Origin of the sequence: Pseudomonas sp. NFACC45 (assembly GCF_900113505.1) — a bacterium.
Taxonomy (GTDB): Bacteria; Pseudomonadota; Gammaproteobacteria; order Pseudomonadales; family Pseudomonadaceae; genus Aquipseudomonas; species Aquipseudomonas tehranensis.
On the sequence record NZ_FOPO01000004.1, the window covers coordinates 241,010 to 471,695 of the forward strand.

The 230,686-nt window shown below is 60.1% G+C and carries 172 protein-coding genes and 12 pseudogenes (1 of these 184 only partly in view); 92 read left to right on the forward strand and 92 right to left on the reverse strand.

What is annotated here, in order from left to right:
* Positions 1-67 precede the first annotated feature (67 nt).
* Positions 68-1,474, reverse strand: a complete 1,407-nt coding sequence (locus BM132_RS09165) for a diaminobutyrate--2-oxoglutarate transaminase (protein ID WP_092454781.1) — start codon at positions 1,472-1,474, stop codon at positions 68-70.
* A gap of 109 nt (positions 1,475-1,583) precedes the next feature.
* On the reverse strand, positions 1,584-3,647 hold the full coding sequence (locus BM132_RS09170; RefSeq protein WP_092454783.1) for a TonB-dependent receptor: 2,064 nt from the start codon (positions 3,645-3,647) through the stop codon (positions 1,584-1,586).
* 248 nt (positions 3,648-3,895) lie between these two features.
* On the opposite strand from BM132_RS09170, the gene BM132_RS09175 reads away from it, so the two are divergent.
* The 8 genes from BM132_RS09175 (at position 3,896) to BM132_RS09210 (ending at position 42,338) form a co-directional block, all read left to right on the forward strand.
* Positions 3,896-4,873, forward strand: a complete 978-nt coding sequence (locus BM132_RS09175; protein ID WP_092396319.1) for a TauD/TfdA family dioxygenase — start codon at positions 3,896-3,898, stop codon at positions 4,871-4,873.
* A 7-nt stretch (positions 4,874-4,880) separates the two neighbouring features.
* On the forward strand, positions 4,881-8,309 hold the full coding sequence (locus BM132_RS09180) for a condensation domain-containing protein (RefSeq protein ID WP_092454785.1): 3,429 nt from the start codon (positions 4,881-4,883) through the stop codon (positions 8,307-8,309).
* Positions 8,310-8,326: 17 nt separating this feature from the next.
* Positions 8,327-9,373, forward strand: coding sequence for a TauD/TfdA family dioxygenase (locus tag BM132_RS09185; protein ID WP_092396315.1), 1,047 nt, complete (start codon positions 8,327-8,329; stop codon positions 9,371-9,373).
* A gap of 111 nt (positions 9,374-9,484) precedes the next feature.
* On the forward strand, positions 9,485-12,547 hold the full coding sequence (locus tag BM132_RS09190; protein WP_092454787.1) for a non-ribosomal peptide synthetase: 3,063 nt from the start codon (positions 9,485-9,487) through the stop codon (positions 12,545-12,547).
* Positions 12,548-12,605: 58 nt separating this feature from the next.
* The gene (locus tag BM132_RS09195; protein ID WP_092454789.1) at positions 12,606-26,552 is read left to right on the forward strand and encodes a non-ribosomal peptide synthetase; all 13,947 of its coding nucleotides are present in this window, start codon (positions 12,606-12,608) and stop codon (positions 26,550-26,552) included.
* Positions 26,553-26,645: 93 nt separating this feature from the next.
* Positions 26,646-36,851, forward strand: coding sequence for a non-ribosomal peptide synthetase (locus tag BM132_RS09200; protein ID WP_092454791.1), 10,206 nt, complete (start codon positions 26,646-26,648; stop codon positions 36,849-36,851).
* Positions 36,848-40,690, forward strand: a complete 3,843-nt coding sequence (locus tag BM132_RS09205; RefSeq protein WP_092454793.1) for a non-ribosomal peptide synthetase — start codon at positions 36,848-36,850, stop codon at positions 40,688-40,690. The genes BM132_RS09200 and BM132_RS09205 overlap by 4 nt, the downstream gene beginning before the upstream one ends.
* A gap of 1 nt (position 40,691) precedes the next feature.
* Complete coding sequence (locus tag BM132_RS09210) at positions 40,692-42,338, forward strand: cyclic peptide export ABC transporter (RefSeq protein ID WP_092454795.1); 1,647 nt, start codon at positions 40,692-40,694, stop codon at positions 42,336-42,338.
* A gap of 1,003 nt (positions 42,339-43,341) precedes the next feature.
* On the opposite strand, the gene fhuF is transcribed toward BM132_RS09210, so the two are convergent.
* On the reverse strand, positions 43,342-44,031 hold the full coding sequence (gene fhuF, locus BM132_RS09225; RefSeq protein ID WP_092454797.1) for a siderophore-iron reductase FhuF: 690 nt from the start codon (positions 44,029-44,031) through the stop codon (positions 43,342-43,344).
* Positions 44,032-44,230: 199 nt separating this feature from the next.
* Here fhuF and BM132_RS09230 point away from each other — a divergent pair, with 199 nt between their 5' ends.
* On the forward strand, positions 44,231-45,934 hold the full coding sequence (locus BM132_RS09230; RefSeq protein WP_092454800.1) for an ABC transporter ATP-binding protein/permease: 1,704 nt from the start codon (positions 44,231-44,233) through the stop codon (positions 45,932-45,934).
* A gap of 103 nt (positions 45,935-46,037) precedes the next feature.
* Here BM132_RS09230 and BM132_RS09235 read toward each other — a convergent pair whose 3' ends face one another.
* Genes BM132_RS09235 through BM132_RS09250 form a run of 4 tightly spaced genes read right to left on the reverse strand, consistent with a single transcriptional unit; the run spans position 46,038 to position 49,542 of the window.
* On the reverse strand, positions 46,038-47,327 hold the full coding sequence (locus tag BM132_RS09235; protein WP_092454802.1) for an NAD(P)/FAD-dependent oxidoreductase: 1,290 nt from the start codon (positions 47,325-47,327) through the stop codon (positions 46,038-46,040).
* Entirely contained in the window at positions 47,324-48,070 is a 747-nt protein-coding gene (locus BM132_RS09240; protein ID WP_092396297.1) for an amino acid ABC transporter ATP-binding protein, read from the reverse strand. Before BM132_RS09240 ends, BM132_RS09235 begins: the two co-directional genes overlap by 4 nt.
* Entirely contained in the window at positions 48,067-48,723 is a 657-nt protein-coding gene (locus tag BM132_RS09245) for an amino acid ABC transporter permease (RefSeq protein WP_092396295.1), read from the reverse strand. Before BM132_RS09245 ends, BM132_RS09240 begins: the two co-directional genes overlap by 4 nt.
* A 60-nt stretch (positions 48,724-48,783) precedes the next feature.
* Entirely contained in the window at positions 48,784-49,542 is a 759-nt protein-coding gene (locus tag BM132_RS09250; RefSeq protein ID WP_092396293.1) for an ABC transporter substrate-binding protein, read from the reverse strand.
* A gap of 164 nt (positions 49,543-49,706) precedes the next feature.
* On the opposite strand from BM132_RS09250, the gene BM132_RS09255 reads away from it, so the two are divergent.
* On the forward strand, positions 49,707-50,483 hold the full coding sequence (locus BM132_RS09255; RefSeq protein WP_092454804.1) for an IclR family transcriptional regulator: 777 nt from the start codon (positions 49,707-49,709) through the stop codon (positions 50,481-50,483).
* A gap of 220 nt (positions 50,484-50,703) precedes the next feature.
* Positions 50,704-51,315, forward strand: coding sequence for a TetR/AcrR family transcriptional regulator (locus BM132_RS09260; RefSeq protein ID WP_092454805.1), 612 nt, complete (start codon positions 50,704-50,706; stop codon positions 51,313-51,315).
* An 85-nt stretch (positions 51,316-51,400) separates the two neighbouring features.
* Here the strand turns inward: BM132_RS09260 and BM132_RS09265 are convergent, their stop codons facing one another.
* The 6 genes from BM132_RS09265 to BM132_RS09290 all read right to left on the reverse strand — a co-directional run bounded on the left by BM132_RS09265 (position 51,401) and on the right by BM132_RS09290 (position 61,005).
* Positions 51,401-52,504 carry a polyamine ABC transporter substrate-binding protein gene (locus BM132_RS09265; protein WP_092454807.1) on the reverse strand — a complete coding sequence of 368 codons (1,104 nt, stop codon included), beginning with the start codon at positions 52,502-52,504 and terminating at the stop codon, positions 51,401-51,403.
* A gap of 39 nt (positions 52,505-52,543) precedes the next feature.
* The gene (locus BM132_RS09270; protein WP_092396285.1) at positions 52,544-53,881 is read right to left on the reverse strand and encodes an alginate export family protein; all 1,338 of its coding nucleotides are present in this window, start codon (positions 53,879-53,881) and stop codon (positions 52,544-52,546) included.
* Between the two features lie 120 nt (positions 53,882-54,001).
* Complete coding sequence (locus tag BM132_RS09275; protein WP_092454809.1) at positions 54,002-55,264, reverse strand: serine hydrolase domain-containing protein; 1,263 nt, start codon at positions 55,262-55,264, stop codon at positions 54,002-54,004.
* Positions 55,265-55,469: 205 nt separating this feature from the next.
* A complete protein-coding gene (fabF, locus tag BM132_RS09280) occupies positions 55,470-56,762 on the reverse strand; it encodes a beta-ketoacyl-ACP synthase II (protein WP_092454811.1) in 1,293 nt (430 codons plus the stop codon).
* A 56-nt stretch (positions 56,763-56,818) separates the two neighbouring features.
* Complete coding sequence (locus BM132_RS09285; RefSeq protein ID WP_092454813.1) at positions 56,819-59,899, reverse strand: efflux RND transporter permease subunit; 3,081 nt, start codon at positions 59,897-59,899, stop codon at positions 56,819-56,821.
* The gene (locus BM132_RS09290) at positions 59,896-61,005 is read right to left on the reverse strand and encodes an efflux RND transporter periplasmic adaptor subunit (RefSeq protein WP_092454814.1); all 1,110 of its coding nucleotides are present in this window, start codon (positions 61,003-61,005) and stop codon (positions 59,896-59,898) included. Before BM132_RS09290 ends, BM132_RS09285 begins: the two co-directional genes overlap by 4 nt.
* Before the next feature lie 222 nt (positions 61,006-61,227).
* Here BM132_RS09290 and BM132_RS09295 point away from each other — a divergent pair, with 222 nt between their 5' ends.
* Both BM132_RS09295 and BM132_RS09300 read left to right on the forward strand, forming a co-directional pair.
* The gene (locus BM132_RS09295; protein ID WP_092454816.1) at positions 61,228-62,688 is read left to right on the forward strand and encodes an efflux transporter outer membrane subunit; all 1,461 of its coding nucleotides are present in this window, start codon (positions 61,228-61,230) and stop codon (positions 62,686-62,688) included.
* A gap of 69 nt (positions 62,689-62,757) precedes the next feature.
* A complete protein-coding gene (locus BM132_RS09300) occupies positions 62,758-63,543 on the forward strand; it encodes an SDR family NAD(P)-dependent oxidoreductase (protein ID WP_092454818.1) in 786 nt (261 codons plus the stop codon).
* Positions 63,544-63,645: 102 nt separating this feature from the next.
* On the opposite strand, the gene BM132_RS09305 is transcribed toward BM132_RS09300, so the two are convergent.
* The 3 genes from BM132_RS09305 to BM132_RS09315 all read right to left on the reverse strand — a co-directional run bounded on the left by BM132_RS09305 (position 63,646) and on the right by BM132_RS09315 (position 66,661).
* Positions 63,646-64,917, reverse strand: coding sequence for an OmpP1/FadL family transporter (locus BM132_RS09305; protein ID WP_092454820.1), 1,272 nt, complete (start codon positions 64,915-64,917; stop codon positions 63,646-63,648).
* Between the two features lie 50 nt (positions 64,918-64,967).
* Positions 64,968-65,747 carry a thioesterase family protein gene (locus BM132_RS09310; protein WP_092454822.1) on the reverse strand — a complete coding sequence of 260 codons (780 nt, stop codon included), beginning with the start codon at positions 65,745-65,747 and terminating at the stop codon, positions 64,968-64,970.
* 299 nt (positions 65,748-66,046) lie between these two features.
* Positions 66,047-66,661 carry a TetR/AcrR family transcriptional regulator gene (locus BM132_RS09315; RefSeq protein WP_092454824.1) on the reverse strand — a complete coding sequence of 205 codons (615 nt, stop codon included), beginning with the start codon at positions 66,659-66,661 and terminating at the stop codon, positions 66,047-66,049.
* A gap of 141 nt (positions 66,662-66,802) precedes the next feature.
* Here BM132_RS09315 and BM132_RS28670 point away from each other — a divergent pair.
* Positions 66,803-66,997 (forward strand): annotated as a pseudogene (locus BM132_RS28670) (MFS transporter); the annotation flags it as partial.
* A gap of 81 nt (positions 66,998-67,078) precedes the next feature.
* Here the strand turns inward: BM132_RS28670 and BM132_RS09325 are convergent.
* The 3 genes from BM132_RS09325 to BM132_RS09335 are packed head-to-tail and all read right to left on the reverse strand — an operon-like array spanning position 67,079 to position 71,309.
* A complete protein-coding gene (locus BM132_RS09325) occupies positions 67,079-68,497 on the reverse strand; it encodes an aldehyde dehydrogenase family protein (protein ID WP_092454826.1) in 1,419 nt (472 codons plus the stop codon).
* Positions 68,494-69,789: an omega-aminotransferase AptA gene (locus BM132_RS09330; RefSeq protein ID WP_092454828.1), complete on the reverse strand. Its 1,296-nt coding sequence runs from the start codon at positions 69,787-69,789 to the stop codon at positions 68,494-68,496. Before BM132_RS09330 ends, BM132_RS09325 begins: the two co-directional genes overlap by 4 nt.
* Positions 69,786-71,309: a serine hydrolase domain-containing protein gene (locus BM132_RS09335; protein WP_092454830.1), complete on the reverse strand. Its 1,524-nt coding sequence runs from the start codon at positions 71,307-71,309 to the stop codon at positions 69,786-69,788. The genes BM132_RS09330 and BM132_RS09335 overlap by 4 nt, the downstream gene beginning before the upstream one ends.
* A 139-nt stretch (positions 71,310-71,448) precedes the next feature.
* Between BM132_RS09335 and BM132_RS09340 the strand changes: the two genes are divergently transcribed.
* Entirely contained in the window at positions 71,449-72,327 is an 879-nt protein-coding gene (locus tag BM132_RS09340) for a GntR family transcriptional regulator (RefSeq protein WP_092454832.1), read from the forward strand.
* Between the two features lie 89 nt (positions 72,328-72,416).
* Here BM132_RS09340 and BM132_RS09345 read toward each other — a convergent pair whose 3' ends face one another.
* The 6 genes and pseudogenes from BM132_RS09345 to BM132_RS09370 all read right to left on the reverse strand — a co-directional run.
* Positions 72,417-73,697 carry an OprD family porin gene (locus BM132_RS09345; protein WP_092454834.1) on the reverse strand — a complete coding sequence of 427 codons (1,281 nt, stop codon included), beginning with the start codon at positions 73,695-73,697 and terminating at the stop codon, positions 72,417-72,419.
* Positions 73,698-73,805: 108 nt separating this feature from the next.
* Complete coding sequence (locus BM132_RS09350) at positions 73,806-75,434, reverse strand: ABC transporter ATP-binding protein (protein ID WP_092454836.1); 1,629 nt, start codon at positions 75,432-75,434, stop codon at positions 73,806-73,808.
* 2 nt (positions 75,435-75,436) lie between these two features.
* The gene (locus tag BM132_RS09355; protein WP_092454838.1) at positions 75,437-76,309 is read right to left on the reverse strand and encodes an ABC transporter permease; all 873 of its coding nucleotides are present in this window, start codon (positions 76,307-76,309) and stop codon (positions 75,437-75,439) included.
* Entirely contained in the window at positions 76,306-77,247 is a 942-nt protein-coding gene (locus BM132_RS09360) for an ABC transporter permease (protein WP_092454840.1), read from the reverse strand. The genes BM132_RS09355 and BM132_RS09360 overlap by 4 nt, the downstream gene beginning before the upstream one ends.
* Positions 77,248-77,261: 14 nt before the next feature.
* Positions 77,262-78,836: an ABC transporter substrate-binding protein gene (locus BM132_RS09365; RefSeq protein WP_092454842.1), complete on the reverse strand. Its 1,575-nt coding sequence runs from the start codon at positions 78,834-78,836 to the stop codon at positions 77,262-77,264.
* Between the two features lie 373 nt (positions 78,837-79,209).
* A pseudogene (locus tag BM132_RS09370) lies at positions 79,210-79,536 on the reverse strand (ABC transporter permease); the annotation flags it as partial.
* Between BM132_RS09370 and BM132_RS28675 the strand changes: the two are divergent.
* A pseudogene (locus BM132_RS28675) lies at positions 79,524-79,766 on the forward strand (winged helix-turn-helix transcriptional regulator); the annotation flags it as partial. The pseudogenes BM132_RS09370 and BM132_RS28675 sit on opposite strands and share 13 nt — an antisense overlap.
* An 80-nt stretch (positions 79,767-79,846) precedes the next feature.
* Here the strand turns inward: BM132_RS28675 and BM132_RS28885 are convergent.
* The 7 genes and pseudogenes from BM132_RS28885 to BM132_RS09400 form a co-directional block, all read right to left on the reverse strand.
* A complete protein-coding gene (locus BM132_RS28885; protein ID WP_371264116.1) occupies positions 79,847-80,731 on the reverse strand; it encodes a sensor histidine kinase in 885 nt (294 codons plus the stop codon).
* Positions 80,705-81,223: pseudogene (locus tag BM132_RS28890) on the reverse strand (response regulator transcription factor); the annotation flags it as partial. The gene BM132_RS28885 and the pseudogene BM132_RS28890, both read right to left, overlap by 27 nt.
* Positions 81,224-81,253: 30 nt before the next feature.
* Positions 81,254-83,482: pseudogene (locus BM132_RS28895) on the reverse strand (ATP-binding protein); the annotation flags it as partial.
* A 109-nt stretch (positions 83,483-83,591) separates the two neighbouring features.
* Entirely contained in the window at positions 83,592-84,692 is a 1,101-nt protein-coding gene (locus BM132_RS09385) for an ABC transporter substrate-binding protein (protein ID WP_092454846.1), read from the reverse strand.
* Positions 84,693-84,910: 218 nt separating this feature from the next.
* Entirely contained in the window at positions 84,911-85,285 is a 375-nt protein-coding gene (locus BM132_RS09390; RefSeq protein ID WP_092454848.1) for a MerR family transcriptional regulator, read from the reverse strand.
* A 46-nt stretch (positions 85,286-85,331) separates the two neighbouring features.
* On the reverse strand, positions 85,332-85,805 hold the full coding sequence (locus BM132_RS09395; RefSeq protein WP_092454850.1) for a carboxymuconolactone decarboxylase family protein: 474 nt from the start codon (positions 85,803-85,805) through the stop codon (positions 85,332-85,334).
* Between the two features lie 270 nt (positions 85,806-86,075).
* Positions 86,076-87,242 (reverse strand): MFS transporter, encoded by a 1,167-nt coding sequence (locus BM132_RS09400; RefSeq protein ID WP_092396257.1) that lies wholly within the window; start codon positions 87,240-87,242, stop codon positions 86,076-86,078.
* A gap of 94 nt (positions 87,243-87,336) precedes the next feature.
* Here BM132_RS09400 and BM132_RS09405 point away from each other — a divergent pair, with 94 nt between their 5' ends.
* The 5 genes from BM132_RS09405 (at position 87,337) to BM132_RS09425 (ending at position 92,678) form a co-directional block, all read left to right on the forward strand.
* Entirely contained in the window at positions 87,337-88,230 is an 894-nt protein-coding gene (locus BM132_RS09405; RefSeq protein ID WP_092454852.1) for a LysR family transcriptional regulator, read from the forward strand.
* 959 nt (positions 88,231-89,189) lie between these two features.
* The gene (locus BM132_RS09410; protein WP_092454854.1) at positions 89,190-89,552 is read left to right on the forward strand and encodes a DUF6124 family protein; all 363 of its coding nucleotides are present in this window, start codon (positions 89,190-89,192) and stop codon (positions 89,550-89,552) included.
* 303 nt (positions 89,553-89,855) lie between these two features.
* Positions 89,856-90,551 carry a DUF1963 domain-containing protein gene (locus BM132_RS09415; protein WP_092454856.1) on the forward strand — a complete coding sequence of 232 codons (696 nt, stop codon included), beginning with the start codon at positions 89,856-89,858 and terminating at the stop codon, positions 90,549-90,551.
* A gap of 712 nt (positions 90,552-91,263) precedes the next feature.
* Entirely contained in the window at positions 91,264-91,836 is a 573-nt protein-coding gene (locus BM132_RS09420; protein WP_092454858.1) for a hypothetical protein, read from the forward strand.
* A gap of 392 nt (positions 91,837-92,228) precedes the next feature.
* Positions 92,229-92,678, forward strand: coding sequence for a GNAT family N-acetyltransferase (locus tag BM132_RS09425; protein WP_092454860.1), 450 nt, complete (start codon positions 92,229-92,231; stop codon positions 92,676-92,678).
* Positions 92,679-92,860: 182 nt separating this feature from the next.
* On the opposite strand, the gene BM132_RS09430 is transcribed toward BM132_RS09425, so the two are convergent.
* The 7 genes from BM132_RS09430 to BM132_RS09460 all read right to left on the reverse strand — a co-directional run bounded on the left by BM132_RS09430 (position 92,861) and on the right by BM132_RS09460 (position 99,645).
* Positions 92,861-93,229, reverse strand: a complete 369-nt coding sequence (locus BM132_RS09430; protein ID WP_092454861.1) for an antibiotic biosynthesis monooxygenase family protein — start codon at positions 93,227-93,229, stop codon at positions 92,861-92,863.
* A gap of 40 nt (positions 93,230-93,269) precedes the next feature.
* The gene (locus BM132_RS09435; RefSeq protein WP_092454864.1) at positions 93,270-94,244 is read right to left on the reverse strand and encodes a zinc-dependent alcohol dehydrogenase family protein; all 975 of its coding nucleotides are present in this window, start codon (positions 94,242-94,244) and stop codon (positions 93,270-93,272) included.
* Between the two features lie 62 nt (positions 94,245-94,306).
* On the reverse strand, positions 94,307-94,609 hold the full coding sequence (locus BM132_RS09440; protein ID WP_092396249.1) for an ArsR/SmtB family transcription factor: 303 nt from the start codon (positions 94,607-94,609) through the stop codon (positions 94,307-94,309).
* A 224-nt stretch (positions 94,610-94,833) separates the two neighbouring features.
* On the reverse strand, positions 94,834-97,233 hold the full coding sequence (locus BM132_RS09445; RefSeq protein ID WP_092454866.1) for a TonB-dependent receptor: 2,400 nt from the start codon (positions 97,231-97,233) through the stop codon (positions 94,834-94,836).
* A 131-nt stretch (positions 97,234-97,364) separates the two neighbouring features.
* Positions 97,365-98,291, reverse strand: a complete 927-nt coding sequence (locus BM132_RS09450) for a FecR family protein (protein ID WP_092454868.1) — start codon at positions 98,289-98,291, stop codon at positions 97,365-97,367.
* On the reverse strand, positions 98,288-98,794 hold the full coding sequence (locus BM132_RS09455) for an RNA polymerase sigma factor (RefSeq protein WP_092396243.1): 507 nt from the start codon (positions 98,792-98,794) through the stop codon (positions 98,288-98,290). Before BM132_RS09455 ends, BM132_RS09450 begins: the two co-directional genes overlap by 4 nt.
* 74 nt (positions 98,795-98,868) lie before the next feature.
* Entirely contained in the window at positions 98,869-99,645 is a 777-nt protein-coding gene (locus tag BM132_RS09460; RefSeq protein ID WP_092454870.1) for an SDR family oxidoreductase, read from the reverse strand.
* A gap of 159 nt (positions 99,646-99,804) precedes the next feature.
* On the opposite strand from BM132_RS09460, the gene BM132_RS09465 reads away from it, so the two are divergent.
* The gene (locus BM132_RS09465) at positions 99,805-100,722 is read left to right on the forward strand and encodes a LysR family transcriptional regulator (protein WP_092454873.1); all 918 of its coding nucleotides are present in this window, start codon (positions 99,805-99,807) and stop codon (positions 100,720-100,722) included.
* A gap of 23 nt (positions 100,723-100,745) precedes the next feature.
* Here the strand turns inward: BM132_RS09465 and BM132_RS09470 are convergent, their stop codons facing one another.
* On the reverse strand, positions 100,746-102,185 hold the full coding sequence (locus BM132_RS09470; protein ID WP_092454875.1) for an HD domain-containing phosphohydrolase: 1,440 nt from the start codon (positions 102,183-102,185) through the stop codon (positions 100,746-100,748).
* An 88-nt stretch (positions 102,186-102,273) separates the two neighbouring features.
* Between BM132_RS09470 and BM132_RS09475 the strand changes: the two genes are divergently transcribed.
* Together BM132_RS09475 and BM132_RS09480 are read left to right on the forward strand one after the other, a co-directional pair.
* Positions 102,274-103,047 carry an alpha/beta fold hydrolase gene (locus BM132_RS09475; RefSeq protein WP_092454877.1) on the forward strand — a complete coding sequence of 258 codons (774 nt, stop codon included), beginning with the start codon at positions 102,274-102,276 and terminating at the stop codon, positions 103,045-103,047.
* Positions 103,048-103,112: 65 nt separating this feature from the next.
* Positions 103,113-104,690 (forward strand): GMC family oxidoreductase, encoded by a 1,578-nt coding sequence (locus tag BM132_RS09480; RefSeq protein ID WP_177218156.1) that lies wholly within the window; start codon positions 103,113-103,115, stop codon positions 104,688-104,690.
* A 30-nt stretch (positions 104,691-104,720) separates the two neighbouring features.
* On the opposite strand, the pseudogene BM132_RS09485 reads toward BM132_RS09480, so the two are convergent.
* The 4 genes and pseudogenes from BM132_RS09485 to BM132_RS09500 form a co-directional block, all read right to left on the reverse strand.
* Positions 104,721-104,831: pseudogene (locus tag BM132_RS09485) on the reverse strand (helix-turn-helix domain-containing protein); the annotation flags it as partial.
* Positions 104,832-105,074: 243 nt separating this feature from the next.
* Positions 105,075-108,272 carry an NHL repeat-containing protein gene (locus BM132_RS09490; RefSeq protein WP_092454879.1) on the reverse strand — a complete coding sequence of 1,066 codons (3,198 nt, stop codon included), beginning with the start codon at positions 108,270-108,272 and terminating at the stop codon, positions 105,075-105,077.
* A gap of 61 nt (positions 108,273-108,333) precedes the next feature.
* Positions 108,334-110,142 (reverse strand): pentapeptide repeat-containing protein, encoded by a 1,809-nt coding sequence (locus BM132_RS09495; RefSeq protein ID WP_092454881.1) that lies wholly within the window; start codon positions 110,140-110,142, stop codon positions 108,334-108,336.
* 203 nt (positions 110,143-110,345) lie between these two features.
* Positions 110,346-111,335: a lipase family protein gene (locus tag BM132_RS09500; RefSeq protein WP_092396222.1), complete on the reverse strand. Its 990-nt coding sequence runs from the start codon at positions 111,333-111,335 to the stop codon at positions 110,346-110,348.
* Between the two features lie 131 nt (positions 111,336-111,466).
* Between BM132_RS09500 and BM132_RS28680 the strand changes: the two are divergent.
* Positions 111,467-111,733: pseudogene (locus BM132_RS28680) on the forward strand (class I SAM-dependent methyltransferase); the annotation flags it as partial.
* On the opposite strand, the gene BM132_RS28900 reads toward BM132_RS28680, so the two are convergent.
* The 9 genes from BM132_RS28900 to BM132_RS09545 form a co-directional block, all read right to left on the reverse strand.
* Positions 111,630-111,875 (reverse strand): hypothetical protein, encoded by a 246-nt coding sequence (locus tag BM132_RS28900; protein WP_177218157.1) that lies wholly within the window; start codon positions 111,873-111,875, stop codon positions 111,630-111,632. The pseudogene BM132_RS28680 and the gene BM132_RS28900 overlap by 104 nt on opposite strands.
* Positions 111,854-112,150 carry a saccharopine dehydrogenase family protein gene (locus BM132_RS09510; protein WP_092454883.1) on the reverse strand — a complete coding sequence of 99 codons (297 nt, stop codon included), beginning with the start codon at positions 112,148-112,150 and terminating at the stop codon, positions 111,854-111,856. Before BM132_RS09510 ends, BM132_RS28900 begins: the two co-directional genes overlap by 22 nt.
* Before the next feature lie 7 nt (positions 112,151-112,157).
* The gene (locus BM132_RS09515; protein WP_092454885.1) at positions 112,158-112,739 is read right to left on the reverse strand and encodes a histidine phosphatase family protein; all 582 of its coding nucleotides are present in this window, start codon (positions 112,737-112,739) and stop codon (positions 112,158-112,160) included.
* On the reverse strand, positions 112,736-112,924 hold the full coding sequence (locus tag BM132_RS09520; protein WP_143092336.1) for a hypothetical protein: 189 nt from the start codon (positions 112,922-112,924) through the stop codon (positions 112,736-112,738). The genes BM132_RS09515 and BM132_RS09520 overlap by 4 nt, the downstream gene beginning before the upstream one ends.
* Positions 112,925-112,946: 22 nt before the next feature.
* Complete coding sequence (locus tag BM132_RS09525) at positions 112,947-113,396, reverse strand: hypothetical protein (RefSeq protein WP_092454889.1); 450 nt, start codon at positions 113,394-113,396, stop codon at positions 112,947-112,949.
* Positions 113,397-113,580: 184 nt separating this feature from the next.
* Complete coding sequence (locus BM132_RS09530; RefSeq protein ID WP_092454892.1) at positions 113,581-114,417, reverse strand: sugar phosphate isomerase/epimerase family protein; 837 nt, start codon at positions 114,415-114,417, stop codon at positions 113,581-113,583.
* A gap of 1 nt (position 114,418) precedes the next feature.
* Positions 114,419-115,660: an NAD(P)/FAD-dependent oxidoreductase gene (locus BM132_RS09535; protein WP_092454894.1), complete on the reverse strand. Its 1,242-nt coding sequence runs from the start codon at positions 115,658-115,660 to the stop codon at positions 114,419-114,421.
* Between the two features lie 9 nt (positions 115,661-115,669).
* Positions 115,670-115,990 (reverse strand): MocE family 2Fe-2S type ferredoxin, encoded by a 321-nt coding sequence (locus BM132_RS09540; RefSeq protein ID WP_018608132.1) that lies wholly within the window; start codon positions 115,988-115,990, stop codon positions 115,670-115,672.
* A gap of 36 nt (positions 115,991-116,026) precedes the next feature.
* The gene (locus BM132_RS09545; protein WP_092454896.1) at positions 116,027-117,115 is read right to left on the reverse strand and encodes a fatty acid desaturase family protein; all 1,089 of its coding nucleotides are present in this window, start codon (positions 117,113-117,115) and stop codon (positions 116,027-116,029) included.
* A 162-nt stretch (positions 117,116-117,277) separates the two neighbouring features.
* Between BM132_RS09545 and BM132_RS09550 the strand changes: the two genes are divergently transcribed.
* The 8 genes from BM132_RS09550 to BM132_RS09585 all read left to right on the forward strand — a co-directional run bounded on the left by BM132_RS09550 (position 117,278) and on the right by BM132_RS09585 (position 126,657).
* Positions 117,278-118,327 carry a LacI family DNA-binding transcriptional regulator gene (locus tag BM132_RS09550; protein WP_092454898.1) on the forward strand — a complete coding sequence of 350 codons (1,050 nt, stop codon included), beginning with the start codon at positions 117,278-117,280 and terminating at the stop codon, positions 118,325-118,327.
* Between the two features lie 505 nt (positions 118,328-118,832).
* On the forward strand, positions 118,833-119,570 hold the full coding sequence (locus BM132_RS09555) for a FadR/GntR family transcriptional regulator (RefSeq protein WP_092396186.1): 738 nt from the start codon (positions 118,833-118,835) through the stop codon (positions 119,568-119,570).
* Complete coding sequence (locus tag BM132_RS09560) at positions 119,567-120,571, forward strand: ABC transporter ATP-binding protein (protein WP_092454900.1); 1,005 nt, start codon at positions 119,567-119,569, stop codon at positions 120,569-120,571. Before BM132_RS09555 ends, BM132_RS09560 begins: the two co-directional genes overlap by 4 nt.
* The gene (locus BM132_RS09565; protein ID WP_092454902.1) at positions 120,568-121,686 is read left to right on the forward strand and encodes an ABC transporter ATP-binding protein; all 1,119 of its coding nucleotides are present in this window, start codon (positions 120,568-120,570) and stop codon (positions 121,684-121,686) included. Before BM132_RS09560 ends, BM132_RS09565 begins: the two co-directional genes overlap by 4 nt.
* On the forward strand, positions 121,683-123,185 hold the full coding sequence (locus BM132_RS09570) for an ABC transporter substrate-binding protein (RefSeq protein ID WP_092454904.1): 1,503 nt from the start codon (positions 121,683-121,685) through the stop codon (positions 123,183-123,185). The genes BM132_RS09565 and BM132_RS09570 overlap by 4 nt, the downstream gene beginning before the upstream one ends.
* Positions 123,186-123,219: 34 nt before the next feature.
* Entirely contained in the window at positions 123,220-124,167 is a 948-nt protein-coding gene (locus tag BM132_RS09575; protein ID WP_092454906.1) for an ABC transporter permease, read from the forward strand.
* Positions 124,164-125,036, forward strand: coding sequence for an ABC transporter permease (locus tag BM132_RS09580; protein ID WP_092454908.1), 873 nt, complete (start codon positions 124,164-124,166; stop codon positions 125,034-125,036). Before BM132_RS09575 ends, BM132_RS09580 begins: the two co-directional genes overlap by 4 nt.
* A 25-nt stretch (positions 125,037-125,061) precedes the next feature.
* Positions 125,062-126,657 (forward strand): gamma-glutamyltransferase family protein, encoded by a 1,596-nt coding sequence (locus tag BM132_RS09585; protein ID WP_177218158.1) that lies wholly within the window; start codon positions 125,062-125,064, stop codon positions 126,655-126,657.
* Positions 126,658-127,696: 1,039 nt separating this feature from the next.
* Here the strand turns inward: BM132_RS09585 and BM132_RS09595 are convergent.
* Positions 127,697-128,677 carry an AraC family transcriptional regulator gene (locus BM132_RS09595; RefSeq protein WP_177218159.1) on the reverse strand — a complete coding sequence of 327 codons (981 nt, stop codon included), beginning with the start codon at positions 128,675-128,677 and terminating at the stop codon, positions 127,697-127,699.
* Positions 128,678-128,865: 188 nt separating this feature from the next.
* Between BM132_RS09595 and BM132_RS09600 the strand changes: the two genes are divergently transcribed.
* From BM132_RS09600 to BM132_RS09630, 7 genes are all read left to right on the forward strand, one after another.
* Positions 128,866-130,050 (forward strand): aldo/keto reductase, encoded by a 1,185-nt coding sequence (locus BM132_RS09600; RefSeq protein WP_092454914.1) that lies wholly within the window; start codon positions 128,866-128,868, stop codon positions 130,048-130,050.
* A gap of 263 nt (positions 130,051-130,313) precedes the next feature.
* Positions 130,314-131,039, forward strand: coding sequence for a hypothetical protein (locus BM132_RS09605; RefSeq protein ID WP_177218160.1), 726 nt, complete (start codon positions 130,314-130,316; stop codon positions 131,037-131,039).
* 35 nt (positions 131,040-131,074) lie between these two features.
* On the forward strand, positions 131,075-131,410 hold the full coding sequence (locus BM132_RS28685) for a hypothetical protein (protein WP_256244241.1): 336 nt from the start codon (positions 131,075-131,077) through the stop codon (positions 131,408-131,410).
* Between the two features lie 667 nt (positions 131,411-132,077).
* A complete protein-coding gene (locus BM132_RS09615; RefSeq protein WP_092454917.1) occupies positions 132,078-132,929 on the forward strand; it encodes a sugar phosphate isomerase/epimerase family protein in 852 nt (283 codons plus the stop codon).
* Between the two features lie 13 nt (positions 132,930-132,942).
* Positions 132,943-133,995: an isopenicillin N synthase family dioxygenase gene (locus BM132_RS09620; protein ID WP_092454919.1), complete on the forward strand. Its 1,053-nt coding sequence runs from the start codon at positions 132,943-132,945 to the stop codon at positions 133,993-133,995.
* A gap of 79 nt (positions 133,996-134,074) precedes the next feature.
* Entirely contained in the window at positions 134,075-134,878 is an 804-nt protein-coding gene (locus tag BM132_RS09625) for an ABC transporter substrate-binding protein (protein ID WP_092455076.1), read from the forward strand.
* 106 nt (positions 134,879-134,984) lie between these two features.
* Positions 134,985-136,493 (forward strand): amino acid ABC transporter permease/ATP-binding protein, encoded by a 1,509-nt coding sequence (locus BM132_RS09630; protein WP_092454920.1) that lies wholly within the window; start codon positions 134,985-134,987, stop codon positions 136,491-136,493.
* 97 nt (positions 136,494-136,590) lie between these two features.
* On the opposite strand, the gene BM132_RS09635 is transcribed toward BM132_RS09630, so the two are convergent.
* Complete coding sequence (locus tag BM132_RS09635; protein ID WP_092454922.1) at positions 136,591-137,046, reverse strand: MarR family winged helix-turn-helix transcriptional regulator; 456 nt, start codon at positions 137,044-137,046, stop codon at positions 136,591-136,593.
* 59 nt (positions 137,047-137,105) lie between these two features.
* Here BM132_RS09635 and BM132_RS09640 point away from each other — a divergent pair, with 59 nt between their 5' ends.
* Positions 137,106-137,666 (forward strand): PaaI family thioesterase, encoded by a 561-nt coding sequence (locus BM132_RS09640; protein WP_092454923.1) that lies wholly within the window; start codon positions 137,106-137,108, stop codon positions 137,664-137,666.
* 101 nt (positions 137,667-137,767) lie between these two features.
* Positions 137,768-138,772: an aldo/keto reductase gene (locus BM132_RS09645; RefSeq protein ID WP_092454925.1), complete on the forward strand. Its 1,005-nt coding sequence runs from the start codon at positions 137,768-137,770 to the stop codon at positions 138,770-138,772.
* A gap of 70 nt (positions 138,773-138,842) precedes the next feature.
* Here BM132_RS09645 and BM132_RS27930 read toward each other — a convergent pair.
* Together BM132_RS27930 and BM132_RS09650 are read right to left on the reverse strand one after the other, a co-directional pair.
* Positions 138,843-138,982: pseudogene (locus BM132_RS27930) on the reverse strand (RtcB family protein); the annotation flags it as partial.
* Positions 138,983-139,034: 52 nt separating this feature from the next.
* Positions 139,035-139,970 (reverse strand): AraC-like ligand-binding domain-containing protein, encoded by a 936-nt coding sequence (locus tag BM132_RS09650; RefSeq protein ID WP_092454927.1) that lies wholly within the window; start codon positions 139,968-139,970, stop codon positions 139,035-139,037.
* A 561-nt stretch (positions 139,971-140,531) separates the two neighbouring features.
* Between BM132_RS09650 and BM132_RS09655 the strand changes: the two genes are divergently transcribed.
* The 8 genes from BM132_RS09655 (at position 140,532) to BM132_RS09690 (ending at position 147,564) form a co-directional block, all read left to right on the forward strand.
* Entirely contained in the window at positions 140,532-141,587 is a 1,056-nt protein-coding gene (locus BM132_RS09655) for an aliphatic aldoxime dehydratase (protein ID WP_092454929.1), read from the forward strand.
* An 87-nt stretch (positions 141,588-141,674) separates the two neighbouring features.
* Positions 141,675-142,541, forward strand: coding sequence for a transporter (locus BM132_RS09660; RefSeq protein WP_092454931.1), 867 nt, complete (start codon positions 141,675-141,677; stop codon positions 142,539-142,541).
* A 160-nt stretch (positions 142,542-142,701) separates the two neighbouring features.
* Entirely contained in the window at positions 142,702-143,226 is a 525-nt protein-coding gene (locus BM132_RS09665) for a group I truncated hemoglobin (RefSeq protein WP_092454933.1), read from the forward strand.
* Positions 143,227-143,493: 267 nt separating this feature from the next.
* On the forward strand, positions 143,494-145,008 hold the full coding sequence (locus BM132_RS09670) for an amidase (RefSeq protein ID WP_092454934.1): 1,515 nt from the start codon (positions 143,494-143,496) through the stop codon (positions 145,006-145,008).
* Positions 145,009-145,084: 76 nt separating this feature from the next.
* Positions 145,085-145,717 carry a nitrile hydratase subunit alpha gene (gene nthA, locus BM132_RS09675; RefSeq protein WP_092454936.1) on the forward strand — a complete coding sequence of 211 codons (633 nt, stop codon included), beginning with the start codon at positions 145,085-145,087 and terminating at the stop codon, positions 145,715-145,717.
* A 19-nt stretch (positions 145,718-145,736) separates the two neighbouring features.
* Positions 145,737-146,390 carry a nitrile hydratase subunit beta gene (gene nthB / locus BM132_RS09680; protein ID WP_092454938.1) on the forward strand — a complete coding sequence of 218 codons (654 nt, stop codon included), beginning with the start codon at positions 145,737-145,739 and terminating at the stop codon, positions 146,388-146,390.
* Complete coding sequence (locus BM132_RS09685) at positions 146,387-146,827, forward strand: nitrile hydratase accessory protein (protein WP_092454940.1); 441 nt, start codon at positions 146,387-146,389, stop codon at positions 146,825-146,827. Before nthB ends, BM132_RS09685 begins: the two co-directional genes overlap by 4 nt.
* Before the next feature lie 59 nt (positions 146,828-146,886).
* Entirely contained in the window at positions 146,887-147,564 is a 678-nt protein-coding gene (locus BM132_RS09690) for an energy-coupling factor ABC transporter permease (protein ID WP_092454942.1), read from the forward strand.
* A 214-nt stretch (positions 147,565-147,778) separates the two neighbouring features.
* Here the strand turns inward: BM132_RS09690 and BM132_RS28905 are convergent, their stop codons facing one another.
* Positions 147,779-147,934 carry a hypothetical protein gene (locus BM132_RS28905; protein WP_256244244.1) on the reverse strand — a complete coding sequence of 52 codons (156 nt, stop codon included), beginning with the start codon at positions 147,932-147,934 and terminating at the stop codon, positions 147,779-147,781.
* A 606-nt stretch (positions 147,935-148,540) separates the two neighbouring features.
* Here BM132_RS28905 and BM132_RS28910 point away from each other — a divergent pair.
* A pseudogene (locus BM132_RS28910) lies at positions 148,541-148,705 on the forward strand (methyl-accepting chemotaxis protein); the annotation flags it as partial.
* A 706-nt stretch (positions 148,706-149,411) separates the two neighbouring features.
* Here the strand turns inward: BM132_RS28910 and hpaR (BM132_RS09700) are convergent.
* Both hpaR (BM132_RS09700) and hpaA read right to left on the reverse strand, forming a co-directional pair.
* The gene (gene hpaR / locus BM132_RS09700; RefSeq protein ID WP_092454943.1) at positions 149,412-149,834 is read right to left on the reverse strand and encodes a homoprotocatechuate degradation operon regulator HpaR; all 423 of its coding nucleotides are present in this window, start codon (positions 149,832-149,834) and stop codon (positions 149,412-149,414) included.
* Between the two features lie 213 nt (positions 149,835-150,047).
* The gene (gene hpaA / locus BM132_RS09705) at positions 150,048-150,950 is read right to left on the reverse strand and encodes a 4-hydroxyphenylacetate catabolism regulatory protein HpaA (RefSeq protein WP_092454945.1); all 903 of its coding nucleotides are present in this window, start codon (positions 150,948-150,950) and stop codon (positions 150,048-150,050) included.
* Positions 150,951-151,138: 188 nt separating this feature from the next.
* Here hpaA and BM132_RS09710 point away from each other — a divergent pair, with 188 nt between their 5' ends.
* The 9 genes from BM132_RS09710 (at position 151,139) to BM132_RS09750 (ending at position 159,909) form a co-directional block, all read left to right on the forward strand.
* Positions 151,139-151,795, forward strand: a complete 657-nt coding sequence (locus BM132_RS09710; protein ID WP_092454946.1) for a fumarylacetoacetate hydrolase family protein — start codon at positions 151,139-151,141, stop codon at positions 151,793-151,795.
* Between the two features lie 11 nt (positions 151,796-151,806).
* Positions 151,807-152,577 carry a fumarylacetoacetate hydrolase family protein gene (locus BM132_RS09715; RefSeq protein ID WP_092454948.1) on the forward strand — a complete coding sequence of 257 codons (771 nt, stop codon included), beginning with the start codon at positions 151,807-151,809 and terminating at the stop codon, positions 152,575-152,577.
* A 5-nt stretch (positions 152,578-152,582) separates the two neighbouring features.
* The gene (gene hpaE / locus BM132_RS09720) at positions 152,583-154,043 is read left to right on the forward strand and encodes a 5-carboxymethyl-2-hydroxymuconate semialdehyde dehydrogenase (protein WP_092454950.1); all 1,461 of its coding nucleotides are present in this window, start codon (positions 152,583-152,585) and stop codon (positions 154,041-154,043) included.
* A gap of 105 nt (positions 154,044-154,148) precedes the next feature.
* Positions 154,149-155,006, forward strand: a complete 858-nt coding sequence (hpaD, locus tag BM132_RS09725) for a 3,4-dihydroxyphenylacetate 2,3-dioxygenase (RefSeq protein ID WP_092454953.1) — start codon at positions 154,149-154,151, stop codon at positions 155,004-155,006.
* A 49-nt stretch (positions 155,007-155,055) separates the two neighbouring features.
* The gene (locus BM132_RS09730) at positions 155,056-155,448 is read left to right on the forward strand and encodes a tautomerase family protein (RefSeq protein ID WP_092454955.1); all 393 of its coding nucleotides are present in this window, start codon (positions 155,056-155,058) and stop codon (positions 155,446-155,448) included.
* 49 nt (positions 155,449-155,497) lie between these two features.
* Complete coding sequence (locus tag BM132_RS09735) at positions 155,498-156,802, forward strand: MFS transporter (protein WP_092454957.1); 1,305 nt, start codon at positions 155,498-155,500, stop codon at positions 156,800-156,802.
* Between the two features lie 12 nt (positions 156,803-156,814).
* Positions 156,815-157,618: a 2-oxo-hept-4-ene-1,7-dioate hydratase gene (gene hpaH, locus BM132_RS09740; protein WP_092454959.1), complete on the forward strand. Its 804-nt coding sequence runs from the start codon at positions 156,815-156,817 to the stop codon at positions 157,616-157,618.
* 18 nt (positions 157,619-157,636) lie between these two features.
* Positions 157,637-158,437 carry a 4-hydroxy-2-oxoheptanedioate aldolase gene (gene hpaI / locus BM132_RS09745; protein ID WP_092454961.1) on the forward strand — a complete coding sequence of 267 codons (801 nt, stop codon included), beginning with the start codon at positions 157,637-157,639 and terminating at the stop codon, positions 158,435-158,437.
* A 17-nt stretch (positions 158,438-158,454) separates the two neighbouring features.
* Positions 158,455-159,909, forward strand: coding sequence for an NAD-dependent succinate-semialdehyde dehydrogenase (locus BM132_RS09750; RefSeq protein ID WP_092454963.1), 1,455 nt, complete (start codon positions 158,455-158,457; stop codon positions 159,907-159,909).
* Between the two features lie 142 nt (positions 159,910-160,051).
* Here BM132_RS09750 and hpaR (BM132_RS09755) read toward each other — a convergent pair whose 3' ends face one another.
* On the reverse strand, positions 160,052-160,477 hold the full coding sequence (hpaR, locus tag BM132_RS09755; protein WP_092454965.1) for a homoprotocatechuate degradation operon regulator HpaR: 426 nt from the start codon (positions 160,475-160,477) through the stop codon (positions 160,052-160,054).
* A 235-nt stretch (positions 160,478-160,712) separates the two neighbouring features.
* On the opposite strand from hpaR (BM132_RS09755), the gene BM132_RS09760 reads away from it, so the two are divergent.
* The 6 genes from BM132_RS09760 to BM132_RS09785 all read left to right on the forward strand — a co-directional run bounded on the left by BM132_RS09760 (position 160,713) and on the right by BM132_RS09785 (position 165,604).
* The gene (locus tag BM132_RS09760; RefSeq protein WP_092454967.1) at positions 160,713-162,011 is read left to right on the forward strand and encodes an NAD(P)/FAD-dependent oxidoreductase; all 1,299 of its coding nucleotides are present in this window, start codon (positions 160,713-160,715) and stop codon (positions 162,009-162,011) included.
* A gap of 52 nt (positions 162,012-162,063) precedes the next feature.
* Positions 162,064-162,429, forward strand: coding sequence for a cupin domain-containing protein (locus BM132_RS09765; RefSeq protein WP_092396146.1), 366 nt, complete (start codon positions 162,064-162,066; stop codon positions 162,427-162,429).
* 55 nt (positions 162,430-162,484) lie between these two features.
* Positions 162,485-163,144: a helix-turn-helix transcriptional regulator gene (locus BM132_RS09770; RefSeq protein WP_092454969.1), complete on the forward strand. Its 660-nt coding sequence runs from the start codon at positions 162,485-162,487 to the stop codon at positions 163,142-163,144.
* An 85-nt stretch (positions 163,145-163,229) separates the two neighbouring features.
* Positions 163,230-164,051 carry a molybdenum cofactor biosynthesis F family protein gene (locus tag BM132_RS09775; RefSeq protein WP_092454971.1) on the forward strand — a complete coding sequence of 274 codons (822 nt, stop codon included), beginning with the start codon at positions 163,230-163,232 and terminating at the stop codon, positions 164,049-164,051.
* Positions 164,044-164,844, forward strand: coding sequence for an SDR family NAD(P)-dependent oxidoreductase (locus BM132_RS09780; RefSeq protein ID WP_092454972.1), 801 nt, complete (start codon positions 164,044-164,046; stop codon positions 164,842-164,844). The genes BM132_RS09775 and BM132_RS09780 overlap by 8 nt, the downstream gene beginning before the upstream one ends.
* On the forward strand, positions 164,837-165,604 hold the full coding sequence (locus BM132_RS09785) for an SDR family oxidoreductase (protein WP_092454974.1): 768 nt from the start codon (positions 164,837-164,839) through the stop codon (positions 165,602-165,604). The genes BM132_RS09780 and BM132_RS09785 overlap by 8 nt, the downstream gene beginning before the upstream one ends.
* A gap of 54 nt (positions 165,605-165,658) precedes the next feature.
* Here BM132_RS09785 and feaR read toward each other — a convergent pair whose 3' ends face one another.
* The 6 genes from feaR to BM132_RS09815 all read right to left on the reverse strand — a co-directional run bounded on the left by feaR (position 165,659) and on the right by BM132_RS09815 (position 172,454).
* Entirely contained in the window at positions 165,659-166,630 is a 972-nt protein-coding gene (feaR, locus tag BM132_RS09790) for a transcriptional regulator FeaR (RefSeq protein WP_092454976.1), read from the reverse strand.
* 110 nt (positions 166,631-166,740) lie between these two features.
* Positions 166,741-167,325 (reverse strand): DUF3156 family protein, encoded by a 585-nt coding sequence (locus BM132_RS09795; RefSeq protein WP_092454978.1) that lies wholly within the window; start codon positions 167,323-167,325, stop codon positions 166,741-166,743.
* Positions 167,306-168,805 (reverse strand): APC family permease, encoded by a 1,500-nt coding sequence (locus tag BM132_RS09800; RefSeq protein WP_092396133.1) that lies wholly within the window; start codon positions 168,803-168,805, stop codon positions 167,306-167,308. Before BM132_RS09800 ends, BM132_RS09795 begins: the two co-directional genes overlap by 20 nt.
* Positions 168,806-169,215: 410 nt before the next feature.
* Positions 169,216-170,121, reverse strand: coding sequence for a methyl-accepting chemotaxis protein (locus BM132_RS28810; protein WP_092454980.1), 906 nt, complete (start codon positions 170,119-170,121; stop codon positions 169,216-169,218).
* Positions 170,122-170,268: 147 nt separating this feature from the next.
* On the reverse strand, positions 170,269-171,225 hold the full coding sequence (locus BM132_RS09810) for a p-hydroxyphenylacetate 3-hydroxylase reductase component (protein ID WP_092454982.1): 957 nt from the start codon (positions 171,223-171,225) through the stop codon (positions 170,269-170,271).
* A gap of 59 nt (positions 171,226-171,284) precedes the next feature.
* A complete protein-coding gene (locus BM132_RS09815; RefSeq protein ID WP_092454984.1) occupies positions 171,285-172,454 on the reverse strand; it encodes a p-hydroxyphenylacetate 3-hydroxylase oxygenase component in 1,170 nt (389 codons plus the stop codon).
* 272 nt (positions 172,455-172,726) lie between these two features.
* On the opposite strand from BM132_RS09815, the gene BM132_RS09820 reads away from it, so the two are divergent.
* Positions 172,727-174,214 carry an aldehyde dehydrogenase family protein gene (locus BM132_RS09820; protein WP_092454986.1) on the forward strand — a complete coding sequence of 496 codons (1,488 nt, stop codon included), beginning with the start codon at positions 172,727-172,729 and terminating at the stop codon, positions 174,212-174,214.
* Positions 174,215-174,438: 224 nt separating this feature from the next.
* Positions 174,439-174,711 (forward strand): annotated as a pseudogene (locus BM132_RS09825) (SDR family NAD(P)-dependent oxidoreductase); the annotation flags it as partial.
* Positions 174,712-174,719: 8 nt separating this feature from the next.
* Here BM132_RS09825 and BM132_RS09830 read toward each other — a convergent pair.
* From BM132_RS09830 to BM132_RS09850, 4 genes and pseudogenes are all read right to left on the reverse strand, one after another.
* Positions 174,720-176,909, reverse strand: a complete 2,190-nt coding sequence (locus BM132_RS09830; RefSeq protein ID WP_177218161.1) for a tetratricopeptide repeat protein — start codon at positions 176,907-176,909, stop codon at positions 174,720-174,722.
* 125 nt (positions 176,910-177,034) lie between these two features.
* Positions 177,035-178,720: an arylsulfatase gene (locus BM132_RS09835; RefSeq protein ID WP_072339361.1), complete on the reverse strand. Its 1,686-nt coding sequence runs from the start codon at positions 178,718-178,720 to the stop codon at positions 177,035-177,037.
* Between the two features lie 60 nt (positions 178,721-178,780).
* Positions 178,781-180,103: an alginate export family protein gene (locus BM132_RS09840; protein ID WP_092454990.1), complete on the reverse strand. Its 1,323-nt coding sequence runs from the start codon at positions 180,101-180,103 to the stop codon at positions 178,781-178,783.
* Between the two features lie 928 nt (positions 180,104-181,031).
* Positions 181,032-181,677 (reverse strand): annotated as a pseudogene (locus BM132_RS09850) (TetR/AcrR family transcriptional regulator).
* Positions 181,678-182,048: 371 nt separating this feature from the next.
* On the opposite strand from BM132_RS09850, the gene BM132_RS09855 reads away from it, so the two are divergent.
* From BM132_RS09855 to BM132_RS09865, 3 genes are all read left to right on the forward strand, one after another.
* Positions 182,049-182,447: an FAD-dependent oxidoreductase gene (locus tag BM132_RS09855; RefSeq protein WP_256244246.1), complete on the forward strand. Its 399-nt coding sequence runs from the start codon at positions 182,049-182,051 to the stop codon at positions 182,445-182,447.
* Between the two features lie 21 nt (positions 182,448-182,468).
* Positions 182,469-182,942, forward strand: coding sequence for a methyltransferase family protein (locus tag BM132_RS09860; RefSeq protein WP_092454994.1), 474 nt, complete (start codon positions 182,469-182,471; stop codon positions 182,940-182,942).
* Between the two features lie 280 nt (positions 182,943-183,222).
* On the forward strand, positions 183,223-184,068 hold the full coding sequence (locus BM132_RS09865; protein WP_092454997.1) for an alpha/beta fold hydrolase: 846 nt from the start codon (positions 183,223-183,225) through the stop codon (positions 184,066-184,068).
* Positions 184,069-184,345: 277 nt separating this feature from the next.
* Here BM132_RS09865 and BM132_RS09870 read toward each other — a convergent pair whose 3' ends face one another.
* The 13 genes and pseudogenes from BM132_RS09870 to BM132_RS09920 all read right to left on the reverse strand — a co-directional run bounded on the left by BM132_RS09870 (position 184,346) and on the right by BM132_RS09920 (position 194,144).
* On the reverse strand, positions 184,346-184,621 hold the full coding sequence (locus tag BM132_RS09870) for a cytochrome C oxidase subunit IV family protein (protein ID WP_092454999.1): 276 nt from the start codon (positions 184,619-184,621) through the stop codon (positions 184,346-184,348).
* A gap of 3 nt (positions 184,622-184,624) precedes the next feature.
* On the reverse strand, positions 184,625-185,191 hold the full coding sequence (locus BM132_RS09875; RefSeq protein ID WP_177218162.1) for a cytochrome c oxidase subunit 3: 567 nt from the start codon (positions 185,189-185,191) through the stop codon (positions 184,625-184,627).
* A 50-nt stretch (positions 185,192-185,241) separates the two neighbouring features.
* Entirely contained in the window at positions 185,242-185,970 is a 729-nt protein-coding gene (locus tag BM132_RS28460; RefSeq protein WP_177218163.1) for a hypothetical protein, read from the reverse strand.
* A 337-nt stretch (positions 185,971-186,307) separates the two neighbouring features.
* Positions 186,308-187,252 (reverse strand): DUF7064 domain-containing protein, encoded by a 945-nt coding sequence (locus BM132_RS09880; RefSeq protein WP_092142549.1) that lies wholly within the window; start codon positions 187,250-187,252, stop codon positions 186,308-186,310.
* Positions 187,253-187,354: 102 nt separating this feature from the next.
* Positions 187,355-188,428, reverse strand: coding sequence for a phosphotransferase (locus BM132_RS09885; RefSeq protein WP_092455003.1), 1,074 nt, complete (start codon positions 188,426-188,428; stop codon positions 187,355-187,357).
* 98 nt (positions 188,429-188,526) lie between these two features.
* Positions 188,527-188,808, reverse strand: a complete 282-nt coding sequence (locus tag BM132_RS09890) for a cytochrome C oxidase subunit IV family protein (protein WP_092225410.1) — start codon at positions 188,806-188,808, stop codon at positions 188,527-188,529.
* A 4-nt stretch (positions 188,809-188,812) separates the two neighbouring features.
* Complete coding sequence (locus BM132_RS09895) at positions 188,813-189,466, reverse strand: cytochrome c oxidase subunit 3 family protein (protein ID WP_092455005.1); 654 nt, start codon at positions 189,464-189,466, stop codon at positions 188,813-188,815.
* A gap of 117 nt (positions 189,467-189,583) precedes the next feature.
* Positions 189,584-190,321 carry a hypothetical protein gene (locus BM132_RS09900; RefSeq protein WP_092455008.1) on the reverse strand — a complete coding sequence of 246 codons (738 nt, stop codon included), beginning with the start codon at positions 190,319-190,321 and terminating at the stop codon, positions 189,584-189,586.
* A gap of 275 nt (positions 190,322-190,596) precedes the next feature.
* On the reverse strand, positions 190,597-191,424 hold the full coding sequence (locus BM132_RS28915) for a methyl-accepting chemotaxis protein (RefSeq protein WP_371264117.1): 828 nt from the start codon (positions 191,422-191,424) through the stop codon (positions 190,597-190,599).
* A 30-nt stretch (positions 191,425-191,454) separates the two neighbouring features.
* Positions 191,455-192,357: pseudogene (locus BM132_RS28920) on the reverse strand (Tar ligand binding domain-containing protein); the annotation flags it as partial.
* 52 nt (positions 192,358-192,409) lie between these two features.
* Positions 192,410-192,571 (reverse strand): rubredoxin, encoded by a 162-nt coding sequence (locus tag BM132_RS09910; protein WP_072339421.1) that lies wholly within the window; start codon positions 192,569-192,571, stop codon positions 192,410-192,412.
* A gap of 14 nt (positions 192,572-192,585) precedes the next feature.
* Positions 192,586-193,476 (reverse strand): fatty acid desaturase, encoded by an 891-nt coding sequence (locus BM132_RS09915; RefSeq protein ID WP_092455012.1) that lies wholly within the window; start codon positions 193,474-193,476, stop codon positions 192,586-192,588.
* A gap of 17 nt (positions 193,477-193,493) precedes the next feature.
* Positions 193,494-194,144: a TetR/AcrR family transcriptional regulator gene (locus BM132_RS09920; protein WP_092455014.1), complete on the reverse strand. Its 651-nt coding sequence runs from the start codon at positions 194,142-194,144 to the stop codon at positions 193,494-193,496.
* A 417-nt stretch (positions 194,145-194,561) separates the two neighbouring features.
* Here BM132_RS09920 and BM132_RS09925 point away from each other — a divergent pair, with 417 nt between their 5' ends.
* The 4 genes from BM132_RS09925 (at position 194,562) to BM132_RS09940 (ending at position 198,239) form a co-directional block, all read left to right on the forward strand.
* Entirely contained in the window at positions 194,562-195,821 is a 1,260-nt protein-coding gene (locus BM132_RS09925; RefSeq protein ID WP_092455016.1) for an aromatic ring-hydroxylating oxygenase subunit alpha, read from the forward strand.
* Entirely contained in the window at positions 195,822-196,316 is a 495-nt protein-coding gene (locus tag BM132_RS09930; protein WP_092225420.1) for an aromatic-ring-hydroxylating dioxygenase subunit beta, read from the forward strand.
* A 335-nt stretch (positions 196,317-196,651) separates the two neighbouring features.
* Positions 196,652-197,887 (forward strand): NAD(P)/FAD-dependent oxidoreductase, encoded by a 1,236-nt coding sequence (locus BM132_RS09935; protein WP_092455018.1) that lies wholly within the window; start codon positions 196,652-196,654, stop codon positions 197,885-197,887.
* A 31-nt stretch (positions 197,888-197,918) separates the two neighbouring features.
* Complete coding sequence (locus tag BM132_RS09940) at positions 197,919-198,239, forward strand: 2Fe-2S iron-sulfur cluster-binding protein (protein ID WP_092455020.1); 321 nt, start codon at positions 197,919-197,921, stop codon at positions 198,237-198,239.
* 115 nt (positions 198,240-198,354) lie between these two features.
* On the opposite strand, the gene BM132_RS09945 is transcribed toward BM132_RS09940, so the two are convergent.
* From BM132_RS09945 to BM132_RS09965, 5 genes are read right to left on the reverse strand one after another with little or no spacing between them, the layout of a single operon-like run.
* Positions 198,355-198,627 (reverse strand): cytochrome C oxidase subunit IV family protein, encoded by a 273-nt coding sequence (locus tag BM132_RS09945; RefSeq protein WP_177218165.1) that lies wholly within the window; start codon positions 198,625-198,627, stop codon positions 198,355-198,357.
* A complete protein-coding gene (locus tag BM132_RS09950; protein WP_092455024.1) occupies positions 198,624-199,259 on the reverse strand; it encodes a cytochrome c oxidase subunit 3 in 636 nt (211 codons plus the stop codon). The genes BM132_RS09945 and BM132_RS09950 overlap by 4 nt, the downstream gene beginning before the upstream one ends.
* Positions 199,256-199,963, reverse strand: coding sequence for a hypothetical protein (locus BM132_RS09955; RefSeq protein ID WP_092455026.1), 708 nt, complete (start codon positions 199,961-199,963; stop codon positions 199,256-199,258). The genes BM132_RS09950 and BM132_RS09955 overlap by 4 nt, the downstream gene beginning before the upstream one ends.
* Positions 199,960-201,366: a phytoene desaturase family protein gene (locus BM132_RS09960; RefSeq protein ID WP_092455028.1), complete on the reverse strand. Its 1,407-nt coding sequence runs from the start codon at positions 201,364-201,366 to the stop codon at positions 199,960-199,962. Before BM132_RS09960 ends, BM132_RS09955 begins: the two co-directional genes overlap by 4 nt.
* 28 nt (positions 201,367-201,394) lie before the next feature.
* Positions 201,395-202,546 (reverse strand): acyl-CoA dehydrogenase family protein, encoded by a 1,152-nt coding sequence (locus BM132_RS09965; RefSeq protein WP_203417420.1) that lies wholly within the window; start codon positions 202,544-202,546, stop codon positions 201,395-201,397.
* Positions 202,547-202,689: 143 nt separating this feature from the next.
* Between BM132_RS09965 and BM132_RS09970 the strand changes: the two genes are divergently transcribed.
* The gene (locus tag BM132_RS09970; protein WP_092455030.1) at positions 202,690-204,138 is read left to right on the forward strand and encodes an aldehyde dehydrogenase family protein; all 1,449 of its coding nucleotides are present in this window, start codon (positions 202,690-202,692) and stop codon (positions 204,136-204,138) included.
* A 74-nt stretch (positions 204,139-204,212) separates the two neighbouring features.
* Positions 204,213-205,760: an acyl-CoA synthetase gene (locus BM132_RS09975; protein WP_092455032.1), complete on the forward strand. Its 1,548-nt coding sequence runs from the start codon at positions 204,213-204,215 to the stop codon at positions 205,758-205,760.
* A gap of 63 nt (positions 205,761-205,823) precedes the next feature.
* Here BM132_RS09975 and BM132_RS09980 read toward each other — a convergent pair whose 3' ends face one another.
* Complete coding sequence (locus BM132_RS09980; RefSeq protein WP_177218166.1) at positions 205,824-208,499, reverse strand: winged helix-turn-helix domain-containing protein; 2,676 nt, start codon at positions 208,497-208,499, stop codon at positions 205,824-205,826.
* Positions 208,500-208,888: 389 nt separating this feature from the next.
* On the opposite strand from BM132_RS09980, the gene BM132_RS09985 reads away from it, so the two are divergent.
* The 6 genes from BM132_RS09985 (at position 208,889) to BM132_RS10010 (ending at position 219,689) form a co-directional block, all read left to right on the forward strand.
* Positions 208,889-210,097, forward strand: coding sequence for an acetyl-CoA C-acetyltransferase (locus tag BM132_RS09985; RefSeq protein ID WP_092455036.1), 1,209 nt, complete (start codon positions 208,889-208,891; stop codon positions 210,095-210,097).
* Between the two features lie 63 nt (positions 210,098-210,160).
* Entirely contained in the window at positions 210,161-212,308 is a 2,148-nt protein-coding gene (locus BM132_RS09990; protein ID WP_092455039.1) for a 3-hydroxyacyl-CoA dehydrogenase NAD-binding domain-containing protein, read from the forward strand.
* A gap of 228 nt (positions 212,309-212,536) precedes the next feature.
* The gene (locus BM132_RS09995; protein ID WP_177218167.1) at positions 212,537-213,895 is read left to right on the forward strand and encodes a DUF1329 domain-containing protein; all 1,359 of its coding nucleotides are present in this window, start codon (positions 212,537-212,539) and stop codon (positions 213,893-213,895) included.
* 374 nt (positions 213,896-214,269) lie between these two features.
* Positions 214,270-215,985: a DUF1302 domain-containing protein gene (locus BM132_RS10000; protein ID WP_092455043.1), complete on the forward strand. Its 1,716-nt coding sequence runs from the start codon at positions 214,270-214,272 to the stop codon at positions 215,983-215,985.
* 187 nt (positions 215,986-216,172) lie between these two features.
* The gene (locus tag BM132_RS10005) at positions 216,173-217,162 is read left to right on the forward strand and encodes a WD40/YVTN/BNR-like repeat-containing protein (RefSeq protein WP_177218168.1); all 990 of its coding nucleotides are present in this window, start codon (positions 216,173-216,175) and stop codon (positions 217,160-217,162) included.
* A gap of 31 nt (positions 217,163-217,193) precedes the next feature.
* Complete coding sequence (locus BM132_RS10010) at positions 217,194-219,689, forward strand: efflux RND transporter permease subunit (protein WP_218157837.1); 2,496 nt, start codon at positions 217,194-217,196, stop codon at positions 219,687-219,689.
* 237 nt (positions 219,690-219,926) lie between these two features.
* On the opposite strand, the gene BM132_RS10015 is transcribed toward BM132_RS10010, so the two are convergent.
* Together BM132_RS10015 and BM132_RS10020 are read right to left on the reverse strand one after the other, a co-directional pair.
* Positions 219,927-220,412 (reverse strand): MaoC family dehydratase, encoded by a 486-nt coding sequence (locus BM132_RS10015; protein ID WP_092455047.1) that lies wholly within the window; start codon positions 220,410-220,412, stop codon positions 219,927-219,929.
* A 201-nt stretch (positions 220,413-220,613) separates the two neighbouring features.
* Positions 220,614-221,375 (reverse strand): SDR family NAD(P)-dependent oxidoreductase, encoded by a 762-nt coding sequence (locus BM132_RS10020; protein WP_177218169.1) that lies wholly within the window; start codon positions 221,373-221,375, stop codon positions 220,614-220,616.
* A gap of 290 nt (positions 221,376-221,665) precedes the next feature.
* Here BM132_RS10020 and BM132_RS10025 point away from each other — a divergent pair, with 290 nt between their 5' ends.
* The 9 genes from BM132_RS10025 to BM132_RS10065 all read left to right on the forward strand — a co-directional run.
* Positions 221,666-222,448 carry a TetR/AcrR family transcriptional regulator gene (locus BM132_RS10025; RefSeq protein ID WP_143092338.1) on the forward strand — a complete coding sequence of 261 codons (783 nt, stop codon included), beginning with the start codon at positions 221,666-221,668 and terminating at the stop codon, positions 222,446-222,448.
* A 362-nt stretch (positions 222,449-222,810) separates the two neighbouring features.
* A complete protein-coding gene (locus BM132_RS10030; protein WP_177218170.1) occupies positions 222,811-223,623 on the forward strand; it encodes an enoyl-CoA hydratase/isomerase family protein in 813 nt (270 codons plus the stop codon).
* A gap of 2 nt (positions 223,624-223,625) precedes the next feature.
* Positions 223,626-224,354: an SDR family NAD(P)-dependent oxidoreductase gene (locus BM132_RS10035; RefSeq protein WP_086936774.1), complete on the forward strand. Its 729-nt coding sequence runs from the start codon at positions 223,626-223,628 to the stop codon at positions 224,352-224,354.
* Positions 224,354-225,259: an alpha/beta hydrolase fold domain-containing protein gene (locus BM132_RS10040; RefSeq protein WP_092412217.1), complete on the forward strand. Its 906-nt coding sequence runs from the start codon at positions 224,354-224,356 to the stop codon at positions 225,257-225,259. Before BM132_RS10035 ends, BM132_RS10040 begins: the two co-directional genes overlap by 1 nt.
* A gap of 10 nt (positions 225,260-225,269) precedes the next feature.
* Complete coding sequence (locus BM132_RS10045) at positions 225,270-226,748, forward strand: hydroxymethylglutaryl-CoA synthase family protein (RefSeq protein WP_218157838.1); 1,479 nt, start codon at positions 225,270-225,272, stop codon at positions 226,746-226,748.
* Positions 226,749-226,754: 6 nt separating this feature from the next.
* Positions 226,755-227,957, forward strand: coding sequence for an acetyl-CoA acetyltransferase (locus BM132_RS10050; protein ID WP_092455053.1), 1,203 nt, complete (start codon positions 226,755-226,757; stop codon positions 227,955-227,957).
* Entirely contained in the window at positions 227,957-228,739 is a 783-nt protein-coding gene (locus BM132_RS10055; protein ID WP_092455055.1) for an enoyl-CoA hydratase/isomerase family protein, read from the forward strand. Before BM132_RS10050 ends, BM132_RS10055 begins: the two co-directional genes overlap by 1 nt.
* Positions 228,736-229,506 (forward strand): enoyl-CoA hydratase-related protein, encoded by a 771-nt coding sequence (locus BM132_RS10060; protein ID WP_092455056.1) that lies wholly within the window; start codon positions 228,736-228,738, stop codon positions 229,504-229,506. Before BM132_RS10055 ends, BM132_RS10060 begins: the two co-directional genes overlap by 4 nt.
* A gap of 2 nt (positions 229,507-229,508) precedes the next feature.
* Positions 229,509-230,686, forward strand: partial view of a 3-hydroxyacyl-CoA dehydrogenase gene (locus tag BM132_RS10065; RefSeq protein WP_092455058.1) — the 5' portion only. 340 nt of this gene lie beyond the right edge of the window; only the first 1,178 of its 1,518 coding nucleotides appear in the window; the start codon lies at positions 229,509-229,511; the stop codon falls past the right edge of the window.

Sequence of the window (230,686 nt, forward strand, 5' to 3'; positions counted from 1 at the left end):
ATGTGCCGGCCTCATCGCGAGCAGGCTCGCTCCCACAGGTTTTGTGTTGAGTTCAGCCTGCGGGGCGCTAGTTGATCGTGCTCGCGGCCTGGAACAGGATTTTCGCGACGAAATCGATCTCCTGCTCAGTGATGATCAGCGGCGGCAAGAAGCGCACCGTCGCCCCATGGCGTCCGCCAAGCTCAACGATCAAGCCGTGCTTCAGGCAAGCCTGCTGGAAGGCCTTGGCCCGGGCCGTGTCCACCGGCGGGTGGCCCTGCACATCAAGGGTGCCCTGCGGGTCGACGATTTCCATCCCGAGCATCAGGCCGCGACCACGCACATCGCCGATCCAGGCGAATTCGTTTTGCAGCGCCTGCAGTTGTTTCTGCAGGTAAGCGCCGACCTTTTCAGCGTGCTGGATCAGGCCTTCATCACGGATGAAACGCAAGGTCGCGGTACCCGCCGCCATCGCCAACTGATTGCCGCGGAATGTGCCGGCGTGGGCGCCCGGCTGCCAGACGTCCAGCGACTCGTGGTAGACCATGACCGACAGCGGCAACCCGCCACCGATGGCTTTGGACAGGGTGATCACATCCGGCGTGATACCCGATTGCTCGAAGCCAAACATCCGGCCACTGCGGGCAATGCCGCACTGGATCTCGTCGACGATCAGCGGGATACCGTGGGCCTGGGTCAATCGGCGCAGTTCCTGCAGCCAGCGGTCCGGCGCGGCAATCACTCCGCCCTCGCCCTGAATCGGCTCCAGGATCAGCGCCGCCGGTGCGGTCACTCCGCTTTCCGGGTCGTTGAGCAAGTGTTCCAGGTAACGCACGTTCAACGTGACCGCCTGATCACCGGCCACCCCGAAAGGGCAACGATAGTCGTGCGGGAACGGCAGGCGCTGCACACCTGGCATCAAGGCGCCGAGAGCATTTTTGGGTGACAGGTTGCCGCTGATGGCCAGCGTACCCAGGGTCATCCCGTGATAGGCCCCTTCAAACGCCAGGACCGAATGCCGCCCCGTGGCGGTGCGGGTGAGCTTGAGCGCGGCCTCGACCGCATCGGCCCCACTCGGGCCGCAGAACTGGATGCGTGCATGGCGAGCGAACTCGCTGGGCAGGCAAGCGAAAATCTCTTGGACGAATGCGTCCTTCACAGGCGTCATGAGGTCCAGGGTGTGCATCGGCACACCGGCCGCCATGACCTGAGTGATGGCTTCAATGATCACCGGGTGGTTGTGGCCCAGCGCCAGGGTGCCGGCACCGGCCAGGCAATCGACAAACACTTGCCCCCGGCTGTCCTGCACATAAATGCCATGGGCCCTTTCAAGCACCAGCGGAATGCGTCGCGGGTAACTGCGGGCGTTGGATTCCTGCTGTTGCTGACGTTCCAGCAGTGGAGTCGGATCGAGGCAGTAAGGACTCGACAGACCGGTGTGCAACAGGCGCAGCTGTTGCGCGCCACCCGCTGTGACATTCGAAAAAGCACTCATGATTTCCTCCATGGAGGCTGGGTTTGGAAGGGAACAAGCAGCCGGGAAACAAACATCCGAAACGTTGCAGGACAGGCGCGAGGAGATTGCCTCCCCGCGCCTTTGGGTTTTACATGTCGTAGCGCAGAATCATCCCCACCGTGCGCGGCGCGCCGACGTCGATGATGTCGTCGTTACGGTTGTTGGTGATGTATTCCTTGTCGAAGGCGTTTTTGACGTAAGCGGACACAGCGACGTTCTTGGTGACTTTGTACTCGGCGTTGAGGTTCACCAGAACATAGGCGTCGCTCTTACGCTCACCCGTGACTTTGCCATTTGAATCGAATTCATACTCCGAAGGCGCGGTGCCCTGATAGACAATATCCGTGCCTAATATCAGACGGTCGTCGAAGCGATAGACACCCCCTACCGAAGCCTTGTACTTAGGCGAATAGAGGAACGACTCACCGCTCCTGTCCTGCCCGCTGCCTGTGACGAAGTCCTTATATTTGCTATCGGTCACGGAGGCGCCGACGTTCAAGGTCAGCTGTTCGGTGATGTCCTTCTCTGCGAAGACTTCCAGCCCCTTGATATCGCTGCGACCGGCGTTGAAGACATCAATGAAGTCGCTGCCGTTGCGCCTAACACTGACCTGCTGGTCTTTCCAATCCGTGTAGTACAGGTTGGCGCGGGTACGCAGGGTCTTGTCGAAGAACGAACCGCGGTAGGACAGCTCGTAGTTGGTGGTGTATTCCGGATCGTAGGCTTGGTGACCGCTACCGGAACGCAGGTTGACGCCACCGCCGCGATAGCCTTTTTGCACCATGAAACCCAGGTATTGGTCTGTGGCCAGCTCATAGTCGATGCCGAGTTTCGGCAGCACGGCGTCAAACGACTTTTTGACTTTGGCGGGTTCGGAGAAATCGTCCTGCTCGACGTCGGTGTCGTTGGTCTCGTGGTCGTAACGCAGGCCGGTGATCAAGGTCCAGCGCGGTGCGAACGTCCAGTTGACTTCACCGAACACTGCCTTGTTCTCGATCGTGGTATCGCCCTTGACCGTGCCGAACAGCACGTCATCGAAAAACAACCGGTCGTGGAAGTCGTTGCTGTTGTGGCCGTAGTACGCACCCACAAAGCTCTTCACCGTGTCCGAGGTGTAGTTCAAACGCAGCTCCTGACTGAACAGGTTACCGTCTTGCTTGCGCAGAACGACCTCGTTGTCCACGGCATTCTGGTCGAAGTCCAGACGGTTGCTGTAGTCGGTACTGGTATTGGCGGTCATGCTCGTCAGCGACCAGGCATCGTTCAGACGATAATCCACCTTGGCGCTGAGGGTGTCCTGCTTGAGGTTGTCGAACGCCTCGGTGTTGGACCCAATGTCGTAATAGCTCGGCTTGCCGTCGGCGCCGCGCATCGTGGAACGATCCCCTTGGCGATGTTCGCTGTGGGCGTAGGTGAGCAACACGTCGGTGTCGTCATTGGGCAGGATCAGCAATTTGCCACGGGCATTGCTGGTGCGATGCGGATTGGCGTCTTTATCGAGCGTGGTGTTGCGGATGTAGCCGTCACCGTCAGAATAATCCACGGCGATACGACCAGCGATCTTGTCATCGACGATGGAGCCACCACCGGCCACGGCTGCTCCGTGCTCACCATAGTTCCCCACATTGGTTTGCGCCGAGAAGGAAGGTTCGAAGGTTGGGTTTTTAGTCTGGATAACCACCGCACCGGCCAGGGAGTTACGGCCCTGGGTGGTGGATTGCGGACCAAGGAATACTTCGACCTGTTCGGCATCCCAGAGCGGGACCGGGCTGAGGGTCAGCGCACGGTTCGGCTGTACGGCACCGTCGACATAAACGGATACGGCACCATTGAGAGTTGCTGGGCCCTGGTCGTCAAAACCGGACACCGGCACACCACGGATACCCCAGTTTTCATTGCCGGCCTGGCTATAGACGCCGGGCGTGCGGGCGAATACATCCACCAGGTCCTTGTCGCCGTGTTCTCGCAGATTCTTGTCGGTGAGGACCACGACGCTGGACTGGGTTTTCTCCAGACTGCGGTCGATCTTTTCACCCGTCACGGTGATTGGAGCAATCTCCATCGTGCCGGCTTCTTCGGCCGCCCATGCAGCGTTGCTCAGGCCTATGGCCGACCCTACAGCCAACGCAATTGTGTTCTTTTTGAAATTCACGCCCCGCTCCCCTGCGACAGATATTTTTAGGTTTTTTGAGCTGGCCGAAGGCTGTGTGGCGCCAGCGGAGCGGAGTCTAATCCAAAAAAAAAATTAAATAAATAGTATTGATAATCTATCTCATTTGTACCTAGTATGACGTCTTGTATTGATCTGAATACATTACAGACGAGTCCTACACAACCGACCGCTGCCCTGCTTTCAAGGTCTTGTGACTGGTCGAAGAAGATATAAGAGGATGCACAAGGATGACCTCAATCGAACACCTCAACGGGCGTTCCGAGCTTTTTTCCATGGCGCCCACGGATGCAGGCGCCCAGTCGCTACCCCTGCTGGTGCAAGGGACATCGGGACAATCGATCCACGATCTGGACGCCTCGATTCGCGACGGCCTGGCTCATGCGCTGACCACGGTTGGCGGCGTGTTGTTTCGCGGTTTCACCGTCGCCACGCCCATCGATTTCAAGCGCTTCGCTGCCAGCTTCGGGGCACCGCTGGCCAGTTACGAATTCGGTTCCACGCCGCGCAGCAAAGTCTTCGCCGGGGTCTATAGCTCCACGGAATACCCGGCCCATCAATTCATACCCTTGCACAACGAGCAGGCCTACACCCGCCCTTGGCCTTCGCGCATCTGGTTTCACTGCATCAAGGCCAGTGAAACCGGCGGCGAGACCCCGATAGCCGACAGCCGCCTGATCTACCAGCGCATGCCCGCCGAGATCCGTGAGCTGTTCGCCAGCCGCGAGTTGCTCTACGTACGCAACTACAGCGGCGCCCTGGACCTGCCTTGGGAAAAAGTCTTCAACACCCAGGACCGTGCCCAGGTCGAACGCTACTGCCGGGACAACGACATCGAGTGGGAATGGAAAGCCGATGGCGACCTGCGCACTCGCCAACGTTGCGCCGCCGTGCAGCAGCATCCCGATACCGGTGAATGGGTCTGGTTCAACCAGGCGCACCTGTTCCATGTCTCGGCCATCGAACCGAGCGTACGCGCCAGCCTGCTGGCAGCGGTGGGTGAAGAGAACCTGCCGCGCCATGTCTATTTCGGCGACGGCTCGGCCATTGCCGACGACATGCTCGACACCGTACGCGAGGTTTACCGCGAGACTGCCATCAGTTTCCCCTGGCAGCCGGGCGATATCCTGATGCTCGACAACCGACTGGTGGCACACGGTCGCAATCCTTTCACCGGTGACCGTAAAGTCATCGTGGCCATGGCGTGAATTGCACATGTTTTCATTCAAACATTGGATTGAGGTGCTGGAAGCCAACGCCCAGCACTTCCCTCAACGTGCTGCCCTGCATTTCTTGCCGGACGGTGTAAACATCGGCGAAACCCTGACCTTTGCCCAGTTGCACGAGCAGTCCCAGTCCCTGGCGGCCGCGCTGCAAGCACGTTATGCGCCGGGTGATCGCGTGCTGTTGATGCTGCCCAGCAGCCTCGACTACGCCCGCGCCTTCTGTGCCTGCCTGTATGCGGGCCTGATTGCCGTGCCGCTGTTTCCCCCGCCGTCGCGCAAACCGCGTCACCTCGACCGCGTCCGAAACGTGGTAGTGGATGCCGCGCCAACGCTGATTCTGGCACCGGCGGATCATTGCCAAAGCCTGCAGGAACTGGTGGAGGGCCGCGTCGATGTGCTGACCGTCCAGCACCTGGGTACGCCACCGGCCAGCCAGTGGCAACGCCCCGCTATCGACGGTTCGACCGTGGCCTTCCTGCAATACACCTCGGGTTCTACCGGCTCACCAAAAGGTGTCGAAGTGCGTCAGCGCAACCTGATCGCCAACGTCGAACTGATGCGCCAGGCGTACGATTTCGACGAGCACGGCGCCATGGTCAACTGGCTGCCGCTGTATCACGACATGGGCCTGATCGGCGGCATGCTGGCTCCGCTCTACAGCGGCATGCCGTGCTATCTGATGGCTTCCCAGACCTTCGTCAACGCGCCGTCGACCTGGCTGCAGGCATTGAGTCGCTACCGGGCCACCGCCAGCTTCGCCCCCAACTTCGCCTATGCCCTGTGCAACCGCGTGGTCAGCGACAACCTGATCGCACAGTTGGACCTGAGCCGCTGGAAACACGCCATCAACGGCGCAGAGCCGATCCATCCCGGCACCCTGGAAGCCTTCGCCCAGCGTTTTGCCGCCTGCGGCCTGAACCCGTTGGCCATCAGCCCCGGTTATGGCCAGGCCGAAGCCACGCTGTGCGTCAGCGCCACGCCGGCCGATGCGTTGCCGGTGGTGCTGCGCCTGGACAAAGCCGTGCTGGAGAGCGGTCGCGTGGCTCTGGCCGCTGCCGATGCCGCCGCAGTGGAGTTCGTCGCCTGCGGTTATCCGCAAGCCTTGCACAGCATCGCCATCGTCGACCCGCACACCTTCGAGCGCTGCGCCGCCGATCGCATCGGCGAAGTCTGGCTCAAGGGCCCGAGCAACGCCGAATCCTACTGGAACAATCCCGAAGCCACTCGTGAAGCCTTTGAGGCACGGATTGTCGGCTCATCGGAGCATTACCTGCGCTCCGGCGACCTGGGTTTCATGCACGAAGGCCAGGTGGTGATCTGCGGGCGGCTCAAGGACCTGTTGATTCTCAATGGGCGCAACCTCTACCCCCACGACATCGAATTCGCCATTACCGATGCCGAGCCCGGCATCCGTACCGGACGCATCGCCGCCTTCGCGCAAATGGACCCGGCATTGGGCCGCGAGAAACTGGTGATCGTCGCCGAGCCGCAGCGCAAGTTCGTCGACCCGGCGCATCATCCGGCGCTGTTCGCGTCGATGCAAAACGCTGTGCGCGAAGCCGCCGACTGTGGCATTGACCAGATTGTGCTGGTGCAAGCCGGCACCATCCCGATGACCACCAGCGGCAAGATCGCCCGTCAAGGTGCGCGCAAACAACTGGCCGCCGGCACGTTGAGCATCATCGCCCAGAGCGGTGGAACGCTGGCCTCGAACGACGAGCCCCTTGACCTTGCCCGGCTCAAGCGCCTGGCGACCGAAACATCGCAACAGGCCCAAGCCGCCTGCCGCCAATGGCTGGAACAGACGTTGCACGCGGTCAACCCGTATTTTTGCGCCGACTTCGACCTCAGCCTGATCGGCCAGGGCCTGGATTCCATCGGCGTGGCCGACGTTGCCGCGCGCCTGCACAGGGACCTGGGTTGGAACCTCGATACTCAGGACCTGTTCGGGGAAACCACCCTGGAACAATGGGCGCTGGCCCTGCACGCGTTCCTCAATGACCCAACGCCAACGGCCGACACTCCCACCGAGCAGACCAACCCCAGTCAGGGACATCAATCGTTCGCCCAGCGTCGGCTGTGGTTCCTGCGCCAACTGAACCCGGACGACACCCGCCACAACCTGGTGCTGCACCTGCGCCTGCAAGGTCCGCTGGACATCGAGACGTTGGCCCTGCGACTGAACACGCTGGTCGAGCGTCACGGCGTGTTGCGCACGGTGTACCGCGACGGTGTCGATGGCCCGCAACAACAGGTGTTGCCGGCCACGGCTGTAGCACTGGCCCATCATGATTTGCGTGAGCAGAACGAAGCACAGCAACAGCAGACGCTGAACGAACGCCTGGCCCAAGAACACGCCACCCCTGTCGATCTGCAAGCCGGCCCAGTGCTGCGAGCGCAGTTACTCAGCCGACATGACCAACACCATGACCTGCTGTTGACGCTGCACCACATCGCCTTCGACGGGCGTTCGGCGCAAGTGCTGTTGGCGGAACTGGCTGGCTCGGCAGACGTGGGGCTGCCGGGGCAATACCTGGCTTTCGCCCAATGGGAAGCCCTGCACTGGAGCGAACAGCGAATCGCCACCGAGCAAGGCTTCTGGCGCGAACACCTGGCCGGCATGCCGCAAACGTTGGAACTGGGTGGCAGCGGCCAGGCCCCGGGCGAATACAGCCTGGACTTCAACGTGCCCCAGACCGGCTGCGAGCGATTGGCAGCGCTGGCCCGCGAGCAAGGCATGACGTTGTTCATGCTGTTGCTGGCCAGCTACCAACTGGTCCTCAAGCAACTGGGCGGCCAGCCGCAGTTCCTGTTGGGCACCGACGTCAGCGGCCGACCGCTGGCAGAGCACAACGACGTCATCGGTTTCTTCGTCAACCAGTTGACCCTGCGTTGTGACTTGCGCGGCGAAGCGACCCTGGCCGGTTTCCTTGAGCAGGTTCGCGATGAGTCGCGCCTGGCCTATGCCCATCAAGGCCTGCCTTTTGATCTGGTGGTCTCGGCACTCGCGCCGCAGCGCCGCCCCGGTCACTCGCCGCTGTTCCAGGTCAAGCTCAACTATCAACCGTCACGGGTGACCCCGACCGCCATCGCTGGCGCGCAGTTGTCCGCGCTAGACGTGGCCCAGGCACCGGGGGATTTCCACCTGGTGCTCGACCTGGTGCACGGCGACGAAGGCCTCGCCGCGACCCTCAAGTATCGCGGCGAATACTTCGACCGGGACCGTGCCTTGCGCCTGCAACACCTATGGACGCGCCTGCTGGAGCAGATGCACAGCCTGCTGGACGAGCCGTTGCCGGCACTGGCCGAGCGCATCGACAGCTGGGATCAGGCCTTTACCCGGGAGCGACAGCAGTCCCAGGCGCTGGCCGATCGCAGCCAGATGATGCAAGCCAAACGTCGCTCCTTGTCCCTTTAACCGAGTCGGATGCCGTTATGTCTATCGTGCCCCCATCGCCACGCGCCCTTGGCGCCGTGCGTCGCAAAGCCATGAACGTCTCGGAACAACAGTTGGTCACCGAGCGCCTGCTCAGTCCGGACCACGCGCTGCCCCTGGTGATCGAACCGGCGGTCAGCGGCGTTGACCTGATCGCCTGGGCCGCCCGGGAACGCGAGTCGCTGGAAAAGAAACTGCTGCAGTACGGCGCCCTGCTGTTTCGCGGCTTCAACGTCGCGTCTGTCGAGCAGTTCGACCAGGTGATCGCCGCCCTCTCCCCCGGAGCGCTGGAATATATGTTCCGCGCGTCCCCCCGGACACGGGTCGGCGGCAACATCTACACCTCGACCGACTACCCGGCCGACCAGATGATTTTCCCCCACAACGAGCACTCCTACTCGCCGCGCTTCCCGCTGCGGTTGTTCTTCTACTGCCAACTGCCGTCCGAGACCGGCGGTGAAACACCGATCGGCTCGACCCGCGCCGTAAAGGCCAGGATCAGCCCGCAGATCGAAGCGCGGTTCCGGGAAAAAGGCGTGCTGTACGTTCGCAACTACGGCGACGGTTTCGGCCTGCCGTGGCAGAGCGTGTTCCAGTCCGAAGACCGCCGCGAAGTGGAAGCCTACTGCGCCAGCGTCGGCATCGAAGTGGAATGGAAAGACAACAATCGCCTGCGCACCCGCCAACGCGGGCCGGCCGTGGTGCGCCACCCGCGCACCGGCGAAGAGGTCTGGTTCAACCACGCCACGTTCTTCCACATCAGCACCCTGCCCGAGCGAATCCGCGAGTCGCTGCAAAGCAACTTCAACGACCTCGACCTGCCCACCAACACTTTTTACGGCGATGGCGAACCGATCGAGCCGCAGGTTCTGGAATCGCTGCGTGCGGCCTACCTCGACTCGCTGGTGCGCTTCAGTTGGCGGCAGGGGGACGTGTTGTTCATCGACAACATGCTCGCCGTGCACGGTCGCGAACCCTTTACCGGCAAGCGCGCCATCATGACCGGCATGGCTGAAGCCCTGCTGTCGAGCGACGTTGCCGTCTGACATTCAACGGGTCCACCCGCCGTTCGCAGGCGGCTTGCCTGACACGAGTCCAGCAAGCCCCGACGTCTGTGCGGTGATCCAGGCTCAAGCCCTTTTCCAGTCGAGATGAACATGAGCGGACTTCAAGGTTTTCGTATTTCCCCGCAACAGGCATCGGTTTACCCCCACACCCACGGCGCAGCGGCGCACCCGTTTAGCTGCCATTTGCAATGGTCGCTGTCGCAACCGCTGGATGTCGATGCACTGAACAACCGCCTGCAGGCACTGGTGGCCGGCAGTGAAATCCTGCGCACACGCCTGATGGCCGTGCCAGGTCTGCGCCACCCGGTGCAGGTGATTGACGAAGCCGGCTCACTGGCGGTGAACCTCCAGGACCTGCGCCGACACAGCCGCGCCGATCAGGACGCCGCACTCGCTCAACTCGCCACCCAGCCCCGTGACTGGACAACCCCGCTGTGGGTGACCCTGGTACGCCTGTCCGATGATCAAGGCGTGCTGGACCTCGCGGCGGCCAGCAGCCACTTCGACCTCGCCAGCCTGAAATGGCTGGCCGCTGCATTGCTGCAGGACACTGCCACGGACCTGTCCGAAACCCTGCAGTACGCCGATTACGCCGAATGGCGCTGGAGCCTGGTGGAAGACGCGCCGGACCATCCGGGCGTGAGCTTCTGGAAACCTGCGGGCGACACCGAGCAGGCCACCTTGCAACTGCCGCTGGAATCGACTCTCGATGGTGGATTCGCGCCGACCCGACTGGAGCTGACGCTGCCAGTCGACCTCGCCCGTCACCCGGCCCTGACCCAGGAGCTGCTGCTGGCGGCATGGGCAGCCGTCCTGGGACGACTGGCCGGCCAGCAACAGGTGCCACTCACTCTGATCCATGAAAGTCGCGGCGCGGAACTGGAGAACACCCTGGGCCTGTTCGAACAGTGCCTGCCCGTGAGCATCGAACTGGATGCCCAGGCGCCCCTGCTGGAGCAAAGCACGCAAGTGGCCGCCCCCCTGGAACGGCTGATTGGCTGGCAAGACTATTACACCGGCGACCACCACGCCGGATACGCTTTTGCCTGGCGCTCCGGCGATGCCCGGGAGCGCCATGCCAGTGCGGTCATGAACCCGTCGAAGGCTTGCCTGAACGTTCGCCAGTTGCCCGACAGCCTGCACGCGCAGATGGTCTACGACCGCCATGTCCTCAGCGCCGACGCTGCGGGCTGCCTTGCCGAACAATGGCTGCAACTGCTGCAAGGCGCCCTGGCCGAACCGCAACGGGGCTGGGCCCAATTACCCCTGGGTGGCGCGCTGCAATCGCAGTTGATCGGCACCGGCGCGAGCGCCCCCTCCATCGAACCGGTGACGCTGGTGGAACTGATTGCCCGTCAGGTTCGCCAACAACCGAACGCCATCGCCCTCAGCGACAAGGACGGCGACCTGAGCTACAGTCGCCTCGACGCCTGCGCCACGCAACTGGCCCATCAACTGGTCGCCGCCGGCATCGGTCCAGGGGTGCCCGTCGGCATCCTGTTCGCCCGCAGCAACGCGGCCATTGTCGCCATGCTCGCCGTCTTGAAAGCCGGTGGCGCCTACGTGCCCGTCGACCCGACCTACCCGGCCGACCGTCGCGCCTACATGCTCACCGACAGCGCCATCGCCCACATCGTGGTCAGCGCCGAACTGGCTGACAGCGTGCCGGCCAACCTGCAACGCTTCGTGCTGGATGAGCTGACGACACAGGACCTCGGCGATTGGCCGGCGCTGCCCTTGCCGGACGCCAACGACCTCGCCTACCTGATCTACACCTCCGGTTCTACCGGTGCGCCGAAAGCCGTGGAAATCAGCCACGGCGCCTTGAGTTTCTCGACCCAAGTACGCATGGCGGCCTATGAGACCCCGGTGCGCGCCTACCTGTTGTTGTCGTCGTTTGCCTTCGACAGTTCGGTCGCCGGGATTTTCTGGACCCTGGCCCAAGGCGGGCGCCTGGTATTGCCCGCCCCGGGCGAAGAGCTGGAGATGTCCCGCCTGGCGCAGCTGATTGCCCAGCACCAGATCAGCCACGGCCTGTCGCTGCCGTCGCTGTACCAAGCCCTGCTCGATCAATTGCAGCGCAGCGGGAAAACCGACAGCCTCGCCTGCTGGATCGTCGCGGGAGAGGCTTGCCCGCCATCGCTGATCGCGCAACACAGCAAGACCCTGCCACACGCACATCTGGTGAACGAATACGGTCCCACGGAGGCCACCGTCTGGGCCACCTATGAGGTGCTGGACCCAAGCCGGAACGTCAGCATCGGCCGTCCGATCCCCGGCATGGACCTGCGCCTGCTGAATGAATTCGACACGGCTTGCGGCATTGGCGAACCAGGTGAAATCGTCCTCGCCGGCCCCACCCTGGCCCGCGGCTATCGGCACAAACCCGAAGAAACCGCCAAGGCCTTCGTCACGCTGGCCGATGGCACTCGCGCCTACCGCACCGGCGACCTGGCGTGCTGGCTGGCCGACGGGCGCCTGGCGTTCCTGGGGCGCAAGGACCATCAGGTCAAGGTCCGTGGCTACCGCATCGAACTGGGCGAAATCGAACGCCAGTTGTGCAGTCACAGCGACGTGCGCGAAGCCGCGGTGATCGTTCAGGAACATGCCGCCGGTAAGCGCCTGCTCGCCTATATCCTGGCCGCCCACGGCTACGCACCGGACTCGGAGGCGATCAAGCGTTTCCTCGGCGAACGCCTGCCGTCGTACATGGTACCGGCCCTGGTGCTGACCCTGGCGAGCTTTCCCCGCACGCCTAACGGCAAGCTCGACACCCGCCAGTTGCCCGACCCGGACCAATTCGATGAAAGCGCCCATGTGGCGCCGCGCAATGCCATGGAGACCACCCTGCAAACCATCGTCGCCAAGGTCTTGAAACTCTCGACAGTGAGCGTCACCGACAATTTCTTCGCCATCGGCGGCGACTCGATCCTGAGCCTGCAAGTGGTGGCCCAGGCCCATGAGCAAGGCATCGCGCTGTCGGCCAAGCAAGTCTTCGAACGCCAGACCGTCGCGGCCATGGCCGAGGTGGCACAACGGCTGGATCCGAGCGCCACCGAGCCGCAAGCCGACAGCACCGAATTCAGCGCCTCGGGCCTGTCCGATGACGAAATACAAGCGCTGATGGCCGAACTGGACGAGGCCGACCTGTGAGCGGTTCTTCTCGTCACCACGCCATCACCGTCGCCCCTATTTACGCAGGACCGTTTTAATGACCAGCGAAAAAACCACCGGTAACCCGATCGAAGACATTTACCCGCTGTCGCCACTGCAGCAAGGGATGCTGTTCCACTCCCTGCTGCACGAAGACTCCGGTGTGTACCTGATGCAGGATCGCTACCGCATCGGCGGGGCCATCGATGAAGGCGCGTTCCTCGAATCGTGGCGCCAGGTGGTGGCGCTGCACCCTTCCCTGCGCGCCAGTTTCCAGTGGAAAAGCCAGAAGCAACCGGTGCAGGTGATCCATCGTCAGGTCAAGGTACCGCTGGACACCCTCGATTTGCGCGGGCTCGCCCCCCATGAGCAGGAAGCGCGGATCCGCACCCTGCTCGAAGACGAGCAGAAAGTCGGCTTCAACCTGTCCAAGCCACCGCTGATTCGCTTTCGGCTGGTGCGCCTGGCTGACGAGTCCTACGAATTCATTCGCAGCTTCCACCACATCCTGATGGACGCCTGGTGCATTTCCCTGGTGACCGTGGACTTCCTCAAAGTCTACGAAGCACTGTGCAACGACCGCACGCCGGAGCTGAAAAGTCCTCGGCCATTTCGCGATTACATCCAGTGGCTGCAACGCCAGGATGCGGGCAAGGCCGAGCAATTCTGGCGCGGCCAGCTACAGGGCCTCAACGCGCCTACGCCACTGACCGTGGACAACGGCGTGACCCGCGACCGCTACACCGATGCGGTGCTGGTGGACGACCAACTGATTCACCTGAACGAGCAGCAAACCCAGGCGCTGGCGGCGTTCTGCCGCAATCGGCGGATCACCCCGAACACGTTTTTCCAGGGTGTCTGGTCACTGCTGCTGTCGCGCTACAGCGGGCAACAGGACGTGGTGTTCGGCGTCACCGTGGCCGGGCGTCCGGCCGACCTGACCGGTGTAGCGGAGATGATCGGTCTGTTCATCAACACCCTGCCGCTGCGGGTTTCGGTGGACCCGAATGCCACGCTCGGCCATTGGCTGGGCGACCTGCAAAAGCTCAACGTCGACATGCGTGACTTCGAGCACACACCGTTGACCGACATCCAGGGCTGGAGCGATTTCCCCCGGGGCGAGACCCTGTTCGACAGTATCCTGGTGTTCGAAAACGCGCCCATCGACGAACAGATCCTCGAAGGCGGCTTCCAGTTCAGCCTCGAAGGCATGGACCACAGCGTGCACACCCACTACGGCTTGACCGTGGTGATCCTGCCGGGCGAACAGCTGGGTATCCGCGTGTCCTATGACCGCGAACGTTTCGAGGCTGCCACCGTGCAGCGCCTGCTGGGCCACATCGCCAGCCTGGTGCGCAGCATGCTCGCCGCCCCCGACGCGCCGTTGGCCAGCTTCGAACTGCTGGCCGCCGAGGAACGCCAACAGTTGCTGGGCGAGTGGGCACTCAACCCCCACGATTTCCCGCTGGATCAAAGCTACGCCGAGCTGTTTGCCGCCCAGGTCGCCCAGCGCGGTGATCAGGTCGCCGCGATCTGCGCCGGTGAGTCGCTGACCTACGCCGAGCTGGACCTGCGTTCCACGCGCCTGGCCCATGCCCTGCGCGAGGCCGGCGCCGGTGAAGAGCAACTGGTCGCGCTGGTGGCCCCTCGTGGCCTGGCGCTGTTGACCATGATGCTGGCGGTGTTCAAGGCTGGCGCAGCGATGTTGCCCCTTGAGGTCAATCACCCGCCCGAGCGCCTGCGGGAAATCCTCGGGCTGTCCCGCGCGCCTCTGCTGGTGGCGAGCGAAGCCTGCAGCGGCCTGCTCGATCAACTGCTCAGCGGCCTCGACCCGGCGCCTGCGGCGCTGTTCGCCGAGGCCTGCTGGACGTCCAGCAACGATTCGCCACTGCCGCGGCTCGGTGGCCCGGACAGCCTGGCCTACGTGCTGTTCACCTCGGGTTCGACCGGCACGCCGAAGGGCGTGATGATCGAACAACGCGGCATGCTCAATAACATTTTCGGCAAGGTGCCAGCCCTGGGGCTCAATGCCGACGACCGCATTCCGCAGACCGCGTCGGTGGCGTTCGACATTTCGGTGTGGCAGTTCCTCGCCGCGCCGGTGCTCGGTGCCACCGTGCACATTCTTCCGGATGAAGTCGCCCACGACCCGCAACGCCTGCTGCAAGTGCTCGCCAGCGAGCGCCTGAGCGTGCTGGAAATCGTCCCGAGCCTGATGCGCACCTTGCTCGCGCTGTGCCCGTGCGATTTGCAACTGCCGGACCTGCGCTGGGTATTGCCCACCGGTGAAGCCCTGCCGCCGACCGTGGCCCGGGACTGGTTCGCGCGCTTCCCCGACATCGCCCTGATGAACGCCTACGGGCCGGCCGAATGCGCCGACGACGTAGCCTTCCAGCCGATCTTCGAAGCACCGGGGGCCGAAGTCAGTCACATGCCCATCGGCCAACCGACCGCCAACAACCGCCTGTATGTGCTGGACGAAACCCTGCGCCCGGTGCCGGTTGGCGTGGCCGGGGAAATCTGTGTCGGGGGCGTCGGCGTCGGCCGCGGCTACCTGCACGACCCGCAGCGCACCGCTGACGCCTTTATCGACCACCCTCAACTCGAAGGTCGCCTGTACCGCACCGGTGACCTGGGCCGCTGGCGTGCAGACGGGGTGATCGAATACCTCGGCCGCCGCGACCAGCAGGTCAAACTGCGCGGGCACCGGATCGAGCTGACGGAAATCGAACACCGTCTCGCCCAGCACCCGAACGTGCGCGAAGCCGCCGTCCTGCTGCGGGAAAACAGCGTCGGCGAAGCCTGGCTGGTGGCGTACTGGGCGGCCCATGACGAGTCCCTGGGAAGCGACGGCCTGAGCGACCACCTGCGGGCGCAACTGCCGCCGTACATGGTGCCGGCGGCCTTCGTCTGCCTGGACAAGCTGCCGCTGAACAACAACGGCAAAGTCGATCGCAAGGCCTTGGCCGCCCGGGAACTGGACTGGCAGGCCGACGCCGAGGAAAGCATCGCCCCGCGCAACGCACTGGAAACCACCGTGGCGTCCATCTGGGCCGAAGTGCTGGGCCGCGATACGGTCGGCGTGGAAGACAACTTCTTCACCCTCGGCGGGCATTCGCTGCTGGCGACCCAGATCGTTGCCCGCCTGCGCACCCAATTCAAGCTCGACTTGCCGTTGCGGGTGCTGTTCGAGCACCCCACCGTGGCCTTGCTGGCTACAGCCATCGCCGCGCGCCAGACCCAGGCCGCCGCACCGCAAACCGCGGCGATCAGCGCGCTCAAGGCCCAACCGCGTCCAGCGCTGCTGCCGCTGTCGTTCTCGCAACAACGGCTGTGGTTCATCGAGCAACTGACGCCGGGCACCACGTTGTTCAACATTCCGTTCGCCCTGCATCTTAAGGGCGAACTCAATATCCAGGCGCTGCACGCCAGCCTGAACGACCTGCTGGTGCGCCATGAAATCCTGCGCACCGGCATCCACAGCACCAACGGCGTGCCGTGCCAGCGCATCAGCCCAGCGCTGGAAATGTCACTGCCCTTCGAAGACCTGTCGGGCCTGACCGCCACCGAGCGCGCCGGTGCGCAGTTCAATGCCTTGCAAGACACCTTCGAGCAGCCGTTCGACCTGACCTGCCCACCGCTGCTGCGGGCGCGTTTGCTGCGCCTGGCGCCGGGCGAACATGTGCTGGGTATCACCCTGCATCACCTGGTCTCGGACGCCTGGTCGGCCACCATCGCCCTGCGCGAGCTGGCTCTGGGTTATGAAGCCCGTTGCAACGGCACTCCCGCCGAACTACCGGCCCTGCCATTGCAGTACGCCGACTTCGCCCTCTGGCAGCGCGAACACCTGCAAGGCGCCGAACTCAAGCGCCAACTCGATTACTGGACCACCACCCTGGACCGTCGCGACAGCGATGCCAGCCCGCTGCTGGCCTTGCCCACCGATCATCCGCGGCCATCGGTGCAGAGCTACCGCGCAGGGATCGTGCAGCGTGAACTCAGCGCCGACCTCAGTGGCCGGGTGCAAGCCTTTGCCAGTCGCCTCGGCACCACACCGTTCACCGTGCTGTTCGCCGGCTTCGCCGTGCTGATGCACCGCTTGAGCGGCGACGCGACGGTGCTGGTCGGCACCCCGGTCACTCACCGGGAACAACCGGGCACCGAAGGCCTGCTGGGCATTCTGTTGAACAACCTGGCGATTCGCGCGGACTTCGAGCCGCAAGCTGGCTTCACCGCCCTGGTCAAACAAGTGGCCGAGCGTCTGCGCAGTGGCCTGCTGCATCAGGACCTGCCGTTCGAACAATTGGTCGACAGCCTGCAACTGCCGCGCAGCCTCAGCCATGCGCCGCTGTACCAGGTGATGGTCGCCCAGCAACTGGCCATGGAATCGCGCCTACGCTTCCCCGGGCTGGAATTCGAAGCCCTGGACACGCCGCTGCGGCACTCCGAATGCGACTTGGATTTGCACGTGCTGTGCCCGGCCAATGCGCCGATCCAGCTGGAGCTGATGTTCGCCCTCGACCTATTCGTCGCCGACAGCGCCCGCCAGACTCTCGCGCGCCTGGAGCATCTGCTCGAACACATGCTCGCCGAGCCACAGCGCCCGGTCGCCGCCTTGCCGCTGCTGATGGACGCGGAGTGGCAACGCACCGTGGTCGAGTGGAACCGTACCGAGATGCAGGTGCCGACGCACCTGACCTTCGCCCAGCTGTTCGAACAACAGGCCGCGCGCACCCCTGAGCGTGACGCCCTGAGCTTCGAAGGCCGCAGCCTGAGCTATGGCGAATTGAACCGTCGGGCCAACCAGGTGGCGCATTACCTGCGCAGCCAGGGCGTCGGCGCCAACCGCCCGGTGGCGTTGTGTGTCGAGCGTTCGCTGGAACTGCTGGTCGGCCTGCTGGGCATTCTCAAGTCAGGCGGCGCTTATGTACCCCTGGACCCGACCTACCCGGTGGATCGCCTGGCGTACATGCTTGAAGACGCGCAGCCGGCCCTGTTCCTTGGCCAGCAAGGCCTGCTGGAACAGCTGGGCGCCGAACTGCCACGCTTGCGCCTGGACAGCGACGCAGCGCTGTTCACAAACCAGCCAGACAGCAATCCTGCCCCGCTCGCCGGCCCGCAAGACCTGGCCTACATCATGTACACCTCCGGCTCGACCGGTAAGCCCAAGGGCACCTTGGTGACCAACGGCTCGGTGGTCAACCTGGCCTGGGCGCGTATCCATGGTTTGTATCGCCGCTACACCGACCAGCCGATGCGCACCAGTTTCAACTATTCGTTCGCCTTCGACAGCTCGGTGGCCGAGCTGATCCTGCTGCTCGACGGCCACAGCCTGTACCTGACCCCGGAAGACGTGCGCTACGACCCCGAGGCCCTGGCCGGATTCTTCCGCGACACGCGCCTGGAAGCCTTCGAGTGCACCCCTGCGCAACTCAAGGCCCTGCTTGAAAGCGACGGTGTTCGCCGTGGCGAGGTGTACCTGCCGCGTTTCGTGCTGTTCGGTGGCGATGCGGTGGATGCGCAGCTATGGCAACGCCTGCCGTCGATTGCCGGCAGCCGCTTCTTCAACACCTACGGCCCGACCGAATGCACGGTCGATGCAACCGGCTGTGCGGTGGATGACTTCCCGCTGCGGCCGATCATTGGCCGGCCGATCGCCAACGTGCGCACTTACGTGCTCGATGCTTTCCTCAACCCGATGCCGGTGGGCGTCCCGGGGGAACTGCACATCGGCGGCGCAGGCGTGACCCTGGGCTACCTCAACCGTGCCGAACAGACTGCGAAGGTGTTCATCGAAGACCCGTTCTCGTCGCTGCCCGGTGCGCGGCTGTACAAGTCCGGCGACCTGGTGCGCTGGCTGCCCGACGGCCAGCTCGAATACCTGGGACGCATGGATCACCAGGTGAAGATTCGTGGCTTCCGCGTCGAACTGGGGGAAATTGAAACCCTGATCGGCGCCCAACCGGGCGTGCGCCAGGCCGTGGTATTAGCCCGTGAAGACGTGCCCGGTGACAAGCGCCTGGTGGCCTACGTGACGTGCGATCAGCAGGCCGACATCCACGCCTGGCGCAAAGCCATTGGCGCCGCCCTGCCCGACTACATGGTGCCCTCGGCGTTTGTGCTGCTCGATGAATTGCCGCTGACCGACAACGGCAAACTCAACCGCAAGGCCTTGCCGGCCCCGGACATCCAAGCCGCACCAGACGCCCTGGAGCCACCGCGCAGCGCCGCCGAACAGCAACTGGCCGCCCTGTGGGCCGAGTTGCTGAACGTGCCGCCGTCGCAGATCGGCCGTGACAGCCACTTCTTCTACCTTGGCGGCCACTCGCTGCTGGCGGCGGCGCTGTTTGCCCGCCTGCGCCAACAGTTCACCAGCGTGCCACCGTTGCGGTCGGTGTTTGAACACCCGACCCTTGAAGCCTTGGCCGCGCTGCTGGGCGATCCCCTGCAAGCCCCGGCGGCGACCTTCGCTGCACCGGCACGTCCGGCACGCCTGCCGCTGTCGTTCGAACAGCAACGCTTGTGGTTCCTCGAACAACTGAGCGCCGGCGGTGGTGAATACAACGTGGTCAGCGCCGTGCAACTGGACGGCGAACTCAATGTCCAGGCCCTGCAAACGGCCCTGAACAGTGTGGTCCAACGCCACGAGATTCTGCGCAGCCGCATCGTGCGCGATAGCGACGGTGAGTTGGCGCTGATCGTCGAACCGCAAGTCGATATCACCTTGCAAGTCACGCCACTGCAGGCCGCCAGCGACGAGCAGTGGCAACAACTGACCGACGCGGCGATCCACGCGCAAACTGGCCGCCGTTTCGACCTCGCCGCCGAAGTGCCCGTGCGTGCCACACTGCTGCAACGCAGCGGCGGCGCCCAGTCGCTGCTGTTGCTCAGCCTGCACCACTGCGCCACCGATGACGCCTCCAGCCAGAACCTGTTGGATGAACTGCGACAGTTCTACACCGCCCAGTGCCAGGGCACTCCGGCGGCACTGCCGGCGCTGGCGCTGCAATACCCCGATTATGCCCTCTGGCAGCGCGAGCCCAGTCAACAGACCGCGTTCAGCAGCCAACTGGAATACTGGCGCAACCAACTGGAGGACGGCGACTACCTGCTGGATCTGCCAACCGAACAGGGCCGTCCAAACCAGCTCGCCCCGACGGCCGGCGCAGTGCAATTGCAATTGCCGCCCGCCCTGGTGGAACGCCTGCGGCAGTTCGCCCAGCAACGCGGCGCCACGCTGTACATGCTCATGCTCGGTGCGGCGCAGTTGCTCTTGGGGCGCTACGCCAACCAGCGCGACGTACGGGTCGGCAGCCCGGTGGCCCAGCGTCCATTCGCCGAGCTGCAACCGCTGATCGGCTGCTTCGTCAACACCGTGGTCATGCGCGCCGATCTGGATCCGACGCTGGATTTCGAAGGTTTGCTGGGCCAGGTGCGCAACCGTGTGCTGGATGCCCAGCAGCATCAGGACGTGCCGTTCGACCAGGTCGTGGAGCACCTGAAACCTTCGCGCAGCCTCGGCCAGACGCCGCTGTTCCAAGTGCTGTTCGCCATGCAGAACGCCGATTCGTCGAGCCAGCCATGGCCGCAGTTGCAGGTCAGCGAACGGGCGGTGACCGCCCAGGCCACCAAGTACGACCTGAACTGGGAAGTGCACGACGGCGAGGTGCTGTCGGTGTTGCTGGAGTACCGCGCCGCGCTGTTCAGCGAAACCACGGCCCGGCGTTGGCTGGAACAGTGGCAACAACTGCTGGAAGCCATGCTCGAAGCACCGCAGACCCGTCTCGGGGACTGGACACCGTTGCCAGCGGCCGAGCGTCATCGCCAACTGATCGAGTGGAACGCCACCGAGCGTCACTACAGCGGCCCGACCGACCTGCACACCGCGCTCAGTCAACAAGCCGCCCTGAGCCCCAACGCCCCGGCATTGGTGTTCGAAGGCCAGCGCCTGAGCTATGCCGAACTGGATCAACAGGCGCAAACCGTTGCCCGGGCCCTGCGCGCCGCCGGTGTAGGCACCGACAGCATCGTGCCGCTGTGCATGGAGCGTTCGGTGGAGATGGTCGTGGCCTTGCTCGGCATCGTCCATGCCGGTGCCGCGTGGTTGCCGCTGGACCCGGAATTGCCTGCTGCACGCCTGGCGTTCCTGATCGAAGACGCCGATGCCAAGGTCACCTTGACCCAAGCGCAGTGGCTGTCGCGCCTGCCCGCCGAGCATCAGGCCTGGACCCTCGACGCCCTGCCCCAGGCACAGGCGTTCGAGCCGATCAGCGTCGAAGCTCACGACCTGGCCTACGTGCTCTACACCTCCGGTTCCACCGGCCAACCCAAAGGCGTGATGAACGAACACGGCGCCTTGATGAACCGCCTGCACTGGATGCAGGAGGCCTTCCCGATTGGCCCGAACGACCGCGTTCTGCAAAAGACCCCGTACAGCTTCGACGTGTCGGTGTGGGAGTTCTTCTGGCCGTTGATCACCGGCGCGACCCTGGTGGTTGCCCGGCCGGACGGGCATCGCGACCCGGCCTATCTCAGCCAGTTGATCCAGCAGGAACGGGTCACGACCTTGCACTTCGTACCGTCGATGCTCCGGGCCTTTGTCGAGGAACCGAGCCTGGTCAATTGCCACAGCCTGCGTCAGGTGTTCGCCAGTGGTGAAGCACTGCCAGTGGACCTGGTGCGGCGCTTCATGGGCCAACACCCGGCGGCCCTGGTCAACCTGTACGGCCCGACCGAAGCGGCCATCGACGTCTCGGTCTGGCGTTGCTCGGCCAACGACGTGATCGTGCCGATCGGCAAGCCCATCGCCAACCTGCGTTTGTACATCCTCGACGAAGCCATGCAACCGCTGCCGATTGGCAGCATCGGCGAGCTGTACATCGGTGGCGTCGGCGTGGCCCGGGGTTATCTGAAACGTCCGGACCTGACCGAGGAACGCTTCCTCGCCAGCCCATTCATAGAGGGTGACCGCCTGTACCGCACCGGCGACCGTTGCCGCTTCCTGGCCGATGGCAACATCGAGTACCTGGGACGTCTCGATCATCAGGTGAAATTGCGCGGCCAGCGCATCGAGCTGGGGGAAGTCGACGCTGCACTGCTCGCCCAGGCTGGTGTTCGCGAAGCCGCCACCTTGTTACTCGACCAGCGTCTGGTGAGTTTCTGGTGCGGAGACGCCGATGAGGCGACCCTGCGTGCCGAGTTGAGCGACAGCCTGCCCGCGCACATGCAGCCCAGCCTGTTCGTGCAGCTCGACAGCCTGCCGCTCAACAGCAACGGCAAGCTCGACCGCAAGGTGTTGGCCGCCACGCCGCTGCCACAGAGCCAAAGCGACCAGCCGCGCACAGCGCCGCGCAACGCCACTGAAAGCGTACTCTGCGAACTGTTCGGCGAAGTGCTGGGTTGTTCGCCAGTCGGCATCGAAGATCACTTCTTCCAACTCGGCGGCCACTCCTTGCTGGCCACCCGCCTGGTCAGCCGGGTCCGTGAGCGCCTAGGGGTTTCCCTGCCCTTGCCGCTGGTGTTCGCCCAACCAACGGTGGCGGCCCTGGCCGAGCATCTGCGCGCGGCCATGCCCGGTGAATGGATCAGCGCACAACCGCGCCCGGCGCAATTGCCCCTGGGTCTGGCCCAACGCCGGTTCTGGATGCTCAGCCGCCTGGTGCCGGAATCCCGCGAGTACCACATGCCGTTTGCCCTGACCTTGCGCGGTGAGCTGCAGGTCCAGGTCTTGCGCGAGGCCTTTGAGCAGCTCAGCCAGCGCCATCTGGTGCTGCGCAGCCGGATTGTCGACGTCGACGGTGAGCCGCAACTGCTGATCGACCAGCACGGGCCAGCGCTCGCGGTCACTGGCGTTGCAACCCAGGACTGGGCCGCGGCCTGCGCCAACGCCCAGGACGAACTGATGACAGCGTTCGACCTGGCCGCCGCCGCGCCTTGGCGCGCGCATCTGCTGCAACGCCAGGGCAGCGACGAAAACCTGTTGCTGGTGTGCCTGCACCACAGTGCCACCGACGGTTGGGCCATGCAGTTGCTCATCGACGAACTGACCCAAGCCTACGCCGCCGGTCTGAAGGGGCAGTCGCCGGCCTGGACGCCGCTGGAGATCGACTACGTCGATTTCGCCGTGTGGCAACAGCACCCGGACACCCAGGCCCAGCGCAACACCAGCCTGGAGTACTGGAAAAACCACCTCGGCCAGGAAGACTACCAACTCGACCTGCCCATCGACCATCCGCGTGGCGCCGAAGCAGATCGTCGCGCCCGGCAACTGACCCTCCGTCTCGGCACCCAGCGCGCCGAAGCCATCCGTCAGTTCGCCCGTCAGCGCGGCACCACCACCTATGTGGTGCTCGCTACGGCCTTGAGCGCGCTGCTGGCGCGTTACAGCGGTCAACGAGAGATTCGCCTCGGCACCCCAGCAGACCAGCGTGATCAACCGCAAGCCCAGACACTGCTGGCCTGCCTGGTCAATACTCTGGTCATCCGCAGCGACGTCGACCAACGGGCCCCGGCCGAGCAATTGCTCGCCAGCCTTGAGGTCGACCTGCGCGCAGCCCAGGCCCATGCCGACCTGCCCTTCGCCACTTTGGTCGGGGCTGTCGCGCAAAACCGCGACCTGAACCGTACACCGCTGTTCCAGGTGCTGTTCTCCCTCAACTACGGCCGGATAGACAGCAGCCAATGGCCGGGGCTGAACGTCGAAGAGCAGATGCTGCCGGTGGTCGACGCCAAGTTTGAACAGAGCTGGGAAGTCCAGGACGATGGCAGCGACATGACGCTGGCGCTGGAATACCAATCGGCCTTGTTCGACGAAACGACGATGCAACGCTGGAGCGCGCAGTGGTGTGCGCTGCTTGATGCCTTGGTGGCAACCCCTGCGCGCACCCTGGTCGAACTGTTCCCGCAACAGCAGGATCAGCAGCAACTGGAACGCTGGAACGCCACCGAACGTCACTACAGCGGCCCGACCAACCTGCACACCGCGCTCAGCCAACAGGCCGCCCTGAGCCCCAACGCCCCAGCGCTGGTGTTCGAAGGCCAGCGCCTGAGCTATGCCGAGCTGGATCAACGCGCGCAATCCGTCGCCCGGGCCCTGCGTGCGGCCGGCGTGGGCACTGACAGCATCGTGCCGCTGTGCATGGAGCGTTCGGTGGAGATGGTCGTGGCCTTGCTCGGCATCGTCCATGCCGGCGCCGCGTGGTTGCCGCTGGACCCGGAATTGCCGGCTGCACGCCTGGCGTTCCTGATCGAAGACGCCGATGCCAAGGTCACCTTGACCCAGGCGCAATGGCTGTCACGCCTGCCCGCCGGGCATCAGACCTGGACCCTCGACGCCCTGCCCCAGGCACAGGCGTTCGAGCCGATCAGCGTCGAAGCTCACGACCTGGCCTACGTGCTCTACACCTCCGGTTCCACCGGCCAACCCAAAGGCGTGATGAACGAACACGGCGCCTTGATGAACCGCCTGCACTGGATGCAGGAGGCCTTCCCGATTGGCCCGAACGACCGCGTTCTGCAAAAGACCCCGTACAGCTTCGACGTGTCGGTGTGGGAGTTCTTCTGGCCGTTGATCACCGGCGCGACCCTGGTGGTCGCCCGGCCGGACGGGCATCGCGACCCGGCCTACCTCAGCCAGTTGATCCAGCAGGAACGGGTCACCACCCTGCACTTCGTGCCGTCGATGCTCCGGGCCTTTGTCGAGGAGCCGAGCCTGGTCAACTGCCACAGCCTGCGCCAGGTATTCGCCAGTGGCGAAGCCTTGCCGGTGGATCTGGTGCGGCGCTTCATGGGCCAGCACCCGGCCGCCCTGATCAACCTGTACGGCCCGACCGAAGCGGCCATCGACGTCTCGGTCTGGCGTTGCTCGGCCAACGATGTGGTCGTGCCAATCGGCAAGCCCATCGCCAACCTGCGCTTGTACATCCTCGACGAAGCCATGCAACCGTTGCCGATTGGCAGCATCGGCGAGCTGTACATCGGTGGCGTCGGCGTGGCCCGGGGTTATCTGAAACGCCCGGACCTGACCGAGGAACGCTTCCTCGCCAGCCCATTCATCGAGGGTGACCGCCTGTACCGCACCGGCGACCGTTGCCGCTTCCTGGCCGATGGCAACATCGAGTACCTGGGGCGTCTCGACCATCAGGTGAAGTTGCGCGGCCAGCGCATCGAGCTGGGGGAAATCGACTCAGCGCTGCTGAATCTACCGGCCATCACCGGCGCCTGCACCCTGGTCATCGACAACCGCCTGGTAGCGTTCTACAGCAGTAGCACCGCGCAGTCGGACCTCGACAGCCAGCTCGCGGCCGAACTGCCGGCGTACATGGTGCCGGCGGTATGGGTGCAAATCCCGGCCCTGCCCCTGAGCACCAACGGCAAGATCGACCGCAAGGCCTTGGCCGCCCTGCCCTTGCCAAATACCCAGAAAGACTACGCGGCACCGCGCAACGAGCTGGAACGCCTGCTCTGCCAGTTGTTCGGCGAACTGCTCGGCGACACCTTGACCGGCGGCCGTGAAGTCGGCACCTCAGACAGTTTCTTCGCCCTGGGCGGTGACTCGATCCTCGGCCTGAAACTGATCTCGCGCCTGCGTGAACAGGGCTATTCGCTCACGCCACGGGACCTGTTCCGTTCGCCGACGCCGGCGGCGCTGGCCCACGTGACCACGACACTGTTGACCCAGGCCGAGCAAGGAGACGTGACCGGGCCAATGCCGCTGATGCCGTTGCACCAGTGGTTCTTCGACCAACAGAAGGTCCAGGCCGCACACTGGAACCAATCGGTGCTGGCCGACAGCGACCGTCGCCTGGAACCGGCCATCGTGCAAGCCACGCTGGACCGTCTGGTGGCCCACCACGACGCCCTGCGCTTGCGTTTCACCAACATCGACGGGCAATGGCAGGCGCACATCGCGCCGGTGGCCCCGGCCCAACTGACCCGCTGCGAACACCCGGAACAATTGCTGCACGTCGCGCAAAGCCTGGACCTGCAACACGGCCCGCTGTTCGCCGCAGCCCTGCTGGAGGGCACGCCGCAGCGCCTGTATCTGGTGGCCCATCACCTGGTGGTCGATGCGGTGTCCTGGACGCCGCTGCTGGAAGATTTCCAACAGCTGTACCCCGCCCTGGAGCGTGGCGAGCAACCGACGTTGCCGGCAAAAACCACCTCGTATCGTCAATGGGCCGAGCACCTGCAAGCCCATGCCGTGAAGGCTGCTACCGAGCATCGCTACTGGACTGCCCAGACCTCTGCGAACCCACCGCCCATGGCCACGGTCGCCGAGCGCCAGACACTGGCGGCCCGCTGGGATGCCAGCCGCACGCAGCAATGGCTGACGGAGTCCCACGCGGCCTACCGCACGCAACCGGAGGAACTGCTGATCGCCGCCCTCGCCGCGACCCTGGCCGAAGTCGAACAGCGCAGCGATATCGTGGTGGACCTTGAGCGCCACGGACGTGACGCACCGTTTGCCGGACTGGACGTCGGCCGCACCGTCGGCTGGTTCACCACGCTGTACCCACTGCGGGTGAACGCCCGCGGTGCCGCGGGCGAGCAGGTGCGCAACGCCAAGCAAGCCTTGCGCGACGTACCCGGCCAGGGCCTTGGCTACGGCTTGCTGCGCCAGCGCGGCGAGTTGCCGGCCAGCCACGGCGATGTGCTGTTCAACTACCTGGGGCATGAGCAAACGCCAGCGGGCTGGTTGCGCGCCAGCAGCCTGACCCCGCCGCCGGAGGTGGCCCCGGTGAACCGAGTGACCCATGCCCGTGAAGTGGTGGCCTGGCTGGAGGACGGCGTGTTGCGTGTCGAATGGCACAGCGTCACGCCGAACGCCGACAGCCGTTTGCCCGCTCGTCTGCTGGAACATTTGCAGGCGCTGGTCGAACACTGCCTCGACCCGCAGGCCGGTTCGCTGATGCCAGCGGATTTCCCGCTGGCCAAGGCGCTGAACCAGAAGTCCCTGGACAAACTGCTGGGCAAACTCAAGACCAAACCCAATTCCCAAAGCTAGCGAGCGACGCCGCGCCCGCGCAGGTCTCGGACCGGCGCGGCGCCCTGATCGACTCACTTGAGTTTTCAAGACTTTGAAATGGACCAAACAAGCATGAACAACATCGAAGACATCTACTCCCTTTCGCCGACCCAGCACGGCCTGTTGTTCCACAGCGTCTACGAACCGGATTCGCGGGTGTATTACCAGCAGTTGAGCCTGGACATGAACGGCCCGCTGCAATTGAGCGCTTTTCGTGGTGCCTGGCAGGCGCTGATGCAGCGTCACGCGGTGCTGCGCAGTGCTTTTCTCTGGGAAGAACTGGACGATGCCTATCAGGTGGTGCAGCAGGACGTGGCATTGCCCCTGACCGAACTGGACTGGCAGGACCGCGCCGAGCCCCAGGCCGCACTCGAACAGTTGGCACTGGAACAGCGGGCGCAGCCTCTGGAGCTCAATGACTCACCGCTGATGCGCGTATGCCTGGTGCGTCTGGCACCTGAGCGCTGGCACCTGATCTGGACCTTCCATCACATCCTCATGGACGGCTGGAGCGTCGGCATCGCCGTGCAGGAATGGCTGGCGCTGTACTACGAACAAGCCCATGGCCGCCCCGCCCACTTGGCGCCGACCCGCCCTTATCGAGACTACATCGCCTGGCTGGCGGAACAGGACCTGGCCGCCACCGAAAGCTTCTGGCGCGAACAGTTGCAGGACGTGAGCGAGCCGACCCCACTGCCCACCTTCGCCGTACGCCAGCCAGCGCCTGCGGGGGCACCGTTCGCCGAACGGGAAAGCCTGCTGAGCGCCAGCGAAACCGAGCAACTGGCGCACTTCGCCCGCCAGCATGACCTGACCATCAACACGCTGATTCAGGGCGCTTGGGCGCTGCTGCTGGGCCAACACGCCGGGCGTGACGACGTGGTCTATGGCGTCACCGTCGCCGGACGTCCGGAGAACCTGGCGGCGGTGGACAGCACCGTCGGACTGTTCATCAACACGTTGCCGCTGCGCGTGCAATGGGCCAACGAGCCAACCCTGGTGGACTGGCTGCAACACTTGCAGCAAGCCAACAGCGATCTGCGCCACCACGCCTACCTGCCGCTGGGCAAACTCAAGTCGATGACGCGCATCGCGGCTGAACAGGCGCTGTTCGATTCAATCCTGGTGTTCGAGAACTTCCCGGTCACCGACGCACTGAACCAGGACACCGGTGGCTTGAGTTTCAGTGCCCCGAGCAGCGACCAGCAGGCCGATGGCATTACCCTCACCCAAGGCCGCAACCACTTCCCGTTGTCGCTGATCGTGGTGCCGGACAAACAACTGCACTACCTGATCAGCTACGACCGCAGTCGCTTCAGCGATGCCGAGGTCGCGGTGTTGTCGGCCCAATTGCGCGCGATCCTGTTGGCGATGACGGCGCACGCGCAGTGCCGGGTCAGCGAGCTTGAATGGCTGAGCCCTGAAGAACGCCAACAATTGCTCGTGCAGGGTCGTGGTGTGCAACTGCCGGTGCCCCCTGCGTGCCTGCACCAGCGCTTCGAACAACAGGTGGCCGCCCACCCGCAACAGCTGGCGGTGCGCGACCGCCAGAGCGCCCTGACTTACCGTGAACTGGACCAGCAGGCCAACCGCCTCAGCCAGTACTTGCGTGCCCAGGGCATCGGCCACGACAGCGTGGTGGCACTGGCCCTGGAACGCAGCGCCGAGTTCGTGATCGCCCTGCTGGCCACCCTCAAGGCCGGCGCCGCCTATCTGCCGCTGGACCTCAAGCAGCCTGCCGGGCGCCTGGCCGACGTGCTGGTGGACAGCCGCGCCGCACTGCTGATCGGTGCCGCCGCTTCACCCCTGCTCAAAGACCTGGCCGAGCACACGCCGACGCTGTGGCTGGCGGAACAGGCCGACGCCATCGCCTCCCAGCCAGACACGCCACCGGTCGTGGTCCACAGCCCGACCGATGCTGCCTACGTGATCTACACCTCGGGCTCCACCGGCACCCCCAAGGGCGTGGTGGTCGAGCACCAGTCCATCGTCGATTACCTGACGGCGGTGCACGCAGTGCTCAACCCGCCACCGGCGGCTCGCTACGGCTTGCTGTCCAGCATCGCCGCCGACTTGGGCCACACTCAACTGTTCGGCGCCCTGTGCAGCGGCGCCAGCTTGTTGCTGGTGGATGAAGACAGCGGTTTCAGCCCTCTGGCACTGGCCGAACTCTTCGACCAACACCCAGTGGATGTGCTGAAAATCACCCCCAGCCATCTGGCCGGCCTGTTGCAGGCGTTGCCCGATGCCCGCCTGCTGCCCCGCGCCCTGCTGGTCTTCGGTGGCGACGCCCTCAGCCCGGCGCTGCTGGAACAGGTCAACCGCCTGGCGCCAGGGCTCAGGGTGTTCAACCACTATGGGCCGAGCGAAGCGACGGTCGGGGCGATTGCCACCGAGTTGCCGGCGGGCCTGCGCAGCATCGCCCTCGGCCGGCCACTGCCGAACCGTCAACTGCAAGTGGTCGATTCCAACGGCCGCCTGGTGCCCACCGGGGTATCCGGCGAACTGCTGATCAACGGCGCCCTGGCCCGGGGTTACCTGCACCGCCCGGACCTGACCGCCGAACGCTTCCATCTCGACGCCGATCAGCAACGCTGGTATCGCACTGGCGACCGCGTGCGCTGGCAAGTGGACGGCCAACTGGCGTTCCTCGGTCGGGTCGACAGTCAGGTCAAGATCCGCGGCAACCGCCTGGAGCTGGGCGAAGTCGAAGCGCAGCTCAAGCGCCTGTCGCCGCTGATCGAACAGGCGCTGGTCCGTGCCGTGGAACTGGACGGCAGTTTGCGCCTGGTGGCCTACCTGGTCGCCAGCCAGTCGCTGTCCGCCACGAAACTGCGTAACGACCTGGGTGCGCGGGTGCCGGACTACATGGTGCCGGCGCACTTCATCACCCTCGACGAACTGCCCCTGACCCGCAACGGCAAGGTCGATGTCCAGCGCTTGCCGCTCCCGCAAAAACCCACGGACGACAGCGCTACCCACGTCGCGCCGCGCAATGAAGTCGAAGCGCAGCTGGCCGCCATTTGGCAAGACGTCCTGAAGCTGGAACGTGTCGGCGTGCATGACAACTTCTTCGCCCTGGGCGGCGATTCGATCATCAACTTGCAGATCATCGCCCGCGCCAACCAACAAGGGCTGAAACTCACGCCCCGCCAGCTCTTCGAGAACCGCACCATCGCCGATATCGCCCGGGTGCTGGGCGCCGATGCCAGCCATGGCGTGGCGCACGCCATCGCCGATGGCTATGAACTGCCGCTGGCCGCCGGGCAACTGGCGCGCCTCCAACAAGGGCCGTTGCACGCCACCTGGCGTTGCGTGGCGCTGACCCAGGCCATCGACAGCGAGCTGCTGAGCCAGGCCATCGCGGCGTTGCAGCAACACCACCAAGCCTTGCGCCTGGCGCTCAAGGCCCTGCCGGAGGGCCAGTGGCAGCAACGGGTATTGGTCGCGGCCAAGGCCCCGCTCATCGCCACCGAAAAACTGGAGGCCTGCGCCCCGGCGCAACTGCAAGCCCTGGCCCAAGCCGGTGTCGACGCGCTGGAACTGGACGCTGGCCAAACCCTGCATGCCCGCCTGCTGGAGGTGGACGGCAAGCACGCCCTGCTGCTGGCCGCTCATCCGCTGTGCCTGGACGAGGCCTCCTGGTCGCTGCTGCTGACTGACCTCAACCTGGCCTTGGCGCAACTGCGCTATCAGCGGCCGGTGCGCCTGTCCTACACCGGTGGCGATTTCACTCAGTGGACGCGGCACCAGCAGGCTCATGCACAGGGCGATGCCCTGGACGACGCCTGGGAACACTGGCTGCAATACGCCGGCGTGGAAACGCTGCAACTGCCTGACAGCCAACAGCCGGCCAGCGTGGTCGAGCAAACCTTACCGGCCGCCACCTCAGGTGAGCTCAAACGTTTGGGCGAAGTGCTGCAACTGGACTGGAACAGCCTGTTGGCCGCTGCCGTGGTCGAACAGTGCCGTGAACTGTGCGGCAATGGCCTGGTTGCGCTGAGCGTGCACGATGCCCGGCCGAGCGCCGAGCGCCTGCCGGTAAATGCGCCGATTGCCGTGGCCGACCTCGACCCGGCACGCATCATGGGGCCATTGGCCCTGGCGGTGCCGTACTTCCTCCAGCCCGAAGGCGACAGCCTGCTGCAACGCTTGCAGGCCCTGACCGCGCAAATGCGCGCCTACCCGCAGCACGGCGTCGACTATGGCGCCCTGCGCTACCTGTCGGACAATACCTACCTGCAAGAACCGCTGCGCGATCTGCCGGCGGCATCGGTGGCCATTCGCTGGCTCGGCAACCTCGACAGCCATCGCGAAGAGCGTGGCATCCTGGCCCAGGTCGAAGCCGCAAGCCCAGCAACAGCTTCGACTTGCCCGCTGACCCTGGACGCCTGGTGGCAGGATGACTGCCTGCACCTGCGCAGCCAGGGCACCCTCGCCGCCGACTGGGCACCGCGCCTTACACAACGCCTGAGCGACCTCGCCGGGCTTGCCACCGCAGCCGACCTGCGCCCCGCCAGCCAGGCATTCGCGCTGTGCCACAAGCAAGCGGCAACCCTGGCATCCGAACCGCTGGACTGGTCGAACATCGAAGACGTCTACCCGCTGTCGTCCATGCAACAGGGCATGCTGTTGCACACCCTGTTGCAACCCCACAGCGGCATCTACCTGATGCAGCAACGCTACAGCTGGGACGGGGTCTTGCAGCGCCCGGCGATGGAAGCCGCTTGGCAGCTGTTCCTTGAGCGCCATCCCATGATGCGGACCGCCTTCTGGTGGCAGGACGATCATGAGCCGCTGCAATGCGTGTACCGCCAAACGCCTCGGGCGTTCGACTGGCAGGACCTGCGCCACCTCGATGAAGAACAGCAGCGTCTGGCGATGGACCAGGCCCTCGAAGCACAGCGCCTGCAGGGTTTCGACATGGCCTGTGCGCCGCTGACCCACCTGCGGGTGTTCCAACTCGATGAGCGACGCTTCGCCGTGGTGCGCAGTTTCCACCACATCCTGACCGACGCCTGGTGCTTCGGCCTGCTGATGGAAGACCTGTTGGCGATCTACCAGGCCATCGTGCGCCAGGAGCCTGTGGCCCGTGCGCGCCTGCGCTCGTTCCGCGGCTACATGAGTTGGCTGGAACGCCATGACATGGCCGCCGCCCATGCGTTCTGGCAGGCCGAAATGGCCGGTTTCAGCGAACCGACGCCGCTGCATGTGGACAGTCCCGTGGCGCGCCCGGAGCAAGCGCCGGAACAGGTCGGCGACGTCGACCAGACCCTGAGCATCGCCCAGACCCAGCGGCTGCAGCAGCTGTGCCAGCAATACCAACTGACGCCTAACACCTGGATCCAGGGCGCCTGGGCGCTGTTGCTGTCGCGCTACAGCGGCAACCGCGATGTGCTGTTCGGCGTGACCGTCGCCGGCCGCCCGACTGACTTGGCCGGTGTCGAAGAAATGGTCGGGTTGTTCATCAACAGCTTGCCACTGCGCATCGATGTCGACCCCGAGGCGCCAGTGGCCGACTGGTTGCAGGCGCTGCTGTCTCACAACGCGCAATTGCGCGAACACGAAAGCGCGTCACTGGTGGACATCCAGCGTTGCAGCCAAGTGCCGCGCGGCCAGCAGTTGTTCGACAGCCTGGTGGTGTTCGAGAACGCGCCGCTGGACATCAGCAGCGTGCAACTGGACGCCTTCAGCATCGACATCTATGAAGACCGGGTGCACACCAATTTCCCGATGACGGTGGTGTTGTACCCCGGCGACCGCCTGGGCATTCGCCTGTCCTACGACAGCATGCGTTTTGGCACTGACACCGTGCAGCGCATGCTCGGCCATCTGGTGCAGCTGCTTTCGGGCATGCTGGAGACGCCGCAAGCGCCACTGGGCAGCCTGCACATGCTGCCTGAGGCGGAACGCCGGCAGTTGCAGATCGACTGCAATCGCAGCGACGTCGACTTCCCGCTGGAGCGCGGCTATGCGGCGCTGTTCGCTGAACAAGTGCGTCGCCGCTCGCAACACCTCGCTGCCGTATGCCAGGGGCAATCGCTGACCTACGCCGAACTGGACCGTCGCGCCAACAGCATCGCCCATGCGCTGCAAGCAGCCGGTGCCGGCCCGGAAACCCTGGTGGCGCTGTTCGCTGAGCGTGGCCTGGCCTTGCTGACGATGATGATCGCCACCCTCAAGGTCGGCGCAGCGTTCCAGGCCCTGGACATCCAACAGCCCCACGCACGCCTGGCGGAGTTGCTGGACCAGGGTGAAGCACCGCTGTGGCTGGTCTGCGAGCACGCGAGCTCGACGCTGGACAAGGTCCTGCCGCAGATGCGCCAGCAACCCACCTGCCTGATCGCCCAGGCGCTCTGGCAAGGCCGCGAACAGCCGCCAGTCACCTATGCGCACAACCCGGATCAACTGGCCTACGTGATCTTCACCTCGGGTTCCACCGGCACGCCAAAAGGGGTCATGGTTGAACAACGCGGGATGCTCAACAACATGTTCGGCAAGGTCCCGAGCCTGGGCCTGGGTGAGCACGACAGGATTGCCCAGACGGCTTCGGCGGCGTTCGATATCAGCGTGTGGCAGTTCCTCGCCGCGCCGCTGTTCGGCGCCACCGTGCACATTCTTCCCGATGCCCAGGCCCACGACCCTGTGGCCCTGCTCGATGCGGTTCAAGAGCAGCAACTGACACTGCTGGAAACCGTGCCGGCGCTGATTCGCGGCATGCTCCAGGAAAGCCAGGCGCACCACTCCCTGGCGAGCCTGCGCTGGCTGCTGCCCACCGGCGAGGCATTGCCGCCGGCCCTGGCGCGGGACTGGTTCGCCCGCTTCCCGGCGATCCCGTTGATGAACGCCTACGGTCCCGCCGAATGCTCGGACGACGTCGCCTTCTACCCCATCACCGAAGCTCCTTCCGACGACTGCCTGCACATGCCCATCGGCAAGCCGACCGCCAATAACCAGGTGTTCGTTCTCGATTCGGCGCTGCGCCTGGTCCCTGTCGGTGTACCCGGCGAATTGTGCATCGGTGGTGTCGGCGTCGGTCGCGGTTACCTGCGCGACCCGCAACGCACCCGCGAAGCCTTTGTTGCGCACCCGTTCCAGGCCGATGCGTGCCTGTATCGCAGCGGTGATATCGGCCGGATGCGCGCCGATGGCGTGATCGAATACCTCGGGCGGCGCGACCAGCAAGTGAAGATCCGTGGCCACCGCATCGAACTGGGCGAGATCGAAAACCGCCTGATGCAACACCCAGCGGTGGACAGCGCGGCGGTGCTGGCACTGCCCGACGCGCGCGGGGCGCTGCAGCTGGTGGCCTGGTATGTGCTCGACGACACGGCCAACCTGGGCGGCGAGTCCGCGCAACAGGTCTTGAGCGCTTACCTGGGCCAGCAACTGGCAAGCTACATGGTTCCGGCCCGTTGGCTGGCCCTTGCGCAGTTGCCGCTGAACACCAATGGCAAGGTCGACCGTCGCGCCCTCGCCGCCCTGGGTGTGCCCCAGGACGAAACGGCGCAGGCGCAATGCCTGGCACCGCGCACGCCGACCGAACAGGTCCTGGCCGAGCTGTGGCAGGAAATTCTCGGCCTGGAGACCGTCGGTGTGCACGACGACTTTTTCGCCATCGGCGGTCACTCGTTGCTGGCCACCCAGGTGTTGTCGAGGATTCGCCGACGGTTGAACGTAAACCTGCCGCTGCGCACGCTGTTCGAGCGTGGCACCCTGGAGCAATTGGCCGAAGCGGTCGATCAGCAGCGCGACGCCCAGACCGAGACCGACGGCAATAGCGAGATTGCCCTGGCGCCACGCAACCAGCCATTGCCGCTGTCCTACAGCCAGCAACGGTTGTGGTTCCTGGATCGCTTCGAAGGCCCCAGCGCCGCCTACAACATGACCACCTCCATCAGACTGCGTGGTGCGCTGGACATCGCGGCGCTGCAAGGGGCCTTGCAAGCGGTGTTGGAACGCCATGAGTCCTTGCGCACGGCGTTCCATCTCCACGGCGACCAGCCTTGCCAGGTCATCAGCCCGGCACCGCGGGTTGACCTGACACCGACCGAACTGAGTCACCTGGACCACGAGGAACAGGCGCAAACCCTGCAACGCCTGATCGATGAACAGGCGGCACGCCCGTTCGATCTGCAACAGGCGCCGATGTTGCGCGCCAGCCTGCTGCGCCTGGGCACCGACGATCATGTGCTGCAACTGGTGCTGCATCATATCGCCACCGATGCCTGGTCCATGGGCATCCTCATGCAGGAGCTGATCGTCGGGTATCAGGCCCGCACCAGCGGCTCGACACCGGTGCTGCCGGTGTTGCCGATCCAGTTCGCCGACTATGCCTACTGGCAACGCAGCGAAGCCCAACAGCGCCTGCTGGCACGGGCCATCGACTACTGGCGCCGTCAGCTCAACGGCGCGCCAACGCTGATCCCGCTGCCGCTTGACCAGCCACGGCCGACGCGTCCCGACTATCAGGGGGCGGCCCTGGAGCAACGTTTCACACCGGCCCAGGCACAGGTGCTCAAAGCCTATGCTCAACAGCAGCGGGCGACGCTGTTCATGGTCCTGCTCAATGCCTTCAACAGCCTGTTGCAGCGGGCCACCGGGACCCACGACTTTATCGTCGGCACCGACCTGGCCAACCGCGAACATTCGGCCCTGGAACATCTCATCGGGTTCTTCGTCAACGTGCTGCCGATCCGTGCCCGTCTGAGCGAGGGCGAAACCTTTGACGCCCGTCTGCAACGTTTGCGCGAGGATTGCCTGTCGGCGTTCCAGCACCAGCAGGTGCCGTTCGACAAACTGGTCGAGGAGCTGCAACCGCCGCGTACACCAGGGGTCAATCCGCTGGTCCAGGTGCTGTTCGTCATGCAGAACACGCCCAGCGGCAATGCCAGCCTGCCGGACCTTGAGGTGGAACACCTGGTGTCACGCCAGGAAAGCAGCAAGTTCGACCTCGCCGTGTTTGTCGAAGAGGACGACGATCAAGGCCTGAACGTGCGCTGGGTGTATCGCACCAGCGTGTTGCAGGAGCCGACCATCCAGCGCCTCGAACAAGGCTTCGAGAGCCTGTTGGAGCAGATCGTCTCGGCCCCGGGGCAAGCGCTGGAGCATTGGTCGTGGCGCCTTGAGGGTGGCAACGCCAGCACACCGTCCCTGCCGGATTCGTCGCTCGATGAGGCCACGGCACGCAGCGCCCGCAAGCAGTCCAAATTGAGCAAGCTCAAGCAGACCCGTGCAACCGCTGTAAGCCAGGTGGCCCATGAGCAGGTACGTACCCGCACCCTTAACGCCGGGCAAGCCTTGCCGTTGGTGATCGAGCCGTTGCTCGGCGACCTGGACCCGGTGCACTGGGCGCTGCAAGCGCGGAAATGGATCAATGCACAGCTGCTGACCCACGGTGGCCTGCTGTTCCGGGGTTTCAACCTGCCGGACGCTGGCGCTTTCGAACAGTTCGCCCAGGCCATCGAACCCGACCTCTACGGGACCTATGGCGACCTGCCGAAAAACAAGTCCGGCAAGAACATCTACCACTCCACGCCGTACCCGGAACAGCACATGATTCTCTTCCACAACGAGAGCTCCCATCTGCCGCAGTGGCCACGCAAGCAGTGGTTCTATTGCGAAACGCCGGCGCCGCGTGGCGGTTGCACGCCCATCGTCGATTGCCGGCAGGTGTTGGCGCGCTTGCCCGAGGACATCGTCGCTCGCTTCAAGGCCCTGGGGCTGCTGTATGTGCGGCACTTCACCGACAAGCTGGACGTGCGCTGGCAGGACTTCTTCAAGACCGAACAGCGCGAGGAAGTCGAGCGCCAATGCCTGGCGTCGGGTATGCGCTGGGAATGGCTGGGGGCCGACAACCTGCGGATCGCCCAGCACTGCCCGGCCATCGTCGAGCATCCCGAAACCTTGGAACTGTCGTTCTTCAACCAGGTGCAACTGCACCACACCGCCTGCCTGGAGCCGGAAGTGCGCAGCAATCTGATCAGCCTGTTCGGCCCCGGACATTTGCCCCGCAACGTGTACTACGGCGATGGCAGCGTGATCAAAGACGCAGTGATGCAAGTGATCGGCGAGGCTTATGAAGACTGCGCGGTACGTTTCAGTTGGCAAAAGGGTGACATGGTGATGCTGGACAATATGTTGGTGGCCCACGCTCGGGATCCCTTCGAGGGTGAGCGCAAGATCTGTGTCGCCATGGGCCAGATGATGCGTCGCGAACAATTGACCGGTTGCCTGCCCGAAGCACAGCCGGCGTTGGTTGCAGAGGTGCAGGCATGAGCGCCTTTGAAACTCGCGAAGAAGCCTTCGCCCTCTCGCCCCAACAACGCAGCCAGTGGTTGGCGGGGTTGCCAGCGGCGCGCCTGGAACTGGAAATAAAAGGCCCGTTGGCCCTGGAGCGTCTGCACCAACGACTCGCCGCCCTGAGCATGTGTCACGAGGCCCTGCGCCTGCGAGTACGGCCAGAACCGGGCTTGCTGATGCCCTTGCAAGTGGTTGAATCCACGGTCATGGGCGCGGACGCCATCAGCGTCGAGGTGCAAGCGGTCGACGGCGATCGGCAGCGAGTGACGCTGCACCTGCCGGCGCTGAGCGCGGATCGCGGGACGTTGCTACGCCTGGCGCAGGCATTGGGCTCGGTAGAGGCACCATCGGTGGATGACGAGGCGATGACCTATACCCAGTACAGCGCCTGGCTCTACGAATTGCAGGCCGATGAAGACGCCAAGCCTGGCCGGCGTTTCTGGGCCAGCCAGGCCTTGGACGAGGCGGCCGCCAGCGAGCTGCTCTACCGTGAGGTACGCAGCGAGCGCGCCGACGCCCCGGTGACCACTCGCTTGAGCGCCAACCCACAGTTGAGCATGGCCCTGGAAAGCTTTTGCCAACGTCACGACGCATCGCCCGAGCAAGTCCTGATGACGGCCTGGGGCGTGCTGTTGCAGCGCCTGAGTAGCGGCGACAGCCCGGCACTGACCTTGAACTGGGTCCACGATTGTCGCGACGACTATGAAGAACTCGCCGATTGCTGGGGATTGTTTGCCAAGCCCCTGCCCCTGCGCTGGCAACCGGCGGCGAACAGCCATTTTGCCCAGGCGCTGGCGAACCTGCAGGTGCTCTGCGAGCAAGCCACCGAATGGCAAGAATACTGCGGCGTCAGCGCTGCACTGCCGGCCGACACTTTGCAGTACGGCTTCCAGTGGGGTGGGCAGTTGCCCGATCGGCTCGACACCTTGGGCAGCATGGTGTCGACGCTCACGGTGCTGGACGCACAGGCCATCCCCGCGGGCATGGAGCTGCTGCTGGTGGCCGAAACGACCGCTGGCGGCTATCGCCTGAACCTCTGCCACCTGCCGGGCCGCTACAGCGAACAGGCCGCCCTGGTCCTGCTGGAGCAACTCCAATCGCTGCTGCTCGATGCCCTCGCCAACCCAGGCAAGCCCCTGGCTGAACTGTCAGTGCAGGCGCCGAGTTTTACCGCAACGCTGGCCGCCCTGCAGGCGCCATCCGACCCTGCGGTACTGCCGTTTACCAGCGTGCCGGCGGGTTTCGATAAATGTGCCGCGCAGTTTCCAGAACACTTGGCCCTGCGCGACCCCAATGGGCAACTGAGCTATGCCCAATTACAGGCCCGCAGCAACCAACTGGCGCATTACCTGCGCGCCCAAGGTGTGGGTCGCGAAGATCGCGTGGCGCTGTATCTGGATCGCTCGACACAGATGGTCCTGGCCATGCTCGCCGTGCTCAAGAGCGGCGCGGCGTTCGTTCCCCTGGATGTGCATCAGCCGGCACAACGCTCGTTGGCGATCCTGCAACAAGCCCAGCCGACCTTCATTCTCAGCGGCTCGGCCGGCAGTGCCCCCGCGTTGCCGGGCATCGGCAGCCTCGACCTGCGCGATGAAGCGGCCTGGCAGCAAGCGCCAACGACTGCAACCAACGTCGAGCTCCAAGGACAGGACGCGGCCTACGTGCTGTTCACTTCGGGCAGCACCGGTACGCCCAAAGGCGTCATCGTCGAGCACGGACAGCTGGCCAGTTATGTCGCCAGCGTATCCCGGCGCTTGCAACTGGCCGCAGGCGAACGCAGCGCAGTGGTCACCTCACTGGCGGCCGACCTGGGCTACACGTTGCTGTTCCCGGCTCTGCTCAGCGGCGGCGAATTGCACCTGCTGGACAAGGAAACGGCCATGGACGCCCAGGCCTGGGCAGCCTGGCAGGCGCAGTACCCGATCGACCACTTGAAGATCGTGCCGTCGTTGCTCGACGCCTGGTTGATTCACGCCCAAAGCGCTGCCGTGTTGCCGCGCAAGCAATTGATCCTCGGTGGTGAAAGCTGCTCGCGGCGCCTGCTGCAAAGCATTCGCAGCCTTGCTCCGGCGCTAACGGTCTTCAACCATTACGGCCCGACCGAAACCACCGTTGGGGTGGTGATGCATAAAGCCGATCCGAGCGTGGATTATCGTCGCCTGCCCCTCAGCGACCGCCTCGACGGCATGCGCCTGTACCTGCTCGACGAGCAGCAAGCGTTGGCCGCCCCAGGGCAAAGCGCCGAGCTGTATATCGCCGGCCCGCAACTGGCCCGCGGGTACCTGGACAGGCAACAAAGCGCCGGGCGTTTTATCGAGCTGGCACATCGGCCAGGCGAACGTCTCTATCGCACCGGCGACATGGCCCGCTATCGCCATGACGGCAGCCTGGAAATCACCGGGCGGGCCGACCGCCAGGTGAAGATCCGGGGGTTCCGCGTGGAGCTCGATGAGATCCAGGCGCAGCTGACCAACCTCCCCGGAGTGGCCCAGGCCGCGGTGGAATGCATCCCCCGGGGCGAGCTCGGCCAGCAACTGTTCGCCTTCATGACCCTGGCGCCTGGGCATTCGACCACAGTCGCCAGGCTGCATGGTCAGGCCCAGGATTGCTTGCCGGACTACATGCTGCCCACCCTGCGGATCGTCGAAGCCTTGCCTCTGATGGGCAACGGCAAGCTCGACCGCAAGACCTTGCAGCAATGGGCTGACAAAGTCCTCGACACGGTCGGCAGTGCCTTGCCACGCACGCCGCTGGAAGCCCTGCTCGCCGAGGTCTGGGCACAGGTGCTAGGCCTGGAGCGAGTGGGCATCGACGATGACTTCTTCGAGTTGGGCGGCCACTCCCTGGCGGCGGTGACGCTTGCCAGTCGCCTGCAGACCGCGCTATCGGCACCGGTGACGGTCAATGCGGTGTTCAACGCCCCGAGCGTCTCGGCATTTGCAGCATTGGTGCAGGCCGAGCTCAAACTCTCGCCGTTGGTGCGGTTGTCGGCGCCAAACGTCGACGCCGTACAACCTCCCAACCTGTTCTGCTTCCACCCCTCCACCGGCCACGTGCAGGATTACCGCACGCTGCTGGCGCCGCTGTCGACCTGGCACTTGTGGGGCTTGCAGGCGGCGTACCTGAGCGACGACAGCACAACGTTGGGCGGCGATATCGAGAGCCTTGCCGCGCTCTATGTCGAGCACCTGCGCCAACAGCAACCACAGGGGCCTTACCACCTGCTGGGCTTCTCCCTCGGTGGTCTGCTGGCGATTGCCGCAGCCGCTCGCCTGGAAAGCCAGGGCCAAGCAGTGGCGTTTCTCGGTATCATCGACTCGCAGTACCAGCATCAAGCGCCAGAAGACAGTGTCGAGGCGCTGCTGGAATCAGCCTCCCAAGCGCTGACACCGGACAGCCAGACCGTGTTGCGCCAGTTGCCGCCGCCGATCATGGCCGCATTGCGGGAGCAACTGGACGCCCTGCCCCCAGCGGCACGCCTGCCGGAGCTGGTGCAGTGGGCACGCCAGCAAGGCCTGCAACTCGATGGCGACAGTTGGGAGCATTTGCAAACGCGGCTGCGCTACCAGCAGCACACACAGCATCTGCTGGCGACCTTCAAGCCTGCCCGGCTAAGCTGCCCGGTGCATGTCTGGTGGGCCAGCGACACCCTGGCCCAGGCTGACTTCGCCGACCCGCAGTGGGAAGACCTGAGCAGCGGGCCGTTGACCCGCGAGGTCATCACGGCGCAACACCTGACCATCCTTGAGCAACGCGCCTTGCACGAACAATTGGCGGCGCGTCTCACGGCCATTGCTACACACGGAGCGGTTTGAAATGGATCTGTTGTTACTCATGGCTAAACGCTCCTGGCGCGCACTGCTGGTGGCGACCCTGACGGGGTTGATTTGCGGCCTTGCGGCAGCCGGTCTGATCGCCAACATCAACCACAGCCTGGAGGTGTTCGATAAGCTGCGCCCGGTGGATGGCCTGCTCTTCGCCGGCCTGGTGGTGTTGGTCGCGGTGTCGCGGATAATCTCCGACATCAGCCTGTTGCGCCTGGGCCAGGCGGCCGTCAACGACATGCGCCTGCACCTGAGCGCCAAGCTGATCGACACGCCTTACGCGCAATTGCAGCGCCTGGGCAAGCATCGCCTGCTGGCGATGCTCACCGACGATACGCAGACCATCAGCCAGGCGGTGGAGTTGGTGCCGATCCTGCTGGTCAACGTCGGGATCATCGCCGCGTGCCTCGGCTACCTGGGTTGGCTCAGCATGCCATTGCTCGGCCTGACGCTGCTGCTGATCGTGCTGGGCAGCCTGAGCTTTCACTGGCCGCAACGCCGGGCGCTGACCTCGATCTCCCGTGCTCGCGAGCTCAAGGACCAGTTGTTCAATCAATACCGCCTGCTCACCGATGGCAGCAAGGAACTGCAACTCAACCATCCACGCCGGCAGCACTTCTTCACCCGCCTGCTGATACCGGTGAGCCAGCAATACCGCCGCGATTTTGTACGGGGCATGAGCATCTACGCCCTGGTCCTGAACTGGGGCAATGCGGTGTTCTACATGCTGATCGGTGTGGTGCTGTTCGCCGCGCCGCATTTCATCGACCTGAGCGCGAGCCTGGTCACCGGCTATATCCTGGCGATCCTCTACATGATCACGCCGTTGTCGGAGCTGATGCACGCCTTGCCGACCCTCGGTCGGGCCAGCGTGGCCCTGAACAAGATCCGCGCCCTGGAAGGCGAGATGCAAACCGCCGACGAGACCGTCGAGACGATCTCGCCGACCCAGGTTCGCAGCCTGGTGTGCCGCCAGGTCACCCACACTTACTACCGCGAGCGCGAGGACGGTCATTTCACCCTGGGGCCCATCGACCTCACCCTCAATGCCGGCGAAGTGGTGTTCATCACCGGCGGTAACGGCAGCGGCAAGACCACCCTGGCGTTGTTGCTGACCGGGCTGTACCGGCCGGAAAGCGGCGACGTCATGCTCGATGAGCAAGTGTCCTCAAGCAATGACAATCACCATTACCGACAGCACTTCTCGGCGATCTTCACCGACTTCTGCCTGTTCGAAAATCTGTTCGATGGCGACGATCCGCACCTGGTGAAACAGGCACAGGACTACCTGGTGCATCTGCAACTGGACCACAAGGTGCAAATCGAGGACGGCAAGCTGACGACACTGGCGTTGTCCACCGGGCAACGCAAGCGCCTGGCGCTGCTCAGTGCGTACCTGGATGATCGCCCCTGCTACCTGTTCGACGAATGGGCGGCCGACCAGGACCCGGTGTTCAAGCACTTCTTCTACACCCGGATCCTGCCGGACCTGCGCGAACGCGGCAAACTACTGATCGTCATCTCCCACGACGACGCCTACTTCGGCCTGGCCGACCGGTTGATCCGCATCGAACATGGCAAGCTCAGCGAAGTCACCGTCGAGGCCGACGCGCCGTCCATGGCGCAAATGCTGTCTTGAGGAAACCCTGAACACTGTGGGTAATGCTGTTCACTTAGGAAAAACGGCGCTTGTTTCAGAAATGAAAAGCGTCTTTTTTTGAAAAATCTGCTCGTTTTTTTTCCAGGCGGGAGTGTGCATATCCGTTGCTGCGGTAACGGCTGCTTAGGGTTCCGCCCTGACGGCGGGTTACTTTCGAAAAGCCGGAATGCCGGCCCAGGCGAAAGTAACCAAAGCGCTTTTGCCCCACCACTTGGCACCTCGCTTAGGCTCGGTGTGCCCCCACTCCGGCATTGCTCCGTGGGCCCACTGCACAATGCCTGCGTTCGGCCAGCGTGGTTAACGGGGCATCGAGATCAAGATCCAAAGCAAGAGCAAGAGCAAGAGCGGGGTACATGCCGGTATTCTATGTGGCTGAGCCACTGCTATCGCGAGCACCCACATGGATTTTCGGCAGCCACAAAAATGCACGTACGCCGCAAAACCCTGTGGGAGCGAGCCTGCTCGCGATGAGGCCGACACATCCAACATCACTGCAAACTGACCCTCCGCCTTCGCGAGCAAGCCCGCTCCCACAGGAGAAACTCGGACTCACCAAGAACCAGGTCGGCTTTCAGGCCGCCTCGCGGTGGACGTTGATCTCGGCGCCCCGTTAACCACGCTGGCCGAACGCAGGCATTGCGCAGTGGGCATCCCGGCATGGATGCCGGGATAGCCGCGCTGGGCCATGGATGGCCCTTCGCGGCGGCCCACGGAGCAATGCCGGAGTGAGGGCACACCGAGCCTAGGCGAGGTGCCAAGTGGTGGGGCAAAGCGCTTTTGGTTACTTTTGGCGCTCTTCCAAAAGTGACCCGCCGTCAGGGCGGAACCCTAAGCAGCCGTTACCGCAGCAACGGATATGTACCCAATCCAATCCACCCCAAAAGAAAACGAACCCTCCCCCCTCAGAAAGCGCCATTTCCTTAAGTGAACAGCATTACAACAATGCGGGGGACGTCTGGCCGAGGCCGTTCAAAACCTGCGCTCAACCCTCTTCATAGATGTAATGCAGGTAGCTCACCTGCTCCGCCAGCGGCAGGCGGTGCAGCTTGGGGCAGGATTCGCAGAGCACCGGCGGTTGGCCTTCGACCGGCTCGTGCAGTTGGTAATGCAGGCAACAATGCCGGCGCAATGGCAAGCAGGGGCAAATCTGCGGCGCCGGTGATTCGACCATGCGTTGCAGACCTCGCAGCTTCAAGCGCCCGTTGTTCACCGTGACCTGTTCCAGCCACCGGTGCGCCTCGGCAAAGCCATCCCTGGACAGGTCAGGGTCAATCCTGGCGAAGGCACCGTCCCAGATAGCAACGAAGTTGCCCCACAATATTTTCGGGGCCAGGCCACCGGCGGCGGCCAATGTGCTGAACAGTGGCGCCAAGTGCTCGTGGATCAACCGCGACCAATACACCGCACGGCCATCCGCGTCCAAGGCTGACAGTCCGGTGGCCAGGCTCAGCGCCGACGGCTGACCGTCGTCGTGTATCAGCAAGGCCTCCTCGCCCCAGAACTCGATCGCGCAGCCACGCGTCAGCACACAGGCCAGGGTGGCCGGCAGGACGATACTCATGTAGTTCATCGACCACTGCGAAACCACGGCGGCGCGGTTCACCCCTGGGTAACGCAAGGCAAACCGGGTCAGCAAGGGTTGCAGTACGGCAGGGTCGGCAAGCTGGCTCAACGCGATGGCAGGCTGATCACCAGGTTCCTGCCGAATGACCCGCTGTATCGGCGGCCAGGCCTGGTTAAGCCATTCTGGAAATTCGATAACGGGGCTCCCGTGGCTTTCCCTAATTAATGCAAACGATTAGCATTGGCTGATCCTATCCTCCCTCCCCTGCAAACTCAACGTCGTTAGCGACCAGGCTCACCAAGACCACATGCACACACTCCGCAATTTCTGGCGTCTCGCGCGGCCTTTCTGGGCATCCGAGGAAAAGTACCCGGCCCTGTTGCTGCTGTTGGCCACTGTGCTGATGACCCTATGCCTGGTCGGGGTCAACATCCTCACCAACTTCTGGAACCTGCATTTCTATAATGCCTTGCAGGCCCTGGACTACCACGGTTTCCTGATCGGCAGCCTGCAATTCATCCTGCTGCAGATCGGCACCGCCGCCTTCACCGTGGGCGCGTTCCACTTCCAGCAGAAGCTGACCATCCGCTGGCGGCGCTGGGCCACCCGCAACATGCTGGATCAATGGCTGGACAGCCAGCGCTACCAAAAGCTGAAGCTGACCGAAACCGAGGTCGACAACCCCGATCAGCGGATCGCCGAAGACATCGACCTGTTCATCGTCAAGTCGCTCAAATTGAGCCTGGGCCTGTTGACCTCGGTGGTGTCGCTGTTTTCCTTCCTGCATATCCTCTGGCAGGCTTCAAGCCTGGTCAGCGTGCCGTTCAACGACCAGTCCATTATCATTCCGGGACTGCTGGTATGGGTCGCCCTGGTGTATGCGCTCCTGGGCACAGGCCTGGCCTTCTGGCTGGGGCGCGCGCTGCCCAGCCTCAACTTCATGCAGCAGCGACGTGAAGCGGATTTTCGTTTTTCGCTCATCCGCCTGCGGGAGAACGCTGACTCGGTAGCGCAATACCGCGGCGAAGTCGTAGAGAACGAACGCTTCAACCACCGCCTGGAGGCGGCACTGGAAAACTTCTGGGCGCTGGTGAAAAAACAGAAGCTGATCATGGGCTACTCGACCTTCTACTTGCGCAGTGCGACGGTCATTCCGATGTTCATCATGGCGCCACAGTTCTTTGCCGGCGCCTTTCCCCTCGGCCGCCTGACACAGATCAGCGCGGCCTTCGGCGAAGTGCACGCCGCCATTGCCTACCTGGTGAGCGTGTTCCCGGAGCTGTCGGAATGGAAGTCGGTGATCGACCGTTTGATCGGCTTCCAGGAGCGCTTGGATAACGTTGAGGTCAAGTCTCAGGTCAGGCTCGAACAACAGGCCGACGGTCTCGACATCAAGGACCTGGACATCTGGCTGCCGAACGGCCGACCGTTGTTCAAAGACTTCAATCTGTCGCTCAAGCCCGGTGACAGCCTGATGATCCGCGCGCCGTCCGGCTACGGCAAATCAACGCTGATCCGCACGATTACCGGGCTTTGGCATCACGCTCGTGGCTCAAGCTGTTATGACCGTGAGCGTGCCCTGACGCTTGCGCAAAAACCCTATCTGCCGTTGGGCAGTCTGCGTGAAGCGCTGTGGTACCCCAACCCACCCCGTCGCGAAGAAGATGCCGCGCTGCGCCAGGCCATGGAGCAAGTCGGCCTGCAACACCTGAGCGATCTGTTGGAGCAGGAGCGGGACTGGACGCAGACCCTCAGCGTCGGCGAACAGCAACGCTGTGCGTTCGTCAGGGCCCTGCTGGCCCGCCCGACGGTGCTGTTCCTCGACGAGAGCAGTTCGGCACTGGACTCAACCAACGAGGCGCGCTGCTATCAACTGCTCAAAGAGACGCTGCCGGAAACGATCCTGATCAGCGTCGGACACAATGCTTCGCTTGAGCGCTTCCATTGGCAAGTCCTGGAGCTGCAAAGCGAAGCACGGTGGGTGCATCGGAAGGTGAAGCAACCGGTGTGAGTTCGCAGAGCACCGGTTTTGGCGATGGGTTTAGTGTCTTCGCCGCCCATGAGCAGAACGCTCCAGCCCCAGCCCCAGCCCCAGCCCCAGCCCCAGCCAAGTATTAAAACAAGGCATCCAGTACCCGGTAATAGCTAATCCCGGCGGCAAGATAAAGCCGCTGCAAAGCATGAAAGGGAATCTGGCGCAGTGGCATGACCGGAAACGGGAAATCCTGCGTCGTCCCCGACAGCTTCGCTGCCAGATGCCTGCCTAACGCCGTGGACAGGGCAATGCCGCGACCGTTGTAGCCGAGCAGGACTGACAGCCCCGGTGCGGGATCATGCACATGCGGTAGAAAACTTTGTGTCAGGGCGACCCGACCGCTCCAGCGGTATTCGACCGGCACATCCGCCACTTGCGGAAACAGCGCACCCAACGAACGCTCCAGATGCGCCCAGTCACGCTGTCGGGAAGGCTCCGAGAAGGGGCCCCGCCCTCCCAGAAGCAAACGCCCTTGTGCATCCTGCTTGAAGTACAGCAGCAAGCGTCGTGAGTCCGAACAGACCTCGCCACCGGGCAAGATGGTCTTGCGTATAGCCGGTGGCAGCGGATGGGTCGCGATGATGAAGCTGTTGGCCGCGACGACGGTCTGGCGCAATCCGGGCCACAGGTCGTCGGTATAGCCATCGGTGGCCAACAACACCCGCTGCGCACTGATCCTGGCGCCTTGCGCAGTAGACACAGTCCACCCCGATTGCTGTCGCTGCAACCCCGTGACACGGCTGTGGCCGTGGATCATCGCGCCCAGTCCCATTGCGGCCTTCGCCAGGCCACGGGCGTAACTCAGTGGATGCAAACTGCCGGCCCGCGGATCAACCCAGCCGCCCAGATAGTTCTCGGTACCAATACGTTGACTGACCGCGGCTCGGTCCAGTAGCTCCACCTTGACTCCGCGGCGTTGCCATTGCGCGGCGCGCTGCTCGATGACCTTCATCGCGGTGGCCGAACAGGCGGGTTGAATCCAGCCTTTTTGGCTCGCATCACACTCGATGCCGTACTGGCGGACCAACGAAAACACTTCGTCAGCGGCTGAACCGGCCACATCGAGCATCGCTTCGGCTCGGGCCGGACCGAATTTGGCGTGCAATTGATCGGGGTCGAATTTCAGCCCCGGGATCACTTGTCCACCGTTGCGCCCCGAAGCCCCCCAACCCGGCTCGCCGGCATCCAGCACACAGACACTCACACCTGCTTCGGCCAAGCGCAAAGCTGTGACCAAACCGGTGTAACCGGCACCGACAATGGCGACATCCACCTGTTTATCTTCGGCCAGCGCCGGCGTTTGCACCGCGGGTGTCGCAGTCGCGGCCCAGAGAGAGGCCGGCAGTTGAGGTTCGAAAGGTACGTTCACGCCTGCACCTCACCGCTGTGATTGAGCAGTCGGCGAAGAAAGTCCTGAGTGCGTGGATGCGCCGGGGTGCTCAGAACCTCCCCCGCCGGACCTGACTCGACGATCTTGCCGCTGTGAAGAAAACAGACCTTATCGGCCACGTCTCGAGCGAACGCCATCTCGTGCGTCACCACGATCATGGTCATACCCTCATCGGCAAGATTGCGCATCACCGCCAACACTTCGCCGACCAGCTCCGGATCGAGTGCTGAGGTCGGTTCGTCGAAGAGGATCGCCTGAGGGTTCATCGCCAACGCCCTGGCAATGGCGACACGTTGCTGCTGACCTCCGGACAGTTCGTCCGGGTAGGCATTCATCCGATGGGACAAGCCAACCTTTTCCATCAGCGCCTCAGCATTCCTGCGAGCAGCCTGAGGGTTCTCCTTCTTCACATAGATCGGCCCCTCCATGACATTTTCCAAGGCCGTGCGATGCGGGAACAAATTGAAGCGCTGAAAAACCATTGCCACCCGGCTGCGAATGTCGTGGATGGTCCGGGCATTGCGCTCGACACGTTCGTCGTTGACCAGAACGTCGCCCTGATCATAACTTTCCAGGCCGTTGATACAGCGCAGCAACGTGGACTTCCCCGACCCCGAAGGGCCGATCAGGCACACCACTTCACCACTTTTCACCTGCAAGTCGATGCCTTCGAGGACCGCCACGCTGCCGTAACTCTTGTAAACGCCCTTGATCTCAATCATGACGTTCTCCGAGTGCTGAAGCGTGCTTCCAAACGACGTAGCGCAAAGGACAGCGGCAGGCTCATCGCAAGGTAAAGCAATGCCACCAGGGTGTAGACCGTCATGTTCTCGAAGGTCGAAGAGGCGATCAGTTGTCCCGCGCGAGTCATCTCGGCCACGGTGATGGTGGAGACCAACGAGGAATCCTTGAGCATCATGACCAACGTATTGCCATAAGGCGGTAAAGCAATGCGAAATGCCTGGGGCAGCACCACTCGCCGCATCACCATCGCACCACGCATACCCAACGATTCCGCTGCCTCGATCTGTCCTTGCTGAATAGCCTGGATACCGGCCCGGAAGTTCTCCGCCTGATACGCCGAATAAGCGATCCCCAGACCAATGACACCGGCCTGCATGGCGGTCAGCTGGATGCCAAATTCCGGCAGGACGAAATAGATATAGAACAGCTGCACGATGATCGGCAGACCACGAATGATGTTCACCACGCTGATGGCGAACAAGGCGATCGTGCGTATCTTCGAAACCATCATCAGGGCAAAGAGCAGCCCTATCAGCGAGCTGAGTACAAACGAACCCGCCGTTACCTGAAGAGTGACCACCGCCCCTTTGAGCAGGATAGGGAGGAAGTCCAAAACATTCTGGAGAATCATAAAGCTACCCACAGGACAATGAGTGGACCCGCCTGCCGACGCAGGCGGTCGACAAAACCGTCAGTTGAGTTTCCACTTCTCGATGATTCGTTCGAGCGAACCGTCAGCCTTGATCGCAGCGATGCCTTTGTTGACCTGCGCCAGTGTTGCGCTGTCCCCTTTGCGCACGATCAGGCAAACGTCCCCCATCACCACAGGCTGATAACTCTGTACCAGGTGCACCTTGTTCTGTGTGCCCTGAGCCAGTTGGTAGGCCACGATCGGGCGATCGGCGAAGCCTGCCTTGATACGGCCAAGCGCCAGGTCACGCATCAGATCAGGGATCGAGTCATAGCCACGGACCTCCTTGAAGACACCACGCTTGTTCAGCTCATCGATGAACACAGTACCGACCTGGGCGCCGACTACCTCACCGGCAAAATCTTCCATGCGGGTGTACTGGGTCTGGTCGTCGGCTTTGACGATAAGCCCCTCGCCATAGCTGAAGACCGGATCAGAATACTGCACCACCTTTTCCCGCGCCGGCGTCCGGAGCATGGCGGCGGAGATCAGGTCGATCTTGTTTGAAGTCAGTGACGGAATAAGCGAAGCAAAAGTGGTCTGCTGGATCTCCACCTCGAAGCCGCCAGCCTTGGCCACCGCCTGCGCGGCGTCGACCATCATGCCCTGGATGCTCTGGCTTTTGACGTCGAGAAAGGTGAAGGGAATACCCGTCGCGGTTGCGCCAACCTTGTAGACGGGCTCGGCGACGACATTGGCTGAAGCGATGCCAGTAGCCAGAGCGACAACGAACGTGAATGCACGAAAGCGAGTAAGCATGGCGTATCTCCCATTGGACGTTTTTGTTTGTCTTAAGTCCGGTAAGGGTTGCCCCAATGAATGGCAGGAGGCTCAAAATGACTATAAACGATTTACTAAAATCGTAAAGAGATTTATAAATATCGAATATCGATACTTATAAATCAATAAAACAAGGATTCCCCATGACCGATACCCCTCATCCCCTCTTCAATCAGTCACTGGAAAAAGGTCTGGCCGTGTTGCGGGCTTTCAACGCTTCCCGGCGCACGATGAATCTGGCGGATATCGCGCAAGCGGCAGAGATCAACAAAAGCTCCGCGCAACGCATGATTCACACCCTCGAAGAGCTGGGTTACGTGCGCAAGCATCCGCAGACCAAGCGCTTTCAACTGACCCCGAAAGTCATGGAAATCGGCTACAACTACCTGGCCGCCGACACGCTGGTTGACGTGGCCAATCCGTTCCTTGCCGAGCTGGCGCAGGCTACCGGGGAAACGACCAATCTGACCGAGCCCGACGGACTGGACATGGTTTACGTTGCACGCTTCGTAGCGCCGAAATTCATCCCTATCCACATGCCCATCGGCAGTCGGATACCGATGTACTGCACCGGTTCTGGACGAGCCTTTCTAAGTGCCCAGCCAGACGACGAACTCGCTGCCGCACTGCAGGCCAGCGACCGCAAACGACATACCCAATACACACTGACCGAGATTGCCGACATCATTGAGCAAATCGAGGCCACGCGGCGCAGGGGGTACGCCATAAACAGGGAAGAGCTGTTCCTGGGCGACATGTCCATAGCTGCGCCCATCATTGGCAGTCAGGGCCTGCCGGTGGCGGCGGTGCATGTGGTGGTGCCCAGCAGTCGCTGGACCATGGAGGAAGCCGAGCGCAAGCTGGCGCCCGCGGTTATCGAGTGTGCACGGGCGATTCGCTCGTCAATACGAACCCTGTAGCCGATGAATTTTTTTGCGGCAGTCGGAAGGCGAGGCATGCTGAGTCGTGCGCGAACTGTTTTCGCCGTGCAGGAGGGTTGCCCGATACAGGGCGAGCCGGCGGCGCGCTTGAGTGCACCGCTACAAAAATGAGCGCTTTAAAGTTTTTACCCCATAAAGTATTTTTGCAGCACTGACTGGGGCCAGATGTGCCCTACTCTTGACCTGACAAGGAACTTGCGTGAGCGGACTGCGAGAACGGCAAAGGCTCGAACGGCGCCAAGCCATCAGTAAAGCGGCGATCGAACTGTTCGAACGCCAGGGCTTCCAGAACACCACCATCGAACAGATCGCCAACCAGGCGGGCGTTTCGGCGCCCACGGTATTCAAGTACTTCGGCAACAAGCAGGAAATCATTCTGGAAATCCTCCATGAGGCTGACCGACGCGCCCTGCACGATACCCGCCGCCTGATCCCGGCCATGGACGACCCGGTGGACGCCCTCTGCTACCTGGAAAAACTCCTCACCGATTATGCCCTCCAAGTCATGCACCCCAGCCTGTGGCGCGAGCTGTTACCGCTGATCCTGTTCGGCGGCCAAAGTGAATTGCCCGAAGGCTACCGCGCCATGAACGATGCTCTGCGCGCTGAAATCAGCGGTCTGCTGCGCGAGTTGCAACAGGCCGGCAAACTGCGTGCCGACCTGGACGTCGACCTGGCGGCGTTCCTGCTCAACGACTACGCGCACCTGCAACTGCTGCGCCTGGTCAGCCAGATACCGCCGGACATCGAATCCCACTCCAGCCAGGTGCGACGCATCACCGCCCTGCTATTCCAAGGCATGCGTACCTGACCCTGGCGGGCATCCTGGTCGCTGAAATCACCACCCAGGATCGGCTAATTGCGGCGACGCAACCATAGCCACGCCGCCTCGCTGTTCAGCGATTGGTCTTGATGGTGGTCCAGACACGGGTGCGGATACGCTCCATCGCCGCCGGCATCGGCTGCAGCGGGAACAGGGTTTTGCGCGCCTCTTCAGGAATATACATGTTGGGATCGTTGCGAATCTCGGCATTGACCAATTGCGTCGAATCCTTGTTGGGGTTCGGGTAGCCGATCCGGTTGCTGATCATGGCGATCACTTCCGGGCGAAGGATGTAGTTGATAAACGCGTGAGCCTCGTCTGCATGCGGCGCATTGATCGGCACCACCATCACATCCGACCACATTGGTGCCCCCTCCTTGGGCAATGCCATGGCTACCTTGACGCCCTTGCCTGTCGCGTCCGCCAACCGCTTGGCCAAGGCCACGCCGCCAGACCAGCCTACCGCCACGCAGACCTCATCGTTAGCCAGGTCCATGCCGTATCGCGAGGAGTTGAAGTAGGTGATATCGGGGCGGATCTTCAGCATCAACTGCTGCGCCTGGGCGTAGTCCTCACGTTTCTGGCTGTTAGGGTCCAGGCCCAGGTAGTGCAAGGCGATGGGCAGGATCTCGTTGCCTGCGTCGAGGAAGCCGACGCCGCAGCCGGCCATTTTTTTCAGGTTCTCTTCCTTGAAGATCATGTCCCAGGTGTTCATCTGCACATCCGCGCCAAAGATCTTCTGGACCTTGTCGACGTTGTAGCCGATCAGCGTGGTGCCCCACAGATACGGCACAGCGTACCGATTGCCGGGGTCGCCCACCGCCTCCAGGGAGGTCATGAACTGCGTATCGAGGTGTTGCCAGTTGGGCAACTGGCTGCGGTCCAACGGTTCGATGGCGCCGGCGGCGATCAGATGGCTGATGTTAGAGCTGCTGGGAAACACCACATCGTAGCCGGAGTTGCCGGTCAACAACTTGGATTGCAGGGTCTCGACACTGTCGAACACATCATAGATCGGACGAATGCCGGTTTCTTGCTCGAAGTCCTTGAGGACTTCGGCTGGCAGGTACTCGATCCAGTTATAGATGCGCACCGTGCGCTCTTCGGCCAAGCACCAGCCGCTGCACAGCCAAGTGATGACGACGCCCGACAAGGTATTACGCAAAGACTTGTTCATGCTCAAACACTCCTACGCGGCCGCGATGGCTCGCGGCGCTCAATAACGGTAGGTGAAGTAGAGTTCCAGGGCATCGAAGTTCCGGTCATTGCCGAAGATTTGCTTGGCCGCCGCCAGGGGTTTGACCCAGTTGTACGACAGTGAGGTGTAGAAGGACGGCGTTGGGGTCCAGTCGAGAAATACCACGCTTTCATCGGCAAAGCGCCGGTCACTGACTGCAGCACCCATGTAGTTTTTCTCGTCGAGCCAGAACTGATAGTGGATCGCGCCCAGGGTCAGGGTTTGGCTCAGGTGCGTCTTGAGCGAGAACTGCTGGACGTTTTCGTTGCTGTTGAACAACAGGTAGTTGCCGACCACGTCGCCGACCAGCCAGGTACTCCAGTCGATGAAGCCTTTACTCAGCGGGTCCCAGGCCTTTTGCCGATTGTCACCTGGGTTGTCGTCGCCGGAAAAGCTCGCGTAGCGGTAACCGAGGATCGGCGTCAGCGGCACGTCGCCAAAGGCATAGTCGGCCTGGGCGTACCAGGCGTTGGCCGCATAGTCGACGCCCTCACCACTGCCGCGCTCCACAGCGTATTCGGCGTTCAGGGTCAAGGCTGCGACACCCGGCACCTTGGTATTGAGCGCGCGCAGGTTGTAGACCTGCATGCCGTCGCGCCGTCGTGGCAGCGTGCTGCCGCGCGGGCCGAGGGCGTTGACCTTGAGCGCCATCGCGCCGAGGGTGACTTGGTCGTCGAGGTTGTAGTCGAGGTTGAATCCGGTCATGCGAAAGTCACCCAGGTCGTCGTCGGTGCGTAAACTGAAGACCTGACTTTTCAGCGCACCCTGCTCCCAGGCCAGGATGGCCGAATCCTTGAAAGCTGTACGCGGACCGAGCCAGTAGGCGCCGTCGTTGAACTGGTCGAGGTTGCCATCCATAACGATGAAACCGGTGCCGACCATATAGTTCTGGCGCCCGGCGGTAAGCTTCCACTCGCCGACCTGCACGCCGGCAAACATCTCCTCGCTGGCCACCTGGCCGTCAGAGCTTCGGGTAAAACCACCCGCGTCGCCATCACCGAAGGTGGTGGCGGCCACCACCGACGCGCCGCCGAGCAGGTTGACGTCCGGGGTCAGGGCGTAATCGAACTTGATGCCGGGTTTAACGTAAAACTCCTGCCAACCGATACGGCTGCCGTCATTGCGGCCGTTGCGCTGGTCGACCCGGCCACTGCCGAAGTTGACGTTGCGCGTGGTGATGGTCGCACCGCCAGCGGTGAGGTTGAGCTCGCCCTTGAGGTCGCCGTCCTCGAAGGCGTAGCCCGCCAGGGCAACCTGGGCGCTCAGGGGCAGACAGACCGCCGCCAGCGCGCGGGTAGAACGCATCGTGAAATACATCGTGAAGCTCCTGTGTAGTTATTGTTGTTACAGGGCAGTTGCAGACGGCACAGCACGCCGCCAACACCTGGGCAAGCCAGGTGGAATCCAAACGCTGGATCGTTATTGTTGGAAGTGGCGTCAGCGCGTCAGATGCGCAGCAATGGCGCGCAGCATGCGCACGCTGTCGGCATCGAACGGGCCGACCGCCTCCGGCAGCGACGACTGCTTGACGATCACCACTTTGGAAGGCTTGTCGATGAACAGGTATTGGCCATGGATGCCACCCGCCATCAGGGCCTGACTGTGGTCGTTGAACACGTACCACTGGCTGCGGTAGGACGCGCCGGGCGTCCACGCCGAAAACTCGGGGTTAGCCGCATAGATCGCCGGAGACGCGCCACTGGCGATACGCCCGATGGCCTCGCTGGACAACAGTTGCGAACCTGCGTGCCGGCCGTCATTGGCCAGCAAACGACCAAAGCGTGCCATGTCACGAAGGGTGGCGCTGAAGCCGGCACCCGCCACGCTGCGCCCCCAGGGGTCGGCCATGAAATAGCCGTCGCGCTCACAACCCAGCCGGCTCCAGACCGCTTGCAACAATTGCGCGCAGGACCTGCCCGAGGCACATTCCATCACCCAGGCCAGGGCCTCGGTGGTGGCGGTCACGTAATGGAAAAACCCACCGTGCTCACCTCGCTTTCGCAACGACGGCAGGTACTGGTAAAGGGATTCGAATTCGCTGTATTGGCTTGGCGCCGGGTTGAAACCGCAGGCATAACCGTATTGCGAACTCTCGGACGCCGGGTCGTCATAGACCTCGCTGTAGTCGACCCCCACAGCCATGTCGAACAGCTGACGCACGCTCGCATCACCGAAGGCGCTGCCTGCCAGCTCGGGCACGTAGCTGCTGACCTGGCGCGCCGGGTCGAGCACGGCATCGCTGATCAACTGTTCGCCCAGCACGCCGATCAGCGACTTGGTCACCGAAAACATGATGTGGCGATCGTCAGGACGCTGACCGTTGAAATAACGCTCGAACAGCACCTGATCACCTCGCATCACCAGAAAGCCATCAGTGTGACTGGCCCTCAGATGATCAAGCACGCTAATGCTCAGGCCGCAAACGCTGTCAAAATGCAGCTCATCCAGCGCCTGGGGCGCTTCGGCCAAGGGGTCGCATGGGCCCCGCCCAGCCTGCACTTCAATGGATGGGCGCAACTGAGACAGATGGCGAAACCCCCAGCGGTTGAAGGGCGGGCGCATCCAGTTTTCCCAAGTCACACGCTGCTCCGGCGCAGCGGGAAACCCTTGCATCAAGCGCGGAACGACCGGCTCGACCAGTGAAGATTCATTGACCTCTACGTAAAGCCTGACGAGTAAGGGGACGGCGTTCTGGCTCATCTATGTGATCCTGGAAATGACTCTGCGTGGGAGCAGATGCAGGAAAACAATTACCCCTATAAAATATTTTAGTCAATAAAATATTTTATAGGGGTTTGATATGTCCACCTCGTCGGCGGAAAATGCCACAGGCCAAAGACCTGTGGTGATGAGGGTCAAATCCTTTGATATACAAGCCGAAGCGGCCGGAACCGGTATCGCTTAGTTAGTATTTAGCATCCCAGCAGCGAAACAGGACGCTGGCGTTAACGCCGCCGAACCCGAATCCATTCGAGAGCGCATGGGTGATCGGCATCTTCCGGGCATTGAGGGCGACCAGATCAAGCCCCTCTGCGGCCTCGTCGGGGTGAAGCAGGTTCAGCGTCGGCGGTACGACTTGATCACGCAGCGCGAGCACTGTGAAGATCGCTTCAATGCCCCCCGCCGCCCCCAGAAGGTGCCCGGTGGCGGACTTGGTCGAGGTGATAGCTACGCCTGAGTCAGTCCCGAACACCGAGCGAATCGCTGCCAACTCCCCGTTGTCGCCCACCTGTGTGGAGGTCGCGTGGGCATTGATATGCTGCACGTCGGTGGGGCTGACCCCCGCCTGGCGCAGAGCCTGCTGCATGGCACGCCGTGCGCCGCTGCCGTCTTCCGGGCCCGCCGTCAGGTGATAGGCATCGGCGCTGGTGCCATAGCCGACCAGTTCGGCCAGGGGCTTGGCACCTCGAGCCAAGGCATGCTCCAGCGACTCGATCACCAGCAGCCCGGCCCCTTCGGCCATGACAAAACCGTCACGGTCACGATCAAAGGGACGCGAGGCCTCCTGAGGGCGTTCGGCAAAGCCCGTGGACAGCGCGCGGGCGGCGGCAAAACAGCCCAGGGTCACACGGTCTATCGCCGCTTCGGTACCGCCACATATGGCGATATCCGCCTCACCGCTTCTGATGAGCCTGGCCGCATCGCCAATGGCTTGCACCCCGGCGGCGCAAGCCGTTACAGGCGCACCGAGAGGCCCCTTGAGCGCATGCCGGATGGAAACGTGTCCGGCCGCCATGTTGGCGAGAAAGGCCGGCGCGGTGAATGGCGACAAGCGGCGCGGCCCACGTGCATCGGTAGTGCGTACAGCGTCGGCAATTGCGCCAAAGCCACCAACGCCCGATGAAATGATCGTCGCGGTGCGTTCCTGGTCTGAGGCTTGCGTCGGATGCCAGCCTGCCTGCGCCAGGGCTTCATCGGCAGCGACCAGGGCGAACTCGATGAAACGGTCCATCTTCTTGCGATCCTTGACCGAGATAAAGCGCTCGGGGTCATACCCCGCAACGGCATCCTCTTGCAGAGACGGCACCTGGCCACCCACCGCAACGCCGGTACCTTCGGTGATATCGCCAGACAGGTTACGAATACCGGAACGTCCTGCCAGCAACCTCTGCCAGACTTCTTCCACTGCACAACCCAGGGGGCTGACAATGCCCATGCCTGTGACGACGATTCGCTTTTGACCTTCGGCAGTCATCATAAAAACCTCTTCATTTCTCAGTCGACATCCACTGACAACAGCAGGCGTTTGCTGGCTTACGCCAGCCTCGCTGTTTCAGTTTGGACCTGTTTGTCAGGATGGATCTTGAACCAGATGGAATACATCGCCGGCAGAAACACCAGCGTCATGATGGTGCCGACGAAGGTCCCTCCGATCAGCGTGTAGGCCAGCGTCCCCCAGAAGACGGAATGCGTCAGGGGGATGAATGCCAGGATGGCCGCCAGCGCCGTCAGCAGCACCGGCCGGGCCCGTTGCACGGTGGCCTCGATCACCGCGTGGAACGGGTCCAGCCCTTCTTGCACGTTGTGGTGGATTTGCCCAATCAAAATCAGCGTATTGCGCATCAAAATGCCCGACAGTGCGATCAGGCCAACCAGGGCGTTGATACCAAACGGCTGCTGGAAGATCAGCAAGGTCGGCACCACGCCAATCAATCCCAGCGGCGCGGTGAAGAACACCATGACCATCGCCGAGACCGAGCGTACCTGGAGGATGATGATCAGCAACGTCAGGGCAACCATGATCGGCAGCAGCGGCACGATCGCCTGACCGGCCTTGCCCGACTCCTCGATGGCCCCCGCCTGCTCGATCCGGTACCCGTCAGGAAGGGTGTCCATGAGCGGCTGCAGTTGTTTGAGGATTGCGCTCGAGACGTCCGGTGGTTGCAAGCCTTCGGCAATGTCGCCGCGCACGGTAATGGTCGGCGTGCGATCACGCCGCCGCAGGATAGGATCCTCCATGCGCACATCAACCTCGCCGACCTGGGACAGCGGAACACGCTGCCCCGCCGCGCCCACCAGGGTAAAACCTTCTATCTTGGCGGGATCGAGTCGAATATCGCCCGCAGCGCGGCCGACCACCTGCACCGAACGGATGTCCTCGCGAACCGCCGTAATCGGCACCCCCGTGAGCAGGAACTGCAACTGCTGGGCGACGGAATTAGAGGTCAGACCCACCGCCTGCAAGCGATCTTGATCCAGGCTGAAATGCAGCGTCGGCGTCAGTGGTCCCCAGTCGGTATTGACGGTCCGCATCATCGGGCTCGCCTGCATGACGTCCTGTACCCGACCGGCGATCTCGCGCAACGTTGACGGATCGGGGCCCATGACCCGGTAGGCCACGGGGAATGGCGAATACGGACCAAACACCAGTTGAGTCACCCGCACCCGCGCCTGCGGGGCGAGCCCTTCGGCGACCGCTTCGCGAAGACGGAACTTGAGGGTTTCACGGGCCTCCTGGCTGCTCGTCAGCACCACAATCTTGGCGAAGGATGGGTCAGGGAGCTCCGGCGCCATCGCCAGGTAGAAGCGCGGCGCACCTTGACCGATATAGGCGGTGACGATTTTCGCCTCATCCTGTTTTTGCAACCAGGCCTCGACCTTGGCCGTGGCGGCGCTGGTCTGCTCGATGGAGGTTCCATAGGGCATCTGCACCTCGACCATCACCTCGGGACGGTCTGAGGTCGGGAAGAATTGCTTCTTGACCAGACCCATGCCGAGAATCGCCACGACAAATGTCGCGACCACGGTGCCGGCCACCCACCATTTGCGCGCGATGACGCGGGTCAGGAGGCGGCGGAAGCGATTGTAATGGCGGGTGTTGTAGATCGCCGCGTGACCGCCCTCGACCGGTTTGATGTCCGGCAATAGCTTCACCCCAAGATAAGGGGTAAAAGCCACCGCGACGACCCAGGAGGCGATCAGGGCGATGCCGACGATCCAGAACATGTTGCTGGTGTATTCGCCGGCGGTCGATTGCGCAAAGCCGTTGGGCATGAAGCCAATCGCCGTCACCAGCGTACCGGACAGCATCGGCGCAGCGGTGTGGCTCCAGGCATACGCGGACGCTTTGATCCGGTCGTAGCCCTCCTCCATTTTTACCACCATCATTTCGATCGCGATGATCGCGTCGTCCACCAACAGCCCGAGCGCCAGGATCAGCGACCCCAGGGTGATCCGGTCGAAGTTCTTGCCGGTGGCCGCCATCACCACAAACACGATCGCCAATGTCAACGGTACGGCGGCTGCGACCACAACGCCTACACGCCAGCCCATGCTGAGAAAGCAAACGAGCATGACCACCAGCAGCGCGACAAAAAATTTGACCATGAACTCACCGACGGCCGAGTCAATGTTCACGGCTTGATCGGTGACCTTGGTCAGCGTCATGCCCAGTGGCATGCCTTCATTGATCTTGGTCGTCTCGGCGTCCAGTGCCTTGCCCAGGTCCAGGCCGTTCCAGCCCTCGCGCATGATGATCCCCAGCAGCAGCGCCTCTTCGCCGTTATTGCGAACCAGGAAAGTGGCCGGATCTTCATATCCGCGCTCGACTGTCGCGACGTCCGAGAGCTTCAGCGTGCGCCCCTGGATCGTAAGCGGTGTATCGCGAATTTTCGCCAATTTATCGAAGGCGCCGTCCACCCGCAGGACGACTTGCGGCCCTTGGGTTTCGATCGAGCCAGCAGGCGTGAGCAGATTCTGGCTGTTCAGCGCGGCGAAGATGTCCTGGGGCGAGACGCCCAAGGTGGCCAAGCGATCATGGGAGAAGGACACGAAAATGCGCTCGGGCTGCTCACCGATGATGTTGACCTTCTTCACGCCCGCCACGTGCAACAGGCGCTGGCGCAACGCTTCGGCATCTCGCACCAGCAGGCGCTGCGGCTCGCCTTTGGCCTTCAGGGCGAACAGCGCGAAGGTCACGTCCGAATACTCGTCATTGACCATCGGCCCGATGACACCCGCCGGCAGTCGGGTGGCCTCATCGTCGAGTTTCTTGCGTGCCTGATAGAACTCCTCCTGCACTTGCGAGGGCGGCGTGCGATCAACCAGTGAGACCATGGTGAAAGCCAGACCTGGACGGGTGTAGGTTTCCGAGCGGTCGTACCATTTCAGTTCTTGCAGGCGCTTTTCCAGCGGCTCGGCGACTTGGTCCTGCATCTCCTGGGCGGTCGCGCCCGGCCAGGCAGTGATGACGGTCAATTGCTTGACCGTAAACGGCGGGTCCTCGGCACGCCCCAACTGGAAGAACGCCAAGGTACCCGCGACGGCAATCAGGAAGATCAGGAACACGGTAATGGAGCGCTCGCGAACGGCGAGTGCCGATAAATTGAGACTCATTGACGGCCCCCGGCAACCTTTACGTCACCCTGTGGGCTCAGCCGCACTTCCTCGCCATCGCGCAGTAGATGCGCGCCCAGCGCGACAATGCGCTCGCCAACCTTGAGCTCACCTGCAACTCGGGCAGCGTCGTCGCTCAAGCCCAGGACCTGAACAGGCCGCCAGCTGACTTTCGCCGGTTGCCCGGCAATGACCCACACACCGGTTCCCTTGCCCGGGTCATAAAGGGCTGCGATCGGAACTTGCAGGACCGGCCCTTGCGCGCCGTCTTCGGCGATCCGAAGGGTCACGGTCGAACCCAGCGGCGCATTGGCCAGCCCGCCCGCCAATACATACCGCGCCTCAAAGGTGCGTGTCACAGGGTCAGCCGAATCCGACAGCAGCCTCAACTTGGCAGTGACAGCAGCCGAGGTGTTGCCGTAAAGCGTCGCCTGCGCGGTGGACCCTGTGGCCGGACGCAATGTCTCAGGCAATTGCACGATGGCTTCACGCTGACCGGCCCGTGCCAGCCGAACCACCGGCTGCCCAGGGCTGACCACCTGCCCGGGTTCGACGAGTGTCTCCATGACAACGCCATCGGCGTCCGCCAGCAGTACGGCATAGCCCGACGCATTCCGGGCCACGTCAGCCTGAGCTTGCGCGGCGCTGAGTTGTGCCTTCGCGGTATCGGCGGCGGCTTTGATCTGGTCGTAGCCGGACGCGGAAATGGCACCCGCGGCGACCAGTTCGCGATAACGAGCCTCGTCATCGGCGGTCTGTTTGGCTCGGGCTTTGGCGGCAGTGACAGCTTCTTGCTGCGCACGTGCTTGCAAGCCTAAGTCGATGGGGTCCAGACGCATGAGCGGCTGCCCCCGCTTAACGGTCTGACCGGTATCGACCAGCCGCTCAAGCACCTTACCCGACACTCGAAAACCCAGGTCACTCTGGACGCGAGCCGCCACGACTCCGGTGAATGAACGCCAGAGGCCGGACGAGTCCTGAACTTCGGAGACCCTCACCAAAGGGGCGAGCGTGCGCGGATCTTTGGCGGTGGAAGAGTCGCCACACGCCGTCAGGACGAGAGGCAACAAGCAAGCGACAAGGGTGACAGGTCGAAGCCGGCGCATAGATTCCCTACTTGAAGAATAGAAACAGGTGTCACATTCTCTGGCGCGTGACCAATACTGTCAATGGTCACAACCGTTGCGGCCAGAGACTTAATTACAATTTTCTCAACACTTATTGCGACCATGGCCCCCAGTGAGAGCACCCACCCATGAGGAGTTCATTGACAGAAAGTGACCAATATATAATATGGTCACACATCAATCTCCACTTCAGGAATCTCCATGTCGCCACTGCACCCCGCTGCTCTGATACTGAGTGCCAGCTTGATGGCAGGCTGCGCGGTGGGTCCGGACTATCACCGTCCGGACACTGCGCTATCGGACCGTTTCCTCGGTCAACCCTCTGTCGAACAGCGGTCCGCGACGATGCCGGCCAGTCTCGTAGCTTGGTGGGAAGGCTTTGATGACCCAACGCTGACCGAATTCGTCGCCAAGGCACTTGAGCAGAACCTGGACCTGGCGCAGGCCTCGGCGCGCGTCGCGCAGGCGCGGGCCGGCCTGGGTGCGGCCAATGCTGCTTTGCTGCCCTCGGGCAATATCAGCGGCCAGGCTGCGCGCGCCTATCAGTCAGTTGAAACCCCACTCGGCCAGGTGCTGAATTCAACGCCTGGCTATGATCGGTATGGAAGCGCTTACGAACTCAACCTTGGGGCCAGCTGGGAGGTCGATTTGTTTGGCAGCCTGCGCCGGTCACGCGAGGCCGCCCTGGCCGAATACCAGGCATCCGCAGCGGGCGCCACGGCCATCCGCCTGGCCGTCGCTGCGCAGACCGCCGACATCTACATCACTGTCCGCGGATTGCAGACCCGTTTGGGCATTGCCAACCAACAGGTCAAAACGCAGCAGGAACTGCTGGAGAAGGTCCAACTGCTCTACAGCAAGGGCCTCGCCGCCAGCTATCAGGTTCGCCAGACCGAGGGCGCCTTGGCACAGGTCCAAGCAACAGTTCCGGTCCTGCAAATTGGCCTGGATGCTGCGATGAACGCACTGGATATCATGCTCGGCACGCCGCCCGGCACGCATCGCACACAACTGGCCAATGCGCGGAGCATTCCTCTGGCACCCCAGATAACCGCTATGGGAACCCCTGCCGATCTGCTGCGCCGTCGGCCCGATCTCATCGTGGCCGAGCGCCGTCTAGCGGCCTCCAATGCACGCATCGCAGAGGCCGTTGCTGAGTACTATCCAAAATTCTCCCTCAGCGCGTTGCTCGGTAGCGCCACCGCCGTATCCGCCGGCAACCTTTTCACCGGTGGCGCCAGCCAGTCGGCGGGTGTATTGGGACTGCGCTGGAGGCTCTTCGACTTTGGCCGTATCAACGCGCAAATCGATCAAGCCAAGGGACAGGAAGCCGAGGCCCTGGCCGCTTATCGCCAGTCCGCGCTGCGTGCCAGCGAGGATGTCGAGAACGCGTTCTCCTCGTTGGTCAATCGCGAAGCCCAGGCGACCACCCTCACCGTAGCAGAGACGGCCCTGACTCAGGCCCGTCAATCCTCGTTCATTGCCTATGAGAAAGGCACCGCCAGCCTCATCGACGTCCTGCAAGCCGACGAAACACTGCTGCGGGCTTCCGATGCTCGAGCGCAAGCGCGAACCGAATCGGCACGAGCGGCGGTCGCAGCGTTCAGGGCACTGGGCGGTGGCTGGCAGCCTTCCCACGCCGAGCCTGTGGCAACTCGATGACGTAACCAGGTGACGTGGCATCGCCTGCCCGCCCTCCTCCCTAAGCTAAAACCAGCAGAGAACAGCGATATGAAAACGAACGATAACTCTTGGGTGCTCATCACGGGCGCATCGAGTGGATTTGGCGAGGAGTTTGCCCGGCAATACGCAGCACAAGGGAAATCGCTGGTCCTGGTAGCACGCCGTTTGGATAAACTCCAAGCGCTGTCGGCGCAGTTGCACGAACGCTTCGGCGTTGAGGTGCTCGTCGAGCAAGTCGACCTGTCCTCGATTCCGGCAATCATCGAACTGTACCAGCGACTGAGCGAGCGCGGTGTCGTGATCGATGTGCTCATCAACAATGCCGGTCATGGCTTGCAGGGGCCCTTTCTGGATCAATCCGTAGAACAATCCCTGGCCATGATCGATTTGGACATCGCCAGCCTGACAGCCCTGACGCGCCTCTTCGCGACTGACATGCGGGCCCGAAAACGCGGACATATCCTGATGGTTGCCAGCCTGCTGGCCTTCCAGGGCGTGAAGAATTTCGCCGTTTACTCTGCCGCGAAGGCCTATGTGCTTCGCTTCTCTGACGCACTTCATCGTGAACTCAAAAACGACGGCGTCGTGGTAACCGCACTTTGCCCCGGGATGTCGGACACCGGATTTGCACAAAGCGCCAGGCAAAAGCTCACACCGGCCCTGAAAATGGTGATGATGCAGCCCCAGCCCGTTGTCGCTGCGGGAATCCGTGCGCTGCAAGCCGGACGCATGAGTGTCGTGCCAGGCTTTGGCAACAAAGCGATTACGGTCTTGACCTGGGCCACGCCTCGCCGGTTTCACCAAGGCATCATGGCGCACGTCATGGGCGTCTGAGTGGGCGATGTGGAGACCTTCCCGAAGGGAAAGGAATGCGTACAAATAGGCCGGAGGCAACCTGTGCTCCCGGCCTTTTCGTTATCGCGAAGCGGCAATCAATCAGAAGCGATAGCTGACAGAAGCACCGAGGCCGCTGGCACTGTTCTTATACGTGGAGCTGTAGGCGCCCCGGGTCGCTGAGGTGTGATTGACCTGCACGCTCTCTTCCCACAGATAAGAATAGGCAACGTCGATCGTGACATCGTCCACCGGCGTCCAGCCTGCACCGAAGCTGATCACCGTCCGGTCGCCCGTGGGAATACGTGGCCCGCGGTCGGTGTTGTTGGCGGGCGACTGGTCGACCGACAAGCCCGCGCGAAGCACCCACTGGTTGTTCAACCGGTACGCCGTACCGATGGCGTGGGCCCACGTGTCATGCCAGTTCTGCTCTTCGGCAACGGTGCTCAGCGAGCCACTGAGCAAAGGAGGCAAACCCGAGTTCTGGATGACCAGTTCCTTGAAGCGACTCCAGCGTGTCCAGGTGCTCCCCGCATAAAGCGTCCAGTCATCGTTGAGCTGATGAGTCACCGAGAAGTCCACCGACTCCGGTGTATCCACATCCAGCGAAGCGTCATAGCTCTGGCCGCTGACGCCCAGCAAGCTGAAGACTCCACCAGTAACCTTAGTCTTGGCGTCCAAGTGGTAACTGACTTTGGAGTGGTACGTCAGACCCACTCGGGTTCGGTCGGTAGCCTGCACCAGGATCCCCGCGTTGAAACCCAGGGCCGTGTCGTCGCCGGTGCTTTTGAGTTTTCCATCATTGCGCCCAGGACTGAGTGGATTGGGCACCATCCCGGACAACTCACCGCTGATACGGTTGATGGTAGGACCGAACCCGATCGACACTTTGTCGTTAAAGGCATAGCTGATAGTGGGCTGGAACGTGAGGGTCGTGACCTCGCTTTTGTTGGCGTAATAACGCCCGGCGAAACCGCTGCCATAGTCGGTAATCAGGCCGAAAGGAACATAAAAACCAACACCGAACGCCCAGTGCTCATCAATGGGATTGACGTAGTAACCCATCGGCACCGTGGTCGCTGGCACCATATCGCCGTCCTGCTGGCCACCGAAGGTGCTGCGAGTCTGGCTGATGTCGGACTTGGCGAACAGCGTCGCCGCCCCCAGACTGACCTGCTCCCTCTTCAAGCGAGACATGCCCGCCGGATTGCCAAAAACGGTGCTCGCATCTTCAGCAGAAGACGAGCGACCGGCAAACCCGGATCCCATCCCACTGATGCTTTGCTCATTAAGCGCGAAACCGCTCGCCAGCACATGAGAAGTTGCGAGCGCAACAGCGAGACCCAGCGGGGTTTTGAGCCATATTTTTTTCATTATTAAAACTCTTAAAAGCAGTAGCTGAGGTGAATGGAGCGGGTGTTGTGTTATGTGAAAATTGCCACGGTCTGGCGCGCCCAAAGCACTCGTCGACCGCTTTCGTCCCAGATTTCCATATCTTGCAATGAGTAACCTTCCAGCGCCTGCTGGCTGAAAGAACTGATAAGAAACCATTCACCAGCAACGGCCGGCTGCGGTAGATCAATCATCCAGGACGCAGAGCTGATGGCGGCAGGCTCGGTGAAGCAGGTCATGGCGGCCGGCGGCAAACTGTCAGCGAGCGCAACCAAGGCGACGGCCGGGTCCACGCCCTGTGCATCCAGGTGCCGCACCCACATCAACAGTTCGGGATTTTCTGCGCCAGATACTGGCAATGAACCGCCCGCCGCGCGCATCTCGAAGTTATGGGCGCAAGCCGGCGCGACGTTGCTATCCAGAACCAGCGTGGGGTATTTGGATGGCCCCTCTACAAGCGGTCTTCCCCATGAGTTGTGGGTGATTTTGCTCGCGCGCGGCTGAGCGAATAACAGCGTGGTGCGCAGCGCCAGGTCATCGCCCGACATACAGTCCACCGCTACCGAGGTGACTGACCGCCCTTGACGCAATACACTGGCTTGGAAGGTCTGGGCCTGTGTGACAGGACCAATGAACGACACCTGGGCTGACCTGAACGGCGGAAAATCTGTCGGACACTCACGCAAAACCGCTTGCAGCGACAGCGCCGCAGACAGACCGCCAAAGACCGTGCGCCCCTGCAGCCAGTTGGGTGGTGCAACAAAAGGTGAGTGTGGATCGAATTGCTGCAGCATCTGGGCAAAGCTGGTCATATCAACGCTCCCCTGAACTGACCGGTCGTGATCCCCACCAAGCAGCACGCAGGCGTCGCCCTCTCCCAATCGAAACGGGTGAATGGCATCGGTGAAGACCTGACCTGAAGAAAAGCGCAGGTCTGCGGCGGCGCTGGATCATGGCGATCTCTTGAGAACTGATTCGCCATACTTATTCAAGTGACCATTTGTGTCAACAGTCACAACCCAGGCAAATGAACACCTTCACTCAGAAGGTGAAATCACAGGGGACCCATGCGGCGATAAGTTGCAATGGCAATGCAGCCCTCAGCCTGAACTCAGGGCATGAGGCTACGCAGGATAAGATTGGAGGTGAGCGTTGGGGCATCCTCGATGCGATCGAGGTTGTACTGCAACAGCAACGGATTGACGAAAGGCTGGAGCGCCAGATGTATCGCGTCTACCGTCTCGTCCAGTGGCGTCCTGCGCTCGAACTCACCGAGTTCCCGACCCTCCCGTACGATCTGCAGAACAAAGTCTTTGATCTGGGCATTATAAACCTGCGAACTTGGCCAACGCTCCGAGGCCGAGAACGCGGCGATGTCGTATAGCTTGCGGTCATTGAAGAACAGGTCCGCGCCCGTGACCATCAGTGTTTTGACCATGCGTCTAAAGCGCTCCGTGGGTGAGAGGCCTTCCACCTTGATGGCCTGCTCCACGGCGGCAACGATTTGCGCCAGACAATTTTTGCAGATGGCTTCGCCGATGGCCTGTTTGGACTCAAAAAACTTGTAGATGTACGCCTTGGAAAACCCAATGGCCTTGGCCAGGTCGGACACCGTGGTCTTGCCGTAACCGTATTGACTGAAATGTTCGTTGGCCGCCGCGACAATTTGGTCTCGGATGTCATGGTCGACTGGGCCACGGACGCTGGGGGAGTTTGGCTGGTTCATGCAATCAGCTTACTGACCTCGGAGGCGGATGACAACTTGTGACTGAACGGTAATCAAGTCACATATCTAACGATTACGAAACCGCCGCCACCGCACCTGAACGCTGATATTCGGTAGAGTTCGCGCCCATCGAAGGCAGGGGCTGGCCGTCCCGATGCGCAAAGCCGTCTCGTTGGCGCCTATATGTGTTTCTACTCACTGGGCAGCGGACTGGGCGCCATCGCTGCTACTTATACCTATGCACACTTTGGCTGGGTCGCCGTTTGCATGTTAGGAGCTACCATCAGCGCAACTGCCCTGCTGTACTGGGTATATCTGGGACTCACTTTCAAATGACGTCCTGACATTTAAGATGCTTCTCACCATCCATGACCATTCCGCAGCATACGATTATCCAGCAAGACAGGTAACGTCTGTTCAACAGCCACTGTGGCCAAAGATGGACTTGTGCTCCAGATACTCCTCGAACCCGCATACCCCCCACTCGCGCCCGTTACCAGATTGCTTGTATCCGCCGAACGGTGCGCCATTGTCAGCCTTGCTGCCATTGAGATGGACCATGCCTGTACGCAGACGCCGAGCCACGGCGCGAGCGCGCTCCAACGTTCCGGCGCTCACATAACCTGAAAGACCGTAAGGACTGTCATTGGCGATGGCAATGGCTTCTTCTTCACTGTCGTAAGGGATGATCACCAATACGGGGCCGAATATTTCCTCCCTGGCAAGGGGTAGGTCGGGCTGAACGTCAGCGAATACCGTAGGCCTGGCGTAGAAGCCAGTCGCTACGCCCTCCGGACGCCCCAAGCCACCACACACTGGTTGTATGTCTTGCACCTCAGCCAGGAGCGTTTGTACCCGATCAAACTGCGCCTGATTGGCCAGAGGCCCCATGGCGGTGGCCGGGTCGCTGTCGTCAAAGCACATGTTGGCCGCGACCTCACGGGCAATGTCTATTGCCCGCGCCTGGACAGCACGAGGGACCAACATTCGTGTCGGCGCATTACACGACTGACCACTGTTGCGAAAACAGCTACTGACCCCATGACGGACCGCAGCTTCAATATCGGCGTCGGTGAGAATCAGGTTCGCCGACTTGCCACCCAGCTCCTGGGACACGCGCTTGACCGTATCCGCAGCCGCCTTTGCCACAGCGATCCCGGCGCCGGTGGAACCCGTGAACGAAACCATATCGATACCACCATGACGTGCGATGCCGTCGCCCAGGGTCGGCCCGTCGCCGTTGAGCAAGTTGAATACCCCCTTGGGCACACCGGCTTGGTGGAGGATATCGGCCAGGAGCATGGCCGACAGCGGCGCCTTTTCGCTGGGCTTGAGTATGACGGTACACCCCGCTGCCAGCGCGGGCGCCAGCTTGCAGGTGAGCTGGTTCAAGGGCCAGTTCCAAGGCGTGATCAAGCCGCACACACCAATGGGTTCACGGGTGATCAAAGTGCTGCCATGGGATCGGTCGAACTCATAGGTCTCAAGTACTTCGTAGGCCCGTTGCAAGTGGCCCAGGCCCGCCGGCACGTGTGCGCTTCGGGCCAGCGACAGCGGCGCGCCCATCTCCTGGTGCACGCACTGCGCCAACGCTTCGCTGTGCTGACGATAGCCGTCGATGATCGCTCTCAGCAGCTCCAGGCGCTGCTCGCGCGACCATTGCCCATAGTCCTCGAATGCGCGACGAGCCGCAGCCACACCACGGTCAAGATCGGCTACCGTGCCGAGGCTGATGGTGGCGATGGTACGTTCGGTTGACGGGTTGATCACCGGCAAGGTGTCGTTGCCCTGGGGCCTGACCCAGGCCCCATCCATGTAAAAGTCCAGATGATTCATCGAGTCGCCTCCAACGCCTTGAGCAAGGTGCTGAATACTAGGGCGACTTGTTCCTGATCAATGATGAGCGGCGGCGACAGCACTATGTTTTCTCCCGAAGCGCGTACCAGCACACCTGCCTCGAAACAGCGTTGGGCTACCTCTGCGGCCCGCGCGCCGGGGGCTTCGTTGCGAGGATTGAGCTCCACGGCGCAGAGCAAACCGATGGCGCGCACATCCAGCACCAGCGGGTGACCGCGCAAGGCCAGCGCCGCGCCTTGCCATGCAGGAGCTATTTGCCGGACGTGGGCATTGATTCCTAACTCCTCATGCACGTCCAGCGTTGCCAGGCCAGCGGCACATGCCAACGGATGAGCGGAATAGGTATAGCCATGCATCAACTCTATGGTCTGCTCCGGCCCCTGCATGAACGCGTCGTACACCTTACCGCTGACCAGCACTGCGCCCATCGGTACCGCACCGTTGGTCAGGCCCTTGGCCAGAGTCATCACGTCCGGTGTTACGCCAAAGGCCTGGGCGGCAAACGACTCGCCGACGCGGCCAAAACCTGTGATGACCTCGTCGAAAATCAGCAGTACACCGTGGAGATCACATATGTCTCGCAGTTTTCGCAAGTATCCGAGGGGCGGTGCATAGACGCCTCCGGAGCCGGTGACTGGCTCGACGATCACCGCCGCTACCGTGGCCGGGTCATGGATCTCCAGCAGTTGATACAAGGCGTCCGCGTATTGTGCGCCTAGTTCCGGCTGACCGGGACTGAAGCGCAAGCCTGCATCGTAAGGTAATGGCAGGTGCGCCACATCGCCGAGCAAAGGGCCGAAGTCGCGTTTCTGCCGACCGATGCCCGATACCGACAGTCCGCCAAACCCCATGCCGTGGTACCCCTTGGCCCGACCGATCAGCTTGGTTCGACGGCAATCACCCCGAGCCTGGTGATAGGCCCGAGCGATTTTCAAGGCTGTGTCCACGGCTTCAGAGCCGGAGTTGGTGAAGAACACCTTGTCCAGTCCAGACGGGGCGATCGCGGCCAGGCGGTCAGCCAGGCTCAGCGCCGCCGGATGGCTCATCTTGAATGAAGATACGAAATCCAGACGCCCCGCCGCCTCGCGGATCGCCTCTACAATCCGGGCCTGACCGTGGCCTGCATTGACACACCACAATCCCGCCATGGCATCGAGCACTTCGCGCCCATCGGTCGTTATGTAATGCATGCCGGCGGCGCGATCAAACAGCATCGGCTGACGGTTGAAGGGGCGCATCGCAGTAAAGGGTGCCCAGAAGGACGATGTCATTGGTTGTACTCCTTGGAAGGCTGAATTCGTGTTCCAAACAGGGCCGGACGCTGCAAGGCTCCAGCGTTGGTATTGACGCCCCGATCAAAGCGCAAGCTGCCGTTATGCGCCTGGCACCTGACGTGATCGCCGAACGCGGTTTCAACGAAACGCCAGTCCATCTGCAGTTCGCCTTCGGCGCTCCAACAAGCTTGAGCGATCACGGGGGTCTGCTCTGGCTGGTACTGGTGATGCAAGTAATTGCCCGTGATGCTGGTGATCGTCTCGATCGGCTGCTCGAATCCAGCCCGCACGTGATGCGTGCCACGGTGATCCACCAGGGTGAAATCGCAGTGCCCGTCCTGAAAGTCGAACGCCACCTCAAGCACCCCATCCTCGTTTGGCTGCATGGCAAAACGACCTTGCAATGCGCTGCTGGCGGATGAGCTTTTCAAGCCTTGCAGCATGGGTAGATACAGGCCTTCGACCAAGGCGTCGAGTTTTGCCTGATCGGCCAGCGGGGTGGCAGCCTTACGTCCCAACGCCGGATACAGGTGCTGCCACAGTGCTGAGTGCAAACGCTTCTCTCCCAGGCGAAGGCCACACGTAAAGACAATCACCGTGTCCTTGTCCGGCAGGATCATGCACTGCTGGCCGAACACCCCCGAGGCGTAATACCCACCACGCTCGGTCATCCACCATTGGTATCCATATCCTTCACGCTGGGCGTTGTTGGTACTATTTTTGTCGCGCGGCAGATACTGCTTGCCGTCGAACGCCCCCATCCAAACGTCTTGAACCTGATTGCGCGTGGCCTCGGCGACCCATTGCGGTGACAACAACTGCCGACCCTGCCATTGCCCCTGATTCAAGTGCAACACACCGAACTTCAACGAATCCTCGCTGGTGCAACTCAAGCCATTGCCGCCGGAATTGAAGCCACCCGGGGCCAGATCCCAGGCCAGTTGGTCAATCCCCAGATGGTCCAGGACGCGCTCCTGAAGAAGGGCGTGCACTGTCTGACCACTGACCTGGTTGACGATGGCCGACAGCATGAAACTGGAAGCACTGCTGTAGATAAAGGATTGACCCGGTGGCTCGTCTACCGGCTCGTTGAGAAAGGCCTCGACCCAGCTACTTTGCAGGTTGCGCCAGTCGCCGCCAGAAATGCCACGTTTGTGGCCGGTGCGCATGGTCAGCAGGTCTTCCACAGTCATGGCGGCAAGATTGGCGCTTATCGGCTGTGGACATGATTCGGGGAAGAAGCTGACCACCTTTGCATCAAGCGCCAGGCGACCATCGTCGATCAACAGACCGACAGCCGCCGCAGTCCAGCTCTTGGTGGCCGAGTGCTGTACATGCATGCGCCGCGCTGAATAGGGTCTCCAGAACGCCTCCACCACCACCGAGCCCTGACGGTAGAGCATGAAACTGTGCAGTTCCAGACCCGCTTCAGCGACGGCTTGCAGGAAATCAACAACCCCGGCCGGATCTACGCCCCGCTCGTGGGGCAAAGCTCTGGGCAGCGGAATGTACGTCATGATGGGTCCTCAATAATGTTTTTGTGTTTCAAATAATGCAGATAACTATTTGTTTTCTTCGGCCCTGATGTATTTGAGCCCCATATAATTCAGTTTCCGGTTATCCTTGCCTCCCCTGCCAACGGAGCGACCACACACCATGCCCCCACTGACTTCGCTGCAGACCAAAGTCGCCGGCCAGATTCTTTCCGCCATTGCCAGCGGCGATCTGCAACCCGGTATGCACCTCAAAGAAGTGGAGCTGGCTCAGCGCCTGGGCGTGTCGCGCTCGCCGATCCGTAGCGCGCTGTCGTATCTGGCCGAGCAAAAGGCCATCGAGCCATTGCCCCAGCAAGGCTTTCGTGTACCGCTGCAAGCCAACGATGGTCTGGCGCAACAGGTCGGCAAGTTGCAAAACGAAGAGGATCAGCTGTACACGCGGCTGATTGACGACCGCTTGAACCAGGCGCTGCCCGACCACATTTCCGAAAGCGATCTGCTGCGCCGATACGGCGTCGGTAAGAGCGTGTTGCGCCGCTGCCTGTTGCGGCTGTCCGACGAAGGCGTGATGCAGCGCAAGCACGGCCACGGCTGGCAGTTCCTGCCGACCTTGAACAGTCCACAGACCCGTTTGGAGAGCTATCGCTTTCGCATGCTGCTGGAGCCGGCGGGACTGCTGGAGCCCACATTCAAGATCAACGCCGAACAGTTCCGTCGTTGCCGTGAACGACAGATGGAACTGCTCGAAGGCAAGGTGGACGGACAACGCTTCATCGAATACAACGCCGAGTTTCACGAACTGCTGGCAGCGGCATCCGGTAATGGCTACATCCTGCAAGCGATCCAGCAGCAGAATCATTTGCGCCGACTGACCGAATTCCATACGGTCAGCAATGTAGAACGGGTCAAGGTGTCCTGCCGGGAACACCTGGCGATCCTCGACGCCCTGGAACAAGGCGACAATGAATGGGCGTCGACGCTGTTGCATCGACACCTGGATGTGGCCAGCAAGTTGCGAGTGGCACGTAACAAGGGGTAGTGCAAAACCTGGCAGCCACGCCAACCACTCCCATGCAAGCATCCGTCCTCGAGCAACGTCGGCAGCTACGTACCTCTCGCGGATATTCATTACCAGAGCGCCACGGTGTAACCGACGATCAGTCGGTTTTCATTCATGTCCCGCAGGTAGTTGGCCTTGTTGAACCCGTTTCTCCAGCGCAATGAAACACCTTTCAACGTGCCAGACTGGAACACATACCCAAGGTCGATATCCCGCTCCCACTCACGGCCTTCCCCCGCAAACCCTCGCACCTCAGCCTGGTCGCCCTTGGCCCAACGGGTGGAGAATGTCAGGCCGGGGATTCCCAGGGCCGCGAAGTCAAAGTCATACCGCGCATGCCAGACCCGCTCGTTGGTCTGGGAAAAGTTGCTTAGCTGATACTCGGAGAACAGATACGTATTGGTCCCGTCGACATACGTGAACGGCGTTTCTCCGTACTGCTCCTGATAGCCCGCGCCGACGCTGTGCCCCTTGAAGCTGTACATCGCCCGTGTGCTCAACGCACGGTTGTCCACCTGCCCCGCCAGGCCGGCACCGGACTTGTTCGCATCGAAGTAACGGATATCGGTCTTGAGCGTACCGCCCCCTAACGCAAAGCTGTTCTTCAGGCCCACATAATGCTGCTGGTAAATGTCCTCCAGTTGAGCGAAGTGATACGTCAGGGTCATGTTTGGCGTGAGTTTGTAATCGCCTCCCGCAAAGCGAAATTGATCGCTTCTGGCGCTGCTCCGGTAGGCACCGCTCTGGCTGGTCAATCCCATGTCTTCATATTCGGTGGATTCGCGCTGCCTGGTCTGGTCGATCTGTCCGCCGATCAATGTCAACCCGGCGATGTCTGCCGATGTCACCTGGGTGCCACGGAAGGTCTGCGGGAACAGGCGGCTGGTGTTGGGCTGTAACGTCGGCAGGTCCGGCAGCAGGTAACCACTGCGCAACTCGCTCTTGGCCAAACGTGCTTTTGCTGTAACGCCCAGCTTGGAGTACTCGTCATGGGCACGCCTGGAATAGCTCGGCTTACCCGGTGTCGTATCGTTGTCCCGGGGCAACAGACCGGAGCCCGAGCGATCAGGGCTGGAATCGAGTTTCAAGCCCAGCATGCCGACCGCGTCGACACCGAAACCCACCGTACCTTCAGTAAACCCTGATTTGAGATTGAGGATGAAGCCCTGGGCCCATTCCTCGCGCTTGGATTGCCCGGCATTTTCACGGTAGTCGCGGTTGAAGTAGTAATTCTTCAGATCCAGATCGGCCTTGCTGTCCTTGAAGAAGTCAGCCTGCGCCGTGGCGCACCACAGCCCCCCGCCCATCAAACCGACACTTCTCAAAATCAGATTAAGGTTGTTGTGCATGTTCTTGGCTCCTGGCAGTCGATGTAATGAGTGGTCTTATTGTTTTTTGGGCACGACATTCCCCCTCGCGCTGGTTTCAAACCTTCGCGTTCAATGAAGCCGGGGGGGTTAAACGGCCGGTCGTATTCGGTAGCCGCCGTTCTCAAGCTTCTCAAGCGGACTGGCCGCTGCCAGTAGCTGCCGGGTATACGGGTGCTGCGGATGGTCGAAAATCTGCTCGCGTGGCCCCACTTCCACTACATGCCCCTGGTGCATCACGGCCACACGATGGGCAATGCGCTCCACCGCTGCCAGGTCATGGGAAATGAACAGGCAGGCGAATCCGTAATGCGCCTGGAGACGCTCGAACAGTTCCAGGATCTGTTTCTGGATAGTCATGTCCAAGGCAGAGATCGGCTCATCGGCGATCACCAATTGCGGGTGCCGTACCAGCGCACGACCAATGGCCACGCGCTGGCGTTGACCGCCGGATAACTGATGGGGAAAGCGCTCGATAAATTGCTCGTCCAGGCCGATATCCTCGAGGGTCTGGCGCACCCGTTCACGGCGCTGCACACCGTTCAGGTCGGGCTCGTGGCGCAGTGGTTCGGCGAGAATTTCACCCACTTTCATCCGCGGATTGAGGGATGAATAAGGGTCCTGGAAGATCATCTGGCATTGCAGGCGATGGGTACGGTTGGCGGCCTTGAGGATATCCACGCCCTTGAAGCGAATGGCCCCGGCGCAAGGCTTGATCAAGCCCACCAACGAACGGCCGAGGGTGGTCTTGCCCGACCCACTTGCGCCGACCAGAGCCAGGGTTTCGCCCGGAGCGATCACCAGGCTGGCGGAATGCACCACGCGGTTGTGCTTGCGTTTGCCCCAGAATGAGGTGAGTCCTGGGTGTTCGATGCTCACCTGCTCGACCTCCACCAACGGCCCGTCATTCGCAGGCAGGGGCGCTAACACGCCACGGCGCGGCAAGGCCTCCAGCAATTGTCGGGTGTACTCGGCTTTGGGCGCCAGCAGCACCTCTTCGATGCTTCCCTGCTCCACGGCCTGGCCATGCCGCATCACCACCACCTTGTGGGCATAACGGGCCACCAGCGAAAGGTCATGGCTGATGAACAGAATGGCCGTGCCCTGCTCCCTTGTCAGCTCGAGCATCAGCTCGATCACATCCAGTTGTGCCAGGCAATCCAGGGCGGTGGTTGGCTCGTCCGCGATCAACAAGGCCGGACGCAACAGCATCACCGATGCCAACATGATTCGTTGCCGCATCCCCCCGGAGAATTGGTGCGGATAGGACTCCAGGCAACCCTCGGCATCCTTGATGCCGATACGCTGCAACATGGTGACGCAGCGTTCGCGGATCTGTGCGGCATCCAGGTCAGTGTGCAACACGAGAGCTTCACTCATTTGCTGGCCGATCTTGAGTGCCGGATTGAGCGAGACCATGGGCTCCTGAAACACCATACCGATGCTCGCTCCCCGGATGGCCCGCAGTTCCTCGGCGCTGATACTGACCAGGTCGCGCCCCTCGAAATCCAGGCGCCCGCCACATACCTGCATCGGCAATGGCAACAAACCGATGGCAGCACGGGCAGCCATGGTCTTGCCGCTTCCGGACTCGCCCACCAGCGCAACGATCTCGCCTGGTGCGATACTGAAACTGAGATTGTCTACCGCCAGGGGGCCATGATCGCCAACACGAATCCTGAGGTTTTCAACACTCAACAAAACAGAATCAGCAGGCATATTCACTTCCTCATCCGTGGGTCAAGACGATCACGCAATGCATCGCCAAACAGGTTGATCGCCAATAGGGTCAAGCAGATAAACAGCCCGGGAAACACGCCCAGCCAGGGTGCCGACGCCATGTATGGCCGGCTGCTGGCCAGCATGTTTCCCCAGGTAGCCGCAGGCGGTGGTACACCCAGGCCGAGAAAGCTCAAGGCGCTCTCCGACAGCAGCGCCCAGCCGAACATGCTGGTGGCGAGCACGCACAACGGTGCCAGGCAGTTGGGAGCAATATGCCGCAGCATGGTGTACAACTCAGAATTGCCGATTACCCGCGAGGCTTCGATGTATTCCAGCTCCCGCAGGGACAAGACGGTTGCGCGCACAACACGCACCACCGAAGGCGTGTAGGCAATGCCCAGGGCCAGGACGATGCCGTACTTGCTGGCACCGATGATCGCCATGATGCCCAAAGCCATGAGGATGCCGGGAAATGCCAGCAAGGCATCGTTGAACATCATCAAGATACGGTCGGTCCAGCCACGCAGGTAACCGGCCAACATGCCGATAAGCGTGCCGGCCAGCACCGCGACGCTGACAGTCAGCAGGCTGATCCACAGACTGGTACGCGCACCGATCAACAAACGACTGAACACATCGCGCCCAAACTCATCGGTACCCAGCCAATGGATCGCCGACGGTGCCTGCAAGCGCGACAACAGATCTATCTTCAGCGGATCGAACGGCGACCACACCAGGCCCATCAGTGCCAGGGCTATCAGTGTGAGCAACAATCCGCCGCCGATCAGCGCGTTAGCCGGTGCCCAAGCACGTTGTCGCTTGGCCTGGGCCTGGGCCGGAGCGACAATTGCCGCAGGGATATCGGAACTCATAATTTCACCCTAGGATCGAACAGCGGATAGAGCAGATCCACGCACAGATTGACCAGTACATAGATAAATGTGATCAGCAACAGGCAGCCCTGGAGCACCGGGTAGTCGCGGGCGAAAATCGCATCCACCATCAACCGACCGATCCCCGGCAGCGTGAACACGGTTTCCAGGACCGCGATGCCGCCCAACAGATTGCCAAGGATCAGGCCGACCAGGGTCCAGGTCGGGGCAAAGGCATTCGGCAAGGCGTGTTTCCATAACACCGCACGCTCCGACAAACCCTTGGCACGGGCATGGGCGATGTATTCCAAGCGCAACACCTCAATGGTACTGGCCCGGGCCATACGGGTGATTGCTCCGACTTCCACCAGGGTCAAGGTCACCACCGGCAACACCATGTAACTCATGGCCTGCCAGGGCGCCTGGGAAAAGCTCACGTAGCCCACCACCGGCAACCAACCTAGCTGGATACCGAAGGTATGCAGCAGCAGCAAACCGAGCCAAAAACTGGGAATTGACAGCAACAAGGTAGCCACGGTGACCAGCCCCAGGTCGATTGGGCTGTTCTGTTTCCACGCCGCGATCAGACCGATCGGCACGGCAATCACTGTCGCCAGTAGCACCGCCACCAGTACGATGGTCGCACTGACGGCGAAGCGGTCGAGAATCAACGGTAGCACTGCCTGTTTGGTACTGATGGAAGTCCCGAGGTCGAAACTCAGCACCGCCTTGAACCAGATCAGGAACTGCGTTACCAGTGAATGATCCAGTCCCAATGCGTGGCGCATGTCGGCCAGGCTCTGGGGATCAGCCATATCGCCCAGCATCAATAGTGCAGGATCCCCCGGGATGAGGCGGATCAGAGCGAACACCATCACGGAAATCAGTAACAGGGTCGGTATCGCCATCCCGAGCTTTTGCAGGATAAAACGCAACATGTTCAGGCTCCGCTTTACTGGGCCGCGAGGCTGACGCCCCACAACCGTGGCGAAGAGACCGGCCAGGAATGGAAGCCCTTCACGTTGTCACGCAGTGCGGCGGCGACTGTACCGTTATAAATGATGACCATCGGCGTATCGTGAATCATCATCCGATGCAGTTGATCAAAGAGCTCCTGACGCTTGGCCGTGTCGCTCTGGCGCACCGCTTCACGCAGCAGCCCTTGAGCCTGGGGATTGTCCCAAACCTTGCGTGGTTCCTTGGTTTTGTCACCCATCAGCGAATCGAAGCTCAGGGCCGGGTCGAGACGGGAGGAATACGAGAACGCCATCATCTGGTAATTCCCGCTCTGGTAGCGCTCCAACTGGGTCCCCCACTCCATGGTTTCCATTTGGATGTTCAAGCCGCTGGCCTGAGCCATGGCCTGGCTGAGCAACCCCATGTCGAACATTTGCGAATAACGCTTGTTGACGATCATCTTGATCGGCTGGCCTTGATAACCGGCCTCTTTGAGCAATCGTTGGGCCTCCTGCGGGTCGTACCGATACCCCTGCTTGGCCGTCGCATTGTAAAAGGGGCTGGTTTGTGGAATCGCTGAGTTGTTGGGCTCGGACGTGCCATTAGTTAACGCAGTAACCATCTGGCCATAGTCCAGCGAATGGGCGATGGCCTGGCGGATACGAACATCCTTGAGCAACGGGTCGTTGGTTTGGAACAGTAAGCCGCAGATCGCCATGATCGGACTGAAAGAGATCTGCACGCCCTGCGTCGCTTTCAACTCCTCGGCATCGCTGGCACTGACGTTGGGCAGCAGGTCGACGTTATTGGACATTAGGGCCGCCTTGGCCGAAGACGGGTCGGGAATCACCATGAAACGCACCCCATCCACTAACGCCTGTTTTTTGCCGGTAAAGCCATCCGGTCCTGCATCGTCACGCTGGCTGTAGTCCTTGAACCGCGACAACAGGACCGACTGCCCGGGTTTCCATTCGGCAAGGCTGAACGGCCCAGTGCCGATCGGCGCCTTCCAACTGCCGTCCGCCGCCAGCGAATCCGGGTGCAGGATGCCGCTGCCGCCGCAATCGGGACGAGCCATGGAGGCAAGGAATAGACCGCTCGACTGGTCCAGATGGAACACCACGGTCAACGGGTCCGGCGTCTCGATACTGATGATCTTTGCCCCGCCCCGACCGTCGAACTCTGCCAGGCAACGCCACTGGTTTTCCGGATTGAGATAGCGCTCCCACGTCCACTTCACATCATTAGCGGTCAGTATCGCGCCGTTCTGGAAATGCACGCCTTCGCGAAGCTTGAAGGTGTAGGACTTCCCGTCATCGGACAGTTGCACCTGGCGGGCCAGCAAGGGACCGACTGAAGCGTCCTCGCGATGGGCAACCAGGCCTTCGACAATGTGCAGCATGACCGTGTCGGTATTCTCGTCACGGTTGACGCCCGGTTCGGTGCTACGGATGTCGGCGTTCAAGCCAACGCGCAAGGTGCTCTGTGCCTGCACCAGGCCGGTGCCGAGAGTGGCCAGGCTGAGGGCTTGCAGGGTCACGCACAACGTTCTGGTGAGTAAGCGATTCACGGGAGAGGTTCTCCTTCGCTGAAAGGACCGGCCCAGGGGGCAGGAAGCCGGCTTCAAGCCTTTGTAAGTCGTTGTTGTAATGGCCTGATCGGAATCAGCGCCGCGGATATTTTTGTTTTTTTAAATTCACAGCGACAAATTTACAGCATAAATCACACATGTAAATGTTTTTTTTAATATAAAAATACATTGAAGACGCTCAACCCTGTTCCAATCGAATGCCCAAAACCAAACAAGGACCTAAGGTCCTTGTTTGGTTTTTACTCATCCCTGCGTTTTCGTTCTGCTTCAGGCGGATACGACCACCATGGCGACATCAGGCCGAGCACATTCTCCTCGGGAGCGTCCGCCATCCGGTGTCCCCGAAGAAGTCCTAGCGCTGCATTCCCCAGCGCTTGACGGTGACCCGCTCGACCGTGGCGAACACCAGATTCTCCACCAGCAGGCCAATCAGGATTACCGCAGCCAGGCCGGCGAATACCTTGTCGGTGTACAGCTCGTTGCGGTTCTGGAAGATGTACCAGCCCAGGCCGCCCTTGCCGCTGGAGGCGCCGAACACCAACTCGGCGGCGATCAGCGTGCGCCAGGCAAAAGCCCAGCCGATCTTCAGGCCCGCCATGATCGACGGCAGCGCTGCCGGGATCAGGATGAACAGCACGAAGCGCAGGCCCTTGAGGCCATAGTTGCGCCCTGGAACGCGATGGTCTGCTGATTCGGTGAGAGTTCGATGAAATACCGCCCCGTGTTGAGTATGAGCTGACTCCGCTGGGCATGGGGCTATTGATTCGTATGTCCCCTATCTGGACTTGGGTCGTTGAAAACGTCGACGACTTCCGCAAGGCACGGCGCCGTTTCGACAGTAAGGGTGGCCAAAAACCTTCATGGCAAATCCCCACCCCGGCGCCAGTAAAATCCGAAGCACCTGACTAATCGTTGCGTTACACCCCCCCCTTAAAGGCTCAATCGGACCAAGCGTACGTATGATTCACCTCGTGTAAGCTCGGTGTTCATCACTGAATCTGCGGACCATCGAGGGGAATATCGAGGATAAAGGTTGCGCCCCGTCCAACCCCGTCGCTGTGCACGGTCAAGCTGCCCCCCATTTCCTGCGCGGCCAGCGCGCAGCTGTGCAGGCCGAAACCGTGACCATCTTTGCGAGTAGTGAAGCCATGGGAAAAGAGCCGCGCCAGGTGCTCCGGCGCGATCCCATTGCCGTTGTCGGTCACCTTGATACGCAACGCTGGCCCGTCAGCCAGGAAGGCGCTGAACGTGATGCACGGGCGGCGATCGGTCACGCCGTTCATTGCTTGCTTGGCATTGCGGATCAGGTTCACCAGAATCAGCAGCACCCGATGCCGGTCCAGCGACAGCAAGGGCAAGTCGGCAATGTCCTTGACCACCGTCACCTCCTGACGCGCCAGTGATCCAGCACTCATGCGCAAGGCATCATCGATCAATTCCGGGACCGGTACTGTCTCGACGATACTGACGGCAACGGCATAGGATTGCTGGGCAGCGACAATGGTCTTGATGTGGTCAATGCCCTTGGTGAGTTGCCCGAGTTCTTCGATGATGCCCTGTTGCTCTGTCGCCACCACCTCCGCCAGCTTGAGCAGATAGCCGGGCAGCAACTTTCCTTTGTGGTCTGTGGTGAGAAAATCGCTCAAGTCATGGACGTGTTCGTTCATCATCTGAGCCACCTTGCCCAGCCCTTGGGCTTTGGAGGTGCGCATCAGACTGCTGACCAGTTCTGCCGATACGTTCACGCTGTTGAGGACGTTGCCGACGTTGTGCAGCACAGTCGTAGCGATTTCGGCCATGCCCGCCTGACGGGATTTTGCATGCAGTTCGGTTTGCACTTGGCTCATGCGTAGCGCCGCGCGTACGCGAGCCATGAGCTCCAGCGGTGAGAAGGGTTTGGCGATATAGTCATCGGCGCCACTCTCCAGCCCGGAGACGCAGGCCTCGCTACCGCCACGGGCGGTCACCAGAATCACCGGTAAGTGGGCAAAACCGGCGCTGGCTTTGATTCTGGCGGTCAGGCCAAAGCCATCGAGTTTCGGCATCATTACATCCGAAACGACCACATCGATGGGTCGACGCTGCAGGAGTGCCCAGGCCTGCTCTCCATCAACTGCGGTGGCGACGATGTAATCGTTTTGCAAAAGTTCTCTGAGATAGCTGAGCATTTCCGGGCTGTCGTCGACCACCAGCACTCTGGATCGCAAGGCGTGTTCCGGGTGCTGCTCGTCGCCCGCGCCTTGCGTCGCGACTTGGTCGATGCGACTGCCTTGGTGGCCGTCGTCGAAACGCAGGAGGCGCTGCTCAATAGTGCTTGTTGTGCTCGATGACGATCGCTCCTGCATATTGCTGGCTTCGGTCAGCATGGTGTTTGGCTCGGCCCCCAGCGGAAGTCGAACAAAGAAGCACGAACCCCGTCCAGGCTCACTGTTGACGCCGACTTCGCCCCCCATCAGTTCGGCCAGATCCTTGACCAGGGCCAGACCGATGCCTGTACCGCTGTAGTGGCGCGTAGCGGAATTGTCGATCTGGGAAAAACGCTGGAACAGCAACGGCAGCTTGTCAGGCGCAATGCCGATCCCCGAGTCTTGCACCGCGAGTTCAAAACGCTCGCCATCAATCAGCGTCACTGCCAGGTGCACGGTGCCGCCAGCGGGCGTGAACTTGATGGCATTGCTCACCAGGTTGAGAAGAATTTTCTCGAAGTGTCGGGGGTCCAGGAACACCGTGCCGAGCGCAGGATCGATGCTGCTGGTTAAGGTGCAGCCTTTGCCCTCGGCCACCATGGCGGCATCCTCGGCCAGCACCCCCACCATCTTGTTCAAATCAACTGGCGAGGCACACAACTCGAACTTGCCCGCTTCGGCCTTGGAAAAATCGAGGATGTCGTTCACCCGGTTCATCAAGCGCAGCGCATTGCGTTGGGCGCGGTCGATTTGCACATGCCAGTCCGCCGGCGGGATGGTCGCCGCCGAGAGCTGCTCCAGGGGGGCGAGAATGAGGGTCAGGGGGGTGCGCAGTTCGTGGCTGACCGTGGCGACGAAATCGCTCTTCGCCTGGTTAGCCGTCTCGGCCTGGTTGCGCGCCAGAATGAGCTCGACGGCCTGTGCCTCCAGCACCTCGGTCTGTTGGTGCAGTGTGTCGGTCCGTTCGGCGACCATTCTCTCCAAGGACGCCTGGACTTGCTGTCGTTCGGCTTCGGCCTCAGCCTCCAGCACCCGGATGCGCAGGGCATTCTCCTGGAACACCCGTACGGCGCGGGTCATGATTCCAATCTCGTCACCGCGTCCGGCGCTGGCGATCTCGGCGTTCAGGTCGCCGGCCGCAAGCCTGCGCATGACCGAGGCCAGGGCCACGATGGGCTGTGCGACAAATCGCGACGTGCTCCAGGCGATGGCGCCGGCTAGCAGGATGGCGATGGTACCGGCAACTATCGTTGCAAGCATGCCGCGATCATTGTGGACCAAGGCGTCGGAACGCGCTTGACCCGCGAAGCGCGCAACCAACTGGCCGGCGCTGCGTGCCTCGTCGCGAACCTGGTCGCGCGCGTCGCTCAAAGCGTTGCTCGCCTGATGGAACCTGGCGAATGCTGCCCGGTAGCCGACAATCTGTTCGCTGACCGTCAGGGGCGTAGCCTTGGCTTGCAGTCCCCCGGACGAAGGCAGAACCCGAGCGAGACGGGAGAGTTCATCAAGGATGTGGCCGACAGAGCTGGCGACCTCGGCTGACGGTGAGAGGCGAAACGACAAGGTCTGCGCCTCAAGGGTGGCTACACGCTCGGCGAAACGCTTGGACAGCGCGGCGGCATTGTTCAGCAAACCGGTGGCTGCCTGAATGTCGCTTGCGTCATGAGCAACGCGCCCATCCACCTCACTCAACATTGCCTCGAGGTGCTCGACCACATCGCCTACGACGGCGAGCTGCCGCAAAGCCTCGCCTTCCCGCAACTTGGGCGCCTCACCAAGGCGCTCTACCGTCACACAGGTAGCAACGACCGCCGTCGCCAACTGGTTCAGGGTCTCTCTTTCCTGCGGTTCCCCCATCACCTCGCGCAATTGCTCGACCACGGGCGGGAGTGCCGCGCAGGCGTTGCGCGCCGCGGCCGCCCCATCACCGGTCACCAGCATCTTGGCCACATTGGCGATGATGATCCGTTCGCCGTTGCGTAGGATATCCAGGATGCGATGGGCGCTTTCAATGTTGCTCACCTGCGCCTGGTGCTCAGCGGTGCGGGCATCAAGCCCCTTCAGCCCATCGGCAATGCCCTGTTCGACCAGGATCGTCGCTTCTCGCATCCGGCCGTAGTGGGCTGTCATGTTCTCCGTTTCGCCATCCATGGTCAGGGTCGCCGCCCGCAAAGCGGCGATCGCTGCGGCGAGCCTGTCCAGTCCACCCTTGAGCGATTGCGCCTCTGCCACGGCAATGGCGGTAAGGCCAGCGATAGCCGTCGCCACCATGCCTTCGGCCTGGGAGAGGCTTTCCTGGTCGCGGGTGGCGATGAAGTTTTCCACCCGCTCGGTGGCCCCGTTGACCGAGGCCAGTATTTCTGCGGAATGGCTGGCCGAATCCACCGAACGAACCATGCCTCGCAGGCCATAAAGGTTCACTAGCGATACCGTCAGCATCAGAAACACCAGTGCGGCGACCGCCAGCCCGATCCTGACGGCAATAGGCCTGTCCGTGGTGGGCCTGAATGTCAGCACGTCGCCTCGCCTCCTCGCTCCCCGCCCACCACTACTGCTTCGTCACCTCCGGCAAAGGCGCCGGCGGCGCCGTATGGTTGACCGCCGCGTCGATCATCGCCGCAACGGAAGCCTGGCTGTAGAAAGGATTGGCGGCGCCTCCCACCGGCATAGTGGCGAGCCAGGCGTCCAGGTCTTTCGCGTCGATGCGTACCAGCGGCACCTCGACGAACTTCGGCACCTGCTTGCCCGCCAGAATCTGCTGGGCCACCCAGAACCCCACCTGGGAGACGCTTGGGGAGGCAGAGACCGAGACGGTCTCGTAGCCATTGGCATCGCGCTCCTGTTTCCACAGGGCAAGTTCGTCCTGACGGTTCCCCATCACAATGATCGGCAAAGGGCGCCCCGCCGCCTTGAACGCCATGGCCGCGCCATAACCGTCGCCCCCCTGAGTCGCGACGGCATCAATGTTGGGCAGCGACGGCAGGGCCAGCGCCACCTCCTTACGTGCGACGGACGCTGTCCAGTTCCCGTACACGGTCTTGGCGAATTTCAGGCCCGGATAGTCGCTGGCGGCCTTGCGAATGCCGTCGCTGATGTTCTTGTCGGTGGCATCACCGGCAATGCCGCGGATCTCCAGCAGCGTGCCGTTCCCCTTGAGGCGCTCGGCGATGTAATCCATTTCCACGCGGCCCATGGCGGACCAGTCGTAATCCACGGTATAGACGCAGCCTTCGCTGACCAGGCTGGCCATGACGACCACCACGATGCCAGCGTTGCACGCATCGCGGATCACCCCGTTGAGGGCCGTGTCGGACGCGGCCAGGATGACGATGGCGTTCACGCCTTTGACGATCATGTCCTGGATATGGGCCGCCTGTTCCGCCGCCGAGTTATTGGCGCTGACCACCGAAGCCTCGCGGATCAAGCCATCCTTTTGTGCTTGGGCCGCAACCTCCTGCCAGTTGCGCACCATCACTTTGCGGAAATCACTGCCCGCGTAGGAGTTACTGAAAGCAATGCTATAGCTTGAGGTAGGGCCGCCGGCGATGCCGCCGTCGGCAGCTTGGGCTGGATTGGCAGCAACCATCGCCAGCCCGGTCACGCAGCTGGCGAGTCGCCACAAGACTTTGTGGATCCGTTTAGTGCTCATACTGCTCTCCACGTCCTTGGGATGTACCAAAAGTCATCCACCTGCCCCGCCGACAGCCTGGATCGACTGTTCTATCTGATTGCAGAAACCGGTGTGCAGATTGGAGATCGTCGTCAGGCTTCCTCTAGCGGCCCAATCGAGTGTCTCGCGCAAATGCTAATGAAGTGGCTATCAGCATAGTCTCAACATGCCCGTTGCGCTCACACCATGGTGTTGGCTCAACTGTTCCCAGCCTCAAGCGCACGGTAATGGTCAATCTTGACTTGTAGTGCAGCAACGGCCTTTTGCATGGCAGCAACTTCGGCCTGTACATCCTGTAAATGGCTCTCCAGCATCTGGCGGCGTTCGGCGATCGTTGAATCCCCGACGCTGCGCAGTTTGGCGAATGTTTGCATTTTGCCGATGGTCATGTGAGTGGTGCGTAAACGCAGCAGAAACTCCAGCCACGCCATATCAGTCGGCGCATAAAGCCGTTTCCCGCCGGCCGCACGGGCGACCGGTGCCAACAGGCCGATGCGTTCGTAGTAGCGCAGGGTATAGGCCGTGAGGCCAGTGCGCTTGGCGACCTGGTCAATCGTCTGGTAGGCGTTCATAAGCACAATCCTTGACCATCGGTGTTCGGTAATGCACCAGTCCCGCTCACTCGGGAGGCGCGGCAACCATTTTGATGCCTCGTTTGGCAAACACTTCCCGCGCTGCGCTGATGCCATTCAACGCGCTTGGAAAACCAGCATACACCGCCATCTGGATGATGATTTCAACGATTTCCTCAGGTTTGCAACCCACATTCAGCGCCCCTTCTATATGCACTTTGAGTTGAGGTTGCGCATTCCCCAATGCGGTGAGGGCCGCGATGGTTGCCAGCTCGCGTGTGCACAGAGCAACACCAGGTCTGGAAAACACATCACCATAGGCGAAATCGACTATCCATTCACCCAGCTCGGGCGAGATATCGCTAAGCGATTTGACCACGTTGTTGCCGGCGGTCCCGGTGATTCTTTCCAGGGTTTCGGCCCCTTTCACTCGTCGACTATCCGGTTCAGCTGCCGACGCCGGAATTGCGATTGCTGAAAGCACGAGCCCGGTTACAGCGCTCAGTTTTTTTAATGTCATGACCTGTCTCCTTGTTTAAGCCGCGCAACGGACCTGGCCGTTCTGGCGGTGCAACAAGGAGGCTATTGGTTAGAGCGCGCTCTAAGTCAAGCGCCAGTTGCTTTCAGCTAAAGGGGCCCGCAGCTAAAGGGGGACAAGCCTGTTTTCTGTACCCCCCCCTGCTTCTGGCCGTTTCGCAGATTGGGGGAGCATGTTGAGCATTCGCGAATGGCTGCGATGGGCGCTAGCCGTCACTGATCAATGGTCGCTCACAGCCCCCTCACTTCATCGTCACACCACCGCAGTTGCAATCGTTCTGGAACGCCAGGCAAAAGCCAACACCATCAACAGCCCCAGCCCTGCCATAGCCGCTCCAGCCAGGGAAATCGCCGGATAACCCAGCCCGGCATTGATCACCGCTCCGCCCAGCGCCGCACCAATGGCATTGCCGAGGTTGAAGGCACCGATGTTCACTGCCGAGGCCAGATTGGGTGCGTCCTTGGCGGCTTCCATGACGCGCATCTGTAGCGGCGGCACCAGGGCGAAGCTGGCGATACCCCATATCAGGATGGCAACGGCGGCCGGCAGCGGCCAACGCATCAGTACGGTGAACGCCAGCAAGACGAGAATCAGCACGCTCAGCGAAACGATCAGGGTGCGATCTATCGAACGATCGGCGGCCTTGCCGCCCCACATGTTGCCCAGCGTCAACCCCACACCGAACAGCACCAGCATGGCGGTAATGTAGGCGGTGGACGCATGGGTCTCACTGCTGAGGATCGGCGCAATGTAGGTGAAGACGGTAAACATTGCACCCGAGCCGACTACGGTCAGGGCCAATGCCCCCAGCACCGGTCCACGACCCAGCACCCGAATTTCGGCCAGTACACCGACGCCTTTCGGCGCCTGCAGGTTGGGCAGGGCGAACCACAACGCGATCATGGTCGCCACGCCGAGGCCGGTGATCCCCCAGAATGCCGTGCGCCAGCCGAACAGTTCGCCAAACCAGGTGGCCAGCGGCACACCGCCGATGGTCGCCAGGGTCAGGCCCATGAACATAGCTGCAACCGCCCCGGCCCGCTTCTCTGGGGCGACCACGCTGGCGGCGACGATGGAGCCGACGCCAAAGAATGCACCGTGGTTCAGCGAGGTCACTACCCTGGCGACCATGAGGCTGTAGTAATCGGTGGCCAAGGCTGACATCAGATTACCCAGGGTGAAAATCGCCATGAGTCCGATCAGCAGGTAGCGCCGGGGAATCCTGCCGGTGGTCAGGGTCATCAGCGGCGCGCCGAGCAGTACGCCCAGGGCGTAGGCACTGACCAACAAACCCGCGGCGGGAATGGAAACACCGAGATCCGCAGCGATGCCCGGCAACATGCCCATGGGGGCGAACTCGGTAACGCCGATGCCAAAGGCACCTATGGCGAGTGCGACAAGTGGTGGATTGATACGCATGGAAGGCTCCTTATCTATGCCGCCAATGCTACGATCCGGTCTTTTCAGGCGGTAGATAGTATTTTTGGCAATCACCTTTGCGTAAGAGGCACAAATGGATTTCAACGGCAGGTCGGGTGAAATGAGTGTGTTCGCCACCGTGGCGCAGGAAGGCAGCCTGTCAGCCGCCGCGCGTGCATTGGGGCTGACACCCTCGGCGGTCAGTCGGATCATCGCGCGTACCGAACAACGTCTTGGCACTCGCCTGTTGTTGCGCACCACCCGAGCGATCACCTTCACCGCCGAGGGCGAGGCATTCCTGCGCGGCGCCCGGCGTATCCTGGCCGACATGGACGAGGTCGAAGAAGCCATCGCCGACCAAGGCGTGCCCAAGGGCCGCTTGCGGGTGAGCGCCGCCCTCGGCCATGGGCGGCAGACCATCGTTCCCTTGGTGGCAGCATTCAGCGCCCGCTACCCGAACATCGTCGTCGACCTCACCCTCGGCGACGAAGTGGTCGACATTCTCGGCGGCCAGGCCGACGTGGCGGTACGCTTTGGCCATCTGCCCGACAGCCCGCTGACCGCACGAAGGATCGGCGACACCGGCCAGGTCGTGGTGGCATCGCCCGAGTATCTGCAGCGCCACGGCATCCCCCAGGAACCGGAAGACCTGCTACGCCACAACTGCCTGCGCTTCAACTTCCGGCGTGCCGAACCCAACTGGCCGTTCGTCCGCGACGGAAATGAGTTTTCCCTGAAGGTCAGCGGCAACATCGAATGCAGCAGTGGCGAAGCGCTGGCACAACTCGCGCGAGTAGGTGCCGGCATCGCGCGTATCGGCGAATTCACCGTAGTCGAGGACCTGCGGCGCGGCGATTTGATACCGCTGCTGGACGCCTGGAACCCCGGAGACCGGGAGCCGATTCATGCGGTGTTCGTAGCTGGCTCGGCAATGCCGGCGCGGGTGCGGTTGTTCGTGGACTTCTTGCTGGAACATCACCGGATGTAAACGGGTGGCGTCACCTGACCCTTCCGGATGCTCGTGATGCCGTGCGCATTCAGCAAGTTGTGACCACACATCGTTGGGCCCGCTATCAGTGGTAGGTCTGCCTGACTGGAACAATCGGCAGCCATAGCCGAGATTGGCCGATGGTTATTCGTGAGAGACGGCTTTCGGGCCAGAGTGTGTAAAAACGCTTCGCCAAAATTGAAGTGTGCGCACCTACGTTAAATCTGAAATTTATCGGAACGTCAGCAGATGTGGATTTCGCGTAAAAGCGCGATTTCCAGCCCAGTTTTGAGTACCTGCCGCGCTCAAAACGTTTTTACACACCCTCGCCCCTCGGCGGTTCCGACGCGGTAGCTCAGCCGAACAGCGTGAGGACCAGGGCCAGCACTACAATGCGCATACACAAGGGCTTGGAGGCTCGCAAACGAAACGTGGGAGAACCCCAGCGGGGGTAGCATAGATGCTGGCTCGCGCCCTCAGGCAGGCATTCGTGGGCCGCACGGTCGGTTGGTCGTCGAGGCATTCAGAAAGTGTGTCAGTGATTGACCGGTTGGGAGTTGGACCGCTATCGCGATCAAGCCCCGGCTCCAGAGCGGAAGAAGCCGCCCGCAGCGCCAAAAAGACTCCCTCCTACAGCCCCCACCTACATCCCTCTATCGAGCTACGCATCCTTGCGCCATTGCCTACAACTACGCCAGAATCCGCCCGCTTGTGCGCCTTGTCCCTGGGTTCTATTGTCTTCCTGCCACTGCCCATCAGTGGTCGGGTTTAGTAGCCCGGTTTACGTCTCGGTGCACGAGTCTCATCAGTCAGGCGTTGCCTGTTCTCGATGGTGGCTGTGCGCATGGCACCTTCGGGTGCGCCGGGTTTGACGTAATCACCGGTCTACTAACTTGCGCACAGCCGCCACCCTTCCGTTTAGTAGCGAGAGGGTTGCGGCCTAATTGAGGATTACGTCAATGTTCAAAATTACGCCGAACCCACCAGAAGCAGATTCCACCTCTACATCCGCAAAATCCAAAGCCAAGCAGCAAGACGAAACCACCAAACGCGTACTCGATCACTACTTGCTACCAAAACCGGATAAATCCCAAGACGGCCCCAAGCCGGGGCAGCTATACACCGTCGTGAAAGGCCTCGATAACGAATGTTTGCTCGCCAACCTCAGCGAAACCCTGGCTTCGGCTGATGCCATGGTGAGTGACTTGGCGTTTGATCTGGATGGATCGAGGCGTCATGTGGCGCAGGGGATTCAGCAACTGATTGAGCTGAGTTCGTTGCTGGCGAATCGGGTGTTGGATAACGTGGAGCCGCGGCAATAATATTTCCGCCAACGAAAAAAACCGACGTCCCGCGTCGGGTTTTGGTTCTTCCATTCACAGAAGCGGACGGATAATTTCTTAATGCCCGCAAATTCTTTTCTCGCATATTCCGCTACCGTCCTTTCTAGTGATAGGTCGTAAACGGCCAAAAGCAGACGTTCGCGGATGGCCGCTTTCGGCCAAAAGCAGTCATTGGCACACCTGGTCAAAGTGAAAGACTCGTGCGTGTACTCCGCGAAAAAAGAAGGCAACATTCACTTCCCCCTCTTACCCAACTCTTGAGCAATGGAGCTTCGCGTCAGTATGGAAATTCAAGAGATCAGACAACGCTTGGCCAGGCCGGCCACAAAATTCGTCGCTGGCGGATTTCGACCTACCAAAGAGACTGAGGAAAGCTGGCTTGGAAAAGTAATTCTTTTCCGGCCAGATGAAGTCATACCAAGAAACAAAGCCGGAGATGAGCTGCATCCGTATGCACAGTTTCACCTACCAAGCCTGCCATTTAACAGCCTGGTTCTTAAAGGGGTTCGTACACTTACACTGTTCGTTTCTGATCCCTTTCCAGAGCAGTTCGAGCCGATGGGTAACAACTGGCTTATCAGAGAGTATGGGGCTGACGATGTGCTTATCCGTAAGGAACTGTCGGTAGGGGGCTCGTACATCAAGCCCTTTCCCTTGAAGGCTGAATTGGTGGCAGAGGACTTTCCTCTATGGGATGGAGGCGGAATACCGGCGAACATTGAAGCCGAAATACTCAGGCTTGAGCGGACAGGTGAGATACAGAGCTATTACGATCTTATGACTCACACATACGAACACAAGATCGGTGGATACCCCTCATTCTGCCAGTCTGGCGTTGACCCGGGTGATGATTTTGAGTTCGTGTTCCAGATATCGTCAGACCCAAAAATAAACTTGAATGTGGTGGACGGCGGAAGCCTGATGTTCTGGAAAAATAACACCACTGGCACATGGGCTATTTACTATGACTTCTACTAATCGTCATGATTAAGCGCCCAAGATTAATTGAGATCCATTCACTTCGTAGTCGGCTCACACACCGGCTTCGACAGCAGATCTCTAAGAGGTCTGCTCTGCCCCCAAATGCGACCGTACCCTTTGCACCATCTTCTCCGACTGACTGCAATGGGTCGATTTTAGCCTTTCGCGATAGGCAGAAATCGGCCAGAAGAGGTCATTACCGTTAAGAAAGCTCCGCATTTTTACGCACGGAAGTTCAGTGCTCTCACGTCCGATATTAGGCCTAGATTCAGAACCTAGCGACCTCAATCTTTATGTTTCCCTGTAGTGGAATGTTTGTTGGTGCCGCCCATTTAGCTCAGATGGGGCGGGGATGCCGAGCTTACCGTCAGATCTCGCCCGCACCACCGCTATCGATTATGAGTTTCCGATTCCGGGCGTTCTGCCGCAATTTATCGACTGCCATCCGCCTGCGTTGACGTGAACAGACTGCGCCGAGATATCGCCCCGCAGTCAGCTGCAGCAGGTGCCCTTTAAAACATGATGTCAAATTGGAATCAATCATCTCATTTGCCTTATACTGCCCATTCCCAACATTTCTAGACGGGCAGTTGCTGGCCCATGAAAAGGAGATTTTTAATGTTTTTCAACATCCAATAGAATGACCCCGATATTACTGATTAGTATTACTCTATAATAATTATACAACTATCAACTGCAGGAACTAAACATGAGTGGAATCCGCCTAAAAGAAAGCTGCGGAACTTTCGTATATTTTTTCGTTTTCACACTAGCACTGGCTTTTGTTGGTGCAAAATTCCCGCCACTAGCACAAAACATTAGCGAAATAATGCAAGAGCACATCGCAGGAAAAACCATCATGGTATTTTCTGGACTAACTGTGTTTTTTGCTTTTTTCTGCGCCACAAATAGAATGATTAAGCCAAGGGAATACGGAAAAACTGTAAAGCTACTAGTTTTGGCACCTAGTAATTTTATTATAACTCTAGCATTTGTAGCAGCCGCAATGAACTGGGCTGTCGCAATTTCATCACCTTTTCTTTTTCCATTGGCTGTTAATGGAGAAGTGTTTCTTCAACTTGCTCGCAACTCACTTGAAATCACCGGAATTGCATTAGGTTTAGGTCTGACTGCTTGGGTTTTGCACTGGTCTCCCGATCTGTACAAAAAACAGGCTCCCTTTGAAACACCGAGAACCAGCTTGTTCTGGATAGTTTATACGGTTAACACCATATTTTGGGGTTCGTTCTTCGCAACCATAATTTTCAAGATAATTTTTTAATAATGTTCCGTTCAGCAATGCGCTGTCAGTAAGAGGCTGCACTTTACCTGGCCATTTGCTTAGGAATTAGCTAGCTTTGGGTCGCTTTCAGTCGACCCAAGCGTTCCGTGACAGTCAGCAATCGGCCGATTCTGTTGAAAAAGTCGGCCCTGGTTTCCCAGGCCAAAAAGTACGCGTTTGATATTGAAATCTTGAAGTGCCGCAGAGGCATTCCGGACTCAGATTTCACGTAGCAGCGTGGTAAAGGCGCTTCCACCGATCAGTCTTCTGGCAAATTAAAGAAACCGATTTTTTCAACAGAATCGGCCAGAAGCGGTCACTCGCAGACGCTTTGGGGTAGTGTGTCGAATTGAACCATCGAAGCTTCACCCCCCTTCACTTGAGGATCTCTAATGACAAACCAATCCGCTATTGTCGAAGTGGTTCAAGAAACCGATCCTATGCTGCTCAGATCTTTGAATGACCTTCTCCCACAGCTTTCCAAAAACGCTCAAGCGATGACAATGGAAGATTTGAAGCAGATCGTGGATTCAGAGTGCTCCCATTTATTCGTCGTGAGAGCAGCAAGTGGAGGAAGCATTTTGGGGGCGCTAACCCTAATTCATTTTCGTATTCCGACAGGCGTTCGTGCTTGGATCGAAGACGTCGTAGTAGATGCCAGTGCTCGAGGCCAAGGGATCGGCAAAGCACTCATAGAAGCAGCAATAGAAAAAAGCCATGACCTCGGCGCGAAAACACTGGATTTAACATCCAACCCAGATCGTGAATCTGCCCATCGTTTATACGAGGGGGCAGGATTCTCGTTGCGCACAACAAAGGTTTACCGACATATCAATGACTAATTGATAGTCCCTCAATGCAGGCGATCACTCATGTGCGCAGGACCGTCCTGCACGGCTGGTTTGGGTCGATTGCTGCTGTTCGCGAGCGGCGGCTTTTGGCCGACTGCTGCCCTTCGCGAAGGGCAGCTTAGGGTCGAAAGTTCCCGGTCACGAACGTCTGTTTCCGACAACAGCTATTTGCTTTAAGGCCACAAGCCTCTCGAGGCGCCGGCAGCACCCATGTCAACGGTATTGTTGGAATCATCATGCTCGTCAGTCCTGAAAGCTGCCCCCTCAATATGGTAGACCTTCGGTTCTTCCGAAAAATATTCCTCCAGGCCCATCATGAACAGCCGATGGTCTTCACTCGCCTCGAAGCCCGGAGTGTGATCCTCAAGTGAAGCCCAGCGCACGATCAGGTTGAACTGCTGGGGGGTTTCAATCCCTTGCGCTAGCAAGTGGCCGCCGTAACCCTTTGCGCGGGTGAGCAAAGGGGCGACCTCGGCAAATGCGTGTCTGAACGCTTCAATGCGTTCTTTGTGAACGGGGAGCAGAGCGATTTCATAAATCATGGCATTCCTCCAACAAGCTCAGTTGATTAAAAGTACGCACTCACGAGATGAGCGATGGCTCGACTGCAATCGCAATTTTCCCTTGAAGGCCGTTGTTGGGGCTCTCCAACCGGGCATGGGCGAGCGCAAGGTCGGCCAGCGAATAGACCGCGCCAACGTGCGGGCGCAGTTGACCGCGCTCTACCAATGCGCTCAGCTCATCCAGTTTGCCGCGGTTTTGTCGGGTAAAAACGAAGTGGTAACTGGCGTTCTTGCCCCAGGCTTGAACAAGGTTTTGCGGCTTTGCAATGTCCACAATCGAGACCACGCGACCGAGTTGGGCGAGCACGTCGGGGCTACGCGTCAGGGTGTCGCCGCCGATGGTGTCGAACACCACATCCACGCCGTGGCCGTCGGTTTCCCGCAGGATGGCGTCGACGTAATCCTCCTTTTCGTAGTCGATGAGCACATCGGCACCCATGCGGCGTGCGAACTCAAAGTTGGCTTCGCGCACGGTCGTGAAGACCCGCGCCCCAATGGCTTTTGCCACCTGGATCGCGACATGCCCTACGCCTCCCGCGCCGCCGTGGATCAGAATGCTCTCCCCCACTCTGAGCGCCGCTCGCACGGTCAGTGCTTCCCACACCGTCCCGCCAACCAGGGTCAGACTGGCTGCCTCAAGGTGGCTCAGTGATTTCGGCTTACGCCCGATGATGCCTTCAGCCGCAACGTGGTACTCGGCATAACTGCCCGGGCCGTCGAAAATTTGCGGGGTGTACCAGACTTCGTCTCCTGGAGCGAAGCTCGTCACACCCGGCCCGACTTCTTCGACAACGCCCGATACGTCGTGGCCGGTAATGGCCGGCAGTGGCACCAGGTCGGCATAGTCGCCACGTCGAACCTGATAATCCAACGGGTTGATAGAGGTGGCGTGTACACGCACCAGGACCTGTCCCGCACCCGGCACGGGCTTGGGCACGTCGCTGAGTTCGAACGACTCCGGGCCGCCAAATGATTTCAGTATCATCGCTTTCATGGTAAATCCTCGCATCGACAAAAAGGGATATCGAGATATTTCGATATCTTACGGTAAAAAAATTACAGATCTTTCCCTATGATCTCGGCCAGCGCACTGATGGTCGCTTCATTGCGCTTGTAGTAGGTCCACTGACCGATGCGCCTGACTTCAACCAGGCCCACTCGTTGCAACGTAGCAAGATAACCAGACACCGTAGACTGCGACAGCCCGATGCCTTCTTGAATACTACTGACGCAGACGCCGACCGTGAGAACGTCACCTTCATCCTGCGGAGGGAAGTTCTTTGCCGGATCCTTCAAACCTTTCAGGATTGCAAGACGCGTAGGGTTTGAGAGTGCTTTGAATATTTCGATCAGTTCCATGCGCCTAGAATATCGAGATTTACCGATATGTCAATACAAGAGATTAAAGTAATTTTGCGATCTGCATTGCCAACGGTTTCGTCGGCCAGACCGAGTGGCGGGTTCTGGCGCCATCGCAGCATCGACGACAGAGGCCGCGAATGCAGCCTCTCAGAGCATCTGGTGAGATCGCCTTTAGCGTGTTCACACGGCTTGCAACGGCGCCCTCTTTATCCTGGGTAACTTCAGAAATCTACGGTGGCCGACACTTTTAGCGTGCGCGGCGCACCTTGGGTCAGATAGCCACCGTTGGCAGAGGCCCAGTAATTCTCGTCAGCGACGTTCTCCAGCATCGCGTTGAAGGTCAGCGCGCGGCCCTCCAGTTGCGTCCGATAGCGCGCGCCGAGGTCGACACGGGTCCAGGCGGGGATGCTGTATTCGTTGGTGCTGTCAACGAACTGACCGCCGGTGCGCAGTAGCAGGCCGTTCAGGCTCACTCCGGGCAAGCCGGGCACATCCCAGTCGGCGCCCAGATTGAACTGGAATTTCGGCACACCCACCGCCTGGTTGCCATCGTCGCGACCGCCGGTGGTGCCGCTAAGTTCGGCTTTGGTCCAGGTGGCACCACTCAGCAGGCGCAGGCCGTCCAGCGGCTCGCCGAACAGGCTCAGTTCCACGCCGCGATTGCGCTGCTCGGCATCCACCCGGTAGTAGCCGTCGCCGCCGAGCACGCCCTGCGGTTGCTCGATGCGGAACAGGCTGAGGCTGCCACCGAAGGTGCCCCAATCGAGCTTGGCGCCCACCTCGGTCTGCTTGGAGCGATAGGGCGCGAACATCTCGCCGTTGTTGAGCGCGGCGACCGGCGCGGTCGGCCCCTGCTGCAGAGACTCGACGCGGTTGGCATAGAGCGACAGAAACTCGGTGGGCTTGATCACAAGGCCATAGGCCGGCGTGGTGATACTTTCTTGATAGTTGGAGGTGCGGGCACCGCTGGCCGCGCTCCAGGCATCGGAGCTGATGGACTGGCGACGCACGCCCAGGGTCAGCAGCACGCGGTCGTCGAGCAAGCCCAGGGTGTCGGACAGCGCCAGACTGCGGTTCTGCACCTTGGCGGTGGTGTCCGGGTCGTGAATATCGCCGGAGACGCTGGTGGCCGGCGGCTCGGCGATGGGTTGGCCCTGATACAGATTGCCGAAGCCGCGACTGCCCGCCGCAGTGGACTCGAACGCGTTGCGCTTTTCCTGCCAGATGCCGTTGGCGGCCAGGTTGAGGCGGTGGCTGACCGGCCCGGTGGTGAGTTCACCGCGCAGCCCCGTGACGGCGCTCAGGGTCTCCTGGTCCAGCGGTGAATAGAGGCGGCCGATGCGTGCGTCGCCGTTCGCGGCGTAGACGTAGTTGGAGGCGTAGACACCGTTCTCCCGCGTGTATTTGCCGCCTGCGCTCAGGTAGGCGGTCCACGTGGGCGACAGGTCGTACTCGGCGCTGAACATGCCATAGGTGTCTTCGAGCTGCGACCAGCTCCACGGTTGTGCGTAGTTGTGGTCGGAGTCGGGTGCCGACGGTGTCTTGCCGTTGAGTGTGCTGGTCGGCCCCGTCGTGGTCAGATAGACCACCGAGCGCCCCTCATTGACCCGTTGCTTCTGGTAACCGAGATCCGCAGACAGTCGTAGACGGTCGCCGCGGTAGTCCAGGCCGAGGGTGGCCAGACTGAAGCGCGAGTGCTCATCGTCCACCGCGGTCTCGCCCTCGCGCTGGGCCAGGTTGACCCGCACGCCGAAGCGGTTGTCCTCGCCGAAGCGCTGGCCCAGGTCGAGGTGCCCCCCTACTCGGCTGTCGCTGGCATAGTCCAGGGTGGCACTGCGCGTGGGGGTGTCTTCGGCACGCTTGGAGACCACGTTGATCGCCCCGCCGACACCGCTGCCCGACGGCGATACGCCATTGACAAAGGCGTTGGCCCCCTTGAACACCTCGACCCGCTCGACCGACTCGGTGGAGATGATCTGTCGCGGCAGAATGCCGTACAGCCCGTTGAAGGCAATATCGTCGCTAAACAGTTGGAACCCGCGCACGACGAACACCTGGGAGAAGTTGCCGAAGCCGAACGACTGACGCACGCCCGGATCGCTGGCCAGCACATCGGCCAGGGTCTGCGCCTGGCGCTTCTCAATCAGCTCGGAGGTGTAGCTGGAGAAGGCGAAGGGCACATCTTGCATGTCCTGATTGCCCAGCACGCCGATGCGGGCACCTCGCGCCGCCTCCCCACCGGCGTACTCGGCCGGCAGGTCGACACGGCCTTCGGCGAGCCCGCTGATGGTGGTCGAGCCCAGCTCCAACACGCCCTGTTCGGGCAGCGGCACCAGCGTGATGGTGCCGTCGTCGCCGGTCTGGAATGACAGGCCACTGCCCTCCAACAACCGCTGCAGGCCGTCGACCACCGAATAGTCGCCCTTGAGCGCCTGCGCCACGCCGCTGCCACGGGTCAGGCCGGCGTCATAGAGCAGACGCACGTCGGCCTGCTCGGCAAAATCGACGAGCGCCGCGTCAAGCCGCTGGGCGGGCACGTCGAGCTCGACGGCTTGCGCCTGTGCGGCAGCCATGGCCAGGGGGAGAACGGCTAGCGCCGCAAGGAAGGGGGTCGACCGCATGCTGATGTCCTTGGCTGTCAATACGAAGAAGTCGCATTTGCAGGAACAGAAGACGAAGGCGCCGATGATTTCTGAACCATCGCCGCTTAAATATTTTCTGTTTTCTTGAAGACCCAGGCGCGGTGCGAGTCTCAGCGGCGTGACGCAACCAGAATCAATCCCGGCAGACGCACCAGACGCACAGGCAAGGTGGTTTCGACAGCACTTAACACCGCCTGCGGGTCGTCAAGGGCGAACACGCCGGTCACCTGTAGCCTGCGAGCGGCTTCGTCGACAAACAGTACGCGCGCAGACTGGCTGCGTTCGAGCTCGGCGAACACTTGCTCCAGTGGCTGGTCGCGGAATATCAGCTTGCCGCGCTGCCAGCCCAAGCGCTGGCGCGCATCCAAAGCCTGCGGCGCCTGCAGCTCCCCGCCGCGCCACTGCACCTGCTGCCCGCCGACCACCGGCAGCGGTTCATGCCCCTCGCTGGAGGCCAACACTCGGCCCTCGCTGACCGCGAGGTCGACACCGCCCTCCTCCAAACGTACATCAAAGCGCGTGCCAGTGACGCGTATGCGCGCCTCGCCGGCACTGACTGTGAACGGCCGAGCCGGGTCATGGGCTACCTGGAAATCCGCCTCGCCGCGGTACAGCCTGACCTCGCGGCGACCGTCGACAAACTGCCAGTCCAGCGCCGAATCACCGTTGAGGGTCAACAGCGAACCATCTGCCAGACGCAACTCGCGCACCTCGCCCGGCTGGGTACTGATATCGGCATACAGGGCAATCCAGGTGCCGCGCGGTAGCCACAGGGCAAGCAACAGCATCGCGGCACAGGCCAACGGAGGCGCCCAACGTCGATGGCGCCGCATCACGCGCACCTGAGGCTGCTCGGCCGGACGTTCTATCTGGCCGAGCAACGACCACAGCCCTTCCACCTCACGCAATGCTTGCTCGTGCTCGGGCGCCGCCTGGCGCCAGGCCTGCGCGGCATCGCGATCGGCAGCGGTGGCGCGGCCAGAATGCAGCAGCACCTGCCATTGCCGGGCCTGATCGAGAAGCGAAGGATGAGTCACGGCTGCGGGTCCATCTGCTGCTGGCAGTGTTCGAGGGCCTTCAGGATATAGCGTCCGGCCATGCTTTCCGAGACACCCAGGCGCTCGCCGATCTCACGCTGGGTCAGCCCGTCCAGGCGATTCCACAACAACGCCTGACGCAGATGCGGTGGCAAACCCTGGACGGCGCGCTGCAGTAGCTCCAGGCGCTGGGCGTCGCTTGCCGCTCGCTCCGGACCCGGCTGGGCACTGACCAATTCGATGGATATCTCCTCCTCCACAGGGCGCGACTTTTGCTGACGGCGGTAGTCAATGATCAGGTTGCGCGCGATGCGGTAGAGGAAAGCGCGGAGATTGCCGATCTCCTTCCCGGACTCGCGCCGGCGAAAGCGCAACCACGTCTCCTGGCGCAGGTCGGCCGCCAATTCTGCACACTTCACCTGCCGTGTGAGGAAGCGCAGCAGCTCGCTCGAATGGCTCTCGAACTCGCCGTCAGCAGAATGAGGATCGGGTGGCCAGGACACGCAAAATGACTCAAGCGAGGAGGAATCGCGAGAGTATATCAAATGATAATGACTTTCAATTAGTGCGACTTTCGCTAAACCGTTGGCACTGTTCCGCCGTCGATCACAAACTCACTTCCCGTGATAGATGCCGCTCGCGGTGAAGCCAGGAAACCGATCAGATCAGCAACTTCAGAAGGCGTCGATGGGCGGCCGAGCGGGATACCTCCAAGTGCTTTCATGATGATCTCTTTACCACCTTCATAGTCAGTACCGGCCTCCTGCGCGAGTCGCTCGGCTAATGCCACCGACGCTTCGGTTTCAACCCAGCCCGGCGAAACCCGAACCACGCGGATGCCTCTGGGCGAAACCTCTTTCGATAAACTTTTACTGTACGTCGACAGCGCGGCCTTGGCCGCCGCGTAAGCTGTTGTAGCTTCCGGCAGTGGCAGCCGACTCTGGATGGAGGTGACGTGGATGACCACCCCTTCCTTGCGCTCCAGCATACCCGGGAGCAAGGCGCGATCGAGACGCACCGCCGGCAACAGGTTCAGGCTGAGCTCTCGTTGCCACTGTTCCTCATCCAGCGCAGCAAAACCGCCGCCGGGTGCCGACGAACCACCCAGGACGTGGATCATTATGTCCACGCCACCCAACCGCTGCTGGATCGCGGCGATCAGCACGTCACAACCTTCCCGGGTGGAAAGATCAGCCGCAATCAGAAGAGCGCCCGGCATTTCCACGTCCACCTGCCTGGCCGAGGTAATGACCTTCGCGCCCTCGGCCAGTAACAACTCGACGACAGCCTTGCCGATGCCTTTGGTGCCTCCGGTGACGAGGACCCGCTTGCCAGTCAAACCTAGATTCATCATGGCGTGCTGACCGCAAAGTACGTCTGCACGACGTCGGGAAGCTGAAGGTTCATTCGCTAATCTCCTGGATGGATTTCCTGAAGCAATCTTGCTGCCTGACGGATAGTTTGTTCAACTGGGACAAACCTTTATGACCAATCCCGAAAATCAGGATAATCCATGCCACAAGATCGTTTAGGCCTCAGTGAGCTGGACGCTGTTATGGCGGTCGCACGCAGGGGTTCGTTTCGGCAAGCCGCTATCGAGCTCGACGTCTCCACCACCGCGCTGAGCAACACCATTGCCCAACTGGAAGCCCGCCTCGAGTCGCGGCTGTTCAATCGCACGACCCGTAGCGTGGCCATCACTGAAGCGGGCAGGATATTTCTGGAGCAAGTGGGGCCAGCCTTGCAGGATTTGCGTGCGGCACTCGATGCCGTGCGATCGCATAACGCCGGGCCCTCGGGCACGCTGCGTATCAATGCGTTCGCCAGCGCTGCCCGATCGGCGCTCCTGCCACTGGTGATGAAATTCCTGCAGCAGCATCCGAAAGTACACATCGACCTCGTCACCGAAGGCCGTCTGGTGGATATCGTGGCTGACGGCTTCGATTTCGGCGTGCGCTCAGCAAGCCTCGTTCCGAACGACGCGATTGTGATCCCTCTCGGGCAGCCGCAACGCTACGCGGTGGTCGGTTCGCCGGCCTACTTCGAAAAACACGGCAAACCGCGAACGCCAGCCGAGCTGCTCCAGCATCAATGCATCCGCGTTCGACTACCCAATGGGGCGATTTTCCCGTGGCATTTCGAGCGGGACGGGGAAGTGACGCGTCTCGATGTGAACGGGCCGCTTACGCTGGATGAATCCAGCGTGGTCAAGGTGGTGGTGCAGGAAGGCATGGGGCTCGGCTTTTTCATGGAGCAGGACGTTCAAGACGAAATCCGCGCCGGTCAGTTCGTGCGGATTCTCGAAGACTGGACACCGCCCAGAGACAAGCTGTGCCTGTACTACCCGAACCGCCGCAACCCCAGCGCGGCAGCCAAGGCATTCATCGACCTGGCACGCGCCAGTCAAGCCGATCAGGATGGGCTCGCCTGATTCAGGCTTAACCCAGGCCTGGCTCAGGCAATCAATCCCAGTGTCAGCCCCTTCAAGGTAGCGGCTGCCCGGGTCGAGCATTCCAGTTTGCGAAAGATGCTTTCCATGTGCGTGCGAACCGTGCTCGGACTGATGTCCAGCAGCCGCGCCACCTGCTTGTTGCTGGCGCCACGGCTGATTTCCAGCAGGATGCGGCACTCGCGAGTCGTGAGTAACGAAGCCTTCGGTTGCCGCATTCGACGCTCGCCACCTGCGGCGGCAATGACTGCGTCGCAAACATCGTTGTCGAACAAGCCATTGCCAGCATCCTGTTTAAGCAGCCTGGCGGCATCCGCTTCGTCGTGGGCCGATCGCCATGGCCTGGCTTCCCTTAGCGCGACCCAGGCTACCGATGTGGCGAACAGGCGATGCTCGGCACACAGCGCATCACCCGCCACGCCTCGAAAATAGCCACTGCCGTTGAGCCGTTCATAGGCATGGGCGGCAATCTCTGCGGGCACGGCCAGTTCAGTGATAGGCCTAAGCGCCTGTTGCGTCCAGTAAGGGACAAGGCGCACCCGCTCCGCAGCGCCATATGGCAGCGTCCCTGCGGTATTCCAAAGGTGGTTCGAAACGGCTGCCCGGCCGAGACCGTAGATAAGCGCGGACTTGCCAATGTCTGTCAAGGTGGGTTCACGCAGCCCCCACAGGCGTGCAGCTTCCACGGCGACGTGCGCGACCTGCCGCGAGTGCCCTGCCAACCACGGGAGCTTCAAGTCGATGATGTCTCCCACCAACGTCAGTGAGACGCAACGTTGCTCATGCCCGTGCTCAACGGTTTTCGAAAGCGTTTCCAGATCCGCCAGCCAGTCCTTTGCGTTGCCCAGAAGCAACGATACTAGCGACGCTGGATAGCGCCGATCCGACTGCTCCCCGATCCAGCGTAGCGCCGCGTCCAGGCCGTGTGCACGACTGAGAATATCCAGATCGCCTGCCAGCACTACCTGATAGGCGACCTCCGGAATGTGCTCATGGGTCAGGCCCAGCGGCCGGCCAGTGCCGTCGTAGGTTTCGAACACGCGACACAAGCCCGCCTCGACGGCGGCACCGAGCTGGAGAGTTTTGGCGATGGCTCCAGACACCTCACAGTGCACGACGGCAAGCGGGGTGGCCTGATGCACCGCGTTCATTTGCTCATTGCCCAGCGTCAAATCGAGCATCGCGCGGCGGCCATCGACGTCGTCGCCCAGCAGATCCGCAAAGCCTTCGGCATTGGCGGTGCAACCGGACCAGCGCAGCAAGGCAACCTGTTCCGCTACCCTCAGGTGCTCACCGTCGCCGTGCTGGGCCTGCGCCAGCCTCCGCGCCAGTGCGGCAACGCGCCGGGAATGACCGAGGGGTTGTCCCATGCTGAGGTCACCAACCTGGGCGATCGTCGCCAGTGCCCCATCCAGGGAGATGTCCAGTTGCAACGCACTATCCATGAAAAATATCCCGGGGTCGGATAATTGACCGATGCCCACATCGCAGGCCAGTCAGCAGAATTTGAACTCCCGAACAGGAGCTCATCCAATGAAAACATTTAAATCGAAAATCGCTACCGTCGCCTTTGCCCTGGCCGGTGCCTTCATCGCAAGCGCCAGTCACGCGCAGGATACAACGCCCTCCGTGGTGATCGTACACGGCGCGTTCGCCGACGGCTCCGATTGGGCCAAAGTGGTGCCGCTGCTCCAAGCCCAAGGGGTGGCCGTTACGGTTGTGCAGAACCCGCTCACCTCGCTTGCCGACGATGTTGCCGCGACGCGCCGCGCGTTGAACAACCAGCAGGGCAAGGTGGTTCTCGTCGGGCACTCTTGGGGCGGCACCGTGATTACCGAAGCCGGTAGCGATCCGAAGGTCAGCGCGCTGGTGTATGTCGCCGCCTTCGCGCCAGAGGCCGGGCAAACCAGCGGCGAACAAGGTAAAGGCGCCCCCACGCCCCCTGGCATCAGTCAGATCAAGGCCGACGGCAACGGTTTCCTCTATTTGACGCCAGAAGGCATGGCCAAGGACTTCGCCCAGGATCTCCCGGCAGCGCAGACCGCCGTCATGACCGCCACGCAAGGTCCCATCAAGGCATCTGCCTTCGAAGATAAAACGACCGTGTCGGCCTGGAAGACCAAACCATCCTGGTATCTGCTCGCCACAGAAGACCGGATGATCCACCCCGACGTCCAGCGCTCTGCCGCCAAGCGTATCGGTGCCACCCTTGCAGAGGTGCACACCAGCCATGTTCCCCAGCAGTCAAAGCCGGCCGAGGTCGCCTCAGTGATCCTTAAGGCAGTGCACAGCGTTGGCGAGCTGTGATCGCAGGGAAACACCGCCACTGGTCACCGCAAACTCAATCGTTGCATCGATACGGAGCGTTCTGCATGAATCATCTGCGTGATCAACACTATGACTTCATTGTGTGTGGTGCAGGTACGGCGGGCTGCGTGGTCGCTGCCCGTCTTGCCGATCAGAGCAGCGCACGCGTCTTGCTGATTGAGGCTGGCGAGGGGTACTCGGGCCCCGAGGTTACCGAACCGGCGCAATGGCCGATGAACCTCGGTTCAAAGCGCGACTGGGCATTCGAGGGGCAACCCAATCCACACCTCAATGGTCGACGGCTATCTCTGAACATGGGTAAGGGCCTCGGCGGTGGCTCCAGCATCAATGTGATGGTCTGGTCGCGCGGGCACCGTTCCGATTGGGACCATTTCGCTGCCGAATCCGGCGACCCGGCCTGGGGCTACGATTCGGTACTCGATTACTACCGCAGGATCGAGAACTGGCAAGGCAGCCCTGATGCCACTCGGCGTGGTTCAGGTGGCCCCGTGCATGTCGAACAGCCGGCCACGCCTCAACCCCTCGCGTGGGCCACGTTGGAGGCGGCCAGCCGGTTGGGTATCCCCCGATTCGACAGTCCCAATGGCGCGATGATGGAAGGCCCGGGCGGGGTCGCTATTACCGATCTGCGCATTAACCAGGGCAAGCGCGAATCCGTGTACGACTCCTACATCCGGCCACGGTTGCACTATCCGAACTTGACGGTTCTGCCAGGGGCATTGGTGACTCGCGTATTGCTTGTCGGTACACGGGCTATCGGTGTCGAAGTGGTGATCGCAGGCGAACGGCAGTGCTTCTATGCCGCAGCCGAGGTCATCCTGTCCATGGGCGCGGTGCAAACCCCCAAGGTGCTCATGCAATCGGGAATCGGCCCGGAAGATGAACTGCGACACCACGGCATCGCCCCGATCAATCACCTTCCTGGCGTAGGCGAGAACCTTCAGGATCACCTCGCCTTTGGCTGCACATGGGAGTACCTGCAACCCCAGGCAGTCGGTGGCAGCGGGTGCGAAACCACCTTGTACTGGAAAAGCGATAGTCGCCTGGATGTCCCGGACCTGTTGCAGTGTCAGCTGGCGTTTGCGGTACCCTCTCCGTCCGAAGTCGCCATTGAGCCGCCACAGCATGGCTGGACGATGTTCGCAGGGCTGGCCAGGCCTGCCAGTCGAGGACGCTTGCGCCTGTCGGGTGCAGGGCCACTGGATGCCCCACTGATTGAGCCGAACTCGCTGAGCGCGCCCGAGGATATGACTGCGGCGTATGCGTCGATCGACCTGTGCAGGGCGCTCGGTAACAGCGAAGCCTTCAACGGGCTGGTCAAACGCGAAGTTGTGCCCGGACCGAAAGAACATCGCGCTATGGAGCAGTTCATCCGCCGCTCTGCCGTGACTTACTGGCACCAGTCCTGCACCGCGAAAATGGGCCGAGATACGATGTCGGTGGTCGACCATCAACTGCGCGTATATGGCATCGATAAACTGCGCATCGCTGATGCTTCCATCATGCCGCGAATCACCGTGGGCAACACGATGGCGCCGTGCGTTGTCATCGGCGAACGAGCAGCCGATCTTGTCCTCGCTGCGCAGGGTGTGACAGCTGCGGCTACAGCGCTGCACCGGTAATTCATAAGAAACTGATTGCACAGGCTCACTGCTTCGACGTGTCTGTCTACTGGCCCCGGGCGGCTGGCCAATGATGCGCTTGAATGCACGGCTGAACGCCGCTTGTGAGGTATAGCCCAAGCGTTGTGCGACGGCATCGATCGACAGGTTGTCCTGCGTCGAACTGGCCGGAACTGGCGTCGTTCATGGAGCGTATGGAAGCACGTCCAAGCGTGCAGGCCGCCATTGCTGCAGAAGAGGCGACGCAGCCGGTTTAATCACGGATGGCAGAAGCGGGTCGATGCTGGCTTCTGCCTTACTGGATGAAGTCCCTGTGCAGACTATTGAACGCGCCCCAAGCGGCCACGCAGGACGTAGCCGTTCCTGCGCCTAGGCCGATATCGTTTACACCGGTGGCGCCGGCGGCATCCAGTGGCTGATCGATGGCTCGGGCCTGCCGTCCGCGCCGTGGATCAGCTCGTAGTTGAGGGCATATACGTTCCGGTCCAGGCTCACCGTGAGCTTGCCGGCTGCAACGCCTTGCGTTGACACCAGGAGGTCACCCTTAGGTGTGTAGATATCCATGTAGTAGTGGTCCGGCGAGCTGCCGTCGCCAGTATAGGAAAGCACATAGACATACCCCTTGGCCTCCACGTCCAGATCGAGGTACGTCGACGGGTCGCGGGTTTTTATCGTCAGCGGCAGCATCGACGAAGTCTTGTTCTGGAAGTACTTGACCGGATTACCGTGGATGTCGAACGCCTGCACCCGTGCGTTATCGGATTCGAGCACCATCACCACCCCATCCAGGCCAATCGCGATCGCCACCGGCCCCGACACCAGCCCCTCCCGCAAGCCCGCGCCGGAAAACAAGCAGGCGTCGGGGGCCTCCCCCTCCGCGACGGGGACGCTCGACAGCTCGCATCGGAGCAGTTTGCTTCGCCCGGTGCTGATGGCAAACACGTAACCTTGCGGATGCAGGACGAAATCGTCCAGCGGGACATCCGCCGGGAACCGACCATAGCTCTGTCCCGTCCCGGAGTGGAGGGGAGCGCATTTCGATCCGTTGTCGTAGCTCAGCTCCACCTTGCGAAGATGAACGTACGACGGTGCGTCATAGTCGCTGCTGGTTGCAACTGGGTAGCTGTCGAGGAAGAAGTTGCGCGCGGAGCCGTCCGACCGGCTCATCAGGTCGTAGCAAATACCTGATTTACTGCTATAGCCGACGTCGAGCGGCTGGTAAGCCTGCTCCGGCGGTACGAGAAGCGACACGTTCTGCAGCGTGTACATGGGGTCGATGGACCGCGGGTTGGTCGAGATGTTCTCCGGAATGTTCAGGTTGGAGGCCTGCCAGCTGTAGCCGATCGACGCCGGCCCCTGCGCCAGGGTGATGCTCGTCAGACTAATGAGGTCCGAGCTTGACGTACCGAGCGTAACCGTCGGGGGCGGCGCTGCCTTGTCCCACACGTGCGCACCGCCTTGGTAGACCAGCTTCTCCACGTGCTCGTAGACCGAGCTCGTAGTGAGCGGAGGCAGATTGTTTTTGATCTCGAGGCTCGGAATCTCAAGCGTACTGCCGTTCGTGCCCAGCGCAGGCGTCCAGTCGGTGGACCCCTTCCCCGCGACCCATCCATTGTCGGCATAGAAGATCGCGGTCACCTTCAGCTTCCCCCCACCCGGGACACCCTTGAAGCTGATCTGAATGGGAGTGGTGTCCGTCCCCTTCGGCAGCGCAAACTCCTTGGAAGGCACCGTCACTTGGCTGTCGTACGTCACGGTAACCACGTAGTGCGTCGCCTGCATCGGAAAATAATGGTACTGCGAGTCCGGGACGAGTTTTATATCCAGATCGATCGTCCTCGTCACCGTCGACGTGTAAATCGGCGGCGCCTCGAACACCTCGACCGTCGTCTGACTGAGCTGCGCGAAGGTGACAACCGCGTTGGTCGCCTCCAGGGCGATGTCCACGAACGGGATTGCCTCCTCCAGAGCCCCTTGCGCGATCAACTCCAGCAACACCGTCTTCAAGCCCGTCTTCCATAGCAAGGGGGCGATGATGTTGGCCAGCTTGAGGAGGACCTCCTTGATTCCGCCCGTCAATGCATAGTCGAGGATCGCGGCGTCGATCGTCGCCAGGACGGCCAGAATGCCGACGTACACCTTGTTATCCTTCAGGAGGTTGGTGACGAACTCGGTCTTCATGAGGGCCGCGCCCACGGCGAGGGCGATAACCGGAATCGCATACTCGAAGGTTGCCGTCATGAAGATGCCGAGCAGGCAGATGTGCCTGTCGATGTGCCCCGGGCCGAAAACGCCGAGCCCCGCTAGATGGATGTTCACCGCACTGGCCGTATCAGGTACCGGGAACGTCAGCGTCATGTCCGTGACGTCGATGGGGATGCCGGCGATCTCATCAATGGGCCCGACCCGGTCGAGGTATTTCGAAGTGGCGGTGCCGTTGAACATGCTCGGGATCGAAGCCGCCGGCCATGAATCCGGCGGCGCGACGGGGGTGCCGCTGGCATCCAGAAACTCGATGTAGGCCCCCAGGTGCCTGAGCCACTGGTTCTCCACCGTCACGGACATGTTGTTCCCTTCGCATGTCACGCTGGCGGGGTCGACCACGACGCCCTTGCCCGGAGTGAGATTTTTCAATTGCCACTGAGCGTTCTGGTCTCGCTGCTGGGCGCGCGACTCCACGGCTTTGGAGCCCGCCGTCCCCTGGTATTCGCTCGATACGACGCCATCGAGCACTTTCCACAGCGCGCCGCGCAGGTACTCGTCCTGCCTCGAGAGCTGGATCGCCAGGGGCAAGGTGCTCGTCATGGCCATATTCACGCCCTCTTCGAGCTTGGCCGTATAGATGGGCTTTTTGTTGTCGTCGTATACCTTGTCGTTGTTCCAGTCGAGGAGGAGTACCTTTTTTTGCCATCCATCGCCTACGTCGTTGATCGCGTCCACCAGGGTGCCACTATCGTTCTGGATCGCGGCTGTTATGCAGTTCTCCTTGATGTATGCAGGGATGGCACCGCCTTTATCTCCACTCAGGTTCAGGAGGCTCGGATGGTGGAAAAGTATAGCGACCGCTATCTCCATGGGGTCGTTGTAATCGTCCACGTGATCCGGGAAATCGGAGTCCAGGACCAGGGGCTTGAGATCGTCCGACGTGATGCCGTATCTCGCGAGCTTGTAGTGAGCCGAGGCGAACACATCCTTGCCGCGTTTCTTCATCTCTTCGCGCGCGGCGGCTCTGCCGGCCTTGGGGACGTGCAAGTGCATGGCGATGGTGTTGCCAGGCGCCCCGTCACCCGTCCCGGTGGACACGGTGATCAGTGCCGGGCGGTTCGAGGGAACGGGGAGGTCCTCGATGTAATGAGTGACGTGCTCCTGCGGAAGCAGTTTCAAGAACGGCGTGTTCTGGCTCGCGCGTGCGAGGGTCTGCGGCGTATGACGCTTGAGCCGATACCTCCTCAAGTTCGCGTGCAGAAGCACGTCGTCCGGGTTCTTGCAATGCTTCAGGTTGAAGTGCAGCGTGCGTGTCTCGGTCGGTCCGGGCAGCTTGTTCGAACGCTGGTTGGTCGCCCCATCATTCCGTTGATTCATCGCTCTCTTCCTGTGAGTGGTTGTACTGATTGAGCTTGTTTACGCGGGAGCGGGCCGCGCCTCACGGCCCGTAGTGCCAGTCGGTCATGGGCGCATCGTCGGCGTCCCACATCGTGCCGGTGCAAGGCCCGGTCTGGCCGCTCGGGCACGTTGCGCCAGCGGTGTTCGTCGGCTTGTGCGTGACAAGGTACTGGACCTTGTGCTTGTCCTCCCGGCCGCCATGGACGATCAACGTACCGTTGTCCGTGCTGACGGCCGCTCCTGTGAAATTAACCCCACCCACACTCGCACCGGAGAAATTGGCGCCTTGGAGGCAAGCCTTCGCGAATGAGGTCGCGCGCTCCGAATTCACCAGCGACAGCACGGTGCCGGTGAAATTGGCGTTGATCAGGCAGGCGCCGTCGAAGTTGACGCCCGCCGCGTTTTTATCCTTGATGCCAGAGAAATCAGCTGCGACGAGATACGCACCGCTGAAATCCGCCTGCATGATGTTCGCGCCGACCAGCGCCGCGCCGTTGCCGTACAGGTAGCAAAACGGCATCTGGGCGTACGACATGTCTGCCTTGACGAACGTGGCCCCCATCAGGTTCGCCTCGCTCAGGTTGCAACGGAGCAGACCGTCTGACGTCGAGAGGGTGGCGTTGTCAAACGTGGCGTACGCCAGGTCCGCTTGCGCCAGGGCGGCGCCCCCGAGCTCGGCGTAGGACAGATCGGCGTAGCGAAGGCTCGGTTTTTCCACGGCGGAGAACTGCACCCCGGTCAGAACGGCGTACTGTGCGACCAGATGATTGAGCGTCCCATCGAGGATCGCCTTCCCCGGGTTTTTGGGATCAGGCGTCATAAATTTAACGCCGTCCATCTGGGCGTAGCTCCAGATGTAGATGTCGTTATCCTTGTCGTCGAGCGCGTGCGTGAGGATCTTGTTCACGCGGGCATTCGAAAAAATGGTGCGTTTTGTTTTGTCTCGGGTGATGCGGATGGGCTTGGCAAGATCCGAGAGGGTCGCCAGGGCCAGATCGGCGCTTTCCAGATCAGCGCTTTCAAAGTTGCAGTTGTCGAGCACCGCGCCCGTGAAGTCGCACCCTTTCAGGCTGGCCTTGCTAAGGTCGACGTCCTTCAGCGATGCATTGCGAAAGTTCGCGCCATCCAACATGCAACCGGAGAGGTTGCTGCCATCGAGCACTGTGCCCGAGAAATTCGCGATGCCCGAGAACGTGACATTGCTCAGATTGCTGTTCGTCACCCGAGTGCCGGAGAAATCCACGTTGTGCAGGAACAGATACCAGAAATCGGCCTGGTCGTACGATTGCTTGTTCAGCTCCGACGCCCCGGGGAGCAACTGTTGCGTAGTGACAGGCACGGATGGGTTGGCAGAGACCAGGGCGAGTTCAACATCTTTCCAGGTGACCGTATCGGCGAGGATATCGATATCGAGCACGGATATAACCGACCGGCCTCGAATGAGCTCCATCCAGATGGCATTGTCTGCCGGCGGGATGCCATACGGAGCATGGGTCGCCAGAGCAAGCGTCGCGGGTGTGTCCGGAGAGGTGAGTGCGACAAAGAAATCATGACAGTCGCCGCCCGTCATCGGGCTGCCACAGTCCAACCAAACCCCGTCACGTACTGATTGAACCTGAAGCCAGTTGTGGGTGTCCTGGTTGACAGCGTTGTCGGGGGTGAATGTATCTCCCAGATAGAAGGCGAACAAGGTAGAGTCTTTCTCGGTGTCGTCGTCCAATAATTCGCATGCCAGTGAATCACCGTTGCGGTATGCGAACCAGGTATTGGAACCTATCCCCCCATAATTGACGGTTATGGTGAGGTAATAGCAGCCGATGTAAGTTTTCACGGCATTCGGGTCAGTCATAGGGGCTCCCTGGGATTGAATAGCCGATTGATGAGCGCGAAAAAACTGCGATTCCTGGCAAAGATGAACTCACCGCCCCCATCGCGTCAGCCTAAGTACTACTGGGCAAAAGGCTTACGGATAAGCGAATTGCAGCTGCGTCGACTTCTCCAAGGAAACCTCGGCAACTGCAACTCAAACATCTGGACGGCGAGACTGCCCCGCTAGCTGCCGAACGGCGGCATCGGTATATCGGCGGGCTGCAGGCCCAACAGTGTCATGTACTCATAGATGTGCTGATAGCCGGATTGAGACCTGTAGTTTGCGCAGTCGGATTGAGGTTTCCCGCAGAGCCGCAGCTCCATGTTCACGCTGCCCATTCCCCATTGCGTATAGTTCAGGTTGTTATTCACAATCTTGTCTATGCCGGACCAAACCGCGTTCCTCGTGTCTTCATCAATGGGATCATCCTCATACACGGTCAGGGAGTAATCGAGAGACGTTGCGCACCACGCCATCGGAACAATATCCAGGGTGTTGTAGATGCGAAGCGCATTACCGGCCATTTGCTTATTGAAATAACTGGCGAAAAAACCATCTCCCACCGTGGGCGCAGCGAAGGTTTCGCAAAAGAAGTTAAAGCCCGGGAACCTGTCTTTCAGATAAAGCGCGAGCACCGACATGAGCGCACCGCCAAGGCTATGTCCAACCAGACGGATCGTCGCCCCACTTTGCTGCTTCCCAAGAAAATCGCACAGTGTGCCCGTGGCACCGATAGTCGAGGCTGTGGTCAGTATCGCGTTCACACCATCGGCCGTTCCCTGGGCGATACTCGCCGATCCCTGGTAACCCGGAATAACGCTCTGCAACGGCACCATTGGAAAAATATCGAGATCGTCCAACTGATCCTTAAAAGAATACTGGAGTGTCCCACTCGTCACCACGACGATGTCGTTCCCACTTCTCCCGCCGATCAGCACCACGGTGATGTGCGCCGTGTACTCGCCATCCGGTACCAGCGCGGGGCCCCAGGCTACGGCATAGCCGCCACCTACCTTCGAGCCATTGAGACGCGTAAGAATATTGTCTTTGACCTGGCTCGGCGTGGGGTTCTTGATGTTTTCCCAGGACTGCGAATACAACGTCGCGTTATTGACCACGAACGCGTGGGTGAGGCTGATTTGTCTTTGCACAAGTGTGTCTGGGGTAGTCATGACTGCTCCTTGTCTCGAAGAAAGTTTTCAAAGGATCCACGAAAACCTGTGGCAGCCGTCGATCCTTCTTGGGCCTGCAAGACCGAGTGTAGTCGCAGTTTTGGAAGCGGCAACTGTACTGAGCCACCAACATTCCCTTGCTCAGCGCCATGGGCGCCTTGGTGATCCAGACGCTGCATCCATGGAGCGTGGCGGCGGGTGACGATCAGGATGGTTGGCGAGAAGAGACGTTCAACGGGGTCCAGGGTCACGGGCATCCCATGCCCTGGTATTTTCGAACCTTGTCCAGCTGGCTTAACGCGTTGGACAGGGCCGGTTTTCAACTGGCGTGCCTGCAGGAACCGCAACATCCGCAGAGCCCCGCGCCGCAGTCGTTGCTGCTGGTGGCCGAGCGACGGAGCGACCCGCGCACCGCGAAATCCAGAGGGACGTATTGTTGGCCACGACATTCTTGGCCACCTTGCGCATGCTCTGGATCGAGGCCCGCGGATTGCTTCGGTCAATGAACAGGCTGCCGGTCAGCCAATACAGTTGCCCCACCAGGGGCAACCACTTGAGCGATTCCTTCCCGACAATGTCTCGTTATTGGCACGGCTCGTCCCCAGGCGACTGAGGCCGATGCCCGTGCAATTGACAATGAAATCGTGATCTTTGACCAGTTCGATAAACGCCGTAGAGCCGACCTCGGACACCGCAAAACCCGCCTTTGGCGAACGCGAGTGGCGGGTAACCCGCAGGTCTTGTTCCTGCCTGAGGATTTCGTAGACACCCTGCCCGATAAAACCACTGGCGCCTAAAAGCAGTACCTTCTTCACCTGTCAGTCATCCTTTTCCTGGCGCTAAAGCCTCAACCGTAAAACACCCCGAGCGATACACCGTACGGAACTGCATGCCCTGTCTTTGCAGCGTCTTGCGCACGGTCCTCAGGAACATGCCGTGGGAGACCACGACCGTGGTCTCCCCGGTCGTGGTGCACGCGGTATAAAGCTCATCGGCCACCTCCACGGCACGCAGGTGTTCCGATCTTCGGGATGCGGCCCCCAACGAAATACCCATCAGCCACAGCACGCGATGCAAGGCGAACCATTGCCTCAAGCCCATCTTCAACAAAGGCACGCGACCCAGCCGCAGGTCGAATTCCTTCAATCGGTTGTCTTGTCGGATACGTTCGGCATCGAACAGCCGGCAGGCCGTGGCATAGGCTCGATTGATCGGCGATGAAATGATGTTCAGCCCTGGCGTCATCAGCGGCCCGGACAACTCCGCACGGCAAAGGAAGTCGGCAATTTCGGCCTCGTCGATCGACGAAGTCTGGTTGTACTCATCCAGCAGCGCTTTGGCCGAGACAGCACCGCAGCGTCCGTAGTCGATCAGGGGGGTGGCGTGGCGTATCAAATAAATCACAGTAAATAGACACCGGTGACAATGGCATTGCCGACCATGAACAAGAACGGCGTATCCCACGTGTGAGGGGACTTCGCTTCGGTCAGGGTCAGCGCGAGAGGAAAAACGGCGCACAGCAATACGAACTGATGCCCTGCGAAGTAGTCCTTGAACAACACGCAAAACAGCATCGACATCACAAACACGGTGGCCGAGCCTTCCAGGGTCCTAAGGGCCGTTGGACGGCAACGAAAACACATTGAAGTCCGAATCGAATGTGCGCAAACCGCGCTCAACCAGGAACGAGCTGTGGAGAGGGCCCACCAGCTCCGTCACCTGTCCGGGCAACAACCCCGTGTTGTTTATGTACTCGACACAGCTGCACAACAGCTGTTTCAGCATGCTCGCCACCGGCAAGGCCATCAGCGTGGAGAAATACGCATTGCCCACGCCATTGACCGTATCCTGCCGATCGAAATGCACGATGCAGAACGCGACGACCTCGCCCTCTTCATCCCTCCACGCCACCGGCACATTGTGCTCGGTCGCAGAGTAGGTGCAGGCCGTGGTGACCCGCTGCTCAAGTTGTTGCCGGGAGCGCCCCTCGGCCGAAATACGTTCATCCAGCCGTACCAGGGCATCCCAGTCGCACGCCGCCAAGCCCGAGACTCTACTCATCGATTATTCCAACTATGATTCGCTATGATGACTAGGCGGCCAGAGACAAAGCGCTGGTGGTTTCGTCGTCGATTTCGATCCAGAAAGGCACGACACTTTTATTTCGGACGCTGCGCCGTATGTACACCGCATCAGTCTCAACGTGTGACTCAGCACAGACCATCACCACCAATCCTGCCTTAGATCAGCGCCCCGCCTGACATTCATCCCAAACACCACGCATCAGTTCCTTCAGCATCAACGCCTCGCCCCAGCGATCCGTTATATCGCGCCCATCACTCCCCGTGATCGCATAGGGTGGCGGGCCAAGCTCGCAGGTGAAGGACAGGCTCGCGGGGGCGTTCGGTCGCGCCAGCCAATCCTTGATTCCGTAACGCCACCAGCCCAGAAACCGGTCCAACCAGGGGCGATGCTGGGCAAAGGTCAAGGACACCTGGACCTGCTCACTATTAGCGACTCGCCCGTGAAAACCCCAACTGTGTCGTAGGATGGTGTGCATCTGTTCGTCGTCTTCGGCCGTGGCCGAATCAGGCAATTCGCGGCCCACGACGTAGTGGGACAAGTCAGCCAACAACTTGAGGTCGGGCATCTGCGCGAGCAAATCGAGGGTAAACAATAGGTCACTGGTGAGACGATAGCGGTGGGTTTCCAGCAGGATCGGAAAGTCCACCTGCTCGGCCAGACGCTGCCAGCCTTCGATCAGTGTGATCGCCTGTGCCAGCGTGCGCGGCCGGACGTCGGCTTGCAGCGTGAGGTGGTGGCAGCCGTAGCGGGAGGCAACCTCAAGCGCTTGCGCCAAGTCACTCACGGTGCGGGGAAACAGTTGACCTTCGATTTGCAGGCCTTGCGCCTTGGCAGCGGCATGCAGACGTTCGGCCTGTGGCGCGCTCCAGAAATGGTCGGTGATCCCATCGAAGCCAGCAGCGGCAATCTTCTCCACCTGCGCCTCCAGGGAAAGATCGCATTGACCACGGTGATCTTGCATGGCCCACAGGGACTGAAATACCAGGAACTCACGCATGTCAGAACCTTAGTAGATGTTTGAGAGGCACATCGGCGTCGGCCAATGCGTCCACAGAGAGCGGGGTCAAGTTGGCAATCAGCCGTTCACACAACTTGATGTCCTTGGCAACGCTGTTGCCCTGCCCCCAACCGCAGGCGCCTTGCAAACGCTGGTCGGTATCCAGGTAGAACAGCAGCAGACCACCGTCTGCCAGGGTGCGAACGGCCGAAGGTGGCGTCGATGAGATCACGCCCACCGTCTGCAAGCCCCAGTCGTACTGATCAGACCAGAAGCCGGGAACCCCCTCGAATGGCAACTCGCCGCCCAACAGATTCAATGCCGCGTGACGGCCCTGGGTCTCGGCATTGCGCCAGGTCTCCTGGCGCTGGAATAACGCGTCGGCGTGCAGGCGAAACTCACACACATCGCCGGCGGCAAAGATGTCTGGCGCGCTGGTGCGCAACTGGGCATCGACTCGAATTCCCTGGCCCACCTCAAGCCCCGCCGCCGCGGCCAATTCGATGTTGGGTTGCATGCCGATACCGACCACCACCCAGTCACAGGGCAGCACTTGGCCGTCCACCAGTTGCACCGCCTCAGCGCGTTCGATGCCTTGTACCCTTTCAAGCGCTACGTTCAGCCGCACGTCAACGCCCTGTTGCCGATGCAATTCCAACAAGGCCTGGGACACAGCTTCTGGCAATACTCGCCCGGCCAGTCGTGGCCCGGCTTCCAGCAACGTCACCTGACAGCCTAAGGTCCGGGCCGTTGCCGCGACTTCGAGGCCGATAAAGCCACCGCCGATGATCACCAGGCGCATGCCGGGCATCAATGCGCTGCGCAGGGCCAGGGCTTCGTCATGGGTACGCAGGTAAAGCACGTTGGCCAGAGGTTCAGGCACCAGGGACAAGCGACGCGCTCTGCCCCCGGTCGCCAACAGTAATCGGCTGTAGGGCAACCAAAGTCCGTCGGTCAATTGCAGGCGGTGGTGCTGCGGATCCAGGCTTTTTACCGGCTTGCCCGCCAGGTGTTCGATGTTCAGCTCAGTGAGCCGGCTATCGCTCCACAGGCTGCAATCGTCCAGGTCCATCGTGCCCTGCAGCAAGCCCTTGGACAGCGGAGGACGCTCGTACGGCAAATGGAGTTCATCGCCGATCAGGATCAGCCGACCGGTATAACCCTGCTCGCGCAAGGTCAGCGCCGCGCGGCCACCGGCATGGCCGGCGCCGACGATAATCAGTGGAGCATTCATGGCGTGCACTCCTGGCGGTCAAGCCGAAATGGCGAGCAGAACCCGCCCCGCGTCGACCCGTACCGGATAGGTCTTGAGGTTGACGCACACTGGCGCCCCCAGGGCTTTGCCGGTGCGATAGTCAAAGCGCCCGTTGTGCTTGGGGCACTCGATGACGTGGTCCATCACCAGGCCGTCAGCCAGGTGGATCGACTCGTGAGTACACAGGCCAGCAGTGGCAAAAAACTCGTTGTCAGCAGAGCGGTAGATGGCATAGGTGTGCGGACCGTGGTCGAAGCGAATGACGTCTTCTTCATTGATTTCGCCCACGGCGCATACATCGATCCATTGATCGTTCATGGCGTTTTCTCTTGTTCGGGATACAGCCGGAAGGTGTCAGCCCAGGGTGGCTTCAGCCTGTGGATGAGCGTCGGTGGCAGGCCTTGAGCTACCGACGGGGCGTCGCACGAAATACGTCGGGTCCTTGCGCTGCTTCAAGAGGGTCGGAATGATTTCCTTGAAGGCCTCACCTATGTTGGCGTAAGGCGGCGGGCAGTCGTGGCGGATCTCTTCATGGAGTTGCGCCAGGGCGTGGTACGGCACCATCGGGTACATGTGGTGCTCAAGGTGATAATTCATGTTCATGTACAGAAAGCGCAGTACCCGGTTCATATAGATGGTGCGGCAGTTGCTACGGTGGTCCAGCACATCTTCCGCCAGGCCTACATGTTGGGTGAGGCCAAACAGGTAGGACAACCAGCCGCCATACAGGATGGGCAGGCCGATATACATCAGCGGCAACCAGCTGTGCAGGTAAAGCGCCGCGCCAAATGTAACGGCATAAATTACGAGCCAGATACGGGCCGCCAGAAACACCTTGGGCCACTCGGACTCAGGGATGAACGTCTGTTCCTGGGCATCCATTTTGCCAACCGCGTGCCGGCACACGCCCCCCATCGTCTTCAGCAGCAACGGGATCTGGAACAGGCTCAGCAGCATCATGAACAAGCTCGGTGGACGCGGTTCGACGATTTCCGGATCGCGGCCGACGACGATGGTGTCGGTATGGTGCCGGGCATGGCTCCAGCGCCACACATGGGGCTCGAACATGCACATGAAGCTCGCCACCTGGTAGAGCGCATCATTCATCCAGCGGGTCTTGAAGGCGGTGCCGTGACCGGTTTCATGCCAGCGCGGATTGGAGGCGGTGGCGTACAAAACCCCATACGCAAGGAAAAACGGCACACAAGCCCAAGTGCCCCAGAACCAGTAGCCGCCGAAGCCGGTGATCAGCAGGGCCAGCAGCCAGATGGCGGTGTCGAGCAAGGCCGGGCCGTCGCGGCGCTGCATCAGTTGCTTCATACGTTGACGGGAGATGGGCGACTGGTACCAACTGGCCGATACAAGGCCTCTTTCAGCCGCGCGGGCAGCCTCAGGGCCGGTCAGGCGATAGTCCCGAGTAGAGGCGGTGTTGTCTTGAGACATTGTTATTGTTCTCCGCAAGCGTGAGATGTCAGGTGCTTTGCGTAAGAAAATATAGAGAGCGTGGAAGACCCCCTCAAGGGCTTGAATACATTCCCTATCAAGCTATCATCCAGCTCCTGCAGGGCTTGATAGTTTTCTATCAAGACGCTTTGAAGGTTCATCATGAATAACAATAAACGCCCCACCATCGCCACGGTCGCCAAACACGCAGGCTTAAGTGTCGCCACCGTCGACCGCGTGCTCAACGCTCGCGCCCCGGTTAATCCAGCCACTGCCGAACAGGTGCTTCAGGCCGCAGAAGCCGTGGGCTATTTTGCCGCCCGGCTGATCGGCCAACGCATTCTCGAACGTCGCCCCACGTACCGTTTCGGCATCCTGCTGCTGGGCACCGCCCAGGCGTTCTACGCCAACCTGGCCCAAGCCATCACCGAGGCCGCGCAACGCCAGGTCGGGGCCAACCTGACCTGCCAATTCGAATACGTTTTTGATCGCACCCCCAGCGCCATCATCGCCCAGATCGAACAGTTGGCGGTGCAGTGCGACGGCCTGGCGGTGGTCAGCTTCGCCCACCCGCAGATCAACGCCGCCCTTGCCCAGATTCGCGAGGCCGGCGTGCCCGTGGTGGCATTGCTGTCGGGCATTCATGAGGCGGCGGCCGAGCCCTATGTCGGCCAGGACAATCAGATAGTCGGGCGCACGATGGGGTGGCTGCTGGCCCGCACCTGTGGCGCGCGCAAAGGCAGCATCGGCATTCTGCTCGGAGGTCATCGCTTTCTTGGCCACCAGGCGCGGGTCGAAGGCTTGCACAGTTACTTGGCCGAACACGCACCTGGGCTGCGCCCGCTGGAGCCGCTGATCAATCTGGACAACTGCGACATCACCGAAGAAGCAACCCTCGACCTGCTGGTTCGGCATGACGATTTGCGCGGGCTATGCGTGGTAGGCGGCGGTGGCGACGGGATTATCAACGCGTTGGCGCAACTGCCCAAGCGCCCGACGCTGTGCTGCATTTTGCAGGAGTCCACCGAGCTGTCACGCCAAGCCCTGGCCCAGGGTTTGGTCGACGTGGTGATCGACTCTCAGCCGCGCCAGACTGCAACGGCGCTGGTGGATCTACTGGTGGAATTGCAGACTGCGCAGCAGTTCGATCCTGTGCGTCACCGGGTGCATATTCCGCTGCAGATTGTGACATCGGAGAATTCCCAAAGCTGATGGGCTGGCGGCACAACCTTAATGGTTGCAGGCACGCTCATTGTGCTCGGGCAGGTCCAGCAACGTGTTGATACAGGCCCCCCGATGATCACGACCTCAGCCTCGATATCGCCTTCAAGGTCCCGATAGTGCAGGTCGTATTTACGAGTTTTGGTTGGCATACATGCACCTCTTCAGCATGTTATGCCCGAACACAAAATTTCCCAGATCAATACCAAGCACCACCCCGGCGCACTACGCACGAATCGATGCACAATCTGCATAAGCAGTGGAAATTGGTCCAATTATCCACGAACCAATCCTCTTTAATCCCCTGAACCAACCCGACGAACCCTGACTTATTGGCCCCCGCCGCCGCCGCTCCTGAGTAATAGCTAAGCACATAGCGCTAATCCTGAGGTGAACCAATTTCAATTGGCATCGCGCTTGCACTTACCCTTTTGCCTCGATCTCCTGCCTACAGTCAGCTCGGAGCCTTTTTTTATACTCTGGCGCGAGCACCACGATGCAAAGGTTCGACCCTGATACACCCATCGACAACACTTCGAAACTAGCGCTGGACGCCTTGCGGCAGATGGTCGCGCAACATGCGGCCTTCCCGCACCGGCCATTGCCGACCGAGCGGGACCTGGCCGCCGATTTTGGCCTCAGTCGCCGGGCCATCCGGCGAGCGCTGTCGGTGCTGGAAGCCGAAGGGCAGATCTGGCGGCGTCAGGGCAAAGGAACCTTCGTCGGCCCTACTCCACCCAGTGCGGCCATGAGCTTTGCCCGGTTGTCCGGGCGGACTAACTTCAGCGAGGTTATGGAAGCGCGCCTGCATCTGGAGCCGGCACTGGCGTCCCTGGCGGCGGTTCGAGCCAACGGCGACCAGATAGCAATTTTGCGCCGCCTCGCCGAACGCACCAGACACCAACAGGCCGCCGAGCCTGCCGATGCCGAGGGCATTGAGCTGTGGGACAGCGCCCTGCATCGCGGGATCGCCGAGGCCGCAGGTAACCGCCTGATGCTGGATATCTTTGAAATGCTCGATGCAATCCGGCTCGACCCGGTCTGGCGTGACCTGCGTCAGCGGGCTCGCAACGCCGACCGCCTCGACACCTACAGCCACGACCACAACGACATTGTCGACGCTATCGAAAACCGTGATCCGATCAAGGCCGCCACGGCCATGCGTGGCCATTTGCGCGCGCTGCAACAGGCGCTGGACAACGTCATCAATCAAGATCTGGAGGCAAGTTTATGAGCACCACAACTCAGGCCACCGACACGGTATTGAGTGTCAGCAACTTGACCGTGTGCTTTGCAGGTGCACCCGCCAATGTCGTGGACGGCGTCTCGTTCTCGGTCCAGCGCGGCAAGACCCTGGCCATCGTCGGAGAGTCCGGATGTGGTAAAAGCGTTACGTCCATGGCGCTGATGGGCTTGCTGCCCGACACCGCCAAGATCGCCGCCCGTACGTCCGCCCTGCTCGATGAAGCCTTGCTGGGCATGCCCGACGAGCGCTTGCTGGATGTGCGCGGCAACCGCATGGCGATGATTTTCCAGGAGCCCATGACCTCCTTGAACCCGGTCTTCACCATTGGCGAGCAGATCGCCGAAAGCGTGATCCGCCATCAGGGTCTGTCGGCCAAGGACGCCCGTCAGCGCGCCCTGCAAATGCTCGAAAAGGTCCGCGTGCCTGACGCCGCGCAACGCCTGGACGCCTACCCCCATGAACTGTCCGGCGGCATGCGGCAGCGGGCAATGATTGCCATGGCCCTGGCCAACGATCCGGCGCTGATCATTGCCGACGAACCCACCACCGCTCTGGACGTAACCATTCAGGCGCAGATCCTGTCGCTGATCGCCAATCTGCAGGCTGAAACCGGCACGGCCATGATCCTGATCACCCATGATCTGGGCGTGGTCGCCGAAGTCGCTGACGACGTGATGGTGATGTACGCCGGGCGAGTGGTGGAAAGCGGCCCGGTAAAAACCCTGTTCGATGACCCGCAGCACCCGTACACCATCGGCCTGATGGGTTCGATGCCATCGATTGGCCCGCGTGAAGGTCGTCTGGCAACCATCAATGGTCGCGTCCCGACGCCTGCGCAAATGCCCACCGGCTGCCGATTCGCCGGGCGCTGCCCTTTTGTGATTCAGGCATGTCGCGAGGCGCGCCCGCCGCTGCTTGAGCTTTCCCCCGGACATTTCGCCGCGTGCATTCGTGCGCCACTGGAACAGCATACGGGAGCCAGCGCGTGAGCCTTTCTGAACGCCAAATAATTGAGCGTGCAAGCCCTGAGATCATTCTCGAAAGCATCGACCTGAGCAAACACTTCGGGGTGGAAAGCGGCTTGTTCCAGCGCAAGAAGCCACCGGTGCAAGCGGTCAATCAGGTCAATCTGTCGGTGCGCAAAGGGGAGACCCTGGCGCTGGTGGGCGAGTCCGGCTCGGGCAAATCAACCCTCGGCCGCCTGCTGCTCAACCTGCTCAGACCTACGGCGGGCGACGTCATTTATGAAGGCCGTAACCTGGCCAATCTGACCCCGGAAAAGCTGCGCCAGGTGCGGCGTGATTTGCAGATCATCTTTCAGGATCCGTTTGCCTCGCTCAATCCGCGCATGACTGTGGAATCCATCGTCGGTGAGCCTATCTGGCTGCACAGCGATGCCAGCCGCAGCGACCGCCAGGCCAAAGTCGCCGAGTTGCTGCGCACCGTGGGCCTGGCGCCCGAGCACGGCGGCCGCCACCCTCACGAGTTCTCCGGTGGCCAGCGTCAGCGCATCGGCATTGCGAGGGCCCTGGCGTCCGACCCGCGTTTGATTCTGGGTGACGAACCCGTGTCCGCGCTGGACGTTTCGGTGCAGGCGCAAGTCGTCAACCTGCTGGAAGACCTCAAGCATCAATTCGGTCTGACCCTGGTGATTGTCGCCCACGGCCTGGCCGTGATCCGCCACATGAGCGACCGGGTAGCCGTGATGTACTTGGGGGAAATCGTCGAACTGGCGCCGGTCAACGGCCTGTTTGAAACCCCTCTGCACCCTTACACCCAGGCGCTTATGGCCGCCGTGCCGGTCAGCCACCCGGACCTGCGCCGGCCGCGCCCATTGCTGGGCGGCGACATGCCGAGCCCGAGTCGCCCACCATCGTGTTGCCGCTTCCATACCCGCTGCCCGCACGCCCGAGCGCTGTGCAAAGAAGTGGTGCCGGTAATGGAAACCGTCGAGGCCGAGCGTCAGGTGGCGTGCCACTTCTGGCGTGAAATCGCCAATGCCGGTGCAGGCACCCTGATTTTGCCGACACCCAGCGCTGCCTACACCCAGCGCCTGAATCTGTTCAAGAACCATCAATCCCTTGCAGTGGAGAGCCAGCCATGAAAATTGCACGCGTCATGACAGGAACCTTGTTATTGCTGGCCGCCAACGCCGCCTTTGCCGAATCCACCCTGCGCATCGGCATTCAGGACGATCCTGATGGGCTCGACCCGCATCGTTCGCGTACCTATTCGGGCCGTCTGGTCTATACCGCACTGTGCGACAAGCTGGTGGATGTGAACCCGGACCTGACCTACGCCCCACAACTGGCCACTGCCTGGAACTGGAGCGAAGGCGGCAAGACCCTGACCATGACTCTGCGCGAAGGCGTGACTTACCACGACGGCGAAGCGTTCGATGCTGCCTCGGTGAAGTTCAACCTGGACCGTGCTCGCACCCTGCCCGACTCCCTGCGCAAGAGCGAGCTGGCCTCGGTGGACAGCGTTGAAGTGATCGACGCCAAAACCGTTGCCATCAAACTCAAGCAAGCGGACGCCACCCTGGTCTCCCAACTCTCGGACCGCGCCGGAATGATGCTTGCGCCGAAGGCCGCCCAGGGTGAGTTCGCCTCCAAACCGGTGTGCTCCGGCCCTTACAAATTCGTCCAGCGCGTGCAGCAGGATCGCATTGTGCTGGAGCGCTTCGACAACTACTGGAACAAGCAGGCTTATCACTTCGACAAGGTGATTTTCCTGCCGATTCCGGACACCTCGGTGCGTCTGGCCAACCTGCGTTCCGGCGACCTGGACATCATCGAACGGGTTGCTCCCACCGACGTGAAAACCGCCAAGGCGGACAGCAAGCTGGCGATCTATAACACGCCAGGGCTTGGCTACATGCAGTTGATGTTCAACATTAACAACGGCGAAAAGGCCAACTCGCCGATGGGCAAAGACAAGCGCGTGCGCAAGGCATTCGAGCTGTCCATCGACCGTGATGCGATCAACCAGGTGGTGTTCGAAGGCCTGTATGCGCCGAGCGCCCAGCCGTTTCCGAAAAACAGCCCGTACTACGACAAGGATCTGCCGATCCCGACCCGCGATGTGGAAAAGAGCAAGGCCTTGCTGGCCGAAGCAGGCGTGAAGCTGCCACTGGCAGTGGACCTGAAAGTCGCCAACAACCCTATCGCACAACAGGTCGGGCAGATCATTCAGGCCATGGCTGAAGAAGCGGGTTTCAAGGTCAATCTGATTGCCACTGAATACGCCACCATGCTTAGCGAACAGCAAAGCGGCAACTTCCAGATCGGCATGAGCGCCTGGTCGGGCCGTCCTGATCCGGATGGCGACATTCACCAGTTCGTGACCTGCAAGGGCGGCCAGAACGACGGCAAATACTGCAACGCCAAACTCGACGAGCTGTTGAACAAGGCCCGCACTGTCAACGATGTTGCCCAGCGCCAGGCCCTGTACAACGAAGCCCTGCGTTTGCTGGCTGACGAAGTGCCGACCGCGTACCTGTATTTCGATCCGCGAATCATGGCCATGCGTAACAACGTGACTGGTTTCGTGCCAAACCCGGATGGCCTGATTCGTCTGAACAACGTCGCGTTCAAGCCATGACTGTGAATGATCGCCGCAAAAACGAGGGGCCGGTATGCTGATGTTTATCCTGCGACGCCTGCTTAGTGCGATCCCGACACTGATCCTGGTTTCGCTCTTCGTCTTCACCCTGCAGAAACTGTTGCCGGGTGACCCGGTGCTGGCCATGGCCGGTGAAGAGCGCGATCCGGCGGTGATGGAATACCTGCGCGACAAGTATCGACTCAACGACCCGATTCCCGTGCAGTACCTGAACTGGGTCGGCAATGTGCTGACCGGCGACTTCGGCACTTCGCTGCGCACCGAACAACCGGTGACCACACTGTTGGCGTCCAAGTTGCCGGTGACCCTGGAGCTGGCAGTGCTGGCCTTGTTGATCGCACTGCTGATCGGCATTCCCACTGGAATTATCTCGGCCGTACGCAAAGGCACCGTCGTGGATTACGGGGCCAATGTCATCGCGCTGTCGGGGATCTCGATTCCGCACTTCTGGCTGGGGATCCTGCTGATCATGGTCTTCGCCGTGAAACTGCAATGGCTGCCGGCCTCGGGTTTCGTGCCCATGGGCGAGGACTTCGGGCAAAACCTGAAGACCTTGATCCTGCCGGCCTTCGTGCTCGGTGCAGGGTTGTCGGGGATTCTCATGCGCCATACCCGCAGCGCCATGCTTGAAGTGTTGCGCACCGACTACGTGCGCACCGCCCGGGCCAAGGGCCTGCGCCCGCGCACGGTGGTCCTCAAGCATGCCCTGCGCAATGCATTGATGCCTATTGTGACCCTGACAACCCTGCTGTTTGGTGAACTGCTCGGCGGCGCGGTGCTGACCGAGCAAGTCTTCAGCATACCTGGCTTCGGCAAGATGATTGTCGACGCCGTGTTCAATCGTGATTACGCCGTGGTGCAAGGCGTGGTGCTGTGCATCGCAATTGGCTTCCTGCTGCTAAACCTGCTCGCCGATGTGCTGTACCGGATGATTAATCCGCGTCTGAGGACTGCTTCATGACCGCTATTTTCAGCCTCCCTCATAGCGCGATCGCCCCCCGCAGCCGCTCGCCGTTCGTGAAGAAATTCCTCGCCAACAAAGGCGCGGTACTCGGCGCGGCGGTGTTGCTGCTGTTTATCCTGGCGGCCTTGCTGGCGCCCTGGATTGCGCCCCATGACCCACTGAAAGCCAACTTTCTCGCGGTCCGCAAGGCACCATCGATGATCTACTGGATGGGCACTGACGAACTGGGTCGCGATCTGTTTTCCCGTCTGCTCTGGGGCGCACGCAGTTCGTTGCTGGCCGGTGGTGTTTCGGTGGTCATCGCCATGGCCATCGGTGTGCCTTTGGGCCTGTTGGGCGGCTATTTCGGCGGCAAACTCGAAGCGGTGATATCCCGTGTCATGGAAGCGCTGTTGTCCTGCCCGTTTCTGGTATTGGCGATTGCGCTGGGCGCCTTCCTCGGCCCGAGCCTGACCAACGCAATGATCGCTATCGGCCTGTCAGCCATGCCGATCTTTGCCCGACTGACCCGTGGTCAGGTGCTGACCATCAAACACGAAGATTACCTGGAAGGTGCTCGTGCCATTGGCTTGCAGGATCGCTGGATCATCCTGCGCTACGTGCTGCCCAACGTGATGTCGCCATTGGTTGTGCAAGCCACCTTGACCATCGCCTCGGCGATTCTGGCTGAAGCCAGTCTGTCGTTCCTCGGTCTGGGCCAGCAACCGCCCTCGCCTTCCTGGGGATCGATGCTCAACACCGCGAAAAACTTTATGGAGCAGGCACCCTGGATGTCGATTGCGCCTGGCGTGGCGATCTACATCACGGTCCTGTGTTTCAACCTGCTGGGGGATGGTTTGCGTGATGCGCTGGACCCCAAGGGCTAACTTTTTCTGCCAAAGAGAAACGCTAATGTTTGATGATCTGGATTACAGCCAACCCTACGCTTCGGCACGCTCGCCAGTGATGGGCAGTAACATGGTCGCCTGCTCCCAGCCATTGGCCGCCCAGGCCGGGCTGGACATGCTGCGCAAGGGCGGCAACGCCGTCGACGCGGCCATCGCAGCCGCCATGGTCCTGACCGTGGTCGAGCCCACCGGTTGCGGGATCGGCAGCGACGCTTTCGCTATCGTCTGGGACGGCAGCAAGTTGCAGGGCCTGAATGCTTCCGGTCGCGCACCGCAAGCCTGGACCCCTGAGTTTTTCGCCGGGCAGAGCAAAATGCCCCAGCGCGGCTGGCCAGCGGTGACGGTGCCGGGCGCGGTTTCGGCCTGGGTCGAGCTGTCCGAGCGTTACGGAAAACTGCCTTTCGCCACCCTGGCTGAACCGGCCATCGGCTATGCTCGGGATGGCTACCAAGTCACCCCGATCATAGCCCAGCTGTGGAAGCTCGGCGCTGAACTGCTCAAGGATCAGCCGGGTTTTGCCGAGTGCTTCCTGCCCGACGGCCAAGCACCACAGGCCGGGGAGAAAATCCGGCTCAAGGATCACGCCCGCACCCTGGAGCTGATCGCCCAAACCAAAGGCGAAGCGTTCTATCGCGGCGAACTGGCCCAAGCCATTATCGCCCATGCCAACGCCAATGGCAGCGTCATGAGCCTCGACGATCTGGCGACCCACACTGTGGACTGGATCGACACCCTGTCGGTGCCCTACGCCGGCGCCGTGGTTCATGAATTGCCACCTAATGGCCAGGGCATCGCTACCCTGTCCGGCCTGACTATGCTCGAAGCATTGGGCGTCGGCGAGCATCCAGTGGACAGCCTGGAAACCGTACACCCAGTGTTGGAAGCCATGAAGCTGGCCCTTGCCGACCTGAACGAACACGTGGCGGATAACGACCACATGCGCGTGCCTTCCGAGCATCTGCTGGACAAAACCTACCTGATGGAGCGCGCCGGTCTCGTCACCGACAAGGCCGCCAATCCGGGGCATGGTTCGCCTAAACCGGGCGGCACCGTTTACCTGTCGGCGGCCGATGAAAGCGGCATGATGATCTCGTTCATCCAGTCCAATTATATGGGCTTCGGCTCAGGTGTCGTGGTGCCTGGCACCGGCATCAGCCTGCAAAACCGTGGCGCGGCCTTCTCCTTGGATCCGCAGCACGTCAACTACGTTACACCGCGCAAACGTCCGTTCCACACCATCATCCCCGGCTTTGTGATGAACGCCGACGGCACGCCGTTGATGTCCTTCGGCCTGATGGGCGGCCCGATGCAGGCACAGGGTCACTTGCAGATGATGATGCGCATCCTGCGCTACAAACAGAATCCGCAAGCCGCCGCAAACGCACCGCGCTGGAGGCTCGAATCTGGCCTGAAAGTCGCAGTGGAACGTGCATTCGACCCACAGGTGGTCGAAGCCTTACGTGCCAAAGGCCACGACATAGACGTAGAAGAACCTGACGGCGTATTCGCCTTTGGCGGCGCGCAGATTATCCAGCGCACCACTCATGGTTATGTGGGTGGCACTGATCCCCGGAAGGATGGTCTGGTAGCCGCGTACTGAAAGTCCGAAGATCCTACGCGTAACTTAGTTGCGCGTAGGATTATTCTCTTAAAACCGCTAACTCTCATCCCACCGCAAGCTATTGCCAACATGCTTTCTCGCCTGGGACTCAGAACTGTGGCGAGCCTGCATTGGGTCTTGCAGCTAACCCTTCTAAGGCACAAAAAAAAGCCACTCATCTGAGTGGCTTTTTTCTGAATCTTGGAGCGGGAAACGAGACTCGCATCTAGCGTCCTACTCATTGAAATTTAAGGGGTTTCTGTGATTCATGAAACATGAATGGACTTGATTATTGACTTGTTTTGAAGCTGTATCAAGAGCAAAAGAAGTAGCAATTCCAAGCCACGCTATCAAGTTCTATCGACAGTCAATCGGGCCACGGTTTTTCCGTTGCTCCGTTTTATGTCGGGCAGCAAATCAGCCTGCACCCGCTTTCGGACTTGATACGGAGATCCATGTTCTTTGTTCCCGCCGTTACCGATTTTCTGTTGCTCCATCTGTAACAGGAAGAACACAAACGCATCCCCAAATCAATCATGGTCACCGTAGCGCCGGAGCTGTGGCTAAGCCTGGAGTCCGCGGCGCTACTTGGCATTCACCGGAATCGGTTCGCTCTTGTCGGCCAGTTGGATGATCGTGAAGCTTTCAAACAGACTGCACACACCGCCGAACGACGCAAAGTCGATATCTGAGTTGAGGACAGCAACGGTGAGGCACCGTCGAAGGCTATCGAATTTAAGATCGTTCACAACAACAAGAACGCGTATGAGAAAATCAAGGGCATTCGTCAAGACCTGATCAAGCCTATTCCCTCGACCACGCCCAACAACGCCAGGGAAAATGTTTGGGGGGCGGTAGCGCTCATCTATGACTCTTCTTGTGTCGAGGCATTTATCCTACGATACCGAGCCAGCCGGGCCAGTCCCCGTTCCCAGCGGTCATTACGGCGGGAACTCTAACTTTCTCTTGGCAATAAATACCGCCAAACCGTCCTTCCGAAGAGCCTAGGGAATTCATACTCGCATCACCCGTGGCGTCGCTAGTCGAGCCTTCCACCCTGTTCTCGTGCGCGCTTGATGTCTCTCGAGGGAGGCGCTCCGAAGCGCCGGGCATATTCGCGGCTGAATTGAGCGACGCTTTCATAGCCTACTCGCAACGCGGCGGTGTTCACGTCTATCCGCTCGGTCAACATAAGGCTACGCGCGGCTTGCAGTCGTAGCGATTTTTGATACTGAATGGGGCTCGTGCCTGTCAGCTTGCGAAAGCGGTGATGCAGCGTAGAGCTGGCCATGCCGGATCGTTCGGCGAGGTCGGCCACCTGCAACGGTTTATCGTAGTGATATTTTAGCCATTCAACGGCTCTCACGATGCCGTTATCCCGGTAACCATCGCGAGTGACGCTGCGCAACAAATGCCCCGCTTCACTGAGCAGCAGCCTGCCGTATATCTCCCGCTTGATAAGGCCCGACATCAAGCCTGCTTCAAGCGGCCGTTCGATCAGCGTGGCGAGTCGAGCGAACGCATCGAGCATCTCGCTCGTCGCCACACCGGATACGAAGCCCCGCGCCTCACCAGCCATTTCCTGCTTTGGCGGCTCGAGGGCCAGGATCACCTCATTGAGCATGGAAAAATCGAGCTTCAACACAACGGATAAATAGGGGGTTTGCCCGTTAGCCGCGGTAACGCGAGCCAGTGTGGGGATATCGACCGATGTAACGAAGAACGCCCCTTGCCCGAACTCACAGGCTTCCTCGCCGAACGAGATCTCCTTCGCGCCCTGCAGAATAATGGCCACGCAAGGTTCATAGATGCAGTACGTGGGCGTACCTAGCTCGGCCACTCGATAAAAGCTCAAGCCTGGAATCGACGTCGTGCAAGCCTCGTTCAAGCCAATTTGCAGGGTGACTTTTTCGATAAGCCGTTTGAGCGCCTGGGAACGTTCGGTGGGCTGCACGGGATCGCGCAAGGTCAGGGAATGCACACGGCTGAAACCGAACTGCGAGAAGGAACCGCTCGTCATCACATGCCCCCCAATTTACGGAATGCTCGAGTCTGCTGAGAGCGGGTGACCAGCACAAGAGCATCGGCAGGATTGTGCAAAAGATATGGCGCATTAGGGTCACTCGGCTAACCCTCGCTGTTCTAACTTCTAGTACATGTACCGGCTTCGATGAGCCCGTGAAACCTTGGTCGCGAAAGGAAAATTGGATGGACAGACGAGATTTTCTTACCTATTCGGCAGTGGGTACTGTTGCAGCCGGTTTGCTGCCCGCATCGAGCATCGCAAGTTCGCTGGCTACGGCCCCCGTGCCCTCTTCGCTGACGGAGCCCGGAAGCGTGATGCGTACCGAAGGACGGATCGTGCGCGCAGACCTGCCCGTCAATTTACCCTCGCATGCAATGAGATACATGACGCCTCAACGCTTTGGTATGGGCGGGACGCAGATCGGCAATATCTTTGCGCCGATCAGCGACGAGCAGGCGGGCTTGGTTCTGCAGGCTGCTTGGGAGGCAGGTGTAAGGCTTTACGACACCTCGCCGTTCTACGGGTTTGGCTTGAGTGAATATCGTCTAGGCCGCTTCCTGCGCGGTAAAAATCCAGACGACTATGTGGTGTCCACCAAGGTCGGCCGCGTATTGACGGCCGCTGGTAGCCAGCGCGCGGACCATGCTATCTGGAAGTCGCCGGCGCCCTTCAACTACCGATATGACTACACCGCGGCGGGCGCGCGTCGTTCCGTGGAAGACAGCCTGCAGCGCTTGGGGCTGCCGCGTATCGATATCGTCTATATCCATGACATCTCGCCAGATAACACCGAGCTGGAAGGCGGCTGGGAAGCGGCGTATCGAATTGCGCGCACAGGGGCGATGGTCGAGCTGGAAAAAATGCGCGATGAGGGGCTCATCAAGGCATGGGGTTTCGGAGTCAATACGCCGAATGCCGTGGTTCGGTCGGTAGCCGGTTATGACCCGACTCCCGACATCGTGTTGCTTGCCTGCCAGTATTCCCTCCTTGACCACGGCGATGCATTGCGCAACACCTTTCCGGCGTTGAGCAGGAAGGGCACCAGCGCCGTGGTTGGAACACCACTGAATGATGGATTTCTGGGGGGGCGCAGCCGATACAACTTCAGCCCGGATCTGCCTGCCGGAGCGGTGGAAAAGCGCGCGCGAATCATGGCGGTTGCCAGCCAACATGGCATCGATATTCATACTGCCGCCCTGCAGTTCGCGGCAGCACATCCGCAAGTGTCCGCGATCATTCCGGGGGCGCGTTCGCCGGGGCAGATAGTTTCCAATGCACAGGCGATGAAGGTCGGTATCCCAGCAGCCTTTTGGGAAGAGCTGAAGAGCCAGAACTTGATCGATGCTCAAGCACCGGTTCCTTCCTGAGGGGCTACGCCCGTGCTACCTGCTGATGTGACGCTACCGTCGCTAGCCGCATTCAACCCGAGGTGGGTTTCAAACTTATCCTCTTGGTTGCAGCAGCGAAGCAGAGAGCAACCAGCCTTACTAGAGCTTTATCGAAGCCAGCTTGAACGTCTTACTCACGGCAATCACTTACATCCATAACATTGAGAATTAAAGGACCTTATTCTCCAGCAAACAAACTGCGCACGCGTTCAAATAAGAACGCGGGCCTAAGGTCGTAATAAATGAACATACGAACGTCTCTCATGATTGTCGGCGGCCTACTTGCGTTCTCCAGCAGTGCTCACTTATTCGCGGACACACTTGCGTTTAGCGTTCCATTGCCTGAGCCATTCCCACAGCTAAAGGTTCTGACGGTCCTTATCGGTATACATCTGCTCGGTATGTGCTTCGGTCTCGGCGGGGCGACGATGCTGGACCTCTGGATTTTGCGTTGGATGCGCAGGGGCAGCCTCCCCGTTGAAATCGGACGCACTTTTCACTTCATCAGCGACGCGGTCACTCTTGGACTATGCCTCCTGTGGCTCTCAGGCCTTGGTTTCCTTGCCCTTTACGCGATAGAGTCACCGGAAAAGTTTGAAAACCCTAAACTCTGGGCGAAGGTCATTGTGGTGACCGTCTTGACCCTCAATGGAATCATCATCCACACGTTTGTGTTGCCAGAGGCACTACGCGACATGAGTCGGCCCCTGCTCTTTGGAGTGTCCCGCAAAAAAGCGGCTTTGTTTCTCGCATCCGGTGCCGTTTCGGGTGTGTCTTGGTACACAGCTTTTGCCTTCGGCATTTTTCGTGAGTTAAACAACAGTGTCACACTCTCTCTGTTGGTCATCATGTGGCTTACGCTGATAGTAGCCGCCGCGCTTGCAGTCATTCTGCTCTATACCCTTCTGAAGCCGTTGTTAGAAGTTAGAACCCAATGGAAAGCAGATAGCGATTTAGGCGAACTTTAATTCGTTAGTTCGATGATGTCATGCCGTCAGAGACCATGGACAAGACGGTTGAAACCCTGAACAAGAAGGTCAACCGCGATCAAACAACGCAATCCCCCCAGGACAGCCACGGATGCTACGAGCATCCTGACGCTCAGCCTTTCGCCAAGAAAGACGATATGGACGCGCTATCCGGGATGCTCGCCATGCTTCCCCGGTGGGCCGGCCAAGTCTTCGCCCCGGCACTTTTCGGCCCGGTACGCTCCGCCTTCACCGATCCGAATCACGCCATCGCCGCCGCCGTGACAGGCGCGGTCGTCGTGCAGGTGCTGGCCATTTTTGTCGTCCTATCGGGGCGTATCCGCTCGCTCCTTCAAGAAAACCGTTTCTGACTGCGGCTCTGACTCAATAAAGGGGAACGCATAACGTTCGCGTATTGCTCCAACAGCCAAGCCAAGTCTCGGTAACAGATCGCTAAATGATATGTCCCGAGCCTGGCCGGCGCTGATCGCCGGATGATGAGCATATCAAGCAATCCGCCGGACCCCGCGCTGTCTGCGCAATACCACGCTACGGCAATGACCCGGCAATTTGAAACGCTAATAGCCGAACAGCGACTTGATCCCCAGGTACTCGTCAAACCCCAGCACATTTCTTAACTCGTGGGGTGCGCGACCAGCCGCTCCGAGGTGGACGTCGTCGGCCCCGCGCCGCAAGCCAGCACCTCAGGCCAAGGGCTGCAGGTGTATATCAGTGCTCTGCCGACAGTCACCCAGTTGTCCTCGGGCTTTTACGATTTGGTGTCAAGGACATGGTTCATTACGGTCAATGTCGTGGCCAGCACCCAATAGTTTAGAAATCTCTGAACTATCTTTTTGCGCTTCCCTATTCTTTCCGCCAACCGCCCCTCCCTACTATTGACGGCAACAAAGGAGCCTTTCCATAGAGATGCGGCCCGAAGATTGCCTTTTCTGATTGTCACTGCCGTTCGTTGTGCGTTTCGGTTAACGCCGCAACGTCGCTGTGTCAATCATGCGAAGGAACCTTTGGAGCAGATCGATGAAGCTGGAAATATTCCGAACGTTGTGGGGCTACACCGCGAGCAAGGCACAAGCGCTCGATGAGTTGCTTGAAGCCGGGTTCGATGGCATGGAAGCCCGCCTGCCCATGACCGCCAGCGAACGCGCCGAGTTCGCAGCCTTTCTACGCATCAACAAAGTCAGCTATATCAGCACCGTCTTCAGCGCCTACGACGTTCTGCCGGAACAGTCGGCAACCCTCGACGAACACCTTCTGGACCTCGATAAGAAACTCGGTTGGGCGGCAGAGTTGTCGCCGCGCTTCGTCAATCTGCTGGCAGGCAACGACCGCTGGCCACTGGCACAACAAGTCGATTTCTTTGGCCACGCGATGGACGTCGCGCGCAAGCATGGCCAGGTGTGCTCCTTTGAAACCCATCGTGCTCGCTCATTATTCAACCCCTGGGTCACCCTCGAGCTGATTCGTCAACTGCCAGACCTGCGCTTCACCAGCGACATCAGTCATTGGGTCGTCACCTGCGAGCGCCTGCTCAACGATCCGGAAGACGACCTCAGCGCCTTCGTCGAACGCGTTCACCATATTCAAGCCCGAGTCGGTTATGACCAGGGACCGCAAGTGCCTCACCCCGCCGCCCCCGAGTACAGCCAAGCGCTTGCCTTCCATCAGCAACATTGGGAGGCCATCTGGCGATCCCAGGAAAAACGCGGGTATCAGGTCAGCACGCTGACACCGGAGTTCGGCGCCGACGGCTATCTGCATCACCTGCCCTTCACCAACGTGCCGGTGGCTGATCTGTGGTCGCTGAACGTGTGGATGGCAAATACCGAGCGCGAGCATTTTCGGCGTTTCGCCTGCACCTCTACTCGATAAGGAGCGTTCCCTCATGCCTGACAAAATGCCAACGACCGCCAACTTCAATCGCATTCCGGTGGTGGATATCGCCGGGCTGTACAGCGACGACATCACCCAGCGCCAGGCAGTGGCCGAAGAACTGGGTAACGCCGCCCGCGCAGTCGGTTTTTTGTACATCAAGAACCACGGCATCGAGTCGTCACTGATCGACGGTTTGCGTCAAGCGTCGAAGGACCTGTTTGCACAATCGCTTGAGTACAAAATGCAGCATTACATCGGTACGTCACGCAGCCACAAGGGTTTTGTACCTGAAGGTGAGGAGGTCTATGCCAAAGGCAAACCGGATCACAAGGAGGCTTTCGATATCGGTTTCGAAGTGAGCGAAGACGATCCGCTGGTCATTGCCGGGACGCCATTGATCGGGGCCAACGAATGGCCAGACCTGCCGGGTTTCCGTCCCGCCGTCGAAACTTATTACGCCGCGGTGTTTGCATTAGGTCGTCGCTTGTTCAAGGGCTTCGCGCTTGCATTGGGCCTGGAGGAAGACTATTTCGAGGCACTGGTGACTCGCCCACCGTCGAAGCTGCGCCTGATCCATTACCCATTTGATATGACTGCTCAAGACGCGCCCGGCATTGGCGCGCATACCGACTATGAGTGCTTCACCATTCTGCTTGCCGACAAGCCAGGCCTCGAGGTGATGAACGATCAGGGGCAATGGATTGATGCGCCGCCCGTAGACGGTACTTTTGTGGTCAACATCGGCGACATGCTGGAGGTCATGACCGCGGGCACGTTCGTCGCTACGGCTCACCGAGTGCGAACCGTCAGCGAAGAGCGCTACTCGTTCCCACTCTTCTACGCGTGTGACTTCCATACGCAGATCAAGCCACTGCCGCAGTTTCTTGAAGGCGGTAAGGATTACGAGGAGATCACCATCGGTGAGCACATGTTTGGTCAAGCGTTGCAAACCTATCAATACCTGCGCCGCAAAGTCGAACGCGGCGAACTCAAGCTGTACGAGCGAGCGCGCAAGCCATCGAGCTTCGGTCACTTGAAGAACCAGACGCAGGAAGCGTCCTGATGCAACCCCCGACCCGTTCCAAAACAGTCCTGTTTCAAAACCAGCCCAATCCTACTTTTTCGACGTGGAGTCACCGATGATGCGCAATCCAATGAATATTGTTGTCCGCTTGTCCCTGCTGGCCTTCGCGATCCTCGGTGCGGCAGGAGCCCACGCAGCGACGACGGTGACACCCGGCGTCCTCAAGGTCGGCATGGAAATCACCTATCCGCCCTTCGAATCATACGACGAACAAAAAAATGTCGTCGGCTCCGACCCCGAACTGGCGCGATTACTCGCCAAACATCTGGACCTCAAGGCTGACTTCGTTGACACCAAATTTTCCAACCTGCTTCTGAGCCTGAACGCCGGTCACTATGACGCGATCATCTCGGGCATGTACATCACTCCCCAACGGCAGACTCAAGCGCAAACCATCGCATACGCCAAGACCGGCGCAGCGATCATGGTGCTGAAGGACAGCCCGCTGAAACCGAAAGTACCGGAAGACCTCTGCGGCCTGAAAGTCGGCCTGGAAAAAGGCACCACTTGGGTGACGCAATTCAACAAACTCTCGACCGATTACTGCGTCCCGAATAACAAGGGCGCGATCATGGTCAGCGAATTCCCGTCCGCCCCTGAAGTGACCCAAGCGCTGCTCTCCGGCAACGTGCAGGCTCAGGTGGAGATCGACGGCGCCGCAGGCATGATCGCAGAACGTACCAAAGGCCGCGTAGTGATCAGCACCGAGCACTCGATCTATCAACAGACACTGGGTATTTACGTGAAAAAAGACAACGACGCGCTCTATCAGGCGCTGCTCAAGGCCTTTGATGCGACGAAAGCGTCGGGGGAATACGCCGCCCTGTTGAAGAAATACAACCTGGAAGAACCGACTAACTGACTCAGTGCAGCCCTGTGGGAGCGAGGCCGCTCCCACAGTCGGCGGCGTTCGCTTGACTGCCCGGCATAGGTGAAGCCTCCGTCGACGCCAGCAGTTGGAGGTACACATGCAATTTGAATGGCCCTACTTTTTTTCTCTGTTTTCGGTCTCGGACTTCTGGAAAGCCTGCATTACGGTGGTGGAACTCAGCACGCTGGCCTGGTTCATCGGCATGCTGCTGGGCTTCATGCTGGCTTCGGCCAAGCTTTCGGCCACGCGTTGGGTCAGCGTACCGGCGTCGGTTTATATCTGGTTCTTTCGCAGCGTGCCGCTGCTGGTACTGGTGGTGTTCGTCTATAACCTGCCGCAGATGCTCCCGGTCACCCGTGGAGTACTGTCCAACCCTTTCTATTCCGGCCTGCTGGCACTGGTGGTCACCGAGGCGGCGTACATGGCGGAAATTCATCGTGGCGGCTTGATCTCCGTTGCCAAAGGCCAGAAAGAAGCCGGCCGTGCGCTGGGCATCGGCCTGATCGGTCTGCAGCGCCTGATCGTCATCCCACAGGCGTTCCGCATTTCCCTGCCGACACTGATCAACGAATACATCACAGTGGTGAAACTGACCTCGCTGGTCTCGGTGATTTCCCTGACCGAACTGTTGACCGTGGGCCAGCGCCTTTACGCGCAAAACTTCCTGGTCATGGAAACCCTGTCGGCTGTGGCGGTGTATTACGTGCTGATCGTGACCGTGCTCGGCTGGCTGTTCCATTGGCTGGAGCAACACTTGGAACTCAACAACCGCAAACCACAAACGCTGGATGACATCAGCGTGCGGCGTCTACGCGCGTCACGGGCGGCGCCCTCTTCTGCAGACGCTCGTACAACGCCAGGGCCTGGCTCGGCACCCGCCCTGCAACTGGTCAACATTCACAAGCGCTACGGCCAGCACGCCGTGCTCAAGGGCATCAACCTTGATGTCAACGTGGGTCAGGTGATCTCCATTATCGGTCCGTCGGGATCGGGAAAAACCTCGCTGATTCGGACCATCAACGCTTTGGAAAGCATCGACCAGGGCGAGATCATTCTGTTCGGCGAAAGCTATATCCACGCCGGTGACAACACCAACACGCAACAAGTACGCCACGGGATACAGCGCATCGGCATGGTGTTTCAGAGCTTCAACCTGTTTCCTCATCGCACCATTCTCGACAACGTCACCCTCGCGCCGCGCTATCACGGCCGCGACAAGTCCATCAGCGAGCAGCGCGCCTACGCCCTGTTGGACAAGGTCGGGCTGCTGGCTCACGCGCAAAAGTATCCGCATCAGTTGTCAGGCGGTCAGCAACAACGCGTGGCAATCGCCCGCGCATTGGCGATGGATCCCCAAATCATGCTGTTCGATGAACCTACTTCAGCCCTTGACCCGGAACTGGTCGGCGATGTGCTCAAGGTGATCAGCGACCTGGCAAAAGAAGGCATGACCATGTTGATCGTGACCCATGAAATGGACTTCGCCATGTCAATTTCCGACAGGGTAGTTTTCATGGAGGACGGCCTGGTCAAACTGGATGCGGAGCCTGGGATGATCCGAGCTGATCAGTGCGGCGAGAGAATCAAACAATTCATGAGGGTTTAAACTCGGTGTCATTTCGTCCTGACACTCAAGATAAATACTTCGGTCAAGCAAGCTGGTTTTCCCACCCAACGTTATGCGTTGCGAAGCTACTGGCGAGTCATTCTGATGGGGACTCATCAAGATCGTCGTTAAGGCTCGCAATGCACGCGTCGAGCAATTCGTGCAGTACAGCCACGCACTCCACGCCGAGTAGACCATTGAGTGCCCGCTGTGCCTCCTTCCAGGCGCGCTGGCCTTCGGCTTGCTTTACGCGTCCAGCCTCGGTCGCTTCGACAAGGCGACTTCGGGCATCGCCTCCTGCACCAATCTTCAGCCACCCCTGAGCGGTCAGGGACTGCATGTTTCGAGTCAGGGTCGAATTATCCATCTGCATTTGCCTGGCCAGATCACTCGGCCGAATAGGCCCCAGCCTGACGACATGCGACAACAGTGCGTACTGCGTGTTCTTCAGGCCGGACTCGGCGACGTAGCGGTCGTAGTGACGCGTCACCATGCGATTTAGCTGGCGGAGCTTCAGGTTGGTGCAGCCCTGTGGCTTGATAGCATTTTTCATGGGGTATATTGTACCTGCAATATTTGCATATACAATTCTCTAGAGGGAAGGAAATGCCGATGGAAGTCGATCAGGTCATTGCTCACTGGAACGCGGAGGAAAAATCGGTTCGTGCGCGCTTGCTCGTCGCCGATACCGCGCCGCAGGATCAGATCGCCAGTCGAACAGGCATGGAAGTGTTCGAGGCAATCTTTGCTGGAGAACTGCCTCCCCCACCCATCGGCGACACGCTCGATTTCGTGCCGATTCACATGGCGCCCGGCATTGCCGTTTTTCAAGGTCGACCACAGCGTAGGCACTACAACCCACTGGGCACCGTCCACGGTGGGTGGTTCGCCACGCTGCTCGACTCGGCTGTAGGTTGCGCCGTGCACTCGACCTTGCCCGCAGGCCAGGGCTACACCACGCTGGAGCTGAAGGTCAACATGGTGCGCCCCTTGAGCGACCAAGTCTCGTTGGTGCGGGCCGAGGGCAAGGTCATCCATGCGGGGCGTAAAGTGGCTACGGCCGAGGGTCGGATCATTGGCCCCGACGGCAAACTGTATGCGCACGCGACGACCACCTGCCTGATCTTCGATCACCCCTCAGCCACGCAGGGGAACTTTCATGGCCAAGACTGAGACCGATCTTGGCGCACCCGTTATCCGCTAAACACCGCGACACAGGGCTTTGCGCCGACACTATCTGAAAATATCGTCACGACTTGATCAATGGTGAAAACATGAAATATGCATCCTTCGGCAAAACAGGAATGAGCGTGTCTCAGGTCGCGCTCGGGACGGGCAACTTTGGCACAGGCTGGGGCTACGGCGCGGATCCCGAGGTCAGCAAGGCAATCTTTAACGCCTACGCGGAGGCCGGCGGCAACTTCATCGATGGGGCAGATGTCTACCAGTTCGGAGAGTCCGAGGAGCTGCTCGGTACCCTTCTGAAGGGCCGACGCGAGAATTTCGTCCTGGCGACCAAGTACACCAAAGGCGCGCAGCCAAATGCCGATCGCCTCGTCACTGGCAATAGTCGTAAAGCCATGGTGGCCTCGGTAGAGGCGAGCCTGAAGCGACTCAGAACCGATCGCATCGATCTCTACTGGGCGCATTGGCCGGACAATGTCACGCCCGCCGAAGAAATTGTCCGTGGGTTCGAAGATCTCGCCCGCGCGGGTAAGATTCTTTATGCCGGCCTCTCCAACTTCCCTGCTTGGCGCCTATCGCGCGCAGTCACCCTCGCCGAGCTCACCCACTCGGTGCCGATCGCTGCGGCGCAATTCGAGCACAGCCTAGTCCACCGCGAGCCCGAGGTTGATCTGTTCCCGGCTTCGTATGCCTTGGGATTGGGTATCGTCACTTGGTCGCCGCTCGGCGGAGGCATGCTGACCGGTAAGTACCGCAAGGGCGAAAAAGGACGCGCCGAGGGCCTCGGTGGCAAGGTGTTCCAATCAGAGAATAGCGAGCAGCGTACACAGGTCCTCGACACAGTTATCGCCATCGCCAACGAACTGGGCGTCAGCCCCGGTCAGATCGCCATCGCCTGGTCCGGCACGCACGGGTCATTGCCCATCATCGGCCCGCGCTCGGTTGAGCAACTGGTCGACAACCTCGCAGCCCTGTCGGTTGAACTGTCAGCCGAGCAGATTCATCGGCTCGACACCGTTAGCCGCTTGTCACCTTCGATGCCAGCAAGGACCGCGACCCCTTGGGCTTGCGGAGCAGCACAGATCGTGGCTTGAACGTGAACGGCGCAAGTGCAGTAGCGATCATGTTTCCTACGCCACGGGAGCCGGTATGAAGCATCACTCACACATGGTCGGCTTCGTCCAGGCACACCTCGACGAAGTGGTTCCCTGTACCCAGCGTTCCGAGATGCTTGCGGTTGTCAGACTTTTCAAGGCCAGGTGCTTGTCGGTGATGAGGTTGAAGCGCCCCTCAAGCGCTGACCAAAGGGGACGCCTTCAATGTCTTTCGCTTCAGAAGCGATAAAGACCACCCCTTTCACTCTCGCCGCAGGAGAGTATGGGGAGCCATGCCAAAGGCCTTGCGAAAAGCGTGGCTGAAATGAGAGAAGTCGGAGAAACCGAAATCCAGCGCCGCCTGAGAAATACTGCGAACTTGACCGCGTTCAATGGCGTCGCGGCTGGCGAACAATCGCGCCTTCCAGATTTCCGCAACCGGCGATTTCTGATGACGGGCAAAAGCGCGCGTCACAGTGCGCGTGGAGACATGGTGAGCTTGAGCAATGCGTTCGAGCGACAGGTCCGCCTCGGTCAAATACTGATGAATGTAATTCATGATCCGGCCGTATAGGTCCAACTCATCATGAGTCTGCTTTAAATCCTGGAGTTCCAGGCTGACCACCAGAAGGTCAAGCAACGTGCTGGAGTAACGACTGGAGACTCCTGTGTTCTGGAAGCCCGAAGGCATACTCGCGGCTTGGCGTAACATCTCGCGTAACGGAATCACCCCTGGACGACGGTCATCCAGAACCACAGCGGTGCAATCCGCTATGCCGGGCAGCCGCTGGCTGAGCAGTTGTCGCGGAATGCGAACAAGGTGGTTATCAGTACCACCGAAGCTGAATCTGAACGGCTGGGATGCGTCATAAAGAAACAGATCGTCCGCCGCCAGCTTCGTCCGTCGGTCAGCCTGCTCCAGTTCGCCATAACCGCTCCGGGTAAAACCCAACCACAAATCGTCATTAGGATCACTGCGCAGGTGCTGGGCAGATCGCTCCCAATAGTGCAAGGGTGCGGACAAGGTGCAGATGTCCAATGCGCCCATGCCATGCACCTCCAGCGCCCCGTCAAAATCGCTCTGCGCCAGTCGTTTGCTGTCTGCGTCCAGGCAGTGGTGACAAACCACCTCCTTCCAGTAATCGAACCGGAGGGGGGCCGTAACGGCAAGCGTTGAATACTGACATGTCTGGCTCATTGCATTCACCTCGCGGCGGCGCTTCAACAAAAAAAGCGGGGTAACGTTTTTGCGAGCCAAGCAATTAGCAGGCCATCTCCACCACCTCATTCCCGCTGTCAGACACCTTGGAAGATAGCCGCCTGCGCGTTACATCGGCCGATCTTTCCAACACTCCCCATGCCACTTCTCGGGGCACCTCGCCCCCTTGATTCACAAGCCCCGCACCATTGCTGCGCGCTGACATGCCGGCCTTTTTTGCCTGTCCTTTTTAACCAAACGGTTGTCCATTCGAGCCAAGCATGCTTCATCGCCCCTCGATAATTTTCACTCCATGCCGTGTCCCTACAAGCACCAATGATGAGGTGTCTGATGCATCCACAAGAACAGCAGCGACTGTCCGATTCATCCTGGTTTTTACAGCGATGGGACATGGCACCCGAGGAGTTTGCTACTTACCTGGTACAGCTCGGGACCTTGGCGCTGCAACGCCGATGGAGTGGTACCCACCGCAAAACCCCCACATCCACTGGGATGTAGAACAGCGAACCGTCCGTTTGAGACGGGAATAAAGGAGCCCCCATGGAATCTGCAATCGATAAACATCTCAAATGTCCCCGGACGTTGTCCCGTCGTGTTCACGACGATTACCAGCCACCCTTCCCGATGTTTGTCGGGCGAGCTGACGAAAACGTGAAGCAAGTCGTGATGGCTTACCTCGGGGTGCAATTTCGCGACGAGCAACGCGCCGCCGCCCTGCAGGCCATGCGCCACATTGACGCCAGCTTTGCCCTCGCCGATGGCCCTGGGAATCACGACCTGACCTACCACCTCGACAATCAGGGGTATGGAAACTTCATCGCCGTGGGTTACTGGCGTGATCCTGCTGCCTATCAGCGATGGTTACTTTCAGCGCCTGTGGCCGATTGGTGGGGCGACGAGGCACGCCTGAACGAAGGGTTGGGGTATTTCCGCGAAGTCATCGCACCGCGCGCCGAGCAGTTCGAGACGCTGTATGCATTCAAGGACGATTTGCCAGGTGTCGGTGCGGTCATGGACGGCATCAGCGGCGAGATTGAAGAGCACGGCTACTGGGGCTCGGCACGCGACCGCTTTGCTATCTCACAGACCGACTGGATGCAGCCGACCAGCGAACTGCAAGTCATTTCCGGCGATCCCGCCAAGGGCGGCAGGGTTGTGGTGCGCGGCCACGACAACCTGACGCTGATCCGCTCCGGACAAGACTGGGTCGAAGCCGGCGACGAAGAGCGCGCACTCTATTTCAACGAGATGCTACCGCCACTGCAAGACGGCATGAACTTTCTGCGTGACGAGGGGCAGGCGCTGGGCTGCTACAGCAACCGTTTCGTACGCAATGTCGACCTGGATGGCAATTTGCTCGATATCGCCTATGACATCGGTCACTGGCGATCACTCGACAAACTGGAGCGCTGGGCAGAATCCCATCCCACTCACTTGCGCATTTTCACCACGTTCTTTCGCGTGATCGGGGGCCTTTCAAAGCTGCGGCTGTATCACGAGGTCTCGGTAGCGGATGGAAGCCAGCAACTGTTCGAGTACATCAACTGCCATCCGCAGACCGGGATGATGCGCGACGCGCAAGTGTCGCCCGCCTGACTCCATCGCTGACTCCACTTTTAGCCCTGCGTGTCGCCTGATGGGCGCTAGCGGGGCTCTTTTTGCCCGAAAAAAGGATCTTCGATTATGAAACAGTTCCGCTACCTGTCGCTTGCAGCCCTCCTCCCCAGCCTTTCCTCCCACGCGCTCGAGGTGGATCCTGGCGATTACGAGCCGCTCCCCGTGGGGGCGACCATCGGCGTGGTCTACTACCAGCACGCCACCACGGACAGTGCCTATGCCCAGGGTCACAAGACCAGTTCCGATTTCAACCTGACTTCCGATGTCGGCATTCTGCGTCTGCTGCACGTCTACCAGTTGAGCGAGCGACTGACCATCGAGCCTCAATTCCTATTGCCCTTCGGTCATGTCTCAGGCGGTGGTGACGCTTCTGCTTTAGGCGACGCCAGCGGCCTCGGCGACCTCATTCTCACTGCGCCGCTCAAGTACCGCCTCAACGACGCCAACGACACCCTCGGTGCGACCGCTTACTTGTACGTACCGACTGGCGACTATGACAAAGACGACGCGCTCAACCTTGGCGAGAACCGTTGGAAGGTTGATCTCCAGGCCGCTTACGTCAAGCACTTCACGGAGAAGTGGGCCATCGACCTCGTCGGTGACGCCATCTGGTACGCAGACAACAACGACTTCGGCGCCAGCTCCGCCGGCCGGGAGCAGGACGTTTCCTACGGCGCTCAGTTAATGGGGCGCTACATGCCCGACGAGACCACGGCGCTGGCTATCGGCTTCGGCCACAGTTGGGGCGGGGAAAACCAGATCGATGGTGTCAACCAGGACGACAGGATGGAAACCACCAACTTCCGTGTCACGGCCAGGAAGTTTTTCACCGCCAAGGACCAACTCCAAGTGCAACTTGGACGCGACCTTGCGGTGGAGAACGGCCCCAAAGAGGACTTTCGCATGAACCTGCGCTACGTCAGGGTTTTTTAGACCCGCCCGTCTCTATCAGCCGTTGTCCTTATCAACCAAGCGTGTGCCCAACGACGAATTCAACTTGGCTCCATCGCAAGACTTCGCAACCCGTAGCAATCGTGCCAACGCGACAGTTGGCTAATGAGATGCCTCTCACCCGAAACGGAGTAACCAGACAATGACCGACCAGCAACCCACCATGGAACAACAACCCTCCCTCTACACTCGTCTTGGCGGCTATGACGTTATTTATCAGTTCGCAGGCGCCGTGTTGAGAAAGACAATGGGACACCCCGCCATCGGGCACATCTGGGCCCATATGTCGGAATCGACGTTCCAAAAGGAACACATCAATTTTGTCGATTTCCTTTCCGAGCACTGGGGTGGAAGCGCCAAATACAGGGGTAGAGACATGGTCACCGCGCATCGCGGGATGGGCCTGACCGAGGTGCACTGGCAAGCGGTGCTCGATTGTCTCGAGGCGTGCTACGACGATTACGGTCTGGCCCCGGATCTGCGCAAAGAGGTCAATGACTTCCTCATCAAGTTCAAACCAGCGGTGATCGGGAGCCCCTCCTATCGGGACGTCGTACTCGCACACCCGGAAATGGACCCCGCCAAAGGCATGAGAAGCGTTGGGGTTGTCTGGCCAAAACCAGGGAAGTCATCTCAGAAACAGGCCACGCCGGAATCCAAAGACTAATACGCGCGGCATAAGCCTACGGCTGCCGGGGCTCGCTCTGGCCGCCGACAGCTACCGTGGCGTGGCTATAAAAACAGGGGCAAGCGAGTCCCGCTCAACCAAGCGACTGTCCTCCTCAGCCAAGCGCTGCTCAATCTGTGGAGATAGCTTGATACCAGCCCCGAGAACGGCTCGCCAAGAGTGCGCAACGTGCCCGGGCATCCCCGAGATGACGTTTGAACAGACATTGCCAGCCCCTACGGGTTGGCACAGGACACAGGACACCCCATGGCCATCATCCGCCCGACTCTCGAACAAGTGCAGGATCTCGCCAGCCGCCTGCACATACAGCTGACACCCGAGCAAGCCAGCGAATACCTGGCGCTTATGCAATCCAGTTTCGATGCCTACGACCTGGTCGATGAGTTGCCAGATTTCATCCCTCCAGTGCGCTACGAGCGCAGTGCTGGTTACCGCCCTTCAAGCACGGATAATCCGCTGAACGCCTGGTACTACAGAACTGAGGTGATGGGCGCCAGTTCGGGCAAGCTTTCTGGCAAGACGGTCGCGCTCAAGGACAATATCTCTCTGGCCGGTGTCCCGATGATGAACGGCGCCGCGCCACTGGAGGGTTTCGTACCGTCGTTTGACGCCACCGTGGTGACGCGTTTGCTCGACGCAGGAGCGACGATCCTCGGCAAAGCCACCTGTGAACATTACTGCCTCTCCGGCGGTAGCCATACCTCGGACCCAGCTCCCGTGCACAACCCTTTTCGCCATGGTTATACGACGGGCGGTTCGTCTTCGGGCAGCGCGGCGCTTGTGGCGACGGGCGCGGTTGACCTGGCTATCGGTGGCGACCAAGGCGGTTCCATCCGCATTCCTGCCGCATGGTGCGGTATTTATGGAATGAAACCTACCTGGGGTCTAGTGCCTTACACCGGGGTGATGGCGATCGAGTCCACTTTCGACCATGTCGGCCCCATGACGAGCAACGTACGCGATAACGCGCTCATGCTCGAAGTGATGGCCGGCGCCGATGGGCTCGACCCTCGCCAGGCCGCCCCCAAGGTCGATGCCTATTGCGATTATCTGGAACGAGGCGTGACCGGACTTCGGATCGGGGTTCTCCAGGAAGGCTTCCAACTCGCGAATCAAGATCCACGTATCGCAGAAAAGGTACGCAGTGCTATCGCCCGGCTCGAGGCTTTGGGCGCGCGGGTCGAGGAGGTATCGGTTCCCGAACACAACCTGGCGGGGTCGTTATGGAGCCCTATCGGTTGTGAAGGCCTGACCATGCAAATGATGCACGGCAATGGCGCGGGTTTTAACTGGAAGGGGCTGTACGACGTGGGCCTGCTGGACAAACAGGCCGGTTGGCGCGATCAGGCAAACGCATTGTCGCCGTCACTCAAGCTTTGCATGTTCGTCGGCCAGTTCGGTCTGGAGCGCTACAACGGTCGCTACTACGCCAAGGCCCAGAACATTGCGCGCTTTGCCCGAGCGGCCTATGACAAGGCACTGGACACCTATGACCTGCTCGTCATGCCGACAGTGCCAATCACCGCTCAGCCGCTCCCGGAACCGGGTTCTTCAATCACCGAGACCGTCACGCGTGCGTTGGAGATGCTTGGCAATACGGCCGCTCAAGACATTACGGGGCACCCCGCCATGTCGATCCCGTGTGGCCTGGTGGACGGACTGCCCGTGGGGCTGATGCTTGTCGGAAGACATTATGCCGAAGGCACCCTCTATCAAGCGGCAGCCGCATTCGAGGCCTCTGTGGATTGGCGGACGTTGTAGACCTGCGCATCGCATTGGCGAACGAACACCGGCAAGTAGCACTGAAAGTGAGTATCAACTTCAGAGGAGCCAAGACATGAGCCATACCCACGAACATCATCACGATCACGATCACACCGCCCCCCCCGAGGCCATCGCCTTGCGTGTCAAGGCGCTCGAATCCCTGTTGATCGAAAAGGGTTTGGTCGACCCAACCGCGATGGATGCTCTGGTGGACACTTACCAACACAAGGTCGGCCCGCGCAACGGCGCTCAGGTGGTCGCCAAGGCCTGGTTCGATCCCGATTACAAACATCGGCTGCTGGAAGATGCCACCGCGGCCATTGCTGAACTGGGTTTTTCCGGCGTGCAGGGCGAAGACATGGTGGTGGTGGAGAACACCGCGACCGTGCACAACGTGACGGTCTGCACGCTGTGCTCCTGCTACCCCTGGCCGACGCTGGGTCTGCCACCCGTCTGGTACAAATCCGCGCCCTATCGGTCACGGATAGTCATCGATCCGCGCAGCGTGCTGGCCGAATTCGGTTTGATTATTCCCGATGACAAGGAAGTTCGCGTCTGGGACAGCAGTGCTGAGTTGCGCTACCTGGTACTGCCGGAACGCCCGGCCGGTACTGACGGCTGGAGTGAGGAACGACTGGTCGAGCTGGTGACGCGTGACGCCATGATCGGCACCGGCCTGGCCAAGACGCCGGGCGACGAAGCCTGAACCCGAGGAGGAGAAAACCATGAACGGTGTACACGACTTAGGCGGTATGCACGGTTTTGGCCCAGTGCTCACCGAGGAAAATGAACCCATTTTTCATCACGACTGGGAACGCAGCGTCTTTCCGCTGTTCGCCTCGCTCTTCGTCGGCGGACACTTCAATGTCGACGAATTCCGACATTCCATTGAACGCATGGAACCGGCTGAATACTTGCAGTCCAGTTACTACGAGCATTGGCTGCATGCCTTCGAGAACCTGCTGCTGGAAAAAGGCGTGATCAGCCCTGCCGAACTGCACGGTACGGCCAAACCAACCCCACCGACACAGCCAGTCACGGTTTTAACACCGGACATCGTCGAGGCCGTAGTGCTCGGCGGCGCCTCTTCCCGGGCAAAGGAGCCCGTCTCCGGCCGCTTCCGGGTCGGTGACCGGGTGCGGACGAAGAACCTCAACCCAACCACCCACACCCGACTGCCCCGCTACGCGCGCGGCAAGGTCGGGACCATTGAGATTGCACACGGCGCGTTTGCCACCCCGGACACGATGGCCCACGGTCTAGGCGAACAGCCCCAACAGGTCTATGCCGTTCGCTTCAGTGCGACAGAACTGTGGGGAGTGGCGCGACCGGACAGTGTTTGCATTGATCTGTGGGACAACTATCTGGAGGCCGTATGAGCGCCAGCATGCGTCACATCCCCCCAATAGCCGGCCTGTCTCTCGACGATGAAGGCCCGGTATTCGACAAACCTTGGCAGGCCCAGGCTTTTTCCCTGCTGGTACACCTGCACCAGATCGGTCTATTCCCCTGGGAGGACTGGGTGCAGGTATTCAGCGACGAGATCAAGGCTGCCCCGGCGCAACCCGGAGAAAGCGTCAACGACACTTACTACCGGCAGTGGATCACAGCGTTGGAAAGAATGGTCACCACACTCGGTTTAACGGGTATGGAAGATATCAGCCGGCGCACCGAGGAATGGCAGCAGGCTTACTTGAATACCCCCCACGGACAGCCGGTGACGCTGCTCAATGCGAGTTGCCCACCGGCCCATGGAAACGGCCACGAACACCTGCCGCGGCACGAGCCGGTGGCGATCAGCCGGGCCACCAGCTGAGCCCGGAGTCGTCCTTTTTTTTACTTTCGAGGTCGCGTAGCGGCCAAGGGGCAATCGTCATGCATATCGAACCCAACCTGGTGGAAGCTGGAAAACTCTGGCTGAGCTATGTCACTGCCGCAGGTGCCGGCGCCTACACCCTCAAACTCGCTGCCCAAGCCATGGGCGAGCGTGGTGTCTTCTCGCTGCTGGCTCGCACTGTCACTGCCACGGCCCTGGTATTCAGCTTCTTCGAGCTACTACCGCACCATCCAGTCGGCGTCTCCGAAGTCCATCTCATCCTGGGGTCAACGCTGTTTCTGCTGCTCGGCGCCGCACCTGCGGCAGCGGGCCTGGCCCTGGGACTACTGATCCAGAGTCTGTTCTTCGCGCCATTCGACCTGCCGCAATACGGCATGAACGTCACCACCCTTTTGGTACCGCTGTTCGCAGTCGCTGCCCTGGCGAAACGCATCATCGCGCCAAACACGCCGTATGTGGAACTGAGCTATAGACAAGCCCTGGGGCTGTCGACCGCCTTCCAGGCCGGCATCGTCGCCTGGGTTGCCTTCTGGGCCTTCTACGGACAAGGCTTCACAGCAGGAAACGCCCTGTCAATTCTGACCTTCGGCAGTGCCTACATGACCGTCGTCACCCTCGAACCGCTGTTGGACCTGGCCGTGCTGGCCGGTGCCAAGGCAACACATCGCCTGCGTGGCAGCGCGCTGATCGAGCGCCGCCTGTACCAGTCCGCCTGACTCGGCGTATTCCAGTCCAAGTCAGACTGTCCCCGAGCATTCGAAGACCGTAATGCTCGGGGCATCAAGAACCAGAACCACCCCGAAACCTCGTGAGCAAAACCAGAGGTACTTGATGTTTTTCAGAAATAGCACCCGCAAGGAATTGAAGCTGCTCGGCGAACGGCTGGAACAACCCGACGGCGAGGGAGTATCGATAGCGGAGAAGGATTCGTCACTGCGACGGGTACTGGCCGGCATCGAACGCCTGCTCGCCGATCGCACGGCGCTCCGCACCAGCGTGGTCGACCTTGATGCTGAACTGCAACGCCTCAAACTTCAGTTGGGTGAGTACGAAACGCAGTTGCACAATCAAGCACAACTTTGGCAATTGCTGGCCTGCGGGTCGGGTGATTTGCTCTGGAAATTGCAGCTCAATGGCAGCCTACAGCCCGCCCGCGATGCAGTACTGCAATGGTTCGGCAACCTCCCTACCAGGTGGAGGTGCGCCTCGCGAGCCACTCGGGAGAATACCGCTGGGTCCGGATCTCCGGCGAAACGCTCCGTGACGAACGGGGGCTGCCGCAGATCAGTGTCGGTATGCTGCGTGAGGTCCACAAACAGCGCTTGCGAGGCAAAGAATTCGCGATGCTATCGGCCCGCTACGATATTTCCCGCGAATGCGTCCAGGACGCACTCTGGGATATCAATATCATCGCAGACGATCCAGCCAATCCGCATAACGTCATCTGGTTCTCGTCACAGATGCGCCGACTGCTCCGGCCAAACACCCTTCGATGTGATCTACTGCATCAGGTACCGCAACGACGAGTACCGTTGGTTCAGAGGCAGAGTTCAGACCCAGCGAAGCAAAGACGGCACGCCTATACGTACAGTGGGGGCGATCACAGACGTACACTCCCATCGCGCGAAAAGCCAGTTGCGCCAGACTCAGGAACGTCAGCATCAAGCGATGCAGGAAAACCACGCCAAGCTGACGCAGATAGTCGCCGCCATCCAAAGCATAGCCAAACAGGCCAATCTACTGGCCTTGAACGCGGCCTTGAACGCGGCCATAAAGGCGGCCAGAGCCGGTGAGGCTGGAAGGGGTATCGCAGTGGTCGCCGACGAGGTTCGCAAGCTGGCCACCCGGAACAGCCAGGCCACCCAGCAGGCGGCCGACATGATCGAGAGGTACTGAGTTCAAGCTGGGCATCCATCCTACTCGCCCGACTTCTCGTACAGAACGCAGACGCTCCTGGGTTTTCGCGAGTGTGTCAGCGCTTATGGGGGGTTAGCGAATGGCATTACATTGAAATGTGTGGCCTGCGCGTAAATGCCCGAGCCACACCCGCTTCCTGTTCGTCAGGCCAACATTTTGCCCCGAGCTTCCTTCAGATTCGCAGTCACCCGCGACACCTTTGCCTTCGGCTAACACTTCCCCTCGCCGGGGGTGTGTAGAGGGCTTTCACCTCCAAGTCACCAGCGAGGCCCCCACAGCCAAGCTGGTTGCGCTTACGCGCAACGCGCCATGCCTGGCGCACGCACAAAAAAAAGCCACTCATCTGAGTGGCTTTTTTCTGAATCTTGGAGCGGGAAACGAGACTCGCATCTAGCGTCCGACCCATTGAAATCTAAAGGTTTTTAAATATCCCCTCGGTGGGAATGGACTCATTTTTGGACTTGTTCGGAGGGCATGTCAAGAACAGGAAGAACATCACTCCAAACCGTACTATCGAGTGCTTTCTACATCCAGCCGCAGAAGCAACCATCAGGCTGACGGAATCAACTCCCGCGTAAGCCACGTTGCCAGCCGCGAAATCATCAGCATCCCGTGAGGTCGGCAAGCCAGTCAAACATTGTGTCGATCAGGGCTTGATGTTCTTCAGCTTACTGAGCAGCTCCAGCAACTGTTGAAGCTGCTCCTCACCGAACTGCTCCTGAATCTTCAGGTAATTGCTTTCCATCCCCGCACTCATGTCGACAAAACACTGCTGCCCCTGCTCGGTGAGAGCGACGAACATCCGGCGCTGATCTTCCGACGACTTCCTGCGACGGACGATACCGTCGCGCTCCAGCCGGGAAAGAACACCGGTCATGCTCGGCTTGAGGATGCACGCCAGGTGAGCCAGCTGATGGCTTTCCAGTTCGCCGTGCTGGCGCAGGATACGAATCACCCGCCACTGCTGCTCAGTCAGATCATGTTCATTGAGCAACGGCCGGAAAAATGCCATGGCTGCTTCGCGGGCCTGCAACAAGGTGAGCGTAAGGGACGGTCTGGGGGTCGGCATGGTTCACGCAGAAAAAGAGGTCGAAGCGTCAAAGCTTAGAGTCGGCACAGAGTGCACGCAACTATCCAGGAGAGCAAAGCCAGCTTGGCCTTGTGGTGACCCGTCATGAAAAGTGCAATCGGTTCCCTGTAAAAGCCATTTTTCCGGGTGCTGGCTACCGCCATGATTGCTCCACAGACACTCGACGCCTATCGAGAAGCAAACATGGCTACCTCAGCGCAAACCCGACTTTCGCAGTCGATACTCCCCAGGGGTCACCTGCGCATAACGTTGGAAGAATCGACTGAAATAGGCCGGGTCCTTGAAGCCCAGCTGGTAGCAAATCTCATTGGCCGAACCGCCGGTGAACAGCAACAGGCGCTTGGCTTCCTGCATCAGTCGTTCGAGGATCAGCCGTTTCGACGGCAAGTCGGCAATGCGTCGGCAGACGTCATTGAGCCGTGCCTCGGTAACACCAATACCGTCGGCATAGCGCGACAATGGCCAGTGCTGCAGGTAATGGTCTTCGATCAACTCGTTGAAGCGGTGGAAGATGCGCAAGTCTTCATGGCGCGCCGGGCGGGCTTCCAGGGAGTTGGCGCACAGCCTGAGCAGACTGATCATGATCAATCGCGTCAGGCTGTCCAACGCCGAACCCCGCCCCGGCCCATCGCCGTTGATCTCGCTGCACAGTTCCTCGAACAGAAACTCCAGGCGCCTGACCTCGGATTGGAATTGCGGTGCCAGCCGCGCCAGCGCCACGCAGGCCGCCGGCAACTGCGCGCCGGGCGCCAGGCAGGGGTCGGCATCGATCAACTGCCAGACCAATTGCTGGCGCACCGTCAGCACGTGCCCGTCGGCGTCCGCTTCGGTGACGAAGGAATGGGCCACCGTCGGTGGCGTGAGGAAAAACATCGGTCCCGACTCGAGGTATTGCTGGTCATCCAGATAGACCCGCACCGCGCCGCTCTTCACGTAATGCACCTGGAAGAACCGGTCGTGTCGGTGCACGGGCATGTTGCGGCCGAAGAATTCCGCCAGGTTGCCGAGTTTGTCGTAGTGCACTTCAGCATCACTGTAGCGCTGGTCGTAGACCTGACCGATGTTGATATTGGGGATCGGCTGACGATCGATCATCGCTCGCTCTCTTTCTTGTTTGGGTGTTGGCAGTGCAAGGACCTTCATCCTGCGCCGGTTTCAGGCGGCTAACCACTGCCGGAAGATTTTGCCACGCTTGACGATTGTTAACATATTAATTATAACGTTAACAGGTTAACGAATATTTTGCGGGGCTATCACTGCTCCGCCACTGCCAGGAGAAAAGCATGAGCCGTGCCCTGCATGATGTTGCGAACGGCACCCTGTTCGGCGTTGCGCTGAACTATCAAGGGTTGCTGAACCAACGAATCGCCGAATTTGAGCAAGCGCCTTACCAGAATCCGCCGGTCAAGCCGGTGCTGTTCATCAAGACTCCCAATACCCGAAATGGCCATGACCGCGCCGTGATTCATCCGCAAGGTGAACGCCTGCAACCGGGCCCTGCACTGGGTGTGGTGATCGGCAAAAGCGCCAGCCGGGTCAGCATCGAGAATGCGCTGGAGCATGTGGCCGGCTACACCATCGTCAACGAGTTCAGCCTGCCGGAAGACAGCTACTACCGTCCGGCGGTCAAGGCCAAGTGCCGTGACGGCTTCTGCTCGCTGGGCCCGGAACTGGTGGCCCGTGATCAGGTCGCCAACCCGCATCAGTTAAGCCTGAAACTGTTCGTCAACGGTGAACTGCGCCAGGAAAACTCCACGGCCAACTTCGTGCGCAGCATTCCCCAGCTGATCGCCGAGATCAGCGAGTTCATGACCCTCCACGAAGGCGATGTACTAATCACCGGCACCCCAGAAGGCCGTGTCGATGTCCAGCCCGGCGACACCGTCGAAGTCGAAATCAGCGGCCTGGGCCGCCTCGTCAACCACATCGTGGCCGAGTAACAGGAGCTTCCATGAAACACGCCCGTATCCGTTTTGAAGGCGAAGTCCACCTCGCCCATGTCGAAGAACACAACGCTCTGCGCCTGGCCGATGGCCGCCTGCTGGCCGAGAGTCAGGTTGAGTGGTTGCCACCGGCCACCGGCAGCATGTTCGCCTTGGGCCTGAACTACGCCGACCACGCCGCCGAACTGGCCTTCAAGCCGCCGACCGAGCCCCTGGCGTTTATCAAGTCCCCTGGCACCTACACCGGCCACAACCAGACCACCTGGCGTCCGGACAACGTCGCCTACATGCACTACGAATGTGAACTGGTGGCCGTCATCGGCAAGCCGGCGCGCAACGTCAAGCGTGAAGACGCCCTCGAGTACCTGGCCGGCTACACAGTGTGCAACGACTACGCGATCCGTGACTATCTGGAAAATTATTACCGGCCCAACCTGCGGGTAAAAAACCGTGATGCCACGACGCCCGTCGGCCCGTGGATCGTTGACGTCGCCGACGTGCCAGACCCAGGCAACCTGAAACTGCGCACCTGGATCAACGGTGAATTGCGTCAGGAAGGCTCGACCTGCGACATGATTTTCGACATCCCTTACCTGATCGAATACCTGTCCAGCTTCATGACCTTGCAACCCGGCGACATGATCGCCACGGGTACGCCGGAAGGCTTGGCCGATGTGGTGCCAGGTGATGAAGTGATTGTGGAAGTGGAAGGCGTGGGTCGCCTGGTCAATCGAATTGTCAGCGAAGCGGAATTCTTCTCCGCCCGTAACGAGGCTTGAGCAACATGATCAAACACTGGATCAACGGCCGCGAGGTCGAAAGCAAAGACACCTTCGTCAATTACAACCCGGCTACCGGTGAAGCCATTGGTGAAGTCGCCAGCGGCGGCGCCGAGGAAGTGTCTCAGGCAGTGGCCGCCGCCAAGGAAGCCTTCCCGAAATGGGCAGCGACCCCGGCCAAGGAGCGCGCAAAGCTGATGCGCAAGCTCGGCGAACTGATCGAGCAGAATGTCCCGCGTCTGGCCGAACTGGAAACCCTCGATACTGGTCTGCCGATCCATCAGACCAAGAACGTGTTGATTCCACGGGCCTCGCACAACTTCGATTTCTTCGCTGAAGTCTGCACCCGCATGGACGGGCACAGCTACCCGGTCGATGACCAGATGCTCAACTACACCCTGTATCAGCCGGTAGGAGTCTGCGCCCTGGTGTCGCCATGGAACGTACCGTTCATGACCGCCACCTGGAAGACCGCGCCATGCCTGGCGTTGGGTAATACTGCGGTGCTGAAGATGTCCGAGCTGTCGCCGCTGACCGCCAATGAACTGGGCCGCCTGGCCGTCGAAGCCGGCATTCCCAAGGGCGTGCTCAATGTCATCCAGGGCTACGGCGCCACCGCCGGTGACGCGCTGGTTCGCCACCCGGATGTACGTGCGATTTCCTTCACTGGCGGTACCGCCACCGGCAAGAAAATCATGCAGACCGCCGGCCTGAAAAAGTACTCCATGGAACTGGGCGGCAAGTCGCCGGTGCTGATCTTCGAAGACGCGGATCTTGAGCGGGCCCTCGACGCGGCGTTGTTCACCATCTTCTCACTCAACGGTGAACGCTGCACCGCTGGCAGCCGGATCTTCATCCAGGAAAGCGTTTACCCACAGTTTGTCGCCGAATTTGCCGCTCGTGCCAAACGCCTGATTGTCGGCGATCCGCAAGACCCGAAAACCCAGGTCGGCTCGATGATTACTCAAGCCCACTACGATAAGGTCACCGGTTACATCAAGATCGGTATCGAAGAAGGCGCCACCCTCCTCGCCGGTGGCCTGGAACGTCCGGCCAACCTGCCGGCACACCTGAGCCGCGGTCAGTTCATCCAGCCGACGGTGTTCGCCGACGTGAACAACAAGATGCGCATCGCCCAGGAAGAAATCTTCGGCCCGGTGGTCTGCCTGATCCCGTTCAAGGACGAAGCCGAAGCCCTGCAACTGGCCAACGATACCGAGTACGGCCTGGCGTCTTACATCTGGACCCAGGACATCGGCAAAGCGCATCGACTGGCCTATGGCATCGAAGCCGGCATGGTGTTCATCAACAGCCAGAACGTGCGCGACCTGCGTCAGCCGTTCGGCGGTGTGAAAGGCTCCGGTACCGGTCGTGAAGGCGGCCAGTACAGCTTCGAAGTGTTCGCCGAAATCAAGAACGTTTGCATCTCCATGGGCAGTCATCACATTCCGCGTTGGGGCATCTAGACCGCCGGTAAGGGTTGTCGAAGGCTGTGATGGGTCGCGCATCGGCCCATCGCAGCAGTCGACATCCACCTGACTGAATCAAACAACAACTTCAGGAGAATCATCATGGGCGAAGTCGTCCTGGCCGCGAAGATCTGCCACGTACCTTCAATGTACCTGTCGGAACTGCCCGGCAAGCATCACGGGTGTCGCGAAGCGGCGATTGCCGGGCACAAAGAAATCGGACGTCGAGCCCGCGAACTGGGTGCCGATACCGCCGTGGTGTTTGACGTGCACTGGCTGGTCAACAGCGGCTATCACATCAACTGCGGCGAACATTTCAAGGGCATCTACACCAGTAACGAACTGCCGCACTTCATCAAGAACATGGAGTACGAGTACCCGGGTTGCCCAGAGTTGGGCGAGCTGATCGCCGCCGAGGCCAATCAGGCGGGCGTGCGCACCATGGCCCACAACATCCCGAGTCTGGAGCTGGAATACGGCACCTTGGTCCCGATGCGCTACATGCACATGGGCGTACCAGACGAGCAGAAGTTCGACGTGATCTCCATCGCCGCCTGGTGCGCCTGGCATCGTCTGGAAGATAGCTTTGCCTTCGGTGCTGCGGTGCGGCGGGCTATTGAGAAGAGCGACCGCAAGGTGCTGGTGCTGGCTTCGGGCTCGCTGTCCCACCGTTTCTCGGATGATCGCGAAGCCGAAGCCAACATCCACAACTGGACCCGCGAGTTCGACAAGCAGATGGACCTGCACGTGGTCGAGATGTGGAAGCAAGGCCGCTTCAAGGAGTTCTGCGCAATGCTCCCGGACTACGCCGAGCATTGCTTCGGCGAAGGCAAGATGCACGACACCGCGATGCTCCTTGGACTGCTGGGCGGGCCTGAATACAACAAACCTGCCGAGATCATCACTCAGCCGTTCGGCAGTTCCGGCACTGGCCAGATCAACGCCATTTTCCCCCTCTGACACTCGCTCGCGGGCAACCCAAGGGTTGCTCACGGCCCGGGAGACTCACATGCCGCATTTCATCGCCGAGTACACCGACAACATCGAACAGCAGGCGAACTTGCCCGCGCTGTTCGAAAAGGTCCACGCCGTCCTGGGAGACAGCGGCGTGTTCCCCCTGGGCGGCATCCGCAGTCGCGGTGTGCGCCTGGATACCTGGCGCATGGCTGACGGCAAGCACGATTACGCCTTCGTCCACATGACCCTCAAGGTCGGTCACGGACGGGATCTGCCGACCCAACAGACCGTCGCCGAAACACTGTTCAACGTGATCACCGAACACTTCGCCGAGCTGCAATCGCAACGCTTGCTGGCGCTGTCGTTCGAGATGATCGAACTGCACCCGGAACTGAACTTCAAGCAGAACAACGTGCATGCCTTCTTGAAGAACCAGGCGAGCTGATCTGCGCCCACCTTCCGCCAACGGCCACTCTGACAAAAAGTACAACATCATGAGCACAGCCAATACCGCCGACAGCATCACCCTTGCCGAGCATGATCGAACCCACAGCACCGTGACCCGGCGCCTGATGCCCTTGCTGCTGATTTGTTACCTGTTCGCCCACCTGGACCGGATTAACATCGGTTTCGCCAAGATGCAGATGAGTACTGACCTGCAGTTCAGCGATACGGTCTACGGCCTCGGCGCCGGGCTGTTCTTCATTGCCTACGCGCTGTTCGGCGTACCGAGCAACATGGCGCTGGATCGGGTCGGACCACGGCGCTGGATTGCCAGCCTGATGGTGGTCTGGGGCGTACTTTCCACCGGCATGTTGTGGATCGAAAGCGCCAACGGTTTCTATGTCCTGCGCTTTCTGCTGGGTATGGCCGAAGCCGGTTTCTTTCCCGGGATCCTGGTATTTCTCAATCGCTGGTACCCGGCCCGTCGCCGGGCGCAAGTCACGGCCCTGTTTGCCATTGCCGTGCCCATGGCCGGCGTCATCGGCGGACCGTTGTCCGGCGCCATCCTGGAAAATTTCCATGACTTCGGTGGGCTGCGAGGTTGGCAGTGGATGTTCCTGATCGAAGGGGCGCCGGTGGTCCTCCTCGGCCTGGTGGTGCTCAAATGCCTGCCGGATAGCTTCGAAACGGTGAAGTGGCTCAACCCGATGCAGAAACAACAACTGCGAGCGCAATTGAGCCATGAAGAACAACGCAAATCCATCACCTCCTTCGGTGGCATTGTTCGTGATCCCCAGGTCTGGTTGCTGGTCGCGATTTATTTCGCGGTGATGCTGGCGGTTAACACCCTGGCGTTCTGGATGCCGACGCTGATCCACGGTGCCGGTATTGGTCGCGACAGCCAGGTCGGCCTGCTCAGTGCCGTGCCTTATCTGGCCGGTTGCTGCTTCATGATCGGTTGCGGACGCTCGTCGGACCGTAACCGGGAACGCCGCTGGCACCTCTGTGTGCCGCTGCTGATGTCCGCCGCCGGCATTGCCGTCACGGGCCTGGCGCCGGGCAATCCGCTGCTGGTGCTGGGTGGTCTGATCATCGCCGGAATGGGTGCCAGTGCCGCCTTGCCGATGTTCTGGCAACTGCCGCCGGCCTTTCTCTCCAATGGCACTCAAGCCGCCGGCATCGCGTTGATCAGTTCGTTCGGCAGCATCGCTTCGTTCCTCGCGCCCTACCTGATCGGCTGGATGCGCGACACCACTCAAAGCGCCAGTCTGGCCCTGTATGTGCTGGCGCTGTTTATCGCCCTTGGCGGCTTCCTGGTCCTGCGCACCAATGCAGCCATCGTCAACCCACAGTAAGAGATCTTCGTCATGCTAGATCAACAGCAAATCCTGCAAGCCGCCGCACAACTGGACCGGGCCGAACGCTCCAGGGAGCAGATCCGGCAATTTTCTCTCAACCACCCGGCTATCACGATCGAAGACGCCTATGCCATCCAGCGCGCGTGGGTTGCACAGAAAATCAAGGACGGGCGCAAGCTGGTTGGGCACAAGATCGGTCTTACCTCACGGGCCATGCAAGTGTCCTCGAACATCACCGAGCCGGATTTTGGTGCGCTGCTCGATGACATGTTCTTCGACGAGGGCACTGACATTCCTTTCGAACGCTTTATCGTGCCACGGGTGGAAGTGGAGCTGGCGTTCATCCTTGGTAAGCCGCTCAAAGGCCCGAACTGCACGATCTTCGACGTGCTCGACGCCACTGAATGGGTGATCCCGGCATTGGAGATCATCGACGCCCGCATTCAGCAAGTCGACCCGCAGACCAAAGCGACACGCAAGGTGTTCGACACCATTTCGGACAATGCCGCCAACGCCGGTGTGGTCATGGGCGGTCGCGCCGTTCGGCCGACCGAGATCGACCTACGTAAGGTGCCCGCCGTGCTCTACCGTAACGGCGTGATCGAAGAGTCCGGGGTTTCGGCCGCAGTGCTCAACCACCCGGCCAAAGGCGTGGCCTGGCTGGCGAACAAGCTGGCCGCATACGACGTCACCCTTGAAGCGGGGCAGATCATTCTTGGTGGTTCCTTTACTCGTCCGGTGGCGGCCAACCCCGGCGATACCTTCCATGTCGATTACGACATGCTGGGTTCCATCTCCTGCCGCTTCATCTGATCCCTGGAGGACTGTTCTATGGACATGCCCATCAACCGTTTCAAACAACGTCTGAAAAGCGGCGAAGCACAGATCGGTCTCTGGCTCGGTCTGGCCGATGCCTATTGCGCCGAGCTGGCGGCGAATGCCGGTTTCGATTGGCTACTGATCGATGGCGAACATGCTCCCAATGACCTGCGCGGCATGCTCAGCCAGTTGCAAGCTGTCGCGCCCTACTCAAGCCAGGCAATCATCCGCCCGGTGATCGGCGATACCGCGCTGATCAAACAGATGCTGGATATCGGCGCCCAGACCCTGCTGGTTCCGATGGTCGAAAATGCTGAGCAGGCACGAGAACTGGTGCGCGCGATTCACTACCCGCCCCAGGGCATACGCGGTGTCGGCAGTGCGCTCGCCCGTGCTTCGCGCTGGAACAGCATTCCCGGTTACCTGGATCAGGCCGATGCGCAGATGTGCCTGCTGGTGCAGATCGAGAATCGCGAAGGCCTGGCCAACCTGGAGGCCATTGCGGCGGTCGAGGGCGTCGACGGGGTGTTTATCGGCCCAGCGGATTTGAGCGCGTCCATGGGTCATCGCGGCAATCCGGGACATCCCGAGGTGCAGGCGGCCATCGAGGACGCCATTGTGCGGATTCAGAAGGCCGGCAAGGCCGCAGGCATTCTCAGCGCCGACGAAAAACTCGCCCGGCGCTATATCGAGCTGGGCGCGGCCTTCGTTGCTGTCGGCGTCGACACCACCGTGCTGATGCGCGGTCTGCAAACCCTCGCTGCCAAATTCAAAGATGCTCCGGCGCCCACCAGCTCCGGCGGCGTGTACTGATTTTTTTGAGAAGTCCGATGAAACTTAACGATTTGAAACTGCTACGCGAGCAGGCTTACATCAATGGCCAATGGATCGACGCCGATGACGGCACCCGTTTCACGGTGACCAACCCGGCGGATGGCGAAACCATCACCCAAGTCAGCTCCCTCAGCCAGGCCGAAACCGCTCGCGCCATCTCTGCTGCTCAGGTTGCCCTGCCCGCCTGGCGCGGAAAGACCGCCAAGGAACGCAGCAACGTGCTGCGAACATGGTTCGAGTTGATCATGGCCAATCAGGAAGACTTGGCCCGCCTGCTCAGTTGGGAACAAGGCAAGCCATTGGCCGAGAGTCGCGGCGAAATTGCTTATGGCGCGAGCTTTATCGAGTGGTTCGCCGAAGAAGCCAAGCGGGTCTACGGCGATGTGATTCCTCACGACAAGCAAGGCCGGCGGCTGGTGGTAATCAAACAGGCTATCGGGGTGGTTGCAGCCATCACGCCATGGAATTTCCCCAATGCGATGATCACCCGCAAGGTCGGGCCGGCGCTGGCCGCCGGTTGCACCGTGGTGCTCAAACCGGCGTCGGAAACGCCATTGTCGGCCCTGGCTCTGGCTGAACTCGGCGAACGCGCCGGAATTCCGGCCGGCGTGCTGAACGTGGTCACCGGCACCCGCTCCCGGGAAATCGGTGCCGAGCTGACGGGTAACCCAGCGGTGCAAAAACTCTCGTTCACCGGTTCCACAGGCATCGGAAGATTGCTGATGGCCCAGTGTGCGCAAACCATCAAGAAAGTCAGCCTGGAACTGGGCGGCAACGCGCCCTTTATCGTCTTCGAAGACGCCGACCTTGATGCCGCGGTGGAAGGTGCGATCGGCTCTAAATTCCGTAACAGTGGCCAGACCTGTGTCTGCACCAACCGCTTGCTGGTGCAGAACAGTGTCTATGACGAGTTCTCCCGACGCCTGGTGCTGGCTGTCAACGCCCTCAAGGTCGCCCGGGCCGAGACCGAAGGCGCGCAACAAGGACCGCTGATCAATGCCAAAGCCGTGGCCAAGGTCGAAGAACACATCAGCGACGCTCTGGTCAAGGGCGCCACGCTGCTGGCCGGCGGCAACCCCCACGCGCTGGGCGGCAACTTCTTCGAGCCCACGGTGCTCGGCGACGTCACCCCGGCCATGCTGGTGGCCCGGGATGAGACCTTCGGCCCGCTGGCACCACTGTTTCGCTTCGACACCGAAGCCGAGGCAATCGCTATGGCCAACGATACGGAGTTCGGTCTGGCGTCCTATGTCTACACCCGCGACCTAGGCCGCGCCTGGCGCGTCAGCGAAGCGCTGGAGTACGGCATGGTCGGGGTCAACGAAGGACTGATCTCCACCGAAGTGGCGCCGTTCGGCGGGATCAAGCAGTCAGGATTGGGCCGCGAAGGTTCGAAGTACGGGATCGATGACTACATCGAGCAGAAGTACATGTGCATGAGTATCAAATAGGTCGGCTGATCGGCTTCCGATTGAGGGCCAACAAGCAGCAAGGTCTTGTGCGGGCCTTCTGGGAGCCGGGCTTGCTCGCGATGAGCGATGAAGCGGTTGGCCTGGCGCACCGCGGCGCCTGCATCGCGAGCAAGCTCGGCTCCTACAAGCGCCTGATGGTTTTCAGCTCATCGAGCAGCCCGAGCAACGTCTGCAATTTCTCTTCGCCCAGCTGCGCCTGCAACCGTTGGTAGTTCTCTTCCATGCACTGGCTCATGGACGCAAAACACGCCTCGCCCTTTTCGGCCAGAGTCACCAACACCCGCCGCTGATCCTGCTCGGCCTTGCGCCGATGGACCATACCGGCCGCCTCCATGCGCACCAGTACACCGGTCATACTCGGTTTGAGAATGCAGGCCAGTTCCGCCAGTTGGTAGATTTCCAGTTCCTCATGCTGACTGAGGATGCGGATGACCCGCCACTGTTGTTCAGTCAGGCCATGCTGGTTGAGCGAGGGCCGAAAAAAGCTCATGGCCGCTTCACGGGCCTGCAATAGGGTCAAGGTCAGGGATTGCCGGGGTTTATGCATGGAAGTCAGAATCACGCTTGATTTAGTTAATAGTTTAACGAAACTCTACCACTGTCCAACTCATAAAACGCTATAACTTGTTTGGCTCCCGGAGGCTCTGGCGCGCTGAATCAAAAATCCCGGCACAGAGAATCAAGACATCCATTGCGCCAGGGCTCTTAATAAGAGTCATCCGGTACAGAGCTTCTCGAAGTCCCGAGCGCTTGAGTTTTCCTTCACTTTTTCAGGCTGCGCCATGATCAATATCGAAACGCCCACCTATTACACGGCCACCAAAAAATACAACCTCAGTTTCCCGACCCTGGAACAGGATGTGGAAGCTGACGTTGTGGTCATTGGCGGTGGTTTCTCCGGCATCAACACTGCACTTGAGCTGGCCGAAAAAGGCATCACCAATATTGTCGTGCTGGAGGCGCGTTACCTGGGTTTTGGCGGCACCGGACGCAATGGCGGGCAGATCATGGCCGGCATCGGTCACGACCTGGAGAAGATCAAGAAGGACGTGGGTGAAGACGGCCTGCGCCAGGTCTTCGAGATCAGCGACCTGGGCGCCGACATCATCAAGGACCGCATCGCCAAGTACGACATCGACGCCGACTTCTGCCACGGCTACGGTTACATGGGTTTCAACGCCCGCCAGGAAAAGACCCTGCGCGCCTGGGAAAAAGACTTCAAATCGATTAATACCAAGCACGAAATCCGCTTTCTCGGCGGCTCGGACGTCAAGCAAATCATCGGTTCCGATGCCTATAGCAGTGCCCTGTTGCACATGGGCGGCGGTCACGTCCATTCGCTGAACCTGCTGCTCGGTGAAGCCAAGGCGCTGGCGAGTCACGGCGTGCGGATTTTTGAGAACAGCCCGGCCCTGGAAGTCAGTTACGGCGAGCGCATCACCGTGCGCACCGGGCGCGGCTCGGTCAAGGCCAGCAAGCTGTTATGGGCCTGCGACAGTTTCCTCAACAAACTGGAACCCGAACTGCACCGTTCGACCATCAACACCTATGCCTTCCAGATGATGACCGAGCCATTGTCAGACGAGCTGATCAACCGCATCAGCCCGATTCGCGGCGCCTACAGCGATATTCGCCCGGTAATCGACTACTACCGTGTCACCAACGAAAACCGTCTGTTGTTCGGCGCGGCCACGCCGCTGGTCGAGCACATCCCCCTGGATCTGAAGGCCTGGAATCGCCGCTTGATGCTGAAGATTTTTCCCTACCTCAAGGACGTGAAAATCGACCTGGCCTGGGGCGGTCCAATGGCCTGCAGCCCGAACCTGTTCCCGCAAATCGGCACCCTACCCGGTCGCAGTAACGCCTTCTTTGTCCAAGGCTATTCAGGCTTCGGCGTGACCCCAAGTCACATTATCTGCAAGGTGTTGGCGGAGGGGATGAGTGAAGGTTCGGCGCGCTATGACCTGGTCAGCTCGATCCACCGTCCAACCATCCTAGGCAAAGATGCGTTTCGCCCACTGTTGCTGACCGCCGGCAAGTCCTGGCACCAGCTATCGGGTTACTGGAACGGGCGCCGGTAACGGCCGAGGCGCTCTTCCCCTTCCTCTTTTTTACTCATCAGGAGCAACTGCCATGACCCTTGTTACCCTCAAGAAAGACATCCAGCTGTCCGAACTGGACGCCTGGGGTACCGTCGCCGACCTCGGCTCGGAAATCCTCGAAGGTGAAGTCAAAGCCTTCGGTAAAATGACCTTCGGCGCACCGACCGACCCGGTCAGCAGTGCCTACTTCGGCACCACCCAAGGAAAATTCCGGATGGTCTATCCGTTCGCAGAACAAGCCACCGTGGTCACCGGCGAAGTGGTCCTGACCGACGAATCCACCGGCCAGAGCACTCGCTACAAGGCCGGCGACAGCTGGTTCGTGACCAAGGGCACGCCTGTTCTCTGGGAAGTCGTCAGTGAAAGCTTTGTGAAGCATTATTTCGCTGTCGTCTGATCGATCCTGGCTGCCGACTCCTACCGGCAGCCTTTTCTGGCGAAGGTTACTGACCATGAACGCCATACCCCCCCAGGACGTCGCCGTCCATTGCCTGCAGGCTTTCACTCAACTCGTTCCTGCCAGTCAGGCGGCGTTCTACTGTGTCGACCGGCAACTGCAAGCCCGTGATTTCCACTTGCATTGCATGAGCACTGAGATGCATCGCGACTACCTGGACAACTACTGTCAGTTCGACCCGCTGCAACCACGCAACTGCCTGTCCAGCGGGCTGGCCGTGGTGCCGCTGGGCCTGGCCATGGCCCGACAGCCGACTCGGGACAGTCGGCGCTATCGAGATTTTCTGCAGCGCTACGGCGTCGTCGATGTGGTGGAGATCCTCGCTCATCGCGCCGGCCAGCCTCAGGCCGCCATCTCATTGCTGCGCACCGCCGAACAAGGCACCTTCACCACCGATCAGCTGGCCCAGCTCAATGCCTTGCAGTCTCTGCTGCAACTGGCCGTGGCGAACATGCCGCCCTGCGAAGATCCGCTGATCGGCCTGACGCCCAAGGAGCGGCAGATTGCCTTGTTGTTGCGCCAGGGCGCCAGCAACAAGCAATTGGCCCGTGAATTGGAAGTCGGTCTGCCAACCATCAAGACCCACCTGATCAACCTGTTTCGCAAGACCGGCGTCAGCAGCCGCACCGAGTTGGTAGGAACGCTGTTTCTCTAACCCGGTTCAACCATCCGGTTGATAGGCGAGCTTGTCTGCGAACCGCATGCTCCAAGTTGTTATTTCATACAACCGGAGCATTGCAATGACGACATCATCCGACTGGATCACCGTTGGCGCCCTGGCCGATGGCTTTGCCCCAGAAGCCTTCATTCTGCCGAACCTGGCCGACCTGAACGGCAAGACCTTCACGCTGTACTTCGTCAATGGCTGGCAGATCGAACATCGTTTCGACACCGCAACGGTGTCTTGGACCACTGCCGACGGCCACTCCAACGGCGCCGCGGTGTATCGGGCAACTTCGGTGCGCCCCGGTCTGTACCTGGTGGATTTCATCAAGCGCGAAAGCGCTCAAGACTGGTCGGTGAGTCTGGTACTCGACACCGCCAGCGCTGCGTTCACCGCCGTGATCGGTCGCATGCCGACCCAGGAGCAAACTCGTGAAGGCCTCTACAGCCGTGCGCTGGCCGGCAAGAACCTGACCTCGGTCGAGGTGGATTTCCTGCATGGCAGCCTCGATCGTCCGTGGCAGGAAGGCCAATGCCCTCACGCACCAACAAGCGAACTGACCGGCCTGCGCAACCTGTATCGCTACAGTCCGAGCGAAGTCTACGAGCACATCTACCTCAACGATCAATTCTATTCCTGGCAGTGTCTGAAGGGTGTAGAGCAAGGCCTGTGCGACACCGACCGTTGCCACTACTACAAGATCGCCGATCAGCTGTACCTGTTCGTCTGGCGCGAGAAGATCATTCCGACCCTCGGTGTGCTGCTGATCGACATGCAACAGCACCGCAGCGACGGCAAGATTTTCGGTTATGCCGAGTCGTCCTTCGATGAGCTGTCGAACTTTCCGGTCGCCTCTTACTGCCAGGTTCTCAACCAGACGGAATATCCCCATGACTGAGCCACGTATCGTTGCAATCACCGGAGCCGGGACTGGCATCGGTGCCGCCTGCGCTCGGCTGTACGCAGCCGAAGGCGCCAATCTGGTGCTGATCGGCCGCCGCCGCGAGCCTCTGGAGCAGATCGCCCGGGAAACCGGAGGTCTGGTCCTGGTCGGTGATGCCGCTTGTCCGGACACTTGGGAAGGTTTCGTCGCACAGATTCGTCAGCGTTATGGTCGGCTCGATGTGCTGTTGGCCTGTGCCGGTGGTCATGGTCTGGGCAGCGTCACTCAGACCAGCCCGAAGACCTGGGAAGCGGCGCTGCGCAGCAACCTGAACAGCGCTTTCTACAGTGCCCGGGCCTGTCTGCCGCTGCTGCTGGAAAGTACTGGCATCATCGTGCTGATCGGTTCCGTTGCCTCACTGGTGGCAGGGCCTGAAGTCTGCGGCTACACCACGGCCAAGCATGCGCTGCTCGGTCTCAACCGCTCACTGGCCAGAGATTACGGTCCGCACGGCGTGCGGGTGAACGCCATCTGCCCGGGCTGGGTACGCACGCCCATGGCCGATCAGGAGATGCAGCCGCTGATGGATTTTTATGGCGAAACGCTGCAGCAAGCCTATGACCGAGTCTGCGCCGACGTGCCATTGCGCCGACCGGCCAGTGCCGAAGAAATAGCCAGGGTGTGTCGCTTCCTGGCGTCCAGCGAGGCTTCAATCATCACCGGCGCAACCCTGGTGGCCGACGGCGGATCGAGCATCGTCGATGTGCCAACCCTGGCCTATACCCATATGGAGCAACCTCATGTCTGAAAACCTGGACTTCAGCGGTAAAACCGTACTGGTGACCGGCGGGGCCCAGGGTATTGGCCGTGCGATCGTCGAAGCCTTCGCCTTGCGCGGCGCACGCGTGGTGATCGCTGACCTGCAACTGCCCCAGGCTCAGGCGCTGGCCGCCGAGTTGTCCGGGCAGGCATGTCAGGTCGAAGCGGTGCCCGTCGACCTGGTCGAGTCCACGGTGGTGCTCGAACTGGTTCAGAGTCTGGAGCAGCGTATGGGTCGGTTGGATATCCTGGTGCACAACGCCGGGTACTTTCCGCTGACGCCCTTCGCCGAGATCACCCCATCCATTCTCGACCGTACCCTGGCCGTCAATCTCTCGGCACTGTTCTGGCTGACTCAAGCGGCCTTGCCGATGTTCCGTCGTCAGGGTCAGGGTTGCGTGCTGGCGACCTCATCGGTCACTGGTCCACGGGTGGCCTACCCGGGGCTGAGTCACTATGCGGCGTCCAAGGCAGGGGTCAACGGTTTCATTCGCAATGCCGCACTGGAGCTGGCTGGCTACAACGTGCGGGTCAATGGCGTTGAACCCGGCATGATCGCGACGCCGGCCCTGGGCAACCTGGGTGGCGATCAGGTCACCGACAATATCGCCAGCCGTGTGCCTTTGGGACGATTAGGCGTTGCGTCCGATATCGCCGGAGCCATGCTGTTTCTGGCGTCGGATCTGGCGAGCTACATTACTGGACAGACGCTGGTGGTCGATGGGGGGTCGACCTTGCCAGAGGTTTGATAACGCTTGTCCATACAGAAAAGGGGGCGATGAAAAGCTCCTTTTTTCGTCCATTCAAATACTAACGCCCCCCTCCACCGTTTGCTGCAAATGACAGGAACGAAAATCCTTAGGGGATAGCTCGAACTGCTTCTTGAACGAGCGGCTGAAATGCGCCGAATCGGTGAACCCCCACTTGTACGCAATCGAGGTGATCGATTCGGTCCTCAGGAACGGGTTGGTCAGGTCATCGGCGCTGCGTTTGAGCCGCGCCCGTTGAATGTAGCGGCATACGCTATCGTCCTGCTCTTCGAACAACCGATACAAATGCCGCACTGAAATATTCAGTCGACTCGCCAGGCCCACCGGGCTCAGGCCGGGCTGAGTCAGGGATTCATCGATGACTTTCTGCACATAGCTGCGTAGGTTATTGCCCTGCAACGAGGCACTGTCATCCCGTGAGTCAGGGTCCTGCTCGAATGCCGAGCCTAGCAGCGAAACAAAAGCACACTGCAGGGCCTCGCCCTCGCCCGCGGCGCCGTCACCTTCCAAGCTGTCTTTGCACAGCTGATCCATCAGCACGTGCAACATCCGCCCACAGGCCTTGCTCGAGGAAATCTTGCCGAAGGTCCTGGGCTGGCTGCCGAGCTGCTTGCACACGTCATTGCGAGACAATGACAGGGAAGCATGTTCGATCAGGCCAAAGGGGGTGATTTCGATTGAGCCCGCCGAATCCATTAGCAACAAATCCCCTGGGGCAAGCTGGATGCTCAGGCCATTCTGAGTAATCTGGGCGTATCCGCTGCGCTGGCTGACCAGGAAACAATGCTGATCGTCGTCGTGATCAGGGTTGTTCCTTGAGCGCTTGATGAGGCCCGCATTGGTGCGCAGGTTGGCCAGCGGCAGACCGCCTCGGGAGAACTTGGACACCTCACCGATGAACAGCGCGCGGTTGAAGGCAAGTTCTGTGTCGAAGTGACCGCAAACAGCTCGCAGATCCCGGGTCCAGGTTTCCAGCCCGCCTTGCACAATCTGTTGGACGCTCATGGGTATCTCCACAATGGCTTTTTGTTTTTGTAGCGCAATAGTTAACATGTTATCTATATGTGCGCAACAAGTACTGGTTGCCGTATGTGAAAGCACTAATGATGCCAACCTCAAAGCGCGCGCAGTACTCGCTGAAAACCACTCAAGGCACCGAGCAGCCAATCGCGCTGCTCACGGTTCAAGGCGATGTAGCGACGAAAAGCCGGCATCCGGTTGACCACTTCACTCCCGCCCATATGCTCCAGCCGCAAGCACCATTGACGCGCTTGCAGATCGATACGCAAGCGTTTGAAATCCAGCGGCATCAGAGCCTGCTGCAGCCCACTGTCCGCCTCTAATCCTGCTTGCAAACCGGCCAACAGTGCCGCGTCTCCAACACGTTGCCGACAGCGGATTCCAGTCCGTCGAACCGACCCGGTATGGTGCAGTTCGAAGCTCGCCACGCCCTCTCTTGTAGCAGGCACCCGCAGCACGAATTCAGTCATGACCAGGTGCATCAACAGTTGCGACTCGGTGCGCTCGACGATCTCCAATTGCAGGCCGCCATCATCCAGCGAAACGCGGGCCGCTGTCGGCGCTGTCTGCTCGAAACTGGCCAAACCGAGGTTGCGCCGAAGGTGCTCGAGCGTCACCCCCGGTCGGTAACCAGCCGGGGCGCGCCTGGGACTGAACAGCTCAGACAGTTTTTGCAGCATGGTCGATATACCCGTTGTGAGGGTGTCCTGGCTCATTCGCGAACTCCTTGGCCAACACTTCTTCCACCGAAGCCGGTTTGAACGGATTGACCTTCTGCACGACCAGCGTCCAGAACAGCGCGTACAGCGCGGTGCCACCAAGCATGACCGCGAACGGGACATAGATGTCTGCAGGGCTCATGCCGGGCGGCGTGATGAACCACATGCCCAACAGGATGCCGATACTGGAGACAACCTGCGGCAGCGGGAAGAACGGCGAACGATAGGCCCGTGGCAGATCGGGACGGCGGATCCGCAGAATCACCACTGACAGCGTCACCAGCAGATAAGCGAAACTCCAGGCACAGACGGCCGCCAGAACCAGAGGCATGATGTTGTCGGCGTTGCCGCCCAGATACAGTGCATGCAGACAAGGAATCAGCATCACTACCAGAATGCACAGAATCGGCGTCTTGAAGCGCGGGTGCAGGTAGGTGAATACTTTGGGCAACGCGCCGTCAACCGCCATGCCGTAGAGAATCCGTGGCACCCCGGCCATCAGTGTATTGATGGTCGCCGCACCGGCAAACAGAAAGCCGATTCCCAGCCACATCGGACCAATGTCGCCCATCACCTGCTCAGCGAACTTTGGAATGGCCATCGGCGTATCGAGCAGATGCGCGCCGCTGGCGGTATCGAGCAACACGTTCTCCACCTGACGTTTCATCGCCGCGCCGTAGATGAACATGCACGTCGCCACGCTCAACAAACCGAGAATCATCGCCTTGGGCATGACCTTGGCCGAATTGCGCAGGTCCGGAGCCAGCGGGGTGACGAACTCGCAACCGACAAACATGAACATGGCCATGCCCACCAGCGACAGGATGGTAATCAGGTCAGTCCCGACCATCGACTCCCCGAACCAGCCATCCAGTTGCACGGCGGGTGCGGCAATCAAACCCAATACTCCAAACACCATCAAGGTGGTCCACATACCGAAGGTGAGGATGATCTCGGCCCTGCCAAAAGCACTGACGCCGAAGGCATTGAGAACCCCGAATACGACGACGAAGCCCACCCCCAGCAACCATGAACCGCCGGCCGATTCGGCCAGGGTATTGAGGTGCTCGAAGTTCACCAGCGCCATGACTCCGGAAAGAATGGTTTCCGCGGTTCCAGCGAACACATGGACAATCAGGTAGGCCGACAACGTACCGGTGATCGCAAAGAAACGGCCCATGCCGCAATTGATGTAATCGTAGACCGAACCAGTGGTCGGCAGGATCGACGCCGCTTCAGCGAAGGTGGTCGCCTGAGCCAGCATCATCACCACGGCGATCAACATGGCCACGGCGAAGGCACTGCCGCCGATGCCGAACCCCATGGTCGCAGTGAGAATCACCGGGCTGGCCATGATCAGACCAATGGTGCTGGCGAGCGCAGTGGGGAAACCTACCGTACCCCGGTTCAAATGCTCGGTGAGTCTGTCATTGATCGACATAGTGCAGATCCTCGAAAGCGGATTTTTATAATGGATGTAGCGATCCGCTCAAGGAACTGGCGATAACGCCCTCCCCAGCCAGTCCCTGATCGAAACGCCGCCGTATACAGAGTCACTTTGCGCCTCTGCCGCCCTGATCGTCTTGCCCGTGTCTGCCGCCGGTTTTGTTGCTGTCTGCCAAGGTCCACTGCTTGGCCCACAAGATCAATTATAGGGTACGCAGGTGAAAAATTTCCCCCGGCCCCAGGCGTCCCAAGGGGTGCTCAATCTAATCACTGTCCAACCATGCTGGGAAAAAACAACGGCGGCAACCAGGTCGCGGCGATGGCACCAACTTTACAGCCAACTGAGAGTGGCCGCCCTTTTCCGATCCAGTTCAGAACCTGCCTTTTGCAACTCCTGAAACCGGGTTACTGCTTGTGCTGGTGCAACATCGTCTGAATCTTATGAGTCGCCTGGCGGGTATTTTCTGCCAGTTTGCGCACTTCATCGGCCACCACTGAAAACCCGCGCCCGACCTCTCCCGCCCTGGCTGCTTCGATCGCGGCGTTCAAAGCCAATAGATTGGTCTGGTCGGCGATGCCCTTGATGACTCCCACTACCGTCGCAATCTGGCCGTAGGTAGCCTGATTTTGTTCAAGCATTTGTTGATGGGTGGCCTTGGCTGAACGCTCATCGCTGATGTCGCGTACCGCGCCGATCACACGGACTAAACGCCCCTGTGCATCACGGACCGCACGACCTCTCTCGCGACACCAGATATAGTCACGGGTCTTGTGACGCATCCGATATTCAATGACGTACTCGCCGCTGCCGTGGATGGCGAGGACTTCCTGATTGAAGATCGCCATGATCGTCGGCAGATCGTCAGGATGAGTAATGCTGACCTGAGCATCCCAGCCGTCGTGCAGCTCATGCAGGGCGTAGCCCATGAGGATGCGAAATTGATTAGAAAACCGCATACAGCTGGCTGGATCCTGCACATCGCCGTTGACCACGGTGATGTCCCAGCAGCCTTCGGTCAGTGTCGACTGCAGCAATTCCCAGATCTGTTCCTCCTGCCGATGCTGGCGGGATAGCTGCACGTGCCGGCCTAACTCGACTTCGAGCGTCTGCTCGCGGCTCCGGGCCTGTTCCAACTGCTGGCGGAGGGTTTCAAGCGTCTGCTCGCTTCGCTCCAATTGGCCGGCCTGGTTGTTGACCAGGTCCTCGGCCGCTCGCAATCGCTGCTCGATCAGGGCTTTTTCTTGCGTGAGTTGTTCCAGCTGCACGGATTCAGCGAGCGCCTGTAGCCGTTTATGTTTCTTGAAGAACATCAGCCTGTCCTTTGTTCGTCGAGTCGAAACACTGGATCTGATAGCAAACTGAAGGTGATTGCTTGTACGAGGCTGCTGAGGCGTTTGCTCCTGCCTGCCATCAATAAAAACGGCGCCCGAAGGCGCCATAAGAAATTTGATTGGAGATCAGCAGCTACTGATCAGTCTCTTCAACACCGTCTTGAAGGTATCGATCTGTTCTTCACTGAAATCGGAAAACACCTTGTCCTGCTGCTCTCGAGCGATGGCCCACAGGCCTTCGGTCTGCTCGATACCGGCGGCGGTCAGACGCACGCGGCTGTCATCGTCGCTGACCAACCCTTTTCGCTTGAGGTTGGCCACCGCCTCATCGATTTCCCGCACCGGCATCGCCACTTCCCGCAACAGATCGTTCAGGCTCAGACCGGCGTCACTCTCCAACACCATCAACATCCGCGCCTCGCTCGTGCGCAGCCCGGTGGACAGTTGCCGTGGCTGGTAGCTGGACTGGTAAGCCCGTACCGCCTGGGTCATCAGGTAGTACAGATTGTGGCTGAGGCGCCCCTGGAAATGGCTGCTCGGAGGCTGGCTTTCATCGCGTTTGGTCATACGGGTATGGGGCAGCACCATGGAGTAGGCACCTTGGTGATAGAGCAACGGCGAGCGGCCGAAGTCGTCGAAGGCCACCACCTTGCCGATCATGATCCAGTGATCGCCACCGTCCACTTGCTGGTACTTCTCACAGTGAAAACGCGCCGCGCAATCAGTGAATACCGGCGCGCCGCCTTCGCCAGGTTCGAACTCGATGTCGGCGAAGCGATCTTCCTTGGGGCGGGCGAAATTGTTGGAAAGGTCGATCTGGTCCGCCGCCAGTACATTGACCGCAAAATGGCTGGCCTCTTTGAACACCTCGTGGCTGTTGGAACGCTTGTCGATGCTCCACAGTACCAGAGGCGGATCGAGAGAAACGGAGTTGAAACTGTTGGCGGTTACCCCGGCTTTGCGCCCGGATGCGGTGGCGGCGGTCACCACGGTCACGCCGGTGGCGAAATTGCCCAGAGCCCGACGAAAGGCCCGCGGGTCGAAGGTCGTTTCAGTGGCTGCACAAACGCTGTTATCAGACATGCAAGACTCCCAGACTGCTTTGAGAAGCAATCCTGATTGTTGTTATGGACGGTCCGGGCTCAGATCATGCTCGGATCGGGTTCCAGGCCCATCAGCTCGCGGCCGAGGATTTGAGCGCAGACGTCGTAGTCGGTGTAGGCATGGGCCCCGGTCATGTGTGAGTCGCGGAACAGGCGCTGCATCTCGTTGTGCTCGAACCAGGCGTTACCACCGGCAGCCTCGAAAAGACGGTCCACCGCCTGGATGCACATCTTGGTGGCGTAGGCTTGATTGGTGCGCCAGAACGCCAGGGTTTCGCGGCTTGGATAACGCTGCTGTTCACTATGTTCGGCGTGCTCTTCCCAGGTTTTCTCGAGAAAGGCTCGGGCTGCTGCCACCTGATGAGTTGACTCGGCCAGGCGCATCAACGCCGGGGTCGCAGCACCGACTGCAGCACCGGTGTAGGCACGCACGCGGGATTTGGTTTTTTCGCGGAACACCTCGAGCATCCGCTCGGCAACACCCAGGCTCACGGTGGAGAAACCGCTGGCAAAGTAAGGACGGTACGGCGAGTAGAAGATCTTGCTGTCCGGGTACAGACCGAAACCGGCGGACTTCCCCTCCATCATGTCCTTGGCTTTCTGGATGCGGTGTTCCGGTACCAGCACACTGTCGATGATCAAGGTCTTGGTGCCACTGCCCTTCATGCCGGCGGCAAACCAGTCGTCACGGATCTGATAGTCGCTGCGCGGCAGCACCGCGAAGCAGTAGTCCTGGGTACCCTCGGCATTTTTGCGGCGGAAACCTACAATCGCCCACTCGGCATGGTCGCAGCCGCTGCTCCAGCCCATTTCACCGCTAAACAGCACACCGCCTTCGGTCTCTTCGGTACGGCCGAACGGCGCGATGCTGCTGCTGGCGGTGGCGTCCGGATCAGTACCCCAGACTTCCTGCTGCAATTTGGCCGAGAACATCGCTAGTTGATGGCTATGGGTACAGAGCAGGCTCATGGCCCATGCCGTGCTGGCACAAGAACCAGCGAGCAAGGCAATGCAGTCGGCGAATTGTGGCAGCGATATTTCCATGCCCCCGAACTTCTTCGGCTGAAAGGCACGGTGCATACCGATGCTTTTGAGCAGCGCAATGTTCTCGTCGGGGACCTTGCGGTCCTTCTCGGCCTGAAAGGCATTGGCAGCAATGACCGGAAGAATGGACTTGAGGTCTTCGATGAGCGGGTTTGGCTTTTTCATGGATGGCCCTGCTTATTATTGGATGTCCGGCCGGCTTCAAAAATCGAGCTGCGGCGTCGGATGCAGGGCCAGTATGGAACCCGTCACAGCGGTAGAAAATGCACCTTCCAGAGCCAAGATTGTACTTTTCAAAGGTAACAGCCCAAATCACGTACCGGATTTGTAACAGCGCTGGCAGCCACAGACATGTCTCCCGGCAGGCACAGTCAAGCCACCCCGCCCCCCATGGAATAACCTCGGGCTTTTCTCAAGTTCGCGACCAGGAAAACCCCATGAGCGATATTCCACTGCTGCCTCAAGTTGAAGCCTTCCTCAGCCGAAGCCATGGACTGTTTATCGACGGCGACTACGTCCAGAGCCACTCCAGCCAGACGCTGGAGGTGATCAATCCAGCCACCGGCCAGGTCATCGCCCGCGTCGCCGACGCTGATCCAGTCGATATCGATGCGGCAGTGGAATCGGCCAACCGTGGCTTCAAGTATTGGTCCCAGGTCGCACCGGCGACACGTGGCAACGTGCTACTGAAACTGGCGGACCTGCTGGAGCGAAATCGCGAAGAACTGGCGCAAATCGAAACCTGCCAGTCGGGCAAGATCATCCAGATTGCCCGGGCTTTCGAAGTCGACCAGGCTGCTCACTTCCTGCGTTATTACGCCGGCTGGGCGACCAAGATCAGCGGTCAGACCATCACCCCGTCACTGCCCTCCTTCGCTGGCGAACGCTATACCGCTTTCACCCTGCGCGAACCGGTCGGCGTGGTGGTGGGCATTGTGCCGTGGAATTTTTCGACCATGATCGCCATCTGGAAACTCGCCTCGGCGCTCGTAACCGGATGTAGCATCATCATCAAACCCAGCGAATTCACCCCCCTGACAATTCTTCGAATCGCAGAATTGGCCATTGAAGCCGGTCTTCCGGCCGGCGCATTGAACGTATTGACTGGCGGTGGGCTGGTTGGCAAAGGGTTGATCGAGCACCCCGGCACCGACAAAGTCTCGTTCACAGGCTCGGTGCCGACCGGCATCGCTGTCGGTCGCAGTGCCATGGGCGCCGGGTTGACCCGAGCCACCCTGGAACTGGGCGGCAAAAACTCGGCGGGTTTCCTGCGCGATGTCGATCTGGACAAGGCAGTCAACGGCATCATCGAAGCCGGCTTTCTGCACTCCGGACAAATCTGTGCCGCTGCCGAGCGCTTCTTCGCCCATCGCTCGCAGATCGAGCCGATCATGGACAAGTTGGCCCTACGCCTGAGCAAGTTGAACATCGGCTCGCCCCTGGATGAACGCACCGAGTTCGGCCCGGTCACCAACCGCCAGCATCAACTCAAGCTCGAAGGTTTTTTCGCCAAGGCCCGTGCCGAAAACAACACCATTATCCACGGCGGCAAGCTGATCGACCGGCCCGGCTGTTATGTCGAACCGACAGTGATCCTCGCCAACACCATCGACGACACCCTGCTCAACGAAGAAACCTTCGGCCCGATAGCCACCTTCTTCCCCTACGACACCGAAGAAGAACTGCTGGAACTGATGAACAACACGCCCTATGGCCTGAGTGCCAGCCTCTGGACCAATGACCTGAGCAAAGCCCTGCGCATGGTGCCCGCGATCAAGGCCGGCACCGTGTGGGTGAACATGCACACTATGCTTGATCCGGCGGTGCCGTTCGGTGGCAACAAGTCCTCGGGGGTGGGGCGGGAGTTTGGCAGTGCATTTATCGATGATTACACCGAGCTCAAGTCGGTGATGATTCGTTACTGATAGTGGTTGCACCGTGTTCGCTTATCAGTCCCGAGCCTGTCTATGCCGGGGACTTGATTGAGCAGACCATGATCCTGCGCTCCAAGGAGGCGATGAAGGGATGAGAAAAGAGAACGATCTATCTGAGGGAACATTAGAGGAAATATCAGCGTCCGGCTAAGTTACCTGCAGAACTCCACCATCGCCCTTAATACTGGAGTTCGTTAGGTGACTTAGCCGGACGCCTACAGCGCTTCGACTTCCTCGTCAACAATGCAGGCAATGGCATCTTCACGAACTTTATTGACGCGACCGAAGACCAATTTGCCTCACTTGTCGCCACGCACCTTCGCGGCCCGATTTTCCTGACTCGGAAGCTGTTACCGCGCCTCCAAGACGGTGGTCGTATCCTGAACGTTTCGTCCGGATTTGTACGTTTCACATTGCCGAGGTACAGCGTTTACGCGGCGGTCAAGGCCGCAGTTGAAGTGCTCACCCGTTACAGGGCCATAGAACTACTGAACGTTCATTGTCCACGGGACTTTATCGCATCGGATAGCCGCCGACATCTCATGTCGTTAGAACCTTCGCAATATTTAAGCGCATCATCCAACTCGTTATTTTGCGCACTCAGGTAAGCTAGCGTGTAGCGCAGATCCTGATTAGCGGGATCCTGCTCCAAACCTCTTAATAATGAGATTTTCGCCTCCTTCTGACGCCCCATCCGGCTCAAAAGCAGACCGAGGTTGTAATGCGCTCGTGGAGTGTCAACACGCTGCAGCCATTCTATCGCCTCCGGAGCATTACCCTGCTGTGCGAGCAAAAGCCCAAGCGTTAAGACAAGCTCCTGCTGCTGGGGCTGTAACGCCAGTCCTGCGCGAAGTAACTGTTCAGCTTCAACGGTCTGACCTTGAATGACCAGTAGACGCACAAGACCCGTACGGGCCGGTACGAAACGTGCATCCTGCACAAGAGCCTGGCGGTAGTTGTGCTTTGCGTCTTCAGGTCGATGCAGACGCTCCTGCAGTATCGCCAAGTTCACTCTTGTCACAGGCAGATCAGCGTCGCGCGCCAAGCGTTGCTCATGGTCGGCGAGCTGAGAGGAAAGCAGGTCCTGTAACGGCGGCTGCAAGCCAGTATTGTAATAGTCGGCGAGCCCCCGAGCCGCCTGATCACGGACCGCCAGGATCGGATCACGCAACAATGGCAGCAGATACTCCAAACGCTGTGTGGGTGAATGCGCCTCCACACTACGTGCTGCTTGCAGCCGAACCTCTGGACTGTCGTCTTTTAGTGCTTCGATAAAACTGCGATCTAAAGCCGAGCCGTAACTTGCGCCAAGCTCAACCGCGGTAGCCCGGACGATGGCAGGCTGCGTAGTGTCGGTGATGAGCTTCGCTAATTGAGGGAGGACCTCAGGATCGTTGCGACGAGCTGCAGCGAAGACTTCGCCGTAGTGCTTAACAAGGGGAGGTCGGAAATTCCATCCTGCGAGCGCTTGTGCCGCCCAGGCCGGGGTTGCTCCTGTATGGCAGCCAGTACAGGCGTCGGGCGATCCGGTCTCTGCATCCAAATCCGGGCGAGGTATGCGCAAAGCGTGGTCGCGTCGCTCATCTACACCCATATAAGTACGAGTCGGCATATGGCAGTTGACGCACTGCGCGCCTTGAGAGCCAGGCACGTGATGATGATGTGCTGGATTATCGTAATTTTTAGGTATCAGACTGGGAAATAGTGGATTGCCTGCCGGATTGTGGCATGCCTTGCAAAGGTCGTTGCCTTCAGCACGCAGCTTCGTTGTGTGGGGCTCATGGCAATTGCTGCAGGTCACGCCTTTGTTAAACATTTTGCTCTGAGTGAATGAGCCATACTCAAAGACTTCATCGAGGATTTGCCCATCGGCATGATAGAGCCCTGCTGAAAGCACCGCTGGGCGCATCGCATCAAGCAGTGGTTTGCCGGGCTGACCACCATTACCAAGGGGTTGGCGACGGCTATGGCAGCGAGCGCATTGCTCAACCAGGTAACCTTTCTGAGAGTTATGGAAGTCGACGGCGAGCCCTTTCTCATCCGGACCGGAACGCTCAGTTTCTTGGGCGCTCTTTGTTGCCCAGTCGATATGCCATTGACCTGGACCATGGCAGCTTTGGCACCCCACCGCCATTTCGCTCCAGGTAGTTTGGTAGGTATCCGCAGCAGCATCGTAACCTTTGCGCAAATTGCCAGAATGACAGTCTGCACACATGGCGTTCCAATTCTGGTAGCGACCCGTCCAGTGCAGTGCGTCATTGGGGCTGAACCGTTGCCCAGGATACAGTGAAAACCATCGCTGCCCGCCCGCCATCTGCGGACGACTATCCCAGGCTACGGTCAGGCTCTGCAAGCGCCCGCCAGGGCGCTCTATCAAGTATTGTTGTAGTGGATAGAAACCAAAGGTGTACGCGATCACAAAGTCGGTGAGTTTACCCTGCTCGTCCTCAGCATTAACGTAAACGCGGTCACCACGCCTGAAAAACCGAAGCTCAATGCCATTGCCATCATTGAAAATGACGTCATTAAAGTCCCCTAAAACGTTACCCTCACGAGCTTCCCGCAGGGACCAACTGTGATGGGAACCTGCCCATGCATTTGCCTCGGCCTGATGACAGCCGGAGCAACTCTCTTGAGCGACATAACCGTCCGAAAAGGCTTGTGCGGGAGGAGACGAAGCTGCCATACCGGGCGTCGACAACAAAATTTGCAACAAGCACAAGCATTTTAGAACGGCCCGGTAAGGCATTGATCAATCTCTTATCGAGTAGAAGCCGCGAAGATCCGCCGCTGGTTCCGCTTAGGCGTAAATCAATAGCCGCTGACCTGATCCGGCAGGACCACTTGATTTTGCTGCGCGTACTGGTCCCACGTCTTTTTTAGTTCTGCCACTCTAGCTGGCTCTTTTGCGCTGAGATCGTGCGCCTCAGCCAGATCCGTATGAAGGTTGAACAACTGCCACTCACCATTACCCCATGGCTTGGGCATATGCACCAGCTTCCAGTCGCCTTTACGTACGAAGCGCTTACCGAACAATTCACCGGCCTCCGTTCGCTCAGCCACATTCTGCCCCTTGAGCAGCGGTATGATCGAGGTCCCCGTCATCGGTGCAACTTCACGGCCTTGGTACTGCACTCCAGGACGTTTGACACCTGCCAGCTCTAACAATGTTGGCGCGAAATCTTTGACGCTGACCAGCTTGTCGAGCTTTTTACCGTGCGATTCAATACCCGGAATGCGGATGATACCCGCAGTACGGGTGCCTCCCTCGGTCGGAAAACCTTTAAAAAGGCTAAAGGTCGGGGATGACACACGAGCCCAGTTAGGACCAAGGAATGTGTAGGAACCAGGCTTACCCATGCGTTCGAAACTGAAGTCGTTAGTCTCGTCGATTACCTTGCGGATCTTTGGAAATTTGTCGCCTGGCCATGTATCGTCCAGGTCGTGGCCTTCCGCGCCGTTATCAGAAATGAAGATAACGACCGTATTGTCGTACAGACCATTTTTGCGCAGATAGTCGAAGACACGCCCCGTGTTTACGTCCATTTGATCCACCATCGCCGCATAGATTTCCATTGCACGGGCTTCACGCTTACGTTCTTCGTCGGTGAGGCTATTCCATGGCCGACCTTTAGGGGAACGGGCTGCCGGTTCGGCACCCGCCGGCACCAGACCCAAGGCTTTTTGCTTACTCAGCCTGGCTTCGAGCAATGCATCATAACCAGCGTCGTAGCGACCTCGATATTTGGCCACAGCCTCATCTGGCGCTTGCAACGGCCAATGCGGCGCAGTGAAGGCCATCATGCCGAAGAATGGACGCCCACTGTCCTTATCTGCGGCTATATAGTCGATCATCCTATCCGCGTAGTACTGGCTGGAATAGGTAAATTGCGCGGGCAATGTTTTAAGTATTTTGCCGTCCTCCGCGTAGGGTGCCCTAGCTTCCGGCGTAGGTGCATAGGCAGGCTTCATATCCGGGAAGTGACTGGCACCACCGCTAAGCATACTGAAGGAATGCTCAAAGCCGCGCTGGTTCGGAGTGGTTTGCTCAGTACTTCCAAGATGCCATTTACCTGCCAGGTACGTGTCATAGCCTGAATCGCGCAATAGGGAGGCGATCGTGACTGCCCGATCATTCAGATACCCTTCGTAACCCTTTTTGCCTTCCTGGTTAGGTGCTGTTTCTTCAGCCATATTGCCCAAGCCGACCTGATGGGGGTCCGCCCCGGTCAGCAGCGCGGCACGGGTTGGAGAGCAGGCAGGCATAGCCTGGAAGTTGGTCAGTTGCACCCCGGACGCTGCCAGGGAATCAAGGTTCGGGGTTTCTATCTCACCTCCGAAACTACCAAGATCGGAGTAGCCCATGTCATCGGCAACGACAACTAGAATATTTGGCTTGGTAGGGTCGCTGGAGGCGGCCAGCGCGCACGAGACGCTGAGTGAAGCAGCTATACCGACTGTCGCAGCCAGCGCGGAGCGAAAAAAGGGAGCACGCATCGGATATATCCTATTCGTAATGTATTTATGGTTTAACGTCTTTACGGCAGGAGACGATCACTAAAATGCAAATGAGATGACCAACTGGCTGTAAAGGTTAAGGTCATCGCTACCCTGTTGCGACCCACCCTCTTCTGCGCTCTTCTTCGGCTTATACAAGCCTACTAGCGGGCTGACCGTGAACTGTCCCAAGGTCCAATCGAGGTAAAGATCCAACTCTTTAGCGTCGAGGTTGCCTTGAGCAGGGTCGAGGGTGTTGAAATCGAAGAGAAGTACACCCATCGCTACATCAGGATGCGGTGTCAGGCCAAGGCTGACCATCTGAATGGCGGCATTCCGCTGAAATGGACCTGAGTAATTACCCGCCACCTCGCCCTGGAACCAGGTTCCATAACCCCGACTGAAGCCACTGAACAGCGGATCGTAGTTTTCCGAATAGCGGCTGTAGCGGTAACCGAGACGTGGCTGCCAAGGTGCAGCGGAGAACGTCCAGCCCGCCTCGGCATACCAAGCATGTTCATCACCCAGACTTTTCTCTTCATGGGCATACTCGAAGGACAGGAACAAGTCTTTAACCCCAGCGTTACCCTGGGCACGCAAGCTGGTGACCTTCAAACCGTCGCGCTGCCTGCTGAAAGCATTCGCCAGTTTGTCATCAACGCCTAACCCTTTGATATACGTCAGACCTACCGTACCCTCAGGCGCTACATGCTCAAGCACACCGATACCGAGCTCAGGCTTGGCCTTGATTTCATTATCTGACTTCAACCAGATCAAATCCCCGCGCCAACCCTCCTGTCCACCGAGGCGCAACCAGGCTGTCCGATCGAAGGCATTGCGAGCGGTCAGATAGTAGGCCCCTCCGCGATCAAGGCTACCGTCGGCGAAGTTATTACCCACACTCAGACCATCACCGTTGATGATGAACCCATCACCAATCTTGACCTTCTGGCTGCCGGCGGAGAAGTCTACGCCGTCCTTGCCCAAGGCCGGAAACAGATCCCCGGAGCGCCAGCCAATGTAGGCACGGTCAACAGCCGTACGACGCTCCGTTCCATCGGTATAGCCAGCTGCGTCACCCTCACCCCAGGTAGCATTGCTGACCAAGTTGAATTCTCCATACAGCGAAGTGTTTGCAGAACCTGGAAAGACCTGAGTTCCGCTCATCCCGTAGCGTACAAAACCCTCTTGCCATGCCACTGAACCTGGTTTTATCGGGCCACCCTGATTGTAACTTTCGTCGCTATGAAAGAAACCCACAGCCCCTTGAACATTCAATTTCAATGTAGTGTCAGAATCGGAGTATAACTCGTAGGCCCAAGCACCTGAGTTCATGGTACTCAGGGCGGAGAGCAACAACACGCTACGGTGAAACTTGCACATATCGAACCCTCTTTATGCTTATGTGTTGTGAAAGGCAGAATGTTTTGCATATAACCATCTCACCACAAAAAAATTAGAGGGTCTTGACGATAGCAGCCATGCAACTTGTACCAGCCTGCCAGCCCGAGGGGTCAGTACGCTGCTATCGGGCAGCTTTATGTACAAAGAAATTGATGGTCGAGCGAACAGCGACTCAGAGCAGTGGCTGAGTGAATCGGGTCAGAAGTAGTCTACGGGCGGCGGCAAACCTCGAGAGCAGCACCCAGCCAATCCGGTACAGAGTGTCCATGCTTAATCATGAACTCAGTATCAAAAGACGTATCACGCGTCCAACGTCACAAGAGTCGGGATCTGAGGCAACGATCCATTGCCAAGATGCTTGATGCCTATGGCGCACCCGTCCTCAATGTTCTTCGATCAAGTTCAACGCCGCCTGCTGTGCTGGAATAGCCCCCCTCCAGCCAAGACCAACAGCAAGTCCCATGAGCCGGCTGATCTTTTCCGATATCGAGTACCCCGGAAAACTTACGGACCCGTCGCGAGCGCCTCCTGGCCGAGATGGCCCTGGCGCAGTGGGCGGGTCAAACCGGCGTGCAGCTTCAGCCGCTGGTCGATGCGCTGCGCGAAGCGATGATCGTCCGACCTGGGGATTGTCGAAAGACGGCGTCACCGCAGCGGCCGTCACGGTCCTGATTGCCGCCTGGAAAGCGCGTATGGTCCTGCTCCATTTCATGGAGCTGGATCACGCCCTTGGGGGTACGGCTCTTGTTCGAGGGCTGGACGGTGCTTGTGGCCGTCGTCATCCTTGCCTCCTATTTCCTTGCTCCGATGTTGTCGTGACGCGCCAATGCCCGCCCTGATATTTGAGCAGATAGAACGAAGGGCCTGGACGACGGCTTCGACCATGCTGCCCGGAGCAATGAAATGGTTATCCGCCCGCGTGGTTGTTGCCACCGTGCGAGGCAATAAAAACATCGCGACGGCCGACCGGCAATAGGATTCGATTTCGTTGGCGTCCTCTGCTCTCGCTTCATCAAAGCGCGCGATAATCAAAAGATCGGACCCTTTGATCAGCGCGGCAAACAAACGGGCAGACTGGCGAGAATCGGGCACGTTCAGAACCGCCTTCGCGTGCAGCTGACGCAACAGGGCCTCGATTTGCGCGATGACATGGGCGGGGCCGGCTTCGTATTGGCGCTTGCTTAACGACTTTTGATTCGTCTTGTCGGCCATGATCATGGCTTCGACACTGCGCACGTCCGGACTCAACAGCGTGCGAAGCAGGGTTGTTCCCACCGCCGTGAGCTGATCTTCGGCCGAACCGTCGACGCCTGCAAAAAGGGCCTTTGGTGCCAACTGCTGGCAGTGGGCCGCAATGGCCGCGCTGAACAGCGCCTCCTTATTCTCGAAATGACGATAGATGCTTAGCTTGGATATCTTCGCCCGCTGGGCGACCTGTCCATGGTCGTCGCTTGAAAACCCAACTCAAAAAGTTCGCACGCGGCGTCGACTATAGTTTGGCCAAGCGTCTCGTTGACGGGTCGGCCGCGCCGGCCATGGCTATTTTTGGTCATAAGGACCCAGTACTTGACAGTATTGTAATTCCTTGATTAGGGTACTTTAAAGTATCTTAAATGCACAAGCCAATGGGTAGGTTTCAACCTGTTTTCCAAACCCCTGCTCGCAGCCCCTCCCGAGCGAGTATTAGTGGACGATATTGCGAACCAGGCCCAGCCATCCACTTCATCCGGAACACGGAGTTCATCACTATGAATGACGTCATCATCATCGGCGGGAGCTTTGCCGGCCTCGCTGCCGCCCTGCAGCTCGGCCGTGCCCGTCGCAAGGCGACGGCTTTGAAGTCGCCGGCCAGCATTGGGGCCTCGTCTGGTTCCGCCCGCAGTCGCACATTCAGGTCAAGCTGTATCAGGATTGGACCGACAGGTTGACGGTCTTCGCCGATGGTCACGACATTGCACCCGATCTCCGGGCCGATCTGGCCCACCGCAACATACCTGTCGTTGATGGCCGGATCACCGGGATCGCCCGTCACGGGGGCCATAGCGCCACCGTCAAGCTCGATACCGGCCCCGATGTCGCAGTCGACATTCTGTTCGCGCATCCGCCCACTAAGCCATCCGCAAGCCTTCATGACTCATTGGGACTCGCCACGGTCGATACGCCTCTCGGCATCGTCCTCAAGGTCGACGAGCGCCGCGAAACCAGCATACCCGGCATCTATGCCGCCGGCGATCTCGCCACCCCCGGAATGCCCTCGGTCACTACGGCATCATGGCAAGGTGCAATGGCGGGTATCTTCGCCCAGCAGTCGATGCTGGCTTGAGAGCACAAATTGGAGATGAGTATGACCGTCGAGCCGCACAACGCGGGTGTGCGCTTCCCTCCACCCTTACTCTATCTGGGAGCGCTGCTGTTGGGGCTGGCGGCGGAGCGGTTTGTCACCCTGCGCTCTTTCGGCATCGACTGCCGGTTGCTGGGCGCGACGGGCGCACTGCTGTTCGTTGCTGGGGCGGCGATGATGCTTGCGGCGGCGGGGCTGTTCCGCCGGCTTGGCACCAACGCTCCACCGTCGCGGCCAACGACCCTCATCGTAACAACCGGTCCCTATCGGTGGACCCGCAACCCTATGTATCTCGGCATGGCGCTTATCTATGCTGGCCTTGCGATCAGCTTCGACGGGCCGATCGCCTTCGCCTTGCTCCCGTTGGTACTGATCGCGATTCAGACGCAGGTGATCGCCCGCGAGGAGCGCTATCTCGAAGCGAAGTTCGGCGACGACTACCGCCGCTACAAGGTCGAGGTTCGCCGCTGGCTCTGACTATTCCGCTCCGCCGCTCCGCCGCTGCGGACTGCGGAACCGCGGAACCGCGGAACCGCGAAACCGCGAAACCGCGAAACCGCGAAACCGCGAAACCAGCATGCCCGGCATGGCCGCGGGTCATCCTGAAGGTTGCGGGCCTGTGTCACGACCAATCGACTGGCCGGCTGACCTCTCAGTCCACCCGCGCGCGGGAGCAGGCGCACATGTCCAAGACCAGAAACACCGAAGCCAGCATCAGCATTTCTCGCCCGACCATTTTTGAAAAAGGCTGACACACATGGAGTTCGAACACGTCACTTTCGACCTGCCACACGGCACCTTTCATGCGCTGAAGGGGGGGGATCCCAATGGTCAACCGACGATCGTCTTGCACGGCTTCCCAGATCATCCGCCGACCGCGAAGCCCTTCCTTGCCGAGCTCGGCCGCCGTGGCCGCCACGTCGTCGCACCCTGGCTTCGCGGTTACGCGCCGTCCCCGACCGCGGGTCCGTTCGACTTCGCAGCCCTCACCAGCGACGTGCTCGCGCTGATCGACCGCTGGTCTCCGGGACGCCCCGTGGAGTTGATTGGCCACGATTGGGGCGCCCTGATCACCTATGATGCCTGCGTCACCGCACCGGAGCGGATCGAACGCGCGGTCGCGCTCGCAATCCCTCATCCACTCACGTTCATGAGCCGGCTGACGCACCTCGCTCAACTGCGCCGGAGCTCGTACATGGGGCTCTTTCAACTGCCTGGAAGCGGCTGGATCGCCACCGCCCGCGATCTTGCCTTCATCGACCGCCTCTGGCGTCAGTGGTCGCCCGGCTTCTCGCTCGATCCTGCTCTCAAGGCAGAGCTACACGAGCATCTGCGCAAGAGCATGCCCGCGCCCCTAAAGTATTACCGGGCGATGCTGCGCCCCGGCATGATTGGTGCGACGCGCCGCATGTCTCAGCCGATCACGGTGCCCCTGTTGCAGCTTCACGGTGCCAACGACGGCTGCATCCTCCCCGCGCAGGTCGACGACCGACATCGGTTCACCGCCCCGCACGCGATGGAGGTCGTCCCCGGCGTCGGTCACTTCCTGCACATCGAGGCCCCTGAGGCGATCGCGGAACGGATCGCGGCATGGGCCAAGTAGCGTCCTTCCCCCCCTTGCCTTGATTGTATAGACCGGGGACATAGCTGACAGGTGTACGGGGACGTGGTTGACACTTCTCGGTGAGACGAGCTTGCCGTGCGAGGAAATTCAGCAGGCAAAGCGGTTCGTTTGGGCTGCTGACGGATTGACGATGACACTGGCTTTCAGATTCTGACTAAACAGGGCTGGACCGCGGCGCAGATCGAGACTCTGCATTCGCAGGGCATGATCTGGAGAATGGGTCAAACTTCCTGAGCAGTGCGGGCATTGGCACGCGTCACGACAACAGCGGAGCAAGGAAATAGGGAGCGAGGATGACGGCGGCCACCAGCACCGTCCAGCTCTCGAACAAGAACCGCACCCCCCAGGGGGCGTGGTCCAGCTCCATGAAATTGAGCAGGACCATACGCACCTTCCAGGCGGCAATCAATATCGTCGCGATCGTGGCGGTCGCTGCGGTGACGCCGTCTTTCGACAAGCCCCAGGTCGTGACGATCGTCGCGATGCTCAGCAACAACCACACGCTGGTCACCCATCGTTGTGCGCGGTCCATGTATTACCTCATGAGATAAAGTAGCGGGAAAAGGATGATCCAAAGCAAATCGACCATGTGCCAGTAGATTCCCATGCTCTCGATACCTACCAGGCTGCTGTCTCTGGCGTATGTCCCCGCCCGAGCGTGTGCCCAAAATACGGCAAGCGCTACGCAGCCAGCGACGACATGCAGGAGGTGGATGCCGGTCAGCGCGAAATAGAACATGAAGAAGTCGTTGGTCAGCATGGTGTAGCCGGCCTGAATCTTCCCCATGTATTCAACGACTTTCGAAATGCCAAACGCGATGCCGCCGGCGAGGGCGGCCGCCAGCCACGGGCCGACCGCGGCGCGCCGGCGCGCCGCCTGGACGGCGCGAACCATGCACCAGGAACTGGTCAATAAGATCAGCGTGTTGCCTCCTCCAAAGTGGAGGTTTAGAGCCTGACGTGAAGCCTCGAAGGTGTCGGGATTCTTTAGACGCTCGACCATGAATGAGCCGAACAGCAGCGCGAAGATCATCATGTCCAGGCCGACGAATACCCAGATACCTTCCAAACCCGGCAGGCGACGGACTTGTGGCGTGCACATGGGGGGCAAGAGGGGCCTGGCGGTAACACGCTGCCGTGACGGAATTAACTTCAATTCCTCCCCCGATCTTCCGCTTCGAGTCGCAGCAAAGCCTTCCGGGTCAACGGCACAAGGCAAAAGAGGTAGATGAAGAACGTCACGAACACGAGCCAGAAGGTGATCAGGCCGTGCCATGCAAAAATGCCGGTGGTCAGGAAAGGAATCAGTAGGACCGAGATGAAAGTTGCGCAGGTGAAGAAACCCAACCAGGCGATCCAGGATGGGAATAGGGGCTGCTCCCGCTTGTCCATCAGCATGCAGATGCCAATGGCGCACCACTCGATCGCAAAGATCACAAAGGGTGGATCGAACATGAACCAGCCTAGGTCGTAGAGCATCTGGATCTCCCCATCGGAGCGGCTGTCGGGCCGAAAGGCGGCGGTCATCCAGTAGAGTGCAGGCAGCATCAAGGTCAACATGGCAGCTACGCCGCTAGTACGCACCACCTGCGAGAGAACGCTCATGGAGTCCGTCAGGATGCGTTCCATGATTTTGGCCATGACCGCAGTCCAGGTCAGGTAGAAGGGCATACAGACGAACATGACCATCATGCCCACTCGAATACCGAAACTATTATCTCGGAAATAGCTGCTGATTTCGCTTGCGCTGAGGTAGGCCGGAGGCGGTGGCCAGAAGCCCGCGAATACAGCAAACCCAAGTAGTCCACCAAGCGCGACGATCAGAACAGAGTAGTTGCACAGATGCAGGATTCGGTAACTTGCCGAGCGTTCGGTCGTCATTGCGACAGGTCCTTTTTTATGGCGAATAGTCAGTTCTTCTTGTGTTGGCGAAAGCATCGTAGAGTTCGTTCGATCAATTTCTCGAGGGGTTCGTTGGTTTATGTGTAGGTCGGCCCGATGAGTGCGATTCCGCTGCGTGGCCAATCGTCGGTTACGACGATTTGGTGTACAGCGCTGGATTGTTTGCTGATAGTTCGAACATATGCGGCGCCAACACAGGTGGTTGACACGGTATCTGCTAACTACCCATGAAAAACCCACTATCCAGCGCTGGTAAGCATCCCCTTGTTGGGTGATCCCGCAGTTACGTGCAAAACTCTATTTACAGCTCTGGTTCTTAGCTTTCGCTTTGACGCAGATAATCAAGATAAGCCTTCGACCACCCCATTTCGACGTGACCTACACCTGGTTCACCGTCAATCTCCACAATCATCGAACCCTCGTTAAGGGTGTACAGAGGGCTGACTTCGAACTCAAACAAGGCAAATAGCTTGGTACGCACAGTGGTGACGCGTCCGGCTGCATCTTCGATAACAAACGCCATCTCGGTGTGATAAAACATTGGGTCTAGCGTGAAGTCGACCCGCACGTCCGTCACCTGCTCAATGCGTCCCTCTTTCTGGATGTATCCCATGAAGCCAGTGCGGCCAACAGCCATGTACTGAAAGACATTCAAGGCCACATCGGGGCCCGCCTGAGCTTCGAGCCACTTCGACTGCTGCACTTGCCCCCAATCACGCGTCCCCCACGAGTGGTCACGATGACCAAACGTCTCGAAGGGAATCGTGCGCTCGCCAAGGCGAAGCACGCCCTTTACGCGCCCACTTTGCTCAAAACGGTCTGTCGCCATCCAGGTCGGACATCCTTCCGGGCTGGAGCCGTAGTTGTAGGCTGGGTGCATCGCTTCGAACTGGTATTCGATACTGGCTTTCTGGCCGGAGTAGTGAACTTCCGCAGACTCAAGCGGTAAGCGATGGCGGACTTGGACATCACCCACGTGCCAATCGTCAAAATCCATATCACTGGGTACAAGAATACCGTCGCAAATCTCAAATATGGGCTCTTTGCCCACGCCGGAACCGTAAACGCTCAAGGCGGCGCCTGCTTTATTGTCCCCGCTCACCCAGGTGTAAATGAAAGCGGCGATGTTTTCTTCGGCAAGCTGCAACATGAAAACCAGCGACTCGCGCGCATGGGATTCGTTACCTAATTTATGACGGAGGTCGTGTTCCGGTCCTAGGGAAAATGCTGCTGTTGAAGACTTATTACCTACCTTGTTCATGTCCACTCCTGATTATTATCGTATTTATAGGGCAGCGCCTTGCTACAGAGTGCTGTCTGTCCGGACGTATGACGCAGTTCTCGACGGATGCTAACTTCAGTTTTAGTTGAAGAGTGCTTCTGCATTCAGCTCGAGAACATGCGCGCCGTGACGCTCCAGCGAAGCTTTGTACATCGCTAAGCCGCGCTCATTTTGTTGAACTAGCATGGAAGTACCCACCGCCATGAAAAAGCCATACAGGGCATGCAGGCGATAGCCATCCCAACAGGCTTGCCAAGAAAAGTCCCTTACTCCCATGGCAAGCAGCTGTTCGTGATAGTCACGGATTAACTCTTGCTCATGGTGCTGGCGGAGTTTCGTGGAGAGGCCGGCTCCGAGATAAAACGCGGCGTCGACCATCGGCGACCCTAAGCGCACCGTCTGCCAGTCAACAACTATCAATGGCGAATGCTCGCTATCGTGACCGAAGAGCATATTGTCGAGCCTGTAATCACCATGCTGTATGACTCGGGGGCCGTCCAACCTACTAATGTATTCGACTGAGCGAGGCACTACGCGCTCCGCCAGGCGAATCAGTTCGGGGTCGATAAGGGGCGCGAAGGTTTTGGAAAACCCATCCAGAGCACCAGGGAAGAGAGAGAACAAGCCCACGGTGCGTCGCTGGTCAGCGAGCCATGGCAGATCCAGGAGCGATGGGTCGTTCCAGCGCGGTTCCTGTAACCTGACAAGTTGTTGTAGCGCGAGACGTGCTTGCTCGACGGTTCCTCCCTCAATGACATTGCCCACACTGTAGGTACCAAGATCTTCGAACAGCAAAGTGAACCAGCCTTCGGTCGGGTCGAACTCTGCGAACCAGCAGCGTGGCGTTCTGATTTCAACGGTGCGACTGATTTGCTGATAAAAGCGTACTTCGGCTTCATACACTCCCATGGCAACGCCCGTTTGACGACTGGTCTCACTTACGGAAGCCAGTTTGGCAATAATGGTATTGGGGGCAAATTCATCGGCTCCCTCATAAGTAGGCGTCAGGCGTACGACAGAGCCCAATTGCCCTGTGCCAACGGTCTCCACCGTAAGATTGGAGACATGTCCTTTTGTAAGCGCACCGGCCTTGGTAAGGGTGTCCGTTAACCAGGCTGGGGTAAACTCTGCAGGATTGCGAATGATAGGTTTCATGTTGCCCCTTCAATTTGTGCGTGATCGGTTGGGTCGGTGAGGCGTATAAATAAACGCTTTGGATTGCATTTTTTACTGGGTTGCTGGAAGTGAAGTGTTTAATCTTGGCCTAGTCTGAGTCCAATAAATATGATTGTGGAAACAAGAAGCAGCCAGCCATCAAACGCTAATTTCCATGGCAGTGCCATGTTCTTGATCTGCATGAATTCCCGCATGACTAGCCTGCATTTAAATGCTGCAATAGCGATCATGATCAGGCGGCTCTCACTACTGGTGATCGCACTGCCAAGCGTGCTGCCCGAGAAATAAAAAGTTACTAGCGTGGCCATTATCAGAAGCAGCCAGACAAAAGTTTCGCGAGATGTGAATGAGTAAGTCATCTTTCTATCTCATGATGTAGAGCAGGGGGAAGATTATAATCCACAGTAAATCCACCATGTGCCAGAAGGTGGCGGAGCTTTCAAGTCCGTGAACGCCCGATGAGCCATTTTTTATGCGAAACAACATGACGATTAGAACAATTGATCCAATGAGTACATGCATAAAATGCAGGCCGGTAATCATGTAGTAAAACATGAAAAAGTCGTTGGTGAGCATGCTTATGCCGGCAGACAGTTTTTCTTTGTACTCTAGGATCTTTGAAATCGTGAAAGCCAAGCTGCACGCTAGAGTCAGGAGAATAAACACCATGCAGGTGCGCCGGTTCAGCTTGGATAGGCTACGTATGGCCAATACGATAAACCATGAGCTGGTTAAGAGAATGAGCGTGTTGAAAATTCCCGCATTTACGGATAACGACGATTGAGATTGAATGAAGCTGTCAGGATTTTTGGCTCTTTCATAAAAGTAAGAGCAGAAAATAATCATAAATAACATCATGTCCATCATGACAAGGATGAACACTCCTTCCTCGCCAGGGGCGTGCTTGTTTTCTGTTCGAGTAGGAATAGTTTCATGTTGCTCTGGGCGAGAGCTGTGTAGTGCTCCGAGCGGGTAGTTGGACTGTCTGTTTTTTACTTTCTCAATGCTGGCAACCATTTCAAATCGCTCTATTATGGAAGTTTGAAGCCCAATTGCACGCCCGCGAGTGTGCAATAGGACGGTCGCTCTATCATTTTTTGCAGGGAATCAATGGTGCTCGGTAAACAAGTGCTGTCAAGCGATGCCAATAGAATCCTGCTCGATGCGCTTAATGGCTTTCAGTACATAGTGAGTGGCGATGATGATCCATATAAAGAAATCAAACAGGCCAACGTAGTAGCAAAGAAGACCGTTCCACGCGAATGGGCCTGTCCGGAAGAACGGAATTAATACCGCCATAAGGAACGATAGGCCCATGGCAATCGAGAACCATCCCAGCCATTTGGGGAATAGCGGTCTTGGGTTTTTATCAATTAGGCACAGGCAGCCAAATGAAACAAACTGGGTGACGGATACCATGACTGTGGTGTCAAACCACAACCAAGAGTAATCGGCCAGCAATTTTATGTCTTGTGCTGTCTTCAGTTCGGGGTCATAGGCGGATGCCTCCCAGCCTACGCATGAGGCCCAGGTCGCCACTACAGTGCCGAAAGCCCCCATTAATTGTATGAGGGAAAGCGTGCCATTCGGGCCTTCGACATATTGCATGGTTCTAGAAACTGCACTGCCCCATATGTAATAGAGGGGGGTGGATAGAAGTATAATTAACATGCCGATTCGGATGCGGAGGCTGTTGTCAATATAATATTGATGGGTTTCATCTACGCTAAGGCTCTGTGCGGGAGGCGGTAAAAAGCCCGCAACTCCAGCCCAGGCTATAAGGATGATAATGCAGTATAGGTAACCTGCCCAGCCGCACCAGCGCCAACTTGTGAAGTGGGGGCGTTGGGGGATGTTATATATGGATTTCATGGTTTTTCTCCAATGGCTATGCGTTTGTTGTATTTGTGTCATGAAATTCAGTATGCGGCCTGTCTGGGCGAATATAGTTTCGCGAAACTTTCGTCGGTCGGAAGACGGTCTGCATCGTCAAAAAGTCCAGGCAACGAGGTCGGCGCATTTCACTAGATTCGGTAAGTCTTCTTCAGGCATTCCCTGAGCGATGAATCGCGAACACTGTTATTTAGGTATTATCCTCTCCCCCTGACGTCCACCCGACGTCGTCGAAATCGACGAATTAATGGAGGTCAGACCTTGAACTGATTAATGGCCTGGCGCAGGTCAGCAGCGGCGCCGTCCAAACTGCGGGAGACCGCCGCGGCGTGCTCGCCGGTGCTGCAATTTTCCTGGCTCATCTGCGCCACCGCCTCGATCCGTTGGGCGATTATCTGGGTGGTACGGTCCTGCTCGATCAGTGCCTGGGAAACCGCGCTGATTCCCTCCGATACCAGGCTGGCACTTTGCAGGATCTCGTTCATGCTGGCCGCCGCGTTTTCCGATAGCGCTTGGCTTTCGCGAGTGCGGCTGGTCACTATGGCCATTTCCACGACGGCCTGGCGGGCGGAGGCCTGCATGGAACTGACCATATCGCGGATCTCCTCGGCCGAAGTGCGCGTGCGCTCGGCCAACTGGCGTACCTCGTCGGCTACCACGGCGAAGCCACGGCCCTGCTCGCCGGCCCTTGCTGCTTCGATGGCGGCGTTAAGGGCGAGCAGGTTGGTCTGTTCGGCAACCGCCTTGATCACCTCGACGATGGTGGTGATGCGATCCGTTTCGTTGCCCAGTGCGCTGATAGTCTCGCTCGCTCGGCCGACCTGGCGCGTCACCTGGTCGGTTTCCTCTGCTGTGCGGCTGATTGCCTGCGCGCCGCAACCGGCGGCGTCCGCAGCATCCTGGGCTCGGGCGTGAGCATCGCGGGTACTGGCATTGATCTGGCCGATGGACGCGCTCATCTGTTCGATGGCGCTGGCGATATCTGTGGCAGCTTCGTTCTGCTGCACCGAACTCTTGGCCACCTGTTTAGCCATGGTGCTGGTCTGTTGGGCCGTTTGGTCGATGCGATTGGCGCCGACCATCACTTCGAGCAAGGCAGTCTGCACCCGTTCGAGCAAGGCGTTGAATGCGCTGGCGGCTTGCGCCACCTCGTCGCGGCCATGGTTAAGTGCACGGAGGGAAAAATCGTTGCTGCTGCGCACCTGTTCGAAGGTCGAGCGCAACTGATGCAGCGGATTGACAACGCTGCGTACGATCAGGGCGGCGAGAATACCGAGGATCAGCATGGTGGCCCCTAGTACGCTGGCGATCAGGCTGTTGGCGGTGGCGATTACCGACTCGCCGCCAGCCTGCGCCTGCGCGGCATCGGCGACTCCGAGCTTGAGCAGTTTCTCCAGCGGCTCACTGGAGGCGTGGATCGCCGCTGCCCAGGGTAGGGTGTTAGTTACCAGCTCCAACGAGCGAATATGTACGTCGTCCCAGCTCTTCGCTTGAGCGAGGGCCTCGCAGATTTCGGTCTGCACTTGGTCGGCGCTCTGGAATTCGTTCCACAGCGCGCTGAATTCCTGCCACAGGGCCTGCTCTTCACGGCTTTTGGTCTGGGTATCGTAGGCTTTGAACGCCAGCTCGGCCTGCGTCAAGGCTTCGCGGTGGCGCGTGAGGATGTCGTTGAACAGGTCGTGGGCTTCGGCCAGTGCGTCGCTCTTGTCGCTCATCGAGTCGAACGCCTCGGGGCGCCAACTGGCGCCCTCCTGCATGGCGGCGATGGAGATCAGTCGCGCGTGACGCAGAGATGCCAAGGCATCAACGGCACTTAGCGCGCCGCTGACCTCTTCCATGCTGTGGCCGGCATTGTGGATACCGAGCCGGCTGGCGGTTCCTACGACGGCGAGGCTGGTGATGAAGCAGAACATCAGGAAGTACAGCTTTGTACGCACGGATAGATTGCGCATATGACGCTCCTTGGCTTCTGGCGGATGCTTCTGGGCAGCTTGGAGGGCGTAGGGGAGTCTCATTCAACGCATTTATGCAGGTACACCGGGCCAACGTGGCCCGGGCGATGATGAGTCATACAACCTCGAAGTAGTCCGCTTTGCCGGCTCCGCAGTCCGGGCACATCCAGTCGTCAGGGAGGTCTTCCAGGGGGGTGCCGGGAGGGATGCCGTTGTCCGGATCACCAAGACGTTCATCGTAAATATGTGAGCAGAAACTGCATTGCCAACGTTTCATGGTCGGGCTCCTCTTCAGGTGGACAGATGGATGACGGGTTGAATGGCGAAGCCATGCTGAATCTGCAGGTTGCGCTGTCGTAGCTCCGGCTCCAGCAGCTGCCAGGCCTTCACATGCTGATACGCGGGCATGGTCGGGAACAGGTGATGAATAAGGTGGTAGTTGTGGTACTGACACAGCGGCGTCAGCAACCACTCGTGGCCCAGGCGCATGGAAGTAGCCAGGGTCAAGTCCTGCTCGGATTCCACGTCGTCCTTAACATGGGGCAGCCAGAAGAACACGCAGCCCACCAGGATGAAGACCAGGCGCGAGGGGATGAACCACAACAGCAGCACATGCATGCCGTAACCCAGGTAGGTCAACGCCGCGGCTATGGCCAGGGTGATCGCGGCATTGAGCAGTGTGCCGCGCAGATGGCGCATGGCGATCGGATCCCGGTTTTTCATGATGAATAGCAGGTAACCAATTTCCAGCAGGGACCAGCGTGCCGGCAGGCTCCACCAGGGGCCGTGCATCCAGTTGTCAGGATCTTTCGGGCCATTGGTGAAACGGTGATGCTGGATGTGCGCCCAACGAAAAATTCCCAAGCTGATCTGCGGTGCGAAGGTGGCCATGCCGATATGGCCAAACAGGTCGTTGAGCTTCTGATTCTTCGCCGCCGAACGGTGAATCGAGTCGTGGGCCACAGTGAACTGCCAGTACATCAGGAAGGTATTGAGCAGGCAGGTCCAGCCTAGGTTGAAGTAGCCGAGCACGGCCAGGATGTCGGCAACAATCACGCCGCCGGTGGAGGCGATCAGCAGTCCAAGCACCATGGGGGAAGCGCCGGGGACACGGCACAATTTTTCGAGGGCCGCGCGCTTTTCCAGGGGGACGGTAAAGCGAGCCAGGGCATTGATAGTCACAGGTCTTCTCCTCTACATCAGCTATGCGACGACTGGCTAGTCGGTGGCTGCGGGTTGTTTGTTGGGGGGGCGATATCGCCTGCGTGCAGAAAACTGTCGATCAGCGGCCATGCCATTTCGCGCAGAGACAGGCCATGCACGAGCTGGTTAGCCGTGTGCAGCGAGAGCATCCCGTGCAGCAGGCTCCATAGACCGTGGGTAAGTAACAGGGCATTGCCATGCAGGCGTTTCTGGTCAATGGCGGCCTGTACCAGATCGACGCACGAGGCAAAAAACTCCCAGCGTTCTGTCAGCAGCGATGGGTATTCGGTGAGATCCGGCTGAGTGTCAGAAAAAATGAGCCGGTATTTGGCTGGTTGGCTGCTGCCAAACGCCAGTAACTCCCGAAGGGTCGAGCGGATGCATTCGATCGGATCTCTTTCGTCGTCGTTGGCCGGCATTGCCGCGGCCTTTAGCTCCAAAAGGCAAGCGCGACGCATCTCGGCGACCAGGGCTTCCTTATTGGCGAAGTAGCGGTAGCCGACGGTGTGGCTCAGTCCCACCCGCTTGGCGATCCGACGCAGGGTGACGTTGTCCATACCTTCTTCCAGGTACAGCTCCAGGGCTCCTCGCACCAGGGTCTGGCGGAGGTTCTCGGTTTCATCGGCTGAGTAGACTGGGCGGGCCATGGATCATCGTGTTCAGTGGGGTGTGGGGCCAAATTAACAGCATTTTTCAGTATTGTTAACTGTGTAAAAATAACGTTGTTAATCTTTGAGAGCCGCTGATCTGCTGCTATCTATCTGAATAAAAAAGTGATTTCGCCTGCTTGCCGGTTTCGGCAGGTGTTTGAAAATCGTCGAATCCGACGAGCGGGAATGTAGGGTGTGCTCGACCCTGGCGCCCTTGGTTTTCTGGGCGAATGCAGGAGCGTGAGTCGTATTGAAGAGGTTAAGAAACGGGTCGTTCAATTAAGCAGTTAGTCGGCAGCGACTGGACTGTCTGGTGCGGGTGTTGGGGAATTCGTCGAAAACGACGATCTGGGGTTTCGGGGACATCGATACAGTGCCGGCTATCGAGTCTTCACTCCCCTTCAGAGGTTCGCGATGACGACATTAATTCCCACCCGTAACTGGGATGACCTGGTCCAGCATGACCGCGTGCATGGCTCGGTCTACAGCGACGAAGAGCTTTTCCAGCTCGAGTTGGAACGGATCTGGTACCGCACCTGGGTTTACGTTGGCCATGTCAGCGAGGTTCCCAAACTCAACGATTTCGTGGTCAAGTCGATCGGCCCGCAACCGGTGATCATGACCCGCGACGGGGAGGGGCAGATCCATCTGCTACTCAACCGTTGCCCGCATCGAGGCAACCAGGTGTGCCTGGAGCATGCGGGTAATCGCAAGTCATTCACCTGCCCCTATCACGGTTGGACCTTCTCCAATACCGGTAGCTTGCGCGGTTATCCGTTCGCGGCCGGCTACGAAGGCACCGACCGAAGCACTCTGGGCTTGGGCAAGGTGGCGCGCATCGGCATTTACCAGGGCTTTGTGTTCGGCAGCATGGCCGTGGAGGGGCCGACGCTGGAGGAGCACCTGGGTGCGGCCCGTGGCGCGCTCGATGCGCTGGTGGTGACGTCGCCCGAGGGTGAGGTGGAAATCACTGCCGGCTTCCTGCAGCACAAGGCCAAGTCTAACTGGAAGTTCATCGTCGAGAACGAGACCGATGGTTACCATCCTCAGTTCGTTCATGCCTCGATCTTTGATGTCGCCTCCAGCGGTATCGGCGATCTGTACAGTGCTGACTCCACTGCCGTGGCCCGGGATATGGGCGGTGGCCACACCGAGATCGACCTGCGACCAGAGTTCCGCCGCATCGGCCAGCCCATGGGCTGGTTTGGTACCACCGAAGCACGCCTGCCCGAGTACGTGAGCAAGATGCGTGAAGCTTATGGCACCGAGCGCGCCAACGAAATCATGATCGATGGCACGCCACACATCATGATCTTCCCCAACCTGTTCATCGCCGAAATCCAGATTTTCGTGATCCAACCGCTGGCGGTCGACGAGACCGTGCAACACGTCACCGCGCTGCAGTTCAAGGGCGCGCCCGATCTCAATCGGCGCCTGCGCCAGCAGACAATGGGCTCGGTCGGGCCGGCTGGTTTCCTGCTCGCCGACGACTCGGAAATGTACGAGCGCACCCAGCGTGGGGTTCGCAGCCGCAATCCGGAGTGGAACTACCTCGGCCGCGGCCTGGCGCGTGAGCGCCGCGATGCTGACGGCTTCCTGATCGGTGACGCTACCGACGAAGTGACCACACGTGGCATCTGGAGCCACTACCGCTCCCTGATGGAGGCGCAATAAATGGGCAGTGCAGTTATCCCGGAAAAAAACCTGATCGTCGAAGTTAGCCAGTTCCTCTACCGCGAAGCCCGCCTGCAGGATACTCACGAGTACGACGACTGGGAGGCTCTATGGACCACCGACGGTGTGTATTGGGTGCCGGCCAACGGCGATGACATCGACCCGGAAACGCAGATGTCGATTATCTATGACAACCGCTCGCGCATCGCCCTGCGGATCAAGCAGTTCCATACTGGCAAGCGCCACACTCAGTCTCCGCGCTCGCGCCTGGGGCGGGTGCTGTCCAACGTCGAGATCATCGAGGCCAGTGGTGACGAGATTCGGGTGGCGGCTAATGCCATGGTCTTCGAGTCCAACCTGCGCGCCGACACCGTGTGGTGCACCCGCAACGAATACCTGCTGCGTCGAGAAGAAGGCGGCCTGCGCATGGCGCGCAAGAAAGTGGTCTTGGTTAACAACGACAAGGCCCTTTTCACCCTGTCTTTCCTAATCTGAGTTCGTCTTCCATGAGCAGTATGGAATGGCGCAGGTGCTGGGGCTGCACGGCGGCGGGTTAAGGGCGGGTCATCAATGTCGGTTACGAGGCCTGGGAGGCGTGCTGGGGCCGCTACCAGTGCGTCATGCAGTTGCTGCCTGAAGCCCCTTCCTGCGCCGGGCAGCCCCCGTTGTTCAAGCGGCTCGATCAACCAGGAGTGAGCCCGTTGCTGACCCCTGGATGGCAGGTAAGGGAGCCGCCACGAGTTCGTCGCAAACGACGATGTGCGGCTTCCGGCAGCGGGCGAGCATGACTGAAAAATGCAAGCCATAGTCATCTCGAAGAGAGCCGCCCCATGTATCCACAGAACGAAACTGCCGTCATTGTCGGCGCTGGTCATGCAGGTGCCGAACTGGTGGCTACGCTGCGTCAGAACGGCTATCCCGGCCGGATTATCCTGATCGGTGATGAGCCCGAGCTTCCTTATCGGCGCCCGCCGTTGTCCAAGACCTACCTTTCCGGCGAGGCGAGCCGCGAGTCGTTGCTGATTCGCAGTGCGGCCGCGTACGACAAGTTGCAGGTGGCGTGCTGGACCGGCGTGCAGGTCTGCGCCATCGACCGCGAGCGGCGGATCGTCACGCTCAGTGACGGCCGGACTCAGGCCTATGACAAGCTGGTGCTGGCTACCGGCGGAAGGCCGCGTCGCCTGGAGGAGCCGGCTGCGCAGAAACCCAATGTTCATTACATTCGTAACCTGGCGGATATCGAACGGTTACAGCCGGACTTCGTCGCGGGCAAGCGTCTGCTGGTGATCGGCGGCGGTTACATCGGTCTGGAGGCCGCCTCGGTCGGGATCAAGAACGGCCTGCAGGTCACCGTCCTGGAGGCGGCGCCACGGGTGCTGGCGCGGGTCGCGGCTCCGGAGATTTCCGCGTTCTACGAGGGCGTTCATCGTCGCCGGGGCGTGGATGTGCGCACGGAAACCAGCGTGCAGGTATTCCAGGGTGCCGAGCGAGTGGAGTCGGTGCAGCTAAGCGACGGCAGTGAGTTGCCGGTCGACTTGGTCATTGTCGGCATCGGAATCTTGCCCAATGACCAACTGGCCCGTGACGCTGGTCTGGAGATCGACAACGGCATCGTCGTCGACTCTTATGCGCAGACCCTTGATCCAGACATCCTGGCGGTTGGCGACTGCGCCCGACACGTCAACGGCTTCCTCGGCTGTCTCATCCGCATCGAGTCGGTGCCGAGTGCCCAGGAGCAGGCGCGCACGGCCGCTCATACGATCTGCGGCAAAAACCTGCCACACATCGCCGTACCCTGGTTCTGGTCCGACCAGTTTGATCTCAAGCTGCAGATAGTCGGCCTGTCCCAGGGCTACGACCAACTGGTGCTGCGGGGCGATATGGCTGCTGAATCCTTCTGCGCCTTTTACCTGCGCAAGGGGGTGGTGTTGTCCGTCGACGCGGTCAACCGGCCGCAGGACTTCATGGTCGGCAAGCGTCTGGTTGCCGAGCGGGTTCAAGTCGATCCACAAGTGCTGGCGGACGAAAGTGTTGACCTCAAGTCGTTACTTGCCGCAGCGCTCTGACGCCGTTGCCAGAACAGTAGGAAGTAGAACTATGCCGAAAGTTATTTTTATCGAAAATTCTGATGTGGTGCACAGCGTTGAGGCCGAGACAGGCCGCTCGCTGATGCAGATCGCCGTCGACAATCTGGTGCCGGGCATCGACGGCGAATGCGGTGGGGCCTGCAGCTGTGCAACCTGCCATGTGTATGTCGATCCCGCCTGGCAGTCACTGTTGCCGGCGCGCAGCAGCGACGAGACCTTCATGCTGGAAGGCGCCTTCGAGGTCAATGAGAGCAGCCGCCTGGGCTGCCAATTGAAAATGTGCGAGGCGTGGGATGGGCTGGTGGTCAGGATTCCAGTGAGCCAGGGTTGATTTGCAGACTTCCTGTAAGTCTGCCTCAGCAAGTGAGGCTACGAAGTTGAATGGATTGATCTAACACACTTTACGATCACGAAGACCAGCGGCCTGGCGGTAACCATGGTTGCACCTAGATGGCATAGAGTGCGATTGCGGCACCGCCAGTCAGTCCGATCCAGGCCATGAAAATGCAGCGCAGTACCCGAGGCGCCCCGCGAAGCTCCATGAAGTCCATGCCGATGTAATAGACCTTGATGAAGGCGATGGCTATCGCAATGGAGGACGTCAGGTGTTCGCTGGTGGCGGAAAAAGGATGGCTGGTACTCAGCCACCAGGTAGCGCAGGTGGCTAATACCAGAGAGAGCCAGACGATAGTCACATGTTGCTGCGAAGAAGCACTCATGCGATGCATACCAAATAGAGCAGTGTGTAGATGAGGATCCACAGCAGATCGACCATATGCCAATAGACCGCCGAGATTTCGACAAAGGCGCGCTCTTCGCTCCAGGAAGCTTGGCTGTGACATCTGCTCCACCAGAGGCTGAGCAGGCATACGCCAATCAGAACGTGCAATAAGTGGATGCCAGTCAGAACGAAGTAAAAGGTGAAGAACAAGGAGCTTGTAGGTGTATGCCCATTGGCTACTTCAATGCTGTATTCGATTGCCTTGAGGCTGGCGAATCCTAACGCGCAGACCAAAGCGCCTAGTATCAGGCGGCCGGCGCGGACGGTATGACCGCGACGCTGTGCGCCCATAGCGAGCACAATCAGGTATGAGCTGAGGAGTAGGATGAGAGTGTTGATGCCGCCGATGCTCTGGAACAGACTGCCTGCATCGTTTGAAAAGGCACTACGATCTTGGCGGTTGTTCCAGAGGAACGTCAAAAAGAGGGCACCAAAAATCATCATGTCACCGAAGATGAATACCCAGATTCCCGCTTCGCCAGGGTGGTTGTTATCGGTGGCATGCGACGGTTTACCCTCTATGGGCATTGCGACGTCGTTGCAGAGAAAGTCCGGGACCTGAGAGGTCATGCAGAGGCTCTTTCCATTTTGGCGAGGGTAATGATTTGTGCATTGGCGTGTTTGATTGCGACGCCCATGCCTACCAGGAATACCGCGTAAGCCCCCAGTGCCAACCAGAAGACGAAGATCCCGTTCCAGGCGAATGGTCCGCTCATGAAGAAGTAAGCGAGTACATCAGGTACAAAGGCCAATGCAACCCACAGATTGAGGAACCCTGCCCAGCGTGGAAAGACTCTGTGGGGGGCGCTGAGCACTGCCGTGCCGATGGCAATGTTTTGGATCATGAAAGGTATGATCCCCGTGAACAGCAATAACCAAGCGATATCGTTCAGTGTTTGATACTCCTCGGGTGTTCGATCGGTACGAAAGGCGATGGTCGCCCACAGTAACTGGGGGAGGGTGTTAAGTATCACGGTAACTGCGCCGGCAATCATCTGGGTAAAACTGAGCAATGGGTAACGACCTTCCATGCGCAACATGTGCATTGAGATAGCAGCCAACATGGGAAGCATCAGTCCAACCCCTACGGAAGCAATGACAAAGCCCATCTTCGTCACCGTCGCATCGTCGATGAAGAACGCGGCGACTTCTATAGCGCTGGTTGAGGGGCCTAGGGGGAGTGGCAGTATTCCTGCGATCAGCCACCCGAGACAGGTAACAACTAATGCGGCAGTACCGCTCCAGGCGCTGATGCTGAAAACGCGCTGGTTCATAGTGCTTCCTTAGGACTACTGCTGGTGTGGTCAACAGCATGGGATTGTGGGATGGGTTGTGATACGGCTTTTGCATGTTCTTGTTGTTGGGGCTCGAGCGCCGCTTGTGCTGCTTGCCAGGGGTATGCTCGTTCAATCTTGGCCGCTACCAGAATGGCAGTTTCGGCACAGGCGGTCGTTGCCGCGCTACCCCATTCTTTGACGCCATCACCGACGTTCCAGAGGTTCGCAATGGGGGTTTCATTCGGCAAGTCCGCGCCAGCCATGGCTCGTTGCGCGGGCCACTCGTCGCGGGTCACTACCACGTCCAAAATATGTGCCTGCGCGAAGCCAGGGAACTCGTCTAGCAGGTCGGCTTTCAGGAGTTCTATTTCATTGGTTTCATTGAAGTCACCGGTGCAGGGTTGCGGTACGCTGGCTCCGCAGTAAACATGCCAGTTTGGCGGCGAGTTTTCCGGACAGGTTTGCGTGAAATTCGCTGCGTAGCAGAGCCTCCGGGTGGAGCTGAAGCAGGCAAATCCTGGGAAACTTGCCAGGGGCGTAGTACTGGCAAAGTAAATCGTGATGATGGCGCTTGGCTGGCACTGGCGCTTTACCGTAGTGATGTAGTCGGCGGGAAGGTTTGCGTCCCCGCACAGGCCAAGAGTTGCCTGTGGCCCTATGTCACTCACCGTCAGCTTGGTTGTCAGTTGCCGTGGGATTCCATCGCGATTGACCGTTGCACCGTTCACTGTGCCGTCGGCTGCAAAACTAAGTTGCTCTACTTGCGCGTTCAACCAAATCTCGCCGCCGTGACGTTTGTAGGCCGTGAGGAGTTCCTGCCATACCGTTACGGTTCCACCAGGAGGGAATCCGAATTGCTTGAATGCTCCTTTGGTCGTCAGGTAGTGCAAAAAAAGATCGGCGGGTAACAGGTGTGGTGTGGTGGCAAAGATTGATCCAATGAAGTTGTGAAGTAGACCCAGGACCGTCGGATTGTTGGTGAAGCGTGTAACCCAGGCATGACTGGACTCACCTAGGCGCGGCTGGAGTGGTGGGATAACGTGGAGAGCAAGCCGCAGTAGCTTTATAGCGACACGGTTTGCCATGCCAGGAAGACCTGCCGAGATGTTTATATCCTTGCCTGAGACCCGGCAAACTATACCTGGCGAGGGTTGACGCACTATCAACCGTGCGCCAACTTCGTTGAAAACCTCTTCAGTTTCTGTACCTATTTCAATCCCCAGCGCCCCGGTATTCACGGCGAAGCCATCTTTGTAACGAGTCGATGCGCGGCCTCCGACTTCGCCGAGACGCTCCACGAGCAATGTGCGGTAGCCGCGCTTTGCCAGCAGTGCTGCGGTAAACAGACCACCGGCACCCGCGCCAATGACTAAGGCGTCAAATTCTAAGTTATCCGACATCATTGTCTCCTTGCGCCAAGGGGGGGCGTTACAGGCCGCGGCCGATGATTTCCCTGAGGATCTCGTTGGAGCCAGCATAGATTGGTTCGATGCGTGCATCGATGTACATGCGGGCAATCGGATACTCGAGCATATAGCCGTGGCCGCCGAACAACTGCAGGCAGCGGCTGATGATTTCGCATTGCTGCTCGCTGATCCACCACTTGCTCATCGAGGCAATGTCGGCGGTGATGGTGCCATCTAGATAGCGTTCGACGGCGAAGTCGGAGAACACCCGGGCAATAGTGGCCACGGTCTTGATCTCGGCCAGTTCGAAGCGCGGGTGTTGTAGATCGATCAGGCGCTTGTCGAACATGGTGCGGTCGTGGGCATAGTCGCGGGTCACGCGGAAAGCTCGTTCCATGACGGCGGCGCAGTTGATGCCGGTCAAGGTGCGTTCGTAGGTGAGGTCCTGCATCATCTGGTAGAAACCGCGGCCTTCGACGCCGCCGAGCAGCGCGCTTTCGGGCACCTCGCAGTCTTCGAAGAACAGCTCGCAGGTGTCAGAGCCGTGCAAGCCGATCTTCTTCAGGCGTTGGCCGACGCGAAAGCCCGGGTTGTTGGTTTCAAAGATGAACAGCGAGACGCCCTTGGCCTTTTGCTTGGGGTCTGTTTTTGCCGCCAGCACCAGGATGTCGGCAATGGAGCCGTTAGTGATAAAGGTCTTGGCACCGTTGATGATGTACTTGTCGCCCTGCTTGATGGCGCGGGTGCGCATGTTCTGCAGGTCGGTGCCTCCGCTGGGTTCGGTCATGCCCATGCCGGCAATCAGTTCGCCGCTGGCCAGGCCTGGCAGATAACGCTGTTTCTGCTCTTCGCTGCCGTAGCGTTCGATGTAGTGGGCGGCGATCACATGGATCTGCTGGCCACAGCGCCAACTGGTATCACCGGCCAGGCACAGTTCTTGGGCCAGTACCGCTTCGTGGGCAAAGGTGCCGTCGGAACCGCCGTATTCGCTGGAGATGTCCGGCAGCAGGATGCCGGCGGCACCGGCCTTGAGCCAGACTTCGCGGTCGGTGGCGCCCTGTTCGTACCAGCGCTCCTGATTGGGGGTAACTTCTTCGGCGGTGAAACGTCTGGCAAGATCTTGCAGCGCCAGAAGCTCTTCGTTCATCCAGCGCGGTTGGTAACTGTCGATCATAGGAATGTCCATGCTTTGCTTTGGGCTGATGCCTGCATGCTAGGCAAGGGGGGATTGTTCAGTGTCGTCGTTTACGACGATTTCCATCTTCGAAGCGTTGGCGATGATGAGGGTCAGTCAGTCCTATACCAGAGAGTTGCGCCATGTCCGCTGCCCCGGCACCGATCTTCCCTACCGAGACACTGACGCCGCAGTTGGCGGCGGATATCCAGCGGATATTTGCGATTCAGCGCCAGACGGCACTAAGCCTGCGCAGCTCCACTGTCGAGCAGCGCATCGCCAAGCTGAGACGCTTGCGTGAGGTCCTGATGATGCATCGCGAAGCCATAGTCGAGGCCGCCGGGAAAGATTTCAAACGGCCACCGGTGGAGGTCGATTTCACCGAGCTGATGCCGGTGATCATGGATATCTCGGACTATTGCAGGCGTCTGAAGAAATGGCTAAAGCCACGCCGTGTGCGGCAGTCGATGATGATGCTGGGAACTCGTGCTTGGGTTCGCTATGAGCCGCGGGGGCGCTGTCTGATTCTGGCGCCATGGAATTACCCGGTAACGCTGACCCTGGGGCCGCTGATCCCGGCCATTGCCAGTGGCAATACGGCGATGATCAAAACCTCGGAGATTGCACCAAACCTGTCGGCGGTATTGGTAAAGATCATTCGTGAAGTGTTCGATGAGTCCGAAGTGGCTGTGTTTGAGGGCGATGCCAGTGTGGCACAGGCGCTACTCGAGCTACCCTTCGACCATGTTTTCTTCACCGGATCGCCGTCGATTGGCAAGGTGGTGATGACCGCTGCAGCCAAGCATCTCACCAGTGTCACCCTGGAATTGGGCGGCAAGTCGCCGGTGGTGGTCGACCAGAGCGCTGACATCGAGCTTGCGGCCAAGACCATCGCCTGGGGTAAGTTCATCAATGCCGGACAGACCTGCATCGCGCCAGACCACATTTATGTTCACAGCAGTATCAGTGCGCAGTTTGTGCAGCGCGTTTGCGCTCACCTTGACACCTGGTACGGCGAGGGACTGGCCGCCATGGATGCTGAACTGTCGCGGGTTATCAACGTGCGTCACACCCAGCGTGTGGCCGACCTGATCGACGACGCCAAGGCCCGCGGTGCGCGGCTGATTTATGGCGGAGCAGTGGATGTCGGCGCGCATTTTGTTTCGCCGACGTTGTTGGGGGACGTACCTGATGACGCACGGATCATGCAAGAAGAAATCTTCGGGCCGGTGTTGCCAATTATCGCTTTCAATCATCTGGATGAGGTGATCGAGCGCATCAACGCAGCGCCCAAACCGCTGGCGTTGTATATCTGGAGTCGCGACCCGGCCAGTGCCGATGCGCTGATTGTCCGTACCAGTGCTGGCGGTACTTGTGTCAACCACATTGCCGCACACTTTCTGCACCACAACCTGCCGTTTGGTGGAGTCAATAACTCCGGCATCGGCAGTTACCATGGCGAATGGGGCATTCGCGCATTTTCCCATGAGCGCGCCATCGTCAAGACGCAGGTGCTTTTGGCGACTATGTTCTTTCCGCCTTACAAGCCACGAGTGCGCAAGATACTCGGCTGGATACTCAAGCATCTGTGAGCCACTGCATAACAACCATAATCGTGTGCAGCCACACGAGCGTAAGCAATGCCAACTGTCAAGAGGCCGCTGCAATGAGCGACAAGCAACCCCAACTGTACCCAGGCGTGCATGCTATGCGTACGCCGGAAAAACCCGCTGTGATCATGGCTGAAACAGGCGCCACGCTGACCTACGCCGCACTGGATACCTATGCCAACCGGCTCGGCCGCCTTTACCAGTGGTTGGGTCTGAAGCCAGGTGATCACGTGGCCTATTGCCTGGAAAATCGCCTGGAGTGTCCAGCAGTACAGTGGGGAGCGCATTATGCTGGCCTGTATTACACCTTTATCAGTACGCGTCTGACTGCTCTAGAGGCGGCCTATATCGTGGCTGACTGTGAAGCCCAGGTACTGCTGGTCAGTGCCAAGACAGCACCGGCGATTCTTGATGCCGTGCGCGCCTTGCCAAGGCCACCGCAGATCTACAGCCTCGACCCGGTGCCTGGCGTCAAGCTATTCGATGACGCGTTGTCAGCGTTCGATGGCAGCCCCATTCGTGGTGCCGTGGAAGGTAGCGAAATGCTCTATTCCTCGGGTACTACTGGGCGGCCAAAGGGGGTGAAGCCGAACCTTACCGGTTTGCCTTTGGGTAGTACGGCGGTAATCGCAGGTCTTATGCAGCGCGGTTTTGGTGTTAACGAAGAGTCGGTGTATTTCTCTTCATCGCCTTACTATCACGCCGCGCCAATGAAGTGGGGGCAAGGCATGACCATCCTGGGTGGTATCCTGGTGCTGGCGGAGAAGTTCGACTCCGAAAACGCCCTCAAAGCCATTGAGCGCTACCTCGTCACCCACAGCCAGTGGGTGCCGACCATGTTCCACCGCCTGCTGGCGCTGCCGCAGGAAGTGCGTGAGCGCTATGACCTGTCGAGTCAGAAGGTTGCGGTGCATGCAGGGGCTCCGTGTCCGGTACCGACCAAGCAGGCGATGATCGAATGGTGGGGCCCGATCCTCGCCGAGTTCTATTCCTGTACTGAAAGCATCGGTTCCACCATGGTCGATAGCAAGACCGCGCTGGCGCGTCCCGGCACTGTCGGTCGCGCCATTCTCGGCGAGCTGCATATCGTCGGTGAGGACGGTCAGGAGCTACCGGTGGGTCAGGATGGCTTGGTGTATTTCGCCAACGGTCCGCGCTTCAGCTACCACAGGGACCCGGAGAAAACCGCCGAGGCCTACAATGCGGCCGGCTGGGCCACAGTGGGCGATATCGGACATGTGGATGCCGATGGCTTCCTGTACCTCACCGACCGCAAAAACAACATGATCATTTCCGGTGGGGTCAACGTGTACCCGCAAGAGACCGAGAACGTACTGATCACTCACCCCAAGGTGTTCGACGTGGCGGTGATCGGCACGCCTCACCGTGACTTTGGTGAGGAGGTGCGCGCGGTGGTGCAACTGGAATCGGGCGTGGAACCTTCCCCTACGCTGGTCGATGAGCTGATTGCCTACTGCCGCGAGCGCTTGTCGCCGATCAAGTGTCCGCGGGTGATTGACTTCGCCGAGAGCTTGCCGCGTGAGCCCAACGGCAAGCTGCTCAAGCGCCTGCTGCGTGACGAATACCGTGCCCGGTTAGCCTGAGCCCCGTGCCATAACGAAAAGGCCTCCCAAGGGCGGTCTTTTCGCTGCTGGGTGGTTTTGCATTCAGGTGCACAGGCCCATGCGTCGCGCGATGGCGATGGCCTGGGTGCGGCTGCTGGCGTGCAGTTTGAGGTTTATGTTGCGCAGGTGGGTGCGCACGGTCGAGTCGGAGACGAACAGCTTTTCCGCCATCGCTGCATTGGACAACCCTTGGCCCAGCAGGTTGAGCACTTTCAGCTCTTTCTGCGTCAGCGGGTCGACCAGTGTGCCGTTGCTGGCGGCTGCGGGCTGAGCGGTGGCGCTGCTGCGCAGCCAGCGTTCGAGGCTGCTGTCATCCGTTGCGTCCTTGTCCTCGCGTTCGTTGTGCAGCTCGCGCAGCATGACCTGCACGGTCGCGCCTTCCTCCAGGAAGGTACGCACGAAGCCTTCGGTCTGGGCGAACTTCAGGGCCCGCTCCAGGGTGCGCAGGGCCATTTTCGCCTGGTTGTCGCGGTACAGCGCCTCGGCCAGCAGAATGCGCAGTTTCAGCGCCCGGCGCCCGCGTTGCAGGCGTTCGGCTTCGGCCAACTCGCTGCGCAGCGGCGCGATGGCTTTGCCGGGCGCTCCACTGCGGATCATCCAGCGCAGGCGGCCGATGGTCGGGGTCAGGGTGTCGTTGGCGATGCCCCAGTGGGTCGCGGTCTCGGTCCAGGGAAAGGTCTGTTCGGCCAGGGCCAATTGTTCGAGGGCGCCGCTCTGGTCGCCATGGGCCAGCGTTTGCATGGCCCGTTCCAGGCGCGCACTGGCCGAGACGCGGGGCAGACCCAGGCGGTGGCCGACGTTTTCCAGTTCGCTGAGCATTTGCAGGGCGCGATCACGGTCGCCCTTGTCGTCGGCGATGCGGGCCAGCAGGGTATGGGCGGTGATCAGGCCGTCGGAGAGACCGAGATCTTGCACCAGGGGGGTATAGATCAGTAACAGGCGCAGGGCTTCCTCGCACTCGTCGCTTTCATAGAGCGTCTCGGCCAGCTGGACGGCGGCCAGGGCGTTGCCATTGCGATCACGTCGGCGCGAGCCTTCGAGCATGGTCGTGGCCAGGCGCAGGCGCGCGGTCGCTTGTTTGAGGCGGCCGGCCATCATGTCGAGCAGGGCTTCGGCCGATTCGGCGAGGACGAAACCGAACGCGCCAGCGGAATCGCTCTGCGCCCGACGTGCCTCATCGACGTATTGGTGCGCTTCCTGATGTCTGCCGAGGAGGATGCTGGTCTGCGTCAGCGCCTGGTTGAGCATGGCCCAGGCGAAGGGGTATGCGGTGGTTACCTGGGCCAGGGACTGCGTGCCCATCTCGTAGGCCTGTTCGGATTGGTCCATCATCACTAGCAGCATCGGGCGCAAGGCCAGCAGATAGGCTGCGGACTCGCCCGAGAGGGTGCTGCTGTCGATATCGGCCACCAGGGTCAGGGCCTCCTTGGGACCCCAGGTGAAGGCCGTGCACCAGGCGCGGATCAATTGCAGTCGGGGGTGACGCTGAAGCTCTGCCTTCGGTAGTTGACCGATGCACTCGGCCAGCAGGCGTAGACGGCCCTGGCTGAGCAGCATGTCGACATGCTGGTGGAGCAGGTCGATGGCAATCTGTGTATTGCCGCACTGCAAAGCATGGCGGATGGCCGGAATGACCCGTCCTTGCGCAAGATAGGCATTGCAGGCGGCCAGGTGCAGGGCTGGCAGCTCTTCGTTGTAACGGCGTTGCATCTGGTGGCGGAGGAAGTCGAGAAACAGGCTGTGATAACGGTAAAGGTCGCGCTGCTCGTCGATCGGGACGAGGAACAGTTGGTGACGCTCCAGTTCGCGCAGCATGTCGAGGCTGTCGCTGCAGCCGCAGATCGCGTTGCACAAAGCAGGGCTCAACTCGTCGAGTAGGCTGCTGCGCAGCAGGAACAGGCGCAGTGGCTCGGGCAGGGCGGCCAGCACATCCTCGGCAAGGTAGGCGGCGATGGCCGCATTGGAACCGGAGAAGGAATCGAGGAACTTGTCGGTGTCACCGTGGTTCTCCAGGGCCAGCGAGGCCAGCCAGAGGGCAGTGACCCAGCCTTCGGTGCTGCACTGCAGGCGCTCGACCTGGGTACCGCTCAGGCCGACACCGCGGCGCTGAGTGAGGAAATCCTGGGTTTCCTCGACACTGAAGCGCAAGCTGGCGGCATCGATCTCGGTCAGGCTGCCGCGTGCGCGCAGACGGGCCAGGCCTATATCCGGCAAAGTGCGGCTGCCTATGACTAGGCAGGTCTTGTGCGGAATCGCCTCGATGCCGCGGGCCACCAGGCCGAGTACGACAGGGTTGCGAATGGCTTCGAAGTCGTCGAAGAAAATGGCCAGCGGGGTCTGGTGTGTACCGATCTGGTCGAGGATCCAGGCAACCAGATCAGTGTTGCGCAACTGGCTCAGGTCCTGTTGCGGCGCGTCTGGCTGTAGGCCGGCGATGGCGGTGGCGAAACCGCTGAGGAAGCGCGAAACATCGTTGTCGCCAGTGTCGAGGGTAAGCCAGACGGTGGTTATGCGCTGTTGGCGATAGCGGGCCAGCAGCTGGGTCATGAAGGTGGTCTTGCCGAAGCCGGCTGGTGCATGCACCAGCACGGCACGGCTGGTCTCGGCTTGGCCCGCGCGGTCGAGCATGGCCTGACGCGGGACTTCGAAGTGCGAGGTGGCGGGAGGCGTCACCTTGGCTCGCGAGATGTAGGGCAAGGAGCGGTGATTCGACGACATCATGAGTCCTTCATGGAGGTGCGATGCCTCCGCCTGTTCTTATTGGTTTCTTAAACTATGGGGCAAGCGGTACCTGGCGCAAGCCCTTTCAACGCTTGTGACTAAAACCAGGCAAGGTTAAAACAGCCGAGGAAGCGGAGTCCACGAGGTGTAAATGAGCATTTCGAAGCTGTTTCAAACGCCGTATGGCCGACGGCCAGGAGCTCGTGAACGGGTTCTGGGCTGGTTATCGGGCTACCGCCCGCGGTCGCACGGCCCTGGCGGCGGATACGGGTTGGCATAGTCCGGTGCGGCAGTACTGCGGTGATCGTCGCTTCCGACGATGTGGTCGGTCAGGGAGGCTCATAGGCTTCGGTCATGTAACCGAAATCGCCAAGAGGAGCCTCCCAATGTCACAGGCAGTATTCATTTACGACGCCGTACGCACGCCGCGTGGTAAGGGCAAGAAAGATGGCGCGCTTTACAGCGTCAAACCCGTGCACATGGCCGCCGGGCTGCTGACCGAGCTGCAGCAGCGGTACGATCTGGATACCTCGCGTGTCGATGACGTGGTGCTCGGCTGTGGCCAGCCCGTGGGCGAGCAGGGTGGCGACGTTGCCAAATGCGTGGTTCAGTACGCCGGCTGGGACGAGAGCGTGCCCGGTGTACAGATCGACCGTTTCTGCGCCTCTGGCCTGGAGGCAGTGAATCAGGCGGCCAGTCGCATTGCCAGCGGTTGGGAGGACTTGATCGTGGCAGGTGGCGTTGAGTCGATGTCGCGCCTGCCAATGGGCGCCGCCGGCCAGGCCTGGATTCAGGATCCGGAAATCGCCTTCAAGCTGCAGTCGGTACCCCAGGGCATCGGGGCAGACCTGCTGGCCGCGCTCGACGGCTATTCGCGCGAGGATGTTGACCGCTTCGCCTTGGTTTCCCAGCAGCGTGCCGCCCATGCACGCGACAGTGGCTACTTCGATCGCTCGGTGGTGCCGGTGCGCGACCTTAATGGTCTGGTCGTTCTCGAGCGCGACGAGTTCATTAAACCAGCCACCACCCTGGAGGCCCTGAGCCAGCTCAAGCCTTCATTCGCGGCCATGGGTAAGCTCGGCTACAGCGACGTAGCCCTGCGCAAGTACCCTCAGGTGGCGCGCATCGAACCTATCCATACGGCCGGCAATTCCTCGGGCATCGTCGACGGCGCCAGCGCCACGCTACTGGGCAGCGAACGTATTGGCCAGCAACTGGGGCTTACTCCGCGCGGACGGATCGTCGCCACTGCGGTGCTCTCCACCGAGCCGACGCTGATGCTGGCCGGCCCCGGTCCGGCTGCCATGAAGGCCCTGGCCAAGGCGGGCCTGAGCGTGCAGGACATCGATCTGTTCGAGATCAACGAGGCCTTTGCCTCGGTGGTGCTGCGCTTCATGCGTGACCTCGATATCTCGCCGGAAATCACCAACGTCAATGGCGGTGCCATTGCCCTTGGCCACCCGATCGGCGCCACCGGCGCGATGCTGGTCGGCACCGTGCTGGATGAGCTGGAACGGCGCAACCTCAAGCGCGGCCTGATCGCCCTATGCGTCGGTGGCGGCATGGGTATCGCCACTATCATCGAACGCCTCTGAGCCACTTCAAAGCCGCTGCGAGTCTGTGCCGTGGCGGATCACTCTTTCTACGAGAAACAACCTATGAGCGCATTCAATTACGAGAAGGACGCCGACGGCATTGTCACTGTGACCATGGATATGCCGGGGCCGGTCAACGCGATGAACCAGTTGTACCGCGAAACCATGGCCGCGACCGTGAATCGCCTAGAGCAGGAAATCGGCCTGGCCGGTGTCGTCATCGCCTCGGCGAAAAGCACTTTTTTTGCCGGTGGCGACCTTAACGAGCTGACCGACTTCAAGCCCGGTGACGAAGCCGATTTTCAGGCCAAGATCGAACTGACGAAGAATGACCTGCGCCGTCTTGAGCGTTTGCCGGTGCCGGTGGTTGCCGCGATCAATGGTGCGGCCCTGGGTGGCGGCTTCGAGATCGCCCTGGCCTGTAACTACCGGGTGCTGCTCAACAGCCCTGCCACGTTGGTCGGCCTGCCCGAAGTCTCCCTCGGTCTGCTCCCGGGGGGCGGAGGCATCGTCCGTCTGGTGCACCATCTGGGTCTGGAAAGGGCTCTGCCGTTGCTGCTTGAAGGCAAGCGCATGAAGCCGGCGGAAGCGCTGGCTCTGGGGCTGATCAATGAGCTGATCGAGCAGACTGATGCATTGGTGCCGGCGGCCAAGGCCTGGATAAAGGCGCAGGTCGGCGATGATGGCGTCAGCCTGCAGCCTTGGGATCACAAGGGGCACAAGATTCCCGGCGGTACTGCGCAGCAACCCCATGTGGCGCAGATGATCGCTGGGGCTCAGGCGATGACGGCGAAGAACACCCGCGGCCTGCTGCCGGCGCCGGAGCGTATTCTCGCTGTGGCGGTAGAGGCTACCCTGCTGGACTTCGATGCCGCGCTGTTGGTGGAAACCCGTGGCCTTACCCACTTGGCCGCCAGCGTGCAGGCGAAGAACATCATCAACACCATGTTCTTCCAGATGAACGAAGTGAACGGTGGCTCCAGTCGGCCGATAGGTTTCGACAAGAGCAAGGTGAGCAAGCTCGGCATCATTGGCGCCGGCATGATGGGCAACGGCATCGCTCATGTGTCGGCCAAGGTCGGCATCGAGGTGATGCTGCTGGATGTCAGTCTGGAGGCCGCCGAGCGCGGCAAGGCCAATGTCGAGAAACTGCTGAGCAAGACGGTCAGCCAGGGGCGCCTGAGCGAAGCGAAGAAGGAGGAGATTCTCGCCCTGATCAAGCCCACCGTGGACTATGCAGACCTGCAGGGCGTCGACTTCGTCGTCGAGGCCGTGTTCGAAAGCGTCGATCTGAAAGGCAAGGTCACCCAGCAGGCTGAAGCGCAGCTGCCTGAGTCTGCCGTGTTTGGCACCAACACCTCGACCCTGCCGATTTCCCTGTTGGCCAAGGCCTCCAAGCGCCCGGCCAATTTCATCGGTATCCATTTCTTCTCGCCGGTGGAGAGAATGCCGCTGGTGGAAATCATCTGTGGTGAGCAGACCAGTGACGCGGCCTTGGCCAGGGCCTTCGACTTTGCCCGGCAGATCGGCAAGACCGCCATTGTGGTCAACGATTCGCTGGGCTTCTTTACCTCGCGCACCTTTGGCAGCTACTTCGACGAAGGCTGCAAGCTGCTCCAGGAAGGTATTGATCCACTGCTGATCGACAACCTAGGCAAGCAGATCGGCATGCCGGTAGGGCCATTGACCGTACTCGACGAAGTCAGTCTGGAGCTGATGCGTAAGGTCAACGAGACGCAGAAGGAGATGGGCGTGTTTGCCACCGTCTTCGACAACAGCCACAGCGACGCGGTCGGCAACATCTTGATCAAGGAGTACAACCGCCCGGGGCGTCACTATGGCGGTGGCTTCTACGACTACCCAGAAGGCGGCGAAAAGACCATCTGGCCGGGGCTCTACGAGCTGTTCGTCAGGTCGGAGGTGGTGCTGCCAGTCGAGGATATCAAGGAGCGCATGTTGTTCCGTCAGGTTATCGAGGCGGTGAAGTGCCTGCAGGAGGGTGTGTTGCGCTCGGTGGCGGACGGTAACGTCGGCTCGATCCTCGGCATTGGTGCGCCGACCTGGACCGGTGGCTTCTTGCAGTTTGTCAACGGCTATGGCGTCGAGCGTTTTGTTCAGCGTGCCCGTGAGCTTGCACAGACCTATGGTGAACGCTTTGCGCCACCGGTGTTGCTGCTGGAAAAGGCCGCCAAGGGTGAAGAGCTGCGTTAACCCTGGTGGCGGCGCAATTCGTCGCTTCCGACGACCGAAACGGGGGGGGCTGAGCGTAAGTTAAATTCAACGAGCCCCCGCGACCCGGGCGCGTAGCTTGGGGGCGGACGGATTGCACCAATGCCTGAAATGCTTGCGGGTACTGGGCGAAAGTCCTCGAGCCCGTTGACCCCTAGTCTGGTGCTGCCGCGGTGGCGCCACCCGATGATTATAACAAGAGAGGGAAACATGAAGCGAAGCAACCTAGCCAGCGTATTGGCGCTTGCCGCCCTGGCCGGCGCCGTTCAATCATCTTTCGCCAGCGAGGCCGGGCAACTGGGTGGGCCTGAGCTGACGGCGTTCGGTGCGCAGCGTAGCGGTAATGCCGACGGCAGTATCCCGGCCTACTCGGACGAGCCGCTCAGCCTGCCAGCCTGCTACGACAAGGACGAGCCGACCAACTTCTGTGATCCGTGGAACGATAAGCCGATATTTACCATCACGTCGCAGAACCTTTCCCAGTACGCCGAGCGCCTGACCGAGGGGCAAAAGGCGCTGTTCGCGCGCTACCCCGCGTACAAGATGAATGTCTACCAGACTCGGCGTACTGTGCGTTTCCCGCAGACCTATCAGGACAATACGCGCAAGAACGTGGACGCCTGTAAGACCGCCAACGCCGGGGTCAGTATCGAGGGTTGCTATGCTGGTCTGCCGTTCCCGCTGCCGAAGACCGGCAACGAAGTGATCTGGAACCACCAGTTGCAGTACTCCCCGCCCTTGCAAATTAACGCCCGATCCTATCTGGTCGATGGTAGTGCTCGGCGGATTTTGCTGAATGCATTGAAGGTGTTGGAGTCCAGCGAGTTTCTGGATACCACCGACAACGGTCCGAAAGGCAGCGATGCCGAGTTTTGGCGCATACGCTTCTTCGTGTACGACCCGGCCCGGCGTAACGGCGAGCAGACGCTGGCACGCTACCAGGTCAGCGGTGAACAGCGCGCCTGGCAATACCTTCCTGGCCAGCGTCGGGTCAAATTGGCCCCGGATCTGGCTTATGACACACCGTCGCCAGTGGCGGGCGGCATCACCACCATGGATCAGCAGCGTTTGATCCTGGGGAAACAGGATCGCTACGACTTCAAGTATCTGGGAGTGGAGGAGAAGCTGATCAACTACAACAACTTCGCCGTCTACGACTACAAGGCGTGCTCGGAAGACAAGCTGTTCACAAAGAGTTTCCCGAATCCGGAGTGCATCCGCTGGGAGCTGCACCGTGTGCGGGTGGTCGAGGCCACGCTGAAACCGGGCTTCCGTCATCTGCTACCCAAGCGGCGCTTCTACATCGATGAGGATGCGAGCGGGGCCGGTACTGCCGACAGCTACGATGTCACCGGCAAGCTGATTCGCATCGACAGCATGCTGACCATCCCGAACTATGTGTATGGCTATGGACTGATTCCGGACAATACGCTGACGTTCGATCTGGAGCGAGGTGCTTACATTCTGCCGTCCTTTACGGGTTTCAAGGGGGGCGGCTACGCAGCGATTGGCAACCCCCCGGAGTCCACCTGGTCCCCCGAAAACATGGGGCAGACGGGCATCCGTTGAATGAATAACGGTACAGGCCGCAATCCGTTTCGGGTGCGGCCTTGTGCTGTCTGCAAAAAGGATCGCTGGAGGCCGGAGGTGCCCCTACCAAGGTGCAGATGCCGGCCTATCCGATGTATTGGACGATGGATGGCAGCAGACAGGCCCGCTTCGGCGGGCCTTGTTGTTTCCGGGTTTCCTATGGCCACTTCTATCGACTCACGTCCCGCTAACTGGATTCGTCGGTTCCGACGACAGGGGTGGGGGCTGTGGAGCGTAACGTCGTCTGCCAGTAGTCATCGTACGGGGCATTCATGCTCCTCTGCCAGGAGTGTTCCGCCGCGATGTTCGGGATGTGCGAGTGGGCTAATAAATAACAAGAAGGAGCCAAGTCTATGAAGATGGCAAGTCGATACCGGGCAGCGGGCGGCAACCTGCTGGTCGCGCCAATGATGGTTTTTTGTGTGGCTGGGCCGGCAAATGCGGTTACGGTCGATCTCGGCAATCCTGATATGTCGCTGCGCTGGGATAACACCGTGCGCTACAACGTGGGTTTTCGGGTGAATGACTGCGATAAAGATATTTGTGGAAACGACGCGGGCGCGGGCGATGTGACGGCCTACCAGTCCGACCGCAAGTTCTCCGATGCCGGCGACGTGGTCACCAATCGTGTCGATATCCTCACTGAGATGGACTTCGTTTACAAAGACCGTCACGGTGCGCGTCTGAGCGCCAGTGGCTGGTACGATCAGGCCTATGACGGTGATGTCGAGGGAGACCGTGCACTCGATGCCAGTGGTGCTGGCAACGGTGCGGGACGTGACGGCGACAACTACAGCCGCTACACCGATCGCTGGAACAACGGCCCCTCTGGCGAGATCCTGGATGCCTTCGTGTTTACCGGCTTCGACCTGGGCAGCGTGCCGGTCAACCTCAAGGCCGGCCAACATAACGTGTATTGGGGCGAATCGCTGTTCTCCTTCGTCAACGGCGTGTCTTACCAGCAGGGCCCGGTGGATATCCGCAAGGCGCTCGCCACGCCGGGCACCGAGGCCAAGGAACTGTTCAAACCGCTCAACCAGATATCCATGATCGCCCAGTTGCAGCCGGATCTGACCGTTGCCGCGCAGTATCTCCTGGACTGGAAGCCGATGCTGGTCCCCAATGGAGGTACCTATTTTGGCGCGATCGATGGCCTGAGCTTGGGCAGTGGGGGCAGCGTCTTCGGCTTGCCCTTTGAGGTCACCGATGAGCCGGACAAGAAACACGGCGACTGGGGCGTTTCGGCCCGCTGGTCGCCGCAGTGGCTCGATGGCACCCTGGGTTTCTATTACCGCGAGTACACCAACCGCTTCCCACAGCTGGTGCTGACCAAGATGGTGGTCATTCCCGGTGTGGGTGCCTTTCCGGCGGGAGCGGGTATCGACTACTCCTCGAACAAGCGGGAGAAGTTATACGGCGTGAGCCTGTCCAAGCAGGTCTGGGGTATTTCCTGGGGGACCGACATTACTTACCGCGAGGATGCGGTGCTGGCCACTACGCCGCTTTCTAACTTTGTGCCGGAAGGTACCGCCCCGGATACTTGGGTGCCACGCGGCAAACTGTGGTCCGGCGTTTTCAACGGTGTGGCCTACTTCAGTAAGACGCCGTTCTATGATGCTGCTTCCTTGACCGCTGAGCTGAACTACTCCTATCTGGACGAAGTCACCGAGAACGCGCAGACGTACAATGGTAAAGGCTACAACTGCGCCGACGACCATAACGCCACCAAGATAGCCTGCCAGACTCGCGATGCTCTAGGCGCGTCTCTGATGTTCCGGCCGACCTGGTACCAGGTAATGCCGGGAATCGATTTGTCCATGCCATTGTTTGTCGATATCGGTTTGCACGGTAACTCGCCGGTCATGTTCGGTAGCAACGAAGGGCAGGGCACCTGGAGCATGGGCGTGTCTGCGGACATCTATGCCCAGTACAGCGTTGATCTGAAGTACAACGGTTTCATCTCCAAGCATTCGGACGATGAGCTCGGTGCTGGCAGCCTGAATAACTCCTCCCTGGGTAAGTACTGGGATCGTGACTGGGTATCTCTGACCTTCAAGACCACGTTCTGACAGGTCGAGTCGACTACCAGGAGCGATCGCCTGTGTGCGCGGACGGTCGTTCCTGATGGGTGTGCGTTTCGAAAGCCCTGAAGTGAGGTTTGTCATGCTTGCTGGAATACTGTTTTATTCTGCCCCTCTGCCTCGCTCGATTCTCGGGCGTCTGCTATTTGTCTGCTTGTCTCTGGCGACGCCCTTTGTGCACGCGTTCGAGCCTCCGCTACAGGTCGCTGCCGTGCATAGCGAGCGCATGGCTGCCGGTCCGATGCTGGCGATTACCCGCGCCGGTGAGCGTCTGATCGCCGTTGGCCTGCGTGGAGCCATCCTGTTTTCCGACGATCAAGGGCGCAGCTGGAGTCAGGCGCAGGTTCCGGTAAGTGTGGATCTGGTCGCTGTTGCTTTTGCCAATGCGACCCAAGGGTGGGCCGTAGGGCACGGTGGGGTGATTCTGCATAGCGATGATGCTGGAGCCACCTGGCAGAAACAGCTCGATGGCCTGCAGGCCAGCCAGCTGGCCATCGATTTCTATACCGCGAGCGCCGCTCGAGTGGCGGACGCAGCGGGTTACCTGGAGAAGGAGAAGCGGCTGGCGGTCGATCATGAGACCCAGCCATTTCTCGACGTTTACTTTGCCGACGAGCTTCACGGTTATGTGGTCGGCACCTTCAATCGCATCTTCGCTACCGAGGATGGTGGGCGTAGCTGGCTTCCGCAGATGCATCTGACCAATAACCCACAGGAGTGGCACTTCTACGCTGTCACGGGACGCAATGGCCAGCTGTACCTGTCTGGAGAGCAGGGCCATGTCTGGCGTCGCGATGCACAGAGCGAGCATTTCGTCTCGATAGATACGCCCTACAACGGCACCTTGTTCGGCGTTACTGCGACCGAGGGCGAGGTCTATGCCTATGGGATGCGCGGTAGCTTCTTCCGCAGCGCGGATCAGGGGCAAAGCTGGAGTCGCACCACGTTGCCACTGGGCAGCAATCTGATGCGGGTACTGCCGCTCGGCGCGCAGCGTCTACTTGTAGTCGCGCAGAGTGGAGAGGCGCTGTTGAGTGACGACGGAGCCCAGATTTTCAAGCCGCTGCGTCTGAGCCAGCCGATGCCTTACTACGGTGCCGTTCTGCTGGGCGAAAGCCGCCTGGCGCTTGTCGGTGCCTTGGGGATCAGGGTCGAAGACCTCTGATCGCTGCCTCTACAACAATGAGAAGAACCTGATGATCGACAGCAAGCATGAAGGCGCGGGACTGATGAGCGTCATCCGTGATCCCGCGCTATTCAACCGGCTTTCCGGCAACTTTTTCGAGCGCATGATCTTCAACCATCGGCTGCTCATCATTGCCTTCTGCGTCATCGCCACGCTGTTCTCAGCCTGGCAGGCACGTAACCTGACAGTGACCACCAGCTTCGACAAGATGCTGCCGCACAGTCATCCCTTCATTCGCAATTTTCTGGACAACCGCGACCAGCTGCGCGGGCTCGGCGACTCCGTGCGCTTTGTGGTCGAGAACCGCAAAGGCGACGTGTTCGATGCCGAATACTTGAAGATGCTCGGCCAGATGAACGATGAACTCTTCCGTATCCCGGGCGTAGACAGGACCTGGGTCAAGTCGATCTGGACGCCTGTGGTGCGCTGGACCGAGGTCACCGAGGAGGGGTTTGTCGGCGGTCCTGTGATGCCGGGCAACTTCGATGGTTCTCCCGAGACTATCGAACAACTGCGTTTGAACATCGCCCGTGCGGGGGTGGTGGGCAGCCTTATCTCCACCGACTATCACTCCAGCATGATCGAGATTCCATTGCTGGCGACCGTGGACGGCCAGCCGCTGAGTTACCAGGACTTGTCCGAGGCCCTCGAACGCATTCGCGTCAAGTACGAGGGGGCTGATCTCGGCATCTACATCACCGGATTCGCCAAAATCTCCGGTGACATGATCGATGGCATCTACAAGGTTATGCTGTTCTTCATTGTCGCCGCGCTGGTGGCGGCGCTGATCATCTACTTCCACACCCGCTGTGTTCGCAGCACCGCCCTGGTGCTGCTCTGTTCGGTTATTGCGGTGCTTTGGCAGCAGGGGCTGGTGATCGCCTTCGGTGGTGTCCTGGACGCTTTCACCATCCTGATTCCCTTCCTGATATTTGCCATTGGCGTATCCCACGGCCTTCAGAAAATGAACGGCATTGCTCAGGATATCGCCCGTGGTACCCACCCCTGGGTCGCTGCCCGCTATACCTTCCGTCGCTTGTTCCTGCCGGGGCTGATCGCGCTGATTGCCGATGGCGTCGGTTTTGCCGTGCTGGTATTGGTGGATATTCCGATCATCCGCGAGTTGGCACTGTCGGCTAGCCTCGGTTTCGCCATGCTGGTGGTCACCAACTTGATCCTGCTGCCGGTGCTGCTGTCGTTTACCGGTATCAGCCAGGAAGCGGCGCGTCGACACATCATCGAGCACGATACGACTATCCATAAGCTGGGCATTGATCGGGTTTGGAACAGCCTCGACCGTTTCACCGAGCGCCGCTGGGCTGTCCTGGCGATTGCCGTGGCGCTGGTCCTTACGGCGTTGGCGTTGGTAGAACGCAGCAAACTGCAGGTGGGCGATCTGCACGCCGGCAGTCCTGAGCTACGTCCCGACTCGCGTTACAACCGCGATAACGCCTTCATTACTTCGAGGTTCGGCGTCTCCAGCGATGTGTTTGCAGTCATGATAAAGACGCCCGCAGACCAGTGTGGCTCGTACGAGGCTCTCACCGAGGCTGACCGACTTGCCCGGCAGCTGTCCCAAGTACCTGGAGTCCAGGCCACCGCCTCGCTGGCCGATACGGTACGAGCCTACACCTCTGGTGGTTTCGAAGGCAGTCCGAAGTGGTTCACGATCAGCGACAATAAGGGGGTTCTCTGGCCGCAGGTCAATAATGCCTTGGTGTGGAACTCCCAGTTCCTCAACAGCGAGTGCTCACTGATGCCTGTTTTGGCCTACCTTTCAGACCATAAAGCCGCCACGCTGGATGCTGTGCTGAAGGTGGCAAGCGAGTTCGCGGAACAACACACTGTGAAGGACCGCCAGTTCTTGCTGGCTGCCGGCAGTGCGGGCATCGAGGCGGCGACCAACATCGTTGTGAAAAGTGTGCAGTTGGAAATGTTGCTGGCCGTCTATTTCGCCGTTGCCTTGCTGTGCCTGATGACCTTCCGCAGCTGGCGTGCTGTAGTGGTGGCCCTCCTACCGCTGGTGCTCACTTCCCTGCTGGCCGAAGCGCTCATGGTGCAGTTGAACATCGGCCTTAAGGTTGCCACCTTGCCAGTGGTTGCACTCGGCGTTGGCGTCGGGGTGGACTACGCCCTGTACCTGCTCAGCGTCCAGTTGGAAGGCCAGCGTATGGGACTCTCCCTGCAGCAGGCATACCGTCGGGCCATTCAATTTACTGGCAAGATGGTAGCCCTGGTCGGCGTCACCTTGGCGGTGGGCGTAGTCACCTGGGTATGGTCCCCGATCAAATTCCAGGCCGATATGGGGATCCTGCTGGCGTTTATGTTCCTTTGGAACATGCTGGCTGCGCTGGTGCTGATTCCCGCGCTGTCGCACTTTTTACTTAATGGCCGGCATTTTCATGTAGCCCAGGCGAAGGCTTTTGCCGAGGAAGGCAATTCTATGGGAAGGCTTCAGGCGACTGGCCATTCGACCCGTGCTGAGAGTGTGAGGGCATCTGTCTGACGTTTCCTGCACCTATGCTGTGGCGATGCAGCATGGGTGCGCAAGTCCGTTTACGCGCATCGACACGAGCTAGTCTGGTGCATGCGCGTAGCGAGATCGCCCGTCAGGGCAGAAGGGCAAGGTCGATACGGCAGACCGTAACCTAAGGTTCTGCCGCCGCTCGCGGGCAACCCACCCATGTCGAAAAAATTTGATGCGCTGACGAGGTAGGGGGGAGCGAGCGGGGGGAAGTGGGGTTTACTCAGTCGTACCGGGTCTGTGAAACAGTACGGTTTCGGTGAATTCCACGACCTTTTCGCCACGCTGGTTTTTGGTAACGTGCAGCAGGTCGAGAATGGTAAAGCCGCTACTGCTGATGGCTTTGATCTTGGCTTCGCCTTCTACGTGCAAGGTGTCACCAGGGAATGCGGCGGAATGAATGCGTGCCTGCAGCCCAGTCATGCCTGCAAAGTTGCCCACGGCATGGCCTTCGAGGACGTCGGCGACAACCTTCATCAGAATCGGTGAGACTAAACCCATCGAGTAGGAGATGATCATTGGCCCCGGGGCAAAGCGGTTCTGGTGGGCGCCGGACATGTTGGCCTTCAGGTATTCCATGTCGATGAAATAGGGCTCATGAAAGCCCGTGAGGTTGACGAAATTGACGATGTCGGTCTCGGTGATGGTGCGCCGATGGGTGACAAACTTATGGGTGGGAAACTCTGCTGCATTGGTTTCGGACATCGATGGTGCTCCTTCGCTGTTTCAATAAAGGTCCGCAACGCCCATGCGTAGCGGCCTGGCAGCTATTGTGGAAACAGCGGGGAGCGGCGGTATCGTCGCATCCGACGAATCTGTGAAGGTGGTCGCGCTCCATGCATGGGGCTGTGTGCACCAGGGCTATCAAGCGCAGACCGACGGATGCGCGAAGCGCACCCAACAGCTTTAGATTTTTTCGACCTGATGCACAGTCCACCACAGGATGTTGGGCATCCAGCGCCGCAGTCTCCAGGACATGGCAGTCATCGGTCCGGGAAACACCCACAATTTGTTGCCCTTGAGTACACGCTCAATCTTGTTCAGTACCACTTCGGCGGTAATAGGCGGGAAGACGTCGAAGATCTTTGGCCATACCGTCGATTTGGCTTGATCCAGTAGCGGCGTGGCAACGATGGGTGGGCACACGCAGACGATGCGCACTCCGCTGTTGCGGGTCTCGTGGAACAGCACTTCGGTGTAGGCGGTGACTGCATGTTTGGCGGCGTTGTAGGCACCCATGTAGATGATCGGCCAATGACCCGCCATGGAGGCGTAGCTGACGAACTCCCCGCGGCCACGGGCGATCATCTTCGGCAGTGCGGCCTTGGACAGATTGACCATGCCGCCGAAGTTGATCGCCATGATGTTCTGAATGACCTCGCGCGGCTGTTCCATCAGCAGTCCCAACGGCATGATTGCGGCGGCGTTGGTCAGTCGGGTGATGGGGCCCAGCTCGGTTTCGCAGCGCTCGACCGCTGCTTCCACAGCGGTGGGGTCGGTGATGTCAACTACCAATTTCAGCAGCTTGGGTGAGGAGCCTAATTGGTTGAGGCCGGCTGCGTTGACGTCCATGGCCGCGACAGCCCAGCCATCGGACAGCGCGCGCTTGGCGCTGAGTTGCCCGAGGCCACTACCGGCACCGGTAATGAACAGAACATTCTGATTCATGGAGCACTCCAGTTTGTTGTTCCCGGTTATCCGCCGCCGGGTTTTGTTTTGGCTATTTTCAATCCTCACGGCTGGTTGCCTGTCGTCGTTTCCGACGAGATAGGGCCTCGGCCAGCCCATCGCTTTTATCGTCATCACTTTCGAGGCTTCCGAACGCCCGCTGGCACCGGCCTGCATCGCCGCCGGCGAGCTGGCGCAGCGACGAGCTAACTCAATGAATCAGTTAGCAATTTTTCATCGTGCCGATCCACTTTTGGAAATCCATGGGGGATTGCTTGTAAGCGCCGTCCTTGAGCGATTATGCCCCCGGTCGGACAATTTTCTTCAACCGCTGCAAAACCGTCGAAACCGACGAGTTGACCCATACCCCTCGCGCAGACTCTGAGCGCCCTCAGAAATCAGCAGAGTGCGTGAAAAATATGAGCAGGGTGGAAGAAGTCAAAAGGCAGGCTGTGCGCCTGATGGCGGATAAAGGCTTCGAGGCCATGTCGTTGCGCCAGCTCGCGGCGGCGCTCGGGGTGCGCTCCGGTTCGGTGTACACCCACTACGAAAGTAAAGGTCAACTGCTCTTGGATGTGCACTGCGAGTTCTTGGAAGACCTACTTTCTACCTGGTTGGAACAACGCCCAAAGCGCTTGGACAGTGTGCGGATGCTGCAACGCTTTGTGAGTGTCTACGTCAGCTTTCATTACGCAAGGCGGGCTGAAAGCCGCATCGTTCAGCTGGATTTTCGTAGCCTTGATGAAGCGGGTAGGGCGCAGGTCAGCGAACTGAGATCGCAGTATGACGCTGAGCTGGAAACGATCCTGCGGACAGGTGAACAGCGAGGTTTTTTTCAGTTTGAGGACCTGCGTAACACGTGCTTGGCAATGTTCTGCGTGTTGCAGGGTGTTTGCGCTGGCGAGGCATTGCCCGAAGCGCGTGCCCTGGAGGTGTGTCTATCCAGCATTTCGCGGCTTGCCGGCATCCCTGCGCCACCTCAATCCCGCCTGCATGGCGAACTGTATGTCACGGGCCGAGTTGCCACCGCGCTTAAGGCCTCCATCCCCCAGGATCAAAAGCATCGAGGCTGAAGTCTCCGTACAGGGAATGCGCTTTGTCGTGGTCTGGATGGGGCGGTCTTCCGATTCCGCCTCGACCTGCAAACGTCGGTTAACCAATAGCTCGAACGAAATTCGTCCAAAACGACGATTGGACGCGCGTCCTCCATCCCTAAAGTACGAAGCGTTGAAACCAGTGGCGACGAAATTCGCGTGACGGCCAACGCCAGGGTCTTCGAGTCCAACCTGCGCGCCGAAACAGTCTGGTGCGCCCCTAACGAGTACCTGTTGCGCCGCGAATCAGTTGGCCTGCGCATGGCCCGCAAAAAAGGTGGTGTTGGTCAACACCGACAAAGCCCTCTACACCCTTTCATTCCTGATTTGAGTGCCCTTTGATGAGCCAGCCTGAACTGTTGATCACCTCCGGTGCCGTGCTGTTGAGCATGCATGGCGGCGTTGCCCACTTGCACCTGAATCGCCCGGACGCCGCCAATGGTCTGGATATTCCCACGCTGCAAGACCTTATCGCGGCGCTAATGTGCTGTCATGGCGAACGGCGTGTGCGCGTGGTGTTGCTCACCGGGGCCGGCGCTAACTTCTGCGCCGGCGGCGATGTGCATACCTTTGTCGGCAAGGGTGACGATTTACCGGAGTACATCCGTCAAGCCACGGTGTATTTGCAGGCTGCCATCAGCGCCATGATCCATTTGGATGCGCCGGTAATTGCCGCTGTGCAGGGCTTTGCCGCGGGCGGCGGCGGCATGGGACTGGTGTGTGCGGCAGATGTGGTGATCGCGGGTGAGTCAGCCAAGTTTCTTGCCGGTGCCACTCGCGTGGCCATGGCGCCGGACGCTGGTTTGTCGGTGACCTTGCCGCGCCTGGTAGGACCACGCAAAGCCACTGAAATGTTGCTCATGAACCCGGTGGTGAAAGCCCCGGAAGCGCTCGCAATGGGCTTGATCAACCAAGTCGTCGCAGATGCTGAGTTGCGGACTACCGCCATGGCCTACGCCCAGCAGATGACCGAGGCCGCTCCTCTGGCTTTGGCCGCGACTAAACGTTTGCTGTGGGCGGGCATTGGTCTTGGCGTCGATGCCGCGATGCCGGAAGAAAGCCGTACCGTTGCCGAGCTGTGCCGCACCCGTGATGTGCGTGAAGGGCTGGCGGCGGTGATCGAAAAGCGCACCGCGCAGTTCGAGGGCCAATGACCATGCGTGCATTGACCGGTCAACGGGCTTTTGTCACTGGCGGTTCCAAAGGTATTGGCGAAGCCATCGTTCGGCGTCTGGCAGCCGAGGGCGCCAAGGTAGTGATTGCCGCGCAGGATATGATCAGCGCCGAGCGGCTGGCCGATGAAGTGGGCGGCCTGGCCGTTCGCCTGGATGTCACCGACCTGCTCGAAGTAGAGCGTGTGGTGACCATGCTAGGTCCATTCGAAATTTTGGTTAACAACGCTGGCTATGACCAGCATGACTTCTTCACCAAAACCACGGTGGAGCAGTGGCGCTACTTGTTGGCGGTCAACCTCGAAGGCGTATTTGCCTCAACCCACGCCGCGCTACCGGCGATGCAGGCGGCCGGTTACGGGCGAATCATTAATGTCGGGTCAGAGGCTGGCCGTCAGGGCTCCAAAGGTGGCGCCGTGTATGCCGCTGCCAAGGGCGGTGTGATCGCCTTCAGTAAATCCATTGCCCGGGAAAATGCCCGTTATGGCATCACTGTCAATGTGGTCGCGCCAGGACCAGTGGATACGCCTTTGCTGCGCAAAGCCCTCGACCGTGGCGGTGAAAAATTGTTGGCGGCCATGGAGGCCTCCACCCTGGTGGGGCGCTTGGGCGAGCCGAATGAAGTGGCGGCTGCCGTGGTGTTTCTCGCCAGTCGTGACGCCAGTTTTATTACCGGCGAAACCCTTGGTGTCTCTGGCGGGATGGGTTGCTGATGGGCGCTCAAAGCGAGGCGGTGGAACGGGTAATTGCCCGCATCCAGACCGTGTACGGCCGCTGGCGTCGGCACACGCCGATTGAAACCCTGCGCCGCGATTGGGATGACTTGTTTTGGGCCGATAAGCTGACGTGTGAAACCCAAGACGCCAGCGCCAACGGTGTGCCGGTGCGCTGGATCAAAACGCCCGGTGTCGCCGAGCAGCAGGTGTTGATTTATCTGCATGGCGGCGGATTCAAAATGGGCTCGCTCACCTCTCACCATGACCTGATGGTGCGCCTTTCTGTGGCCGCGGGTTGCAGGATCCTGGGTGTCGATTATCGCCTGCTGCCTGAGCATGGTTTTCCCGAACCCCTGCTTGATGTACTTGCGGTCTACGACTGGTTGGTGGCCCAGGGTTTTGAACCCGATCAACTGGCCATCGCGGGGGATTCCGCGGGTGGTGGGTTGGCCGCCGCGGCCTTGCTGGCCCTACGCGACAAAGGCCGCCCGTTGCCGGCCGCCGCTGTGTTGCTGTCGGCCTGGACCGACCTCAGCGCCAGTGGCGAAAGCTACCTGACCCGTGCCGAGTCTGACCCCATTCACCAACGCCCAATGATTGTTGCCCTGGCCGCGCAGTATCTGGGGAAGGACGGCGATCCGTTTGACCCTTTGGCTTCGCCGCTGCATGGCGATCTGACCGGTTTGCCGCCGTTGCTGCTCCAAGTCGGCGACCGCGAAACCGGTCTGGACGACAGCACGCTGTTTGCCGCCAAGGCCCGCGCAGCAGGGGTTGCGGTTGAGCTGCAGGTATGGCCGCAAATGTTCCACGTTTTCCAACAGTTCGCCGCCGAGCTGGCGGAAGCACGCGAGGCCATCGTTTGCATCGGTACGTTTTTACGCAAGCACTGGAACCTAAAATGAGGACTGCATTGTGAGCATCGGTATCACCGGATTCGGCGCCTATATCCCGCGCCTGCGTTTGAGCCGGCAAGCCGTGGTAGCGGCCAATGCCTGGTACGCCCCCGAGCTGAAAGGCAAAGCCCGTGGCCATCGCGCCATGGCCAACTGGGATGAGGACAGCATTACCATGGCGGTCGCGGCTGCACGCGATGCCTTGGGCGGACAGGACCTGCAGGGCCGAGTGCGCGAGGTGATTCTCGCTTCGTGCACCCTGCCGTTTGCCGAGCGCCTCAACGCGGCAGTGGTTGCCGAAGCGCTAAACCTGGGTGAGTACACTGGCGCCAGTGACGTCACCGGCTCGCAGTGCGCGGCCCTGGCCGGTTTTTCCCAAGCCTTGGCCAGTGCCGCTAGCGCCCCAGGCACTGTGTTGCTGACAGCCGCCGACAACCGCCGCACCCGCGCCGCCAGCGCGCAGGAGCTGGATTACGGTGATGGCGCTGCCGCGCTGTTGTTCGGTCGTGAACAGGTGATCGCAGAAGTGCTCGGCCAGGCGGCGTCGAGCGTCGACTTTATCGACCACTTCCGCCTCACTGGCCGCGAGATCGATTATTTCGGCGAAGAGCGTTGGGTGCGTGATGAAGGCGTTAGTCGCTGCATGCCCCAGGTGATCAAACGCGCCCTGAGCGACAGCGGCGTGGACGCCGAAGCGGTGGCACATTTCATCTTCCCCACCTCGCTGGCGAAGATGGATGCGCAACTGGCCCAGGCCTGTGGCATCCCTGCCGAAGCGGTGGTCGATGGCCTGGCGGCAGAAGTGGGTAACACTGGCGTCGGCCATGGCCTGTTGCTGCTGGCCAATGTCCTGGAAAGTGCCGAGCCGGGGCAGGTGATCGTGCTCGCCCAATTTGGCAGCGGTGCTCGCGCCGTGGTACTGCGGGTGACCGATGAAATCAAACACTTCACCGCTCGCCGTGGCGTGTCCGGCTGGCTGGCCCGTGGCCGTGAAGAGCTCAGTTATACGCGCTTTCTCACCTACAAGGGCCAGTTGCAACTGGAGCGCGGTGTGCGCGGTGAGCAAGACAAAAAGACCGCGCTGAGCACAGCCTATCGCCATCGTCGCGCCATTCTCGGCCTGGTGGCCGGGCGTTGCCGTGTGAGTGGTGACGTGCATTTCCCACCCTCACGGCTGACCTACACCCCCGATGCCGCCGCCCTGGATACGCAGGACGCCCATCCCCTGGCTGACCGCCTTGGCCGGGTGCTGAGCTGGTCCGCCGAGTCGCTGTCGTCCTATATGGCGCCGCCCCATCATTACGGGCAAATCGACTTCGAGGGGGGCGGTCGCATCCTGATGGAATTCACCGACGTCGCCAAGGGCGAAGTGCAGACCGCGCTCGAGGTGGAGATGGTCTTTCGCATCAAAGACATCGACGACCTGCGCGGTTTCAAGCGCTACTTCTGGAAAGCCACCCCCGTTCACACCCCCGCGCCGCAAGCGCCGTTGGAGTAATTCGTCATGCCCATTGGTATCAAAGACAAAGTTGCGATTCTCGGCATGGGCTGCTGCCGCTTCGGCGAGCGTTGGGACGCCAGCCCGGAAGATTTGATGGTCGAGGCTTACAGTGAGGCCATGGCTGATGCAGGCATCTCCCCGGAGCAAATCGACGCCGCCTGGTTTTCCACCCACATGGAAGATGTGGGCACCGGCCGTGGCGGTACACCGATGAGCATTGCCTTGCGGTTGCCAAATATTGGTGTAACTCGGGTAGAAAATTTCTGCGCCGGCGGTTCGGAAGCCATTCGCGCGGCGGTGTATGCGGTGGCCTCTGGCGCCTGCGATATCGCCTTGGCCCTGGGCGTGGAAAAGCTGAAAGACACCGGCTACGGCGGCCTGCCGGTAGCAACAGTCGGTACCTATATTCCGCAGTGGTACCCCAGCGCCGTGGCCCCGGCCAATTTCGCTCAACTGGCCTCGGCTTACCAGGCGCGTTTTAACGTTGACCCGCAGCTACTTAAACGGGCCATCGCCCATGTGTCGGTCAAAAGCCACGCCAACGGTGCCAAGAACTCCAAGGCGCACCTGCGCAAAATCATCACTGAAGAGCAGTGCCTGAAGGCGCCGATCATCGCTGAGCCCCTGGGCTTGTTTGATTGCTGTGGCGTTTCCGATGGGGCAGCGGCAGTGATCGTCACCCGCCCGGACATTGCCAGGGCCATGGGCAAGACCGATCTGGTGACCTTTAAGGCCCTGCAAGTGGCAGTCTCCAATGGCTGGGAAATGCAGGGCAATGGCTGGGATGGCAGCTATGTGCACACCACCCGCATTGCTGCCAGGAAAGCCTACGCCGAAGCCGGCATCACCCGGCCACGCGAACAGATCAGTCTGACTGAGGTGCACGACTGCTTCTCCATCACCGAGTTGGTGACCATGGAGGATCTGTTTCTCTCTGAGCCAGGTATGGCGGTGCGCGACGTACTGGATGGCGCCTTCGACGCCGAAGGCCGAGTGCCTTGTCAGATTGACGGCGGTCTCAAGTGCTTCGGTCACCCGGTTGGCGCCAGCGGGATCCGCATGCTCTACGAAATCTACTTGCAGCTACAGGGGCGCGCCGGTCCGCGGCAGTTGCCAGACCCGCGTACTGGGTTGATTCACAACCTTGGCGGGCAGCCATCACAGAACGTTTGCTCGATTTCCATCATTGGTAGAGAAGAAGACTGATGGCCATCCTGATTGATGATCCCGCACCCGGCGTCCGGCGGTTGCTGATTAACCGTCCCGAGAAGCGCAATGCGATAAACCATGACGTACGCCAGTCACTCATCGATGCATTGACTGAGGCGCGTGAGCAGGCGGCTTGTCGAGCCATTATCTTGGGAGGTGTTGGAGGGATGTTTTCCGCTGGTGGCGACATTACGACCATGGCTGATCTGGACGAGTCCGGTGCGCGTGAGCGAATGCAGCACATCCATCAGCTCTGCCGTTTGTTGGGGCAATTTCCGATGCCTGTCATATCGGCAGTAGAAGGCATCTGTGCAGGAGCGGGAGTTGGACTGGCGTTGCTGGGAGACGTTGTGCTCGCCGGCACCAAGACACGGTTTCTGTTCCCTTTTCTGAAGCTGGGTCTCTCTCCCGATTGGGGATTGCTGCGAACACTACCTGCCCGAGTGGGTGTCGCCGAAGCAAAGCGCATGCTGACCCACGGCCAAAACATATCCGCCGAGGAGGCCGTCGTCGCGGGTTTGGCGGATGAATGTGTTGGTCTAAATGTGATGGACTCAGCAGTCAGCCTGGCGAGCAGGATGAGTCGTTTACCGCGCGACGCGTTTTCTCGAATGAAAAATCGCCTGGATCACCCGTCGGCGAGCTTGGCCGAAGAGCTGCAGCGCGAGGAAGACGACCAGGCGGTGCTGTTGCTCGGTGCCGATTTTCGCGAAGGTTTTGCCGCTTTTGCAGAGAAGCGCGAGCCGCAGTTCACCAGCACCGTGGACTACCTGGTATGAGCGCACCGGTGGTGGTAGAGCGCAATGGCGCGGTGGCTATCTTGCGGCTGAACCGTGTTGAAAAGCGCAATGCACTGGACCTCAGCATGCGTGTCGCCATCGCCAGCGCCATGCAGGAACTGGAGCGTGACAACGGTGTGGCGGTGATCGTGATTACCGGCGGTGATAGCGTGTTTGCCGCTGGTGCCGATCTCAATCTACTGGTGGACAAGGGCGCCCAACAAGTGGCGGAGTTGGACCTGGGCCAGTACTGGGCGCCTGTGGCGAAAAGCCAGAAGCCGCTGATTGCGGCGGTCAGCGGCTTTGCCCTGGGGGCGGGCTGCGAGTTGGCGATGATGTGCGACATCCTGGTCGCCGACAACTCGGCGCGCTTCGGTCAGCCCGAAGCGAGGGTGGGCATTATGCCCGGCGCTGGCGGTACTCAGCGTTTACTGCGTGCCGTGGGTAAACCAGTGGCCAGCCTGATGCTGTTGGCCGGTGAACTGCTCAGCGCCGAGCGCGCTAGCCAGTTGGGTTTGGTCAGCGAGTTGGTGACGGAGGGCAGCGCCTTGGCGCGCGCCATCGTCCTCGCCCAAGCCACGGCAACCATGCCGCCCAAGGCCTTGCGAGCAATCAAACGGGTGCTGGCGCTGGGCGCCGATCAATCGCTGGACCTTGCACTGGCCTTGGAACATCGCGAATTCCTACTGCTGTTCGACACGCAGGACAAAACCGAAGGCATGCGTGCATTCCTTGATAAACGCCCGCCGCGCTACACGGGAAACTAAATATGAGTATCCACAGTATCGCCGTGATCGGCGCCGGCACCATGGGCCGCGGAATCGTTCAGTTATTCGCCCAAGCCGGCCATTCGGTGCGTTGTTATGACGCTGCCGAGGGCGCCGCGCAGAGCGCCATCGAGTTTGTCCGTGACCTGATCGACAGGGCTGTTAGCAAAGAACGTTACAGCCGCGAGCAAGGCGACGCGATTATCGCGCGCATGTCCGCCTGCACACACATCGAAGACTTGGCCGGTTGCGACTTGGCTATTGAAGCGGTGGTGGAGGACCTCGGTATCAAGCGTGAGTTGTTCCTTGCCCTGGAAGCGGTGCTGGGTGATACGGCGATTCTGGCCAGCAATACGTCTTCGCTAATGATCGCTGATATCGCTGCCGGTTGCCGCTGTCCCGAACGCGTGGCCGGACTGCACTTTTTCAACCCGGTACCCTTGATGAAGGTCGCCGAAGTCATCGCCGCTGTGCGTACTGCGCCCGCCACTGTCGCTGCCTTGCAATCAGTGGTAGTGGGGGCGGGTCACCGCGCGGTGGTGGCCGAAGACCAGCCGGGATTTCTGGTTAACCATGCCGGCCGTGGGCTATACACCGAGGGCTTGCGCATCCTCGAGGAGCAGGTGGCCTCGGTGCAGGACATCGACACATTGATGCGCGAAGCCGGTGGCTTTCGCATGGGCCCATTTGAGCTGCTCGACCTTACCGGGCTGGATGTGTCCGGCAAGGTGATGGAGTCCATCTACCAGCAGTTTTACCAAGAGCCGCGTTTTCGCCCATCGCCTCTGGTCGCGCCGCGCCTGGGTGCTGGCCTCTATGGACGCAAGACGGGTGAAGGCTGGTATCGCTACTGCGACAACCTCAAAAAACAGGTGGCACCTGCTCGGCCTGTTCCTGCGCTCAACCACGAGTTGTTGGTCTGGGTGGACCCGGCTGCCGACGACTACGAACGCCTGCAAGGTCTGGTGTTGGAGGTCGGCATGATGCTGCACCATCTACCTGATGAGGCGGATATATCGCTGGTGCAGTTCTGGGGCGATGACGTTTCGCGTTACTGCGCCGTGCACGGTCTCGACCCCACCCGAACGGTGGCCGTGGACCCGCTGCCTGGCCTGGAAAACCACCGTACCCTGATGCTCAGCAGCGTCACCCGTCCAGAGGTGCGCGATGCCGCCTGGGC

What these genes read in the sequence shown, in the direction of transcription:
- BM132_RS09165 (WP_092454781.1), bottom strand. Translation starts at nt 1,474, where the DNA reads ATGAGTGCTTTTTCGAATGTCACAGCGGGTGGCGCGCAACAGCTGCGC.
- BM132_RS09175 (WP_092396319.1), top strand. Translation starts at nt 3,896, where the DNA reads ATGACCTCAATCGAACACCTCAACGGGCGTTCCGAGCTTTTTTCCATG.
- BM132_RS09180 (WP_092454785.1), top strand. Translation starts at nt 4,881, where the DNA reads ATGTTTTCATTCAAACATTGGATTGAGGTGCTGGAAGCCAACGCCCAG.
- BM132_RS09185 (WP_092396315.1), top strand. Translation starts at nt 8,327, where the DNA reads ATGTCTATCGTGCCCCCATCGCCACGCGCCCTTGGCGCCGTGCGTCGC.
- BM132_RS09190 (WP_092454787.1), top strand. Translation starts at nt 9,485, where the DNA reads ATGAGCGGACTTCAAGGTTTTCGTATTTCCCCGCAACAGGCATCGGTT.
- BM132_RS09195 (WP_092454789.1), top strand. Translation starts at nt 12,606, where the DNA reads ATGACCAGCGAAAAAACCACCGGTAACCCGATCGAAGACATTTACCCG.
- BM132_RS09200 (WP_092454791.1), top strand. Translation starts at nt 26,646, where the DNA reads ATGAACAACATCGAAGACATCTACTCCCTTTCGCCGACCCAGCACGGC.
- BM132_RS09205 (WP_092454793.1), top strand. Translation starts at nt 36,848, where the DNA reads ATGAGCGCCTTTGAAACTCGCGAAGAAGCCTTCGCCCTCTCGCCCCAA.
- BM132_RS09210 (WP_092454795.1), top strand. Translation starts at nt 40,692, where the DNA reads ATGGATCTGTTGTTACTCATGGCTAAACGCTCCTGGCGCGCACTGCTG.
- BM132_RS09230 (WP_092454800.1), top strand. Translation starts at nt 44,231, where the DNA reads ATGCACACACTCCGCAATTTCTGGCGTCTCGCGCGGCCTTTCTGGGCA.
- BM132_RS09240 (WP_092396297.1), bottom strand. Translation starts at nt 48,070, where the DNA reads ATGATTGAGATCAAGGGCGTTTACAAGAGTTACGGCAGCGTGGCGGTC.
- BM132_RS09245 (WP_092396295.1), bottom strand. Translation starts at nt 48,723, where the DNA reads ATGATTCTCCAGAATGTTTTGGACTTCCTCCCTATCCTGCTCAAAGGG.
- BM132_RS09250 (WP_092396293.1), bottom strand. Translation starts at nt 49,542, where the DNA reads ATGCTTACTCGCTTTCGTGCATTCACGTTCGTTGTCGCTCTGGCTACT.
- BM132_RS09255 (WP_092454804.1), top strand. Translation starts at nt 49,707, where the DNA reads ATGACCGATACCCCTCATCCCCTCTTCAATCAGTCACTGGAAAAAGGT.
- BM132_RS09265 (WP_092454807.1), bottom strand. Translation starts at nt 52,504, where the DNA reads ATGAACAAGTCTTTGCGTAATACCTTGTCGGGCGTCGTCATCACTTGG.
- BM132_RS09270 (WP_092396285.1), bottom strand. Translation starts at nt 53,881, where the DNA reads ATGTATTTCACGATGCGTTCTACCCGCGCGCTGGCGGCGGTCTGTCTG.
- BM132_RS09275 (WP_092454809.1), bottom strand. Translation starts at nt 55,264, where the DNA reads ATGAGCCAGAACGCCGTCCCCTTACTCGTCAGGCTTTACGTAGAGGTC.
- fabF (WP_092454811.1), bottom strand. Translation starts at nt 56,762, where the DNA reads ATGATGACTGCCGAAGGTCAAAAGCGAATCGTCGTCACAGGCATGGGC.
- BM132_RS09285 (WP_092454813.1), bottom strand. Translation starts at nt 59,899, where the DNA reads ATGAGTCTCAATTTATCGGCACTCGCCGTTCGCGAGCGCTCCATTACC.
- BM132_RS09290 (WP_092454814.1), bottom strand. Translation starts at nt 61,005, where the DNA reads ATGCGCCGGCTTCGACCTGTCACCCTTGTCGCTTGCTTGTTGCCTCTC.
- BM132_RS09295 (WP_092454816.1), top strand. Translation starts at nt 61,228, where the DNA reads ATGTCGCCACTGCACCCCGCTGCTCTGATACTGAGTGCCAGCTTGATG.
- BM132_RS09300 (WP_092454818.1), top strand. Translation starts at nt 62,758, where the DNA reads ATGAAAACGAACGATAACTCTTGGGTGCTCATCACGGGCGCATCGAGT.
- BM132_RS09305 (WP_092454820.1), bottom strand. Translation starts at nt 64,917, where the DNA reads ATGAAAAAAATATGGCTCAAAACCCCGCTGGGTCTCGCTGTTGCGCTC.
- BM132_RS09310 (WP_092454822.1), bottom strand. Translation starts at nt 65,747, where the DNA reads ATGACCAGCTTTGCCCAGATGCTGCAGCAATTCGATCCACACTCACCT.
- BM132_RS09315 (WP_092454824.1), bottom strand. Translation starts at nt 66,661, where the DNA reads ATGAACCAGCCAAACTCCCCCAGCGTCCGTGGCCCAGTCGACCATGAC.
- BM132_RS09325 (WP_092454826.1), bottom strand. Translation starts at nt 68,497, where the DNA reads ATGAATCATCTGGACTTTTACATGGATGGGGCCTGGGTCAGGCCCCAG.
- BM132_RS09330 (WP_092454828.1), bottom strand. Translation starts at nt 69,789, where the DNA reads ATGACATCGTCCTTCTGGGCACCCTTTACTGCGATGCGCCCCTTCAAC.
- BM132_RS09335 (WP_092454830.1), bottom strand. Translation starts at nt 71,309, where the DNA reads ATGACGTACATTCCGCTGCCCAGAGCTTTGCCCCACGAGCGGGGCGTA.
- BM132_RS09340 (WP_092454832.1), top strand. Translation starts at nt 71,449, where the DNA reads ATGCCCCCACTGACTTCGCTGCAGACCAAAGTCGCCGGCCAGATTCTT.
- BM132_RS09345 (WP_092454834.1), bottom strand. Translation starts at nt 73,697, where the DNA reads ATGCACAACAACCTTAATCTGATTTTGAGAAGTGTCGGTTTGATGGGC.
- BM132_RS09350 (WP_092454836.1), bottom strand. Translation starts at nt 75,434, where the DNA reads ATGCCTGCTGATTCTGTTTTGTTGAGTGTTGAAAACCTCAGGATTCGT.
- BM132_RS09355 (WP_092454838.1), bottom strand. Translation starts at nt 76,309, where the DNA reads ATGAGTTCCGATATCCCTGCGGCAATTGTCGCTCCGGCCCAGGCCCAG.
- BM132_RS09360 (WP_092454840.1), bottom strand. Translation starts at nt 77,247, where the DNA reads ATGTTGCGTTTTATCCTGCAAAAGCTCGGGATGGCGATACCGACCCTG.
- BM132_RS28885 (WP_371264116.1), bottom strand. Translation starts at nt 80,731, where the DNA reads ATGGCTCGCGTACGCGCGGCGCTACGCATGAGCCAAGTGCAAACCGAA.
- BM132_RS09385 (WP_092454846.1), bottom strand. Translation starts at nt 84,692, where the DNA reads ATGAGCACTAAACGGATCCACAAAGTCTTGTGGCGACTCGCCAGCTGC.
- BM132_RS09390 (WP_092454848.1), bottom strand. Translation starts at nt 85,285, where the DNA reads ATGAACGCCTACCAGACGATTGACCAGGTCGCCAAGCGCACTGGCCTC.
- BM132_RS09395 (WP_092454850.1), bottom strand. Translation starts at nt 85,805, where the DNA reads ATGACATTAAAAAAACTGAGCGCTGTAACCGGGCTCGTGCTTTCAGCA.
- BM132_RS09400 (WP_092396257.1), bottom strand. Translation starts at nt 87,242, where the DNA reads ATGCGTATCAATCCACCACTTGTCGCACTCGCCATAGGTGCCTTTGGC.
- BM132_RS09405 (WP_092454852.1), top strand. Translation starts at nt 87,337, where the DNA reads ATGGATTTCAACGGCAGGTCGGGTGAAATGAGTGTGTTCGCCACCGTG.
- BM132_RS09410 (WP_092454854.1), top strand. Translation starts at nt 89,190, where the DNA reads ATGTTCAAAATTACGCCGAACCCACCAGAAGCAGATTCCACCTCTACA.
- BM132_RS09415 (WP_092454856.1), top strand. Translation starts at nt 89,856, where the DNA reads ATGGAAATTCAAGAGATCAGACAACGCTTGGCCAGGCCGGCCACAAAA.
- BM132_RS09420 (WP_092454858.1), top strand. Translation starts at nt 91,264, where the DNA reads ATGAGTGGAATCCGCCTAAAAGAAAGCTGCGGAACTTTCGTATATTTT.
- BM132_RS09425 (WP_092454860.1), top strand. Translation starts at nt 92,229, where the DNA reads ATGACAAACCAATCCGCTATTGTCGAAGTGGTTCAAGAAACCGATCCT.
- BM132_RS09430 (WP_092454861.1), bottom strand. Translation starts at nt 93,229, where the DNA reads ATGATTTATGAAATCGCTCTGCTCCCCGTTCACAAAGAACGCATTGAA.
- BM132_RS09435 (WP_092454864.1), bottom strand. Translation starts at nt 94,244, where the DNA reads ATGAAAGCGATGATACTGAAATCATTTGGCGGCCCGGAGTCGTTCGAA.
- BM132_RS09440 (WP_092396249.1), bottom strand. Translation starts at nt 94,609, where the DNA reads ATGGAACTGATCGAAATATTCAAAGCACTCTCAAACCCTACGCGTCTT.
- BM132_RS09445 (WP_092454866.1), bottom strand. Translation starts at nt 97,233, where the DNA reads ATGCGGTCGACCCCCTTCCTTGCGGCGCTAGCCGTTCTCCCCCTGGCC.
- BM132_RS09460 (WP_092454870.1), bottom strand. Translation starts at nt 99,645, where the DNA reads ATGATGAATCTAGGTTTGACTGGCAAGCGGGTCCTCGTCACCGGAGGC.
- BM132_RS09465 (WP_092454873.1), top strand. Translation starts at nt 99,805, where the DNA reads ATGCCACAAGATCGTTTAGGCCTCAGTGAGCTGGACGCTGTTATGGCG.
- BM132_RS09470 (WP_092454875.1), bottom strand. Translation starts at nt 102,185, where the DNA reads ATGGATAGTGCGTTGCAACTGGACATCTCCCTGGATGGGGCACTGGCG.
- BM132_RS09475 (WP_092454877.1), top strand. Translation starts at nt 102,274, where the DNA reads ATGAAAACATTTAAATCGAAAATCGCTACCGTCGCCTTTGCCCTGGCC.
- BM132_RS09480 (WP_177218156.1), top strand. Translation starts at nt 103,113, where the DNA reads ATGAATCATCTGCGTGATCAACACTATGACTTCATTGTGTGTGGTGCA.
- BM132_RS09490 (WP_092454879.1), bottom strand. Translation starts at nt 108,272, where the DNA reads ATGAATCAACGGAATGATGGGGCGACCAACCAGCGTTCGAACAAGCTG.
- BM132_RS09495 (WP_092454881.1), bottom strand. Translation starts at nt 110,142, where the DNA reads ATGACTGACCCGAATGCCGTGAAAACTTACATCGGCTGCTATTACCTC.
- BM132_RS09500 (WP_092396222.1), bottom strand. Translation starts at nt 111,335, where the DNA reads ATGACTACCCCAGACACACTTGTGCAAAGACAAATCAGCCTCACCCAC.
- BM132_RS09525 (WP_092454889.1), bottom strand. Translation starts at nt 113,396, where the DNA reads ATGAGTAGAGTCTCGGGCTTGGCGGCGTGCGACTGGGATGCCCTGGTA.
- BM132_RS09530 (WP_092454892.1), bottom strand. Translation starts at nt 114,417, where the DNA reads ATGCGTGAGTTCCTGGTATTTCAGTCCCTGTGGGCCATGCAAGATCAC.
- BM132_RS09540 (WP_018608132.1), bottom strand. Translation starts at nt 115,990, where the DNA reads ATGAACGATCAATGGATCGATGTATGCGCCGTGGGCGAAATCAATGAA.
- BM132_RS09545 (WP_092454896.1), bottom strand. Translation starts at nt 117,115, where the DNA reads ATGTCTCAAGACAACACCGCCTCTACTCGGGACTATCGCCTGACCGGC.
- BM132_RS09550 (WP_092454898.1), top strand. Translation starts at nt 117,278, where the DNA reads ATGAATAACAATAAACGCCCCACCATCGCCACGGTCGCCAAACACGCA.
- BM132_RS09555 (WP_092396186.1), top strand. Translation starts at nt 118,833, where the DNA reads ATGCAAAGGTTCGACCCTGATACACCCATCGACAACACTTCGAAACTA.
- BM132_RS09560 (WP_092454900.1), top strand. Translation starts at nt 119,567, where the DNA reads ATGAGCACCACAACTCAGGCCACCGACACGGTATTGAGTGTCAGCAAC.
- BM132_RS09570 (WP_092454904.1), top strand. Translation starts at nt 121,683, where the DNA reads ATGAAAATTGCACGCGTCATGACAGGAACCTTGTTATTGCTGGCCGCC.
- BM132_RS09575 (WP_092454906.1), top strand. Translation starts at nt 123,220, where the DNA reads ATGCTGATGTTTATCCTGCGACGCCTGCTTAGTGCGATCCCGACACTG.
- BM132_RS09580 (WP_092454908.1), top strand. Translation starts at nt 124,164, where the DNA reads ATGACCGCTATTTTCAGCCTCCCTCATAGCGCGATCGCCCCCCGCAGC.
- BM132_RS09585 (WP_177218158.1), top strand. Translation starts at nt 125,062, where the DNA reads ATGTTTGATGATCTGGATTACAGCCAACCCTACGCTTCGGCACGCTCG.
- BM132_RS09595 (WP_177218159.1), bottom strand. Translation starts at nt 128,677, where the DNA reads ATGACGAGCGGTTCCTTCTCGCAGTTCGGTTTCAGCCGTGTGCATTCC.
- BM132_RS09600 (WP_092454914.1), top strand. Translation starts at nt 128,866, where the DNA reads ATGGACAGACGAGATTTTCTTACCTATTCGGCAGTGGGTACTGTTGCA.
- BM132_RS09605 (WP_177218160.1), top strand. Translation starts at nt 130,314, where the DNA reads ATGAACATACGAACGTCTCTCATGATTGTCGGCGGCCTACTTGCGTTC.
- BM132_RS28685 (WP_256244241.1), top strand. Translation starts at nt 131,075, where the DNA reads ATGGACAAGACGGTTGAAACCCTGAACAAGAAGGTCAACCGCGATCAA.
- BM132_RS09615 (WP_092454917.1), top strand. Translation starts at nt 132,078, where the DNA reads ATGAAGCTGGAAATATTCCGAACGTTGTGGGGCTACACCGCGAGCAAG.
- BM132_RS09620 (WP_092454919.1), top strand. Translation starts at nt 132,943, where the DNA reads ATGCCTGACAAAATGCCAACGACCGCCAACTTCAATCGCATTCCGGTG.
- BM132_RS09625 (WP_092455076.1), top strand. Translation starts at nt 134,075, where the DNA reads ATGCGCAATCCAATGAATATTGTTGTCCGCTTGTCCCTGCTGGCCTTC.
- BM132_RS09630 (WP_092454920.1), top strand. Translation starts at nt 134,985, where the DNA reads ATGCAATTTGAATGGCCCTACTTTTTTTCTCTGTTTTCGGTCTCGGAC.
- BM132_RS09635 (WP_092454922.1), bottom strand. Translation starts at nt 137,046, where the DNA reads ATGAAAAATGCTATCAAGCCACAGGGCTGCACCAACCTGAAGCTCCGC.
- BM132_RS09640 (WP_092454923.1), top strand. Translation starts at nt 137,106, where the DNA reads ATGGAAGTCGATCAGGTCATTGCTCACTGGAACGCGGAGGAAAAATCG.
- BM132_RS09645 (WP_092454925.1), top strand. Translation starts at nt 137,768, where the DNA reads ATGAAATATGCATCCTTCGGCAAAACAGGAATGAGCGTGTCTCAGGTC.
- BM132_RS09650 (WP_092454927.1), bottom strand. Translation starts at nt 139,970, where the DNA reads ATGAGCCAGACATGTCAGTATTCAACGCTTGCCGTTACGGCCCCCCTC.
- BM132_RS09655 (WP_092454929.1), top strand. Translation starts at nt 140,532, where the DNA reads ATGGAATCTGCAATCGATAAACATCTCAAATGTCCCCGGACGTTGTCC.
- BM132_RS09660 (WP_092454931.1), top strand. Translation starts at nt 141,675, where the DNA reads ATGAAACAGTTCCGCTACCTGTCGCTTGCAGCCCTCCTCCCCAGCCTT.
- BM132_RS09665 (WP_092454933.1), top strand. Translation starts at nt 142,702, where the DNA reads ATGACCGACCAGCAACCCACCATGGAACAACAACCCTCCCTCTACACT.
- BM132_RS09670 (WP_092454934.1), top strand. Translation starts at nt 143,494, where the DNA reads ATGGCCATCATCCGCCCGACTCTCGAACAAGTGCAGGATCTCGCCAGC.
- nthA (WP_092454936.1), top strand. Translation starts at nt 145,085, where the DNA reads ATGAGCCATACCCACGAACATCATCACGATCACGATCACACCGCCCCC.
- nthB (WP_092454938.1), top strand. Translation starts at nt 145,737, where the DNA reads ATGAACGGTGTACACGACTTAGGCGGTATGCACGGTTTTGGCCCAGTG.
- BM132_RS09685 (WP_092454940.1), top strand. Translation starts at nt 146,387, where the DNA reads ATGAGCGCCAGCATGCGTCACATCCCCCCAATAGCCGGCCTGTCTCTC.
- BM132_RS09690 (WP_092454942.1), top strand. Translation starts at nt 146,887, where the DNA reads ATGCATATCGAACCCAACCTGGTGGAAGCTGGAAAACTCTGGCTGAGC.
- hpaR (WP_092454943.1), bottom strand. Translation starts at nt 149,834, where the DNA reads ATGCCGACCCCCAGACCGTCCCTTACGCTCACCTTGTTGCAGGCCCGC.
- hpaA (WP_092454945.1), bottom strand. Translation starts at nt 150,950, where the DNA reads ATGATCGATCGTCAGCCGATCCCCAATATCAACATCGGTCAGGTCTAC.
- BM132_RS09710 (WP_092454946.1), top strand. Translation starts at nt 151,139, where the DNA reads ATGAGCCGTGCCCTGCATGATGTTGCGAACGGCACCCTGTTCGGCGTT.
- BM132_RS09715 (WP_092454948.1), top strand. Translation starts at nt 151,807, where the DNA reads ATGAAACACGCCCGTATCCGTTTTGAAGGCGAAGTCCACCTCGCCCAT.
- hpaE (WP_092454950.1), top strand. Translation starts at nt 152,583, where the DNA reads ATGATCAAACACTGGATCAACGGCCGCGAGGTCGAAAGCAAAGACACC.
- hpaD (WP_092454953.1), top strand. Translation starts at nt 154,149, where the DNA reads ATGGGCGAAGTCGTCCTGGCCGCGAAGATCTGCCACGTACCTTCAATG.
- BM132_RS09730 (WP_092454955.1), top strand. Translation starts at nt 155,056, where the DNA reads ATGCCGCATTTCATCGCCGAGTACACCGACAACATCGAACAGCAGGCG.
- BM132_RS09735 (WP_092454957.1), top strand. Translation starts at nt 155,498, where the DNA reads ATGAGCACAGCCAATACCGCCGACAGCATCACCCTTGCCGAGCATGAT.
- hpaH (WP_092454959.1), top strand. Translation starts at nt 156,815, where the DNA reads ATGCTAGATCAACAGCAAATCCTGCAAGCCGCCGCACAACTGGACCGG.
- hpaI (WP_092454961.1), top strand. Translation starts at nt 157,637, where the DNA reads ATGGACATGCCCATCAACCGTTTCAAACAACGTCTGAAAAGCGGCGAA.
- BM132_RS09750 (WP_092454963.1), top strand. Translation starts at nt 158,455, where the DNA reads ATGAAACTTAACGATTTGAAACTGCTACGCGAGCAGGCTTACATCAAT.
- hpaR (WP_092454965.1), bottom strand. Translation starts at nt 160,477, where the DNA reads ATGCATAAACCCCGGCAATCCCTGACCTTGACCCTATTGCAGGCCCGT.
- BM132_RS09760 (WP_092454967.1), top strand. Translation starts at nt 160,713, where the DNA reads ATGATCAATATCGAAACGCCCACCTATTACACGGCCACCAAAAAATAC.
- BM132_RS09765 (WP_092396146.1), top strand. Translation starts at nt 162,064, where the DNA reads ATGACCCTTGTTACCCTCAAGAAAGACATCCAGCTGTCCGAACTGGAC.
- BM132_RS09770 (WP_092454969.1), top strand. Translation starts at nt 162,485, where the DNA reads ATGAACGCCATACCCCCCCAGGACGTCGCCGTCCATTGCCTGCAGGCT.
- BM132_RS09775 (WP_092454971.1), top strand. Translation starts at nt 163,230, where the DNA reads ATGACGACATCATCCGACTGGATCACCGTTGGCGCCCTGGCCGATGGC.
- BM132_RS09780 (WP_092454972.1), top strand. Translation starts at nt 164,044, where the DNA reads ATGACTGAGCCACGTATCGTTGCAATCACCGGAGCCGGGACTGGCATC.
- BM132_RS09785 (WP_092454974.1), top strand. Translation starts at nt 164,837, where the DNA reads ATGTCTGAAAACCTGGACTTCAGCGGTAAAACCGTACTGGTGACCGGC.
- feaR (WP_092454976.1), bottom strand. Translation starts at nt 166,630, where the DNA reads ATGAGCGTCCAACAGATTGTGCAAGGCGGGCTGGAAACCTGGACCCGG.
- BM132_RS09795 (WP_092454978.1), bottom strand. Translation starts at nt 167,325, where the DNA reads ATGCTGCAAAAACTGTCTGAGCTGTTCAGTCCCAGGCGCGCCCCGGCT.
- BM132_RS09800 (WP_092396133.1), bottom strand. Translation starts at nt 168,805, where the DNA reads ATGTCGATCAATGACAGACTCACCGAGCATTTGAACCGGGGTACGGTA.
- BM132_RS28810 (WP_092454980.1), bottom strand. Translation starts at nt 170,121, where the DNA reads ATGTTCTTCAAGAAACATAAACGGCTACAGGCGCTCGCTGAATCCGTG.
- BM132_RS09810 (WP_092454982.1), bottom strand. Translation starts at nt 171,225, where the DNA reads ATGTCTGATAACAGCGTTTGTGCAGCCACTGAAACGACCTTCGACCCG.
- BM132_RS09815 (WP_092454984.1), bottom strand. Translation starts at nt 172,454, where the DNA reads ATGAAAAAGCCAAACCCGCTCATCGAAGACCTCAAGTCCATTCTTCCG.
- BM132_RS09820 (WP_092454986.1), top strand. Translation starts at nt 172,727, where the DNA reads ATGAGCGATATTCCACTGCTGCCTCAAGTTGAAGCCTTCCTCAGCCGA.
- BM132_RS09830 (WP_177218161.1), bottom strand. Translation starts at nt 176,909, where the DNA reads ATGGCAGCTTCGTCTCCTCCCGCACAAGCCTTTTCGGACGGTTATGTC.
- BM132_RS09835 (WP_072339361.1), bottom strand. Translation starts at nt 178,720, where the DNA reads ATGCGTGCTCCCTTTTTTCGCTCCGCGCTGGCTGCGACAGTCGGTATA.
- BM132_RS09840 (WP_092454990.1), bottom strand. Translation starts at nt 180,103, where the DNA reads ATGTGCAAGTTTCACCGTAGCGTGTTGTTGCTCTCCGCCCTGAGTACC.
- BM132_RS09860 (WP_092454994.1), top strand. Translation starts at nt 182,469, where the DNA reads ATGACCGTCGAGCCGCACAACGCGGGTGTGCGCTTCCCTCCACCCTTA.
- BM132_RS09865 (WP_092454997.1), top strand. Translation starts at nt 183,223, where the DNA reads ATGGAGTTCGAACACGTCACTTTCGACCTGCCACACGGCACCTTTCAT.
- BM132_RS09870 (WP_092454999.1), bottom strand. Translation starts at nt 184,621, where the DNA reads ATGGACCGCGCACAACGATGGGTGACCAGCGTGTGGTTGTTGCTGAGC.
- BM132_RS09875 (WP_177218162.1), bottom strand. Translation starts at nt 185,191, where the DNA reads ATGTGCACGCCACAAGTCCGTCGCCTGCCGGGTTTGGAAGGTATCTGG.
- BM132_RS28460 (WP_177218163.1), bottom strand. Translation starts at nt 185,970, where the DNA reads ATGACGACCGAACGCTCGGCAAGTTACCGAATCCTGCATCTGTGCAAC.
- BM132_RS09880 (WP_092142549.1), bottom strand. Translation starts at nt 187,252, where the DNA reads ATGAACAAGGTAGGTAATAAGTCTTCAACAGCAGCATTTTCCCTAGGA.
- BM132_RS09885 (WP_092455003.1), bottom strand. Translation starts at nt 188,428, where the DNA reads ATGAAACCTATCATTCGCAATCCTGCAGAGTTTACCCCAGCCTGGTTA.
- BM132_RS09890 (WP_092225410.1), bottom strand. Translation starts at nt 188,808, where the DNA reads ATGACTTACTCATTCACATCTCGCGAAACTTTTGTCTGGCTGCTTCTG.
- BM132_RS09895 (WP_092455005.1), bottom strand. Translation starts at nt 189,466, where the DNA reads ATGGTTGCCAGCATTGAGAAAGTAAAAAACAGACAGTCCAACTACCCG.
- BM132_RS09900 (WP_092455008.1), bottom strand. Translation starts at nt 190,321, where the DNA reads ATGAAATCCATATATAACATCCCCCAACGCCCCCACTTCACAAGTTGG.
- BM132_RS28915 (WP_371264117.1), bottom strand. Translation starts at nt 191,424, where the DNA reads ATGGTCGGCGCCAATCGCATCGACCAAACGGCCCAACAGACCAGCACC.
- BM132_RS09910 (WP_072339421.1), bottom strand. Translation starts at nt 192,571, where the DNA reads ATGAAACGTTGGCAATGCAGTTTCTGCTCACATATTTACGATGAACGT.
- BM132_RS09920 (WP_092455014.1), bottom strand. Translation starts at nt 194,144, where the DNA reads ATGGCCCGCCCAGTCTACTCAGCCGATGAAACCGAGAACCTCCGCCAG.
- BM132_RS09925 (WP_092455016.1), top strand. Translation starts at nt 194,562, where the DNA reads ATGACGACATTAATTCCCACCCGTAACTGGGATGACCTGGTCCAGCAT.
- BM132_RS09930 (WP_092225420.1), top strand. Translation starts at nt 195,822, where the DNA reads ATGGGCAGTGCAGTTATCCCGGAAAAAAACCTGATCGTCGAAGTTAGC.
- BM132_RS09935 (WP_092455018.1), top strand. Translation starts at nt 196,652, where the DNA reads ATGTATCCACAGAACGAAACTGCCGTCATTGTCGGCGCTGGTCATGCA.
- BM132_RS09940 (WP_092455020.1), top strand. Translation starts at nt 197,919, where the DNA reads ATGCCGAAAGTTATTTTTATCGAAAATTCTGATGTGGTGCACAGCGTT.
- BM132_RS09945 (WP_177218165.1), bottom strand. Translation starts at nt 198,627, where the DNA reads ATGAGTGCTTCTTCGCAGCAACATGTGACTATCGTCTGGCTCTCTCTG.
- BM132_RS09950 (WP_092455024.1), bottom strand. Translation starts at nt 199,259, where the DNA reads ATGACCTCTCAGGTCCCGGACTTTCTCTGCAACGACGTCGCAATGCCC.
- BM132_RS09955 (WP_092455026.1), bottom strand. Translation starts at nt 199,963, where the DNA reads ATGAACCAGCGCGTTTTCAGCATCAGCGCCTGGAGCGGTACTGCCGCA.
- BM132_RS09960 (WP_092455028.1), bottom strand. Translation starts at nt 201,366, where the DNA reads ATGTCGGATAACTTAGAATTTGACGCCTTAGTCATTGGCGCGGGTGCC.
- BM132_RS09965 (WP_203417420.1), bottom strand. Translation starts at nt 202,546, where the DNA reads ATGATCGACAGTTACCAACCGCGCTGGATGAACGAAGAGCTTCTGGCG.
- BM132_RS09970 (WP_092455030.1), top strand. Translation starts at nt 202,690, where the DNA reads ATGTCCGCTGCCCCGGCACCGATCTTCCCTACCGAGACACTGACGCCG.
- BM132_RS09975 (WP_092455032.1), top strand. Translation starts at nt 204,213, where the DNA reads ATGAGCGACAAGCAACCCCAACTGTACCCAGGCGTGCATGCTATGCGT.
- BM132_RS09980 (WP_177218166.1), bottom strand. Translation starts at nt 208,499, where the DNA reads ATGTCGTCGAATCACCGCTCCTTGCCCTACATCTCGCGAGCCAAGGTG.
- BM132_RS09985 (WP_092455036.1), top strand. Translation starts at nt 208,889, where the DNA reads ATGTCACAGGCAGTATTCATTTACGACGCCGTACGCACGCCGCGTGGT.
- BM132_RS09990 (WP_092455039.1), top strand. Translation starts at nt 210,161, where the DNA reads ATGAGCGCATTCAATTACGAGAAGGACGCCGACGGCATTGTCACTGTG.
- BM132_RS09995 (WP_177218167.1), top strand. Translation starts at nt 212,537, where the DNA reads ATGAAGCGAAGCAACCTAGCCAGCGTATTGGCGCTTGCCGCCCTGGCC.
- BM132_RS10000 (WP_092455043.1), top strand. Translation starts at nt 214,270, where the DNA reads ATGAAGATGGCAAGTCGATACCGGGCAGCGGGCGGCAACCTGCTGGTC.
- BM132_RS10010 (WP_218157837.1), top strand. Translation starts at nt 217,194, where the DNA reads ATGATCGACAGCAAGCATGAAGGCGCGGGACTGATGAGCGTCATCCGT.
- BM132_RS10015 (WP_092455047.1), bottom strand. Translation starts at nt 220,412, where the DNA reads ATGTCCGAAACCAATGCAGCAGAGTTTCCCACCCATAAGTTTGTCACC.
- BM132_RS10020 (WP_177218169.1), bottom strand. Translation starts at nt 221,375, where the DNA reads ATGAATCAGAATGTTCTGTTCATTACCGGTGCCGGTAGTGGCCTCGGG.
- BM132_RS10030 (WP_177218170.1), top strand. Translation starts at nt 222,811, where the DNA reads ATGAGCCAGCCTGAACTGTTGATCACCTCCGGTGCCGTGCTGTTGAGC.
- BM132_RS10035 (WP_086936774.1), top strand. Translation starts at nt 223,626, where the DNA reads ATGCGTGCATTGACCGGTCAACGGGCTTTTGTCACTGGCGGTTCCAAA.
- BM132_RS10040 (WP_092412217.1), top strand. Translation starts at nt 224,354, where the DNA reads ATGGGCGCTCAAAGCGAGGCGGTGGAACGGGTAATTGCCCGCATCCAG.
- BM132_RS10050 (WP_092455053.1), top strand. Translation starts at nt 226,755, where the DNA reads ATGCCCATTGGTATCAAAGACAAAGTTGCGATTCTCGGCATGGGCTGC.
- BM132_RS10055 (WP_092455055.1), top strand. Translation starts at nt 227,957, where the DNA reads ATGGCCATCCTGATTGATGATCCCGCACCCGGCGTCCGGCGGTTGCTG.
- BM132_RS10060 (WP_092455056.1), top strand. Translation starts at nt 228,736, where the DNA reads ATGAGCGCACCGGTGGTGGTAGAGCGCAATGGCGCGGTGGCTATCTTG.